Annotated in this window: 198 protein-coding genes and 4 pseudogenes (1 of these 202 running past the window's edge); 99 read left to right on the top strand and 103 right to left on the bottom strand. The window is 61.9% G+C overall.

Annotated features, from left to right (window positions below; translation table 11 throughout):
- Nucleotides 1-895 carry the 5' portion of a M81 family metallopeptidase gene (locus C2L66_RS31035; protein WP_060610060.1) on the bottom strand. Its footprint begins 665 nt before the window's first position, so the window shows 895 of its 1,560 coding nt (coding positions 1-895); its start codon is at nt 893-895; its stop codon lies off the left edge, out of view.
- A 28-nt stretch (nt 896-923) separates the two neighbouring features.
- The gene (locus C2L66_RS31030; protein ID WP_060610058.1) at nt 924-2,252 is read right to left on the bottom strand and encodes an MFS transporter; all 1,329 of its coding nucleotides are present in this window, start codon (nt 2,250-2,252) and stop codon (nt 924-926) included.
- Between the two features lie 146 nt (nt 2,253-2,398).
- On the opposite strand from C2L66_RS31030, the gene C2L66_RS31025 reads away from it, so the two are divergent.
- Nucleotides 2,399-3,331, top strand: coding sequence for a LysR family transcriptional regulator (locus tag C2L66_RS31025; protein ID WP_060610055.1), 933 nt, complete (start codon nt 2,399-2,401; stop codon nt 3,329-3,331).
- Between the two features lie 164 nt (nt 3,332-3,495).
- The gene (locus C2L66_RS31020; RefSeq protein ID WP_060610051.1) at nt 3,496-5,229 is read left to right on the top strand and encodes a methyl-accepting chemotaxis protein; all 1,734 of its coding nucleotides are present in this window, start codon (nt 3,496-3,498) and stop codon (nt 5,227-5,229) included.
- 44 nt (nt 5,230-5,273) lie between these two features.
- Here the strand turns inward: C2L66_RS31020 and C2L66_RS31015 are convergent, their stop codons facing one another.
- Nucleotides 5,274-6,650: a chloride channel protein gene (locus C2L66_RS31015; protein ID WP_060610048.1), complete on the bottom strand. Its 1,377-nt coding sequence runs from the start codon at nt 6,648-6,650 to the stop codon at nt 5,274-5,276.
- A gap of 605 nt (nt 6,651-7,255) precedes the next feature.
- Between C2L66_RS31015 and C2L66_RS31010 the strand changes: the two genes are divergently transcribed.
- The gene (locus C2L66_RS31010) at nt 7,256-9,088 is read left to right on the top strand and encodes a phospholipase C (RefSeq protein WP_060610045.1); all 1,833 of its coding nucleotides are present in this window, start codon (nt 7,256-7,258) and stop codon (nt 9,086-9,088) included.
- 144 nt (nt 9,089-9,232) lie between these two features.
- Nucleotides 9,233-10,675: a cytochrome-c peroxidase gene (locus tag C2L66_RS31005; protein ID WP_060610043.1), complete on the top strand. Its 1,443-nt coding sequence runs from the start codon at nt 9,233-9,235 to the stop codon at nt 10,673-10,675.
- Nucleotides 10,676-10,741: 66 nt separating this feature from the next.
- Here C2L66_RS31005 and C2L66_RS31000 read toward each other — a convergent pair whose 3' ends face one another.
- Nucleotides 10,742-11,257 carry a DUF3455 domain-containing protein gene (locus C2L66_RS31000; protein WP_409372680.1) on the bottom strand — a complete coding sequence of 172 codons (516 nt, stop codon included), beginning with the start codon at nt 11,255-11,257 and terminating at the stop codon, nt 10,742-10,744.
- Nucleotides 11,258-11,555: 298 nt separating this feature from the next.
- Nucleotides 11,556-11,786, bottom strand: a pseudogene (locus tag C2L66_RS30995) (porin); the annotation flags it as partial.
- A gap of 343 nt (nt 11,787-12,129) precedes the next feature.
- Between C2L66_RS30995 and C2L66_RS30990 the strand changes: the two are divergent.
- The 5 genes from C2L66_RS30990 (at nt 12,130) to C2L66_RS30970 (ending at nt 17,007) form a co-directional block, all read left to right on the top strand.
- Nucleotides 12,130-13,482 carry an MFS transporter gene (locus C2L66_RS30990; RefSeq protein ID WP_054931659.1) on the top strand — a complete coding sequence of 451 codons (1,353 nt, stop codon included), beginning with the start codon at nt 12,130-12,132 and terminating at the stop codon, nt 13,480-13,482.
- Nucleotides 13,483-13,516: 34 nt separating this feature from the next.
- Entirely contained in the window at nt 13,517-14,728 is a 1,212-nt protein-coding gene (locus C2L66_RS30985; protein WP_060610034.1) for an acyl-CoA dehydrogenase family protein, read from the top strand.
- A complete protein-coding gene (gene hpaC / locus C2L66_RS30980; RefSeq protein ID WP_409372664.1) occupies nt 14,728-15,297 on the top strand; it encodes a 4-hydroxyphenylacetate 3-monooxygenase, reductase component in 570 nt (189 codons plus the stop codon). The genes C2L66_RS30985 and hpaC overlap by 1 nt, the downstream gene beginning before the upstream one ends.
- Nucleotides 15,298-15,299: 2 nt before the next feature.
- Nucleotides 15,300-15,989, top strand: coding sequence for an EthD family reductase (locus C2L66_RS30975; protein WP_060610031.1), 690 nt, complete (start codon nt 15,300-15,302; stop codon nt 15,987-15,989).
- A gap of 94 nt (nt 15,990-16,083) precedes the next feature.
- Nucleotides 16,084-17,007, top strand: coding sequence for a LysR family transcriptional regulator (locus C2L66_RS30970; protein WP_054931656.1), 924 nt, complete (start codon nt 16,084-16,086; stop codon nt 17,005-17,007).
- Here C2L66_RS30970 and C2L66_RS30965 read toward each other — a convergent pair.
- Nucleotides 16,992-17,177, bottom strand: a complete 186-nt coding sequence (locus C2L66_RS30965; RefSeq protein WP_054931655.1) for a hypothetical protein — start codon at nt 17,175-17,177, stop codon at nt 16,992-16,994. The genes C2L66_RS30970 and C2L66_RS30965 overlap by 16 nt on opposite strands.
- Nucleotides 17,178-17,212: 35 nt before the next feature.
- Nucleotides 17,213-18,397: a glycosyltransferase family 4 protein gene (locus C2L66_RS30960; RefSeq protein ID WP_227247247.1), complete on the bottom strand. Its 1,185-nt coding sequence runs from the start codon at nt 18,395-18,397 to the stop codon at nt 17,213-17,215.
- Nucleotides 18,398-19,645: 1,248 nt separating this feature from the next.
- On the opposite strand from C2L66_RS30960, the gene C2L66_RS30955 reads away from it, so the two are divergent.
- The 5 genes from C2L66_RS30955 to C2L66_RS30935 all read left to right on the top strand — a co-directional run bounded on the left by C2L66_RS30955 (nt 19,646) and on the right by C2L66_RS30935 (nt 24,871).
- Entirely contained in the window at nt 19,646-21,223 is a 1,578-nt protein-coding gene (locus C2L66_RS30955) for a ricin-type beta-trefoil lectin domain protein (RefSeq protein WP_233445122.1), read from the top strand.
- 248 nt (nt 21,224-21,471) lie between these two features.
- On the top strand, nt 21,472-22,602 hold the full coding sequence (locus tag C2L66_RS30950) for a glycosyltransferase family 4 protein (protein WP_060610022.1): 1,131 nt from the start codon (nt 21,472-21,474) through the stop codon (nt 22,600-22,602).
- A gap of 63 nt (nt 22,603-22,665) precedes the next feature.
- Nucleotides 22,666-22,914, top strand: coding sequence for a hypothetical protein (locus C2L66_RS30945; RefSeq protein WP_054931681.1), 249 nt, complete (start codon nt 22,666-22,668; stop codon nt 22,912-22,914).
- 222 nt (nt 22,915-23,136) lie between these two features.
- Nucleotides 23,137-24,174 (top strand): helix-turn-helix domain-containing protein, encoded by a 1,038-nt coding sequence (locus C2L66_RS30940; protein WP_060610019.1) that lies wholly within the window; start codon nt 23,137-23,139, stop codon nt 24,172-24,174.
- A 118-nt stretch (nt 24,175-24,292) separates the two neighbouring features.
- Nucleotides 24,293-24,871 (top strand): DUF4337 domain-containing protein, encoded by a 579-nt coding sequence (locus C2L66_RS30935; RefSeq protein WP_060610018.1) that lies wholly within the window; start codon nt 24,293-24,295, stop codon nt 24,869-24,871.
- A gap of 9 nt (nt 24,872-24,880) precedes the next feature.
- Here the strand turns inward: C2L66_RS30935 and prpR are convergent, their stop codons facing one another.
- Nucleotides 24,881-26,830 (bottom strand): propionate catabolism operon regulatory protein PrpR, encoded by a 1,950-nt coding sequence (prpR, locus tag C2L66_RS30930; RefSeq protein ID WP_060610733.1) that lies wholly within the window; start codon nt 26,828-26,830, stop codon nt 24,881-24,883.
- Between the two features lie 193 nt (nt 26,831-27,023).
- Here prpR and prpB point away from each other — a divergent pair, with 193 nt between their 5' ends.
- From prpB to prpF, 4 genes are all read left to right on the top strand, one after another.
- Nucleotides 27,024-27,917: a methylisocitrate lyase gene (gene prpB / locus C2L66_RS30925; RefSeq protein WP_054931680.1), complete on the top strand. Its 894-nt coding sequence runs from the start codon at nt 27,024-27,026 to the stop codon at nt 27,915-27,917.
- Between the two features lie 20 nt (nt 27,918-27,937).
- Nucleotides 27,938-29,107, top strand: a complete 1,170-nt coding sequence (gene prpC / locus C2L66_RS30920) for a bifunctional 2-methylcitrate synthase/citrate synthase (protein ID WP_060610015.1) — start codon at nt 27,938-27,940, stop codon at nt 29,105-29,107.
- Nucleotides 29,108-29,349: 242 nt separating this feature from the next.
- Nucleotides 29,350-31,947 carry a Fe/S-dependent 2-methylisocitrate dehydratase AcnD gene (acnD, locus tag C2L66_RS30915; protein ID WP_060610013.1) on the top strand — a complete coding sequence of 866 codons (2,598 nt, stop codon included), beginning with the start codon at nt 29,350-29,352 and terminating at the stop codon, nt 31,945-31,947.
- A gap of 36 nt (nt 31,948-31,983) precedes the next feature.
- Complete coding sequence (prpF, locus tag C2L66_RS30910; RefSeq protein ID WP_054931647.1) at nt 31,984-33,165, top strand: 2-methylaconitate cis-trans isomerase PrpF; 1,182 nt, start codon at nt 31,984-31,986, stop codon at nt 33,163-33,165.
- Between the two features lie 806 nt (nt 33,166-33,971).
- Here prpF and C2L66_RS30905 read toward each other — a convergent pair.
- From C2L66_RS30905 to C2L66_RS30890, 4 genes are read right to left on the bottom strand one after another with little or no spacing between them, the layout of a single operon-like run.
- Complete coding sequence (locus C2L66_RS30905) at nt 33,972-34,901, bottom strand: dihydrodipicolinate synthase family protein (protein WP_054931644.1); 930 nt, start codon at nt 34,899-34,901, stop codon at nt 33,972-33,974.
- A gap of 45 nt (nt 34,902-34,946) precedes the next feature.
- Nucleotides 34,947-36,296 (bottom strand): MFS transporter, encoded by a 1,350-nt coding sequence (locus C2L66_RS30900; protein WP_054931643.1) that lies wholly within the window; start codon nt 36,294-36,296, stop codon nt 34,947-34,949.
- Between the two features lie 49 nt (nt 36,297-36,345).
- Nucleotides 36,346-37,935 (bottom strand): aldehyde dehydrogenase (NADP(+)), encoded by a 1,590-nt coding sequence (locus C2L66_RS30895; protein WP_060610009.1) that lies wholly within the window; start codon nt 37,933-37,935, stop codon nt 36,346-36,348.
- Between the two features lie 11 nt (nt 37,936-37,946).
- On the bottom strand, nt 37,947-39,680 hold the full coding sequence (locus tag C2L66_RS30890) for an IlvD/Edd family dehydratase (RefSeq protein WP_060610006.1): 1,734 nt from the start codon (nt 39,678-39,680) through the stop codon (nt 37,947-37,949).
- A gap of 165 nt (nt 39,681-39,845) precedes the next feature.
- Between C2L66_RS30890 and C2L66_RS30885 the strand changes: the two genes are divergently transcribed.
- Entirely contained in the window at nt 39,846-40,796 is a 951-nt protein-coding gene (locus tag C2L66_RS30885; protein ID WP_060610003.1) for a LysR family transcriptional regulator, read from the top strand.
- 324 nt (nt 40,797-41,120) lie between these two features.
- Here the strand turns inward: C2L66_RS30885 and C2L66_RS30880 are convergent, their stop codons facing one another.
- Entirely contained in the window at nt 41,121-41,309 is a 189-nt protein-coding gene (locus tag C2L66_RS30880; RefSeq protein WP_060610000.1) for a hypothetical protein, read from the bottom strand.
- Between the two features lie 187 nt (nt 41,310-41,496).
- A complete protein-coding gene (locus C2L66_RS30875) occupies nt 41,497-42,402 on the bottom strand; it encodes a LysR family transcriptional regulator (protein WP_054931623.1) in 906 nt (301 codons plus the stop codon).
- Nucleotides 42,403-42,497: 95 nt separating this feature from the next.
- Here C2L66_RS30875 and C2L66_RS30870 point away from each other — a divergent pair, with 95 nt between their 5' ends.
- The 11 genes from C2L66_RS30870 (at nt 42,498) to C2L66_RS30825 (ending at nt 49,780) form a co-directional block, all read left to right on the top strand.
- Nucleotides 42,498-43,448: a ketopantoate reductase family protein gene (locus C2L66_RS30870; protein WP_054931632.1), complete on the top strand. Its 951-nt coding sequence runs from the start codon at nt 42,498-42,500 to the stop codon at nt 43,446-43,448.
- Nucleotides 43,445-43,837 carry a VOC family protein gene (locus C2L66_RS30865; protein ID WP_054931622.1) on the top strand — a complete coding sequence of 131 codons (393 nt, stop codon included), beginning with the start codon at nt 43,445-43,447 and terminating at the stop codon, nt 43,835-43,837. Before C2L66_RS30870 ends, C2L66_RS30865 begins: the two co-directional genes overlap by 4 nt.
- Before the next feature lies 1 nt (nt 43,838).
- Nucleotides 43,839-44,297: a MaoC family dehydratase gene (locus tag C2L66_RS30860; RefSeq protein WP_054931621.1), complete on the top strand. Its 459-nt coding sequence runs from the start codon at nt 43,839-43,841 to the stop codon at nt 44,295-44,297.
- Nucleotides 44,297-45,517, top strand: a complete 1,221-nt coding sequence (locus tag C2L66_RS30855; protein ID WP_054931620.1) for a CaiB/BaiF CoA transferase family protein — start codon at nt 44,297-44,299, stop codon at nt 45,515-45,517. Before C2L66_RS30860 ends, C2L66_RS30855 begins: the two co-directional genes overlap by 1 nt.
- Nucleotides 45,517-46,350 (top strand): shikimate dehydrogenase, encoded by an 834-nt coding sequence (aroE, locus tag C2L66_RS30850; protein WP_054931631.1) that lies wholly within the window; start codon nt 45,517-45,519, stop codon nt 46,348-46,350. Before C2L66_RS30855 ends, aroE begins: the two co-directional genes overlap by 1 nt.
- Nucleotides 46,351-46,369: 19 nt before the next feature.
- Nucleotides 46,370-46,816 (top strand): type II 3-dehydroquinate dehydratase, encoded by a 447-nt coding sequence (aroQ, locus tag C2L66_RS30845; RefSeq protein ID WP_054931619.1) that lies wholly within the window; start codon nt 46,370-46,372, stop codon nt 46,814-46,816.
- A 251-nt stretch (nt 46,817-47,067) separates the two neighbouring features.
- Nucleotides 47,068-47,349, top strand: a complete 282-nt coding sequence (locus tag C2L66_RS40915) for a hypothetical protein (RefSeq protein WP_146174447.1) — start codon at nt 47,068-47,070, stop codon at nt 47,347-47,349.
- Between the two features lie 178 nt (nt 47,350-47,527).
- Nucleotides 47,528-48,130, top strand: a complete 603-nt coding sequence (locus C2L66_RS30840; protein ID WP_322789554.1) for a sigma-70 family RNA polymerase sigma factor — start codon at nt 47,528-47,530, stop codon at nt 48,128-48,130.
- Nucleotides 48,127-48,846, top strand: a complete 720-nt coding sequence (locus C2L66_RS30835) for an anti-sigma factor (protein ID WP_060609994.1) — start codon at nt 48,127-48,129, stop codon at nt 48,844-48,846. Before C2L66_RS30840 ends, C2L66_RS30835 begins: the two co-directional genes overlap by 4 nt.
- Before the next feature lie 132 nt (nt 48,847-48,978).
- Entirely contained in the window at nt 48,979-49,242 is a 264-nt protein-coding gene (locus tag C2L66_RS30830) for a PepSY domain-containing protein (protein ID WP_060609991.1), read from the top strand.
- A 13-nt stretch (nt 49,243-49,255) separates the two neighbouring features.
- Nucleotides 49,256-49,780: a cytochrome b/b6 domain-containing protein gene (locus tag C2L66_RS30825; RefSeq protein WP_060609988.1), complete on the top strand. Its 525-nt coding sequence runs from the start codon at nt 49,256-49,258 to the stop codon at nt 49,778-49,780.
- Nucleotides 49,781-49,796: 16 nt separating this feature from the next.
- On the opposite strand, the gene C2L66_RS30820 is transcribed toward C2L66_RS30825, so the two are convergent.
- On the bottom strand, nt 49,797-50,972 hold the full coding sequence (locus C2L66_RS30820; protein ID WP_054931614.1) for a porin: 1,176 nt from the start codon (nt 50,970-50,972) through the stop codon (nt 49,797-49,799).
- Between the two features lie 263 nt (nt 50,973-51,235).
- On the opposite strand from C2L66_RS30820, the gene C2L66_RS30815 reads away from it, so the two are divergent.
- Nucleotides 51,236-51,853, top strand: a complete 618-nt coding sequence (locus C2L66_RS30815; RefSeq protein WP_060610730.1) for a dihydrofolate reductase family protein — start codon at nt 51,236-51,238, stop codon at nt 51,851-51,853.
- A gap of 217 nt (nt 51,854-52,070) precedes the next feature.
- Here the strand turns inward: C2L66_RS30815 and C2L66_RS30810 are convergent, their stop codons facing one another.
- From C2L66_RS30810 to C2L66_RS30780, 7 genes are all read right to left on the bottom strand, one after another.
- On the bottom strand, nt 52,071-52,424 hold the full coding sequence (locus tag C2L66_RS30810) for a BON domain-containing protein (protein ID WP_054931613.1): 354 nt from the start codon (nt 52,422-52,424) through the stop codon (nt 52,071-52,073).
- 47 nt (nt 52,425-52,471) lie between these two features.
- The gene (locus C2L66_RS30805; protein ID WP_054931612.1) at nt 52,472-53,275 is read right to left on the bottom strand and encodes a hypothetical protein; all 804 of its coding nucleotides are present in this window, start codon (nt 53,273-53,275) and stop codon (nt 52,472-52,474) included.
- 70 nt (nt 53,276-53,345) lie between these two features.
- Nucleotides 53,346-53,804 carry a YaiI/YqxD family protein gene (locus C2L66_RS30800; protein WP_060610727.1) on the bottom strand — a complete coding sequence of 153 codons (459 nt, stop codon included), beginning with the start codon at nt 53,802-53,804 and terminating at the stop codon, nt 53,346-53,348.
- A 172-nt stretch (nt 53,805-53,976) separates the two neighbouring features.
- Nucleotides 53,977-57,333, bottom strand: a complete 3,357-nt coding sequence (locus tag C2L66_RS30795; RefSeq protein WP_054931611.1) for an efflux RND transporter permease subunit — start codon at nt 57,331-57,333, stop codon at nt 53,977-53,979.
- A 10-nt stretch (nt 57,334-57,343) separates the two neighbouring features.
- Nucleotides 57,344-58,564, bottom strand: coding sequence for an efflux RND transporter periplasmic adaptor subunit (locus tag C2L66_RS30790; RefSeq protein WP_060610724.1), 1,221 nt, complete (start codon nt 58,562-58,564; stop codon nt 57,344-57,346).
- Nucleotides 58,565-58,687: 123 nt separating this feature from the next.
- On the bottom strand, nt 58,688-60,259 hold the full coding sequence (locus C2L66_RS30785) for an efflux transporter outer membrane subunit (RefSeq protein ID WP_060609985.1): 1,572 nt from the start codon (nt 60,257-60,259) through the stop codon (nt 58,688-58,690).
- A gap of 99 nt (nt 60,260-60,358) precedes the next feature.
- Nucleotides 60,359-60,934, bottom strand: a complete 576-nt coding sequence (locus C2L66_RS30780) for a TetR/AcrR family transcriptional regulator (protein ID WP_227247233.1) — start codon at nt 60,932-60,934, stop codon at nt 60,359-60,361.
- A 345-nt stretch (nt 60,935-61,279) separates the two neighbouring features.
- On the opposite strand from C2L66_RS30780, the gene C2L66_RS30775 reads away from it, so the two are divergent.
- On the top strand, nt 61,280-61,903 hold the full coding sequence (locus C2L66_RS30775; RefSeq protein ID WP_060610721.1) for a glutathione S-transferase family protein: 624 nt from the start codon (nt 61,280-61,282) through the stop codon (nt 61,901-61,903).
- Nucleotides 61,904-61,917: 14 nt separating this feature from the next.
- Here C2L66_RS30775 and C2L66_RS30770 read toward each other — a convergent pair whose 3' ends face one another.
- The 11 genes and pseudogenes from C2L66_RS30770 to C2L66_RS30720 all read right to left on the bottom strand — a co-directional run bounded on the left by C2L66_RS30770 (nt 61,918) and on the right by C2L66_RS30720 (nt 74,060).
- Nucleotides 61,918-63,555 (bottom strand): ABC transporter substrate-binding protein, encoded by a 1,638-nt coding sequence (locus C2L66_RS30770; RefSeq protein WP_060609982.1) that lies wholly within the window; start codon nt 63,553-63,555, stop codon nt 61,918-61,920.
- 136 nt (nt 63,556-63,691) lie between these two features.
- Nucleotides 63,692-64,623, bottom strand: a pseudogene (locus tag C2L66_RS30765) (ABC transporter substrate-binding protein).
- A gap of 19 nt (nt 64,624-64,642) precedes the next feature.
- Entirely contained in the window at nt 64,643-66,454 is a 1,812-nt protein-coding gene (locus C2L66_RS42310) for an amino acid ABC transporter permease/ATP-binding protein (protein ID WP_082670543.1), read from the bottom strand.
- Nucleotides 66,455-66,471: 17 nt separating this feature from the next.
- On the bottom strand, nt 66,472-67,794 hold the full coding sequence (locus tag C2L66_RS30755) for an LLM class flavin-dependent oxidoreductase (RefSeq protein WP_060609979.1): 1,323 nt from the start codon (nt 67,792-67,794) through the stop codon (nt 66,472-66,474).
- An 11-nt stretch (nt 67,795-67,805) separates the two neighbouring features.
- A complete protein-coding gene (locus C2L66_RS30750; protein WP_060609976.1) occupies nt 67,806-68,834 on the bottom strand; it encodes an LLM class flavin-dependent oxidoreductase in 1,029 nt (342 codons plus the stop codon).
- 60 nt (nt 68,835-68,894) lie between these two features.
- Nucleotides 68,895-69,836: an ABC transporter substrate-binding protein gene (locus C2L66_RS30745; protein ID WP_060609973.1), complete on the bottom strand. Its 942-nt coding sequence runs from the start codon at nt 69,834-69,836 to the stop codon at nt 68,895-68,897.
- 48 nt (nt 69,837-69,884) lie between these two features.
- The gene (locus C2L66_RS30740; protein WP_054931604.1) at nt 69,885-70,436 is read right to left on the bottom strand and encodes a GNAT family N-acetyltransferase; all 552 of its coding nucleotides are present in this window, start codon (nt 70,434-70,436) and stop codon (nt 69,885-69,887) included.
- Nucleotides 70,437-70,638: 202 nt separating this feature from the next.
- Complete coding sequence (locus C2L66_RS30735) at nt 70,639-71,664, bottom strand: succinylglutamate desuccinylase/aspartoacylase family protein (RefSeq protein WP_060609970.1); 1,026 nt, start codon at nt 71,662-71,664, stop codon at nt 70,639-70,641.
- 134 nt (nt 71,665-71,798) lie between these two features.
- Nucleotides 71,799-72,386: a flavin reductase family protein gene (locus C2L66_RS30730; protein ID WP_035995904.1), complete on the bottom strand. Its 588-nt coding sequence runs from the start codon at nt 72,384-72,386 to the stop codon at nt 71,799-71,801.
- Nucleotide 72,387: 1 nt separating this feature from the next.
- Entirely contained in the window at nt 72,388-73,122 is a 735-nt protein-coding gene (locus tag C2L66_RS30725; RefSeq protein ID WP_054931602.1) for a GntR family transcriptional regulator, read from the bottom strand.
- Nucleotides 73,119-74,060 (bottom strand): polysaccharide deacetylase family protein, encoded by a 942-nt coding sequence (locus tag C2L66_RS30720; RefSeq protein ID WP_060609968.1) that lies wholly within the window; start codon nt 74,058-74,060, stop codon nt 73,119-73,121. Before C2L66_RS30720 ends, C2L66_RS30725 begins: the two co-directional genes overlap by 4 nt.
- 287 nt (nt 74,061-74,347) lie before the next feature.
- Here C2L66_RS30720 and C2L66_RS30715 point away from each other — a divergent pair, with 287 nt between their 5' ends.
- Genes C2L66_RS30715 through C2L66_RS30700 form a run of 4 tightly spaced genes read left to right on the top strand, consistent with a single transcriptional unit; the run spans nt 74,348 to nt 78,601 of the window.
- Nucleotides 74,348-75,403, top strand: a complete 1,056-nt coding sequence (locus C2L66_RS30715; protein WP_054931600.1) for an ABC transporter ATP-binding protein — start codon at nt 74,348-74,350, stop codon at nt 75,401-75,403.
- A gap of 52 nt (nt 75,404-75,455) precedes the next feature.
- Nucleotides 75,456-76,757: an ABC transporter substrate-binding protein gene (locus C2L66_RS30710; RefSeq protein WP_054931599.1), complete on the top strand. Its 1,302-nt coding sequence runs from the start codon at nt 75,456-75,458 to the stop codon at nt 76,755-76,757.
- Between the two features lie 31 nt (nt 76,758-76,788).
- Entirely contained in the window at nt 76,789-77,703 is a 915-nt protein-coding gene (locus C2L66_RS30705; RefSeq protein ID WP_060610717.1) for an ABC transporter permease, read from the top strand.
- A 1-nt stretch (nt 77,704) separates the two neighbouring features.
- Nucleotides 77,705-78,601 carry an ABC transporter permease gene (locus C2L66_RS30700; RefSeq protein WP_054931598.1) on the top strand — a complete coding sequence of 299 codons (897 nt, stop codon included), beginning with the start codon at nt 77,705-77,707 and terminating at the stop codon, nt 78,599-78,601.
- 37 nt (nt 78,602-78,638) lie between these two features.
- On the opposite strand, the gene C2L66_RS30695 is transcribed toward C2L66_RS30700, so the two are convergent.
- The 5 genes from C2L66_RS30695 to C2L66_RS30675 form a co-directional block, all read right to left on the bottom strand.
- Complete coding sequence (locus C2L66_RS30695; RefSeq protein ID WP_054931597.1) at nt 78,639-79,352, bottom strand: TetR family transcriptional regulator; 714 nt, start codon at nt 79,350-79,352, stop codon at nt 78,639-78,641.
- Nucleotides 79,353-79,425: 73 nt separating this feature from the next.
- Entirely contained in the window at nt 79,426-80,343 is a 918-nt protein-coding gene (locus C2L66_RS30690; protein ID WP_035995911.1) for an ABC transporter permease, read from the bottom strand.
- Nucleotides 80,340-81,458 carry an ABC transporter permease gene (locus tag C2L66_RS30685; RefSeq protein ID WP_060609965.1) on the bottom strand — a complete coding sequence of 373 codons (1,119 nt, stop codon included), beginning with the start codon at nt 81,456-81,458 and terminating at the stop codon, nt 80,340-80,342. Before C2L66_RS30685 ends, C2L66_RS30690 begins: the two co-directional genes overlap by 4 nt.
- The gene (locus C2L66_RS30680) at nt 81,455-83,035 is read right to left on the bottom strand and encodes an ABC transporter ATP-binding protein (protein ID WP_060609962.1); all 1,581 of its coding nucleotides are present in this window, start codon (nt 83,033-83,035) and stop codon (nt 81,455-81,457) included. Before C2L66_RS30680 ends, C2L66_RS30685 begins: the two co-directional genes overlap by 4 nt.
- A complete protein-coding gene (locus C2L66_RS30675; RefSeq protein ID WP_035995914.1) occupies nt 83,032-84,057 on the bottom strand; it encodes a BMP family protein in 1,026 nt (341 codons plus the stop codon). The genes C2L66_RS30680 and C2L66_RS30675 overlap by 4 nt, the downstream gene beginning before the upstream one ends.
- Before the next feature lie 196 nt (nt 84,058-84,253).
- Between C2L66_RS30675 and C2L66_RS30670 the strand changes: the two genes are divergently transcribed.
- From C2L66_RS30670 to hpxZ, 5 genes are read left to right on the top strand one after another with little or no spacing between them, the layout of a single operon-like run.
- Nucleotides 84,254-85,060 (top strand): cysteine hydrolase family protein, encoded by an 807-nt coding sequence (locus C2L66_RS30670; protein ID WP_060609959.1) that lies wholly within the window; start codon nt 84,254-84,256, stop codon nt 85,058-85,060.
- Nucleotides 85,057-86,208 (top strand): amidase, encoded by a 1,152-nt coding sequence (locus C2L66_RS30665; RefSeq protein ID WP_060609956.1) that lies wholly within the window; start codon nt 85,057-85,059, stop codon nt 86,206-86,208. Before C2L66_RS30670 ends, C2L66_RS30665 begins: the two co-directional genes overlap by 4 nt.
- An 11-nt stretch (nt 86,209-86,219) precedes the next feature.
- Nucleotides 86,220-86,411 carry a DUF4089 domain-containing protein gene (locus tag C2L66_RS30660; protein WP_054931592.1) on the top strand — a complete coding sequence of 64 codons (192 nt, stop codon included), beginning with the start codon at nt 86,220-86,222 and terminating at the stop codon, nt 86,409-86,411.
- Nucleotides 86,408-87,811 carry an AtzE family amidohydrolase gene (locus tag C2L66_RS30655; RefSeq protein WP_060609952.1) on the top strand — a complete coding sequence of 468 codons (1,404 nt, stop codon included), beginning with the start codon at nt 86,408-86,410 and terminating at the stop codon, nt 87,809-87,811. Before C2L66_RS30660 ends, C2L66_RS30655 begins: the two co-directional genes overlap by 4 nt.
- Entirely contained in the window at nt 87,811-88,200 is a 390-nt protein-coding gene (gene hpxZ / locus C2L66_RS30650) for an oxalurate catabolism protein HpxZ (protein WP_060609949.1), read from the top strand. Before C2L66_RS30655 ends, hpxZ begins: the two co-directional genes overlap by 1 nt.
- Before the next feature lie 1,055 nt (nt 88,201-89,255).
- On the opposite strand, the gene C2L66_RS30645 is transcribed toward hpxZ, so the two are convergent.
- On the bottom strand, nt 89,256-89,879 hold the full coding sequence (locus tag C2L66_RS30645; protein ID WP_060609946.1) for a VOC family protein: 624 nt from the start codon (nt 89,877-89,879) through the stop codon (nt 89,256-89,258).
- Nucleotides 89,880-90,112: 233 nt separating this feature from the next.
- Between C2L66_RS30645 and C2L66_RS30640 the strand changes: the two genes are divergently transcribed.
- The gene (locus C2L66_RS30640; protein ID WP_082433859.1) at nt 90,113-90,661 is read left to right on the top strand and encodes a DUF4142 domain-containing protein; all 549 of its coding nucleotides are present in this window, start codon (nt 90,113-90,115) and stop codon (nt 90,659-90,661) included.
- 74 nt (nt 90,662-90,735) lie between these two features.
- On the opposite strand, the gene C2L66_RS30635 is transcribed toward C2L66_RS30640, so the two are convergent.
- Nucleotides 90,736-91,038 carry a hypothetical protein gene (locus C2L66_RS30635; protein ID WP_176056925.1) on the bottom strand — a complete coding sequence of 101 codons (303 nt, stop codon included), beginning with the start codon at nt 91,036-91,038 and terminating at the stop codon, nt 90,736-90,738.
- A 310-nt stretch (nt 91,039-91,348) separates the two neighbouring features.
- Entirely contained in the window at nt 91,349-91,552 is a 204-nt protein-coding gene (locus tag C2L66_RS30630) for a DUF2795 domain-containing protein (RefSeq protein WP_107203160.1), read from the bottom strand.
- Nucleotides 91,553-91,722: 170 nt separating this feature from the next.
- On the opposite strand from C2L66_RS30630, the gene C2L66_RS30625 reads away from it, so the two are divergent.
- From C2L66_RS30625 to C2L66_RS30585, 8 genes are all read left to right on the top strand, one after another.
- Nucleotides 91,723-91,965: a hypothetical protein gene (locus C2L66_RS30625; protein ID WP_054931587.1), complete on the top strand. Its 243-nt coding sequence runs from the start codon at nt 91,723-91,725 to the stop codon at nt 91,963-91,965.
- Nucleotides 91,966-92,212: 247 nt separating this feature from the next.
- Nucleotides 92,213-92,527 carry a hypothetical protein gene (locus C2L66_RS30620; protein WP_060609943.1) on the top strand — a complete coding sequence of 105 codons (315 nt, stop codon included), beginning with the start codon at nt 92,213-92,215 and terminating at the stop codon, nt 92,525-92,527.
- A gap of 65 nt (nt 92,528-92,592) precedes the next feature.
- Nucleotides 92,593-92,781 carry an SDR family NAD(P)-dependent oxidoreductase gene (locus C2L66_RS30615; protein WP_060609940.1) on the top strand — a complete coding sequence of 63 codons (189 nt, stop codon included), beginning with the start codon at nt 92,593-92,595 and terminating at the stop codon, nt 92,779-92,781.
- 81 nt (nt 92,782-92,862) lie between these two features.
- A complete protein-coding gene (locus C2L66_RS30610) occupies nt 92,863-93,852 on the top strand; it encodes a chemotaxis protein CheB (RefSeq protein WP_060610705.1) in 990 nt (329 codons plus the stop codon).
- A gap of 85 nt (nt 93,853-93,937) precedes the next feature.
- Nucleotides 93,938-98,020 carry a CheR family methyltransferase gene (locus C2L66_RS30605; protein ID WP_060609938.1) on the top strand — a complete coding sequence of 1,361 codons (4,083 nt, stop codon included), beginning with the start codon at nt 93,938-93,940 and terminating at the stop codon, nt 98,018-98,020.
- Between the two features lie 96 nt (nt 98,021-98,116).
- The gene (locus C2L66_RS30600; RefSeq protein WP_060609935.1) at nt 98,117-98,698 is read left to right on the top strand and encodes a hypothetical protein; all 582 of its coding nucleotides are present in this window, start codon (nt 98,117-98,119) and stop codon (nt 98,696-98,698) included.
- Nucleotides 98,691-99,329, top strand: coding sequence for a recombinase family protein (locus tag C2L66_RS30595; RefSeq protein WP_167352386.1), 639 nt, complete (start codon nt 98,691-98,693; stop codon nt 99,327-99,329). The genes C2L66_RS30600 and C2L66_RS30595 overlap by 8 nt, the downstream gene beginning before the upstream one ends.
- A gap of 446 nt (nt 99,330-99,775) precedes the next feature.
- Nucleotides 99,776-100,075 carry a hypothetical protein gene (locus C2L66_RS30585; protein ID WP_054931574.1) on the top strand — a complete coding sequence of 100 codons (300 nt, stop codon included), beginning with the start codon at nt 99,776-99,778 and terminating at the stop codon, nt 100,073-100,075.
- 238 nt (nt 100,076-100,313) lie between these two features.
- Here C2L66_RS30585 and C2L66_RS30580 read toward each other — a convergent pair whose 3' ends face one another.
- From C2L66_RS30580 to mdlC, 7 genes are all read right to left on the bottom strand, one after another.
- On the bottom strand, nt 100,314-102,518 hold the full coding sequence (locus C2L66_RS30580; protein WP_060609932.1) for a PAS domain-containing sensor histidine kinase: 2,205 nt from the start codon (nt 102,516-102,518) through the stop codon (nt 100,314-100,316).
- Entirely contained in the window at nt 102,515-102,925 is a 411-nt protein-coding gene (locus C2L66_RS30575) for a response regulator transcription factor (RefSeq protein ID WP_054931572.1), read from the bottom strand. The genes C2L66_RS30580 and C2L66_RS30575 overlap by 4 nt, the downstream gene beginning before the upstream one ends.
- 559 nt (nt 102,926-103,484) lie before the next feature.
- Nucleotides 103,485-104,630 (bottom strand): alpha-hydroxy-acid oxidizing protein, encoded by a 1,146-nt coding sequence (locus C2L66_RS30570; RefSeq protein ID WP_060609929.1) that lies wholly within the window; start codon nt 104,628-104,630, stop codon nt 103,485-103,487.
- Between the two features lie 357 nt (nt 104,631-104,987).
- On the bottom strand, nt 104,988-106,364 hold the full coding sequence (locus C2L66_RS30560) for an MFS transporter (RefSeq protein WP_060609921.1): 1,377 nt from the start codon (nt 106,362-106,364) through the stop codon (nt 104,988-104,990).
- Nucleotides 106,365-106,552: 188 nt separating this feature from the next.
- Entirely contained in the window at nt 106,553-107,488 is a 936-nt protein-coding gene (locus C2L66_RS30555) for a ketopantoate reductase family protein (RefSeq protein ID WP_289814858.1), read from the bottom strand.
- Between the two features lie 73 nt (nt 107,489-107,561).
- Nucleotides 107,562-109,013 carry an aldehyde dehydrogenase gene (locus C2L66_RS30550; RefSeq protein ID WP_060609916.1) on the bottom strand — a complete coding sequence of 484 codons (1,452 nt, stop codon included), beginning with the start codon at nt 109,011-109,013 and terminating at the stop codon, nt 107,562-107,564.
- A gap of 40 nt (nt 109,014-109,053) precedes the next feature.
- Nucleotides 109,054-110,667 (bottom strand): benzoylformate decarboxylase, encoded by a 1,614-nt coding sequence (gene mdlC / locus C2L66_RS30545; protein ID WP_060609913.1) that lies wholly within the window; start codon nt 110,665-110,667, stop codon nt 109,054-109,056.
- Nucleotides 110,668-110,963: 296 nt separating this feature from the next.
- Here mdlC and C2L66_RS30540 point away from each other — a divergent pair, with 296 nt between their 5' ends.
- Both C2L66_RS30540 and C2L66_RS40910 read left to right on the top strand, forming a co-directional pair.
- Nucleotides 110,964-111,890, top strand: coding sequence for a LysR family transcriptional regulator (locus tag C2L66_RS30540; protein ID WP_060609910.1), 927 nt, complete (start codon nt 110,964-110,966; stop codon nt 111,888-111,890).
- A gap of 65 nt (nt 111,891-111,955) precedes the next feature.
- Nucleotides 111,956-112,219, top strand: a complete 264-nt coding sequence (locus C2L66_RS40910) for a hypothetical protein (RefSeq protein ID WP_148654656.1) — start codon at nt 111,956-111,958, stop codon at nt 112,217-112,219.
- A 122-nt stretch (nt 112,220-112,341) separates the two neighbouring features.
- Here the strand turns inward: C2L66_RS40910 and C2L66_RS30535 are convergent, their stop codons facing one another.
- Nucleotides 112,342-113,640, bottom strand: a complete 1,299-nt coding sequence (locus tag C2L66_RS30535; protein WP_060610701.1) for an Nramp family divalent metal transporter — start codon at nt 113,638-113,640, stop codon at nt 112,342-112,344.
- 104 nt (nt 113,641-113,744) lie between these two features.
- Nucleotides 113,745-114,710 carry a ferritin-like domain-containing protein gene (locus C2L66_RS30530; RefSeq protein WP_060609907.1) on the bottom strand — a complete coding sequence of 322 codons (966 nt, stop codon included), beginning with the start codon at nt 114,708-114,710 and terminating at the stop codon, nt 113,745-113,747.
- Between the two features lie 444 nt (nt 114,711-115,154).
- Here C2L66_RS30530 and C2L66_RS30525 point away from each other — a divergent pair, with 444 nt between their 5' ends.
- From C2L66_RS30525 to C2L66_RS30500, 6 genes are all read left to right on the top strand, one after another.
- Complete coding sequence (locus C2L66_RS30525) at nt 115,155-115,757, top strand: sigma-70 family RNA polymerase sigma factor (RefSeq protein ID WP_054931562.1); 603 nt, start codon at nt 115,155-115,157, stop codon at nt 115,755-115,757.
- Nucleotides 115,754-116,473 (top strand): anti-sigma factor, encoded by a 720-nt coding sequence (locus C2L66_RS30520; RefSeq protein ID WP_060609904.1) that lies wholly within the window; start codon nt 115,754-115,756, stop codon nt 116,471-116,473. Before C2L66_RS30525 ends, C2L66_RS30520 begins: the two co-directional genes overlap by 4 nt.
- Nucleotides 116,474-117,242: 769 nt before the next feature.
- The gene (locus C2L66_RS30515; RefSeq protein ID WP_060609902.1) at nt 117,243-118,082 is read left to right on the top strand and encodes an ABC transporter permease subunit; all 840 of its coding nucleotides are present in this window, start codon (nt 117,243-117,245) and stop codon (nt 118,080-118,082) included.
- On the top strand, nt 118,079-118,822 hold the full coding sequence (locus tag C2L66_RS30510; protein WP_060609898.1) for an ABC transporter ATP-binding protein: 744 nt from the start codon (nt 118,079-118,081) through the stop codon (nt 118,820-118,822). Before C2L66_RS30515 ends, C2L66_RS30510 begins: the two co-directional genes overlap by 4 nt.
- Before the next feature lie 40 nt (nt 118,823-118,862).
- Complete coding sequence (locus tag C2L66_RS30505; RefSeq protein WP_060609896.1) at nt 118,863-119,867, top strand: NrtA/SsuA/CpmA family ABC transporter substrate-binding protein; 1,005 nt, start codon at nt 118,863-118,865, stop codon at nt 119,865-119,867.
- 51 nt (nt 119,868-119,918) lie between these two features.
- Complete coding sequence (locus tag C2L66_RS30500) at nt 119,919-121,166, top strand: acyl-CoA dehydrogenase family protein (protein ID WP_060609894.1); 1,248 nt, start codon at nt 119,919-119,921, stop codon at nt 121,164-121,166.
- A gap of 46 nt (nt 121,167-121,212) precedes the next feature.
- Here C2L66_RS30500 and C2L66_RS30495 read toward each other — a convergent pair whose 3' ends face one another.
- A complete protein-coding gene (locus C2L66_RS30495) occupies nt 121,213-122,277 on the bottom strand; it encodes an LLM class flavin-dependent oxidoreductase (protein WP_060609892.1) in 1,065 nt (354 codons plus the stop codon).
- Between the two features lie 443 nt (nt 122,278-122,720).
- Here C2L66_RS30495 and C2L66_RS30490 point away from each other — a divergent pair, with 443 nt between their 5' ends.
- The 6 genes from C2L66_RS30490 (at nt 122,721) to C2L66_RS40900 (ending at nt 130,641) form a co-directional block, all read left to right on the top strand.
- On the top strand, nt 122,721-124,691 hold the full coding sequence (locus tag C2L66_RS30490; protein ID WP_060609889.1) for a lytic transglycosylase domain-containing protein: 1,971 nt from the start codon (nt 122,721-122,723) through the stop codon (nt 124,689-124,691).
- A 304-nt stretch (nt 124,692-124,995) separates the two neighbouring features.
- Complete coding sequence (locus tag C2L66_RS30485; RefSeq protein WP_225033122.1) at nt 124,996-125,364, top strand: DoxX family protein; 369 nt, start codon at nt 124,996-124,998, stop codon at nt 125,362-125,364.
- Between the two features lie 364 nt (nt 125,365-125,728).
- Nucleotides 125,729-126,034 carry a hypothetical protein gene (locus C2L66_RS40905; RefSeq protein ID WP_146174440.1) on the top strand — a complete coding sequence of 102 codons (306 nt, stop codon included), beginning with the start codon at nt 125,729-125,731 and terminating at the stop codon, nt 126,032-126,034.
- 264 nt (nt 126,035-126,298) lie between these two features.
- Entirely contained in the window at nt 126,299-128,020 is a 1,722-nt protein-coding gene (locus C2L66_RS30480) for a methyl-accepting chemotaxis protein (protein WP_082670540.1), read from the top strand.
- 429 nt (nt 128,021-128,449) lie between these two features.
- Nucleotides 128,450-130,207: a thiamine pyrophosphate-binding protein gene (locus tag C2L66_RS30475; protein WP_233445081.1), complete on the top strand. Its 1,758-nt coding sequence runs from the start codon at nt 128,450-128,452 to the stop codon at nt 130,205-130,207.
- 167 nt (nt 130,208-130,374) lie between these two features.
- Nucleotides 130,375-130,641, top strand: a complete 267-nt coding sequence (locus tag C2L66_RS40900) for a hypothetical protein (protein WP_148654655.1) — start codon at nt 130,375-130,377, stop codon at nt 130,639-130,641.
- A gap of 59 nt (nt 130,642-130,700) precedes the next feature.
- On the opposite strand, the gene C2L66_RS30470 is transcribed toward C2L66_RS40900, so the two are convergent.
- From C2L66_RS30470 to C2L66_RS40895, 6 genes are all read right to left on the bottom strand, one after another.
- The gene (locus C2L66_RS30470; protein WP_060609885.1) at nt 130,701-131,864 is read right to left on the bottom strand and encodes an EAL and HDOD domain-containing protein; all 1,164 of its coding nucleotides are present in this window, start codon (nt 131,862-131,864) and stop codon (nt 130,701-130,703) included.
- A 1,541-nt stretch (nt 131,865-133,405) separates the two neighbouring features.
- Nucleotides 133,406-135,013, bottom strand: a complete 1,608-nt coding sequence (locus C2L66_RS30460; protein ID WP_060609882.1) for a methyl-accepting chemotaxis protein — start codon at nt 135,011-135,013, stop codon at nt 133,406-133,408.
- Between the two features lie 647 nt (nt 135,014-135,660).
- Entirely contained in the window at nt 135,661-137,181 is a 1,521-nt protein-coding gene (locus C2L66_RS30455; protein ID WP_060610694.1) for a sensor domain-containing diguanylate cyclase, read from the bottom strand.
- 555 nt (nt 137,182-137,736) lie between these two features.
- Complete coding sequence (locus C2L66_RS30450; protein WP_063803407.1) at nt 137,737-139,461, bottom strand: methyl-accepting chemotaxis protein; 1,725 nt, start codon at nt 139,459-139,461, stop codon at nt 137,737-137,739.
- Nucleotides 139,462-139,730: 269 nt separating this feature from the next.
- Entirely contained in the window at nt 139,731-141,200 is a 1,470-nt protein-coding gene (locus tag C2L66_RS30445) for a carbohydrate porin (RefSeq protein WP_060609879.1), read from the bottom strand.
- Nucleotides 141,201-141,296: 96 nt separating this feature from the next.
- Nucleotides 141,297-141,755: a hypothetical protein gene (locus C2L66_RS40895; RefSeq protein ID WP_148654654.1), complete on the bottom strand. Its 459-nt coding sequence runs from the start codon at nt 141,753-141,755 to the stop codon at nt 141,297-141,299.
- A 1,015-nt stretch (nt 141,756-142,770) separates the two neighbouring features.
- Here C2L66_RS40895 and C2L66_RS30430 point away from each other — a divergent pair.
- Nucleotides 142,771-143,706 (top strand): substrate-binding domain-containing protein, encoded by a 936-nt coding sequence (locus C2L66_RS30430; RefSeq protein ID WP_060610691.1) that lies wholly within the window; start codon nt 142,771-142,773, stop codon nt 143,704-143,706.
- Nucleotides 143,707-143,945: 239 nt separating this feature from the next.
- Here C2L66_RS30430 and C2L66_RS30425 read toward each other — a convergent pair whose 3' ends face one another.
- The 4 genes from C2L66_RS30425 to C2L66_RS30410 all read right to left on the bottom strand — a co-directional run bounded on the left by C2L66_RS30425 (nt 143,946) and on the right by C2L66_RS30410 (nt 148,651).
- Nucleotides 143,946-144,578: a response regulator gene (locus tag C2L66_RS30425; RefSeq protein WP_054931546.1), complete on the bottom strand. Its 633-nt coding sequence runs from the start codon at nt 144,576-144,578 to the stop codon at nt 143,946-143,948.
- Nucleotides 144,575-146,158, bottom strand: coding sequence for a hybrid sensor histidine kinase/response regulator (locus C2L66_RS30420; RefSeq protein WP_060609873.1), 1,584 nt, complete (start codon nt 146,156-146,158; stop codon nt 144,575-144,577). Before C2L66_RS30420 ends, C2L66_RS30425 begins: the two co-directional genes overlap by 4 nt.
- A complete protein-coding gene (locus C2L66_RS30415) occupies nt 146,155-148,317 on the bottom strand; it encodes a hybrid sensor histidine kinase/response regulator (protein ID WP_060609869.1) in 2,163 nt (720 codons plus the stop codon). Before C2L66_RS30415 ends, C2L66_RS30420 begins: the two co-directional genes overlap by 4 nt.
- Before the next feature lie 133 nt (nt 148,318-148,450).
- Nucleotides 148,451-148,651: a hypothetical protein gene (locus C2L66_RS30410; RefSeq protein ID WP_054931540.1), complete on the bottom strand. Its 201-nt coding sequence runs from the start codon at nt 148,649-148,651 to the stop codon at nt 148,451-148,453.
- A gap of 430 nt (nt 148,652-149,081) precedes the next feature.
- Between C2L66_RS30410 and C2L66_RS30405 the strand changes: the two genes are divergently transcribed.
- On the top strand, nt 149,082-150,635 hold the full coding sequence (locus C2L66_RS30405; protein WP_060609866.1) for a methyl-accepting chemotaxis protein: 1,554 nt from the start codon (nt 149,082-149,084) through the stop codon (nt 150,633-150,635).
- Nucleotides 150,636-150,858: 223 nt separating this feature from the next.
- Here the strand turns inward: C2L66_RS30405 and C2L66_RS30400 are convergent, their stop codons facing one another.
- The 3 genes from C2L66_RS30400 to C2L66_RS30390 all read right to left on the bottom strand — a co-directional run bounded on the left by C2L66_RS30400 (nt 150,859) and on the right by C2L66_RS30390 (nt 154,202).
- On the bottom strand, nt 150,859-151,878 hold the full coding sequence (locus tag C2L66_RS30400) for an aldo/keto reductase (protein ID WP_060609862.1): 1,020 nt from the start codon (nt 151,876-151,878) through the stop codon (nt 150,859-150,861).
- Between the two features lie 81 nt (nt 151,879-151,959).
- Complete coding sequence (locus C2L66_RS30395; RefSeq protein WP_054931537.1) at nt 151,960-152,826, bottom strand: NmrA family NAD(P)-binding protein; 867 nt, start codon at nt 152,824-152,826, stop codon at nt 151,960-151,962.
- A gap of 62 nt (nt 152,827-152,888) precedes the next feature.
- On the bottom strand, nt 152,889-154,202 hold the full coding sequence (locus C2L66_RS30390) for a serine hydrolase domain-containing protein (RefSeq protein ID WP_060609854.1): 1,314 nt from the start codon (nt 154,200-154,202) through the stop codon (nt 152,889-152,891).
- Between the two features lie 215 nt (nt 154,203-154,417).
- Between C2L66_RS30390 and C2L66_RS30385 the strand changes: the two genes are divergently transcribed.
- Nucleotides 154,418-155,350, top strand: coding sequence for a LysR family transcriptional regulator (locus C2L66_RS30385; RefSeq protein WP_060609851.1), 933 nt, complete (start codon nt 154,418-154,420; stop codon nt 155,348-155,350).
- A gap of 65 nt (nt 155,351-155,415) precedes the next feature.
- Here C2L66_RS30385 and C2L66_RS30380 read toward each other — a convergent pair whose 3' ends face one another.
- The 4 genes from C2L66_RS30380 to C2L66_RS30365 are packed head-to-tail and all read right to left on the bottom strand — an operon-like array spanning nt 155,416 to nt 160,274.
- The gene (locus C2L66_RS30380; RefSeq protein ID WP_060609848.1) at nt 155,416-156,321 is read right to left on the bottom strand and encodes an NAD(P)-dependent oxidoreductase; all 906 of its coding nucleotides are present in this window, start codon (nt 156,319-156,321) and stop codon (nt 155,416-155,418) included.
- A complete protein-coding gene (gene ilvD, locus C2L66_RS30375; RefSeq protein WP_060609845.1) occupies nt 156,318-158,093 on the bottom strand; it encodes a dihydroxy-acid dehydratase in 1,776 nt (591 codons plus the stop codon). The genes C2L66_RS30380 and ilvD overlap by 4 nt, the downstream gene beginning before the upstream one ends.
- 19 nt (nt 158,094-158,112) lie before the next feature.
- Nucleotides 158,113-158,901 carry an SDR family NAD(P)-dependent oxidoreductase gene (locus C2L66_RS30370; protein ID WP_060610689.1) on the bottom strand — a complete coding sequence of 263 codons (789 nt, stop codon included), beginning with the start codon at nt 158,899-158,901 and terminating at the stop codon, nt 158,113-158,115.
- Between the two features lie 11 nt (nt 158,902-158,912).
- Nucleotides 158,913-160,274, bottom strand: coding sequence for an MFS transporter (locus tag C2L66_RS30365; protein ID WP_082670538.1), 1,362 nt, complete (start codon nt 160,272-160,274; stop codon nt 158,913-158,915).
- Between the two features lie 161 nt (nt 160,275-160,435).
- Between C2L66_RS30365 and C2L66_RS30360 the strand changes: the two genes are divergently transcribed.
- On the top strand, nt 160,436-161,389 hold the full coding sequence (locus C2L66_RS30360; protein WP_060609842.1) for a LysR family transcriptional regulator: 954 nt from the start codon (nt 160,436-160,438) through the stop codon (nt 161,387-161,389).
- A gap of 26 nt (nt 161,390-161,415) precedes the next feature.
- Here the strand turns inward: C2L66_RS30360 and C2L66_RS30355 are convergent, their stop codons facing one another.
- The 4 genes from C2L66_RS30355 to C2L66_RS42425 are packed head-to-tail and all read right to left on the bottom strand — an operon-like array spanning nt 161,416 to nt 165,237.
- Nucleotides 161,416-162,744 carry an aspartate aminotransferase family protein gene (locus tag C2L66_RS30355; protein WP_060609833.1) on the bottom strand — a complete coding sequence of 443 codons (1,329 nt, stop codon included), beginning with the start codon at nt 162,742-162,744 and terminating at the stop codon, nt 161,416-161,418.
- A gap of 33 nt (nt 162,745-162,777) precedes the next feature.
- Nucleotides 162,778-163,566 carry a hydroxypyruvate isomerase family protein gene (locus tag C2L66_RS30350; RefSeq protein ID WP_063786980.1) on the bottom strand — a complete coding sequence of 263 codons (789 nt, stop codon included), beginning with the start codon at nt 163,564-163,566 and terminating at the stop codon, nt 162,778-162,780.
- Between the two features lie 13 nt (nt 163,567-163,579).
- Nucleotides 163,580-164,914 (bottom strand): aspartate aminotransferase family protein, encoded by a 1,335-nt coding sequence (locus C2L66_RS30345; RefSeq protein WP_060609830.1) that lies wholly within the window; start codon nt 164,912-164,914, stop codon nt 163,580-163,582.
- The gene (locus C2L66_RS42425; RefSeq protein WP_082670537.1) at nt 164,911-165,237 is read right to left on the bottom strand and encodes a DUF1330 domain-containing protein; all 327 of its coding nucleotides are present in this window, start codon (nt 165,235-165,237) and stop codon (nt 164,911-164,913) included. The genes C2L66_RS30345 and C2L66_RS42425 overlap by 4 nt, the downstream gene beginning before the upstream one ends.
- 59 nt (nt 165,238-165,296) lie before the next feature.
- On the opposite strand from C2L66_RS42425, the pseudogene C2L66_RS41900 reads away from it, so the two are divergent.
- From C2L66_RS41900 to C2L66_RS41380, 4 genes and pseudogenes are all read left to right on the top strand, one after another.
- Nucleotides 165,297-165,455, top strand: a pseudogene (locus C2L66_RS41900) (helix-turn-helix domain-containing protein); the annotation flags it as partial.
- A gap of 153 nt (nt 165,456-165,608) precedes the next feature.
- Complete coding sequence (locus C2L66_RS30335; RefSeq protein WP_233445112.1) at nt 165,609-166,253, top strand: LysR substrate-binding domain-containing protein; 645 nt, start codon at nt 165,609-165,611, stop codon at nt 166,251-166,253.
- A gap of 192 nt (nt 166,254-166,445) precedes the next feature.
- Nucleotides 166,446-167,555 (top strand): branched-chain amino acid ABC transporter substrate-binding protein, encoded by a 1,110-nt coding sequence (locus tag C2L66_RS30330; protein WP_233445111.1) that lies wholly within the window; start codon nt 166,446-166,448, stop codon nt 167,553-167,555.
- 439 nt (nt 167,556-167,994) lie between these two features.
- Complete coding sequence (locus C2L66_RS41380) at nt 167,995-168,192, top strand: hypothetical protein (RefSeq protein ID WP_167352382.1); 198 nt, start codon at nt 167,995-167,997, stop codon at nt 168,190-168,192.
- A 201-nt stretch (nt 168,193-168,393) separates the two neighbouring features.
- On the opposite strand, the gene C2L66_RS30320 is transcribed toward C2L66_RS41380, so the two are convergent.
- Nucleotides 168,394-169,269: a LysR family transcriptional regulator gene (locus C2L66_RS30320; protein ID WP_060609822.1), complete on the bottom strand. Its 876-nt coding sequence runs from the start codon at nt 169,267-169,269 to the stop codon at nt 168,394-168,396.
- A 112-nt stretch (nt 169,270-169,381) separates the two neighbouring features.
- Between C2L66_RS30320 and C2L66_RS30315 the strand changes: the two genes are divergently transcribed.
- The gene (locus C2L66_RS30315; protein ID WP_054931525.1) at nt 169,382-170,455 is read left to right on the top strand and encodes an alkene reductase; all 1,074 of its coding nucleotides are present in this window, start codon (nt 169,382-169,384) and stop codon (nt 170,453-170,455) included.
- A gap of 231 nt (nt 170,456-170,686) precedes the next feature.
- Here the strand turns inward: C2L66_RS30315 and C2L66_RS30310 are convergent, their stop codons facing one another.
- From C2L66_RS30310 to C2L66_RS30295, 4 genes and pseudogenes are all read right to left on the bottom strand, one after another.
- The gene (locus tag C2L66_RS30310) at nt 170,687-171,154 is read right to left on the bottom strand and encodes a hypothetical protein (protein WP_233445080.1); all 468 of its coding nucleotides are present in this window, start codon (nt 171,152-171,154) and stop codon (nt 170,687-170,689) included.
- A gap of 247 nt (nt 171,155-171,401) precedes the next feature.
- Nucleotides 171,402-171,779 (bottom strand): annotated as a pseudogene (locus C2L66_RS30305) (two-partner secretion domain-containing protein); the annotation flags it as partial.
- Nucleotides 171,780-172,083: 304 nt separating this feature from the next.
- Nucleotides 172,084-173,625 carry an ATP-binding protein gene (locus C2L66_RS30300; RefSeq protein WP_098021712.1) on the bottom strand — a complete coding sequence of 514 codons (1,542 nt, stop codon included), beginning with the start codon at nt 173,623-173,625 and terminating at the stop codon, nt 172,084-172,086.
- 73 nt (nt 173,626-173,698) lie between these two features.
- A complete protein-coding gene (locus C2L66_RS30295; RefSeq protein ID WP_054931522.1) occupies nt 173,699-174,187 on the bottom strand; it encodes a response regulator in 489 nt (162 codons plus the stop codon).
- Between the two features lie 315 nt (nt 174,188-174,502).
- On the opposite strand from C2L66_RS30295, the gene C2L66_RS30285 reads away from it, so the two are divergent.
- Nucleotides 174,503-174,769: a hypothetical protein gene (locus C2L66_RS30285; RefSeq protein ID WP_060609810.1), complete on the top strand. Its 267-nt coding sequence runs from the start codon at nt 174,503-174,505 to the stop codon at nt 174,767-174,769.
- A 146-nt stretch (nt 174,770-174,915) separates the two neighbouring features.
- Here the strand turns inward: C2L66_RS30285 and C2L66_RS30280 are convergent, their stop codons facing one another.
- The 3 genes from C2L66_RS30280 to C2L66_RS30270 all read right to left on the bottom strand — a co-directional run bounded on the left by C2L66_RS30280 (nt 174,916) and on the right by C2L66_RS30270 (nt 179,157).
- Nucleotides 174,916-177,324 carry a cytochrome c gene (locus tag C2L66_RS30280; protein ID WP_233445079.1) on the bottom strand — a complete coding sequence of 803 codons (2,409 nt, stop codon included), beginning with the start codon at nt 177,322-177,324 and terminating at the stop codon, nt 174,916-174,918.
- Between the two features lie 7 nt (nt 177,325-177,331).
- The gene (locus tag C2L66_RS30275) at nt 177,332-177,835 is read right to left on the bottom strand and encodes a (2Fe-2S)-binding protein (protein ID WP_054931519.1); all 504 of its coding nucleotides are present in this window, start codon (nt 177,833-177,835) and stop codon (nt 177,332-177,334) included.
- 158 nt (nt 177,836-177,993) lie between these two features.
- Nucleotides 177,994-179,157 carry an FAD-dependent monooxygenase gene (locus tag C2L66_RS30270; RefSeq protein ID WP_060609807.1) on the bottom strand — a complete coding sequence of 388 codons (1,164 nt, stop codon included), beginning with the start codon at nt 179,155-179,157 and terminating at the stop codon, nt 177,994-177,996.
- A gap of 316 nt (nt 179,158-179,473) precedes the next feature.
- On the opposite strand from C2L66_RS30270, the gene C2L66_RS30265 reads away from it, so the two are divergent.
- The 5 genes from C2L66_RS30265 (at nt 179,474) to C2L66_RS30245 (ending at nt 185,241) form a co-directional block, all read left to right on the top strand.
- Nucleotides 179,474-180,226 carry a maleate cis-trans isomerase family protein gene (locus C2L66_RS30265; RefSeq protein WP_060609804.1) on the top strand — a complete coding sequence of 251 codons (753 nt, stop codon included), beginning with the start codon at nt 179,474-179,476 and terminating at the stop codon, nt 180,224-180,226.
- Between the two features lie 46 nt (nt 180,227-180,272).
- Nucleotides 180,273-181,118 (top strand): alpha/beta fold hydrolase, encoded by an 846-nt coding sequence (locus C2L66_RS30260; RefSeq protein WP_054931516.1) that lies wholly within the window; start codon nt 180,273-180,275, stop codon nt 181,116-181,118.
- Nucleotides 181,119-181,140: 22 nt separating this feature from the next.
- Nucleotides 181,141-182,172 (top strand): M29 family metallopeptidase, encoded by a 1,032-nt coding sequence (locus tag C2L66_RS30255; protein ID WP_060609801.1) that lies wholly within the window; start codon nt 181,141-181,143, stop codon nt 182,170-182,172.
- A gap of 41 nt (nt 182,173-182,213) precedes the next feature.
- Nucleotides 182,214-182,861, top strand: coding sequence for an isochorismatase family protein (locus tag C2L66_RS30250; RefSeq protein ID WP_060609799.1), 648 nt, complete (start codon nt 182,214-182,216; stop codon nt 182,859-182,861).
- A gap of 100 nt (nt 182,862-182,961) precedes the next feature.
- Nucleotides 182,962-185,241, top strand: coding sequence for a xanthine dehydrogenase family protein molybdopterin-binding subunit (locus tag C2L66_RS30245; RefSeq protein WP_060610680.1), 2,280 nt, complete (start codon nt 182,962-182,964; stop codon nt 185,239-185,241).
- A gap of 15 nt (nt 185,242-185,256) precedes the next feature.
- Here the strand turns inward: C2L66_RS30245 and C2L66_RS30240 are convergent, their stop codons facing one another.
- A complete protein-coding gene (locus C2L66_RS30240; protein WP_035991956.1) occupies nt 185,257-185,700 on the bottom strand; it encodes a MarR family winged helix-turn-helix transcriptional regulator in 444 nt (147 codons plus the stop codon).
- A 547-nt stretch (nt 185,701-186,247) separates the two neighbouring features.
- Here C2L66_RS30240 and C2L66_RS30235 point away from each other — a divergent pair.
- Together C2L66_RS30235 and C2L66_RS30230 are read left to right on the top strand one after the other, a co-directional pair.
- On the top strand, nt 186,248-187,558 hold the full coding sequence (locus tag C2L66_RS30235) for an MFS transporter (protein ID WP_054931513.1): 1,311 nt from the start codon (nt 186,248-186,250) through the stop codon (nt 187,556-187,558).
- A gap of 763 nt (nt 187,559-188,321) precedes the next feature.
- Nucleotides 188,322-189,593, top strand: a complete 1,272-nt coding sequence (locus C2L66_RS30230) for an IS256 family transposase (RefSeq protein WP_409372583.1) — start codon at nt 188,322-188,324, stop codon at nt 189,591-189,593.
- 145 nt (nt 189,594-189,738) lie between these two features.
- On the opposite strand, the gene C2L66_RS30225 is transcribed toward C2L66_RS30230, so the two are convergent.
- Nucleotides 189,739-190,059, bottom strand: a complete 321-nt coding sequence (locus C2L66_RS30225; RefSeq protein WP_082670535.1) for a hypothetical protein — start codon at nt 190,057-190,059, stop codon at nt 189,739-189,741.
- Between the two features lie 209 nt (nt 190,060-190,268).
- Between C2L66_RS30225 and C2L66_RS30220 the strand changes: the two genes are divergently transcribed.
- Entirely contained in the window at nt 190,269-190,610 is a 342-nt protein-coding gene (locus C2L66_RS30220) for a hypothetical protein (protein WP_233445078.1), read from the top strand.
- Nucleotides 190,611-190,622: 12 nt separating this feature from the next.
- Nucleotides 190,623-191,504: a 4-hydroxy-tetrahydrodipicolinate synthase gene (gene dapA / locus C2L66_RS30215; protein ID WP_060609793.1), complete on the top strand. Its 882-nt coding sequence runs from the start codon at nt 190,623-190,625 to the stop codon at nt 191,502-191,504.
- A gap of 26 nt (nt 191,505-191,530) precedes the next feature.
- On the opposite strand, the gene C2L66_RS30210 is transcribed toward dapA, so the two are convergent.
- Nucleotides 191,531-192,418 (bottom strand): LysR family transcriptional regulator, encoded by an 888-nt coding sequence (locus tag C2L66_RS30210; RefSeq protein ID WP_060609791.1) that lies wholly within the window; start codon nt 192,416-192,418, stop codon nt 191,531-191,533.
- A gap of 139 nt (nt 192,419-192,557) precedes the next feature.
- Between C2L66_RS30210 and C2L66_RS30205 the strand changes: the two genes are divergently transcribed.
- A complete protein-coding gene (locus C2L66_RS30205; RefSeq protein WP_060609788.1) occupies nt 192,558-193,724 on the top strand; it encodes an MFS transporter in 1,167 nt (388 codons plus the stop codon).
- A 21-nt stretch (nt 193,725-193,745) separates the two neighbouring features.
- Here the strand turns inward: C2L66_RS30205 and C2L66_RS30200 are convergent, their stop codons facing one another.
- A complete protein-coding gene (locus C2L66_RS30200; protein WP_054931502.1) occupies nt 193,746-194,114 on the bottom strand; it encodes a DUF2784 domain-containing protein in 369 nt (122 codons plus the stop codon).
- Nucleotides 194,115-194,410: 296 nt separating this feature from the next.
- Between C2L66_RS30200 and C2L66_RS30195 the strand changes: the two genes are divergently transcribed.
- Nucleotides 194,411-195,361 (top strand): LysR family transcriptional regulator, encoded by a 951-nt coding sequence (locus tag C2L66_RS30195; RefSeq protein WP_060609787.1) that lies wholly within the window; start codon nt 194,411-194,413, stop codon nt 195,359-195,361.
- Between the two features lie 135 nt (nt 195,362-195,496).
- Nucleotides 195,497-196,720: an MFS transporter gene (locus C2L66_RS30190; RefSeq protein ID WP_060609784.1), complete on the top strand. Its 1,224-nt coding sequence runs from the start codon at nt 195,497-195,499 to the stop codon at nt 196,718-196,720.
- Nucleotides 196,721-196,951: 231 nt separating this feature from the next.
- Here C2L66_RS30190 and C2L66_RS30180 read toward each other — a convergent pair whose 3' ends face one another.
- The 4 genes from C2L66_RS30180 to dxs form a co-directional block, all read right to left on the bottom strand.
- Nucleotides 196,952-199,777 carry a 2-oxoglutarate dehydrogenase E1 component gene (locus C2L66_RS30180; RefSeq protein ID WP_054931498.1) on the bottom strand — a complete coding sequence of 942 codons (2,826 nt, stop codon included), beginning with the start codon at nt 199,775-199,777 and terminating at the stop codon, nt 196,952-196,954.
- A gap of 370 nt (nt 199,778-200,147) precedes the next feature.
- A complete protein-coding gene (locus C2L66_RS30175; RefSeq protein ID WP_409372679.1) occupies nt 200,148-201,338 on the bottom strand; it encodes a porin in 1,191 nt (396 codons plus the stop codon).
- A gap of 325 nt (nt 201,339-201,663) precedes the next feature.
- The gene (locus tag C2L66_RS30170; RefSeq protein ID WP_060609781.1) at nt 201,664-202,002 is read right to left on the bottom strand and encodes an ArsR/SmtB family transcription factor; all 339 of its coding nucleotides are present in this window, start codon (nt 202,000-202,002) and stop codon (nt 201,664-201,666) included.
- Between the two features lie 24 nt (nt 202,003-202,026).
- A complete protein-coding gene (gene dxs, locus C2L66_RS30165) occupies nt 202,027-203,808 on the bottom strand; it encodes a 1-deoxy-D-xylulose-5-phosphate synthase (protein ID WP_060609778.1) in 1,782 nt (593 codons plus the stop codon).
- Nucleotides 203,809-203,996: 188 nt separating this feature from the next.
- Between dxs and C2L66_RS30160 the strand changes: the two genes are divergently transcribed.
- Nucleotides 203,997-204,200, top strand: a complete 204-nt coding sequence (locus tag C2L66_RS30160; RefSeq protein ID WP_060609776.1) for a hypothetical protein — start codon at nt 203,997-203,999, stop codon at nt 204,198-204,200.
- Here C2L66_RS30160 and ilvB read toward each other — a convergent pair whose 3' ends face one another.
- On the bottom strand, nt 204,201-206,066 hold the full coding sequence (ilvB, locus tag C2L66_RS30155; RefSeq protein WP_176056881.1) for a biosynthetic-type acetolactate synthase large subunit: 1,866 nt from the start codon (nt 206,064-206,066) through the stop codon (nt 204,201-204,203). It lies immediately after the preceding gene.
- Nucleotides 206,067-206,621: 555 nt separating this feature from the next.
- On the opposite strand from ilvB, the gene C2L66_RS30150 reads away from it, so the two are divergent.
- Nucleotides 206,622-207,617 (top strand): GlxA family transcriptional regulator, encoded by a 996-nt coding sequence (locus tag C2L66_RS30150; RefSeq protein WP_060609770.1) that lies wholly within the window; start codon nt 206,622-206,624, stop codon nt 207,615-207,617.
- An 82-nt stretch (nt 207,618-207,699) separates the two neighbouring features.
- Complete coding sequence (gene mug / locus C2L66_RS30145; RefSeq protein ID WP_060609767.1) at nt 207,700-208,257, top strand: G/U mismatch-specific DNA glycosylase; 558 nt, start codon at nt 207,700-207,702, stop codon at nt 208,255-208,257.
- Between the two features lie 8 nt (nt 208,258-208,265).
- On the opposite strand, the gene C2L66_RS30140 is transcribed toward mug, so the two are convergent.
- Nucleotides 208,266-209,225 (bottom strand): LysR family transcriptional regulator, encoded by a 960-nt coding sequence (locus tag C2L66_RS30140; protein ID WP_060609765.1) that lies wholly within the window; start codon nt 209,223-209,225, stop codon nt 208,266-208,268.
- Between the two features lie 169 nt (nt 209,226-209,394).
- Between C2L66_RS30140 and C2L66_RS30135 the strand changes: the two genes are divergently transcribed.
- Entirely contained in the window at nt 209,395-209,586 is a 192-nt protein-coding gene (locus C2L66_RS30135; protein ID WP_060609762.1) for a DUF2964 family protein, read from the top strand.
- A gap of 41 nt (nt 209,587-209,627) precedes the next feature.
- On the opposite strand, the gene C2L66_RS30130 is transcribed toward C2L66_RS30135, so the two are convergent.
- Nucleotides 209,628-209,768: a hypothetical protein gene (locus tag C2L66_RS30130; RefSeq protein ID WP_310042536.1), complete on the bottom strand. Its 141-nt coding sequence runs from the start codon at nt 209,766-209,768 to the stop codon at nt 209,628-209,630.
- A 621-nt stretch (nt 209,769-210,389) separates the two neighbouring features.
- Here C2L66_RS30130 and C2L66_RS30125 point away from each other — a divergent pair.
- The 5 genes from C2L66_RS30125 (at nt 210,390) to C2L66_RS30105 (ending at nt 216,846) form a co-directional block, all read left to right on the top strand.
- Nucleotides 210,390-212,015 (top strand): MFS transporter, encoded by a 1,626-nt coding sequence (locus C2L66_RS30125; protein WP_060609759.1) that lies wholly within the window; start codon nt 210,390-210,392, stop codon nt 212,013-212,015.
- A gap of 12 nt (nt 212,016-212,027) precedes the next feature.
- On the top strand, nt 212,028-213,104 hold the full coding sequence (locus C2L66_RS30120; RefSeq protein ID WP_054931489.1) for an HlyD family secretion protein: 1,077 nt from the start codon (nt 212,028-212,030) through the stop codon (nt 213,102-213,104).
- Nucleotides 213,101-214,639: an efflux transporter outer membrane subunit gene (locus tag C2L66_RS30115; protein WP_054931488.1), complete on the top strand. Its 1,539-nt coding sequence runs from the start codon at nt 213,101-213,103 to the stop codon at nt 214,637-214,639. Before C2L66_RS30120 ends, C2L66_RS30115 begins: the two co-directional genes overlap by 4 nt.
- 93 nt (nt 214,640-214,732) lie before the next feature.
- Nucleotides 214,733-214,990: a hypothetical protein gene (locus tag C2L66_RS30110; protein WP_224101732.1), complete on the top strand. Its 258-nt coding sequence runs from the start codon at nt 214,733-214,735 to the stop codon at nt 214,988-214,990.
- 146 nt (nt 214,991-215,136) lie between these two features.
- Nucleotides 215,137-216,846, top strand: coding sequence for a tetratricopeptide repeat protein (locus C2L66_RS30105; protein ID WP_060609756.1), 1,710 nt, complete (start codon nt 215,137-215,139; stop codon nt 216,844-216,846).
- Nucleotides 216,847-217,030: 184 nt separating this feature from the next.
- Here C2L66_RS30105 and C2L66_RS30100 read toward each other — a convergent pair whose 3' ends face one another.
- The 7 genes from C2L66_RS30100 to C2L66_RS40890 form a co-directional block, all read right to left on the bottom strand.
- Entirely contained in the window at nt 217,031-217,348 is a 318-nt protein-coding gene (locus C2L66_RS30100; protein ID WP_054931485.1) for a hypothetical protein, read from the bottom strand.
- Nucleotides 217,345-217,479 carry a hypothetical protein gene (locus C2L66_RS42195; RefSeq protein ID WP_257722149.1) on the bottom strand — a complete coding sequence of 45 codons (135 nt, stop codon included), beginning with the start codon at nt 217,477-217,479 and terminating at the stop codon, nt 217,345-217,347. Before C2L66_RS42195 ends, C2L66_RS30100 begins: the two co-directional genes overlap by 4 nt.
- 74 nt (nt 217,480-217,553) lie before the next feature.
- A complete protein-coding gene (locus tag C2L66_RS30095; protein WP_060609754.1) occupies nt 217,554-218,567 on the bottom strand; it encodes a Gfo/Idh/MocA family protein in 1,014 nt (337 codons plus the stop codon).
- Between the two features lie 110 nt (nt 218,568-218,677).
- Nucleotides 218,678-219,166 (bottom strand): NUDIX domain-containing protein, encoded by a 489-nt coding sequence (locus C2L66_RS30090; RefSeq protein WP_054931483.1) that lies wholly within the window; start codon nt 219,164-219,166, stop codon nt 218,678-218,680.
- A gap of 61 nt (nt 219,167-219,227) precedes the next feature.
- Nucleotides 219,228-219,836, bottom strand: a complete 609-nt coding sequence (locus tag C2L66_RS30085) for a hypothetical protein (protein WP_060609751.1) — start codon at nt 219,834-219,836, stop codon at nt 219,228-219,230.
- Nucleotides 219,837-219,896: 60 nt separating this feature from the next.
- Nucleotides 219,897-220,541, bottom strand: coding sequence for a hypothetical protein (locus C2L66_RS30080; RefSeq protein WP_054931481.1), 645 nt, complete (start codon nt 220,539-220,541; stop codon nt 219,897-219,899).
- Between the two features lie 397 nt (nt 220,542-220,938).
- Entirely contained in the window at nt 220,939-221,082 is a 144-nt protein-coding gene (locus C2L66_RS40890) for a hypothetical protein (protein ID WP_158512197.1), read from the bottom strand.
- 251 nt (nt 221,083-221,333) lie between these two features.
- Between C2L66_RS40890 and C2L66_RS30075 the strand changes: the two genes are divergently transcribed.
- The 3 genes from C2L66_RS30075 (at nt 221,334) to C2L66_RS30065 (ending at nt 224,099) form a co-directional block, all read left to right on the top strand.
- A complete protein-coding gene (locus C2L66_RS30075) occupies nt 221,334-222,380 on the top strand; it encodes a helix-turn-helix domain-containing protein (protein WP_060609747.1) in 1,047 nt (348 codons plus the stop codon).
- Between the two features lie 222 nt (nt 222,381-222,602).
- Complete coding sequence (locus C2L66_RS30070; protein WP_060609743.1) at nt 222,603-223,193, top strand: tetratricopeptide repeat protein; 591 nt, start codon at nt 222,603-222,605, stop codon at nt 223,191-223,193.
- Nucleotides 223,194-223,307: 114 nt separating this feature from the next.
- Nucleotides 223,308-224,099 (top strand): hypothetical protein, encoded by a 792-nt coding sequence (locus C2L66_RS30065; protein ID WP_098021710.1) that lies wholly within the window; start codon nt 223,308-223,310, stop codon nt 224,097-224,099.
- A gap of 229 nt (nt 224,100-224,328) precedes the next feature.
- On the opposite strand, the gene C2L66_RS30060 is transcribed toward C2L66_RS30065, so the two are convergent.
- From C2L66_RS30060 to C2L66_RS30045, 4 genes are all read right to left on the bottom strand, one after another.
- Nucleotides 224,329-225,183 (bottom strand): IclR family transcriptional regulator, encoded by an 855-nt coding sequence (locus C2L66_RS30060; protein ID WP_054931477.1) that lies wholly within the window; start codon nt 225,181-225,183, stop codon nt 224,329-224,331.
- A 112-nt stretch (nt 225,184-225,295) separates the two neighbouring features.
- Nucleotides 225,296-226,132, bottom strand: coding sequence for a sugar phosphate isomerase/epimerase family protein (locus tag C2L66_RS30055; RefSeq protein WP_060610675.1), 837 nt, complete (start codon nt 226,130-226,132; stop codon nt 225,296-225,298).
- A 71-nt stretch (nt 226,133-226,203) separates the two neighbouring features.
- Nucleotides 226,204-226,815 (bottom strand): NIPSNAP family protein, encoded by a 612-nt coding sequence (locus C2L66_RS30050; RefSeq protein WP_007584171.1) that lies wholly within the window; start codon nt 226,813-226,815, stop codon nt 226,204-226,206.
- Nucleotides 226,812-228,557 carry an FAD-dependent oxidoreductase gene (locus tag C2L66_RS30045; RefSeq protein WP_060609740.1) on the bottom strand — a complete coding sequence of 582 codons (1,746 nt, stop codon included), beginning with the start codon at nt 228,555-228,557 and terminating at the stop codon, nt 226,812-226,814. Before C2L66_RS30045 ends, C2L66_RS30050 begins: the two co-directional genes overlap by 4 nt.
- A gap of 105 nt (nt 228,558-228,662) precedes the next feature.
- Here C2L66_RS30045 and C2L66_RS30040 point away from each other — a divergent pair, with 105 nt between their 5' ends.
- On the top strand, nt 228,663-229,571 hold the full coding sequence (locus C2L66_RS30040; protein WP_060609737.1) for an NAD-dependent epimerase/dehydratase family protein: 909 nt from the start codon (nt 228,663-228,665) through the stop codon (nt 229,569-229,571).
- Nucleotides 229,572-229,584: 13 nt separating this feature from the next.
- On the opposite strand, the gene C2L66_RS30035 is transcribed toward C2L66_RS30040, so the two are convergent.
- Nucleotides 229,585-230,622, bottom strand: a complete 1,038-nt coding sequence (locus C2L66_RS30035; protein ID WP_060610672.1) for a Gfo/Idh/MocA family oxidoreductase — start codon at nt 230,620-230,622, stop codon at nt 229,585-229,587.
- Nucleotides 230,623-230,686 lie beyond the last annotated feature (64 nt).

Raw genomic sequence — 230,686 nt, 5'->3', positions numbered from 1 at the left:
TGTCCGCATGTTGCGCGAGACGCGACGCTTCGCTCACCGCTTCGTCGGGTGAAAGAAAGCGCACTTCCCATTGCGCTTCATCGGCGAGCATGCGCGCGTGAAGCGCATCGATGGCCTTCACGAGCGCGTCTTCGTCATCGCCATAACCCCAGATCACGGGCCCGCACTCAGGAAAATCCGCTGCGGGAAAGCCCGGCGCAAACGACAGCGAAGCAACCGCTCCGTCTTCGAGCGCAGCGAGCATCTCGTACACGCCGAGCGCGGGCTCGACGAGCGTGCACATCGCATTCACGGGAATCAGAAACGGAATGCGCCGCGACGCGCGTTTCAAAGGGCGTCGATCATGCGTCAGCCTTTCGAGCAACGCGGCGGCACGCTCGCCCGTTTCAGCCATGTCGACATGCGGGTAGGTTCGATACGCGACGATCGCATCCGCGAGTTGCAGCATCCTGTCCGTCACGTTCGCGTGAAGATCGAGCGAGACGACGAGCGGCATGTCATCACCGGCGACGCCCCGAACGCGCGCGAGCAGTTCGCCTTCGCCGTCGTCGACATGCTCGGCGACCATTGCACCATGCAGATCGAGATAGATGGCATCGAAGCCACCCGCGCGCACGGCATCGACGATCTCGCCGGCGATACGCTCGTAGGCGTCTTCCGTCACGTGCGCGGACGCGCTCGCGCCCGCCCAGATGACGGGAATCAGTTCGTGGCCCGCCGCCTCCGCGGCCTTGATGAAGCCGCCAATCGGCACGTTCACGTCACGCAGCGTCAGCACGTCGGCGCCGCGCGTCAAAGGCGGAAAGCCCTCGCCCTGAACGAAACTCTGATACGACGCCCGGGTCGGCGCAAAGGTGTTGGTCTCGTGCTGAAAACCGGCGATCAGGATCTTCATGACTCTTTCATCCTCTTGTTCAGCGAACTCAGTTCGATTCGGGGCTCAGCGTCAACTCGGCCGCTTCATGAACGGGCTTGCGCGTCGACCGGTTGGCGAGAATCAGCAGACCTGCGATCACCGGCATGACCGCCATCACGATCAGCGCGAGTTGCGAATTGCCCGTCGCCGTGCGCGCCCAGCCGATTGCCGCCGGCCCCCAGAAACCGCCCGACAATCCGATCGTATTGATCAGCGCAATGCCGCCCGCCGCCGCCGGGCCTTTGATGTATTCGGCAGGCATTGCCCAGAACACCGTGTAGGCCATCCACATCATCGCCGTCGCCGCCGTCAGCAGTGCGAGCGTCGCGAACAGGTGCCCTTGCGTGAAAATCGATGCGATCAGCAACAACGCGCCAATCAGAGCAGGCAACGCGCAGTGCAGACGCCGCTCGCCCGAACGGTCCGAACTGCGTCCCGCGACGTACATGCCGATCCCCGCCGCGACATACGGAATCGCGACATACCAGCCAAGACGCAGCGTGTCGCTCACGCCCTGCTCCTTGATCAGCGTCGGCAGCCAGAAGCTGATCGCGTAGATCGGGAAAATGATCGAGAAGTACGCGAAGGCCAGCAGATAGACGCGCGGATCGCGCGCCACGGCCTTGAACGAGTGGTTGTGCGCGTGCGCCACGCCCGTTTCGCTTTCCAGCAACTGCTTTTCATCTGCGCTCAGCCAGCGCGCGTCGGCGGGACGGTTCGACAGCACGAACAGCGTGAGCACGCCTAGCACGATGCACGGCAGGCCTTCGACGAGAAACATCCACTGCCAGCCCGCCAGCCCATGGACACCCGAGAGCGCCGAAATCAGCCACGCCGACAACGGCCCGCCGACGATCCCGCCCAGCGGCCCGGCGAGAAACACGATCGCGATGGCGCGCGCCATGCGCGTCGGCCCGTACCAGCACGACAGGTAATAGATCATGCCCGGCGCGAAGCCCGCTTCGAAAATGCCCAGCAGAAAGCGCATGCCGTAGAACATCGGCACGTTGCGCACGAACAGCATGCACGCCGACGTGATGCCCCATAGCACGAGAATGCGGCTGAACGTCTTGCGTGCGCCGATTTTCGGCAGCAGCAGATTGCTCGGCAATTCGAACAGCACATAACCCAGAAAGAAGATGCCCGCGCCGACGCCATATGCCGCATCCGAGAAACCGAGGTCGCTCTGCATCTGGAACTTGGCGAAGCCGACATTCACGCGGTCCAGATACGCAAACATGTAGCAGGCGAGAAGAAACGGCAGCAACCGCCAGTTGAGCCGGTTGTAGAGGGCGCGAGCCGCGTCGCTCTCCCGCAGGGTCTGTCGTGCTGTCATGTTCGTCTCCGGTATGTCGGGTTTGGATTCCGTGCTTGCGTTCCAGCATGGTGTCGGGGTAAAAATGCGCGAGCAAGAGCAACTAAGTTCACACTTCGTTGCTTGCAAGGCAACGACAGCCCATTAACGCTCTGGAGACCGCCGACATGCGCGAAATCAATCAGCAACGGCTGCGCTACTTTCACGAGGTGCTCTCGCACGGCACGATTCGCGGCGCGGCGGACAGCCTGAACACGTCGCCTTCCGTGATTACGCGCCAGATCAGACTGCTCGAAGAGGAACTCGATACGACGCTGTTCGAGCGCGAGGCGCGCGGCGTCAAGCCGACCGAGGCCGCCATGCATCTGCTCGAGTTCTGGCGTGGCTACCGTTCGCAGCAGGAAAAGCTCGAAGACCAGCTGCATTTGCTGAAGGGGCTTCAGCAAGGCCAGGTGCAACTGGCCGTTAGCGAGGGCTATGTCGATCCGCTGATCGAGGAAGTGATCGCGCCGTTTTGCGCGAAGTATCCGCAGCTCGATATCAATATCGAAAGTCTCGCCGTCGACGATCTGCTCAACCAGGTCGCCGAAAGCCGCGCGCATATCGGGCTTGCGTACAATCCGCCGCCGCATCCGCGCATCGAGTACCGCGCGAGTTCGGCGCAGCCCGTCGTTTTGCTGGTCAGACGCGATCATCCGCTGGCGTTGCGCGGCACGTCCGCCAGCGTGAAGGACCTGCTGGAATGGCCGCTCGCGCTGATGCCCGCCACCTTCGGCATCGGCCACGCCGCGAAAATGCTGGAGTTCGCGGAGAACATCGAGATCCGCGCGACGCTCACCAGCAATTCGCTGACCGCGCTCAAGCGCTTCATCGCGCATGGCGACGGCGTCACGCTGATCGGCGAGTTCGCTGCGTATCGCGAACTGGTGGCGGAAGAACTCGCCATCGTGCCGATCGATCATCCGTTGTTTCAGGGCGCGAAGGCGCGCTTGCTCGTGAAGTCGGGACGGCCTCTCGCGGCAGCGGCGAATGAATTGCTCGAATGGATCTTGCGAAGGATGTCGATGTTCGCACCCGGCAATACGTCGACCGATGCCTGACGACACGCTGCCCGAACGTTGCCTCCGCAAGCTTTCATGCACGGCCTCGCCGTAATGCCGCAGTAGCGCCGCCGTCGGCCATTCGTCATATTTGAAACTAAATTGTAGAACGCATACCACTTTGACGTTAAGAGAACGTGTTCGTCTCTTCATCTCAATGGGCAATGACGTTTCTCCACACTCTCAAGATTGGTCCGCGTCTCGGCGCGGGCTTTGCAATCGTTCTGCTTCTGCTTTGCGCGGTCGGCGGCGTCGGCCTGCTGCAATCGTCGCGCATCTACGAGGGCACGCATCGTATCGGCAGTGACTGGCTGCCCAGCGTCGAAACGCTCGGCACCATGCGCGGTCATGCCGACGACGTGCGCCGCCTGTCGCTGCGTGAATTGCTGAGCACCGACGCAGACCAGATTCGCACCACGCGCGCTCAGCACGCGGATGCCGTGACTGCTTTCGCGCAGTCGTTGAACGCCTATTCGACGCTGATCTCGTCGCCCGAAGAACAGCAGCTGTACGACAGCATCAAGTCGTCGTGGGCCAGCTATCTCGAAGTCGACCAGAAAATCGAAAAGCTGATCGACGCGGGCGAAGCGAGTGCGGCCGAAGCGCGGCAAGTCGCGGCGGGCGAAGCGTCGACGCGCTTCACGGCGACGCTCGATCAGATCGACAGCGACATCAAGCTGAACCATCAGGGCTCGGTCGAGGAAGTCGCGAAAGCGGGAGATGCCTTCCACAGTGCGCGCATCTGGACCGTCGTGCTGTCGGCGCTTGCGTTGCTTGCGGGCGCGTTCATCGCCGTCGTCACCACGCGCTCGATCATCGGGCCGCTGCGCGGTTCCGTCGAGGTAGCCGAGACCGTCGCGCGCGGCGATCTGACTGCGGCGATCGCCATCGATGGCACGGACGAACTGAGCCAATTGCTCGGCGCGCTGCGCCACATGAACGAACGTCTGCAGGATACGGTCAGCCGCGTGCGTTCGAGCAGCGAAAGCATCGCAGCGGGCTCGTCGCAAATCGCCGCGGGCAACGCCGATCTGAGCCAGCGCACGGAAGAACAGGCCGCATCGCTAGAAGAAACGGCCGCTAGCATGGAAGAGCTGACGGCGACCGTCAGGCAGAACGCGGAGAACGCCACCCAGGGCAATGCGCTGGCGGCGCGCGCGTCGGAAACGGCGGCGCGCGGCGGCGAGGTCGTGAGCCGCGTGGTCGATACGATGCACGGCATCTCGACCAGTTCGCAGCAGGTGGCGCAGATCATCTCGGTGATCGAAGGGATCGCGTTTCAGACCAACATCCTTGCGCTTAACGCGGCCGTCGAAGCGGCACGCGCGGGCGAACAGGGACGCGGCTTCGCGGTCGTCGCGGGCGAGGTGCGCACGCTCGCACAGCGCAGCGCCGCGGCGGCGAAGGAGATCAAGGATCTGATCGGGGAATCGGTGAGCCGCGTGAACAGCGGCACCGCGCTCGTCGACGAGGCGGGCCGCACGATGGGCGAAATCGTGCAGTCGGTGCGCCAGGTGTCCGATCTGATGGGCGAGATCAGCGCGGCGTCCGGCGAGCAGCATCGCGGCATCGAGCAGGTCAATGTCGCTATCTCGCAGATGGACGAGGTGACGCAGCAGAATGCGGCACTCGTCGAGCAGGCTTCGGCGGCGACGCAGTCGATGGCGTCGCAGGCGGCGACGCTGCGTGAACTGGTGTCGGTGTTCAGGTTGCCGGGCGGGCAGCACGCAAACGCAATGCACGCTGCGCCGACTCCTTCGCGAGCCGTCGCGCGTGCCGCCGTGGCCGCACCCAGGAAAACGACGGACGCTGCTTCTGCAAAACCGCTCGCCGCCCAGTTGCCGAATGCCGAAAAAACGGCCGCGAGCCGCGCCGAAACCGATTGGGCGACCTTCTGAATCGCGGCGCATCCGCTTGCCTCACGTGATGCGCCGTTCGATCTTCACTTGTGCGTGACGGGCAACAGCTTCATCGCAGCGGGCCGCTCTTGCGCCGCATTCGCCGTCACGCTTGCCGCCATATGCGTCGGCATAGCCGTCGCCCCGGCGCTCGCGCGGCTCGCCAGCATCGCGCACACGCGGCTCGCGCCAACTGAGCCGGCAACCGCGAACACCACCGGGAACAGCATGTCGTGGCCAAGGTGGGTGAACTCGGCGACCAGAACGATCGCGGTGATCGGCATGTTCATCGACGAAGCGAGAAACGCCGCTGCCCCGACCAGCGCAAACGCGCCGGCGGGCACGCTCGCGCCGATCAGATTCCACGCGCCGCCGAGCACGACGGCCAGTAGCGCGCCGACCGTCAGCCCCGGCGTCAGCAGACCGCCATGCGCGCCGACGCGCAGGCTGCTCGCGCTCACGGCAACCTTCAACGCAAGGAGCGCCGCCGCGAGCCCGATGCTCAACTGACCGTCGAAGCCTAGCTGCGCAGTGCCCTTGCCGTTGCCAAGCAATTGCGGGAAGTGCACGGCGAGCAAACCGATCACGGCGAAGTTCAGCACGTTGAGCGGAATCATCAGCCAGCCCGCACCCGGCGCGGCATTGCGCGCACGATCCATGAAGCGCGAGAACGCGTATGCGGCGATGCCGAACACTGGCCCTGTCGCCACCGACCACGCAATCAGGCTGCCGCTCAGCGCGAACGACGGAATCGCGTATTGCGACTCGTCGCCAAGCCCCATCCACGCGACCACAGCGGCGATCACCGACGTCACGAGCGCAATCGCAACCGTGGTCGCATCGAATGTGACGAGCAGCACTTCGAGCACGAATACCGCGCCGCCGAGCGGCACGTTGTACACGGCGGCGAGCCCGGCGCCCGCGCCGCAGGCGATCATCACGCGCGTTTCGTTCGCCGACAGGCCAGCGACGCGCGCCAGCCAACCTGCCGCCAGCGAGCCGACTTCGCGCGGCGCGACCTCGCGGCCCAACGGCGAGCCGAGCGCGACCGTCACGATCTGCAGCAGCGCATGCGCGAGCGTGCTGAGCATCGGCATGCGCGTGTCGGGCGATTTCACCGCCTGTTTGATGCTGACGAGCGGACGGCCGAAACGGCGCACGGCCCACCAGCCGAATCCCGCGATCAGACCGCAGACGGCCATGACGATCACGCGCCGTTCGGGCGACGCGCCATCGACCCCTTGTAAAAAGCTTTCGCCGCCGACGATCGCATTCAGGCTGTAGCCGTACGCGACGTGCTGGACGGCGTGCAGCAGCAGCGCGAGCAGCATGCCGCCGAGTCCCGCGCCAACGCCCGTCAGTACGGTGACGACGGCAAGGCGGATCAGTGATTTGCGGTCGAGGGTGATGGGAGACGGCATGACGGCGTTTTGCTCGGCGGGACGGGAAGCCTCTACTCTAGGGTTTTCCCTTAAATTCAGCAAACGACTTTATATACTTAATTGATGATTCGCACGACTGTGTGAAAAGCACGGCTGCAAACGACAGCCCTGCGAAGGCACGCGGCAGGCCACGCCCGGTGGCGGACCCAACCTCGCGCGCTACCCCTGCCGATGGAACTGAATGTGTCGAAAGGTCTTGAAGCAGCCGGCGCTGAGAATGCACTCGGCGTAATCGCGCCGCCCCGTCATTTCAGAATGTTTGGATCACTAATCATTGAATTGGGAAAACCCGATCATCTCACTTAAAAGCGAACTGCAAATCAATAGCCAAAGCTCGGGTTCAACCAGGGCCGCGGCCGTATCCGGCTATACGCTGCGCTTCACGCCGAATAAGAACGAAAGCAATAGCAATGCAAACGTATGTAATAGGCCGGTAAGGAATGTTTCTCGATTACGCAATATGGGAATGATTCAATGCCGTTGCTTCTCCTCCATCTTGAAGTGAGCTTGCAATTCCACCTAAAAAAACCCAGCAACTCCACGCATAACGGAGCGCTGAACGGCAATCTGGAGCCCCCCGAGAAATGCTTTACAGAAAAATACTCCCCAGCGCGATCGCTGTCGCGGCGCTGTTGACCATCGCCGCGTGCGGCAGCAGTTCGCACAGCAACACGACGACGTCGACGCCGCCCGCCGTTTCTGCGCAAAACGCCCTGGCGACCGCGACGCCCATCAAGCACCTCGTTGTGATCTTCGGCGAGAACGTCTCCTTCGACCACTATTTCGCCACCTATCCGAGCGCAAAGAACGTGGCGGGCGAGCCGGCGTTCACGGCAGCGTCCGGCACGCAAACGGATATCGCAACGCTCGCCGCCGCTGGGCTGACGGGCTCGGCTAACCCGAACGCGCAGGCGACTTCGCCCAACATCGTCGCCGCGACGGTGAACGGCCAGACGACCACGCCGCCGACACTGGGCGCCGCGCTGACCACGACCACCGCGCAGCCGTTCCGCCTCGACCGTTCCCAGGCAAACACGAAGAGCCAGAATCACAGCTATGCGCCCGAACAGCTTGCCGACGACAACCTGAATATGGACGCGTTCCCGCTCTTCACGTCGGCCAGTTCGATCATTGCCGGCAGCACAGGCCAGTTTGGTTCATCGGCGCAGGTGCTCGGCTACTTCGACGGCAACACGGTCACCGCGTACTGGAACCTCGCACAGAACTTCGCGATGAACGACAACGCGTGGACGGACACGTTTGGTCCGTCGACACCGGGCGCCATCGAAGTGATCTCGGGCCAGAATCAGGGCTTGACGCTCACGCCGAATCCGAAGAACCCGACCGTCACGACCAGCAACAACGCGATTCCTGACGGACAGGGAGGCGTCACGATGATCGGCGACCTCGACCCGACCACCGACACCTGCACGGCCGCCGCGCAAACCGCGACTTCCGGCCCGACGGGCATGATGGGCGGCAAGAACATCGGCGATCTGCTCAACGCTGCGAACATCACGTGGGGCGGATTCATGGGCGGCTTCAACCTGCAGACCGTCAACGCGAACGGTACGACGGGCTGCCAGCGCTCGACGTGGTCGGACGTGCTTGGCAGCGCGCCGGTCGACTATGTCCAGCACCACGCGTGGTTCCAGTACTACCCGTCGACGGCCAATCCGACCCACCAGCGTCCGAGCTCGATGGCGATGATCGGCTACACCGAGCCGACGCTCGACAACACGGCCACGCCGGTTCACCACCAATACGACAGCGATGACTTCTTCGCGGCTGTGCAGGCGGGCAACTTCCCGTCGGTCAGCTTCCTGAAGGCACCGGCAATCGGCGACGGCCATCCGGGCAATTCGGACCCGCTCGACGAGCAGGCATTCGTCGTGAAGGTCACGAACTTCCTGCAGCAGCAGCCTGACTGGAAGAACACGCTCGTCGTGATCGCCTACGACGACTCCGACGGTTGGTACGACCACGTCGTGCCGACCATCAAGAGCTCGTCGTTCGATACCACGCTCGTCACCCACGTCGGGACGGCGACCTTCACGGGCGCCGACCAGCTGTCGGGCCAGGGCCAGTGCACCAGCGCGGGCGCGACGCAGCCGCTCGGCATCAACGGCGGTGTGGTCAACGGCCGTTGCGGTCCGGGTACGCGCACGCCGTTCCTCGTGGTTTCGCCGTGGGCAAAACAGAACTACGTCGACCACACGCCAATCACGCAGGCGTCCGTCGTCAAGTTCATCGAAGACAACTGGCTCAGCGGCAAGCGCCTCGGCGCGGGTTCGTTCGACGCAACGGCGGGCGATATCCGCAGCATGCTGAACCTGACCGGCGCGGGCAACAACCCGGCCGTCTTCCTCGACCCGACCGTTGGTACGAAGCTCGCCGCTGCACCGGCGACCAACTAAGCCGACGCGCGTCCCGCCCCGTTTCACATATGGCCGGATAACGGCGCCATTGCAGCGGGACGCCAGATAACTCGAAGTGGGTCGAGCCAGCGCGGCAACGTGCTGGCTCGACGTCTTTTCCGGATCATTTTTGCCATCATCGCCATGAGCTCTCCAAACTCCGCCTTGCCGCCCTCACTGCCTGCCGGCGAGCCCTCGCGCCCAGCCAGCGCCAGACGACAGCTTCTGCGAGCGCTCGGCTGGGCCGTCGCCGTCATTGCGGCCGGCTGCGCCGCCTTTATCGCTTATGCGGCAATCTATCCGGAGCGGATGCCTGTTGCGATCGGCGCCATCGTCGAAGACATCACCGGCGCGAATCCGCAGCCAGTCGCGTTACACGTGCCACCGAGCCAGCCGTTGAGCGCGGTTGCCCTGCTCGGCAAGCAGATTTTCAATGACCCGTCGCTTTCGGCGTCGGGCAAGCAATCATGCGCGTCGTGCCACAGCCCCGAGCGTGCGTACGGGCCGCCGAACGACCTGTCCGTGCAGCTCGGCGGTCCGCATCTGACCGACGCGGGCTACCGGCCGCCGCCGTCGCTTGCTTACCTGTACCGCCAGGCGCCGTTCTCGATTGGCCCGGACCAGAACGACATGGACGCCGCGCCCGTCACGCTCGATCAATTGGCCACGGCAGCAGGCGGCACGCAACGCGCGGTGAAAACGGCAGGCGTTGCGCCCGCGGCACCCGCGCTCGTCCCGCAGGGCGGCCTGTTCTGGGACGGCCGCGCGAGCACATTGCAGGATCAGGCAATCGGCCCGATGCTGAATCCCGTCGAAATGGCCAACAAGAGCACGGGCGAGGTCGTGCACAAGCTGCTGAATGCGAAGTATCTCGACCAGTTCAAGCAGCTGTTCGGCGACGGGGTCATCAACCAGCCCGATCTGCTCGTCGATGAAGCGATGTTCGCGGTGGGACGCTACGAGTTCGAAGACCCATCCTTTCATCGCTTCACGAGCAAGTACGACTACTGGCTCCAGGGCAAGGCCCGTCTGACACAAGCGGAGCTGCGCGGCTTGCGTCTGTTCAACGATCCTGACAAGGCCAACTGTGCAGGATGCCATCTGAGCAAGCCGACGGCCGACCATTTGCCGCCGCTTTTCACCGACACGCAATACGAGGCACTGGGCGTGCCGCGCAATCGCAATCTGGCCATCAACAAGGACCGGAATTTCTACGACATGGGCGTATGCGGTCCTTTCCGCGCCGACGCCGCGACGCTCACGCAGTACTGTGGCATGTTCCTGACGCCGACCTTGCGCAACGTCGCCACGCGGCACACCTTTTTCCACAACGGCGTCTATCACGACCTGAAGCAGGTGATGGACTTCTATAACCTGCGCAATACGAGTCCCGAAAAGATCTATCCGCTCGATGCAGCAGGCAAGCCGGAAAAGTACGATGATCTGCCCGAGAAGTACCACGCGAATATCGACGTCGCCGACGCGCCGTTTGACCGCAAACTGGGCGAAAAGCCCGCTATGACCGACGATGAGATCCAGGACATCATCGCGTTCATGAACACGCTGACGGACGGTTACAAGCCCTAGTACCCGCATTGCTCGTGTCGGGTCACGTCGCGCGCATCTGCAGGTGCGCGCGACATGGACACAACGCTACTTCAGGAAAATGTATCGCGAGAAATACGGCGAGCTGCCCGACTGATGCTCACGTACACAAGGCTCGGAAGGCGACACGCCGCCCGCTGTGTCGAGGCGCTGCACGAATCGCGCGACAGACAAACTGCCTTCGGCGGTGCTGTGCGTTTCGAGCAGCAGTTGTGGAATGCTGTTCGGATTCGCACCCGGTGCCTGAGCCACCACGCGGCCGACGATCCGGCTGCCATCGGCCGCCTGCCAGGACGGGCCCGCGCCATGCTGGATCGACGCCTGACCCGCGCCGTCATAAAGCGTGGCTTCCGGATGTTGGAACACCCAGCCGAGACGATGCCCGCTATCGAACTCGCAGGAATACATCTGCACGCCTGTCGCCGTCATGACGGCGAACGGCTGGGCGCCGGCAGGCACTAGCGAAGGTGGCGTTGCATCGGCGGCGTTCGCCGCAAAGGGTGAGGTCAGAACGACGCAACCCAGCGCCGCCCGGTACACGATCTGCTGCGCGCCGGTGCGCATCGCGCGAATGACGTTGCTGGAGTACGAGGCGCAAGGAAGCATGATGACGGTCCGGTAGAGGTAAGGCGGTAACGTGGTTTGCCTTACCAGAACACCTGAGCGCAGACGCTTATTCCATCGAAATCGCGCGCCGGGGCAACCACGATGGATGCACTGGCGCAATCCGCTTCATTGATCACGCGGCAGCACCGTTTCGTCGGGAATGCCGGGGCCGTCTGCAAACAGCGCTTCGGATTGCGCGGATAACCCGCGACAGGCCGCACCGCCCGCCCTTCCACCGCGACCGTGTGCCCCGCTAGAGCGCCGCGAGCCCGCCGCCGAGATCTTCCCTGCCGCGCCGCCCCCAGCGGCTCGCCTGCATGACACCGCTCGACACGTTGTACAGATTGTGACCTCCCGCATTCGAGGTCCAGTTGAACCCATCGTCGACGATGCCATACATCGTCACCGAACGCTGCGCGTGCGCCGCGCCGGCGAATGCACACCCGGCCACCGTCAAGGCGGCCAATGCTGCTGATCCGATTCTCATGAATTCGTCATCCCGTTCATCCCGACTGCTTCGATTGAATGACGCAGCGAATGATGATTGCGCCGCGGCTGTTACGAGGACCGCAATCCAGGTTCGCCGTTATGCGCGGTCAAATCAGTCAAATAGAACAGAGGCGATAAGCGTGTTCTATTTGCGCCCTCACACGTGCCGATGCCTGCGCGCACGACATGAATGCCATTTATGTCGCCCATTTTTGGCCTGAATTTGACGGTCTTTTCGCACGCTCCTATCGTTCGCCCATGTCTGTCTGAATCGCCAGGTCGCCTTGCCCGTCTCCATGATCGGGAAGCGGAAACTTCAACGTCTTGCTCAGCCCAACACCATGAATCCTCACGCGACAGCCACGCTTTCCTCTTCCTCTCCCCTACGCAAGACAAGCACCGTCCGCCGTGCGGTGACGACAGCCGTGCTCGGCCAGATACTCGAGTGGTACGACTTCTTTCTCTATGGAACGGCCGCCGCGCTCGTGTTCGGCAAGCTGTTCTTTCCCGTCGGCAGCGACCCGTTGACGGGCACGATCGCGGCATTCGGCGGCTTCACGGTGGGCTTTATTGCGCGGCCTGTCGGCGGTGTGCTGTGCGGCCATATCGGCGACCGCTACGGACGCAAGACGGTGATGATGCTCACGCTCCTGACGATGGGTGTCGCGACCATGTGCATGGGGTTGCTGCCGACGTATCAGCAGATCGGTATCGCGGCACCCATCGCTCTCGTGCTACTGCGCATTCTGCAGGGGCTCGCTGCGGGCGGCGAATGGAGCGGCAGCATTCTGATGATTCACGAAAGCGCGCCCGCCTCGCGGCGCGGCGCGCTTGCCGCATGGAGCCCCAGCGGCGCGGCATTCGGCTTCGTGCTGTCGACAGCGGCATTCCTGCTCGCGCAGACGCTATCGCCCGACGACTTCCTCAGCTGGGGCTGGCGCGTGCCGTTCCTGTGCAGCGTCGTGCTCGTGGTGCTCGGACTCTGGATGCGCCGCTCGGTGGAAGAAAGCGCCGATTTCGTCGCGGTGAAGGCGACACACCGCGAAAGCCGCATGCCGATCGTCGAGGTATTGCGCCGTTGCCCGCGTCAGGTACTGACCGTGTTCGGCCTGCGCTTCGGCGAAGGCGGCGCGTCGTACATCTTCTTCGCGTTTTCGATAGCGTATGGTCAGTTTCTCGGTTTGAAGTCGACATGGATTCTCGGCGGGCTCACGCTGTCGATGCTGCTGATGATCCCCATGTCGCTTCTGATGGGACATCTCACCGACAAGATCGGACGCAAGCCGGTCTATCTCGCGGGTGCCATTGCCATGGTGCTGGTCGCGTATCCGTATTTCACGCTGCTCGCCTCCGGCGTGCTGTGGAAAGTGATTGCCGCGCTGATTCTCGCCAACAGTGTCACGCTCGGCATTCTCGAAGGCGCGCAGCCCGCATTCATCAGCGAACTGCTGCCCGTTCATCTGCGCTTCTCGGGGCTCGGCATTGGACGCGAGATTTCGTCGGTACTCGGCGGCGGCCTTTCGCCGATGATCGCAACCGCGTTGCTCGCTCACTATCGCAGCGCCACACCCGTCGCGATCTATCTCGTTGCGCTCGCGCTCGTCACGGTAATCGCGACGTGCATCGCGCCCGAAACCTTTCCACGCGCCGCACGGCAGCAGGCAAAACAGGGCGCCGAGCCCGTCACCGCCTGATCGCATTCTCCATTCCACTCAATACGTATTCATCATGCAAAGCCTTCACAGCATTTCGACTTACGCCCACGAACCGCGCTTCATCGACCAGGGCGAGCCGTATCCCGAGTATGCCGGTCCCATTTCGCTCGACGTTCTGATCGAAGAAATCGAACGGCGCCGCGACGAGTTCGATCAGCTCTCGCATGTGCCGCGCGACATGATCGCGAAGATGAAGCGCGCGGGCATCTACCGTGCGAGCACGCCGCGTCGTTTCGGCGGAGACGCGCTGCCGCCGCCGCAGTTTCTCGCGACCCTCGAACGTATCGCGATCGCGGATGGTTCGACAGCATGGGTCGCCGCGTTCGGGTCGGCGAATACGTACCTCGCCTCGCTGCCTGTCGAAACGCAACAGCAGATCTACGCAAAAGGACCGGACCAGGTTTTTGCCGGCGGTCTCTATCCGCTGCAACCTGCGGTCCAGGTGCCGGGCGGTTACAAGGTCAGCGGCCAGTGGCGGTTCGCGAGCGGCTGCAAAGGCGCGGACTGGATCGGCGTCGGTATTGGCGGCACGCCCGCGAACTCGGGCGATGCGGGCGCGGGCAAGCCGTTCACCGCCGTGTTTCCCGCTAGCGAGGTCGAGATCGTCGACAACTGGAACGTGGTCGGCATGCAGGGCACGGGCAGTCACGATCTGCGGCTGCGCGACAAGTTCGTCGATGCTCGATGGACCTTCGTGCGCGGCGGCCACGCGCTGATCGACGAGCCGTTGTATCGCTATCCCGCCGTCGCGTATCAGGCGCAGGTGCATGCCGCCGTGAACGTCGGGCTGGCGCGCGCCGCGCTCGATCTGCTGACGGATATGTCCGGCGCGACAAAAACGACGACGGGCGCGCCGCGTCTCGCGGACCGAGGCTACTACCGCTCGGGTCTCGCGAAAGCGGAAGCGCAGTGGCGCAGCGCGCGTGCGTTCTTTTATGAGTCGGCACAAGCGGCGTGGGACACGATTCTCGCTGGCGATCCCGTCACGCCCGACCAGGCGAATCTGATGCGCCTGAGCGCGACGCATGCGGCCCACGTATGCGCCGAGGTAGTCATGCAGGCGTATCAGATGGCGGGCATCGCCGCGATTTATCGCGAGAGCCGCTTGCAGCGTCTGGTGCGCGACTCGATCGTCGTGACGCAGCACGCGTTTCTCGGCGAGGGCACGTATGACGCGTCGGGTGCGCTGTTCGTCGGCATACCGCCCGTCACGCCGTATCCCTGATGCAACGCACGATCGAACACGAAGAGCAAACGATGACGAACGAAGACATGAAGCGGCGCTTTCGCGACGCGATGGCCTGCCTGCCCGCTGCCGTCAACGTCATTACGACCGACGGGCCGAGCGGACGCTGTGGCCTCACCGCGAGCGCCGTCTGCTCGGTAACCGACGAGCCGCCGACGATGCTCGTCTGTATCAACCAGGCCAGCTATATGCACGACGTACTGCGCGAGAACCGCAACGTGTGCATCAACGTGCTCGCCGGCGAGTATCAGGATCTCGCGCGCGACTTCGCGGGCATGACTTCGTGCCCGATGGACGAGCGCTTCGCACGCCACGCATGGAAACCGGGACGCTCGGCCGTGCCCGTGCTTTCGCATGCCATTGCCAATCTCGAAGGTACGATCGTCGAACTCAAAAGCGTCGGATCGCACTCGGTGATGTTCGTACAGATCGACACGATTTCGGTCCGTCAGGATGGCGATGGACTGATCTATTTCGCGCGGCAGTTTCATCGTCTCGCGCGGCCGGGTGTGGCGGCAGCATCCCTTTCCACTCAGTGTGCGAGGTAAGCGTGGAAGTCTGCTTCTTTCTGATTGGCGAACGCGGTCACGGGCGCGGCGCGTTCGATGGGGCGAATATCTCGCGTTTGCAGTCGGCCGCGCATGACGTGGCAGGTTTGCGGCGCTTCGTGCTGCATTTTCCTGCCGGGCGCGACGGGCACGACACATCGGCACCGTTCTGCGTAACGCAATGGTATTTCGACGATCTCGAACGGCTCGAAGCCGCGCTGCAACCGGGCAGCGCAATACAGTCCGCCGCCGACAGCATCGCCGCAAGCATGGACACCTGCACACTCCTCCAGCAGGCAATGGCCGTGCGCCATTTCCCGACGCCGCATGCAGTCGACGCACGAGACGAACGTTGCACCTACCTCGTCAGCTATGAAGGCGAAGCGGACGACTTCAACGCATGGCTCACGCATTATCTGACGCATCATCCACCGTTGATGACGCAACTGCCCGGCATTCGCGAACTGGAGATCTATACGCGCATCGACTATCGCTCGGCCTTGAAGTACCCGCGCGCAACGGCCATGCAACGCAACAAGGTCGTATTCGACGATGCCGCTTCACTCGACGCCGCGCTCGCGTCGCCCGTGCGTGCGCGGATGAAGGCGGATTTCGATTCGTTTCCGCCCTATAGCGGAGCCACGCCGCATTACCCGATGTACAGCATTTACGGTAATCTGACGCGCGAGTGAAAGCGCCGAACGCGGGCATGCGAGTTCGGTCCAACAGCGAGGCGCGTTCGACCGCAAACGGGTCGCGCGCCGCCACGGACAGGTTCCGGACGACATGACAAAGACGCACCCCGGCATCACGGACTTGAATCTTCTGCGCGTGTTTCTGGCCATTGCCGATCTGCGCAGCCTCACGGCGGCGGGCGCGCGGCTCGGACTCACGCAACCCGCCGTCAGTCACGCGTTGCGCCGCTTGCGCACGATGTTCGACGATCCCCTGTTCGTTCGCACGCCGACGGGCATGGTGCCCACCGACGCCGCTGTGCGCCTGCACGCGCCGCTCGCGCAGGCGTTCGGCATCATCAACGTCGCGGTCCAACAACTGGCGAAATTCGATCCAGCGACGGCACACCGCGTGTTCCGCGTGTCGATGTCCGACATGTCAGAGTTCTATTTTCTGCCGCCGCTGCTCGCGATGATCGACAGAACCGCACCTGGCATACGCGTCGAGGTCGCGAACTTCTCCGTGGATGCCGTGAGCGCCGCGATGCGAAGCGGCGAGATCGATCTCGCGCTGGGTTATGTGCCGGGGCTGGACCCGGCGTGCATCAGCACGACGCTGTTCGTGGACGAGCATGTGTGTGTGGTGCGAGCGGGACATCCGCTACGCAAGCGCAATCCGACCAAGGACGACCTTGCCGCTTTACGTTATGTCTATGCGAGCACGAACGCGACCGGTCACCGGATGGTCGAGCAATGGCTGGAGGAATTGAATCTGCGCCGCGATATCGTGTTGCGGCTGCCGCATTTCGTGGTTGCGCCGGAGATCGTCCAGAACACCGACCTCGCTGTCATCTTTCCCAAAAGCATTGCGCAGCGGTTCAATCGAAACAAGGCATTCCGAATCCTGCCGCTGCCATTTTCATTGCCCCCCATCGAAATTCAGGTGCACATGCATATGCAGTTTTCCGCCGACCTCGGCATCGCATGGTTGCGCGACGCCATCTGCCGCATGTTCTCGACTCAAGGCACGAGATAGCCCTTCACGAGTTCGTGGATCTCAGCGAGGGTGTCGATGGCCGCACGCAGATCGAGCTCGCTGTTCGCTTCTGCCAACGCCATGACATCCGCGAGCGCTTCGTCATGCTCCTCGGCCATCGTGCATAACTGGAACGGCGTGCGCGCTCCGAAGCTCTCCGGCTCATCCATGATTGTCTCCGTGTGCAATGGTGTCGCGATGTGTTTCACTCATGCTCTGCTCGCGAGATGACCTGATCGGAATCGAGCACGCAATCGGCAAGTTCCATCAGATTGCTCGCGAACGTGGCGGGTTTCCATTGCTCGACGGCGAGCCGCGCGCGGGCAGATAAACGTTCGCGCAGCACATCGTCCAGTGCGAGGGTTCGCATGCGCGCGGCGAGCATGTCCGCGTTGCCCGGATCGACGACATAACCGTTCGTCTCGTTCACGACCAGCTCACGCGCCACGCCGCATGTATGCGTGACGATCGCCGTTCGCGACGCCGCGAATGCCTCGTTGATGCAGAGTCCCCACTGATCGAACTCGCTGGCGAGCACGACGAAATCCGCAAGACCGTATATCGCAGGCATGTCGCCGTTGGGCAGGGCGTCGAGAAAGCGCACGCTCTTTTCGAGTTCGAGCCGCGATACGAGGGCTCTCAGCATGGATTCATCCTGCCCCTGCCCAACCAGAACCAGTTCGATTGCATGATCCGCAAGACGGGAACGCGCAAACGCGTCGATGACGACATCCACGTTCTTGCGCGCTACGAAGCGGCTGACGCAGAGCACATAGCGCTGCGGCAAGCCGCGCATACGGCGAACGTCGTCGGCAGCGGCATGCGCAGCCGCTGCGCGGCGCGAAAACTGGTCGACATCGATCACATCGAAACCGACCCGCGAGCGCCAGCGCGGAATGCCGAGAAACTCCGCGTAATCGCGATGCCTTTCTCCCGCGACCAGGGCGGCGTCGAAGCGGCGCACCAACCCGCGCTTCAGCCATTCCTTGAGGCTGCTGCGCGCGCCGTCGTCGGCCTTCGAGTCCGACATGTAGATCAGACCAAACGGTCTCGTGAACCTTCTGACGAAACAGAGCCACAACGAGTAAGGCGTGTCGTAGCCCAACGTGACCACGACATCCGGCTCGATCCGCCGGATGATCGCCGTGAGCCGCGCGAAGACATTCAGCCAGCGTCCGCCAGCGTCACTGACATCATTCTCCAGGGTGGTGACGCACTCGTGACGTTGCGCGAAAAACGACGCGCGCCGCGTTTGCGGAAACGAGTAGAAACCCGACCGCCCGAACACCTCGACCAGACAGACTTCATCGCCACGCCTCGCCGCAAGCCGCATCAGCGCTTCATAGCGCGGCACGTGGTAGTCACCGAGGTGACCGATAACGAACAGCATCCGCATGACGTCCTCAAAACACCGCTATTGGCAGAAACGCACGACGCGCAAACCCGTCGGGATACCGTTACTGAATTGTTCCAGACCACTGACGAACGCTGCGTCAGCGCCACTCACTCTATTACGGGCACAAGGCTGTGTTGGTATGAATTGCCACTGACGACTGCAATCTGTCCATTAAAGGCTGCTCGATGAACTGCAATCCGCGATCGACCCGGGAGAACTCCGCTCTATTAAAGAAAGGCTCACAAATATAGACTGGCCTTCGCGCTTATACGGAATCAGTGACCGCAATGTTCTTTTTGCGAAAAAGATGATTGCCTTTCAAACAGTAAGAAAAAGACGGTTGTAATAGCAATAGTCAACAAACCGAGGCTACTTCATCCGTCCGATGCAGGCTCTCGGGGACAACACCAAGAAAAAAGGGACGATCGCAATCATATGAACACGTCGCCACTCGGGCTTTTCCGATTGTCACGCTATGTCCTGTTTGTTCTTTGCATGTGCTTCGTTCTCGTCGGGACTGCACGTGCGTCGTCCGCCGATTGCAGCGCGGGCACGCTCGTGACGGTCGTCGCACACCTCGACGACGATCTGCTGTTCGTCGAGCCCGCTATCAGCGAGCGGCTACGCGCGGGATGGTGCGTCACTACTGTACATCTGATCGGCGGCGCTAACGGCGCCAATTTCGCCTATGTGCAAAAGCGTGAGGAAGCCTCGCGACTCGCTTATGCGCGTCTTGCAGGAGTCGCAAATACATGGGAAGAGTCGACAGTGCAAATAGCTGGCAAGCCGGTGTTCCAGCTCATATTGAAAGCGCAACCGCGCGTGCGGCTTCTTGAATTGAGGCTTCCTGGCGGCGCGGTCCGCGGCGGCCGCGCGCCGCTTGCGCTGCTCTGGGATCAGGGCGCAACACTCACAACCTTTCCGATGGGACATGGAGAATTGGCGGCAACGCGTTACACACGCGATTCGCTTTCCCTCGTTCTCAAAACGATACTGCAGGACGCGACGCGAATCGCGACGCTGAACCCTGATACGGTGCCGTTTATCGAGCATCCCGATCATATCTACGCCGCCCGCATGACACGCCATGTCGCGCAAACATCAGGGCGCGCCATTCCCATTGCCTTCTACAGCACGTATCCGACAGGAACCTGGCCCGCCACGCTGTTCGGCGAAGAAGCACAACGCAAGCGCGACATCGCGGCGAGCTATTTCTCGATCGACGGTGGCGACTTCGCGCATGTGTTCGGCGAGTACCAATGGGACGGCAACTGGATTTTGCGCAACTATTCGCGCCACGACACCACACTTCGCGCCAGGTCTGATTTTGTCGCCATTCCTTCTGTTCTCTTTAATACGGGTTCCAGTCAATGCCTGACGTCGCGAGGCAATACGCGCGGCCCCGAACTCGCGCCTTGCGACAGGTCGGTCAGCCAGCAATGGAAATGGGAACCGCGCGCCGCATATGCAGGCAACCAGCACAATGCGGCACTCGTGTCCGTCTCGACGGGGCAATGCGTCGCCGAACACGACGGCACACTCGCTGAAGAGCCATGCGAAGAATGGAATGTGTCGCAGCGCTGGACTCCGTGGGATTTTGGTCTGATATTCACACCCTCGCGCCGCTGCCTCGGAGAAGAGAACAACCGCCTTCGCATCAGAGGATGTGCCTCCATGACGACGCGCTACCGCTGGTCCACAGCGCGTCCGGCATGGTCGACTGACCTGCGTTTGACGGGCGCAATGTACGGCGACGTGACGGGAGACGGGACGACTTCTGCCGTCTACGTGCAAAGACGTTCCGACGGACCCGGCTTCGACATCTATGTTCAGACTTCAATCTTAAGCAAACCTGATGAGCCCGAGAACTGGTACGCGAATGCCGTGCGCTTCGATAGCCGCGCGACGATGCCGACATGCGACGCCGACACGTTGTGTTTCGACAGCGCGCGCTTTCTGATTGGCGACTTCGATGGCGATGGCCGGGCGGACCTCATGGTCGTCACGCCGAGAGACGGCGGGTCCGCCTTCTGGTTGTTGCGCAGCAATGGCAATCACTTTTCCGCTCCCGTTCTCTGGTTTCAAAGCGACAAAAGCATTCCGGCTGCACGCGTGCAGCAGTACCTTGCCTTTTCACCGAGAGACACATCGCGCGAAAAGATCCTCGTTGCAGTGCAGCGATCGGACCAGGCTGTCGATCTATGGACGATAAGCTCCGATCAGGCCGGGCATATCCAGCAGACAAAAGTGCCTGCCCCGAACAATCTGAATTCCAACGTGCAGTTGCTCACCGTGGGCAGCACTCGCAAAGACACGGCAACCTTCGTCGCCGTGCAATCCGCCGACGATAACCGTCGCGTGGCCGTGACCACATTCAGCGTCGACAAGGAACACTGGAGCTTTGGCGCGGCGTCCGTTGTGCCCGCTCAATTCGAGCGTGACTTTACCCGCTTTACGAGCGACACCAGCGCCGACGCAGCGATTGTGATGACCGTGCCGCATTTCCAGGAACCCGGCGGCGTGGATGTATGGAAATGGCACGTACAGCATCGTGACACCGCGCCCGTCCTACTCGCCTATCTGCGCGATCTTCGGTGGCAGGACGCCGCGCCCGCCCTGCTCCGCGATAAAAACCGCACAGCGCTGGTCTTCTACTCGCGCGCGGACGCGATACTCGCCAACACGCTCTTCTCGGCCGGTAATGGTGAACTCGTGCGATACGCATTCAACGGGAACGACTTGCAAAGTATTCCGATGGAAGGTTTTCCGTTGCCAGCCGTTTACTCGGAAACGCTCTGGCTCGATCGCCTGGTTCAGTAGAGACATTGCAATACTATGTTGAGGAGTGCTCCCACTCGCATTTCGGGGCGGAAAGGGAAAAGTTCTCCGAACGAGTACCCGTGTCCAGCAACAACTAGTGCTTGACCGAATCGCAATGTCTCGATCGACTATGGTATATCCACTCATGTCGGTTACTACAGATGACGATTGACCCACGCAACCGTGCACTGCAGGATAAACAAGAGACACGGTTCTCCAGGATCACGCCCAATTCGAGACGGTGAAAAGTGCGGATACTACAGGTCGTCTACGCGCCACGTTTGTCCGGTGCGGAGATTTTGGCAAAGGGTGTCGCAGTCGAGCACAGGGAGGCTGGCCACGCAGTCTGCATCGCGTCGATGCAGCCGCAATTGGCGGACTTCGATCTTAGCCGCAGCGAGCTCGCGGCAGCCGACGTGCTGTGCGACTTTCCCGAATCGCCGCAAGGACGTATTGGGCGTCTCATGCATTTATGGCGCTGCGTACGGAAATTTCGACCGGACGTGATCATCGCGCACGCGACGCTAGCCGCACTCTATGTGCGTCTTCTTCCCATTGCCGTGCCAGTCGTCTATGTGATGCACTCGGGCTCCAATGACTTCGCCAACCCGAAACTCCGGTGGGCCGAGCGCATGCTTTCCCATCGCGCGAAGGCCGTGGTCGGCGTCTCGCCGCAGAATACGCTCGACTATCTGCGTGAAGTCGGGCCGCATCCGCTCGTCACGGTGATTCCCAACGGCGTGGATCTGCCGCGCTTCCAAACGCCCATGACTCCGTCGTCCGTGGCCGGTCGCGGCGCGTCACAGCAGATTGTTCAGTTGGGCCGCTACGTCGTCGACAAGGGACAACTGGAAACCATTAACGCGTTTGAACTCGTGCTGCAACAGGAGCCTGATGCGCGACTGGTGTTGCATGGCGTGATAGAAGATCCGGCTTACCACGATATGGCCGTGAATCTCGTGCAGCGTTTGAAGCTGGACGGGCGAGTGACGCTGTGCGGTCCAGCATCGAATGTCGCGGCTATTCTGCAGACCTCGCAAGTCTTTGCGATGCCCTCGCTCAGAGAAGCACATAGCATTGGCTTTCTCGAAGCGTTGGCGTCGGGTGTTCCCGTCGTCGCGAGCCGCATTGCAGCATTCGAATTTGCCCGCGATTTCCCGGGCGTTTCGCTCGTCGACACGAAAGACCCTTCCACCTATGCGCGCGCACTGGTTAACGCGCTGCGCGTGCCCCGCGCGTACCGCGCGCTGGATGGCTATACGTTGCACGACACGGCAGAGAGCTACCTGAAGATCGCGCAAGCCATTCACAAAGACAAAGGGCGAGGCATTCGCGCGGAATCGATATCGGCGTTGGAAAGTAACGAAACGTCGATGTGAGCCTGGGAACAAGATCTGCTGTCCAAACGTTTTGCCATTATGTACATGCCCAACGGAACCACCATGAGCCTCACATCCAGCCAGCAGGATAGCTTCGGCAGCGCGCTTCGTATGCTGGTGAGCCAGCAACGCGACACCCTGCGGACCATACTCGCGCTCTCGGACCCAACGCGCCAGCACGACGCCGCGTCCGCGCGCGCGGCATTGGACGAGATCCTTCACGCCGCCGGCCGTTGCCATTCGACCTATCGCGCGATGCTCGTCGAAATCATGGCGACGCAGCAGAGAGGCTGCGTTTCTCGCGAAAGCTGAGAAGACGTCAGCCAACTGTCAGCGAGTGATCTGCAGATTGCGAGCACGAGTATGAATGCGCGATTCACTGTCAATGGGGGAACACTGCTGTTCTTCGAAAATTCATCGCGTTGCGTGCGCTCGCCGACATTCGCCGATCGATTTATCGAGGCAGCATGAACAGTTAGCGAGCAAATGGGAGCCTTTCTCGCATAGGCATCGCGCGGAAGGCTTCCCGTATCGGTGTCGGTCCTCGATGATCTGGTCCTGTTCATTCAGGTTGGGGAAGAAATGATGTCGACACGTCAGTCTCCAGGACTCGAAACGCAAGCTGCCGACGGCACGGACGTGATTCCCCGGCGACTGCGGCGCATCGCTGTCGTGCTGTTCGACGGCTTCGACCTGCTGAGCGCCAGCGTCATCGCCAATGCATTCGAAGCCGCGAGCGAGTTGTCGGCGCGCGGCCCCATCCAGTGGTTCTATCAGATCACCACGCTCTCGGACCACGACGGGTATATCGCCAGTGCCGCCGCGTTGCTCGTCAGCGCGGAATCATTCGATATGCACACCGGCCAGGAATTCGACGCGATCTTCGCGATTGTCGGCGCGGATGCGTGCATCGACTCGCGCGCCGTGCCGCTTATTGCGTGGATCAACCGCGCGCGCTCGAAGGCGGCCGACGTGCGGCTCATCGGCGCGCCGCTGCCCGGTCTCGATGGTCACGCGTACAGCGAACAGAATGAACAGGAACGTGGTTCGCAAGGAAGCGCGGCGCGCCTTTCCGGCGAATGCAAAATGAGATCGCAAAGTCTCCACGACGCGCTCACAGGCGCGTTGAAGCTGATTCGCCGCGACATGGGCGACAGCATGGCGCGCCGCGTCGCCGAAGGTCTGTCGATCTGCTCGCACGACGTGCTCAATGCGATCTTCGAGGATGTGGTCGGCAGCACGCCCGCGGAGAAAGTGCGCGCGGCCGCGCACTGGCTGCAGGATAACTGCCGCCGTCAGGTCACGATAGAAGATGCGGCACAGGTCGCCGCGATGAGCGAGCGCAGCCTCCTGCGTCACTTCAGAAGCGAACTCGGCATGACGCCTTCCGACTATCTGATGCATGCGCGGCTTCAGGTCGTCTGCAATCTGCTGATTGAAACCGACCTGCCCGTCGACAAGGTGGCGAAGCGCGCCGGCCTGACCAGCGGCGACCATCTGGCGCGCAGTTTCCGGCGGCATATGAAGACTTCGCCGACGGAATATCGCGCGCAGCGCAGGCTCCAGTGCTGAATCGCGTGTCCCGCTCTGCAGCATAGCGAATTGCCGGGATACAACACCGGCTCGTCGTCGCTTTTTTACCCGGCGCACGCTGCGGTATGCTGACGGCTTTTCGACTTTTCGAACCACGATGTCAGACGAATACGAAGTGCACGGCCCGCATGATCATGCGATCGAGCATGCAGGCGGCCATGGCGGCGACCGCAACGCTTCGCGCCTCGCTGTCATGACGGCCATTCTGGCGAGCGTCGGCGCGATTGCGGCGTATCAGAGCGGCGCCAACGAAAACCAGGCGCTCTTCTACAAGAACGAGGCAGCGATCCTCAAGACGGAAGCCGCAAACCAGTGGGCCTACTATCAGGCCAAGGGCGAGAAACAGAATCTCGCCGAGCTGGGCGCCGCGCTGACCGATCCGGCGTCATCCGCGCACGCAAAGTTCGTCACCGACACGCAGCGCTATAAGACCGAGAAAGAGCCGATTCGACAGCAGGCGGAGACGCTCGAAAACCAGGTGAAGAAGGACAATGAAGTGAGCGAGGCGTTGCAGCATCAGCATCACCGCTGGGCGCAGGCAACGACGCTCATTCAGATCTCCATCGCGCTCGCCGCGATCACGCTGCTCACGAAAAAGCGCTGGCTGCAAAAGCTCACGATCGGCATGGCCGTCGTGGCAGTGGGTCTGTTTGCCACTGCACTCATGGGCTGGTGAGCACGCTGCTCATTGAATTGCGTTCAGCTTGCGCCACAGCGTGGTCTTGCTGATACCGAGCGCCTTGCACGCGGCGTCGCGGTCGCCGCCGCACGCTGCCAGCATCGCGCGTATTTCGTCCGCCTGGACATGACGGCTGCGCTCGCGCAACGTCAACGCATCCTTCTTTTGCGGCGCCGGTGACGCGGCCAGTTCGGGCGCGACGACATCGAGCATCTCACGCGTGAAGACGTCGGCGGTGTCGCCTTCCGTGTCGGCGAGTTCGACGGCGATCCGCTCGATCACGTTCTGCAACTCGCGCACATTGCCGGGCCACGCATAGAGGCGCAACGGTTCGCCGATCTGCGCGAGCACGCGCGTCGCCGCCTCCAGATCAGAAACGCGCGCCGCCAGCCTCGGCTCGCGCGCGGCCGCCTGCAACAGCAGTTCGGCGGCGAGCGGCAATACGTCCGTCGTGCGCTCGCGCAACGGCGGCAGCGCAATGCTCAAAATGTTCAGCCGGTAGTAGAGATCGGCGCGAAACGTCCCGGCCTCGACACCTTCCGTCAGCGCACGGTGCGTCGCAGCGACCACGCGTATGTCGACACGCGTCGGTTCCGTCGAACCGAGCCGCACCACTTCGCGTTCCTGCAACACGCGCAGCAGCCGGCTTTGCAGCGGCAGCGGCATCTCGGCGATTTCATCGAGAAACAGCGTGCCGCGATGCGCGGCTTCGATCAAGCCCGCCTTGCCGCCCTTGCGCGCGCCCGTAAACGCGCCTTCCTCATAGCCGAACAGCTCGCTTTCCAGCAAGGCCTCGGGAAACGCGCCGCAATTGATGGCGACGAACGCGAAGTCGCGCCGCGCGCTCAGCCGATGCATGCTCTGCGCGACCATTTCCTTGCCGGTGCCGCTTTCGCCGAGTATCAGCACGGTCGCGTCGGATTTTGCGTAGCGCCGCACCAGCGCGCGCACGCGCTCGATCGACGGACATTCGCCGACCAGATCGTCGAGCCGGTAGCGCGCGGTGAACTGCTGTCCGCGCTGCCGCGAACGCAGCGTGCGATCGAGCCGTTCGACAGCGCGCGATTCCTGGAACGTCAACACCGTGCCCGCCGCATGGCCCGCGCCCGCCAGCGGCCCGCGATGCACGAGATAGCTCGTGCCGCGCACGGACACCAGCGTATCGCCGTCGGCATCGGGCAGCGCACTGGCGAGATCCGGCGCCAGCCTCTGCAACGGCACGCCAGCGGCGCTCGCCGCGTCGATGCCGAGCACGTCCGCAAGCCGCTGATTGATCGCTTCGACGCGTCCCTGCGCGTCGAGTGCGACAACGCCATCGCGCAGGTGCTGCAGCAGGTTATCGAGGCGCTGGCGCCGCACGCCCTCCGCACGCGTAGCCTGCGCGACTTCGAGAGCGGTGTCGAACGCACTGCGCACCGACGTGCGCGAGTACAGAAACACAGCGCCCAGGCCCGCGCGCTCCGCCAGATCGGTCACATGGCCCGGCCCGACCACGGCATCGACGCCGCGTGCCTGCAGGTCGCGCACGCAGTCCTCCGCGTCTTCCGTCGAGCGGTACGACGCGAAGATCACGTCGATGCCGTAGGCGGCCGTGAAGCGCTTCACCTCGTCGGGCGTCTCGCCGTGCGTGACCAGCGCCACCGAATTGCCGTCGCGCCGCGCGCGCGCGAGCGCCTGCATCACGTCGAAGCCCGTCGGCGTGATCGCGACCACGGGGACGTCGACGCGCGCCTTCAGGTACGCGGCGTTCGAGCCGCCGGCAACGATCACGTCGGGACGCTCCGCGCCCGCCGCGTCGATTTCCTGCATGGCGTCGTCGAAGCCGCGCGCCACCACCCGTAGCTCCGCGCGGCCCGCGTACTCGCTGGCGATATCGACGAACAGATCGCGCAGACGGCTGATGCCCATCGCCCAGATGCGCGGGCGCGGGTTGGAAATGGTGGAAGGCGTGCTCATCGGAGCGATCCGTTCAAAAGCGGGATGTTCCATTATGCGCGCCTAATTTCATAACCGAAACTAACGATTTCACTTTTGAAATTTCCGCGAACGTCCGTTCGGATGTGTGCCCCGCAAAATCAGAGACTTAGCGATGCCGAGCTGCATGGCACGCCACTTGCAGATAAAGCTGCGCAAACAACGGAGCCTCACAGTGAACCCAGCCAAACAACCCACCAGCGCCGGCGCGGCATTCCGCCAGGCCGTCGCAGAAGGACAACCGCTGCAGGTCGTCGGTGCGATCAACGCGTACGTCGCGAAGATGGCGGAAGCCGTCGGCTTCAAGGCGCTGTATCTGTCGGGCGGCGGCGTTGCCGCGAATTCGCTTGGCGTACCCGATCTCGGCATCAGCACGATGGACGACGTACTGACGGACGCCCGCCGCATCACCGACGCCACCAACCTGCCGCTGCTCGTCGACATCGACACGGGCTGGGGCGGCGCCTTCAATATCGCGCGCACGGTCCGCTCGTTCATCAAGGCGGGCGTCGCGGCCGTTCACCTCGAAGACCAGGTCGGTCAGAAGCGCTGCGGGCATCGCCCGAACAAGGAAGTCGTCGCGACGGAAGAGATGGTGGACCGCGTGAAAGCCGCCGTCGACGCGCGCACCGACGATCAGTTCGTCATCATGGCGCGCACCGATGCCGCCGCCGCCGAAGGCATCGATGCCGCGATCGAGCGTGCCGTCGCGTATGTCGAAGCAGGCGCGGACATGATCTTCCCCGAAGCGATGAAAACACTCGACGACTATCGCCGCTTCAAGGCCGCCGTGAAGGTGCCGATTCTCGCGAACCTGACCGAGTTCGGGTCGACGCCGTTCTTCACGACGACGGAACTGCGCGAAGCGAACGTCGACATTGCGCTGTACTGCTGCGGCGCGTATCGCGCGATGAATGCGGCGGCGCTCAATTTCTACGAAACCGTGCTGCGCGACGGCACGCAAAAGGCCGCCGTGCCGACGATGCAAACGCGCGACGATCTGTACAAGTACCTTGGCTATCACGCGTACGAAGACAAGCTCGACGCGCTGTTCGCCGCACACAAGTAATGGCACCTGGAGGAAGACACATGAGCGAAGCAGACAACGGCGCAACGAGCGCGGGCGCTTTCAAGCCGAAGAAATCCGTGGCCCTGTCGGGCGTGACGGCGGGCAATACCGCGCTTTGCACGGTCGGCAAGACGGGCAACGACCTGCACTACCGCGGCTACGACATTCTCGATATCGCTGGCGCCAGCGAATTCGAGGAGATCGCGTATCTGCTCGTGCACGGCAAGCTGCCCAACGTCGCCGAACTCGCCGCTTACAAGAAAAAGCTCAAGGCGCTGCGCGGCCTGCCCGCGAACGTGAAGGCCGCGCTCGAATGGATTCCCGCCGCCGCGCATCCGATGGACGTGATGCGCACGGGCGTGTCCGTGCTGGGCACCGTGCTGCCGGAAAAAGACGATCACAACCTGCCGGGCGCGCGCGATATCGCCGACAAGCTGATGGCCTCGCTCGGCTCGATGCTGCTGTACTGGTATCACTACTCGCACAACGGCAAGCGGATCGAAGTCGAAACCGACGACGATTCGATCGGCGGCCACTTCCTGCATCTGCTGCATGGCGTGGAGCCGCCGAAGTCGTGGGTGGATGCGATGCACGTGTCGCTGAATCTGTATGCCGAGCACGAATTCAATGCATCGACGTTCACCGGCCGCGTGATCGCGGGCACGGGCTCGGACATGTATTCGGCCATCACGGGCGCAATCGGCGCGCTGCGCGGCCCGAAGCACGGCGGCGCCAACGAGGTCGCGTTCGAGATCCAGTCGCGCTACCAGACGCCGGATGAGGCGGAAGCCGACATCCGCCGCCGTGTCGAGAACAAGGAAGTCGTGATCGGCTTCGGCCACCCCGTGTACACGATCTCCGATCCGCGCAACAAGGTGATCAAGGACGTGGCGAAGAAGTTGTCGAAGGAAGCGTCGAACACGAAGCTGTTCGAGATCGCCGAGCGCCTCGAAAGCGTGATGTGGGACGTCAAGAAGATGTTCCCGAATCTCGACTGGTTCAGCGCCGTGTCGTATCACATGATGGGCGTGCCGACGGCCATGTTCACGCCGCTCTTCGTGATCTCGCGCACGTCCGGCTGGGCCGCGCACATCATCGAGCAGCGCGTCGACAACAAGATCATTCGACCCAGCGCAAATTACACGGGTCCCGACGATCTCGCGTTCGTGCCGCTCGCGAAGCGCGCCTGACCGGGCAACTCGACTCCTGGAAGTGCGGTGCGAGAGCCGCAATCCTGTTCGGCCTTGGTTCGTCATACCCGCGAGCCAAGGCTGCTTTTTATGCGCTCTTTATGTTTGCGCCGCTACACCCGGCGCCCGCTGAAGCGCTACACTTCGCAAGAAACACGTGGACGGCAAGCCCGGCCACCACACGGAGCCAGGCGTGTTCACGCACGCCGGCTCACGATCAATATCGCATGTGTCCCTACGCCATGAATACTGCACACCGCAAACCGCTGCCCGGCACTTCGCTGGATTACTTCGACACGCGCGCCGCGATCGACGCGATCCAGCCGGGCGCTTATGACAAGCTGCCCTACACGTCGCGCGTGCATGCCGAGAACCTCGTGCGCCGCTGCGATTCCGCGACGCTGACCGATTCGCTGCGGCAGATTATCGAACGCAAGCGCGAGCTGGATTTTCCGTGGTTTCCTGCGCGCGTCGTGTGTCATGACATTCTCGGCCAGACGGCGCTCGTCGATCTCGCGGGACTGCGCGATGCGATTGCCGATCAGGGCGGCGACCCGGCCAAGGTGAACCCCGTCGTGCCCGTTCAGCTGATCGTCGATCACTCGCTCGCTGTCGAGTGCGGCGGCTTCGACCCGGATGCGTTCGCGAAGAACCGCGCAATCGAAGACCGGCGCAACGAAGACCGCTTCGACTTCATCAACTGGACCAAGAAGGCATTCAAGAACGTCGACGTGATCCCGCCGGGCAACGGCATCATGCACCAGATCAATCTGGAGCGGATGTCGCCCGTCATTCATGCTGCCGATGGCGTCGCGTATCCCGACACGCTCGTCGGCACGGACAGCCATACGCCGCACGTCGATGCGCTCGGCGTGATTGCCGTCGGCGTCGGCGGCCTGGAAGCGGAGAACGTGATGCTCGGCCGCGCATCGTGGATGCGCTTGCCGGATATCGTCGGCGTCGAGCTGTCGGGCAAACGTCAGCCGGGCATCACCGCAACCGATATCGTGCTCGCGTTGACAGAATTCCTGCGTAAGGAAAAAGTAGTCGGCGCGTATCTGGAGTTTCGGGGCGAAGGTGCGTCGAGCCTCACGCTCGGCGACCGCGCGACGATCTCCAACATGGCGCCAGAATACGGCGCGACGGCCGCGATGTTCTTCATCGACGAACAGACCATCGACTATCTGCGCCTCACGGGCCGCGACGACGCACAGGTGAAGCTTGTCGAAACGTATGCGAAAGCGGCTGGCCTGTGGGCCGATTCGCTCAAGCATGCCGAATATGAGCGCGTGCTCAGGTTCGATCTGTCGACGGTGGTGCGCAACATGGCGGGGCCGTCGAATCCGCACAAGCGTCTGCCGACCTCCGATCTCGCTGAACGCGGCATCGCAGGCAAATGGGAAGAAGTGCCGGGGCAGATGCCCGACGGCGCCGTCATCATCGCGGCGATCACGAGCTGCACCAATACGAGCAATCCGCGCAACGTGATCGCGGCGGCCTTGCTCGCGCGCAACGCGAATGCACGCGGATTGAAGCGCAAGCCGTGGGTGAAGTCGTCGCTGGCGCCGGGATCGAAGGCCGTCGAATTGTATTTGCAGGAAGCGAACCTGCTGCCCGATCTGGAGAAACTCGGCTTCGGCATCGTCGCGTTCGCGTGCACGACGTGCAACGGCATGTCGGGCGCGCTCGATCCCACAATCCAGCAGGAGATCATCGACCGCGATCTGTACGCGACAGCCGTGCTGTCGGGCAATCGCAACTTCGATGGCCGCATTCATCCGTATGCGAAGCAGGCGTTTCTCGCGTCGCCGCCGCTCGTCGTCGCGTATGCGATTGCAGGGACGATCCGTTTCGACATCGAGCGCGATGTGCTCGGCACCGACAAGGACGGCAAACCGGTTTATCTGAAGGACATCTGGCCGAGCGATGAGGAAATCGACGAGATCGTCAGGCAGAGCGTGAAGCCCGAGCAGTTCCGCAAGGTCTACGAGCCGATGTTCGCCGTCACGGCCGCGAGTGGCGAGCCGATCAGCCCGCTCTACGACTGGCGCGCGCAAAGCACGTACATTCGCCGTCCGCCGTATTGGGAAGGCGCGCTGGCAGGCGAACGTACGTTGCGAGGCATGCGCCCGCTCGCCGTGCTCGGCGACAACATCACGACGGACCACCTCTCGCCGTCGAACGCGATTCTCGCCAACAGCGCAGCGGGCGAATACCTCACGAAAATGGGCCTGCCCGAAGAGGACTTCAACTCGTATGCGACGCATCGCGGCGACCACCTCACCGCGCAGCGCGCGACGTTCGCCAATCCGACGTTGATCAATGAAATGGCAATCGTCGATGGTCAGGTGAAAAAGGGATCGCTGGCACGCATTGAACCGGAGGGCAAGGTCACGCGCATGTGGGAAGCCATCGAAACCTACATGGGCCGCAAGCAGCCGCTCATCATCATCGCGGGCGCGGACTATGGCCAGGGCTCGTCACGCGACTGGGCGGCGAAAGGCGTACGGCTCGCGGGTGTCGAAGCGATCGTGGCGGAAGGCTTCGAGCGCATTCACCGCACGAACCTGATCGGCATGGGCGTGCTGCCGCTCGAGTTCAAGCCGGGCGTGAACCGGCTCGCGCTGGGTATCGACGGGACCGAGACGTATGACGTGATCGGCGAGCGCAAGCCGCGCGCGGATCTGACGCTCGTGATTCATCGCAAGAACGGCGAGCGCATCGACGTGCCCGTCACGTGCCGTCTGGATACGGCGGAGGAAGTGTCTATTTACGAAGCGGGCGGCGTGTTGCAGCGCTTTGCGCAGGACTTCCTGGAGTCGTCCAAGGCAGCCGCCTGAGACGGATCGTCACCAGCTTCAACAGGATCAAAACACATGGCACACGCATCTCAGATCAAGATTCCCGCCACGTATATGCGCGGCGGCACCAGCAAAGGCGTGTTCTTTCGCCTCAAGGATTTGCCCGAAGCGGCGCAAGTGCCGGGCGCCGCGCGCGATGCGTTGCTGCTGCGCGTGATCGGCAGCCCCGATCCTTATGGCAAGCAGATCGACGGCATGGGCGGCGCGACGTCGAGCACCAGCAAGACGGTGATCGTCGCGAAGAGCAGCAGGCCGGACCATGATGTGGATTATCTGTTCGGGCAGGTGTCGATCGACAAGCCGTTTGTCGACTGGAGCGGGAATTGCGGAAATCTGTCGGCGGCCGTGGGACCGTTTGCGATCAGCGGCGGGCTTGTCGATCCGGAGCGTGTGCCGGATAACGGCGTGGCTGTCGTGCGTATCTGGCAGGCGAATATCGGCAAGACGATCATCGCGCATGTGCCGATTGTGAATGGCGCCGTGCAGGAAACGGGGGATTTCGAGCTTGATGGCGTGACGTTTCCTGCTGCGGAGGTGCGACTGGAGTTTCTGGACCCGGCTGCGGAGGAAGAAGGCGCGGAAGGTGCGATGTTCCCGACGGGCAATGTCGTCGACGATCTTGAAGTGCCTGGTGTCGGCACGTTGAAGGCGACGATGATCAATGCGGGTATTCCGACGATCTTCGTCAATGCCGAGGCGATTGGTTATACGGGCACGGAGTTGCAGGATGCCATCAATAGCGACGACGCGGCGCTGAAGAAGTTCGAGACGATTCGCGCGCATGGGGCGCTGCGGATGGGGTTGATCAAGAGTCTCGACGAGATCGCGACACGGCAGCATACGCCCAAGGTGGCGTTCGTGGCGCGGCCGGCGGGTTATGTCGCTTCGAGCGGCAAGGCCGTTGCTGCTGATGATGTCGATCTGCTGGTGCGCGCCATGTCGATGGGGAAGCTTCATCACGCGATGATGGGGACGGCGGCTGTTGCTATTGGCACGGCGGCGGCTATTCCTGGCACGTTGGTGAATCTTGCCGCTGGCGGTGGAAAGAGGGAAGCTGTGCGGTTCGGGCATCCTTCCGGGACTTTGCGGGTTGGCGCGGTGGCGATGCTCGAAGACGGCGCGTGGGCCGTTAAGAAGGCCGTCATGAGCCGGAGTGCGCGGGTTTTGATGGAGGGATGGGTTCGAGTGCCGGGGTAGGTTTTTTTTTGTCTGCGACGCTGGTGGGGTGCTTGTGCTTTTTTCTGATTTTGGGGGTTTGCGCTTGGGTTTGCGTTTGCGCTTTCGCTGGCATCCGCGATTCGTTAGCTCGCTTCACGCGTCGCCCCTGTGCGGGGCGGCACCTACTTTTCTTTGCCGCCGCAAAGAAAAGTAGGCAAAAGAAAGCGGCTCACACCGCCAGCCCGTGTTCTCACCCACGGGCCCCCAACGTCCCCACCCTTCACACGCCAACGCCCTTGCACGTGTGCGTTGCCAGCGCGCTAAATCAACGCCTCACCCACTTCACACACCCGTACATGAGCCAGCGGCAGCGAATGGTATGCGCCGCCAAGGTGGCAAACTGTGTGTAGGTTGTCGCGTCGTATAGCTCGGCGCTCTTACAAGGTGGGATGCGTGCGCTATCGGTCCGGAGTGGTGCGCGTATGGCGCGAAAGCCGACACACTGTTTGCCACCTGGGCGGCAGTGGACTGTCTGGCATGGCGTGCTGTGACGCGGGTATATGAAGCGGGTGAGGCGTACAGAGAGGGCGTTGGCAACGCACGTGAAGAAGTGCGTTATCGTGTGAAGTGTGGGGACGTTGGGGGCCCGTGGGCAAACGTCAAGAATTGGCGGTGTGAGCCGCTTTCTTTTGCCTACTTTTCTTTGCGGCGGCAAAGAAAAGTAGGTGCCGCCCCGCACAGGGGCGACGCCTGAAGCGAGCTAACGCATCGCGGATGCCAGCGAGGCAAAACGAATCGCGGATGCCCGCGCAAAGCCCAACACCCCGCACAATCCCCCTACACCTTCACTTCCCCCACCTCAACACCATCGGATCAAGCCCCCGCGCAATCTCAATCAGTTCAGCGCGCGTATCCGGATGCATCGCCGGCAGCGGATGCCGCGGCGCCTCGCATGCGATCACCCCTCCCTCCTTCATCAGCGCCTTCGCAGCAAGCAAACCCGTCTGACGGTTCTCGTGATTGATCAGCGGCAGCCAGCGCTGATACTGCGCAAACGCCTCATCGCGCTTGCCTTCGCGGAACGCTTCGAGAATCGGACGAATGCCGTCCGGATAGCCGCCCCCCGTCATCGACCCCGTCGCGCCCGCGTTGAGATCCGCGAACAGTGTGATCGCCTCCTCGCCGTCCCACGGACCTTCCACGGCATCGCCGCCGAGACGGATCAGCTCGCGCAGCTTCGCAGCCGCGCCCGGCGTTTCGATCTTGAAGTACGACACCTGTTCGAGCTCACGCGCCATCCGCGCAAGAAATGCCGCCGACAGCACCGTGCCGCTCGCAGGCGCATCCTGAATCATGATGGGAATGTCGATGCCGTCCGACAGCCGCGCGTAGAACTCGTAAATCTGCGTCTCGGGCACACGGAACGTCGCGCCGTGATAAGGCGGCATCACCATCACCATCGACGCGCCCTGCTCCTGCGCGCGGCGGCTGCGCTCGACACACACAGCGCTGCTGTAGTGGCTCGTCGTCACGATGACGGGCACGCGTCCCGCAACGTGTTCGAGCATCGCCCGCGTGAGCGTCTCGCGTTCGTCGTCGGAGAGCGCGAACTGCTCGGAGAAGTTCGCGAGAATGCACAGACCGTCCGAACCCGCGTCGATCATGAAATCGACGACCCGCTTCTGGCTTTCCAGATCGAGCGCGCCCGTTTCGGTGAAAGTGGTCGGCACTACAGGGAAGATGCCGCGATAGCGTGGAGTGCGTTGTGAAGTCATGACTTGGGTTCCGCTAGAAATGTGTTGAACAGGTCACACGCGCACTCAACGCGCATGCGTCTTCGGTTCGGGCAACGACGCCCGCACGACGAACGTGATCACGACAGCGAACAGCAGCGTCGCGGACAGGAAATAAAGGCCGGACGCGAGACTGCCCGTCGCATCCTTGATGAGGCCGATGCCGTATGGTCCCACGTAGCCGCCCAGGTTCGCGAGCGAATTGATCGTCGCGATGCCGACGGCCGCGCGCGCACCCGACAGAAACTGGCCGGGCAGCGCCCACACTACCGCCTGAATCGAATACAGCGAGAACGCCGTCAGGCAGATGAACAGGAATTGCAGCGCGGGCGCATGCGTCCATGCACTCAGCGCCATCGTGAGCGCCGCGAAAGCGGACACGACGACGATATGCCAGTACCGCTCGCGCTTGCGATCCGAATGTCGCGGCACGACACACAGTCCGACCACCGCGAACAGATACGGCACGGCCGACAGCAGGCCCGTCACGGCATCGGTGACGCCGAACGCCTTGATGATGGTCGGCAGCCACAACGACAAACCATAGATGCTCAACGGAAACGGCAGGAACAGCAGCGCGAGCAGCAGCACGCGTTTGTCCTTCAACGCGGCCAGCGGATTGCCGTGCGACTGCAACCCATATGACGCGCTATCGGCGGCGAGTTCGCGTTCGATCCACGCGCGGTCCGACGCCGCAAGCCACTTCGCATTCGCGGGCGACTCGGGCAGCACGCGCAAGGTCGGCACGCACAGCAGCACGGCGGGCAGACCGCTCAGCACGAACAGCGTCTGCCAGTTCGACAGGCCGAACACGCCGTGCGTCGACAGCACGAGGCCCGCGACGGGTCCCGTCAGAATCCCCGCAAGCGGTTGCGCGAGCACCAGCAGGCCGATGATGCGCGCGCGATGACGCATCGGAAACCACTTGGTGAGAAAGTACAGAATGCCCGGATACAGACCCGCTTCCGCCGCGCCGAGCAGAAAGCGCAGCACGTAGAAGCTCGTCGGTCCGCTGACGAGCGACATCGCCATCGTGATCACGCCCCACGTGAACAGAATCCGCGCGAACCATACGCGCGCGCCGAAGCGTTCGAGCGCGAGATTGCTCGGCACTTCGCACAGAAAATAGCCGATGAAGAACAGCCCCGCGCCGAGGCCATAGGACGCGTCGCTGATGCCGACGGCCGCGTTCATGTGCAGCTTCGCGAAGCCGACCACGGAGCGGTCGATATACGCGACGACGTAAATCAGCGCGAGAAACGGAATCAGCCGGCGAACCAGCAGGCTCATGATCCGCTGTTCGTCGGCGAGCGCCGCGCCCGTGCCCGCATCGACTGCGGGTGCGGCCTGCTGCGCGCTGGCGTAAGGTGTGGTCATTGCGATGTCTCCATCATGTCGTTATGTACTGCGTTGAGAGCTTGCTTACTCAACCAGGCGTTCGCTCGTGCCGCCCCGCGAATCGCCGATGCACACCAAGCGGATTCGCATCGCGCAACGCTTCGGGCAACAGCGCGGCGGGCAGGTTCTGATAGCAGACGGGACGCATGTATCGCTCGATCGCCGCCGTGCCGACCGACGTGCTGCGTCCATCGGATGTCGCGGGGAACGGGCCGCCGTGCACCATCGCATCGCAGACTTCGACGCCCGTCGGAAAACCGTTCGCGAGAATACGGCCCGCCTTGCGTTCGAGAACCGGCAGCAGCGCTTGCGCGGCGGGTTGATCGGCATCGTCGAGATGCAGCGTGATCGTCAGTTGCCCTTCGATCCGGTTCAACACCGTGCGCAACTCATCAGCATCGGCGCATTCGACCAGCACGCTGCACGGGCCGAACACTTCGTCAGCCAGCGTGTGATCCGCGAGCAGGCTCCTGGCACTCACGCGGAACAACACGGCTTGCGCGCGCCGGCTGCCCGCCTCGGGCGCCTTGCCGCGCGCGAGCGTCGTCACAGCGGGTTTCGCCGCAAACCGTTCGATACCTGCCTCGTACGCGCGCAGAATGCCGCCCGTGAGCATCACGCCCGCCTGCACGCCGTCAATGCTCTGCGCGGCTGTTGCAGCGAAACGCTCGAAACCTTCGCCCGCGATGCCGAGCATCAAGCCCGGATTCGTACAGAACTGCCCGCAACCCAGCGTCACCGATGCGACGAAATCGCGTGCCAGCGTTTCGGCGCGCGAGGCCAGCGCCGCCGGCATCAGCAGATTCGGGTTCACGCTGCTCATTTCCGCGTAGACGGGAATCGGCTCGGCTCGCGCGTTCGCAATCGCCATCAATGCACGTCCGCCCGCGCGCGAACCCGTGAAGCCTACGGCCTTGATAGACGCATGCGCGACGAGCGCCGCGCCCACTTCATGGCCCGCGTCGAACAACATCGAGAACACGCCTTCGGGCAGTTCCGCGTGACGCACGGCCTCCTGAATCGCGCGGCCTACCAGTTCCGACGTGCCTGGATGCGCCGGATGCGCCTTCACGACAACGGGGCAGCCCGCTGCAAGCGCCGCAGCCGTATCGCCGCCCGCGACCGAAAACGCGAGCGGAAAATTGCTCGCGCCGAACACGGCAACGGGGCCGACGCCGATACGCTGAAAGCGCAGATCGGTGCGCGGCGGTTGGCGTTCGGGCAACGCGGGTTCGATGCGCGCATCGAGTGCGTCGCCGCTGCGCACGAGCGCCGCGAACATGCGCAACTGGTTCGCCGTACGCGCGCGCTCGCCTTCGAGACGCGCTTTCGGCAAGCCCGATTCGCTCATCGTGCGTTCGATCAGCGCATCGCCGAGCGCTTCGATGCGCGCGGCGATGTCGTCGAGAAAACCCGCGCGGCGCTCGGCGGGCAGCGTGCGGTAGGCGTCGAATGCGCTTTCCGCCAATGCGCAGGCGGCGTCGACATCGCCCACTTGCGCGCTGTAATACGTCGGCGCTTGCAGCACCTGTTCCGTTGCCGCATCGACGGCATGAAACCCGGCGCCTTGTCCGCGCCGCGCGCTTGCGCCTATCAGCAGTTCACCTGTCAGATTCATTCGTTCTCTCCTCAATGCGAATGGCGCGGCACGTCTGCGCCCCGGCAGCCGACGAGAAAGTCCAGATCGCAACCCTCGTCCGCCTGCAATACGTGATCGATATACAGCCGCTGATAACCGCCGCCGGCGGGCATCGCGGGCGGCGTGTGGCTGTCGAGGCGGCGCGCCAGTTCTTCGTCGCTGATATCGACGCGCAACGTGCCCGCATCGCAATCCAGCTCGATCCAGTCGCCGTCCTGCACAGCGGCAAGCGGGCCGCCGTCGGCTGCTTCCGGCGTCACGTGCAAGACGACCGTGCCGTATGCCGTGCCGCTCATGCGCGCATCCGAGATACGCACCATGTCCTTCACGCCCTGACGCAACAGCTTCGGCGGCAAGCCCATGTTGCCGACTTCGGCCATGCCCGGATAACCCTTCGGCCCGCAGTTCTTCAGCACCAGCACGGAGCTCGCGTCGACGTCGAGCGTTTCATCGACGATGCGTGCCTTGTAGTGCTCGAAGTTCTCGAACACGACGGCACGTCCGCGATGCTTGAGCAATGCAGGCGTCGCCGCCGACGGCTTCAGCACCGCGCCGCGCGGCGCGAGATTGCCGCGCAGCACGCGGATGCCGCCGTCCTTCACGAGCGGCTTGTCGAGCGGGCGGATCACTTCGTCGTTGTAGATGGGCGCATCCATCACGTTGTGCCATAACGCCTTGCCGTTCGCCGTCAGCGCGCCCGGATGCGGCAGCAGGTCGGCTTCGCCGAGTCGGCGCAGCACGGCGGGCAAGCCGCCCGCGTAATAAAACTCTTCCATCAGGAAGCGGCCCGACGGCATCAGGTCGACGATGGTCGGCGTATTGCGTCCGATCCGTACCCAGTCGTCCAGATCGAGCTGCACGCCGATGCGCCCGGCAATCGCCTTCAGGTGAATCACCGCGTTAGTCGAACCGCCAATCGCCGCATTGACGCGAATCGCGTTCAGGAACGCTTCGCGCGTGAGAATCTTCGACAGCGTGAGCCCTTCGTGGGCCATCTCGACGATGCGCATGCCCGACATATGCGCGAGCACGTAGCGGCGCGCGTCGACAGCGGGAATGGCCGCGTTGTGCGGCAGCGACGTGCCGAGCGCTTCCGCCATGCACGCCATCGTCGATGCCGTGCCCATCGTGTTGCAGGTGCCCGCCGAGCGCGACATGCCTGCTTCAGCCGAGAGGAACTTGTGCAGATCGATCTCGCCCGCCTTCAGCGATTCGTGCAGTTGCCAGACGGCCGTGCCCGAACCGATGTCCTTGCCGTCGAGCTTGCCGTTCAGCATCGGGCCGCCCGTCACGACGATCGCGGGCACGTCGCAGCTCGCAGCGCCCATCAGCAGCGCGGGCGTGGTCTTGTCGCAGCCGGTGAGCAGCACGACGGCGTCGATGGGATTGCCGCGAATCGCCTCTTCGACGTCCATCGCCGCGAGATTGCGCGTGAGCATCGCCGTGGGGCGCAGATTTGATTCGCCATTGGAAAACACGGGGAATTCGACGGGAAAGCCGCCCGCTTCGTAGATGCCGCGCTTCACGTGCTCGGCGATCTTGCGGAAGTGCGCGTTGCACGGCGTGAGTTCCGACCACGTGTTGCAGATGCCGATAACCGGCCGGCCGTCGAATTCGTGATCAGGGATGCCCTGATTCTTCATCCAGCTTCGATACATGAAGCCGTTCTTGTCAGCCGTGCCGAACCATTGGGCCGAGCGCAGCTTCGTTTTCTTATCCGACATGCTTACTTCCTGAAGGCAAGTGCTGATGTTTGCGCAACCGTGTGGGACGGAACGAAGGGTGGTTGCGGATCATGGGGAAATGAGCAGTCTACGAAGCAGTCTGATATCTTTCTAATGAAAATTGGCATCGAACCGATATCGCTTTAATTATTGGTATTAACCCTTATGCTTGATTCGAACCCCTGGTATGTCCGCACGCGGCTGAAGACGAGGCAATTGCTGCTGCTCGTCGCGCTCGACGAAGAAGGCAATATCCACCGCGCCGCCGACGCGCTGAGCATGTCCCAGCCCGCCGCGTCGAAGCTGCTGCGCGAGCTGGAAGAGATGCTGGATGCGCCGCTGTTCGAACGGATGCCGCGCGGCATGCGGCCGACGCTGTACGGCGAGGTGATGATTCGCCACGCGCGCTCGGTGGTCGGCAGTCTCGATCAGGCGCGTGAGGAAGTGCTCGCGCTGAAATCGGGGCAACTCGGGCGCGTGGCCGTCGGCACGATCACGTCGCCCGCCGTCAGCCTGCTGCCCGCCGCGATTGCGCAGGTCAAGCAGCAGCATCCTGGCTTGAGCGTGAGTGTCGAGATCGACAGCAGCAATGTGCTGCTCGAAAGCCTTGCGCAGGACAAGCTCGATCTCGTGATTGGCCGGCTCTCCGTCGAACATGACAAGCTGCATTTGCGCTACGAGCCTCTCGCGGAAGAACAGGCGCTGGCGGTCGCCCGATCCGGTCATCCGTTGCTGGCGGCGCCGTCGCTGACGCTGGCGGATGTGGTCGACGCGTCATGGGTCGTGCCGCCCGCGCAAAGCGTGCTGCGCCATCGCTTCGAGCTGATGTTCCAGCGTCAAAGCCTCGCGCCGCCGTCCAACGTGGTCGAGAGCGCGGAACTGCTGTTCGTCACCAGCCTGCTGTCGCAAAGCGACATGCTCGCCGTGCTCGCCGCCGAGGTCGCGCACTACTATGCGGCGCACGGGCTGCTGTCGATCCTGCCGCTCGACATGCCGCTGCGGATGGACGACTTCGGCATCATCACGCGCACCGGGCAGTTGCTGTCGCCCGCTTCGACACAAGTGGTACGCGCGTTGAAGCAGGTGGCGGGCGAGCTTTACGGCGCGATCACGTAACGCTCAATACGTGCCGCGGCCGCCCGCTGCGTACAGTCGTAGCGGTTCATCGGCGCGCTCTGTTTATGCCGCGACGGTGCGTGATAAATCCGAGGCAGAACATTTGCGGGAAATTCCAGGCATGCTGGATTTGCTGCCGTGAGGTCAGAACGTAGCGCCCCGCCTGGAGCGGCAGGAATAGACCGTCTCGTCGTGCGAATCGCGATACACAGTGCCGGGCGTTCTCTCAAATGGCTTTGGACGCTGCCAACCCGGGCGCCACTCGCACGACGCCTCCTGAATTGCTAGCCCTCCTTCACTGAGCACGCGGTAGCGCCCTCTTCATCAGTGTCTCGTGCGGTCGACGGTCAGGATTTCGTATCCGGGGTCGGCGTGCTCGTTCGCGACCTTGTTCGCTTCCTCATATGAGAGAAAGGACGTGGCTTCCTTAATCTCCGGTGCCATACCGATATCGCCGTCCTCTGCGGTGCAGAGGAACTTCTCGCCAGTCTTCACGACGTAGACGGTCGTCATGTCTCCCTCCATGGATTGCAGGGGAACTTTCAGTCTAGCAGGTCGGAAGGGTTGTTGCCGTCGTTACAGGCGCCCCGGATTACACGATGACGGCGGCACGCTCGGCGCAGTCGGCCAGGCTGTGCGTGTGCGTCGGTTTTCTCGGATCGGAACGCGTACGTACAGAGCTCGTTGCGGACGCCCTGCATCACCGCAAACTGCTGAATAGCTGCGCCACCATATCGCGCAGCCAGCGATTTCCCGCTTCGTGGTGATAGCGGGCGTGCCAGTGCTGCCGCACCGCAAATCCCTCCACCGGCATCGGACACGCATGCACCGACAGTTCATTCACCTTCGCCAGCGTCTCGCCGATATGCCGCGGCAGCGTGGCAATCAGGTCGGTGTTCCTGATGATGGCCCCGAGCCCGAGAAACCCAGGCAGTTCGAGTACCACGTCCCGCTCGACGTGTTCGCGCACGAGCGCCTGCTCCAGCAGTTGCGCCCCCGTCCCTGCCGCGATGGCGACATGGCCTTCGGCGCGGTACTGCTTGAGCCCGAGCTTTCCGCGCACGCGCGGATGATGCTTATTGACCAGACACACCCAGTCCTGCGTGTACAACTGCTGCTGGTAAATGCCGCCGCCGAGCCAGGGCACGTGCCCGATCGCAAGGTCTGCCTCGCCAGATTCCAGCGCGCGTTCAGTATTGCCGTCGATCCTTGCCGCTTCCAGACGGATTCCGGGCGCCTGCGCGCGCACGTGCGCCAGCATTCGGGGCAGCAGCGTGATGTGGCTCGCGTCCGTCATGCAGATGCGAAACCGCCGCTTGGCGGTGGTGGGATCGAATGCAATCTCCCACGCCGCGAAGCGCCGCAGCGATTCGAGAATCTCCCGGCACGGGCCGATCAGCGCGTCGGCCTGCGGCGTCGGCGCCATGCCGCCGGGCGTACGGATAAACAGCGGGTCCTGCAGATGCTCGCGCAAACGCCCCAGCCAGATGCTGACGGTCGGCTGACTCTGTCCGAGCTGCTCCGCGACGCGCGTGACATTGCGGACATCGTAGAGAAGATCGAAAAGCTGCAGCAGTTTCAGATCGGGGAGTTCGGCCGGGTTCATAGCATTATTGCCAGTCGTAATGACGTCATTGTATCCATTGCATTGCCGACATGAGCGTCGAATCGTATCTTGATCGTCAGATTAAGGAGACGGCAGTGAAGATTGCGATTCTGGGCGCGGGTGCGCTGGGCTGTGCCATCGGCGCGGCGCTGACCGAAGGCGGCAACGAGGTCTGGTTGCTGAACCGCTCGGCGGCACATGTGGAGGCGATGCGGCGCGACGGTCTACGCGTGGACGACGCGAATGGCTCGCGCCGTGTGGAAGTCAAGGCCACGACGCGTCCTGCCGAAGCCGGAACGGTCGATCTGGTGATCGTGCTGGTCAAGTCGTTTCATACCGATGCGGCCATGCGTGGCGCCCTGGCGCTCGTCGGCCCCGGCACGCTGGTCCTGTCGTTGCAGAACGGCCTCGGGCATGAAGACGTGCTGGCGGACATCGTGGGGCGTGGACGCGTGCTGGCCGGCAAGACCTATGTCGGCGGCGTGATGCGCAATCCGGGGCATATCGAGTCTGGCGTCGCCGGCAAGGCGACTTATATCGGCGAACTCGATGGCGAAATTACCGCCCGTGTGACGGCGATCGCCGAAACATTCAACGCCGCAGGCTTGTCCACCACCGTCAGCGACAACATCGTCGGCACGATGTGGGACAAGTTGCTCGTCAACGTCGCAACCGGCGCGCTGACGGGAACCACCGGCCTCACCTACGGCCAGCTCTACGACGAGCCGCTTCTGAAGACGGCTGCGCTCGCAGCGGTTGCCGAAGCCATCTCGGTCGCCCAGGCCGCTGGCGTAGCCCTCTCCACCACCGATCCCGAGCGTCCGTGGACGCTCGCTGGCGAAGGCCTTTCGGCGTCGTTCAAGACCTCGATGCTGCAAAGCCTCGAAAAAGGCTCCATCACTGAAATCGACTTTATCAACGGCGCGGTCGTGCGCTGGGGCCAACGGCATGGCGTGCCGACGCCCGTCAACGCGACGCTGGTGGCGTGCATCAAGGGCATCGAGCGCGCCATGACCGACCGACAACGCAAGGAGACAACGGCATGAACGGCAGCAGGGCTTATCTGGAGCATGTCGCCATCTGGGTGAAGGACATCCACTGGCACATCCGCTTTTTCGAAGACGTGTTCGGCATGACGATGCGCGAGGTCGACGGCACCGTCGAGGAACCCCGGCAGTACTGGACGCTCGGCGGTCTGCAATTTATTCATAACCCGCAGCATGACGCGCCTGAAGGCCGCCTCGGTCACCTGGGCGTGATGTGCGAAGACATGGAAGCGGCGCTCGCCGCCGCACGACGCCATGACGTCAGCGAAATGCCGCAGGGACGCAACTGGTTGCGCCTGCCGGACGGCCTCGCCGTCGAACTGATTCAGGCCAGGCCCGCCTCGTGTGTGGCGCGGGCACTGGACATCAATCCGCGCGCGGAGGTTTGAGATGACGATCATCGACAAGTACTGGGACGATGCCAACGAGGGCGACGAGTGCGTGAGCCCGAACTACACGGTGACGAAGGAACGCATCCTCGCCTACGCCGACCTCACCGGCGATCACACGCCCGTGCATGTGGACGAGGAATACGCGAACGCGAGCCACTTCGGTTCGATCGTCGCGCACGGTCTGTTTGGCCTGTCTATCGCCGATGGGCTCAAGACCCAAAGCGAATACCGCTTCCTGCCCGGCATGTCGCTCGGCTGGACGTGGGACTTCAACCTTCCGATCAAGGTCAATGACGTGCTGCACGTGAAATTCCGCGTGGGCGCGATGCGCGCGAGCAAGAGCCGCCCGGGCTGGGGGATCGTGGTACTGCCGTCCGAACTGATCAATCAGGACGGCCTGGTCGTCCAGCATGGCGAGCATCGTCTGATGGTGCCGCGCCGGCCGGGAGCGTTCTGATGCAAGCACGTCCTCTCGAAGGGATTCGCGTCGTCGACTACAGCCATTTTCTGGCCGGTCCGTATGTCGGACGCTGTCTCGCGGCGCTCGGCGCCGAAGTCATCAAGGTGGAGCGCCCGGGCAGCGGCGACGCCGGACGTCAGCACGCAACCGTGCTCGACGATGAGCAGAGCGGCTATTTTCTGCAACTGAACATGGGCAAGCGCGGCGTCAGCGTCAATATGCGCGACCCGCGCGGCAAAGAGTTCATGCAGCGGCTGTGCGACTCGGCGGACGTGTTCGTCGAGAACTACCGGCCGGGTGCATTGAACAAACTCGGGCTTGGCTATGACGAACTGTCCGCGCGCAATCCCGGCCTCGTCTACTGCTCGATCTCGGCGTACGGGCATACGGGACCGGACGCACATCGCGCAGGCTTCGGCCTGATCGCCGAAGCGAAGAGCGGGATCATGCAGATGATCGGCACGCCCGGTGAGCCGCCGCCTTTGATGCGCATCTCGCTCGGCGACATGTACACGGGCATTCACGCGGTAGCGGCGATCAATGCCGCCCTGCTCGGCCGCGTGAAGAGCGGGCGCGGCCAGCATATCGACATGGCGCTGTACGACACGCTGGTGTCGATGCATGAATACGCGGTTCAATGCTACACGTTGCAAGGCATCGTGCCGGAGCAGACGGGCCACGATATGCCCACGTCGACGCTCTACGGCGTGTTCCGTGCCGCCGATGGCGACCTCGTGATCGCGGCACAGGTGGACGACGCCTGGAAGCGCTTCGCGGCCATGATAGAGGCGCATGGCGGACCAGACGGATTTGGCACCGACTCACGCTTTCACACGCTCGCGGGACGCAATGCGAACCGCCTGGACATTCTGTCCGTCGTGAAGCCCTGGGTGGCGAGCCGACCCGTCGCGCAGGTGCTTGAACTGCTCGACGGCATCGATGTGCCGTGTGCGAAGGTGCAGCGTATCGACGAGGTTCTTGCCGATCCGCAGATCGTCGCGCGCGGCATGGTGGTCGAACAGGAGCACCCGCGCTACGGGACTTTGCGTCTGCCGAATCTGCCCTTTCGCTTCTCCGACTGCGACACGACGATCCGCGAAGTCGCGCCAGATCTCGGTCAGCACAACGCGGAAGTGGCGCAATCGCTGGGCTTCGGCGCCGCCGAAATCGACGCGATGCAGACTGATGGTGTGTTGTATTCGAAGGTGAGGCCATGATGACTGACCAATACGCGGTGATCGGCAATCCGATCGGCCATACGAAGTCCCCGCTGATCCATGGCCTTTTTGCAGAAGAGACGCAGCAGGCCATGTCCTACACGGCGATCGAAGGTCCGCTGGAGCCGTCAGACGCGTTTGCAGCGACCGTACGCGCGTTCATCGCGGCGGGCGGCAAAGGCATGAACGTGACCGCGCCGTTCAAGCTGAAAGCATTCGCGATGGCCGATGAGCGCAGCGAGCGCGCCGAACTCGCAGGCGCCGCTAACGCGCTGAGCTTCAAGGACGGCCGGATCATTGCCGAGAACTTCGATGGCGTCGGCCTGCTGCGCGACATCGAGATCAATCTGAGCCTGCCGATGGCCGGCAAGCGCGTGCTGGTCCTCGGTGCGGGTGGCGCCGTGCGTGGCGCGTTGCTGCCCTTCCTTGCCGCGCGGCCTGCCGAACTGATCGTCGCCAACCGGGATATCGCGAAGGCTCGGGCACTGGTCGGCCAGGCCGCCACGAGCGGGCCGCTTGCCGCCTGCGGCTACGCCGATCTCGAGGCGATGGGACAGTTCGACCTGGTGGTCAACGCGACGTCGGCCAGCTTGACGGGCGAACTCCCGCCCGTGCCCCCGGGCGTTTTCAGCCCGACGGGCGCGGCCTATGAACTGGCCTACGGCAAACGGCTGACACCGTTCCTGAGACTCGCGCGCAATGCGGGGGTACTGCGTGTCGCCGACGGCGTCGGCATGCTGGTGGAACAGGCAGCAGAAGCGTTCGCGTGGTGGCGCGGCGTGCGGCCCCAGACCCATGCCGTGATCGATCGGCTCACGGTGCCGCTGGACTGAGAATGCGTTGGAGTGACGAATGAAGACGATACTGATGCTTCACGGTATCAACCACAATATGTTTGGCAAGCGCGACCCGGTGCAGTACGGAACGATCACGCTGGCCGAAATCGATGCGAGGCTGCAGGCTCTCGCCGTCGAGCTTGGCGTGCGCGTGGAATCGTTTCAGACCAATAGTGAAGGCGCAATGTGCGAACGCATTCACCGCGCCTTCGAGGAGCGCTGTGACGCCGTGCTGATCAACGCCGGGGCGTGGACGCACTACAGCTACGGTATACGCGACGCGCTGGCTATCCTCACCTGCCCGGTCGTGGAATTGCACATGTCCAATATCCACGCCCGGGAACCGTTCCGGCATCACTCGGTATTCGCCGAGATCGTCGATGGGCAAATCTGCGGCTTTGGAGTGGAAAGCTATCTGCTCGCCTTGCGAGCGGCCGTTCAATTGTCAACGGTCGATTGCTGACGAACTACCGTCGAATTGCCGGAACTGGCCGGGATAGTCACGGGTAAACAGCGTCCGCAAACACGATTCGATCAACGATACGGCTCACTGTTCTGCAAGAGCGACGGCGCCAGCGGCGCGCCGCCGAGGTCACGAGCGACGTCACACAAGCGCGTTACCGACCGTTACAGATGAGCGCGCGTCGAGCGACTATGCTTCAAATGGCCGTCTCACAGTCGGGGCGACCTGGCGAATCGACGGGAAGTCACATCATGAAGCACGCAATCTCGCTGCTGGCAATCGCTGCGGCCGCCTGCGCACCCGCCTCAGCTTCGGCTCAAGCCAATGCGGGTGGCTATTACATGCCGATTCCTGCGCCGCCGCCGCCCGTAACCTACCAATCCCGCTACGCGCCGCCGGGTGCCTATGGGGCGCCGGGCACCTATGTCTATCAGTCCAATCCACCCCCAGTCGTGTATCGGGCACCACCCGTCGGCTATGGCAATGGGCAGGGCGGTGGTTGGCACAGGGGCTGGGAATACAACCGCCGCTGACCGCTGCGCATCCGCGATACGTCCAGCCACGTAAAAAGGGAATCGAATCCGCGCATACGACCGCCCTGGAGGTCCGATGCCCTCGCGACTATTGCCCGATGGCGGGCCGCTGGATGCGCATCACGCTGATACACTACGGGCACGAAGGCGTACCGTGTACAGCCAGCCCGGGTGGAACATGTCCTCAAGGCAACCGAAGGAAATGCGTGACGCGATGCGTACGCCCACGTCTTCGGACACAGTGGGGCACGACGATCTGGATCGCTTGCTATCGGCTGTTGCGTTGCGCGACCGGATTGCGTTCGAAACGCTCTATCGTCGTACGTCTCCCAGGATATTCGCCATCTGCATCAAGGTACTGCGTGACCGGTCCGAAGCCGAAGACACGCTTCAGGATGTGTACGTGACCGCCTGGAACCAGGCGGCCACCTTCAATCCGCAGTTATCGAGCGCCATCACATGGCTCGGCACGATCGCGCGCAATCGCGCAATCGATCGCATCAGACGCCGCCGCACCGTCTCGCTCGACGAAACAACGGTCGAAGAGATCGTCGACGAATCGCCCACTCCCGCTGCACTTGCTCAACTCAGCCAGGAACGCCAGCGGCTCGAATTGTGTCTGCAAGCGCTGCCCGAGACTCAGAGAAAGGCGATCAGGGAGGCATTCTTCACGGGTTCGTCGTACGCCGAGCTGGCCGCGCGAATGAGTGTTCCGCTGGGCACCATGAAAAGCTGGATCCGCCGCAGTCTGATGCAGTTGAAGACGTGTCTTGAAAGATGAATACGCCCGCCTCTTCCGACGACAAAGACCTTCGCTGCGCGGAGTACGTACTCGGCGTGCTCAGCGACGAGGAGCGCCGCGAAATCGAACTCGCATTGCAGCAGGAAGCGGGCATGGCCGAATCGCTCGCGCGTTGGCAAGCGCGTCTGATGCCGCTGAACGAAGACGTGGCGGAGGTGGTGCCGCCTTCACATGTGTGGGACCGTTTGCAAGCACAACTGGGCTGGACGCGGACGGGGCACCGGGCGGGCCTATGGAACAGCTTGTTGTTCTGGCGCTGGACGGGATTGGCGTCGGTCGTTGCCGCTTGCGCGCTCGCCATCGTCCTGACACGCACCGTGATGTTGCACGAAGCCGAGGCCCCGCGCGCAGGTGCGCAATATCTCGTTGCGACGCTCGAACGGCAAGGCGCGGGCGCAGCCTGGACGGCAACGGTGGATGCGCAGCACGCACAGATCGTCGTCGTTCCGCCTCGCGACTTCGTAATCGCCGCCCATCACTCCACGCAGATGTGGATGATTCCGCCCGGCTCGAAACCCGTCTCGCTGGGCGTCATCGATCCGCAGCGCCCGACGATCGTGCACGTCGCGCGGGATCGGCTTCAGCAACTCGGCGCACAGACCACGCTGGCGGTGTCCCTTGAACCGCAAGGGGGATCGCCAACCGGGCAACCCACTGGGCCGGTACTCGCGGCCGGCCGCGTCGAGGGAATCTGACCGTTCGAACGCGGGTGTCGACCTGCGCGAAGGTCGAGATCGTCACTCCTTCTTGAACCCTACAATAAGCTTGCGAACACGCCTGGGTACACGTAGAGTAGGCGCTCGACAAACCAGCACATGAGGTGACGGATGTTCAGGTTCCTGGCGTTATGCGTGGCAATGGGCGTTTCCGGCGCGGCGTTCGCTAAAGCCGATTGCCCGGTTTATCCGAAGAGCGAGTGGATGAAGGAATCGGATGCGCGCGCGCAACTCGAGGCGCAAGGCTACAAGATCAAGAAGTTCAAGGTCGACGGCAACTGCTACGAAATCTACGGCCACAACAAAGAGGGCAAGAAAGTCGAGATCTACTACGACGCCAAGACGCTTGCTGTCGTGAAGTCCGAGATCGACTGACGTCTCGCGCGCGATGCCCGTCAAAACCTGGGACATAGGCGTGCGGTTCACACACTGGACCGTCGCCGGCATCGTCGTGTGGAATCTGTTCGGGCCGACTGACCAGTTGCATCGGGTACTGGGATATATCGCTGCCGGTCTCGTTGCCTGCCGCTTCGGGTGGGGGTTCGTCGGCACGCCGTGCGCACGCTTCTCCGCCTGGTGGCCAACGCCGGCGCACCTGAAAGACTATGTGCGCTCGCTGGCCGCAGGCGCGCCACACCGTCATCTGTCGCACAATCCGCTAGGCGGTCTGATGGCGATCGCACTCTGGCTACTGATTCTGGCACTGGCGCTAAGCGGCTGGCTGATGCGGCTCGACGCGTTCTGGGGCGAAGACTGGCCGCACGACCTTCACACGGTTCTGTCGATAGCGCTGGAAATCTGCGTATGCGTGCACGTTCTGGCGGCCATCATCATGAGCATGTGGACGCGCGACAATCTGATCGGTGCGATGCTGACGGGCTTCAGGCGCGATCCCGGCGACAGGCACTCGTAGCCGAGCGCGTCAGTGTTCAGAACATCTTGCGAATACCGACCGCCACGCCCAGCTGGTTGGTTCGGCCAATGGTATTGGTCGGCACACCGGCGGAATTGACTCCGCCCGGATAGTCGGCGGCGAAGGCGCCCGTGCCGCGCGCCCAGTCCGTGATCGCGTAGATTTCCGACTGCCGGGAGAACGAGTACTCGGCGAGAATCGTAGCCGACTGGTTCACCCCTGTACCGAGCGAACCGTCCAGCCGTTCGGCGTTGCGCGCGTGCCCGTAGTAGTAGGCGAACGTGAAGAGCAATGGGGCGGTGGCTTTCCAGTTCGCACCGACGTAAAACGTGTCGTCGATGCGGTTAGGGCTGGCACCCTTCAATGTCGGCGAGCCAGCCTGCTGCATGTTGACGTCGGTCAAACCCGTCTGATCCTGGCCATGAAGCCAGCCGGCCAGCAGGCGGACGTCGTGCGTGACCTGCCAGGCGCCGCTGATGTGCAGGAAGTTCGTCTTGCCGCCATTGATTGCACTGCCCACACTCGTGCCGACTGCCGAGCCCGTCGCAGAGGTTGGGACGGACACCTGCTGGAAGCCTGCGTTGAGCATGGCCGGGCCATAGGTGTACGTCAGTTCCACGGCGTAGATCGCACCGAGCCCGAGTGCGCCCGGCTGGTTGCCGAAACCATATAGCGCATCCACGGCCAGGTTATAGAACGTGCCTTTGTACTTGACCGCGTTGTTGATTTCCAGGTAACTGCCGATGCCGTTATAGGGCCAACTGTTCTGCCAGTAATTGCCAACGGTCAACGGGTCGAAGATATCGCCCAGGGTGTCGTAAGCGGGCGCGTATTGCCTGCCGAAGGTCAGTGCGCCCCACTTGTCGTTCGACAGACCCACGTAAGCCTGGCGACTGAACAATGTACCCGGAACATGGAGTGTCCCGTTAAAGGCTTCGAAGCCGTTTTCGAGGTGGAAGACTGCGGACCATCCGCCGCCCAGATCCTCGCTGCCCTTCAAGCCCCACCGGCTGTGGGTTTCCGGACCCGAGGTCATGGCAACCTGGTCGTCGCCGCCCGGGCCGGCGTTCGTCTGATAGCGGATGGCTTCATCGACGATGCCGTATAGCGTAACCGAGCTTTGTGCGAATGCCAGCGGTGTCGCGGCAGCGAAAAGTGCACCAATGGCACTTGAAATAACGATCTTTTTCATCAGCGATCCACAGTAATAAGTGAGCCAGCTGGATCAATTTCGTGAACAGGAGCATAGCCCGCCAATTCGTTGCAGCAAAGCGATCTGCCAAAGAGGTGTTGTTTATTTACCGTACTGCGCGAATGAGCGTGAATCGTCTGGCGATTAACCGCGTCGAAGCGTTGCGCGCTTTCTTTGGAAATCGCATTGAGTGGCTGTCGATCGACATGCGATTCGTTCGTCGTATAGATGGAACGATTGGGTCCGTCGACCTGGAGAACCTCATGCGCAAACTCGTGGTTTCTGTTTTCATCAGCCTGGATGGCGTCGTGCAGGCCCCTGGCGGCCCGGACGAAGATCGCAGCGGCGATTTTCGCCTTGGCGGCTGGATTGTTCCCTATGCCGACGAAGCCATTGGCCAGAACTTGCAGGATCTGCTCTCGCAGCCGTTCGAGTTGCTACTTGGCCGTCGCACCTACGACATATTCGCGTCGTATTGGCCACATGTGCCGGCCGATTCTCACAGCCGCACCATCGCCGACCTGTTCAACCGCGTGACCAAGCATGTCGCCACGCACCGGTCAGGTGCGCTCGGCTGGCAGAACAGTCATCCGCTGAAGGGCGACCTTGCCGATGCGATACGTACGCTCAAACGTCAGGACGGCGCCAATCTGTTGACCTTCGGCAGCGGCGACATGCTGCGCCAACTGCTTGCAGCGGGCCTGGTAGATGAGATTCGACTTTTGATTTACCCCATCATGCTTGGGCGCGGCAAGCGCTTGTTCGGCGACAACGCACTCGCGTCGGCCTTCACGCTGGCGCACTCGATCACCACGCCGGGCGGCGTGTTGATTACCCGCTACTTGCGAAACGGCGAGGTGCGTACAGGGACATTCGAATAAGTCGAGTGGCGTTGCTCCCGCCCGTGGAGAACTGCGATTGCCTGCCCGCGCGACCGTGAATCGCGAGACCAGGCATGCCTGAACGATCATCCTTTTCCAATCTATACATCAGCTATCCGAACTATTCGAACTATTCGAACATGAATTGCGGGGTGCACAAATAGTGCGCCACTCTCGTGCAGTATCCCGCACCCCGCAATTCCCAGCGCTCGATGTACTACTGACCGCCTTCCCGAATCGTCAGCGCATTCTTCACCGACGTGACACCGGAAACACCCTTCGCTATCGACGTTGCCTTATCGATCTGCGACGGATCGGTCACACCCCCAGCGAGCGTCACTGCCCCGCCTTTCACGAGAACATTGATCCCCGTCGTATCGACACCGCCCTTCGAAAGCGCCTGAGCCACTTTCTTGCTCAATGCCCGGTTCGCCTTTCTGACGCTGGATTTCGAAGCGCCTTGCGTGGGCGTCGTTGCGCTAGCGGCTTCGCTTCCCTGCGCCCAGGCATTGACGGAAGCAACGACGATCAATGCAGCGCCAGCCAGCTTGAGTGTTTTGAATGCGTTCATTAGTTTCCCCTGTTTAAGTAACTCAACGAAAGATGCTGCCGACTACCTTAAGGTTTCACACTCTCTTGCCTCGCGCCCGTGGCGGCAGCGAGCCGGCTTTGCGCCGGGACGAGCTGGTCGTCCGTGGTCGCCACCAGCCATAGACGCGCGTGTTCCATCAGCTTGCGGTTGTGGTCCTTCAACGGGCCCATCGCGGCTGCCGCCTTCCAGACCACCGGGCCGATCCGGCTCTTGCGGCCCGAGTGCGCGCCTACCAGCAGGCAATAAGGTCCCAACGGAAGCGATACAAACGGCAGACCCGGACTTGCACGCACGCGCCAGTCGATGAATGGCGTCTCGCTGATCAGCAGCGGCGAGGGCAAGCCGTACAGCACACTGAAATCGTACAGCGACAGTTGCTCCCGCACCCCCGCGTACACCCGCCGGATATCGTCGACAACCGCCGCACGGATTTCGTCTTCGAACATCGGCTCCTGGGCATAGCGGGCCGTTGCCTCGCGAGCCTCCGCCTGATAGGCGCTGAATAGGCCGAGCTCCACGCAGTCCTGCACGGCGCGTTGAATCTCCGCGACAGAACCCGCCTCATCCGGCGTGCCCAACTGCGCGGCCCGCAAGAACCGGGCAAGCCCTGCTTCCTGGATCGCCGGGCCTTCTGCGGCTACAGTGTCTTCACTGTCCTTGTCGAGCGGCACATAAATGTACTTCTCTGCCGCGAAACGTGATTTCTTGCCTTCATCGAACTTGATTTCGCCATCGGCGTAATCCAGATAGCGTGTCCCTACCCGACCATGCTCCCAAATCCAGTTCTTCAAAAACGGGCGTAGCGGATGCAGTTTTTCTTGATCGGCCATTGGAACCTCCTGGTGCCCCAGTATAGAGCCAATTCGCCTGTTGAAAACCACAGCGAATCACACTCGACGTTCAGGTCGGCGCCGCGCGATGCCGGGCGAGAAACCGGTCCAGTTGCCCCGCGAAGGTTTTGCTGTCGCGTGAACTGTAGGGCGCTGGACCGCCCGTATCGACGCCCGTGCTGCGCAGTTGATCCATCACGGCACGCATGGTCAGACGTTCCTCGATATTCTCGCGGCTAAACCAGCTTCCGCGCGGGTCGAGCACGAAAGCGCCCTTGTCGAGCGCAGCGGCGGCAAGCGGTATGTCCGCGGTAATCACCAGATCGCCGGCCACGGCCAGTTCGACGATGCGGATATCGGCCGCGTCCGCGCCCGCAGGTACTTGCATTGACTTGATATACGGCGAAGGCGGCGTCTGCAGATAACGGTTTGCAACGAGCGTCACACACACTTCGGCGCGACGCGCGGCCCGAAACAGCATGTCCTTGATGACAACCGGGCAGGCGTCTGCGTCAACCAGCACTTGCATAAAAACCTCGTTCGTAGCATGTGTTCGTTCTTCGGCATTGCGATCAGACGCGAACCATACTACTTCAAAACACGAAAGCGACTCGACAAAGCGCATGTGCTGACGAAAGCGCGTCAGCAAAACGGGCGAGGTTCGCTGCTATCCGCATGCCGCTCGAGCGCGCGTGCGTCCGTCAGACGGGTGCGCCCTCGCCTGGCGCCCCATCCTTCGGCGCGCCGTCTGCTGGTCCGACCGACGCGCCGCCATCGCCGCCGTCGCTATGGTCACCGCCGTGATGCGGCATCTTGTGCGACACCTCGTCGAGCTTGTCGCCGAGCAGGCGGCGCACGACCACATAGAACACGGGAATCAGCAGCAGACCGAGAAACGTTGCAAACAGCATCCCGCCGATCACGCCCGTGCCGATCTCGTGACGTGACGAAGCGCCCGCGCCCGACGAGATCACGAGCGGAAACACGCCGAGAATGAACGCCATCGACGTCATCAGGATCGGACGCAACCGCAGTCGTGCCGCCGTCAGCACCGCGTCGCGCAACGTCATGCCGCGTTGCTGTCCCTCCACCGCGAACTCGACGATCAGGATCGCGTTCTTCGCCGCGAGACCGATCACCGTCACAAGGCCGATCTTGAAGTAGATGTCGTTGGGCACGCTGAAGGTCAGGCAGAACGCGAGCATGCCGAGCATGCCGAGCGGCACCACCAGCAGCACCGACGCGGGTATCGACCAGCTCTCGTACAACGCCGCGAGACACAGAAACACCACCACGATCGACAGTGCCATCAGTGTGGTCGCCGACGACCCCGACAGCAGCTCCTGATACGACTGCCCCGTCCAGTCACCCGCGAAACCGCGTGGCAACTGATGGTTGATGATGTCGTTGAGCGTATCGATCGCTTGCCCCGTCGAGTAGCCGGGCGCGGAGTTGCCGACGATCTCGATTGCCGAATAGCCGTTGTAGCGCGGCAGCACCGTCGGCCCGAAGGCCCATTTGGCATTCACGACGCTGGCGAGCGGCACCATGTTGTAGGGGGCAATCGACGTATTGGCGGGCGACGGATCGACGGGTGCGACAAAACCGTTCGAGCCGACGGCCGTGCCGGTGCTGCCCGTCGTGCCCGAACTGCTCTTGCTCGAAGACGCCTGACCCGACGACCCGCCCGCCGTGAAAACGCTCGGCGTGTAGAGGTGCTGAAGCGCGTCGAGCGACATCCGGAACGGCGCATCCGCCTGGATATAGACACGCTTCACGCGGCCGCCGTAGGTAAACTGATCAATATAGAACGGCGCGAGCTCCATCTCCAGGGTCTGATAAACGTCCGTCAGAGACAGGCCCATCGCCTGCGCCTGCGTACGATCCACCGCGATGTCCAGTTGCGGCGAGTTCGGCAGCGAGTTCGGCCGGATGCCGAACAGCACAGGACTTTTCGCCGCGCTCGTGAGCAGCGTGCGCTCCGCCTCGCCGAGTTCGGCGCGCGATTGCCCCGAGCGCGCCTGCAGATACATGTCGACGCCGCCGAACTGGCTCAGGCCGCGAATGGTCGGCAGGTTCACGGCGAAGATCTGCGCGTCGGGGATCGACGACAGAATGCGGTTGATCTGCGGGATCATCTTCATTGCCGTTTCGGAGCGGTCCTTCCAGTCGGACAGCTTGATGAACGACATGCCGACGTTTTCGCTCGTCCCGACAAAGCTGAAACCCTCGGGCTGGAAAATGCCCACGATGTCCTTGCCGAGCGGACTGTTGGCGAGCTTGTCGCGCAACTCGGCCATCACGTGATCGGTGCGCTGCAAGGTCGAGCCGGATGGCAGGTTGACGAGCGCCAGCACGAAGCCCTGATCCTCGTCGGGCACGAAGCTGGTCGGCAGCTTCGTGTACAGGAAGCCCGTCAGCACCAGCACGATCGCAAATGCCATCATCCAGCGCGGCGCGTGACGCACGGCCTTGCCCACATGGCTGAGATAGTGTTTCGTCGTCCAGTCGAAGGTCCGGTCGAACCAGCGGTAGAACGCGTTTTTCTTCGTCTGATGCTCTGTCCTGAGAATCGCGGCGCACAGCGAAGGGGTGAACGACATCGCCAGAAACGCGGAGAAACCCATCGATACCGCAATCGTCAGCGCGAACTGCGCGTAAATGATGCCCGTTGCGCCGGGCTGCAGCGCGGACGGCACGAACACCGCCGTCAGCACCACCGTGATCGCGATGATGGCGCCCGTGATCTGCTTCATCGCCTTGCGGGTCGCCTCGCGCGGCTCCATATGCTCCTCGCTCATGATGCGCTCGACGTTCTCGATCACGACGATCGCATCGTCCACCACGATACCGATTGCGAGCACCATGCCGAACAGCGTCAACTGGTTGAGCGTGTAATGCAGCGCCGAAAGACCGATGAAGGTGCCGAGCAGCGCGACGGGAATCACCAGCGTCGGAATGATGGTCGCGCGCAGGTTCTGCAGGAAGATCAACATCACGAAGAACACCAGCAGGATCGCCTCGATGAGCGTGCGGATCACGTCCGTGATCGATGCGGTGATAAAGGGCGTGGTGTCGTACGGCACGCTCCATGTGACGCCTTCGGGCAGGTCGCGCGCTAGCGTATCCATCGTCGCCTTGACGGCCTTTTCGACCTTCAGCGCATTCGCGCCCGGCAGCAGGAACACGGCAAGACCGCCGGCCGGCTTGCCGTTGTACACGGGCGCCTGTCCGTAAGTCTGCGAGCCGAACGAGACGCGCGCCACGTCGCTCAGTTTGACCGTGGTGCCGTTGCTGTTCGATAAGACGATGATGTCGCGAAACTGCTGGAGCGACGAAAAAAGACTGTCGCCAGAGACGGTTGCCGTGAACACCTGGCCCTTCACGGCAGGATCGGCGCCGAGCGAACCGGCCGCGAATTGCGCGTTCTGTCCGCTCACGGCGTTGAGCACCTGCGTGGTCGACAGGCCGTAGCTCTGCAGCTTGTCGGGATCGAGCCAGATGCGCACCGCGTATTCCGAACCGAGCAGCGTCGTGTTGCCGACGCCCGTCACCCGGCCGATCACCGGCTGGATCTGCGACGCGAGAATGTCGGAGAGCCGCCCCGCGTCGATCGACGCATTGTTCGACTGCAGCGCGATGAACAACAGAATGTCCGGGCTCGACTTCGCCACGATCACGCCCTGCTGCGTCACCTGCGAGGGCAACAGCGGCTCGGCGAGCGTGACCTTGTTCTGCACCTGCACCTGCGCAATGTCCGGATTGGTGCCCGTCGCGAACGTGAGGATGATCTGCGTCTGGCCATTCGAGCTCGACGTCGAACTGAAGTACAGCAGATTGTCGATGCCCGTGAGCTGCTGCTCGATCACCTGCGTCACGGTCGATTCCATCGTCTGCGCGCTCGCGCCCGGATATTGCGCCGTCACGGTCACTTGCGGCGGCGCGATGTCCGGATACGAATCGATCCCCATGCCGCGCACGGCGATGATGCCGAACAGGCAAATCAGGATCGCGATGACCCACGCGAAAACGGGACGGTCGATAAAGAAACTCGGCATGAGCGCTCTCCTACTTCGCCATGCCGGCCGAAGCCGCTGCGGCCGATGATGCCGCCGCGCCCTGAGAAGAAGCCGCTGCGCCCGATGAACCCGGCGGCTGCCAGGCGACCGTTTTGACGGGCGCCCCTTCATGCGCGAACTGGACGCCCGTCACGATGACCTCGTCGCCATCGTTCAGGCCGTGCGTCACGATCCAGTTGTTGCCGAGGCTATTCATCGTCTCGACATCCCTGCGCACCACCTTGCCGTCTGCCCCGACCAGCAGCATATAGCCGCCCGTCGTATCGCGCAGCAAGGCCTGCTGCGGCACCAGGAACACATTGTTCTGGCGGCCGAAATCGACCGTCAGCGAGACGAACATGCCAGGCAGCAGACGCCGCTGCGGATTCGCGACCAGTGCGCGCAGATTGACGGCGCCCGTCGATGCATTCACCGTCACGTCGGAGAAATCGAGTGTGCCCGGGTTGCCGTATGCCGCGCCGTTGGGCAACGCGATACGCACCGAGACCTGGTTCTGCTGCGCAAGGTCGACTGAGCCGCCCGTTTGCGATTGCTGCAAGGTCGCGAGATCGGCCGAGCTGATGGTGAAGTTCACGTACATGGGGTCGATCTGCTGGATGATCGTCAGCAGTGTGCCGTTGCCGCCCGTGTCGGTCGTGCTGCTGCCGACCACCGCGCCCGCCGTCACCTGCTGCTGGCCCGCGATGCCGCCGATCGGCGCCGTCACGCGCGTGTAATCGAGCGAGATGCGCGCGCTCTGCACCGTCGCCTCGTCGGCTTTCACCTTGGCGGCCGCGCTGCGCTCGGCAGCGTCGGAATTGTCGACGGTCTGCTGCGAGATCGAGCCGACGGGCAGCAGTTTGCGGTTGCGCTCGGCGGTGATGTGATCGTTGATATAGGTGGCGCGATCCTGGGCGAGGATCGCGAGATCGTTGTCGAGCTGCGCGCGATAGAACGTCGGATCGATTTCGAACAGCAGTTGTCCAGCCCGCACCTGCGAGCCTTCCGCGTAATTGCGCTTGAGCAATACGCCCGAGACGCGCGCCGTGACATTCGAGCTGTAGTACGGCGAAAGGCGTCCGACAAAGTGCCGTTCGAGCGGCACCGACTGCGCCTGCACCTTCACCGTCGAGACCTGCGGCGGCGGTGGCGGCGGCGCCTTTTTCGAGCACGCGGCCAGCACGATCAGACACAGACATAACAACGACACGCGTTCCAAACGAGACTTCATGAGAACTCCGTTGTTGCGTAACACGGGCGTGCCCGGGCGGCTTGTCTGCATGCCGGCGTTCCCGTGAAGATTGAATCGTTTCGAACTGCGTGCGCGTCAATGCGTCATTCGTGACGACCGTGTTCAGTCGGCAGAACTGGCGGATTGCTGCGCGACAGGCCGTACAGCGCTTCCCGAGGCCGGGGATGCCGCGCTGGCGTCATCGCGCTGCCAGCCGCCGCCGAGATTCTTCACGAGCAACACGTGGTTCTGCGCAAGCAAGGCCTGCGTATCGCGCAGACTCTGTTGCGCCTGGATCAACGTCAGCCGTTGATTCAACACGTTTTGCTGGCTGACCGCACCGGCATTGAACTGCGCCTCTTGGCTCGCGAACAGCCGCGCGTTGCTGTCGAGCACACGCGCGAACGCGCTTTCCTGCGCCCGCAGGTGATTCATCGACGACAGGCTGTCTTCCACGCTCTGGAATGCCGAGAGCACCGTATTGCGGTAGCTGGCCACGTCTTCGTCATACGTGGCGCGCGCCTCGTGCACAGCCGCGGTACGCGCGCCGCCGTCGAAAATGGTTTGCGCCAGATCCGGCCCGAGCGTCCAGTAGCGGTACGGCACCGTGAACAGATGGGCGAGCGTGCTGTGCGCGAAGCCGCCTTCAGCCGAAAGCGTCAAGGTCGGGAAAAACGCGGCTTCGGCCACGCCGATGCTCGCATTCGCAGCGGCTGCCGTGCGCTCGGCGCTGACCACGTCGTAACGCCGCTCGAGCAGTTGCGAGGGCAGCGACGTCGGCACGGCGGGCGCAACGAAGTGATAGTCGGGATCGGGCGGGATGCTGAACGACTCGGGCGGCACGCCCGCCAGCACGGCAAGCGCGTGCTCGTCATGTTCACGGTTGATTTCCGTCGTCTGGAGATCGGCGATCACCGTTTGCAGATCTTCTTGCGCGACCAGCACGTCGTCGTTGGAGGCGCCGCCCTGGGCGTAGGCCGTCTGCACGATCGCAAGGATGCGCCCGTAAGCGTCCAACTGGTCCTTCAGCGCGCGGATGTCGTAGTCGGCTTGCCGCAGCTCGAAGTAATCGGTCGCGACGCTCGCCGCAATCGAAATGCGCTCGCCGGCGAGTTGCGCATCCGAAGCTTGCGCGTTGGCCTTCGCTGCTTCGATCTGGCGCCGTACCTGGCCCCACAGGTCCAGTTCCCAGCTGACGGCTCCGAACGCCACCACGCTATTGCCCGCCCCGCCCGCCGCCGACGACGTCGAACCGGACGCGCGGCTCGCGCTCAGCGCGGCGACATTGCCGCCGGAGCGCGAGCCGGACAGACCGGCCGTCACGGTCGGAAAGAGGCCCGCACGGTTCGCCTCGACAGTCGCGAGCGCGAGACGATACGCGGCCTCCGCTGCGGCGATCGACTGATTCGCCCGCAAGGCCTGATCGACGAGGTCGTTCAGCTTGTCGTCGCCGTACATTCGCCACCATGTACTGTCGATCGCGGCCTGAGGGTTCGCATCGGCGCGCTGCCAGTCGACGCCTTCCTTGAATCCGTCCGGAATCTGCGCCTCGGGCCTGCGATAGTCCGGGCCCATCATGCAAGCGGCCAACGACATGACGACGACGAGCACAGCCCCGCCGAGCGCCGCGAACCGCCATTGCGTCGTTCCACATCCTGCGCGCACAACACTCGACGCACGCGAAACTGCTTTCATGCCTTTGCCTCCATCGACTGGATAGGCATTCCAACACGATCGATTTACTTCGTATGACTAATTGAATTGAATGAAAATCGACAATGTTTTGAAAGTTTTTTACCGGGTCAAACACCCTGCGGTAAAAATCCTGACCGCCTGCTTTGCGATCGTTTGACGTCTCGCTGCGCTCGGGCGCCGCGTGCCCATGAGCAGCATTCTGGCGCGCACACCGCCTAGCACCAGATACACGAACTGCTCGGTGGCGAGCTCGACGTCGTCGAATTCGAGCTCGCCGTTTTCGATCGCTGCGCGCAGATAGCCTTCGAGCGGTTCGATGCCGATCAGCCGTCCTCGCTCCTGGTAAAGCCCGGCCGAGAGCGCGGGAAAACGGCGTGTCTCGACCAGCAGCACCCAATAAAGCTGCGTCATCTCATCGCGAGTGCCGATGTCGAGCAGATGCAGCGCCGCTCTTTCGAGCACGTCGACGGGTTCGCCGCCGCTCGTGACGATGTGCCGGAGCTGCTCCTGCCAGGTCCGCCCCAGTGTTTCCAGAATCGCGCTAAACAACTGCTCTTTGCTGCCGAAATGACAATAAAGCGTCTTCTTCGCCACGCCCGCATCGCGAGCAATGTCGTCGAGACTGGTCTCCCGGAAGCCAACCGTCAGGAAGCGTTTTTTGGCGCTTGCGACCACCGCGCGAAGCCGAGCCTTCGACTCGCATCGCGTCAAGCGCCCACCCGGCCCGTGCTTGCGATCTGGATTCATGGCGTCCGAAAACGCACCGCATGGAAACTCTACTGGCGAGTTTCCACTTCGTGTCTTCAATAAGGGACGTGCCATGCGCACGCGCCGACAACCACAGCCTCACGCAGTATAGTCAATGAAATCCGCTTGGGGCCTTCGACAATTAACTATTGTTGTTCGTGCAATTGAATCATTCACCGCCACTTACTGGCGACTTCCGTGCACAGATATGATTCATTTGATCGACTGCTATTGGGCTGGCAATTTTCGCGTGGTCACAAAAAGGACATGGAGATGAAGACGAGCTATGAGCTTTATGGCGCGCCGACAGGGAACTGTATTCGCGCCGCCATCGCGCTGGAAGAAGCCGGCTTGCCGTACGCCGTCCGACCCGTCGATCTTGCGAGCGGCGAGCATCGAAGCGCAGCGTATCTTGCGCTCAACCCCGCGGGAAAAGTGCCCGTACTGATTGAAAGGCAACAGAACGTACCGCCTGTCGTGATCGCGCAATCGAACGCGATCATTCTCTACGCTGCGGAGACACCGCCGGGTCGCCTGCTACCGGACGACTCGCTTGCCCGATCCGTCGTCTATGAGCGGTTCTTCTTTTTCGTGACCGACGTGATAGCCGTCAGTCATGCTGCTTTTTTTCTGCGTGGCGCGGGTGTGCCGGCGGGGCAAACGCTGCTCGTCGAACGGATGCTTGCCGCACTCGAATCGGCGGAGCGGTATGTCAGTGACAATGCGTACATGGCAGGAAAGACATTTTCGATCGCGGACATCGCGGCCTTCACGATCACTCAGTCGGTCAAGTCACAACTGCCCTGGGCTCGATTGCCGAATCTGCGCCGCTGGTATGAACAGGTCGAGGCGAGGCCCGCGCTCGCGCGGGGCCTCAAGGCGTTTGATCCCGGTTGAACGAAGCGAAGCCGCTAGTTCAGCGACACGCCATCGAAGCGATGACTGCCGAGCGGCGAAAACACCAGTCCGCTGACACGTTTCGATGCGGGCAGTGAAACGATCGAATGCGCGACAGGCGTATACGGCACCTGCTGTTTGAAGATGACCTGTGCCTGCTCGTAAAGACGCGTGCGCTCATTCGTGTCCGACGTTTCGCGCGCCTTCTCGATCAGCCCGTTGAACGCCGGATCGCACCACTTCGATACATTGCTGCCGCCCACCGCGGCACAGCCGAGCAAGGTGCCGAGCCAGTTGTCGGGATCGCCATTGTCGCCGGACCAGCCGTACAGGATCGCGTCATGTTCGCCGCCCTGCTTCGCGCGCCGGTTGTACTCGCCCCACTCGTAGCTGACGATCTTCGCCCGCACGCCGATTTTCGCCCAGTCCTGCTGGATCAGTTGCGCCATCAGATGTGCATTGGGATTGTAGGGACGCTGCACGGGCATCGCCCACAACGTGAGATCGAAGCCGTCGGGAAAGCCCGCCTGTGCGAGCAGCGCCTTGGCCTTTGCGGGATCGTTAGGCGCGTCCTTCAGTTCCTTGTCATATGACCATTGCGCGGGCGGCATCGGATTGGTCGCCACCGTCGCGTTGCCGGAGAACACGGCCTGGATGATGGCGGGCTTGTCGATGGCCATGTCGAGCGCGCGGCGAACATCGAGCTTGTTCAACGGGGCGTGCTGTGTGTTGTACGCGACGAAGCCCACGTTGAAGCCGACACCCGAAACGAGCGTCAGCGACGGATTGCGCCTGACCACGTCGAGGTCGGCTGGTCGCGGGAATACCGACACCTGACATTCGCCGTTCGCCAGTTTCTGGATGCGCGCCGCCGGGTCCGGCGTGATCGAGAACACCAGATGCGCGAGCTTGACGTCGTCGGGCCGCCAGTAATCGGGATTCGCGTCGTAGCGGATCAGCGCATCCTTCTGATAGGAGCGGAACGCAAACGGCCCGGTTCCGACCGGCAACTGGTTGATATCGGCTTCACGATGCGCCTCCGTCAGCTTCGCGGCATATTCGGCGGATAGGATCGACGCGAAGCTCATCGCGAGATTGCGTACGAAGATCACGTCGGGCTCTTTCAGGCGAAAACGTACGGTAGTCTCGTCGACCCGGTCGATACTCTCGATGTTCTTCGCGAATCCGAGATCGCTGAAATACGGAAAGCTCGTCGGATAGGCTTTGCGGAATGGATCGTCGGCGTGCAGCATCCGGTTGAACGTGAACAGCACGTCGTCGGCATTGAACTCACGCGTCGGTTTGAACCATGCGGTTGTCTGGAACTTCACGCCTTTGCGCAGGTGAAACGTGTACGTGCGCTGATCGGCGGACACATCCCAGCTCGTCGCGAGAGCGGGTTCGAGATCGAGCGTGCCGCGCCGGAACTGCACGAGTTCGTTGTAGACGGTGTTGGTGCTCGCGTCGAAATCGGTGCTGGTCGTATGCTGGCCCGGATCAAAACCGGCCGGACTGCCCTCCGAGCAGAAGACGAGCGTGCCCGATGGCGCCGCCTGAGCCGCAGCGGCCAACACCGTAAGGCCAAGCACGAATGAAATGCGGGATAGGATGCGCCGGACAGACGCGGGATCACGAAGCGGTCGGGAAATCATCACGATTAGAATAGCTGCGGGTCAAATGCGAACGACGAACGTGGAGTGTCTCCGCGCATCGCATCGAACCGCCACCAATTAATCCGCACATCGTTATATGCGGTTCTGCTTAATCAGCCGCGTGCACCCGGCAGCATCAGAACTTCGGCAGTCCCGGCGGATTGGTTTCCGAGCGGCTCAACGCTTCCGACTGAATGCCCCAACGCGCGAGCGACCGCGTGTAGCTGCCGTCGGCGATCAGACCGTTCGTGGCGAGGGTAAGCGCATCGACGAGACCGCTGCCTTTGCGCGTCGCAATCGCCACGTCGGCGCGTGCGGGCCAGCCCGCGTTGACCGTCCCCACCTGCCGGATCGCGCCTGTGGTTGCGGCGTCGTAGGCCAGCGGTGCATTCGGATTGAACACGGCATCCGCGCGTCCCGACAGCAAGGCGACCCGGCTTGCGGCATCGTCATCGAAGTACTGGATTTCGATGGCCGCGAGTCCTTTTGCTACGTTCTGCCTGTCCCATTCAAGAAGAATCTTTTCCTGAATCGTGCCGGAGCCCGTAATCAGCTTGAGACCCGCAATGTCGCGTTCGGCGCAGAGATCTTTCTGATCGGACTGGCCGTTCGCACATAGAAGCCGTGCAGGCCCTGCCGATAGGTCGTGAAGTCGAATTTCTCCTTGCGCTGCTCGGTCACGCCGACGTTCGAGATCACGGCGTCGTACTTGCCCGAACTCAAGCCGAGCGGCCAGTCAGCCCATGCTATCGGTATGATCTGCAGCTTGAGCCCGAGCGAGTCGGCGATCAATTGCGCGTAGTCGGCATCCGATCCGACCACGGTTCGCGCATCGGTCGCATACGTGGCCGTCGGCGGCAAATGCGGCGAAATAGCCACGGTGAAGTACCCTTCCTTGACGAACCGATAGTGGTTGCCGATCGCCGCGAGCGCGGCGGCATTCTGTCGTGTGCGGACTCTTCCCGGCTGCTGCGGGCTGAGGTCGACGGCGGCCCCTGCCTCTGCGTCGTGAAGATAAAGCGCGCCCAGCGCGAGGCTCGCGAGTATGAAGTGGCGGCGGTCTGTCATCGTAGGGTTGCGAAGATCATCACAAGACACGCGAGAGAAACTCGCGCGTTCGGCTATGCTGCGGCGCGTTCAGTACTGTCGACGGCGGCCCTTGCTCGATCACGCGGCCGTGATCCATGAACACGATCGTGTCCGCCACTTCGCGCGCAAAGCCGATTTCATGGGTAACGATCACCATCGTCGTGCCGGAACGCGCGAGCGCCTTGATGACGTCGAGTACCTCGTTGACGAGTTCGGGATCGAGCGCTGACGTGGGTTCGTCGAACAGCAGCACTTTGGGTTTCAACGCAAGCGCGCGTGCAATCGCCACACGCTGCTGCTGACCGCCCGACAACTGACGCGGCCACGCCTGCGCTTTCGAATCGAGGCCAACGCGTGCAAGCAGACTGCGCGCAAGATGCTCCGCTTCCGTTCTCGACAGACGCCCCAGCGCGACAGGTGCCTCGACGATGTTTTCGAGCACCGTCAGATGCGGAAACAGATTGAAGTTCTGGAACACCATCCCGACATCGACACGGCGACGCAAGATCTCTTTCTCTTTCAATTCGTATAGCGTGTCGTCGACGCGGCGATAGCCGATCAACTCGCCGTCGATGTCGATAAAGCCGTCGTCGACACGCTCGAGGTGATTGATCGCGCGCAACAACGTGGACTTGCCCGATCCGGACTGCCCCAGAATCACCGTGACGCTGCCCGGACGCATCGCCAGCGATACATCGTCCAGCACCTTGAGCGCCCCGAAGCTCTTCGACACATGTTGAATGGCGATCTCCGCGCCCTTGCGCTGCATATCCCAACCAGGATTTCCTACGTGAACCGGATGCGACGCGGGTTGCGGCGCAACCGGTTCACGCCGCGCATCAGCGCCGCGATACCGTATGCCCAGCCGCTTGCGCAACCAGACGAATGCATCGCTGAAAACGGAATCCGGCGCGTTACGCGAGACGCCGCGCGAAAAGTGCCGCTCCACCACCACCTGAATCGCCGACAGCACGGAAAGAATGATCAAATACCAGACGGTCGCGACCATCAGCAAAGGGATGACTTCGAGATTGCGCCGGTAAATGATCTGCACCGTATAGAACAGTTCGGGCATCGCCAGCACATAGACCATCGACGAACCCTTCGCGAGGGCTATCAGATCATTGAATGCCGTCGGCACGATCGAGCGCATCGCCTGCGGCAAGACGATGCGCCTGGTCTGCCGCTGGCGGGGCAAGCCCAGCGCAGCAGCGGCTTCGAACTGGCCGTGATCGACGGAAAGAATGCCGCCGCGAATCACCTCGGCCGAAAAGGCAGCATGATTGAGCGTCAGACCGAGCACGGCCGCAAAAAACGGGCTGATGAGCTCCGTGGTCGGCATGTCGACCAGTGCGATCTTCGTGAATGGCACGCCGATCCAGACCGACTCGTACAGATACCCGAGATTGTTCAGGATCAGCAGCAGCACGATCAATGGAATGGAACGAAACAGCCACACGAACGCCCACGCGCTGCCCGCCAGCAGCGGCGAGCGCGACACTCTGGCAAGCGCAATCGGAATGCCGAGCGCGAAGCCGATCACCGCGCCCAACGCGGTGAGCAGCAAGGTACGGCCAAGTCCAGACAGAACCGGCCCGGAGAGAAACCATTCGGCAAAGACGCTCCAACCCCAGCGCGGATTGCCCAACACCGAATTGAGCACCACGCAGATCAGGATCGCCGCGCACACGGTGCCAAGCGTGCGGGCAGGGTTCCTCGCCGGCACCACGCGGTAGCCCGACCTGTTTCGTGGCGAATCGGCCGGCGCACCGGCAAGCGGCGGATTGGCGAGTTCAGCGGAATCGTTCATCGTCGACGCTCCCGCCCTCAAGCCACGTCGGCAAGCGCGTAGCGGCTTTGCTTGCGCGGCAAGCCGAGCTGATCGCGCAGCGTCACGCCCGTCAGCGCGCGCTGGTAGCGCTCGCGCTGTTCGAGTTCAGGGATCACGTAGCGCACGAAGTCGTCGAGACCCTGCGCTTGCACCGCAAAACCAAGGATGAAGCCATCGGCGGCGCCAGCGTCGATCCAGCGGATCAGCTCATCGGCAATCTGCGCGGGCGTGCCGAGAAAGTGGGTTCGCGGCGTGGCCACTTCGAGCGCGACTTCGCGCAGCGTCGAGTTATTCTCGCGGGCCTTTGCCTTGATGCGGTCCGTCGTCGAACGGAAACTGTTCTTGCCGATCTCCCCCAGTTCGGGAAATGGCGCGTCGAGCGGATACTGCGTGAAGTCGTGATGGTCGAAGTATCGGCCCAGATAGGCAAGCGCTTCGTCGATCGTCAGCAGTTCGCGGATTGCACGGTACTTTGCCTCGGCCTCCTCGCGCGTCGCCCCGACGATCGGACTGATGCCGGGGAAGATCTTCACGTCGTCGCGGCTCCGGCCATGTTCGACGGCACTATCCTTTACACGTTGTGCAAAGCGCCTTGTTTCTTCGATCGACACCGAATGCGTGAAGACGGCGTCCGCATACTTGCCCGCGAGCGCAATGCCTGCATCCGATGAACCCGCCTGGAATATGACCGGCTGTCCTTGCGCAGAGCGCCGGATATTGAGCGGTCCCGCAACCTGGAAGAACTTGCCCTTGTGATCGAGTGTGTGCAACTTCGTCTTGTCGAAGAACACGCCGTTTTCGCGATCACGCACGAACGCATCATCCTCCCAGCTATCCCAGAGGCCCTGCGTCACTTCGAGGTATTCATCCGCGATTTCATAGCGCAGCGCATGCTCGGGATGCGAGCCGCCATAGTTCTTCGCCGTGCCTTCGAGCGGCGTCGTCACGACGTTCCACCCCGCGCGCCCGCCGCTGATCAGATCGAGCGAGGCGAACTGCCGCGCGACGGTAAAGGGATCGCTGTACGAGGTCGACACGGTGCCCGCCAGCCCGATCTTCGACGTGACCGTGGCAAGCGCCGAAAGAATCGAAATGGGCTCGAACCGGTTGAGGAAGTGAGGAATCGACTTATCGTTGATGTAGAGTCCATCCGCGACGAACGCGAACGCGATGCCATGCGCCTCCGCCTTTTGCACGGTCTTGATGAAGAAGTCGAGATTGACACTCGCATCGGCGGGGCCGCCTGGGTGCTTCCACGAATTCATGTGGCTGCCAGCGCCTTGCAGCATGATGCCGAATGGAATGTTGCGCGTGCTCATGGTGGAGTCCGTCAGTTCGTGAGGTTCGGAAGGGAGGGTCGAGCGCGCACAGGCGCGATCGTACTGCCGAGCAGTTCGACCGATCTCAGACGCTCCGGATAGCTTTGCAGCGGCGAATCGATGACGAACTCTTCGATGCCATAGCGTTCGCTCAATGCATCGAGTTGCCGCCGCACTTCATCGGCGCTTCCCTTGATGACATGCGGACGTCGTTCGTCGATCCGGTAGTCGCTCGCACCCGTTTGCCTCGCAAATTCCGTTGCCGCTTCCGCCGTACCGAGATTCACGCATTGGCCCGTAGCGAGTTGCAGCCTGAAGATACGCAACGGACCGACCAGTCGCCGCGCTTCTTCGTCCGTCGGCGCGGCGACGGCATAAAGCGCGAGCAATGGCGCCCGCCCCGTCGCATCGCGGTACGTCTGCAGCGAGCGCTCGATATTCGCCTCGTCGCCATTGAAGTGCCCGGCATAACAGAATTGCCATCCATGCCGCGCCGCCAATGCAGCACTATCCGGGCTGCCGCCGAGCAGAATGCGTTCAGCCGACTCGGGTGGAATCGGCAACGCAATCGCGCCCGCAAGCGGATGCTCTTCGTCGACGCCCCAGTCGAGGAACGCATTCAATAGCGCGAGTTGCGTTTCGAAGTCCGCCCGGTTCGCCTTGTCGTGCCGCCACTGCAATGCGCGCGTGGTGAACGGTAGTCCACCGGGTGCCTTGCCGACGCCCAGATCGACCCGCCCCGGGCCCAATGCCGCCAGCACCTTGAACGTCTCCGCGACCTTGAAAGGGCTGTAGTGCTGCAACATCACGCCGCCCGAGCCGACGCGGATGCGCGACGTGTGCGCAAGCACATGCGAGACGACGATCTCAGGCGCCGAACTCGCGAGCCCTGGCGAGCCGTGATGCTCGGCGATCCAGAATCGCTTGAACCCAAGCGTTTCGGCTCGCTTTGCGAGCTGCACGGTGAATTGCAAGGCGTCCTTCGCCGTGGCGCCGTCGGCGATCGGACTCTTGTCGAGCAAGGAAATCGAATAGGTCATGGCGTTCGGCCTGGAACAGTGGAAAGACGAGTCGACGCATGCACGCAAGCAACCGCATCATCAGGACCTGGGCAGACCCGGCGGATTGGTCGAGGCTTTTTCGATGGCTTCGGAGCCGAGATTCCAGCGGTCGAGCACCGCGTGGTATTGACCTTTGTGAATGAGATCGTTCAGCGCGATCGTCAGCGGATCGGCGAGCCCACTGCCTTTGCGCGTCGTGACGGCCACCTCGGCGGTGCGCGGCCAACCACCGCTGACGGTGCCCACCTGACGCGTCTTGCCCTGCTTCGCAGCGTCGTACAACAGAACGGCATTGACGCTGAAGATCGCGTCCGCGCGCCCGGATTGAAGCGCGACGGACTTCACGGCATCGTCGTCGTAGTACTGCACCGCGATCGGCTTCAGCCCATGCGCGACATTCTGACGATCCCATTCGAGCAGGATCTTTTCCTGATTCGTGCCCGCATCGGTTATCACGCGCAGGCCTGCGATGTCCTTTGGTTCCTTGATCGACCTGATTGCACTATCCGTCTTCACGAAGAAGCCGAGCTGGTCGCGGCGGTAGGTCGAGAAATCGAATTTGGCCTTGCGCTCTTCCGTCACCGTGACATTGGAAATCACCGCATCGACCTTCCCGGAGGCGAGCGCAAGCGGCCAGTCGGGCCACGACAGAATCACCACGTTCAGCTTGCGCCCGAGGCTATCCGCCACGAGTTGCGCGAGATCGGGATCGAAGCCAACGACTGTTTTCGCGTCCGTCGCATAGGTGCTGATGGGCGGATGCGCCGGCACGATGCCGATGGTCAACGTATCTTTGACCACGAACTGAAAACTCGCAGGCACGGCCTTGATCGCCGCCGGGTCCTGCTCCGTGCGGATGCGTCCGTTCTGCTCGGGGCTCAGATCGAAACCCGTTGCGGCGAGCGCGCTATTGCTCACATACAACGCCATGCCCGTCATGGCGGCCAGTACGAGCGACGACAATTGCAGACCCAGTCTCATAGTCCGTCCGATGTTGTGTTGAATTGAAGTGAGTGCCGGAGGCGACCGTTAGCGGGTAGCGAGATCGGTGTCTTTGGCTCTCAGGTCTTCCAGCGTGCCGGTGCGATGCGGTTCCAGCAGGTCCTTGCCGAAGCGAAGATGTACGTGCACTTCAGGCGGCAGTGCGCTATCGAACAACTTCGCGTAACCCGTCTTTTCGTAAAGTGCCCACGCTTCGGGTTGTTTGAACCCGGTTGTCAGATAGACGCGTGTGTAGCCCTGTTCGAGCGCGCGAAGTTCCAGTTCCTGGACGACGCGGCGCGCGAGACCCTGACGACGCAAATCGTCGCGCGTCCAGATGCGTTTGAGTTCGGCCGTTCGTGCGTCGTAGCGTTTGAATGCGCCGCCGCCGATCGTCTCGCCATCGCGGATCAACAGAATGAATGCGCCTTCAGGGGGCGCGAAGAGTTCGGCCGGATACCGCGACATCTCTTGCGCGGCGGCGGCGCCTCCGTCCTTGCGGAAATCCTCGTAGCGCGTCGCATATTCCCACTGCAACGCGTCTAGCAATGGTTTCGCGCGTGGATCTCGAGGGGTGGTGTCAACGACGATCGTGCTCATGAATCATCGACAGCGATGTCGATCTGCGTTCAGGAGCTCATACGATAGCGCCAGGTCACGACGGCGCTAAACAAGCAATTTCTATATGAATATCGTGCGATGCAAATGAATCGAATCGCGCGCACAAGTCATGCAATGACGATTGAATACGGTAATGCCACAGTGAAATTCGCGCTTCGACATACGTTCCAGAAAGGGCCGATCAAACGTACGAGCGATCTTCGTCCGCCAGATGGAAGAGGCAGTCGCCTCGCTTCACGAGAGCGGGTACGCGTTTGCAGACTACCTCGCCATCGCTCGCGAAGTGACAGGTCACTGGCTCCTTGAGCGGCGTGTCGGGGAAATGGATTCGCGCTGCTGGCTGACCGGCGCGAACGCGCTGCCCCAACTCGACGAGCGGTTCATATATGCCGCTGTCATAGGCATAAACGTAGTGCTGCGCGCCCGCCACGCGCAGAAAGCGCGTTACGGCAGGTGGCGCGTCAGGAACGAGTGGACCACTCAGCACGCCGATATGAGCCAGGAAATGCAGCAAACCCCGCCTTGCTTCATCCAGCAACAGCGGATTGACCGCACCACCGCCACCAATTTCAGCTGTGATCGAGAGCGCGCCCTGACGGCGCGCCGCCGATGCCGCATGCACGGGATTCTCCGCGTGCAGGAACGCGTTCGGCAAGCCGAACGCCTGCAATGCCTGCACCAACTGGCGCCGTTCCTCTTCATCGCGTGGATCGATCGCGAGCATGTTGTTGCCGTGGTAGAGCAGCGAGCTGCCGCCAGAATGCAGATCCAGCAGGAAATCCGCGCGCGCCAGCAACTCATGCTCGATGTAATGCGCGATGATCTGCGTCGGAGAACCTGAAGGATCGCCCGGAAAAGCGCGGTTCAGGTTTCCGTCATCGAGTGGAGACGTGCGTAACCCTGCTTCTGCCGCAGGCGCGTTGGCCGTCGGCAGCAGGATCAACTGACCCGAGACGTCGTCTGCGTCGAGCTGCCGGATCAGTTCGGATACGAGAATCTGGCCTTCGTATTCGTCGCCGTGGTTGCCCGCCATGACCAGCACGACAGGCCCCGCCGCGTTGCGTATCGAGGCGATGGGAATGGGCAGCCAGCCGTAAGCCGAGCGGTGCACGGAGTGAGGCAAACGCAGATAGCCGCTATGTTTGCCCTGCGCGTCGAAATCGATTTCGCTGCGAACGGGATTGCGTGGATTTCGGATCGGGTTCATTGCATCGCCAGGTGAGATGACTCATGTCGCTACCAATCGATATGGCGAAGCTTATACCCGAAGGAAACCAGGCACGTTCAACGGAAACTTAAAATAGATATCAGCCTTTGTTCTTTCCAGGGACCGCGCGCAACTCAAAGCTCGAATCGATCCCGCGTCGTCACATAGTCGCTTGCGCCGAACCGGCCCACGGGAAAGTAATGCTGCAATCTGACACGCCACGCGTCGCGATCGATCAGTTCGTCCCGCGCGTGCAGCACCAGCACCTTGCCGATGAAGATATGCCGGCTCGCTGTTTCAAGCGTCTCCCAAAGCTCGCATTCGAACGCAACGGGCGCCTGCGCGATACGCGGCGGCTTGATGCGCGTCGACGGCAGCGCGGTGAAGCCCACTTCGTCGAGCTCGCTGACGGTCGACGCAAAGCGCTCGCCGCAACGATGCATCTGCTGTGCGATCGCCTCGTCGGCAAGATGCACGACGAACTCCTTTTCGCGCGGAATGTTCACTGCCGTGTCCTTCAGCGTGCCGTCCGCCAGCCGGTTGATACTGATCATCACAATGGGCGGCTCCTCGCCCAGCATGTTGAACATCGAGAACGGCGCGGCATTCACCGTGCCGTCAACGCCGAGCGTGGTCACGAGCGCGATGGGGCGCGGCACGATCAGGCTCGCCATCAGCTTGTAGCGCTGGTACTCGGTGATCGCTTCGAAGTCGATTTCCATGTCACTCCATCACGGTTTGTCGATCGGGTTCGATGCCGAGCAGCTGCGCCAGCCGTTTTTTGCCAGGCATGCGCGACGTTTCGATACGCGCCTCCAGACTCCGGAGATGCGCGGTCATATGCGCAATCGCGCCGTCGGCATCGCGAGCTTCCAGACAATCGAGAATAGCGGTGTGTTCGTCGTGCTCGCACGGCGCGTTGCCGACCGGCTCGTATGCACCGACGATCAGCGAACAGCGCGAAATCAGTTCGGTGAGGTAGCGTTCGAGGGTCGCGTTGCCCGCCAGCGCGGCGATGCGCAGATGAAACTCGCTGGCAAGCCGCGCCCATGAAGGCTGGTCGAATCGATGCATCGCCTCGTGCTCGTCGGCAAGCTGTCTGCGCAGCGCGCCGATATCGTCGACGCTCGCGCGTTGCGCTGCGAGCTCGACCAGTGCGCGTTCCACCGCGCAGCGGGCCTCGAAAATCTCGCGTGTTTCCTCACGCGTCGGCTGTGCAATGACAGCGCCTTTGTTCGGACGCAGGACGACGATGCCGTCGTGTGCGAGCTTCTCCAGCGCGCGCCGCACCACCGCGCGCCCGACGCCGAACAGCGCGCACAACTCCGGCTCGGGCAGCTTGGTGCCCGGCGTGAGCCTGCGATTCAACACGCCTTCGAAGATCGTTTGATAGATGCGGCCATCCGCGTCCGCCCGATCGCGCTTCGCGCGCTGCATTCCCGCCTGCACGGCACTCATGCGGCTTGCGCCGCTACGGGCACGGCCTCGTCGGCATGGCGCGCGATGGCGCCCGGCGTGGTGAGCCAGATGTCGTCGCGCACACTGTCGATATGGGCGAGCGCGCGCCGCAAGTGCCGCAACCGGTACGGCTGCCCGACGATGTACGGATGCAGCGCGATGCCCATGACAAGCGGCGGCGCAGTGCACGCGCGCTGCGTTTGCTCGAGCATCTCGTCGAACTGGTCGATGATCATGTCCGCGAAATCGCGCATGTCCATCTGCCGCGCCATGATCATCGGCAGATCGTTCAGCTCCTGGGGATATGGAATCGACCACAGCGGCCCGCCGTTCGTTTGCATACGCACGGGCCGGTCGTCGTGGCACCAGTTGAGCGTGTAGCAATACCCCGTCTCGGCGAGCAGGTCCGGCGTGCGGTGCGACTCGGAGATCCATGGCGACAGCCATCCCGCCGGCTCCGCGCCCGACTGCTCGTACATGCGCGAGCGGCAATGGGCCAGCAGCGCGCGTTCGCCGTCCTCGTCGAGATCGCTCTGGCGCTGCGCGTTGGTGTGACCGTGCGCGATCAGTTCGTCGCCGCGCGCGACACAGGCATCGACGAGTTCCGGGCAGTGATCGTAAAGCGACGTGTTGACGAGCGTGCCCGCCGGCATGTCAAACGAATCGAACAGTTCGATGCAGCGCCAGGCACCGACGCGATTGCCGTACTCGCGCCAGCTGTAGTTCAGCACATCGGGCTGCGGAGACAGCGGCCCTAGCGCCGCGCCCAGTCCCTCGCCGAACGCGAAGTGCTCCAGGTTGAAGCCGAGGTAGACCGCGAGCCGCGCGCCGTTCGGCCAGTGGTACGCCTCGCCTTCATGAATCGGCTGATAGCCGAAGCGGCCATGTGTTTTCGGTGAATCGAATGAACTGGACGGCTCGCGCTTGAAGTCGTTCATTGTCGGTGTGAATGATCCGGTTTGGTTAGGTTGTGCCCCAATCCGAACGGAACCTGCACTGCGATTGCACACGCAACGGATCCCAAAGTGCAGACGATCGAGGTCCGCAATCGTGTGCAATATGCGCGCCAACCTGTCGACACGCATTGTCAGCGGGCCTTGCGGCACGCGTGCGAGTCCATCCGGGCGGCAGACCCGATCGCGAATGGCATATGACTTGCAGAAGCTCCCGGCTGCATGCTTCGTGCGCCGTATTTCATCCGCGTTTCCTGACAGGACACACCTTCATGGTTCAGCCGGCCTCAACCGTGGTTCATGCAAGCCCCGCCGACATCGAGCTAGTACACGTTTCGAAGCGTTATGGCGATTCGCTCGCCGTCGATGCCATCGACCTGCGCATTCCCGGCGGCGCCTACTGTTGCCTGCTTGGCCCGTCGGGCTGCGGCAAGACATCGACGCTGCGCATGATCGCGGGTCACGAGTCGGTTTCCGAAGGCGACGTGCTGATCGGCGGGCGCAACGTGACACATGAGCAGCCCGCCTCGCGCGGCACGGCCATGGTGTTTCAGAGCTATGCGCTGTTCCCGCATCTGTCCGCGCTCGACAACGTCGCGTTCAGTCTCAAGATGCGCGGCGTCGCCAAAGAGGCGCGCAGAAAGCGCGCGGCCGAACTGCTCGAACTCGTCGCGATGTCGGACTACGCGAGCCGCCGGCCCGCACAGCTTTCGGGCGGCCAGCAGCAGCGCGTCGCGCTCGCTCGCGCGTTGCTCAACGAGCCGCGCTGCCTGCTGCTCGACGAACCGCTGTCCGCGCTCGATCCGTTCCTGCGCGTGCAGATGCGCGCCGAACTCAAGCGCTGGCAAAAGGAACTCGGGATTACTTTCGTCCACGTCACCCATTCGCAGGAAGAAGCGATGGCACTCGCCGATCTCGTGGTGGTGATGAGTCACGGTCATATCGAACAGACAGGCACGCCGTTCGAAGTCTTCAACCGGCCGCGCACGGAGTTCGTCGCGCGCTTTCTGGGCGGCCATAACGTGCTTGGCGCGAAGGGCGGTCTCTTCACCGTGCGCGCCGACCGCTTGCGCATTGCGCCGCAAGGCGTCACGCCGGGCACGAGTGCGGGCGAAAGCGGCTTGAGCCGCATCGGCGGCCTCGCCTGCACGGTGCGGGAAGCCGAATATCAAGGCACGCACTTGCGCATCACGCTCGATCCGCAGGACGGCTCACCCGCACTCGTGTCCCTGATGAGCGACGCCGACTACGATCCGCAACGCCTCGGCCCGAATGCGCGCGTGACGGTCTGGTGGGACGAGCAGAACGCCCATCCGCTGGCGGCCTAGCAAGTGCACTGACAACGACAACGCAACGACAATTCTTTAGAGGAGAGACGCAATGAACGACGACAAAGTGGCCGCAAACGTACAACAGGCTGGAGAAGAGACGGCAGGAAAGGGAATATCGCGCCGCACGTTCATCAAGGGCGCGGTCGCGGCTGCGGGCATCGCTGGTTTTCCGTATGTGCACGCTCAGGAGAAGATCACGTTGCGTTACCTCGGCACTGCCGTCAACCAGAGCGCCGACATTGCGAAGAAATTCAAGGAAGACACGGGCATCGAGATCCAGTACATTCCCGTCACCACCGATGACGTGACCAAACGCATCATCACGCAGCCCAATTCGTTCGATATCGTCGACACCGAGTACTTCGCGCTCAAGAAGCTGATCCCGGCGGGCACGCTCGCGGGCATGGACGCCAAACGTATCAAGCTCGCCGACAAGATCACGCCCGTGCTGACAAAGGGTGAAGTGGACGGCAAGAAGATCGGCGATCAAGGCACCGCGCCGAAGAAGGTGATGTTCCTCAAGGGCGCGCGTTCGACTGAATTCTCCGCGACGCCGACCGAGTGGATGACGCTGATCCCCACCACGTACAACGCCGACACGCTCGGCATTCGCCCCGACCTGATCGCGCGGCCCGTGACGACGTGGGCGGACCTGCTCAATCCGCAATTCAAGGGCAAGGCGGCGCTGCTCAACATTCCCGCCATCGGCATCATGGACGCGGCAATGGCCATCGAAGCGATGGGCCGCGTGAAGTACGGCGACAAGGGCAACATGACGAAAGCCGAGATCGATCAGACCATCAAGATCCTGATCGAGTCGAAGCGCGCCGGCCAGTTCCGTGCCTTCTGGCGCGACTTCAACGAGAGCGTGAACCTGATGGCGTCGGGCGAAGTCGTGATCCAGTCGATGTGGTCGCCCGCCGTCACGAAGGTCCGCACGATGGGCATCGCCTGCAAATTCCAGCCGCTGAAAGAAGGCTATCGCTCGTGGGCGTCGGGCTTCGGCTTTCCGCGCTCGCTGCAGGGCAAAAAGCTCGATGCCGCGTATGAATTCGTCAACTGGTTTCAGGACGGCTGGGCGGGCGCTTATCTGATGCGCCAGGGCTACTACCCCGGCGTCACGGAAACGGCGCGCACGCATATGCAGGCCTACGAATGGGACTACTGGATGGAAGGCAAGCCCGCAGCGCAGGACATCAAGGCGCCCGACGGCCAGCTGCTCGAAAAAGCGGGCGCCGTGCGCGACGGCGGTTCGTACAACCAGCGCATGGGCGCGATTGCGTGCTGGAATGCCGTGATGGACGAGAACATCTACATGGTGCAGAAGTGGAACGAATTCATCGCGGCATGACAGTGCACACGAACACGCGCGGAGTGTGAAGATGGCCTCGGTCGAGTATCTCCAGCAGGCAAAGCAACCGGCCGTGCGCCATCGACGTGTGAGCGCGTGGCTGCAAGCCACGCCGCTCACGGTGACGTTCGCGTTGTTCTTTATCGTGCCGCTCGTGATCACGTTGATCGTCAGCTTCTGGGACTTCAATGAGTATCAGATCATTCCGGCGTTCACGCTGAAGAACTACGCGGCGATCTTCGACGGGTGCACGTCGTTCACGGACGTGTGCGTCACCTTCAAGACTTATTGGTCCACGCTGAAATTCTGCGCGATGGTCTGGGCCGTGACGCTCGTGCTCGGCTTCACGATCGCCTATTTCCTCGCGTTCCATGTACGCACGACAGCGATGCAAACCGTCCTGTTTCTGGTCTGCACGATTCCGTTCTGGACGTCCAACGTGATCCGCATGATCTCGTGGATTCCGCTGCTCGGACGCAACGGGCTTGTCAATCAGGCGCTCATGTCGGCGCATTTGGTCGACCAGCCGCTCGAATGGCTGCTGTATTCGAACTTCTCCGTCGTGCTGGCGTTCGTGCATCTGTATACGTTCTTCATGATCGTGCCCATCTTCAACGCAATGATGCGTATCGACCGGTCGCTGCTCGAAGCCGCGCGCGACGGCGGGGCGAGCGGCTGGCAGGTGATCCGCGACGTCGTGTTGCCGCTATCGAAAACGGGCATCGTGATCGGCTCGATCTTCGTCGTCACGATCGTGATGGGCGATTTCCTCACGGTGGGCGTGATGGGCGGGCAGCAGATCGCGTCGGTCGGCAAGATCATTCAGGTGCAGACAGGCTATCTGCAATTTCCCGCCGCTGCCGCCAATGCGATCATTCTGCTTGCGGTGGTGCTCATGATCGTGTGGGCGCTGACGCGCGCCGTCGACATCAGAAAGGAACTCTGACATGCGTGTTTCGCTCATGCATCGCGAGCGCCGGCCCGCGAGCTTCTACTGGCTCGCGCTGATCTTCGGCCTGTTCGTGCTGTTTCTGTATGGCCCCGTCATCACGATTTTCATTCTGTCTTTTCAAGGTCCGGAAGGCGGCCTGACGTTTCCGATGCGCGGCGTCTCGCTGCACTGGTTCGAGGTGCTGCGCAACGGCGTGGGCGATATCGACATATGGGCTGCGTTCGGGCGCTCCGTCAAGCTCGCGATTGCTGTGACGGTGCTGACGGTGCTGTTCTCCGTCAGCGCGGGCCTCGCGTTCAGGCGGCGCTTTCGCGGCGACACGGCCGTGTTCTATGTATCGGTTGCGAGTCTCATCATGCCGTCGATCATCGTATCGCTCGGCATCGGGCTGACTTTTCGTCTGCTCGACACGCTCATCAAGTATCTGGCCAGCACGTGGGGCTTTCAGTCGTTCGCGGATAGCTGGACCACCTCGATGGGTCTCTACACGTCGGCGCTCGGCGCGCATCTGACGTGGACGCTGCCGTTCGGCCTGCTCGTGATGTTCGCCGTATTCAACCGCTTCAATCCCGCCTTCGAAGAAGCGGCGCGCGATCTGGGCGCATCGCCGTGGCAATCGTTCCGCAATGTCGTGCTGCCCATCATCGGGCCTTCTGTGATCGGCGTCGCGATGTTCGGCTTCACGCTGTCGTGGGATGAGATCGCGCGCACGTCGCAGGCAATCGGCGACCAGAACACGCTGCCGCTCGAACTGCAGGGCTTGACGACATCGGTGACCACGCCCGTCATTTACGCGCTCGGCACGATGACGACATTGATCTCGCTCGCGGTGATGGTGGGCGGATTGCTGGTCGCGAGAGCGCTCGCACGCAAGCGGGCGACTGCGGGTTGACGCGCCGCGCGGCGTTGCGCGGCGCTTTATCGGCAAATCAGATGTGCGCCGCGAGTTCAGGCACGCGCGCGCCCGTCAGAAACGCGCGCACGAGTTCGTGCGCCTGCGCCTTGTGCGCGGCCTGCCATGAAGGCGCGAGCATCTCGGTGTCGAACATGCGTGAGAGCGTGTACGCATTGGACTTGTGAAAATACGCGAGACTCACGAGCGTCACGTACATATGCAGCGGGTCGATGCCCTCGCGCAACTCGCCAGCAGCCTCGCCGCGTTCGATCAGGGTGCGCAGCTTGTCGAGCACGGGCGACGACATCGCAGGAATGACCTTCGAGCGTTTCAGGTAACGCGCCCGGTTCAGGTTTTCCCACGAAAGCAGACAAAGCAACTCGGGGTGCGCGGAAAAGTGCCCTTCCGTGAAATCGTAAAGCCGCAAGATGCCTGCTGCGGGGTCGACGGTCTTTTCATCCAGCTCGACGGCCAGCTCCGCTTCGCGCAGCTTCGCGAGCACATGCTCCAGCACTTCGACATACAGCATCTCCTTGCCGCCGAAGTAGTGATAGATCATCCGGATATTGACCTTGGCGCGACTCGCAATGCCCTCCACCCGCGCGCCGCTGAAGCCCTTGTCGGCGAACTCCTTGATGGCGATGCGGAAGATGCGCTCGCGCGTCTTTGCCGCAAGTTGCTGGCGGCGCGTGGGCTCGTCCTTCGCCGCTCGGGCGGGTGCGCTTGATGCAGGGGCGTTGCGTGGCATGGTGTCGATGTATGGATGAACAATGGCGCGGCGTATCGTTATGGTACTCCGCCGCGCCCCGGCGCTCGCGCGCTCAGCGCCTGAACGGCTGGGTGAGCGCGGGTGGCGCGGATTGCCTGCCGATCAGTCCGGCGACGGCCACGAGCGCGAGCAGGTACGGCAGCATGATGAGCAAGGCCGTCGGCACATGCAGGCCGAACATCGGCAACTGAAACTGCATCGCCGTCGCTGCGCCGAACAGCAGGCACGCGAGCGCGGTGCGCCCCACCTTCCAGTTGCCGAAGATGATCGCCGCAATGGCCAGATAGCCCGCGCCGTTGGTCATGCCTTCCGTGAAGGTGTGGATGTCGCCGATCGAGATGAAGCAGCCCGCCGCTGCCGACATCACGCCCGAGAACACCACCGCGCCGTAGCGAATCCGCGCGACGCCGAGGCCCGACTGATCGACGGCGCGGGGTGCGACACCTGTTGCGTGCAGCGCGACGCCCAATGCGGTGTGACGCATCACCACGTAGGTAGCGATCAGCACCGCCAGTCCCGCATACAGCAGCCACACCTGACCGAATACCGGCTCGCCGATGACAGGCAGTGTGCCGAGCACAGGCGGCGACCAGTGCGCCAGGCCCGGAATCACCGCGCTCGAACGCTCGCCGAAGATTTCGCGGTAAGCGAGCGTCGTGCCGCCGAGCGCCAGAATATTGATGCCGATGCCCGTCACGATCTGATTCGCGCGCATCGTCACGCTCAGGAACGCCTGCAGCAGCGCGAGCGGGATCACGCCGAGCATGCCGCACAACAAACCGACTGACGGATTGCCCGTGAGCCATGAAAACGTCGCGCCGAGAAACGCGCCTGTCAGCATCATGCCTTCGACGCTCATGTTGAGCACGCCCGCGCGCTCGCTGACGAGTTCGCCCGTGGATGCGAGCATCATCGGCGCGGCGAGGCGGACCGACGCGCCCGCGAACACTGCGAGAAGTTCGAGATTCATTGGCGCGCGTCTCCCTTGTCGAGCCACATCGCGCCGCCCGCAAGCGCGATGGTGACGATGCCCTGCACGATCAGCACGAGCGCCGACGGCACCTGCGCGACCATTTCCATGTTGATGCCGCCCGAGCGCAGAAAGCCGAACAGCAGCGCCGCCGCGAATACACCTGTGATCGAGCCGCGCGCGAGCAGTCCGACCACCAGGCCATCGAAGCCATAGCCGGACGAAAAGCCGGCTTTCAGCGAGTATTGATCGCCCTGCAGCATCAACGCGCCTGCAAGGCCGCTGAACGCGCCAGCCAGCGCCAGTGCACCGACGATCGACGACGTGATCGGCAAACCCGCACGCCTCGCCGCGATCGCGTTCAGGCCCGCCGCCCGCAGCGACAGGCCGAAGCGCGTGCGCGTGAGCAGAACGGCCGAGCCGATGGCCAGCGCGATCGTGACGGGCAGACCGATGTTGAGGTTCATGCCGCTCGCCGCGAGGATCGCGGGGAGCTTGGTCGGATCGGGAATTTCGAGCGATTCGGGCAAGGTCGCGCCGTTCGTCATCGGCTGGCGCAGCAGCGCTTCGCTTTGCACGCACCAGTAGAGCAGCCACACGGCGATGAACGACAGCAACAACGTGCTGATCACTTCATTGGTGCCGGCCTTCGCTTTCAGCACGCCGGGCACGCCGCCCCATAGTGCGCCCGCGGCGGCGGCGCCGAGCATCGGCACGATGAACGACAGGCCGAGCGGCAAGTGCGCGCATCCGCCGTAGAGACTCAGCGCGGTCGCGACGATGCCGCCGATCGCAAGCTGCCCTTCGCCGCCCACGTTCGTGAGCTTCGCGCGGTTCGCAATCACGAAACCGGTGCCGACCAGCGCGAATGCAAGGCTGCGATTGATCGACGCGCCGATCGCATACGGCGAGCCCCATGCGCCGTCGGCGAAAGCCGCGAGCGCATCGCCGATCGGCACGCCCATTAGCGCGATCAACGCGAGCGCCGCCAGCATCGCGAATACGACGGCCCCGGCGATCACGCACGCGACGCGCACATGCGGCAGCCGCGCGCGCCAGCCTTGCGCGTCTTGCGTCGAGCCGAACAGGGTTTGCACCTTCATCTGCGGATTCATGCAGGTTCTCCCGCGCCCGCCATCCACGCGCCGATACGGCCGCGATTGCTCGCCTCGGGCGCACAGGTGCCCATGACGCGCCCGCGATACAGCACGACGATGCGGTCGGCGACGCTCATCAGTTCGTCGAGTTCGGAGGAAATCAGCAACACGCCCACGCCGCGGTCGCGTGCGGCACGGATGTGCGTATACACGGCAGCCACAGCGCCGACGTCGAGACCGCGCGTCGGTTGCGCGGCGAGCAGGAACAGCAGCGGATCGAGCGTCAGTTCGCGCGCCAGCACAGCCTTCTGCTGATTGCCACCCGACAGCCCGCCGAACAGCGCGTCGGGGCCGCTCGCGCGCACGTCGAAGCGCTGCATCAGGTCGAGCGCGGCGGCCCGCATCGCACGGCGGCGCAGAAAGCCCGCGCGCGTGTAGCCGTCGAGATGATTGAGCAGCAGATTGTCGGCGACGCTCATCCCCGTGACACAACCCACCGCGTGCCGATCTTCCGGCACGATGCCCACGCCGGCTTGCGTCAGTTCGCGCGGCGTGGCATTCGTCATATCGCGCCCCGCGATAAAAAAGCGTCCTGCCGACGCGCTCGACATGCCCGCGAGCACCGCGCCGAGTTCGCTCTGCCCATTGCCTTCGACGCCCGCAATCCCGACGATCTCGCCGCGATTCACGACGAGCGTGCAGTCTTCGAGGCGCGTGACGCCTTCGGCATCGCGTGCGCTCAGAGCGTCGATCTGCAATACCTCTTCGGCGAGCGGACGCGAGTATGGCGAGCGCGTGTTGACGAGCGACAGGCGGCTGGTCAGATCGGCGTCGTCATCGTCGCCGTCTTTTCCCGGGCGATGAATCATCGCATGCACGAGCCTGTCGATTTCGCCCGATGGCGCCGCCGAGCGCGCCACCACGCGCCCCGATTGCAGCACCGTGGCATGCGTGGCGATCCGGCAAATCTCCCTCAGCTTGTGCGTGACGAGCACCACCGCGCAGCCGCGCGCGGCGACGCGCTCGCAGGTGTCGAGCAACGCGTCGATCTCGGCGGGCAACAACACGGCCGTCGGCTCGTCGAGCAGCAGAAGACGCGGCTCGCGCATCAGACACTTGACGATTTCGACACGCTGCCGCTCGCCCACCGACAGGTCCGCGACCTTCGCGTCGAGCGCCAGTTCCAGCCCGACGCTCGCCAGCACTTCATGCAGGCGCGCCGCTTCGCGCTGCCGGTTGAGCCAGCCGCGCGCCTGGCCGAGCAGAAGATTGTCGAGCACGCTGGCGTCGTCGACGAGACTGAAATGCTGATGCACCATCGCGATGCCGTGCGCCAGCGCCTCACGCGGATTACGCGGACGATACGGCGCGCCGTTCACCTGCATCGCGCCCGCATCCGGCTGATGAACGCCGAAGATCACGTTGCACAGCGTCGATTTGCCCGCGCCGTTCTCGCCGAGCAGGCAGTGCACGTCGCCGGGCATCAGATCGAGCGACACGCCTTCGAGCGCGGTGAACGCGCCAAAATGCTTGCAGATGTTCGTCAGCGAAAGGATTGGCTCGGCACGCGCGACGGGAGAAGCGAGCGTGCTCATCCTTCGGATACCTTGATCTTGCCGCTCAGGATGTCGTCCTCGATCTGCTTGAGCTTCGCGTCCATCGCGGGCGTCGACTTGCAGATCACCATGCTCGAAGCCTTCGGCCCCATCGCGAGACCGAAGGCCTTGTAGCCGGGCTGCCATTGGCCTTTCTCGAGTTGCTCGATCGCGTACTGCGCCTGGTAGCCGACACCCGTGATGCTGTACGCGACGTAGAGCGGATCGCTGCCGCAACGGTCCGTGTAGCTGCCGATGATGTGCGTGTTCTTTTCCTTAGCCGCCTGCTCCAGCCCGCGCAGCCCGAGGTTCAGGATGTGATAGTGAACGTCGGCGCCTTGCGCGATCGCGGCAGCCGTCGCTTCGCGTGCCTTGGCGACGTTGTCGAAGTCGCCCGTGTAGCTTTCGAAGTACTTCACCTTCGGGTTGATGTAGCGCGCGCCGTTGCCGAACTCCTTGCCCGCGTTGACGATGGACGGAATCTCCATGCCGCCCACGTAGCTCACCGCGCCGCTCTTCGACATCATCGCGGCGGCCGCGCCCGCGACAAAGGCGATCTCGGCCTGCTTCACGTCGTACCCGGCGACGTTGGGCGGCATGTTCTCACCCTTGTTGCCGCCCACCACCGAGAACTTCACGTTAGGAAAGCGCTTGGCGATCTTCAGCACGGCTGCCTGCGTCTGTCCGCCAATGCCGATCACCAGCTGGTTCTTCGACGCGAGATTGGTGAGCGCCTGCTCCATGTCCGCGTAGTTGATGTTCTCGATGATCTGCGTTTTCAGTTTCGGGCCGAACTCTTTCTGCGCGGCCACGACGCCGTCGTAGCCCGACTCCATCCAGCCCTTGTCCGTCTTCGAGCCGGGGATCAGCACGCCGACGCGCATCGCGTCATCGGCGGCGTGCGCGGCGGGCACGAAGAACGAGGGCGCGGCGAGCGCGACGAGTCCCGCCACGACGAGCGCGCGAGCCACGAGCCGACGGCGCGGTTTTCCGTGCGATGCCTGTTGCGAACCGATCATCATTGGCACTCCTTTTGCGTTGGATTTGGGTAAGTAGGTTATTCATGACTGAAATGCACGTTGCAACTTCGATGCCAATGCGCGACCGGGGCAGCGGGAACGCTCCCATTTTTTTCATTCGGCCGGCGGCATCGGCGACGTGCATAGCACCGTTTCAGGACCCCTCGGACATCACACGTTCAACGCTCTGGAGAAACCCATGAACGACAACTCGAACCCAGACCTGGCAAGGCCTGGCGGCGCGCTCGGCGCCTTCGCGCAGACGCGCTGGACGGCGACGGAAGCGCTCGTCGACATGGCCGCGCCGACGCCGGCGCCGCGCATCGCCGTCCTCGATTCCGAACCGCAAAACGTGCGCTTCGACATCGAAAAATCGGCCCTCGTGATCATCGACATGCAGAACGATTTCTGCACCAAAGGCGGGTGGGTGGACCACATTGGGGGCGATTACAGTGCGGACCGCGCGCCGATTGCACCACTGCAGCGCCTGCTGCCCGTGGTGCGCGACAGCGGCATTCCCGTCATCTGGGTGAACTGGGGCAACCGGCCGGATCTCGCGAACATGCCGCCCAATCAGCTCCATCTGTATAAGCCGAAGGGCACGGGCATCGGTCTTGGCGAGCCGTTGCCCGAGCATGGCGCGCGCGTGCTGGAGAAAGATTCGTGGGCCGCCGCCGTGGTCGACGAACTGAAGATAGAGCAGCAGGACATCTGCGTGGACAAGTACCGCATCAGCGGCTTCTGGGATACGCCGCTCGATAGCATCCTGCGCAACCTCGGCACGCGCACGGTGTTCTTCGCGGGCGTCAACACTGATCAATGCGTGCTGCACACGCTCACCGACGCGAACTTTCTCGGCTACGGCTGCGTGATGCTGACCGATTGCTGCGCGACGTCGTCGCCCGCGTTCTGCACGGAAGCGAGCATCTGGAATGTGAAGAAGTGCTTTGGCTTCGTCGCTGATTCGCTGCAATTCGCCGCCGCGCTAAAGGGAGGCGCAGTATGAGCGCGTTCATCCCGGGCCCGCGCCTCGAAGTCAGCGCCACCGCGCGCGGCGCGCTCGACGGCTTGCGCTTCGCGGTCAAGGATCTGATCGACGTGGCGGGCGTGACGACGGGCGGCGGCAATCCCGAGTGGCTCGCAACGCACAGCCCCGCCGCGCGTCATGCGCCTTGTGTGGCCAGATTGCTCGACGCGGGCGCATCCGTGGACGGCAAGACGATTACCGACGAACTCGCCTACAGTCTGGAAGGCGTGAACGCGCACTACGGCACGCCGCTCAACCCGCGCTGGCCGTTTGCACTGCCGGGCGGATCGTCGAGCGGATCGGCGTCCGCCGTGGCGAGCGGCGAAGTGGACTTCGCGCTCGGCACCGATACGGGCGGCTCGGTACGCGTGCCCGCCGCGTTCTGCGGATTGTGGGGAATTCGTCCGACTCACGATGCCGTATCGCTGGAAGGCGTGCTACCGTTTGCGCCCTGCTTCGATACCGTCGGCTGGTTTGCGCCCACGGGCGCGATGCTCGCGCGCGTCGCCGACGTGTTGCTGGAAGGCGTGCCTGCTGTCGATGCACCCTCAGCGCTGGTGCGTTGCAAGGAAGCATTCGATGCACGCTCAGCCTGCGAACCTGAGGACGCTCAACGCCTGCGCGAAATGTCCGCTACGCACGATGAGATCGAAGTCATTGCAGGTGATCGCGCCCGCTGGCTGCATGTGTATCAGCAGTTGCAGGACGATGCGATTGGTGCTTCGCTGGGCGCGTGGATCGATGCGACTGCGCCGCGCTTCGGCGACGATATCGCCGCACGCTTTGCGCGCCTGAAGACGCACGACGCCGCCGAAGTCGAACGTTGTCGAGTCTTGCGCGAGACGTTCGCGCGACGCATCGACGGCATGGTGGGTAACGCGCTGATCGTGCTGCCGACCACGCCGCGCTCGCTGTTGAGCAGGCACGAAACACCCGAGCGCACGAATGCGTTCTATCGAGACGCGCTGACCATGAATGCAATTGCAGCATTCGCCGGCTTGCCGCAAGTCACGGTGCCCGTCGCGAACGAAAGCGAACGGCCGCTCGCGCTGTCGCTCATCGGTCCGCGTGGAAGCGATCGCGCGTTGATCGCGCGGGCGCGCCAACTCTTTCCCACTCTTTCGTGAATCCGACGCCCATGTCAACTTCGCTCGACACCACGCTCGACGCCTATGTCGATGCCGCGCTCGCGCTGCACTTCCCGGCGCTTCCTGCCGAAGCCGCCGCGCGCGTAAAGGCTCAATTCGCCCGCGTTGCGCAGCTGGCCGCGCCCGTGCTCGCCTATCCCGTCGATACCAACGACGAACCTGCGACGGTGTATCGCCCATGACGACATTCAACAGTGTTTCCGGCAGCGCGCTGTCGATCGCGCGCGCGTATGCCGATGGCGCGTTCAGCGCACGTGAATTGATCGAGGCGACGCTTGCGCGGATCGACGCACACGACGCGCAGATCAACGCGTTCACCGCCATCACGCGCGAACGCGCGCTGGCCGAAGCCGATGCGCTCGATGCACGCCGCGCGAGTGGCCAGACATTGCCGGCGCTGGCGGGGGTTCCGTTTGCGGCCAAGAATCTGTTCGACATCGCGGGCGTCACGACCATAGCGGGTTCGCGGGTGCTCGCCGACGCGCCGCCCGCCACGGCCGATGCAACGCTCGTGAGACGCCTTTGCGATCAAGGCGCGATCATGGTCGGCGCGCTCAATATGGACGAGTTCGCGTATGGCTTCACCACCGAGAATCATCATGCGGGACCGTGCCGGAATCCGCATGACCTGACGCGTTCGGCGGGCGGATCGTCGGGGGGAAGCGCGGCGGCCGTCGCGGCCGGCTTCGTGCCCGTCACGCTCGGCACCGATACCAACGGCTCGGTGCGGGTGCCTGCTTCGCTGTGCGGCGTGTTCGGCGTGAAGCCGACTTACGGACGTCTGTCGCGGCACGGCACGTGGCCCTTCGTCGCGAGCCTCGATCATATGGGCGCTTTCGCGCGTAGCGTGGACGATCTCGCTGCCGTCTACGACGCGTTGCAATGCACGGACCCGTTCGATCCTTCGTGCGCGCAACGTGGCTTCAAATCGGCCAACGCGCGGCCCGGTGCGTTGCGGGTGGCGCGGCTCGGTGGCTATTTCGACGAACACGCGAATGACGATGCGCACCAGGCGTCGTGCGTTGCTGCTGAAGCGTTGGCGGCGGCGCATACGGTTGAATATCCCGATGCCGATGCGGCGCGCGGCGCGGCGTTTCTGATCACGGCTGCCGAGGGTGGTCAGTTGCATATGGCGAATTTGCATGCGCGCTATGACGAGCGTGAGCCTTTGTCGCGCGATCGGCTGATTGCGGGGGCGTTATTGCCCGCGGCATGGATCGTCCAGGCGCAGCGTGTGCGGGCTGCGTTGCGGCGTCGCGTGCTGGAACTGTTCTCGCATTACGATGTGCTGATTGCGCCGGCTACGCCTGTCGTGGCGCCGCATATTGGCGATGAGTTCATGGACGTCAATGGCGAGCGGCTCGCTGTGCGCCCTAATCTGGGGTTGTTGACACAGCCGGTCTCGTGTCTCGGTCTGCCTGTTGTCGTCGCGCCGATGCGCACGGGCGGTGGCTTGCCGATCGGTGTTCAGTTGATCGCGCCGCCCTGGCGTGAGGAGCTTGCGTTTGAAGCGGCGCGGCGTCTTGAGGCTGCGGGGCTTGCTTATTGTCCGCCGACGGCGTTTGATGTGGGAGCACGGTGATGATCGAAATCAATCGGCCCGATGTGCTCGCTGAAGTCAACGCTGCATTCGATGCTTATGAACGGGCGCTTGTGAGCAATGACGTTGCTGTGCTCGATGCGCTCTTTTTTGATTCGCCGCATACGCTGCGGTATGGGGCGACGGAAACTCTTTACGGGTATGAGGCGATTCGTGAGTTTCGCGCTGCGCGGCCTGGGAAGGGGCTTGAGCGGACAGTGACGGCGCGGGTGGTGACGAGTTATGGCGATGCGTTCGCCGTCGCTAATATCGAGTTTCGGCGCGATGGGGAGCCGCGTGTTGGTCGGCAAAGTCAGACGTGGATCAGGATGCCTGAAGGCTGGCGTGTGGTGAGTGCACATGTGAGTTGGATGGAGGTGGGGTCTTTTTGACTGGCGTCGGGGGTTGCGGTTTTGGTTCCTTTTCTGGCATCCGGACTGTGCCTTCGCGGCGCGGGCTATGCTGGGCGGTGTTTTTTTGAGGTCTGTGGTGGCATTCGCGGTGGGCGGTGGGCGTTTGACTTTGCGCTGGCATCCGCGAGTTGTTAGCGTGCTGCAGGCGTTGCCCCTCTGCGCTTGCCTTTTCGCTGGCATCCGCGTTACGTTAGCTCGCTTCAGGCGTCGCCCCTGTGCGGGGCGGCACCTACTTTTCTTTGCCGCCGCAAAGAAAAGTAGGCAAAAGAAAGCGGCTCACACCGCCAATTCTTGACGTTTACCCACGGGCCCCCAACGTCCCCACACTTCACACACCAGTGGCCCTGGTTGGTGCCCGTTACCAACGCTTCGAATCAACGCCTCACCCGCTTCAAACACCCATACCTGAGCCAGCGCCAGCGAATGGTATGCGCCGCCCAGGTGGCAAACTGTGTGTAGGTTGTCGCGTCGTATAGGGTGGCGTTCTTACCGGGTGGGGTGCGTGCGCTATCGGTCCGGAGTGAGGCGCGTATGGCGCGAAAGCCGACACACAGTTTGCCACCTGGGCGGCCGTGGACTGTCTGGTGAGGCATGCTGAAACGCAGATGCGTGAAGCGGGTGAGGCGCTCATTCAGAGCGTTGGCAACGGGCGTGGATCATGTGGTCGCCGTGTGAAGCGTAAGAAGCTGTGGGGGCCCTCAGGCAAGAATTAGCGCTGGCGGTGTGAGCCGCTTTCTTTTGCCTACTTTTCTTTGCGGCGGCAAAGAAAAGTAGGTGCCGCCCCGCACAGGGGCGACGCTTGAAGCGAGCTAACGATTGGCGGATGCCAGCGAAAAGGCAAGCGCCCAAGGGCAACGCCTGCAGCACGCTAACAATTCGCGGATGCCAGCGCAAACGCAAGCGCGCAAAGGCGAACGGCCAGCGCGGATGCCAGCGCAAAGACCAGAACACCGCCCGGCATAGCCCGGCCCCACACCCGCACAATACGGAATGCCCGCCAAAAACCACCCCAACCCGCCCGCGCAGCAAAACCCTTATCCACCTTGCTCACGAACGATGAATTCGGCATACCAGTCAGGCCAGTTCTCATCATGCTGACCGGTCTTTTTCTCGTGTTCGCCATGCGCGGCGGCAGCGCGCCGCAACGCCCCTGCAAGATCCTTCGCCGAACCGAATCTCGTATCGCCCGCCTCCACTCTGCCGGGAAGCCGTGCCGTCACTTCCTGAAAAACCCAGCCATTTCCGTCGGGGTCGCTGAACGATGCGAAAGAACCATAAGTAGCCCGTGACGGATGCGGACCGCTCAACCGTCCCACTTCACCGGCATGATGGAATACCCCACCGACGTCGTGAAAAACCTCGCTAACCTCGATACCCCGCTCCACGAGCTCCGCGCGCGCGGCCACGACATCCGACACGATAAGGTGAAGTCCCTGCACGGAGCCAGGTTCCTCCGTCGTGACGCCGGTTCCAAACAGAACCGAGCAATGCGAGCCCGGCGGTGTGAAGTGCACGACCCGAAACTGATCACCCTTCGCGAGATCGACGTCGAGCCGCCAGCCCAACCTCTCGTAGAACTGCTTCGCGCGATCGACGTCCGCCACGGGAATGACCACGACCTCCAGTTTCATGTCGACCGTTCTCTGTCCAGTGCTCATGTCTAGCTCCTCATGATTGGCCAATCCAGGCGGGCAATTGCAAACAGGCAAGCTACGCGGAGAAACAGGCGGTCGGATCGAGTAAAAAGCGCCATCGACACGAATCGCGTTCCGCCTCCAGAGATTGGTGAAGACCGCCACATGCGGGCGCTCGACGCGCCGATTCATTTCCGGAGGCGGCACATCGATTGCACCTCACACCTGAACTGCCATCCATTCAGGGAGAAAGCCGCATGAAGCATAAACATATCGCCATTGGCGCGATCGTGCTGACAAGCACCCTCGCCCTCTCGCCTCTCGCAGCCGCACAAACGCAGGCCGCGTCCACGACCGCCGCCAACCCATTAGCCCAGGCCGACAAGGACTTCGTGCAGGCGGCGTCGATGTCGTCATCGACCGAGATCGATGCGGCCAAGCTGGCCACCGCAAATTCGGAAGACAAGGATGTGAAATCGTTCGCGCGCCACATGATGCTCGACCACACGAAGCTCACCGTGCAGTTGAAAATGGCGGCACCACATGGCGTGAGCGTTCCCAAGGACAACTCGGATACGTCCCTGCTCGGCTCGCTAAAAACCCTGAAGGGCAAGACTTTCGACCAGGCGTACATAGCGAAGGTCGGCGTGGAAGGCCACAAGCAAGCCGTCGCGGCGTTCGAAAAGGAGATCTCGGACGGTCAGGACGCGAAGCTGAAGAAGGCCGCCCAGGACGCACTGCCGACCATCAGGAAGCACTACCAGATGGCGCAGGATCTCGCCGCGGCGAAGGGCGTATCGCAGTAGCAGCAGTAGCGATAAAAAGGCGGCCGGCATAGGGAACGATGCCGGCCGCACGGGCGCCAGAGTTGGCCCTCCGGCTATCCGTTGCCCGCAGCAACGGAATGTCTTGCAGCGACATCGCTCAGAGCGTCGCTGCTTTCAGCACTCGTTCCTCTTCGTCGCTCGTTTGCCACGTTGCTACCGGGCGCAAGAAGATGGAGAAACGAATGGATAATCCACTTTTCCTCGTTGAGCCGGGACAGAATCCGGTCGGCTTCCGCTCTGCCCAGCGGTTCGAAACTGATCGTGATGCGCTCGAACTTGTCATACAGCACAGATGTCGTCGACGTGCCTCGCATGCAGGCACCCGCATCCGTTAGCAAACGCCAGAGAGCAGTCATGTGCATATCGCCGCACGCCGATTGAACGGTGATGCGGCCGACACGCGCAGTTTCCCTCCGATGCGGGTCATCTTTATGGTCCGAAATCCCTCATTGCGTGAGATCTGTCCGCCCGGAAGGTCGCATCAAACAGATGCGAACGCAGTTCTGGTGAATACGACTAAAAGGTTAGCGTCGGCGCGTGAGATTGTTAAGCGCGTGCGCCTGTCCGTAAGTTATGGTTATTGGACGGACGGGCGCCAGTTCGCGCCACATTGCGTGCATCCGCGCCGCCCCGGCATGCATCGCCGGCGCAATCCAACCGTCAGGCCTAACGCGCCCCCGTGCCCACTGCTTGGGAAACGGCAGCCGGACTGTCGTAGTCCTCGTCGGGCAAAGCCGCGAGTGCTTCCATCACGGTTTCATCCGCATCGTTTTCCTTGGCCGTCTTTAGAAGCGCATCCTTTCGCGCGGGATATGAAGCGCCCTTCAATGCCTTCTGTACTTCAATGAACCTCGCAGTTGACGTCGACATGTTTCTCTCCATACGGATCGCTGGAATTCCCAGTAGCGCATGCGCCATACCAAAGGTTGTCAGCGCGTGAATCCGCCGGGAATGCCGCTTGCCGCCGCAATGGTTAGACGAACTTTCGTTAAACGAACTTTCTTTCGCGCCAGTCAGCGATGCAATTCAAGGAGCAGATCATGACCATCACGACGATACGCAAGTCGGACACGGAACTTCAGGTCGAGCAGACCTTGTATGTCTTCGCGAGGAAAGAGGAGGCCGAGGCGTTCCAGCAGTGCCTCGTCAACGGCACGGTGGAAGGCTGTTATCGCGCGCATCCGCCTGTGTCGATGCGGCCCGCGCGTGCCGACGAACGCGCCGACGACCCCAGCCGCGACAGCACGATTTCGCCGTCGCTCGGCGGCGATACGGCGATGTGACGGCGCGCGGCCCGTCAATCACGGCCAATGAACCGGGCGTCCAGAAACGGACAGAGGCATATAGACGGCAATACTCCTCATCAGGCACCGGAACCGATTGGTACGCACGATCCGGACCATGCCCGGACTTCAGCGCCTGCCCCCTTTCGCGCCGCGATCCGCACAGGTTTCGTCCGAGGCAGCCAGGTGCCGCGCACATATTCTTCGCGGTGCCGAACTCGTCCTGGCCCAGGAGACGCCCGATCGCATGAAGCAGAGCCTCGTCGTGCTCCTGCAGTTCGAGCACGCCGCGCTTGCCCCGCGCCCCTTCTTTGCACCCGATGCAATGGCACATGGCACGGGAATACCACTTGCGGATCGTCAGGCATACACGAAACCCCTGGAGGCCGAGATGCAGCCCGACGAAACCCCTCTCAAACCCGGCGACGAAGGACCGCCCGACGCTCCCGGCGTCGGCGAAGATGCGTGCCGCGCATGCCACGGCACGGGCAGTGTCGAAGGCCATCGCTGCGCCGTTTGCAACGGCACGGGCAAGGTGCTGCAGGGCATCGGCGGCGGCTAGCGACTACCGGCTGCGACTAGCGGTCGGCTCGCCGACAGGGAGACTCGAATGGATCTGAAAGACAGGTGGCGCTCGTGACGGGCGCGGGTTCCGGCATCGGCAGGGCGTGCGCGCTCAAGCTCGCAGCCGAAGGCGCAGGGGTCATCGTGCATGCACATAAGGGGGACGAGACCCAGGCAACCGTCGACGCGATCAGGCAGGCTGGCGGCACCGCATTCGGCATCACCGACGACCTGCGCGACGACCGGGGGTGAAGAGTCTCTCACTGCGCCGCGACATAGCCTGCGGGGCACGGCGATTGCTTCATCTGGATGCTTATGCAAAGCGGAGGTCATTTGACCCAGCGGGACTTCATCGCCGTAGGCGCGTCGTCGGGCGGGGTCGACGCCCTCCAGGCCCTCGCATCGGGACTCCCGCGCGACTTGCCGGCAACGGTTGTGATCGTCCTGCATGTGGGCGCGCATCAGAGTCTCCTGCCGTCGCTTTTGACCATGTCGGGCCCGCTGGAAGCCTCCCATGCCGTCGATGGCGAGCTCTACAAGCCGGGTAGAATTTACGTGGCCCCCCCGGATCTGCATCTGATCGTCGAAGGACCGCGCCTGCGCCTGGTGCACGGCTCGAAGGAAAACTTTGCGCGGCCTGCCATCGATCCTCTCTTTCGCAGCACGGCAGCCGAGATGGGCTCGCGCGCGATAGGCGTAATACTGACGGGCTTGCTCGACGACGGCGCGGCGGGCCTCGAAGCCATCCGGGCCTGCGGCGGCGTGACACTCGTGCAGGACCCCGACGACGCGTTCGCCCGCGACATGCCCGTGCATGCATCGCCGTTTGCCGACCATGTCTTGCCGCTCGGCCGCCTCACGGCGCTGCTCGTCGAACTGGCGGGCGGCGCGGCCGACGCGCCCGGAAGCGCCGACAGCTTGCGGCGGCCCGCCCGTCAGCGGGCCGCCCTCGAACAGCTTGCATGGCTTGGCGACCCCTCGCCGCCCGCCGCACTGAGCCAGTTTGCGGCGCCGTCCACGTACACCTGCCCCGAGTGCAGTGGAACGTTGTGGCATGTCATGGATTCCCGCCTGTTGCGTTATCGCTGCCACACGGGCCATGCGTACTCGCTCGTCTCGCTGGCTGGTGGCCGCCGCGACGACGTCGAGCGCTCGTTGATGGACGCCATGCGCGCGCTGCGCGAGCACGAGATGACGAGCCGTGCGCTGGGAGAACACTTCGGCAGACAGGGAGACGCCGCCGCACACACACGCGAGGAGGACACCGCGCGCCGCGCAGGCGAAGCGGTCAGCGTTTTGCAGTCGCTTCTGGTGGAGCGATAATAGTGTTCTACCGCCCCTCGAACGCATGCGGCCCTCTGCGGCCGAAGGCGGCGGCAGACCCTATTTTTCCATCGGACATGCGGCCATGCCAAAAGAGCGTGCACAGACGTTACCCAGCCAGGCCAACTTTCCGATCGTCGGAATCGGGGCCTCCGCGGGTGGACTGAGCGCACTCCGCGAATTCTTCGAAGCGTTGCCCGCCCACACGTCGATGGCCTTCGTGGTCATCGTTCATCTGGCGCCCGACCATGCAAGCAATCTGGCCTCGCTGCTGCAGAAGGGCACGCATATGCCCGTGACGGAAGTCACGGCGGCGACGCCCATCGAGCCCGACCATGTCTACCTGATCGCCCCTTCGCTGGAGCTGACCATGGTCGACGACTACCTGCGCGTCACGCCCAGGCAGCCGGACGACGGACGCAGAGCCGCGATCGACCTGTTCTTCCGGACGCTTGCCGAAGCGCATCGCGAACGGGCAATCGGCGTCGTGCTGTCGGGGGCCGGTTCAGATGGCTCGGTCGGGCTGTCGCGTGTCAAGGAGATGGGCGGCATTACGTTCGCGCAGGACCCGGCCGAAGCCGAATACGACAGCATGCCCCGCAGCGCCATCGCAACCGGGATGGTCGACTTCGTGCTGACGGCGGCCGAAATGCCGCAGCAGCTGCTGGACCTGTGGGTGACCACGAAGGAGATCCGTCTTCCCGACGCCGGAAGCGATGAGCGCGAGGAAGTCACCTCAAATGAGTCGGACGAGCGGGCGCTGCGCGAGATCATGGTCATTCTGCGCACGCGCACCGGTCACGATTTCCGCCATTACAAACGGGCGACCGTCTTGCGCCGGATCGAACGGCGTCTGCAGGTCAACGGCATCACCGACCTCCAGGTGTATCGCGACCATCTGCACCTGCATCCGGACGAAACCCAGGCGCTGCTGCAGGACATGCTGATCAGCGTCACGAACTTCTTCCGCGACAAGGAAGCGTTCGACGTGCTGGAGCGCGACATCCTGCCGTCGCTTTTCGAAGGGCGCGGCGAACAGGACCGTATCCGCGTATGGTCGGTCGGCTGCGCAACGGGCGAAGAGGCCTATTCGGTTGCCATGCTGCTGCAGGAGCGTTCGCTCAAGTCCACGGACGGCATCTCGTTTCAGGTATTCGCAACCGACATCGACGAGCGGGCCATTGCCTTTGCCCGCACGGGTCTCTACCCCGATTCGATTCTCGGCGACGTGACGGCGGCCCGGGTGCGCCAGTTCTTCTCGAAAGACGCCGCGCATTACCGCGTCAAGAAGGAACTGCGCGAGCACATGCTGTTCGCGCATCACAACGTCCTGAGCGATCCGCCCTTCTCGCGGCTCGATCTGATCTGCTGCCGCAACCTGTTGATCTATCTCGACCGCGAAGCGCAAATCGAAATCCTGAAGATGTTCCATTTCGCGCTGCGGCCAGGCGGCGTGCTGTTTCTGGGCAGCTCGGAATCGGCCGACAGCGTCAGTTCGATGTTCACTGTCATCGACAAGCGCAACCGCATCTATCGCGCGAATGTGGCCGTGCGCGGCGACACGCCCATGCCCGTCGCGATTTCCGGCGCCACGAGCACACGGCCGGTCGTGGCGACGGTGCAGCCGCCGGGACGCCGCCGCTTCTCGTTCGGCGACCTGCATCAGCGCCTTGTCGAGCAATATGCGCCGCCCAGCGTGCTGGTGAACCGCGACTCCGAAATCGTCCATCTGTCCGATCGCGCGGGCCGCTTCCTGCAATATGCGGGCGGCGAGCCATCGCACAACATCGTCGCTGTCGTGCGTCCCGACCTTCGCCTCGAATTGCGCACCGCGATCTATCAGGCGCTGAACACGAATCGCAGCGTCGAGGCGCGGCGCGTGAGGATCGAGCGCGACGGGCGCGCGTATTTCGTCAACATGACGGCGCGCCCGGTGCACGATCCCGAAGCGAACGCGGACTTCGTGCTGGTGCTGTTCGACGAAGTCGAAGACAGCATGAGCGGCTCGGAAACATCGGCGGCCGATGCGCAGAAAGACCCCATCATCAGCCAGCTCGAACGGGAACTGCAACGCACGAAGGAACAGTTGCAGTCCACCATCGAGCAATCGGAAACGTCGACGGAAGAGCTGAAGGCTTCCAACGAAGAACTGCAGGCGATCAACGAGGAACTACGCTCGGCGACGGAGGAACTCGAAACCAGCAAGGAAGAGCTTCAGTCGATCAACGAAGAACTCACCACCGTCAACGCCGAGCTGAAGTCGAAAGTCGAGGAAACGGGCAAGATCAACGACGACCTGCGCAACCTGATCGCCGCGAACGACATCGGCACGATCTTCGTCGACCGCAATATCTGCATCAAGCGCTACACGCCGCGCGCGACGGATGTCTTCAGCATCATCGCGTCGGATATCGGCCGGTCGCTGCTCGATATCACGCATCGGCTCGAATACGACAAGCTCGCCGACGACGCGGCGGAAGCATTCGAATCCTTGCGCCTGATCGAACGCGAACTGAAGAGCAACGACGGGCGCTGGTATCTCGCGCGCTTCGTGCCCTACCGCACGACGGAAGACCGCATCGACGGCGCGGTGCTCTCGTTCATCGACATCACCGGCCGCCGGCTGGCCGAAGAGCGGCTGCGCGAAGGCGAGCGGCACATGCGCATCGTGGCCGAGGGCACCAAGGACTACGCGATCATCACGTTCGACGACGAAGGGCTCGTCACCACCTGGAATGCGGGCGCCGAGCGGATCTTCGGCTACACCGCGGCGGAAATGATCGGCCAGTCCGCCGACCTGCTGTCCACCGGGGAAGACCGCGCGAACGGTGTCGCACAGCGCGAATTCGCGCAAGCGCGGCTGAACGGACGCACGGACGAAGAGCGCTGGCACGTGCGCAAGGACGGCACGCGCTTCGTCGCGAGCGGCGTGCTGTCCCGTCTGGACGAAGCAGGCATGAGCGGGTTCACGAAGATCGCGCGCGATCTCGGCGAATTCGGCCAGGCGCTGACGGCTGCGCGAGGCACCCCCACCGACCAGTTGCGCGACGCGGGCGAGCGCGATGCGCAGCGACGCCGCGACGAATTTCTCGCCGTGGTATCGCACGAACTCAAGCATCCGCTGAATCTGATCTCGGCGAGCGCCGAACTGATCGCGCGCGCGCCGGAAACGCGGCAAAGCCTGAATATCTCGCGCGCAACGGATACGATCCGGCGCACGGTCGTCGGTCAGGCGCAGATCATCGACGATCTGCTCGACATCTCGCGTGTGCGGACCGGCAAGCTGTCGGTCGTGCGCACGGTCGTCGACATGCGCGAGATCGTGCAACGCGTCAGCAACGCGGTGCGGGACGAGGCGCGGGAGCGCGGCATCGCGCTCAACGTCTCGGTGACGGAGGCGCCCGTCATCGTTCATGCGGATCTCACGCGGGTCGAGCAGATCGTCTGGAATCTGATCAGCAACGCACTGAAATTCACGACGCACGGCTCGGTGGATGTCTCGCTGCAAATCAGCGAACAAGCCGAGGCCGTGCTGCGCGTGACGGACACGGGCAGCGGCATCGAGCCGTCGCTGTTGCCGCATATCTTCGACATGTTCCAGCAAAGCCGCGACCCGACCGCGCGTCGCGCCGGGCTTGGCATCGGTCTGGCGCTGGTCAGGGATCTCGTGAATCTGCACGGCGGCGCGGTGCGGGTGGAATCCGAGGGAATCGGCCACGGCGCGAGCTTCACGGTCACGCTGCCCACACATCGCGCGCACGTCTACCCTGGCGCGAACAATAGCGCCGCAGCGGACTCGCTCCACGGGGTTCGGGTGCTGATGGTCGACGACGATGCGGCAACCGTCGAAACCTTCAAACTGCTTCTGGAAGGCGAAGGCGCGATCGTGCAAACGGCAACCAGCGGCGAGCAGGCCTTGTCGATCCTCGACAGCGATATCCCCGATATCGTTCTGTCCGACATCGGCATGCCGGGCATGGATGGGTTCGAGTTCGTCGGCAAGCTGCGCGAGGAGGCAACGCTCAAGTCCGTGATCTGCGTCGCGCTGAGCGGCTTCGGCCAGGACGCGGACATCAGGATGGCCCAGAGAGCCGGTTTCGATGCGCACCTGAAAAAGCCCGTGCTGCTCGAGGATCTGCTCCATGTGTTCTCGAACCTGCGGCGCTAGCGGTATCGCCGGTAACGGCAGGTTGTGCTTATGCAACGACAATGCGTCCGGCTATCCAGGCTGTACCGCGTGCGCCGCTGCGAAAGGAGGCGATAAGTGGCGAACGACACCGACAGCGGTTCGGTCGGACAGGCGAAGGCGGAGTTCGATGCGGCGCTCAGGCGGCTCGAAACGGCCCAGCGGCGTCTGCAGGCACTCGTCGCCAACCCGGGCGACGACGAAGCAGCATTGCAGGTAGCGCGCTCCGCGTATGATCACGCCCGGCTTCTCTGGCTTAGCAGTGAAGCCGCCCTGCGCAGCATCACGCTCGTCGAGAACCGTCAAGCCCATGCAAACCGGCGCATCGTGATTCTGCCCGGCAGTTCGCACGTGACGGAATCGCTTGCCATTCTGTTGCGCCTGCGCGGGTTCAGGGCGACCGTCATGTCGAAACATCCGGCCGGCCTCGACAGGGCCGTCGAGCCCACGGCTGCCGTCGTCGCCGATTTCGACGGGAGGCAGGAACAAGAGGACGAACTGGCCGTCAACCGGCTCAGAACGTCGCCCGCCACCCGGATGGTGGCGATGGTCCCGGCTGCGCTCCTGCATCACGAATGGCACGGGTTCGACGCCGTGCTCCCGAAGCCCACCACGGTCGATGCGATCATCCGCGTCATTCTCGGCGATGCCCATGAATAAGACCGGTTCGAGCCGGCTCAAACCGGACACCATTTCGCGCAGGACGTACTTCTATATCAACAACCCCGACGCCCGCGGGTTTCCCGAGCCGGAACTGATCGCGCTCGACAGGTCCGGCTACACGGTCGTCCTCAATCGCGTCGCCATCGATAACGCGCCGCCGTACCTCGCCGCATCGAGCCGCGAGGAATTCAGCGCCCTGCTTCGGCGCATTGCACCCGGAGAATTGCTCGTCGTGCTCGAACTCGCGTCGCTCGGGTGCAGCGCCCGCGACGTGCTCGCCACGCTGACGCGGTGCAGGAAGGCGAAAATCGCCGTTCGCTGCGTGGAGTTGGGCAACTGCGATCTCACGGCACGCCCCGAGCCGCAAGCGGTCAAAACGCTCAGGGCAATCGTCCGGATGGACAGATCGGTGCGAAGCCTGCGAAGCACCGAAAGCCTGAAATCCGCCCGGGAGAACGGCAGGCCGACCGGCCGCCCCGCTTCATTTTCGGGCGGCGATCGGGAACGCATCGTCCGGTCGTTGGGGAAGGGGCTGTCGGTCAGTGAAGTCGCGCGCAGATTCGGCACTTCGCGACAGACCGTCATGCGCGTGCGTGCGGCGGCGGCCCCGCCTGCTGGCGACAGTTGACCCGGCCGGGTCACGCGGCTTCACTCTGCGCGTCGCGTACCATTCGCACCGCAACCGGTTTTGCGGCGGGCGCGCTTATGCCGTTTCGATAGCTTCGCGAGCGACCAGGGCTCCTCGCGCTTCTCATTGAATGCAGTCCACAGCTATTCGCGCGCGTCGACAGTCACGGGGTCCAATTCGATGCTTGCGGATACGGCTTCGCTATCCAACTCCACTCCGACGTAGTTCGCAAAGACGGCGCGATTGCAGTCACGATATCGAGCGGCCCGGATGCGCAGATTCGACTACATGTCATTTCAGTTTGCGGATTACTCGCGAATCCGGCAAGTAAGCGTTCCCGCCAGACACCTTATTCTCTCCGGCTTCGCCTTATAGACTGGTTTCGACGTTGACGCATATCCGTTCAACGAATTGTCGATCCCTGAACTGTTTCTGGAGTACCAGTCATGAAAACCAAACTTGTCGCCGCCGCCCTTCTCGCCGCTACCGCGTTCGTATCGGCTCCCGTCTTCGCGAGCGGCTACGGTCCGGCGCCCTACTACAACCCGATCGCCGGCGCGCCTGCTTCAGAGCGCGGCCCGTCAGCTACGACGGCTCAAGGTGGCGATACGGGTGCAACGTCGTATGGCGGCGTTGCTTCGGGCACGTCGCAAGCTGGCTCGGGCGGCCTGTTCCACAAGCACCACACGGACGCCAACTCATGCGTCGGCCCCGCCAGCTACTGCAACATCTACTTCGGCAGCTGATTGCCCATGCGCGGCCTCGTGCTGGACATGAATTTTCCTTTACATCAGCGGCTCGCTTCTCTTTGAAGCCGCCGCTGATCTGCATGCTTTATCTTCTCTTCTCCATTGCGTTGATCGACGCTGACCGACATGTTCAGCGAATCGCCAGATCGCTTTCCTCTTTGCGTTGAAATGCCGCGTAGCGCGACGCCAGTTTGCCGATCGCATCGGCCAGCTTTTCATATAGCTTCACAGCCGGTCATCCAGCAAAATGCACGTCCAACGGCAGGACGAATTGCATCGTCGTGCCTTTGCCTTCCTGCGATTCGGCCCAGATGCGCCCGCCATGCGCTTCGACAATCGAACGGCAGATCGACAGCCCGATGCCCATGCCTTCCTTCCTCGTCGTGAAGAACGGGCTGAACAGGCGCCGGCTGTTCTCTTCGCTGATGCCCGTGCCCGAGTCTTCGACGCTCAATTGCGCATGCCCGTCATCCACCTTGTGCGTGACGATCTTCAGCCGGCGCGCGCGGTCGTTCACCGCCGACATCGCCTGAACCGCGTTCATCATCAGGTTGATGACGACCTGCTGGATCTGAACGCGGTCGACGCACACACGCAGAACATGCTGCAGATTGCCCGTCTCGACTTCGATGGCGTGCGCTTCCAGTTCGCGCCGCAACAGTTCGATCGCCTCTCGCGCCAACGCGTTGAGATCGAGCGGCATGGGACTCGGATCGCGCTTCTGCGCCATCGCGCGGATCTGCCGGATGATGTCGGTGGCGCGCTTCGCGTCGCGCGTCATGTTGCCGATCGACAGCCCGACCTCGTCGAGATCGGGGCGCGGCCGGTTGAGCCAGCGCGCCGCCGCGTCGCCTGCCGTGACGATCGCCGCGAGCGGTTGCGTGACCTCGTGCGCAATCGAGGCCGCCATCTCGCCCAGCATCGTCACGCGTGTGACATGGGCAAGCTCGGCCGTCGAGCGGTCGAGCGCTTCCTGCGCGGTCACGCGATCCGTCACGTCCATCAACGCGCCGACATACTCGACCTTGCCGGAAGCGGGCGCCGACAGATGCGCGACGTAGTGGACATGTTTGACCGAACCGTCCGTCAACAGCAACCGGAACTCGCTGTCGATATGCGGCTCACCCTGCAGCACCCGTTCGTGCGTGCGCGTCACGGCTTCGATATCGTCGGGATGGGTTCGAGCCGCGATCAGCTCGATGGTCGGGCTCACGTGACGAGGCACGTCGAAGATGCGATACGTCTCGTCCGACCACCACATGCGGCGCTCCGCCACGCACGTGGCGATGCTGCCCGTGCGGCTCAACCGTTGCGCGTCCGACAGGAACGCCTCGCTGCGTTCGAGCGCCTGCTGCGTCTGCTTGTGCTCTTCGATATCGGTATTCACGCCGTACCAGCGCACGATTTCCCCATGCGCGTCGCGCAGCGGCTCCGCGCCGATGTGCATCCAGCGGTACACGCCGTCCTTGCGCCGGATGCGCGCGGTCGTTTCGAGCGCGCTGCCCGTCGCGACGGCTTCGCGCCACGCGGCCTGCATCGCGGGCAGGTCGTCGGGATGCACGATCGACTGCCAGATATCGCGGATGTCGTCGGCAACGTCCACGCCGTACTCGTTCCAGCGCCGGTTCATGTAATCGGGGCTGCCGTCGCGCGAAGAGCTCCAGACCATGCCGGGAATGGCGTCGATCGTCGCGCGCAGTTCGTCCTGCTGGCGCCGCAGCTCCGCTTCCATCTGTTTGCGCGCGGTAATGTCGTTGCTGGTGGCGAGGATCGCGAGCGGCTTGCCGCGGTCGTCGCGCCACAGCGTGCAGCGGCTCGAAATGCAGACCTTCGCACCGTCGTTTCGTATGCGCTCCAGTTCGCCGTGCCAGCCGCCGTGAAGCAAGGTCTCGCGGCGAATCGCGTCGATGGGCATCGTCGACGCCCTCGTGTGCGTGAGTTCGTGCAGCGGCTGGCCCATCGCCTGGCGCGCCGTCCAGCCGTACAGCCGCTCCGCGCCCTGGTTCCAGAACGTGATGCGGTCGTCCATGTCGTAGACGATGATCGCGTCATGCGTAAGGTCGAGCATGTCGAGCTGCTTGCGCAGCATGTCGTTGCTCGCCTGGTTTCGCAGCGCCAGCATCGACGTGGTCGCGATGGCGAGCAGGCTGACCACGCAGCGGGCCACCGACCCATCCGAGTAGTGCCCGTCGTGGGAGAGCATGAATCCCAGCAGCGTCAACGCGACGCAACCCCAGGCGACGTGGGTCGTGGTCGTGCGCGAGCCTGCCGAGGCGACCAGCAACACGACCGTCGCGTACAGCACGGCGACGGCAATATCGATCATCGTGAATGCGTCGATGACGAACACGGCCACCGCGATCGCAGCGGCCGCCGCATAGAGCGCGCGCGTGCTCCGGAGGCGGCCCGCAGTCAAGATAGGCAACGCATTGAAAATCATCGTGCTCCCGCCGGCGGTTGCGCCGCCGAGGCGCGCGATGCGTGCACGCGCGCCGATTCGAGGCAGCGTGTGACATCGGTCACGTCAACGGGTTTGCTGAGCATGCAGACGGCGCCCGCGTCGAACGCCTGCCTGCGGGTGTTCTCCGACGCGAATGCGGAGATGAAAATGATCGGCGTCAGCATGCCGCGCCCGACCAGTTGCCGGTACATGTCAATGCCCGAAATGCCCGGCATCCGCACGTCTGAAATGATGCAGGTCACGTCGCCGAGGTTGCCGGACGCCATGAACTGCTCCGCCGACGCATAGAGCCGGGCCTTCCAGCCTAGCGAGCGGACGAGGCTGGAGGTTGCGACGCGCACGGACTCGTCGTCGTCGATGATGGAGACAATCGGGTTGTTGCACACGGCACGGACCCTTCAACAATGAAGCGCCGCGCGCCCGATGGCCCGTCAACCGTTGATGGCCTGCGGCGCGCGACTCGATGGAAACGTCGCTGTCGTGATCGACAGCCTGCATGGCAACGATTATCGGAGCCGGGCGACGCGCGGCACCCTCTTTCCACCCGGTATTTCTCTATTCGCACGGCACGCAACGCACACGCCGCGATCTTTTCAGTCAGCCTGCAAGGCGGGACGGAAGCACGTGGCGGAGCGAAACGGCTGGACGCGTTTCGTGACGATGCAGATTGTGGGGGGTGTTGGTTGATACTTTACGTTCACGAAGTGAACTGATCAGCGGTTGGGTTTGGGGGTAGATTTTTCACATCACTTCATGATGTGAAACCCCGGCTCGCAAAATGACGCGAATACGATGTTCAGCGAGCATTATTTCGACGAAGGCTCCTGCCGTTCCACGTCAGGTACGCCGGGCGTCTCTTAAGGGAGTGCAACGGTCAGTCGCTCGCCGTGTCGAGGGCACGTCGTCAGCCGACTCTCGGCGGACTAGTGCAGGCTGTTTCCTCCGCTACACAGGCCGCCGAGCGACGCAACTCCGATCGATCTCCATTATCGAACTGTACCCGACCAGGGCGAGGGTCCGGTCGATTTCCTCCTTGATCATTGCAACGACATCAGACACACCGGCCTCGCCTTTTGCGGAGAGTCCATACAAGGTGGCGCGTCCGAGCATCACGGCCGTCGCACCCAATGCGACCGCCTTTACCACATCGGCTCCTCTTCGAATGCCACTGTCCAGAATGAGATCGGTGGTCGGAGTCGCATCGGAAATGCCCGGCAATGCGTCGATCGGTGCAGGAAGATCCGCAAGCTGTCGTCCTCCATGATTGGAGACGATGACACCGTCGGCGCCGATTTCCACGCATCGTTCGGCATCCTCAGCCGTCACTATGCCTTTGACAAGCAGCTTCCCGGGCCAGTCGTCGCGCAAGCGACGAAGGTCGTCCCAGCCGAAGCTCGCGTCCATTTCCCGCCGCAACACCGCAGCCTGCGAGGCGGTATCAGACGCGTCATCGGTCGCGAAGTTCTTCAACTGCGGCAAACCATTCCTCAGATAGGACCAGAGCCAACGGGGATGTGAAATGCCATCGAGGGCGCCTCGTGGAGTGATTTTGAATGGCATGGCGAACCCGTTTCGCAGATCACGCTGCCGGAACCCATTCACCGCAACGTCCGTGGTCAGGATCAACGTCGAATAGTTTGCCGCCCGCGCTCGGCTGACCAGGTTTTTCGCCAGATTCCGGTGTACCACGTATAACTGGAACCACAAGTCTCCGTCCGCGCCCCTTGATACCTCTTCGATGGACATATTCGACGCGGTAGAGAGTGCGAACGGAATGCCAGCCTTGCTCGCAGCGCGTGCAAGCGAAAGATCTCCGTTGGGCCAGAACGCACTATTGAGACCGGTCGGCGCGATAACGAGCGGCGAGGAGATTTGTCTTCCCAGAAGCTCGGTAGACTGCACACGCTTGCTCACATCGATAAGACGCCGGGGGCGCAATTCCCACCTGTCAAAGGCCGCGCGATTGTGCCTTAGGCCGGACTCGTCGTCAGCCCCGCCTTCCAGATAGTCGAATACCATCCTTGGTAACCGGCGCCGAGCCTCGGAACGATAGTCATCGACGGAGAAGATGCCGGGAAATGCTCTTGTCATGATTGCGTCTTGCGTGATTGAAATGGAAAGCGGGGAAAGAAAGCAATTTCTTACCGCTCCTCACATGACCGTCGAGCGCCAACCCCAGAGGAAGACCAGCCGCAGTTTGACGGGCAGCAACACATCGATTTATTGCGAGAATCAGCTCGTGATGCGCAAGCCAATCCGGAACAAAAACACAGCCGGTCACGTGGTGCCTGTCGCGACGAGCCTTGAGATCGTTTGACGGGGTAGGCACGAATCCCGTTATGCAATGCTTTGAAGCGTTGCGACAGACCGCGCCGTCTTGACGCTGCCGCGATTGCGACTGGTAGGCGGAGCGAGAAAGCGCCGCCCATTCCAGTCGCCGTCCCCGCCTTACTCAGTGACGACTTGAGTGACCAGCCGCTTCTGCCGAAGCGCCGGGATATGGTTTTTGACCGCCGACAGCGAAATCAGTACCAGCAGCATTGCGACTCCGAGCATCGCGAGATAGAGCGACGCTCCGCCTACGGTGATGACGATGGCGCCAGCGAATGCGCTGAGAATGGCACCTAGTCGTCCAAACGCGAGCCCCGAAGCGAGGCCGGTTGCTCTCACGCGGGTCGGATAAACATACGCACACAAGGCGTACATCGTCGACTGAACTGCGTTGACAAAGAGGCCGTGGACGCCCAGACCGATAACAAGGAGGCTCGTGTGAGTTGCCACGTCGACGCCTCGTAGGAAAAAGGCGCTCGCACACCCTCCGGCGCAGCACACCAGGAGCGGCCAACGCGAACCAAACCGCGTGATGGCCAAGGCGCAGATGAGTGCGCCGAAGACGCCGCCCAGGTTGTATGCCGTCAGGCCCGAACCCGCAAGTGCCACAGGAAGCCCTTCCGATGCGAGCATGGTCGGTAGCCAGCTAAAGGCGGCATAGACCGCCAGCAGACACATGAAAAACGCACCCCAGATAGCAATGGTGTTGCGTCGCTGATCCGGCTCAAAAAGCGACCCGAAGCCGTCGCGTCGCTCGAGCCTTTGCTCGGCGGCGTCGACGAAAATCGTCTGTGCACTAATTGGCCGCGACATTTTCGCGAGGAGCGCGCGCAACTCGGTCCAGCGCTGTTCCTTGCGAGCGAGAAAGCGGGGAGACTCCGGAAACACGAAGAACAGAAGAATGCCGAGGGCCAAGGGGATCGTGCCACCGATGAAGAACAAGCCACGCCAACCGAAGGTCGGCAAAACTGCCCCGGCGAAGAATCCAGCAAACATGCCTCCGAGCGGCACGCAAACGATGGTAGATGTGACGGCGAGCGTGCGGCGACGTGCAGGGGTGAACTCTGCCGTCATCGTCGTCGCACTAGGAAGCGCTCCGCCGATACCCAAGCCCGCAATGAACCGAAGCGCGGCAATCATCGCTATGTTCTGGGCAAGTCCGATGGCACAGGTTGCCGCGCCGAACACCACGACGCTACCGATGAGCGCCCAGCGCCGGCCAAATCTGTCGGCAAACAGGCCAGCGCAAGCGCTCCCGACGCCCATGCCAACCAGACCCGCCGCTACGGCCGGCGCGAACGCGTTGCGTGTTATGCCCCATTCCTTGATGATCGTGGGAATGGCGTAACCGATGAGTTGGCCATCGAAGCCATCCATGACGATCGACAGCGCAGCGAGGCAAACGATCAACTTCTGAATGAGTGTAAATGGTCCGTCGTCGAGAAGATTGCCGATGTCGGCAGTCTTTGAAGTGCTGAAGGTCTGCGAATTCATTACTCGACCTCCGCGTACGCTCTGGATGGTCTGTCGATTGCAACAGGGTCCGCGATGTCGCGCGGCGGCATAGCAAAATAAATCTTCATGACGTTGTCTCCTGGGTACGCTGCGCCGAGCTGACCGACGCGTCTCTTGATGCATGAACGCGGACGTTTGTTGTCTTCTGTAGGCGTGCCCGCGGCTATCTACTTCACAACGGCTGATGCGTTTCGCGCGTCAATAAGCCTGACGAGTTTCGCCAATGTCTCGGTGTGCGGAACAGACACGCTGAGTTTGCGGGCCACATCGACGACTGCGCCATTGATGCCTTCGATCTCTGTCTTTCGCCCTGCCAGAACGTCTTGCAGCATCGACGGCTTGTGACCGCGGTGCTGTTCAATCGCATGAACGATATTCGTCGAACAGGTGTTCAAGTCCGCTGAAACGCCGCTGGCATTCGCTACCGAGACGACCTCGGCGGCAACGGTCAGCGCAAGGCTCTTGCTGTCGTCCAACAATCCCAGCTGGTCCACCGTCGTTCCAGTGACCGCACAAATGCTGTTGAGCGCAGCGTTGAACGCCACTTTTTCCCAGATAGCTGCCCAGACGTTGTCGTCGACCTGACAATTCAGTCCAGCAGAATTGAGGGCTTCGGCGACGGCACTGACTTTGGAAGTGCGTTCGCCGTCGGCACTCATCATCCGAATTTTCCCTTCGCCGTGACTGCTCACCGAGCCAGGCCCGACAAGGTCCGCCGGCCATGTGGTGACTCCAATGAGCACGTTAGCGAGCGGCACAAAGTCACGAATCGCTTCGACGTTCCCGAGTCCGTTTTGCAGCGTGAGCACGGCGGTTGTCTCGCCAAGCAGATGCTCGATGCCAGACAAGGCGACACGGGTATGCATCGACTTCGTGAACACCAACAGCAACTCAGGCGTTTTGTCCGTCGCTCCAGGTCGCATGGCCGCGATGTTCTTAATGGCTCGAGTATTGCCATCTGTCTCTACGCGAAGGCCGTTCGCACGAATCGCTTCTAGATGCGGCTGATTGATGTCGATCAGCGTCACTGAGTGACCGGCTTCCGCGAGGCGACCGCCGAACAACGACCCCATCGCTCCTGCACCGAGTACAGCTATTTCCATAGTTGACATGTCGACCGTGGCTGCGGTCCTACCTGAGTTGTTGAACGACTTCGCGAGTTGATGGGGGTATAGCTCAGAACGGATAGTGTCGCGGCGACGTTTGCACAGTGACCCAGCGCAGGTCGGTAAACGCGGCAACGCCTGCCTGTCCACCGAAGTGGCCAAAGCCACTACCCTTGACGCCTCCAAAAGGCATCTGCGCTTCGTCGTGGACGGTCGGCCCGTTGACATGGCAAATCCCGGACTGGATGCGACTGGCTACCCGCATCGCGCGCGCGACATCGCGACTGAACACGGCTGCGGCCAGACCGTATTCGTTATCGTTGGCGCACCGGATCGCTTCTTCTTCGCCGTCAACGCGCACGATTGCCTTGACGGGGCCAAACGTTTCTTCGCTATAGATCCGCATGTCCGGCCCGACGTTATCCACGAGCGTTGCAGGCATAAGCGTGCTGTCTGCCTTCCCTCCGCAGACCAGGGTTGCGCCTTTGAGCAGGGCGTCATCAATCAGAGCGTTACATCTCTGAACCGTCGCCCTATCGACAACGGAGCCAAGAACGACCGGCCCCGTTCGCGGGTCGCCAAGCGGCAGCGTTTTGGCCTTTTCACCAAGTTGACGAACGAAGTCGTCGGCGATTGAGCGATCAACGATGATGCGCTCCGTGGACATGCAGATTTGCCCCGAATTGGCGAAGGCACCGAAAGCTGCACCATCGACCGCCGCCGCTATGTCGGCGTCCTCGAGCACGATCAGCGGGGCCTTTCCGCCCAGTTCGAGAACGGACGGTTTGAGATGCCGCGCGCAGCTTTCTGCAATGATTTTCCCGACCTTTGTCGAGCCCGTAAAATTGACACGTCGGATGGCCGGATGCGAAATCAGCGCCTCGACAACCGTACCTGCGTCAGCAGGCGCGTTGGTCACGAAGTTGACAACGCCTGCGGGCAACCCCGCATCCATGAAGGCTTCCGCAATAAGTGCGTGCGTCGCTGGACAGATCTCCGAGCCCTTCAGTACGACCGTGTTACCGCAAGCGAGTGGGAGGGCAACCGCACGGACGCCAAGGATGACAGGCGCATTCCACGGCGCAATTCCGAGGCACACGCCTGCCGGTTGCCGAACAGCCATAGCCAGGCTGCCAGGAACATCGGACGGAATGACTTCGCCCGAAATTTGCGTGGTCAGTGACGCTGCCTCTCGCAGGCCGTCAGCGGCCAATCGCACGTTGAAATCGGCCCAGATGCGCGACGCACCCGTTTCGGCCGCCATCGCCGAAGCAAAGGCATCCGCCTTTGCTTCGAGCGCTTGCGCCGCGCCAAGGAGATAGGAACGACGTCGCGTTGGGCCCAACTGAGACCAGTGAGAAAACGCGACGGCGGCTGCATCCACTGCGTCGCGAACATCGTCAAGCGTACACGCAGGGGCCACGCTTGCGACGTCCTGATCCAAGGGGTTAGAGCGTTGAAATGTCGCGCCATTACTCGCGCCGACATGCGCTCCGTTGATGAGCATCAAGATTGTCTTCATAGTCTCCGCCGTATGTTTCTCTTTTCCTGAACGCGGTCCGTCAGGCAACCACGACCTCTACAAGACGCGGCTCGCCCGCCTCGAGGGCTTCCTTCAACTTCTCCGCAAGCTCCGCGGCGTCCGTGACACGGAGGCCTTTGCAACCCATGCCCTTGGCAAGCGACACGAAATCCAGACCCGGAAGATCGGTACCTTGAACCGGGTCGTCGGAAGCGAAGCCAAACACCGGCGCAAACTCTTGAAGCGCGGCGTAGCGCTGGTTGTTCAAAATGACAAACGTGATCGGCAGACGCATCTGCACGGCGCTATAGATTGCCTGGATCGAGTACATGCTCGAGCCGTCCCCGATCAGTCCAATCACTCTGCTGTTGGGAAGAGCGAGCGCAACGCCGACGGCTGCAGGCATGCCGTACCCCAAGCCGCCGCTAGCCATCGTGAAAAAGGTACTGCTCTTTGTGAATGGCAGATACCGCTGCATGACCGGGCGAGAACTCGGTGCCTCTTCAACGACAACGTCGTTCGGGTCGCGAAGCTCAGCCAGGGTTTGCAGCGCGAAGGCGACCGACATCACGGGCGACGGCTCAGCACGGGGTGGCTTGGGCCGAGGCTCAGGCAAAGGGCGAGCGCCCGGTGCTGCACGCGCCAGCAGGTCAAGCACGCCGAGGCGGACGTTACCGACCACGGCAGCCCCTGCGGGCGTCCACGCCGCGACATTCGGGTCGTCGATGAGCTGATAAAGGGCCGCGCCCGCAGGCACGTGCGGGCCTGTGCCTTCGACGTGGTAAGAAAAAGCAGGCGCGCCAAGGACAAAGATAACGTCATGCCCATCGAGCAGCGAGACGATCTTTTCACGCATCGCGGGTAGAAATCCGGCGAAGAGTCGATGGTCCTCGGGGAACGAACAACGAGCGCTCATCGGCGCGACAAACACGCGTGCGTTATGTCTCTCAGCCAGTTGAACAACTTCCTTCCATGCGCCAGCCCGGTCGACACCGGCGCCCACCACGAGAGCAGGCGTTCTCGATGCGTCCAGCGCTGCGCCGAGTTTCGCCAACGCCTGCGGGTCAGGACGGACCGAATTGCTGACAGTCGCGCGTTCATGAAACTCCGCAGGCTGGTCCCAGTCATCCACGGGAATCGAAACGAAGACGGGCCCACGTGGCTCCTGCATTGCAATGTGATACGCGCGCTCCAGTGCGCGCGGCACGTCTTGCGCACGCGCGGGTTCAATCGCCCACTTCACGTACGGCTTGGGCAACTCGACTGCCTGTGCGGCGGAAAGGAACGGGTCGAAGGGCAAGATCGAACGGGCTTGTTGACCCGCCGTAATAACAAGCGGCGTCTGATTCTTGAATGCCGTGAAGATGTTGCCCATCGCGTTGCCGACGCCGGCCGCAGAATGGAGGTTCACCAGGGCTGCGTTTCCAGTCGCTTGCGCATAGCCATCGGCCATCCCGACGACTGCCGCTTCTTGTAAGCCCAGGACGTATCGGAAATCGGCAGGGAAGTCCCGAAACATCGGAAGCTCCGTCGATCCAGGGTTAGCAAAGATCGACGTCATGCCCAGTTCGCGCACAAGCTCGATGACGACGTCCCTGACGGTGGCTCGTGTCGACGGACTGCTTCCTTCGCCTTGTTTGTCGCTGCCTGTCATTGCAATTCCTTTTTCGTTCAAGAGCGTCTGCTCTTCGGTAAAACGAGTATGAAATTCGGAGGCATGCTTGAATATTGCTTTTTTGCGCGAAACCCTTTACCTTCAGGTTAAGGGCTGGAACTGCTGGAAAATCTCATACGTTTAGGTAAGGTACTGTTTATTAAGGGGTTTTAAAGGTCCACTTTACGTTGATGGTCGATGCTGCAGGCCAGCGTCCCTGGGGAACACCCCGAGATGCTTCCTGGCGCGTTCCGCGGTCTGACGCTTGCCGGCATCGAATTGACCCGTGCGAACTCATGAGCTACAACCTCCATCAATTGCATGCTTTTACGACCATCGTGTCGTCCGGTAGTCTCGGAAGGGCCGCAGCATTGCTCAATGTGACTCAGCCAGCACTAAGTCGAACGATCAAGCGCCTGGAGGAAGATGTTGGCGCGTCGCTCTTTGAACGGCACGTGAAAGGCATGCAGTTGACGGACATTGGCGCTGCCTTGCTGCCGCATGCTCAACTTCTATTGCGCGAGGCAGAAAATGCGCGCGAAGAAATCGACGCGATGCGCGGACTCGCCAAAGGAACGATCAAGGTGGGAGCGGTAGGCAGTCTCGCTGCCCACTTCCTTCCTTTGGCCGTCGATCGTGTCTTAGGGAAATGGGGCAACCTGCACGTCGAAATAATTGAAGGCGTGTGGGACCGCCTCGCTGAGGGACTCATCAATTACGAGATCGACCTCGCTCTAAGTACGGCTACCAATGACAGCGACGAGATCGTGGCCGTGCCTGACTGCCGATGGGAGGACAACAGCTTTGTGGTAGCAGCTTTCGGCCATCCATTGCGCAAGAAACCTAAGCTCACTCTGGCCGACACGTTGACCGCGCGGTGGGCCACCCCGCCCAAAGGTACAGCCCCTTATGAACACATGCGAGAGACGTTCCTCTCTCGCGACCTCGACATGCCGGATATTGCTGTCCAGACGCGGTCGGTGACAGTGCTTAAAAGTCTGGTAGCCGAATGTTCGTTTCTGAGCTGGATGCCGGAGCCGATGTACGACTCTGAAAGCAAGGCAGGGATCATGGGGACGCTGCCAATTCCGGGCATTAGTGCGGCCAGAACACTGACCGCGTTTCGGCGCCGCAATGGAATACTGCCACGTCCAGCCGCGCGTCTACTCGACGAACTCAGAGGCTTGACCGAGCGCGGCATGGCGTTGCAGACCACGCGATAAGCCATGTCTGCCCGGCTGGTTCGGCATTCTCGTCGAAGCGCTGCCCTCTTCAGGCGAACTCATCCATGCGCGGCACAATCGGGGCTTCGCGCTCATCAGCATGCGCGCGACCACTGCTCCATATCGAGGTCTTCACGGGCGACGATATCAATGCTTTCATTTCGCGCGGTCGCGCACGGGCGCAGCAACTCGATCCGAAATCACGCAATCTCTTGCTGGGTCTTGCAGGTAAACGCAGGCGGAAAGCCGATCAACAATCAGGCGCTTTGGATTGCGCGCTGATCCACCGGGGAATGAAGATCGCCCTGCGTGGAGCCATTTCCCCTTGACCCTGCAAGCGGCAGGCGGCGCAGCGGCAGCGTGGACGCGCGGGGTAAGTACCGCATCGGCGCAACGTTGTGTCGAAGCTGACATGGCCATTCGCGCGGCGGAAATTCCTGGCTTTGCCGTCTCAGCCGCCAAACGCCTGCGCGATCAACACGAAGTTCAGACACAGCACAACCACCGTGCAAACCAGCGCAGCAGCATTCGTGATCATCCTGTTGCGAAAGCGTCCCATCACGGCAGTCCGTGACGTGAACCACACCAGCGCAATCATAGGCACCGGCAATGCGATGCTCAGCACGACCTGGCTCGACACCAGCGCTCGAGTCGGGTCGACGCCGCATGCGACGACGACGAATGCGGGCGCCATCGTCACGAGCCGTCTCACCCAGAGCGGAACATGAAAGCCCACGAAGCCCTGCATGATCATCTGCCCCGCCATCGTGCCGACCACTGAACTCGATATGCCCGAAGCAATCAACGCAGCGAGGAAGATGCCTGCCGCTGCACTTCCAAGCAACGGCGTGAGCGTGCGCCACGCAGTATCGATGCTGACGATGTCCGGGTTGCCCTGATGAAACGCGCCCGATGCCATGATCACCATCGCCAGGTTGATGAGACCTGCGACGCCGAGTGCGACCACCACTTCGATATTCGAGAACTTCAGCAACGTAGCCCTTTCGCGATCGTTACGTGCCGACACGCGAGTCTGCATCAGCCCCGAATGCAGAAACAGCACATGCGGCATCACGGTCGCACCGACGATGCCCACCGCGAGCGTCAATGCGCCGCCGTCGGGAATGGAGGGTGTGACGGCATGGCTAGCGACTGCATTCCAGCTCACCTGTGTCATCGTCAGTTCGGCGAGATACGACAGTCCGATCACACCGACGAGTGCCGCGATCGTCAGTTCCAGTGGACGAAAGCCGCGCTTCTCGAACTGCAGCAGGCTGTAGGTGACAGCGGCCGTGATGCACATGGCGGGCAACATCGGCAGATGACATAACAAGGCCACGCCGATCGAGCCACCCATAAATTCCGCAAGGTCCGTCGCCATCGCGGCCAGCTCGCTGATGATCCACATCGCGATCACACATCGCCGCGGCAGTGAGTCGCGACATAGCTCAGCGAGATTGCGACCGGTGACAAGACCGAGTTTCGCCGACAGCGACTGGAACAGCATCGCAATGAGATTCGACAGCACGACAACCCATAGCAGCGCATAGCCGTAGCCCGCACCCGCCTGAATGTTGGTGGCGAAGTTGCCGGGATCGATATAGGCGACCGAGGCGACGATAGCCGGGCCGGCGAATGCGAGCATCGTGCGGGGACCGCGGCGCGTGCCGGCGAGTGCGGCATGCATCGTCGTGCGCGAGCGCTCGGTGAGCGATGGGGACGCGACGGTATCTACAGCGATTCTGTTCATCCATAGCTCCAGTGCGTCGATCAAGGCACAAGACAGCGCGCAAAAGAGGACAGCGGGCGAAAACTTCGTGTCGCCCGCTGCTCGTCACTCCGCGCAATACGGATTTACGCGCTCATGTTGAGCGTGCCATTCACACCGTTTGGAAAGAAGCCGCCTTTCATGGCCGCTGAACTGGTCAGATACACAATGTTCAGTACGTTTGCGTAATTACGGCTGAACGCAAGCCCATTACTGTCGAGTGAAACGATATTGGAGGTATCCGCCGTCGTGCCGGAAATGCCCTGATCGTCGTGGCCGTTATTGTCGATGCTGTCGCGCGCAGCAGAAATCGCATTGGCAGCCGATACCAGACTCGTCGTGTCGAGCCCCTTCGCATACAACGTCGTGCGCACGAGGCCTGCGTGATACGCCTCGGCTGCGAGTATGCCCGCCGCTGCTTCCAGAAAAGTCTTGTTCGTAATGAGCGGCGACGCGCCCTTGTAGGCCGTGACGCCCACATCTTCGAAGATGAATGCGCCGAGCAGAAAGTTGTTGTCGCTGGCGTACGGGTTGAACGCCGCACCTGCACCGACGAGTCCCGCTGCACGCGCTGCGTTCGAAAATGCGCCGGTCGGATCCGTACCGCCGATATCGATCGCAGGCTGTGCTACCGCTGCGGAGCCCAACGCGCTGCGCAAAAACGTCACGTGCTCGCGCTCGTCCTTCGCAATCTCGTTCGCGTACGCCTTGACTAACGGATCCTGAAACGGCACCTGCTGACCGGCAATCACAGCGCCCATCGTGCCAACACCTGCGGTCATCGAAGCCGGCAATCCCGCTCCCGTCGTCGCATAGCTATAGAACTGCGATTCGAGGTATTCGAGATTCAGCGCGAAGTTGAGAATCTCCGCATCGGTCGGCGCGCCTGCCGCGCCAGCGTTATTGCCCGATCCGCCGCCACACGCACTGATGAACGTACCGCCCACGAGGCCGAGACCGAGACCCCCTGCATTCCTGAAGAACTGCCGCCGGTTCCTGCGACGCTCGGCACGCCGGTCGAATGTATCGAGAAGTGCTTTTGAATCTGACATGATCCTGCTCCTTTCGATGCTCAATTGAACCCATGCCGGACTCGGCATGAACGGAGACACGGACTTGTCATTGACAGGCAACGGTCGCGTCTTCAATAGCGTTACGTTGCTCGAACGTGAGTGGATGCAATGCAGTGCCAGTTTATTTTCGGAAGCATCTGAATGTAGTTTTCACGGAGCGCGAATGCATGGTATTGCGCGCGTTGCGCATGGAAAATATGACTATTGTCAGTTCACGCAGCGAGTAAAAAAACGGTAATCTTTGACTGTCGCGCATCCGTTATGCCTGCCCCCGCGTAAAAGAACAGGAATCCGACATTGACGGCGATCCAGGAGGTTCTGATGTCCTCGCAACTATCCGCTGGTCACAGGATTGTCGCAACGAATCGCGCTGATACACTACGTGCACGGAAGCGTACCTTGTACAGCGAACCCAGGTGTAACATGTCCTCAAGGCCGCAAAAGAATTCAAGCCAATTACCGGGTCCGCCCACGTCGCCGGACGCTGTTGCACGCGACGAGCTGGACGGGATGCTCTCGGCCGTCGCCTTGCGCGATCGTGCTGCGTTCGAAACGTTTTATCGCCGGACGTCCCCGAAGATCTTCGCCATCTGCCTTAAGGTTCTGCGCGACCGCTCAGAAGCCGAAGACACGCTTCAGGATGTGTACGTCACGGCATGGAATCAGGCGGCCACATTCAATCCGCAACTCTCAAGCGCGATCACCTGGCTCGGCACGATCGCACGTAATCGCGCGATCGATCGCATCAGACGCCGCCGTATGCAACCGCTCGACGAGGCATCGGCTGAAGAGATCATCGACGACTCACCCACACCCGCCGCCCTCGCACAACTCAGTGAAGAACGGCGGCGTCTCGAAGACTGTCTGCAGGCGCTGCCCGATACACAGAGGGGCGTGATTCGGGAAGCGTTCTTTACGGGTTCGTCTTACGCCGAGCTAGCTGCACGCATGAGCGTTCCATTGGGCACCATGAAAAGCTGGATCCGGCGCAGCCTGATGCAGCTGAAAACCTGTCTCGAAAGATGAACACGTCCGCCTCTTCCGATGAAAACGATCTGCGTTGCGCGGAGTACGTACTCGGCGTGCTCAGCGACGACGAGCGCCTCGCAATCGAACTCGCCATGCAGCAGGAGCCCGGCATGGCACAATCGCTCGCGCGCTGGCAAGCGCGCCTGATGCCTCTAACGGAAGATCTCGCGGACGTCGTTCCACCAGCCCATATCTGGGACTATGTGCGAGCGCAACTGGGATGGGCGGAAGCTGACCGACGTCCTGGTTTATGGAATACCCTGTCGTTCTGGCGCTGGACGGGATTGACGTCGGTGGTCGCAGCCTGCGCACTCGCAATCGTCCTGACGCGCACCGTAACGTTGCACAACGTCCCTACACCGACAGCAGGTACGCAATATCTCGTTGCGACGCTCGAACGTCAAGGCGCGGGCGCAGGCTGGACTGCGACTGTCGACATGCAACATGCGCAGATCGTCGTCGTGCCACCGCACGACTTCACGGTTGCAGCAAACCAGTCCACCGAAATGTGGTTGATTCCGCAAGGCATGAAGCCCATTTCACTTGGCGTGATCGATGCGCAGCGCCCGACACTCGTGCGCGTCGCGCAAGCACAGCTTCAACGTCTAGGTCCGCAGACCACGCTTGCGGTGTCGCTTGAACCTCGTGGCGGATCCCCAACCGGGCAACCCACTGGCCCCGTGCTCGCCGCCGGAAACCCGCACGAAATCTGAGAGCTTGCCGGCCAGATTTTGGAATTGGGTATTCTTGTCCGCTATGGCTGCGCGAGCTGATTAATCGCAGGAATTTGAGGCGGGCCGCCAGACTCGATCGGTTCAGAGATCGGGAATTCATGTTTGCGTATCGGGCAGGTTCTGGAGCGATCCTGCCGTTCGACTGACAGCAACCTGAGATCAGTGAACGGCAGCAGTTGGCCGATAGGGTGAGGCCGCCAACGGCCGCTTATTGGCACTCCAGTTAGCAAAATCTGGATTTGGCTGACTGAGAGGTTCGGAGAAAGCCCATCAGTAGCGACGATGTGAATCGATACTTCGCCGCGGTTTCGAAGTTGTTGAACGTGCTGCCATCGAGGCACTATTACCAGTTCCTTCAGTAATATTTCGAAGACCCGAATCCCGCCCCCGCATTGGCGTGGTCTCTTCGATAAATGACATTTTGTGTTGCGTCGCGACGCTCCCGTCTTCTACAAAATCGTTTTATCCGCGACAACAGATGCGCATACATCGACAGTTCTCTTGCCTCACTTCCCTATAAGTAATGCGTGCAAGGCCGTTCAAACCGTGCACGACCGTCTCCCCTTCAGAACTGAAAAGCAAAGCACAATAAAGCGTTTGTCTTTGTAGCGCTAACCAGCTTTAAATATGAGGCTCGCCGCCGCGAGAAGTACGCCCTTCCTGACGCGTGGCTTGTCGCCTTCGGATTGGGTGCCCGTCATGGCTCCGCAGCGGAGCGATCTCTTTTCATCGCGATCATGGAGCGCATGTGTCTGATCTAACTTCTTCGCGTCATGGGCATGTTTCGCCCTTACGCTCGCGCGCCGGCGTGTCGAAAGCCACGCTGTACAAGTGGCTTTCGTGGGCTGTTCCGGCGCTTGTCGTCGTGTTGTGGGAAGCCGCGGCACGTCTGGGTCTCATCACATCGCAGGTGCTGCCGGCGCCCAGCAGCGTGCTCGGAACGGCAATCGACCTTGCGCGTAACGGCGAACTGTTCATCCACCTCGGCGTGTCGCTGCTGCGCGCTGCCGCGGGTTTTGTGATCGGCGGAACGATCGGGCTTGCGCTGGGCATTCTCGTCGGCTTCTCGCCGTTCGCGCAGGCGCTGTTCGACCGCTCGATCCAGATGGTGCGCGCGGTACCCTTTCTCGCGATGCTGCCGCTCGTCATCGTCTGGTTCGGAGTCGGCGAAGTCGCGAAGATTTTTCTCGTCGCGCTTGCCGTGCTCTTTCCCATCTATATCAACACGATGCTCGGCATCCGCCAGATCGATCCAAAGCTGATGGAACTAGCGAAGGTGATCGGGCTCGACTGGACCGGCATCGTGCGGCGAATCATCCTGCCCGGCGCGATGCCGTCGATCCTCACCGGCGTGCGCTACGCACTCGCTCATGCATGGCTTGCACTCGTGATCGCCGAAACGCTCGCGACGACCAGGGGCATCGGCTTTCTCGCGATGGATGCCCGTGAATTCCTGCAAACCAATGTCATTCTGCTGACCATGATCATCTACGCGATCATCGGCGTGATCGCCGACGCACTGGTGCGATCGCTCGAAGCCCGCTTTCTGTCGTGGCACGCGAACTACGCGCAAGGAGTACGCCAATGAGCGCGAGCCTCGCTTTGTCCCGTGAATCGAATGTCCTTGAACTCAATGAAGAGCGCGCGGCGCGGCCAGGGCTCGCCGTATCGGTACGCGGCCTGCAACGCCGTTACGGCTCGCGAGTCGTCATCGATGCGCTGGATCTCGACATCAACAAGGGCGAATTCGTCGCGCTGCTAGGTGAAAGCGGCTGCGGCAAGACCACGCTGCTGCGCGCGCTGGCCGGGCTCGATCAGCCTGATGCGGGACAGATCCGCGCGCCAGAGCGGCCTTCCGTCGTGTTTCAGGAGCACCGGTTGCTGCCGTGGGCCACGCTATGGGAAAACGTCGCGCTTGGCCATGAAGCGACGATTGGCCGCGCGGGTGCCGCGCATGCGCTCAATGAAGTCGGCCTGTCCGGCCGTGAAAACGACTGGCCGCGGAACCTGTCGGGTGGCCAGGCGCAACGCGTCGCGCTGGCACGCGCGCTCGTTCGCGATCCCGCGCTGCTGCTGCTCGACGAACCATTCGCGGCACTCGACGCGCTCACGCGTATCAAGATGCACGGGCTCGTCAAGGAACTCGTGGCACGCCATCAGCCCGGCGTGCTGATCGTCACGCATGACGTCGACGAAGCGCTCACGCTCGCCGATCGCATTCTGGTGATGCGCGCGGGGCGCATCGCCGCTTCCTTCCAGCCCAAACACCACACACCACAGGCGTTGCGCTCCGTCCTGCTCGACGAGCTGGGCGTACGTGCTCACTGATCGAATCGCTTTTCAGCATCACATCGAGGACTTTAAAACAATGAACGATCACTCATCTGGCCGCCGCCAGGTTTTGCGGGCGGCGGGTGGACTGCTGGCCGGTCTCGCCGCCAGCAGCGTGCTGCCCGTACGCGCCGCCGAGCCGCGTAAGCTGACACGCAACACTGACACGGTGCGCATCGGCTGGGGCTACGGCAGCCTGCCCGATATCGCGAAGCAACGTGGCGTGTTCGAAAAAACGCTTGCCGCGAAGGACATCAAGGTCGAATGGATCGGCCCGTTTCCGAACCACGCACCGTCCATCCAGGCCGTGGTCGGCAACAGCGCTGACTTCGGCTTCTGGGGCTCGACAACGCCCGCGCTGGCCGCGATGCTCGCCGGCTCGCCTATCGTCTTCACTGCGTTCGACGTCTATTCGCCGCGCTCGACGGCCATCATTGCGAAGAAGTCGAGCGGCATCAATTCGGTCGCCGATCTCGCAGGCCGCAAGGTCGCCGTCAACCGGTCGGGACTCGGCGAGTTTTTGCTGATTGCAGCGCTGGAGAAGAACCATATCGATCGCGACAAGGTTCAGTTCGTCTACCTGAATCCACCCGATGCCGCGCCCGCGTTCGCGCAAGGCAAGGTGGACGCCTGGTCGATGTGGTCGCCGGCCGTCGATATCTCGCGTTTTTCGAACGACGCGCACGACATCTTCAACGAAGGCCGCGACCTCGAATTTCTGATTGACTACAGCTCGCTGGTGACGCGCCGCAAGTTCGCCGACGAGAACTCGGAACTGGTGCGCGCGGTGATCGACGCGTATTACGTCGAAGGCGCGTGGCAGTCGGCGCATCCTGTCGAATCCGAACAGCTCGTGCAGCGCGAAGCGAAATATCCAGACCAGGTACGCGACTATCTGGCGAGCCTCAAGCGCGTCAACCAGTTCCACGAACCCGACGACGCGGCATTCATCGCGCAGTTGCAGCGCGCCGCCGATTGGCTCGCCGAACGCAAGATCATCAACTCGCGCATCAAGGTCGCGGATTACAGCGTCAAGGTTTGATGCAGCCGCCCATGAACGCACACCACACTATCCGCGAGGAGCGCCACACGCATGGCTGACTCTGATCCAACCATCGCTCATAGCGGACGGCCGAAGCTGGTTTCGCCGTTGTCCGTTGCGCTCGGCCTGTCGGGTGTCATCGACGATATCGCATCGACTGCGGCGGAGCGTGAACTGGCACACCGTCTGCCGCACGACGAGATCGGCACACTCAAGGCGCACGGCTTCGGCGCGTTGCGCCTGCCCGCCGATGCCGGTGGGCACGGCCTGAGCTTGAGCGAACTTCTGACGGTAGCCCGCGATGTAGCGGCGGCAGATTCGAATATCGCTCACGCGTTTCGCAACCACTTGTGGCAAGTCGAAGCAGCGCTCCGGCGACGAGATCATCCCTTTCACGCTCACGTGCTTGCATTGACTGCGCAGAAGAAAACGATCGGACTGAGTTTCGCCGAAACCGATGCGCCCGCAGCAGGCGCACGATCGAGCCGCGTGCTCAGCAAGCTCGAATGGGACGATACGCAACAGCACTACGTCGGCTCAGGCGACAAGGTCTACGCGACGGGCAATCTGTATAACGACGCCTTCGTCGGCGTCGCTGTCGAAAGCCGCGAGGGCCGCACCGTGCAATACGTGCTCGAACGTGGCGAAGGCGTCAGCGACGATGACGACTGGCAGGGTTTTGGCCAACGCCTGACGGGCTCCGGCACCGCGAGATTTCGTACTGTGACGGTCCCCGCCGCGCATGTTTATCCGCAGGATCCGCCACGCTCCGACGAAGCTGCGCCTTGGGGATTTACCTTCCATCAGGTGTATCTGACGAACTGCATTGCGGGCATCGCGCGACGCGTCGCGTTGGACGCGGTCGACGTGCTGCGCGCACGTAAGCGTAACTTCTATCACGGCGAAACCGCGCATCCCGCCGACGAGCCTGTGCTGCAGGCCTTGCTTGGCCGCATCCGCGCATATGCCGCGAGCGTCGAGGCGACAGCCGATCGGGCGGTCAGCGCGCTGCAGCGTGCATCGGACGCTTATGGCACGACCGACGAATGCGATGCGACACTCGCTGCAACATTGGCGGCTTCGGAGGCCAAGGTCGTGATCGACGATCTCGCGCCGCAGATTGCCACCTGGCTGATCGATCTCGGTTCAGGCTCGGTTGTCTCACGCGTCGGTGCGCTCGACAGGCACTGGCGCAATATCAAGGTGATTGCCTCGCACAATCCGCGGCTCTACAAAGAACGTCTGCTTGGACAAAACCTGCTGACCGGGAAGCTTCCGCCGACAGGCGCATTCTTCTGATAGCAACAGGCCACGTCGTCACGTGGCCCGCTGTCATTCTGTGCGATCAGCCGGCAAGCAGGCGGCGCACGCGCGGCGCCACTTCTTGCGCGAAGATACGCATATCGGCCTCGAATGGCTGAAACTGCAGCATAAACAGTTCGATGCCCGCACGATGGAACTCAGCGATACGCTGCGCCACCGTGTCGTAATCACCGACCAGCCCCGCCGCCGTTCCGCCGTTCGATCCCACGCGCGCCGATTGCGCGAAAGTCTGGATCATCACCACGTTGGGATCGATATTCGCCTTCTGGCGCTCGCGCAACGGCTTGTCGAGTTCGGCGAGTGCAAAGAGATGCGCAAGGTGTGCGTCGGCTTCGGCCTGCGTCGGTCGCGCAATCACGAACGCCGACAGGCCGAAGCGCAATGGAGCCTGCCCCGCTCGCCGGGTTCGCGCCGATACATCGCCGATCAGGCGCGCGACATCGTCATACGGCTGGCCATTGATGAACCACACATCGCCGTGCGCCGCCACCAGCGAGCGCGCCGGCTCCGACTCTCCGCCCACGTAGATGCGCGGACGTGCGCGGAACGGGTCGGCGGGCCGCAACGCGTAGTCGTCGATACGGAAATGATCGCCGTGATGATTCAGCGTTTCGCCGCGCAACAGCGCATCCACCACTGCGATCCATTCGCGGCCGTATGCATAGCGTTCATCGTGTTCAGGGAACCCGATGCCAGCACGCTCGAGTTCCGGACGGTTCCACGCGTTCACCAGATTGATCGCGAACCGTCCGCCGCTGATGTGCTCGATCTGCTGCGCCATCTTTGCCAGCACGACGGGATGATAGAGATACGGCTTGATCGCAGCGATGATCTCGATGCGCGAAGTCAAAGCCGCCAGTGCCGCTGACGCCGTCCACGCTTCGAGTTGATCGAGCGAAGCGTCGTGCGGGTTGATTGTATGCTGCGCGACGAGCACCGAATCGTAGCCGAGTTGCTCAGCCTCCAGCACGAGTGCCTTGTTGCGGGCCCAGGATGCATCGTAGGGTTCGTCGGGGTCCTGCAACGCTGCACGGCTCCCGTGCACGAGCGCCCAAATACCGAAGCGCGGGAGTGAGGTTGTTGCCATCAGTGCCTGATCGATACACGTCCATTGAGGACATGTATGCTACCGCTGCATTCGTTCGCGCGATCTATTTTGTGCTGCTATCGATTTATCGAAATGGCATGTTGCAAACATGCCGTCGATGCCGCTCAGCGTGTGTTCTGACCGCTCTCTTCAATAGACAAGGCATCGATATTTACTAGGTTCTTGTCGGCTGGACCAACTATTCGTACCAGAACCGCGAGGACGACCCACACCGCGCTCAAGACTTTCTGCAGCGCATTGCCAGGTCCGGCCGCTGATGCACGGCGCGAAACAGCGGCACTCAACTGCCGGGGCGGTCCAGTCATCCGGTTACCAAAGAGCCGAATTGCGGGTTGAGTCCAGTGTTTTTCGACGCTTCGATTCGCCCGGTTGCGGCCTAAGCTTTGGCTCAATGTTCTGCACCGAAACAACGAGAAACAGCGATGTCCACACGACTTCAACGGGCGTCTCGCGCGCTCGGCTCTGCCCTTGCCGTCGTGACACTGGTCATGTCCGGCCCGGCGCTAGCCAGACATCCGACCCCAAGCGCCCCGCTATCCGTCGACGATCAGATTTTCATCAAGCTGCGTGACGCTGCGCGCGACAACGATCCTGCGCGCGCAGCGCGCCTCGCAAGCCTGATTCCGAATTATCCGGCGCCCGCTTATCTCAGCTATTTCCAGATCAAGCCACGTCTGTTCACCGGCGCAGGGCATCCAAATCCCGACGCACCGGACGCGCCGGTGCTGTCCTTCCTGCAACGCTACGACGGACAGGCGATCGCCGACCGTCTGCGCAACGACTACCTTCGCGTGCTCGGGGCTCGGCACGACTGGCCCACTTTCGATTCGCAATATGCGAGGTTCGTTCTCGACGACGACGCGCAGGTGAAGTGCTATGCGCTCGAGTCCCGTCTTGCGCGAGGTGAAAATGTGGCGGACGCGGCGCGGGCCCAGCTCGTGGACTCGAAGTGGTACGGTGACGGATGCGTCGATCTGATCACTGCGCTCTACCGTAACCAGCAGTTCGGTTCGGACGACGTGTGGCAGCTGATTCGCCAGGGCTATGAACAGGGCGCGACGACGACGGCCGGAAGACTGGTCGATGCGCTGGGCGCGGCGCGACCGGACCCGCGGCTCCTCGAGCAGGCAACGAACCAGCCACGTCTGCTGCTCGCAAAAGGCATCCCGCTGGATTCGGCGTCTCATCAACTCGCGTTGCTCGCCATCACACAGTTGGCGGCCGGCGACCCGCAGGCCGCCGAGGCCACCTTCACCGTCATCGCGCCGTCGCTCAGCCTGGCGGAACGGGCTATCGGTTGGGGCACGATTGCCTATCAGGCGGCGATCAGGCAGCTGCCGGGCGCGGTGAACTGGTATCGGCTGTCGGCGAACGCGCCCCTGTCGAGTCAAGCCTACGAATGGCGCACGCGCAGCGCGCTGCTGGCCGGAGATTGGACCATGGTGCGCTGGTCGATCGAGCAGATGCCGGCCGCGCTGCGCGCCCAACCCGCATGGGTCTACTGGTACGCACGCGCGTTGAAGCAGAGCGGCGACGTGATGGCAGCCGACCAGGCATTCCGGACGATCGCGGCTAACTACACCTTCTATGGTCAGTTGGCCTCCGAGGCGCTTGGCGGGCAGATCGTGATCCCGCCGCAGACCCGCGTAACCGACGAGGAAGTTGAACGCGCCAGCCGGATACCAGGCTTTGAACTGGCAAAACGCTTTTATGCGCTAAATCTGCGCACCGAGGGCAACCGTGAGTGGAACTGGCAACTGCGCGGCATGACTGACCGACAGTTGATCGCTGTCGCAGAGTACGCGCGCCGCATCGAGCTTTATGATCGGGCGGTCAGCACTGCAGACAGGACGCAGGCGGAACACGATTTTTCGCTGCGCTACCTGACGCCGTTCCGCGCGATTGTAGAACGCGACACGCGGTCCACCGGGTTCGACGTCGGATGGGCATATGGCCTCATTCGCCAGGAGTCGCGCTTTATTATCAATGCGCGCTCCGAGGTGGGCGCGGGCGGCCTGATGCAGGTGATGCCGAACACCGCTGAGATGGTCGCCAAGAAGATCGGGCTCGGAACGATCTCGCGGGCGAGGTTGAACGAACTCGACACGAACATTCTGCTCGGCACGTACTATCTGTCGATGATCTACAACCAGCTTGACCGTTCTGCCGTGCTCGCGACGGCCGGCTACAATGCCGGCCCTGGACGCCCGCGCAGGTGGCAGGCCAACCTGCCTCGCCCAGTGGAGGGCGCAATTTTCGCAGAAACCATTCCGTTCAACGAAACCCGCGACTACGTCAAGAATGTGTTGTCGAATACGGTTTACTACGCAGCGCTGTTCGATGGCCACCCGCAATCGCTGACGGAGCGGCTTGGCCAGATCGAGCCACGATGACATCGTCCGCAACGCCGATGTGCGAATTGCACGGGCGCAGTAAGTGTGATCCATCCGCGACACGTATAGCGCTCCTTCTACCTCTGGATGCCGCTGTTGTTGACGAATGGCTCTGTTCGCCGCGTTAGCGGCCTTACGCGCAGCTTCATACTGCGCCCGTCGATCAACTAAACGGCCCTTCAGGCGTCGGCATGCCTTGACGATATCGTTCGCTGAAGGGGACGTTCCAGAGTGCGCAATCGAGTGGTCTCAAATGCAATTGGCCGATCTGCCCAATCCCACATAGGTCACCTCACGACGTTAGATGATGCAGCAATGGCGCATGACGATGGCGTTAAACACTGCATCTTTCGAATCGGCTCTCGCGACGATCGTGGCGGTTCTGTTCACGGTTGCTGGCCTGGTCAATCTCGCGGGACCCGGCGCGGTGAAGCGCGACTTTGCGCGCTGGGGTTACCCGGCATGGTTTCATTTTCTCTGTGGCGCACTCGAACTGTCGAGCGCGGCACTTATTGCTGAACAACAAACCCGAGTCTTAGGTCTGATGCTGGCCGGTGCGATCATGGTCGGCGCGCTCTTCACGTTGCTACGAAATCGAGAGCCGTTCGGGCATCTCGCCCCCGCGTTGATCTTCTCGGCTCTCGTTGTGATTACTGTGACGCTCCGCGGTTGAGGCTTGCTCGCCACCAGGCGAGTAAGCCCGGGACGCCAGTAGTACCGGCCTATTTATCCATTCAAGCATCGGACCGTGTCCGGCCCTTCCGCGCCGCGCCTACCCGCGCCCCGTTTGCATCGCAACAATAATGATCAGGATGGTGCGTGATGCCAAGTAGCCTTACCGCCTGCGACTGGTAAGCGCCATGCACCCTGCATGATGTAGCGATTTTTGCACAGCAACATTTCGTCACACAAAAAGAGTATATTGATTCCGGACGCCTCGGGGTGCAGCACGGGTGTCGAACTGTCGCGTAATGACCAGACGCGACTCGCCGTGGGCCACGGCTGAAGAGAGAACAAAAAATTATGCAGGAACAGAAATGAATACTTTCGAACAACTTACCGCAGCAAGCGCTGCCTCCGACGGGCGCCGCGGCGGACCGCATTATCGAGCGTCACGACATCGACGGCCGCTCGCTAACGAGTTCATTGATAACTCTTTGAATCAAACGCAATTGACCGTCGCTGTTGCCGGCAATACGCGCAAGGCGAAGTCCCATGCCGTCACCACACCAACTAAGGAAGTGCAGGTGTGGTGCCCCGAAAACGGGCATTTGACGAAACGACGGTCGAGCTTATCCGACGAAAATCTGTCAGCTGCATCGTCCACTCGCTCACAACGTTGAGTTGACCGGACGTGGAGTCCCTTGCTGGGACGGCGACAAATAATTTTCTTCCTTAGTACTACGGCAGTCATTTTCTCGACCTTTTGGCGAGAGCCCTAAATTCGAATGCAATGCCCGCTTATCCAGCGGAGCAACATCGTGCTTACTGACCGCGAGATTGCGGAGCATGCGTCATGTACCAGCCCGTTGGCCATCCGCCGGCACCTTCGTGTTGCTACCGCTGACCCGTTCTTTCCCGGTTTTTAAAATCCGACAAGGCAAGCTATGAATTTCAGCAACATGAAACTCGGCGTCAAACTTATCGGCGCCTTCGTCCTTATTTCCATAATCAGCGCCATCGTTAGTGGGATTGGCGTGCGTAATATGGCGCTGATAAGTGGAAACGCAGACAGGACCTACCGACAGGACCTTGTCGGGCTTAACCAGATCCAGCAGGCAAACGGCGACGTGCTCAGAGTCGGCACCTATTTGCGTAACGCGATCCTGGCGTCATCGGCTGAGGCGCGCAATACCGAAATCGAAAAGGCGGAGAAAGGTCTGGCCTCAGCACGCGAGCACCTGACGCAGGCTGAACCGCTTGTGTACAGCGAAAAAGGTAAGGCGATTTTTTCGGACCTCGACAAGAGCTGGGAAGACTTCGTCCAGGCATTCAACGAGATGAAAGCCCAGATCAAGGCGGCCGGACCGCAAGAAAAGGATAGCCTGACTCAATACTTGTTGAACGAGTACCACCACAAGGGATACAAAACGCTCGTCCTGATGGGCGACCTCGTTAAGGTTAAACAGGCAGACGCACAGACGACCGCCGCCGACAATGACCAGGTGTATGACCAGGGTCGCGATGTGATGCTTATTCTGGTGGCAATTTCTGTGGTAACCGGCGTCGGCATCGGTGTCTGGCTAACGCGCGCTATCACGCGTCAACTGGGAACTGAGCCTGGAACAGCTGCAGCATTGGCGCAGAGCGTAGCCGCAGGTGACCTTACCGTGCATATCGACCTTCGATCAGGCGATACATCCAGCCTTATGGCATCGATGAAGGCTATGCGCGACTCCCTGACGCGTGTCGTTTCCGATGTGCGCGAAAACGCCGAAGGTGTAGCGACGGCGAGCGGGGAAATCGCGCAAGGCAATCTGGACCTCTCAAGCCGTACAGAGGAACAGGCAGCGTCACTGGAAGAGACAGCATCCAGCATGGAAGAACTCACGGCTACAGTCCGTCACAACACGGACAACGCAAAGCAGGCTGCTACCCTCGCGGGCACGGCGTCGAACGTCGCGCAACGCGGCGGCGAGATTGTGGGGCGTGTAGTCGAGACGATGCATGACATTTCCGAGAGCTCGACCAAAATGTCCGAAATTATTGGCGTGATCGAGGGCATCGCCTTCCAGACCAACATCCTGGCATTGAACGCAGCGGTTGAAGCGGCTCGCGCAGGCGAACAGGGGCGCGGATTTGCCGTCGTAGCCGGCGAAGTCCGTACGCTTGCACAGCGCAGCGCCACGGCAGCCAAGGAAATCAAGGAACTGATTTCCGACTCCGTTAGCCGGGTGGACGCCGGCTCAAGTCTGGTCGAGGAAGCGGGTAGCGCGATCAACGAAGTCGTGACGTCTGTGAAACGTGTGACGGACATCGTGGGTGAAATTTCCTCAGCTTCACACGAGCAGAGCACTGGCATCGAACAAGTGAATCAGGCGGTCAGCCAGATGGACCAGGTGACCCAGCAAAACGCTGCACTGGTGGAAGAAGCGTCGGCCGCTGCGCAATCAATGGCGGAACAGGCCCAACGCCTGCGCACATCGGTTGCGTTCTTCAAGGTCGAAGGCGGACAGACTATGTCCCGCGCAGAGATGCTTCCAAAAAAGCAGCCGAAGCCGGCAACTCGAAGCACTAGCGCACGCTCCGCAGTCGCATCAAGTCTTGTCAGTGCGCGCAGCGCAACCGCCGCCACTGGCGACAACGCTGCGCAATGGCAGACATTCTGATGAGGCAGAGCCGACATGGCCGCTGCATAGACACAGTTTGCTACGACGAAGCTGCGATGCCCCGAAGTAACTGTCCCACGCACGTTTGATAGCGCAAGACAAGAACGATCAACAGCCGGCCGGGGGCGTCCCGGCTTCATCCTTGTCGGCATAGTTGATGCCCCGGAAATCGCCGTCGTGCGCACCCGTCGGTTACGTGCCCTCGATAGCAGAACCGGTAAACGGTAGTCATGGACGGAGACCCACGGTCCGTTTCCCTGTAGAGGGCCGTGGATGCTGCACGAGTCGCGATCACAGTGAAGTGCAGCGCGTTAAGGGCCGTCTCGCCGGCTCCTGAACCAGGCAAGATCCGTTTGTAGCCGACCGTTGAGAGCGCGCCGGATAACGAACGGGTCAGGAACGGTGAGGTTCGATTAACGGTTTTCGTTCATGGTCAGAAAAACTATGTCACACGCTCCTGTTAACGTCTCGAACGCAGTCGTGAAATCGTTGGAGTCGGCGAAGATAGAACACGTTTTTCTCGTTCCGGGAAAGCTCGTCTACCCTCTGCTCGACGCTATTGATGAATCACCTTCTATTCGCGCAATCGTTGCCGCCCACGAGACGGGCAGCGCATTCATGGCGGATGGCTATGCGCGGGCCAGCCGGAAGTTTGGCGTCTGTCTGGGCATATCTGGTCCCGGCACGATGAACTTTGTGCCAGGCATGGCAGCCGCGCAGGCAGATGGAATCCCCGTGCTTTATGTTGTCGGAGGCGTCTCCTCACGAGCAGAAGGTAAAGGTGCTTTCCAGGACGCAACGCCCGGCGGTATCTTCGAAAGCACTGTCGTCACAGGCCTGGTCGATGAAGTCATCGAACTTAAAAACAAGGACAACTTCCTGGCTGAAATGCGTCGTGCAACAACTGGTTTGAACTGGATGCGCCGGGCCCGCTCCTTCCTCAGCATTCCGGTCGATATTCAGCGCGAGACTCTGCCTGGGCACGAGGTTGTCCGCAAACCCTACGAGCACGCCGAATTTAACACCCGGGAAGTTCCTGCAGACCGTGTTGCACTTGATGCGCTGTGCGACCGGTATCTGCTTAAACCGATTAGAGTCGCCTTCCTGATAGGGAGCCGCGGCAACGACCGGGAAACCGCAAGTGCCATTCTGGCGGTCGCCGAGAAATTCCGGATCCCCGTCGCCACAACCCTTTCGGGGAAAGGCGCCTTCCCCGAGAAGCATCCTCTCTCGCTCGGCGTCTACGGATTCTCGAGCCACTCGCGCGCTGCCCGTGCAATCAATTCCGACGAGCTTGATGCACTCATCGTCTTCGGCTGCGACCTCAACCAGCGCGACAGCATGAACTGGAGCAGACGACTGACAACCGGCAAGGAGCTCGTCGTCATTGACGACAGTTTCGAACCGCCAGTAACCGGACACATCGAGCACGCAAGCATTTTTTCCGGGATTCGCGCCTCCTTCCTGTGGCTAGCCAGCAAACAGCCCGAGCCGACGAGTGATTTCCTGATGGCCCTGCACGAAAGAAGGGCGTGGCTGGAGGACATCGGAAGAACGCCTCTGTATGACCCCCAGTTCGAACAATTCCCTGCCCCAACCTCAGGTGAAGAGCCGCCGCTTTATCCCGGCGACGCGGTGAAGCATCTATGCCGACTACTGCCGCCGGACACCAACGTTGTCGTCGACTCGGGCGCTCACCGTATATTCATGGCGCACTACTGGCTCTCGTCCGGGCTAGGGAATTACTTTTCATCGAATTCCCTTGCTCCGATGGGTTGGGCGATAGCCGCTGGGATTGGTGTCAAGCTCGCCGCCCCCGAACAAGCTTGTATCGTGGTTACCGGCGACGGATGCATGATGATGCACGGGACGGAGATTCAGACAGCAGCGCGATACGGGATAAGGATTATCTTTGTCGTCTTGAACAATGCCGCTCACGGCGCGATCCATATCGACGCAATCAGCAACGGCGCCATTTCAGAGCGATTTACCAAACTCCCGACGCATGACTGGACGGCCTTCGCACGGTCACTTGGCGTGACGGCTTGCAAAGTTGAACGCATTGATGATTTCGAGGGAGCGCTCAACGATGCATCACGACAGGACGGTCCATTCCTGATCGAAGTCATGACGGGGGTCTTCCCTGCTCCCAATCGGTACTATGTGGAGGCGGCGGCATGCGCGTGACATGTGGAGTTGCACTTTGCGTAACGAGCTTTGTGCACGCGCAACCAACTGCTTAAGTCAGAAGTCGCAACAAGTAGACGGAAGCCCGGGTGACGGCGGCCCGGCGCCGCCATTTACCCGGTCGCCGCGCGCCGGTCCCCGCCAGAGGCGGAATGCCTCGAGGCGAAGTGGGCAACTCATTTGCCCAATCGGCAGGCGGCGGATATCTCAAGAAAGTGCTTCCGCTGGACAATGGCATCTCGTCGAGTGGCATCAGGCATCGGATTCTTGAGCTCGGGAAACAGCTTGGCCCTGAAATCGGGCGCGCCCTTGCAAAACTACCCCAGCCTGGCGCAGACGAGCAGGTTCGCGAGCGCAATCGTGTCACCGCCATGAGCGGCGACTCGGCGCGGCTACACAATTGCCACCCCGCGAAAGCCCCGGCCGTCACGTGAACATCGTCGCGGGAACGGCGACGTTCACCGACTGCCGGATCAAGTCGGACTCAAGTAGATCAGATACTTATCTCCATTGACTTCGCGAATACCAAGGCTTCTCCCAAATGGCCACTACCCTCTATTAGGGCCGCACAAATATTCTCCGCGAGGGGTAGTTCATACCAGAAACAGGCCGGTTGACGGCCATATTTAATGTCGAGTACCGATATTGCACCGGTCAGTCGAGCGCTGGGCAGTAGCGACTTCTCCTCCGGATAATGGTGCGTGACATATGAGACCATGAGGCAAGACCTTTGCAAGGCAAGAAAAGAAAGCGCCTCGTCCTCCAACGACAACTCATCGACATACAAAATAAGTGCACACCACTGAAACAGTCGATCGTTTCCAACCACTTGCAGTGCGGAGTCGGTCGAGCACAGTCCCTCATAATCCGGACCAGACACCATGGCAACGCTAGAAGCCAACTTCAGCAATTTGGTAAGTAGCAACGGCGATCGCTCGACCGCTCTTACCAGCCGGTGACGCGATGCATCGTCCACAATTAGCTGCATAACTAATATCACCGCTTCCGCTGGGGTTGAAATTTTTCGTCTACTATGTATTTCAGGCCGACTAAAAAAATACCCTTGAAAGAGGGTCGCCCCAGCTTCACGTGCCTGATGAAATGCGCTCCACTCTTCGATTTTTTCGGCGAGAACCTTCTTACCGGCGGACGATAAACTGCGGCAAATTTTGACACGCTCGTCCGGATGTATCGTCAACCAATCGACCTTGACGATATCAACGTCGGAAAGCAATTGGGCCATCTCAGACGTGTAAGCACAGACGTCGTCCAAGGCAATTTTGAACCCTCGCTCTCTTAGGCTTCGGCACGTCTCAATTAGCGTCGGCGTGATGACACAAGTTTCGAGAATCTCTAAAACAAAACGCTCAGGCGGCATTAGTAGCAACGCTGGCGATTTCAGAAAATCTTCCGAACAATTAATGAAGCAAAGGCTTCCCTCCGTCAGCTTCTCGAGTCCAAAGTCAACCAGAGTTGTCGAAAGCACCGAAAGAGTGCTGGTTAGATCGTCTTCTATGCACGCAGTGCTATCGCCCCTTTTTCGAAATAGCAGCTCGTAACCAACGACCCGAAGATCGATGTCCACAATTGGCTGTCGCGCAACGAATGAGTAATTCTCCTTGCTTTCCCCACATTTCGTTCCGGCGGCTAAGTACATTCGACTTCCCGATAAATCATGTCGTTCTTCCGCCAGTAACGGCGGTCGTGCGCTGCGTAATGCATTGGCTCCTGTAAAGACTCGATTAGCCCGATCGCACCCTGCGCCCCATTGACGAACCGGCGGAAATCGACCCAAGGCTGAATATTCGTCCGCGAAAACTATGTATCGACGGATTCGTCGCTAGCGTCGGCTGATCAAAGTAAAACCACTGTGTAATTAGCGATACATTTGCGGGCAATGTCAGATTCGGCAAGCCAACTGAAGTCGCAGATCCGTATCGTCGTCGATTACGAGACGGATACGACCGGGTGAATGCGCGCGTGTCAGGTTACGTAGCCCAGCGTCATAGATATTCGGCGATCATGCTCTCACTACGAGTCACTTTTCGTAGCGCGGCGGTATCCGCCGACCGGTTCAGTGAAAGAAAAGGAGCTATCGGGACTTTCTCTAGATCAGTTCATTATGTCGGCCGCTCCGAAACCGCCTCGTAAAGGCGCTCGAAAAGGCCCGCCTCCAACGGCCATGACGATCCACTGGAATCTGTGACAATCCAGTCACCTTTTGCAACGCACCTCCACCCCTCTGGTGTCGCTATCGCCCAGCCGTCCCCGCGCGCGACTACCGCCGGATGATCGCCCGGCGCCCACCATCGACTCCCGGTGACTAGCTGCGAACGCTTGCGGTAGAACGGCTGCTTGTAACCTCCAAATTCTTTCAATCTTCCCCCCGAATTAAGATGGCATCGCCAGGCCAGTGGGCGGTATGTTCGACATGGGAGTGCCATCATACAACGTGGCACATTGATAAGGATAACTCGTAAATAAGCTCGGGTAATCCATGTATCGACGAAATCCGACATGGATTGCTCCCGGCTCGCGCAAGGAAGCGACGAGCCAGTACCGTCACTTTTCGCGTGGCTTAGGGAAGCGCGTTATGATCAAGTTGCCGCGCGCGTTCCAACAGTCAGCATGGAATCGAACGCCGGAAGCTCCTGCGAGTTCCGATCTCGGTGTCAAATTTCACCACGCGCAAATCGATCACGTACAGCGGCAGTGCGTTTGAAGCGTCGTTATACATGTGCGTCTTCCCATGCCCGATCACCCGATGCTAGAACTAACCCGATGCACGGCCAATCGGCAGCGACGGATTGTGTATTCAGGAAATGCTGATTTGAAGCGTCAGGAATTCCCTCGGGAAGCGCAACGCGAGCCACCGACATACAACAGTTTTTGCGTACCAGCGGCGGCTTGCACAGGCGCGCGACGTTTACGGATGTCGCAAATACGTTTCTCGTCGCGCTGTTCACGTTTTGCATTCTGTGGCGGCTGCTCACGCGTCACCTGGCGGCGATCGCACGCAGCGTCAGCGACTAAGATTTCCACGTGCCGCCGTCCCCCGTTCGTTCTGCAGCGCAAGCCGTCGAGCGCGAAGCGCGGCACATGGCGGAAGCGGCCAGCACCTGCTGGCGGAGAGGGCAGTCTGCGCGACGCTTTGTAACACGCCAGGGAAGTCACTGTGGCGCAGCCGGCTTTTCGCGATCAGCCTACGGCCTTCAGCATCGATTGACCCGCACCTGTGTCGCCGGTACGGAAGAACGCGACAGCTCGCGTCAACTGCCGCCCCTGCTCTTCGAGTGAAGCGGAGGCGGCCGCTGCTTCCTCAACAAGTGCCGCATTCTGCTGCGTCACCTCATCCATCTGCGTGATCGCCTGGTTGATCTGCTCAATGCCCCGGCTCTGTTCGCCCGATGCCGCCGCGATTTCGCCCATGATATCCGTCACCCGGGCGACGGCCTGCGTCACTTCCGCCATCGTTCTGCCGGCTTCACCCGCGAGCGTCGAGCCGTCGTGGATCTTCTGCACCGACGAGTTGATCAGATCCTTGATCTCCTTAGCCGCGCTCGACGAGCGCTGTGCAAGACTTCTGACTTCGCTGGCCACTACAGCAAATCCACGCCCCTGCTCACCGGCGCGCGCAGCCTCTACGGCGGCATTCAGTGCAAGGATGTTTGTCTGAAAAGCAATGCCTTCGATTATCCCGGTAATATCCGCGACCTTCGTCGAGCTCTCACTGATTTCGGTCATCGTCGCCACGACGCGCCCAACCACGCTACTGCCTTTCTGCGCGACTTCAGACGCGTTGGCGGCTAGCGCACTCGCCTGCTGTGCGTTCTCCGCGTTCTGTTTCACGGTCGATGTCAGTTCCTCCATGCTGGACGCGGTTTCCTGCAGCGACGACGCCTGTTGCTCGGTGCGGGACGAAAGATCCTGATTGCCGGTGGCAATCTGGCTTGACCCGGTGGCAATATTGTCAGCGGACGACCTGACCTTTCCGATCAGATCGACGAGGCTGGTCCGCATCTCGCCCATGGATGCGAGCACGCTACCCGACGGGGCATCCTTCGTACCGGCAACGGGGCCAAGATCACCCGTGGCGACCCGTTGGGTCGCTTGAGCCAGGGCCGTCGGCTCAGCGCCTAGCGCGCGTAGCAGATCACGCGTAATCAGGACGCCGGCGAGCACCGCTATCGCCAGAGAACCCAGACAGATGGCAATCAGCAGATTGCGCTGACTCCTGAACTGGTCTTCCGCCTCGCGGACCATTTCCACGGCACGTTCGCGGGTAGCGTCCGCATACTCGTTGGATGCCTTGATCAGGGCAGCAAGCAGGGGTCGGCATTTTGTATCGATTTCGTTGATCGCAGCTTCCTTCTGACCGCTCAGCGCCAGCCGGTCGATGTCCAGCGCCACGGGTTTATAAAGCGCCTCGATTCGTGAAATCTCTTCCGCGAGAGCGCGCGTCTTCGTGCTCATGTCCTGAGCGACAGCAACCATCGCGTTGAATTTTGCCAGTCGACTTTCGACGGCCTGTTCTGCATCGTCAACAGCTCTCTTCTCTGTTTCGACGTCGGCAGGCGTGGTGACGAGAACCAGATTGCGAACTGCCATTGCACGATCGTCAACGGAGGCACGAAGTGAGGCGGCCATTTCAGCGCGAGCGTTGATGCCGTTCACGTAACCGGCAAACCGCTCGTTGGAATCGTTCAGTGCTTTCAGTGCCAGCAGCGAACTGATCAGGACAACCATGACAAGCAGCCCGAAGGAAACGGTCAGCTTAACTTTCACCGGCAAATTCGTTAATTTCATGTGCACTCCCCTTGCGACTATTCGCGTGATGAAACGACACTCCGCAGTTTGAGACACCTACGTTGGCTTTCGAAGATGTCGCGCCTTGCATAATGCATAACGGCTCAAAAACGTCCTTACTGAAGCGGGAGCAAACCTCAGTGTGCTTCCTGCCAAGCTTTGCTCGACACGGAATTTTTCTGTCAGTGCAACGCGTCTGTTGGTAAGCCCAAGACGCCGCGGCTCGAATTCGGCCTCAACTCGATCAAACGCGCCGAGACCCGTCGAGATGCCGACACACTTGCCAACGGCTTCCCCGCACGCATTGGCCAGCGGCGCCACGGCAGCGAAGAGGCTTTGTCACATTGCCAAGCTAGCCGCGCAGAATTCCTATGATGAATAATTCCTGATTGCTGCTACGGTCATCATTCAGTTGAGCTTGCGCGGTATTGAAGACTGCTGTTCGAGGCGCTGAGTTTGAGCAGAGGACCTGCATCCAGATACGGCAGCGTTGAGACGATAAAGCACGCCCTGCCGAAACATTCGGCTACGGGGGCTTAGGTCCCGATTTGTCGCTGTCACTCGAATGCGGAAATGGCTTAGCCATCTCGAAGGTGCGTCCTCGCGAAGCTCGATGCTTAAATAAATGAGGATTCGGACGGAACGGGTCATGCTGAGCCTGCGAGCGGTTCCGCCTGCGCGCAACACACACGATTCCTGCCATTGCGCTTGGCGCGGTAGAGCGCCATGTCCGCCTGATGCGACAGCGCATCTACGGAAGCGTGCCGCCCGCGCCGACTTGTGGCACATCCGATGCTGACGGTGAATGCCGGTACCGTCTGCGCGCATCCGTCGAGCCGGTTGCGCTCCACCTCGCGGCGAATCGCCTCGGCGACCCGCGCGGCACCGTGGTCGTCCGTATCGGGCAACACCGCGACGAATTCTTCGCCGCCGTAGCGTGCGGCGAGGTCGCCGCGCCGCCGCGTATGTGCGCGGATGCATTCGGCGAGAAAGCGCAGCGCCGTATCGCCCAGTGCATGCCCGTGCTGATCGTTGTACTGCTTGAAGTGATCGGCATCGATGAATAGCACTGAAAGACTGCCGCCGCTGCCACGCTGCAGCCGCTCCCATTCGTCGGCCAGCGCGGTATCTAGCGCGCGGCGATTATGCAGTCCGGTCAGCGGATCGGTGCGGGTGAGGTCGGTGAGCAACTCCTGCTTTCGCAGGTTGTCGCGCAGCGCGAATGCAAGCAGCCATACCGCCGCACAGAACATCGTGCCGATGGCGGATGCCGAAACGCCGACCGTCCAGGACAGGCGCGTAACACCAGCGAGTACATCGCGCTCGGCCGGCGCGACGACAGCGATCAGCGGCGTGCCTGGTACCCGCTGGTATGTGTACAGCCGCGTGATGCCGTCGATGCTCGAACGTGCGGGATAGAAGCCCGATTCGCTGTTCACCATCCGCTCGAAGGCTTTCGAGCGATGCAGCTGGGCCACCTGGTTTTCATTAAGCGGCGGGTTTCTCGCGAGGATCGTGCCGTCCACGCGCAGGATCGCGCTGACCCCACTCGGGCCGATGTCGAGGCGGGACAGAAGCTGCTCAAAATAGCGGAGATCGATGGCTACTACCGCGATGCCGTTAAACGCATGGTTGGGTCGTTCAATTCGCCGCGAAAGCGCGATGGATTGCCGGCCGTCTCGCGCGCGCGCGCGATACACTTCGGAGACGTAGAGGCCGATGTTCTCCGAGTCGCGATGGACACGGAAATAATCTCGATCGCTGAAGTTCCAATGGTGTGTTGGCCCGCAACATCCGTCGATCAGCTGGCCGTGCTCATCCGTTGCGCCCATGCCTGTCAGGTATCGCGCTGCGGGGCGCCCGAACAACAAATCGTGGCGCAATTTAGGATCCATCCGTCTCACTGCGGGTTTGCTTAGACTGGATGCGAGCGCGATCAATGCGCCGTCAGACGTTTCGACCGTGCGCCCGATTTGGGTGGCGAGTATAGCGGCGACGTTTCGCGAAGTTTCACGCGCACGATCCACCGCTTCATTGTGTGCCGCCCACAGCGTCGCCGCGCTGATGCCGAGGGCGGCTAGCGACATCAGCGTCCCCATCGCGCCAACCAACAGATGGTTGCGTCCGGCCCAGTCGGCGATTTTCTCGATCGAAGTGAATGCGGGCATGTTCACGCTCATGTGAAAGCCGGCTGCAAGTTCCGCGGCGCAGACCAAATCCGTGTTAACGGCGCGACGGTCAGGAAATCGAGGTCGGTATGGCGTCGCAGGGATTTCGCTAACAAGTGCCGCGACGGTACGCCTGCATATTCAGAGCGGTGTGTCATAGGCGTATGCCACAACCGATTCACCGCAGTCGGGATGATTCTGACATTCCGTCGTTCGTTCGCAGTTCGATATATTGCGCGGAGTACGAAAGTGGGGGAATTCGCGCGACTGCAAGGCAACGGCCGCTTCCCCCACCCGTGGAGGGTCAATCTGCACGGTTTCGCACATTTACGCATTGATTGAGGTGTCGACCTGGCCGATGAAACGACTCGACAGGGCGAGTGTTCTTGTTCCTCAGCACTGGCACGCGTATCCGGTAGGTTCGCGACTGCGTCCCATGAAGGCGAAACAGGCATCGTAATGTCGGCGGCGATTGCACTCTCGCTACCCACAGAGTTCCCATACCCGTGGCATGACGTCGGATTCGGAAACGCGCGAACGTGATGTATCTCATGATTAGAACGCTTCCCACTCTGCGTTCGCCATTTCGGCTGGGGCGGCAACTGATCTTGCAGACGAGGCATCCAGTGCCTTCTTCGCTCTCGCCGGTTGCACCCGGTGCGCGAGCGGAACCTTGGAAGCGGGCGGGCGAAGACTGATTTGCGCTAGTGCCATGCTTACTGCAGGTTGCCCTGTTCCGGCCACCTTGAACACGGAAACGGCATCCTTCAGCCTGGTCGCCTGTTCCTCGAGAGACTGCGCCGCCGCCGCTGCCTGTTCGACCAACGCCGCATTCTGCTGGGTCACTTCATCCATCTGGCCAACGGCCTGATTCACCTGTTCGATGCCGCGGCTTTGCTCTTCAGACGCAGCCGCGATTTCGCCGACAATATCGGAGACCTGTTTAATCGCCTGCTTGACCTGCCCCATCGTGGAACTGACCTCTGCAGCCTGCGTCGCACCGTCCTGAATCGTTGTCACAGAGGAACTTATCAGCTCCTTGATTTCCTTCGCGGCAGCAGCGGACCGTTGCGCCAGACTGCGAACCTCGCTCGCCACCACAGCAAAGCCTCGTCCCTGATCGCCAGCACGGGCAGCTTCAACGGCGGCGTTCAACGCAAGGATGTTCGTTTGGAACGCAATACCTTCAATAACGCCGGTGATTTCGGAAATCTTGGTTGAACTGCTGCTGATATGCTGCATCGTCCCGACCATGGCCTGAACCGAGTCATTGCCCGTATCGGCCATGTTCGTGGCTGACGTGGCCAGTACGTTAGCCTGCCGGGCGTTGTCAGCGTTCTGCTTTACCGTTTCGGTCAGCTGCGTCATGCTAGCTGCAGTTTCTTCGAGCGATGCGGCCTGTTCCTCTGTCCGGGCAGAGAGGTCGAGATTGCCGCTAGCAATTTCGCGCGCTCCCACAGTAACGGACGCGGCAGACGTCTTGATTCCGCGGACCGTATCGCTGAGTTGCTGGTCCATTTTCTTCAGTGCGTCGAGAAGTTGGCCAAACTCCCCACGTGAGTCGACTACGATCTGATTTTCCAGACTGCCGCTTGCGATATGGTTCGCCACGTCAACAGCCCTGTTGAGCGGCTTCGAGATCGCACGGAGCAGATAAGCTGACATGCAAACGGCAACAACAATGCCAACGCCAAGAAGCGCGATTGCGCTCCACAGCGTAGTCCTGAACGTCGACCCACTATCGTCGACAAATCCTTGGGCCTGAGCCAGTTCGAGTGCGGCTGCCTTGTCCAGAGCATTGCTTATAGTCTCAGACACCGGAACAATCTGCTCAATCGCAGAAGCTGCTGCGTCGAGATTACCTGCGCTCGCAGCCGTTATAGCTTCGTTCGCGAGTGCTGCAAACTGGGGCAGGCTTTTCCTGATTCCCTCGGCGATCTCGCGTTCCGTGTCGCTAGATACACCATCTGAGTAATAGCGATTCCACGACTTGTTGATCCGGTCAAATTGTTGTGGCATGGCCGCACTGAATTCCGTCGTTTTGGCCGAATCGTGAGCTACCTGAATACGCCTTAGCAGTAGGCGCACGTTCAGTTGGGCTGCACGAACTTCCGACAGTTCAGCAATCGGAACGGTACTGCCAGAATACCCGCCGACCACGTTCGAATTGAGCCTGGACAACCCGTACGCCCCAAAGAGTCCGATCATTGCCATTAGTATCACGCACACACTAAACGCGAAAATGATCTTGAATCTGATCGTTTGTACAAAGTTGGCCATTGTGTCCACCTAGGAGTTGATGCCCGGTTCGATACTGCAAAACCGATGGGCACGGGCCAGCATCGCCAGGCCCTGCATTGGTGAACGGTAATATGCGTCGTTTATTTATGGCAAAGATACTGAATTTACATTAGGGGTTCGCTTCTTTTTTTGTAGGGATATACGAATACGGGAATATACGGACGACACAACCCGGCGTGGAAAAGGCTAAGCATCGATCATCCTTCATTCCTTCGCTTCTGCGCAAAAGGATCTAAAGTCCAGAATGTTCAGAACGTAATGTTCGTGCGGACGCCGACGACGAACTCATTGCCGATACGTGAGCTGGCGTTGTCCGGTTGAGGAATCCCACCCGAAGGACGGAAAAAGTACTGCGCGTCCGCCTGAAGGATCCACCAGGGCGTGAATTGACACTGATACGTCGCTTCGATCACAGTCTCGGCGCTGCGCGACGGATAGCCTGGCGTGGTCAGCGCGGCCGTATCGCTGGCGAGGTCTCGCGCGTGCGAGCCGATCTTCGCGTAGCCGACCGCAATCCCGGCGATGTCGTTATCGCGCCCGTTGAACGGCGCCTTGAGCGTCACACCTGTATTCACGCCGAAATCGATCAGATTGCGGTCGCCCGGCGCGCCCATCACGCGTGCAAATACATTGACCGAGCGTGGACCCTCAGCCGATGGACGCCACACCATCTGGTCCGCTACCGCATACAGGCTGTAGTCGCCTGTGTGGCTTTTAGGGATGCCGGTACTCGTCGGGTCGGCGAGCGAGCGGCCCGTGTTGTCGAAACGCTGATCCGCGAAATGCTGCGTGTTGTACCAGAAGCCGAGTTTGTAGGTACCCGGCAAGCCTGACGAAGCGCCTTGATACGCAGGATTCTCAGGCGGCGGATTCAACGCGTACTGCACTTCGCCGATGACGAGCGCGCCATTGTGCAGGTTGAAGTTTGTGCCGTGTGCGTTCTGCTGTTGTGGATCGCCCGTGTTGCTGCCAGCGGGATTACCGCCGAACACGCCTGCGAGTACCGTCCATGCATCCGACGGCTTCACACGCACACGGGCGCCGAGCGTCGATAACGGATACGCCGGGCCACCGGCAGGCATGTCTATCGAAGGCAGTGCGGGCCAGCCAAAGGTCGCGTTGATGAATGGCGCGGCGTTTTGGCTGACCATGAATTCCTGATCGAGACTTTGTTGCCCGATCTTTACGTCTGCCTTGCCGCCAAGCAGTGTCTGCTGATACCAAAGTTCCCACAGACGCGTACTTGCGTCGCCCTCGATGCCGCTCGCGGTTTGCAGCGTCTGCAGATTGCGTTGCGTCAGGCTGGTGCCGTGAATCTGCAACGCCGACACATTAAAGCTGCCGCCCGCGAGTCCGATCGCCTTATCGAGGTCCACACCGACGGCCAGTTGTGTCAGGCCATCGTAAGCGCCGCCGCGCCGCGTGCCGCCCGTGAGATTACCGAGGTATTCACTCGTTTCCTGCAAGGCGAGTGTCACGCCGTACTGGCCGAGCAAAGGACGCAGGCCACCCATGTCACCCAGCAGAGTCGAACCCTCCCAGAATCCTGTTGGCGCAGCGTTGCTATCCGCGGCGGCTTTCGAAGCGGGTTCTGCGGGAGGCGTGCTCTCGGGCGCCGTTTGCGCGTGGGCGATCGACATCATGCCGAACGAGACCAGCGCGCTCAGACCGGCAGTCATTGCGGACGACAGCCATGTTGTTATCAGTTTTTTCTTCATGACGGGCAGGGCCAGGTTGCGCCCTGTCTGTTCACGGACAAGGGCGTTGTAGTAATAGGAGACGCGCGATATGGCGCAAGCGTGAAGCCAGGCGATCTAGCAGAACCACCAGCTAAGCCGCAACGCACTCTCGAGTTCGCCACCCGCCGAAGATGTGGAAAGCATCGCCACCATCGCCAACGCCATGGCCATCAGGGCGACAATTGCATAGCCGGTCGGCGTGAGCGGACGTCCAGTAAATGCTGAGCGCAATACTGACCGTGCCAGTTCGAATCCAGCCTGGCGCAGTTTCTGGACCACGATATGCCGTAGCTTATGTAATGCACCAATGGGCCCCGACGTGTCGTTCGCCCCTTTGTTCGCAGCGAAATCCGTTGCGCCGTTGCGCATCGGTGCGTTCAGGCTATGCGCTCGTGCAGCGACGGCTGTCATTGGAGGGGCCCAGCGTTCACGTGACCATGCTGGCACGTGACGGACATCGAATGTCACCAGGCGTACTAGAGGCACAGCCCTGACCGATGTAAAAAAAGGAACAACGATGTTGGTGAAGAACATGACCCAACTCCCGCCAGGCCCGACAAGGTGTCAGGCAACGTGCAGAGTCCCGTAATGTCAATACGAGACGAACGTAACGAAAGGGGAGCGTGCAATTGAAAGACAGCCGAAACCACTGTCTTCGATGAAGCGCACTAACCCGACTCTGCGAGTTAGCGGCGTAGGCGTATTCCTGCAGCGGCTATCTCGCGGTTGTTTTGCCGGTGCATATAGGCATCGGACTTCCACTACCAGGACTCGTTTCCACTGGGGACTCCTTCAAGGCAACGGGGCGGATTGTATGCGGTGAAAAAGGTGGTTGGCAAGTTAAATTTCCGTGAAAAGCGACGCAGTGCGAAACAACTGACTTAACCTTTCGATCCGCTCTCGAACTGACCGTTTCGAAAGCTGTCGTTCACGTTCTACAAACTAATGGGAGATCCTCCGTGGAGTGTTTGCACATATGCTTGTCGCGCCTATAAACCGTTGCGGTTGATGTCGTCGAATTACCTTTTTGACGCGGTCAAGCATGCGCCTCGGTTCGTTCGAAGGGTCTCGTAATCGTGTCTCCGGACGAACCGGGCGCGGCCTTGACCGCCGCCTGATGTAACTGGTGCTCGAAGACCCTGGCATTCGCGTGACCTTCCTGCACGCTACCATGGCAGGCAAGTCGCTCTATGAAAAGCTCGGCTTCGTCCATTACCGGTATTCACGAGATTCACGACACTTCACCCCTCACCTGATCTGGTCGCGCGGTCAAGAGACGATACGCTCGCCCGATGCCGGCGGCGTCGCGGAGCGAACCACGATGCCTCGCTCGAAACACAGGAGACGCTCTGCCAAGCGCCGTGTTGTCCTCTCGAAAAATACTCTCCTTACGATGGCGAGCGGTCGCCCATCGGCTTATCATTCCGACAGGTCTCGAAAATTTCCGCGAGTTAACGAATTTCGTTTGCGGGCAGGAACCATTCTATGAATGATCCTTTCTGCCGCAGGCTTAGCGGGTAAGGTCCCAGCTCTGATCAATGGACACTCTATGCGCAGGATCGTGAGACTGCTCTTGCTTCTTCTGTATTTGACTGGATCCGTGCCGACCGCGCACGCGACCACAATCGGTGTCGTCCTACCGGGCTCATCGCTTCTTTTCTATCAGGTAATGCTCAGGGGAATACGACAGTCGGCTCACGATCAGCATGTTGATCTGTTGATCCGCAGCCCGTCCGATGGGGAGTCGCTCAATACGCCGAATATCCAGTTGCATATTATCGATTACCTGGTGACGCAGGGAGTCTCAGGTGTGCTACTGGCACCGGAACCCTTGCGGAGCGACACGCAGGTTTCCATCCCCGTTCCTGTGGTCCTTGTCGATCGGGCCAACACCGATTACGACAGCGTCTCGACCGTTTACACAGACAACTTCGGAGCAGGCGGAAAGGCTGCGCTCAGCTTGATACCGGTTTTGAAACGGGGAGCCAAGGTGGCAATGCTGCGGCTCGCGCCCAACGTAAGTTCGACCACCGCGCGGGAAAGTGGATTCTTGAGCGTCGCCCGGAGAGAGGGATGGAATGTGGTGATCGACACCTACGTCGGATATCGCCCCCACGACGCAGAGGTGCTGATCGCTGAGGCGATAAACGCCTACCCGGACCACCTGGACGCGATATTCGCGCCGGCTGAACCCATTGCCTATGGCGCTTTGCGGGTAATTGAAAACACGCCAACCGACCAGCGTCCACGCCTTGTGGTATTCGACTGGCGTCCGGAATTTCTGGACGGGCTCAAGCGAGGAATTGTACATGCCGCCATATTGCAGGACCCTTACCGCATGGGTTATCTAGCATTGGCGGCCTTGGCCCGGACACTACGGGGCCATCCCCCGCCCCGGGAAATATTCGTCGATGTGACCACCGTAACGCCGAAGAACATGAACGATCCGGCGATCCGTTCGCTGTTGGCGAACTACGCCAGGTGAGCGGCGTCAGGGACGCATTTTTCGTGACTGGTTCAATTCACAGTGGAATTTCAATGAGACGTCAATCGTCTTGATTGCACGCATCGTGTTCCGCTTCGGCTTCATTCAGATGATCGGCCAGTAGCGCATAGAAAATGCGGTCGTAAAGACGTTCGGATACATCCGCTGACATATTGCAATCGCAATACGTTCTTAAAGCATTCAGGCACGCCGCGCATGTGCAGCGCGCGCTGACGCGTCTACTCGACAATCAGTCCATGCCGGATCGCGTAACGGATCACCTCGGCGTTGTTGGCAAGGCCGAGCTTCTGCATCAGCCGCATCTTGTGCGTGCTGATCGTCTTCGCGCTGAGCGCGCATATGTCGGCGATCTCGTTGACAGTCCTGCCAGCGGCGAGCATCTGCAACACCTGAAATTCGCGGTCGGACAGTACTTCGTGTGGCAGCATGTCGCCGCGGTGCGTCTCGAACACCATCGCATCGACGAGCTTCGGATCGATGAAACGGCCGCCGTCCGCGAGTTTGCGGATCGCCGCGAGCAGCACATTGGGATCGCTGTCTTTCGTCAGATAGCCCGTCGCACCAGCACGAAGCGCGCGCGATGCGACCTGCGCCTCGTCGTGAATGCTCAGCACCAGCACGGGCAATGCAGGCTGCTCGGCACGCACGCGTCGAATCAGATCGACACCGCTTATACCCGGCATCGTCATGTCGAGCAACAGCAGATCGACCGCGCAACCGCGCAGCTTGTCGACGACTTCCGCGCCGTGCGCCGCTTCCGCCGCGACGATCATGTCGCTCGTGGTCGCGATGATCTGCCTGAGTCCGCCGCGCACGATCGCGTGATCGTCTGCAATGAGTATCCTGATCATGGTTTGAGTCCGCCATCGAGCGGAATGTGAATCGAAACTGTCGTGCCGGCGCCCGGCGCGCTGTCGATCGACAGCGTCGCGCCGATCAGCCGCGCGCGTTCATACATGCCGAGGAGCCCGTACGAATACTCGCGGCGCGCCGCGTCACGGTCGAAGCCCCGGCCATCGTCGCAGACGCACAGTTCTAGCGCGTCCGCCGTCGACACCAGCGACACATCGACACGCGCCGCCTCCGCATGCCTCGCCACATTGGTCAACGACGCCTGTACGATACGGAACACGGCCGTCGCGTGTGCGTCCGACAGCGCGGGCTCGCCGCCTTCGATGCGCAGTTCGCAGGGGATCGCGTTGCGCCGGTTGAATTCGTCGACGAGCCATTCGAGCGCCGACACGATTCCGAAGTTGAGCGCAGCGGGCCGCAAGTGGCTCGCCACGTTGCGCACCATCCAGATCGTGCCTTCGACCAGCTCGCGCATGTCGTCGGCTTTTTTTAGCGCTTCCGGGTCGTACGCGAGGCGCATTTTCAGCAGTGACACGTCCATCTTCAGTGCGGTCAGCAATTGGCCGAGTTCGTCGTGAATCTCCATCGCGATGCGCTTTCGCTCCTCTTCGCGGATCGCTTCCATGTACGCGGACAGCTGGCGCTGCTGCTCGCGCGATTCGACCAGCGCCTGCTCGACCTGCTTGCGGCCAGTGATGTCATTCAACCCGACATAGATGGCGGGCCAATCGTCATAGGTCGCGACGCGCGCCGTCGCCATTGCCCAGAACCGCGTGCCGTCGCGGCGCTGGAACAGGACCTCCGTATCGCGCAGACTGCCATGCGTTCTCAAATGCCCGATCAGCCGTTCGCGCTCCAGTGGGTGCGCGTAGAAGTCGGCGATGTTCGCGGCCACGCCCTCGCTTATGCCGAACAGCGCGCGCAGCGGCGCGTTCCCGTACAGGATGCGCCCATCCAACATCGACGTGATGCACAACGGCACCGGACTCGTTTCGACGATCGCGCGAAAGCGCGCTTCGCTCGCCTGCAGGTTGGCATTGGCACGCGCCAGTTCTTCCGTGCGCAACGCGACGCGCCGTTCGAGATCGTCGCGTACCTGTTCGAGCGCCGCTTCCGTCTCCTTGCGCACGGCGACTTCATCCAGCAGTTGCCGGTTCTGCGCAACGAGTTGCTTGTGCATCGCGCGCAGTTCGAGATGCACGCCGACGCGCGCGAGCATCTCGTCGACGCGCAGCGGCTTGGTCACGTAATCGACACCGCCCGAGGAAAACCCTTCGACGCGGTCTTCATGGCCCGTCAGCGAGGTCATGAAGATCACGGCGATATCGCGCGTGCGTTCGTCACGCTTGAGCCGCCGGCAGGTTTCGAAGCCGTCGATGCCGGGCATCTTCACGTCGAGCAGAATCAGATCGGGCTGCGCGAACGCCGCGCGTTCGAGCGCCTCCATACCGTCGAGCGCAACCAGCACGCGGATGCCGCGCGCCTCGAGACTGTCGACGACCACGCCGACATTGGCGGGCGTATCGTCGACGATCAGGATCGTGCCTGACGGCACGGCGGACGCAGCGACGTGGCTCATGATGCCGTGTTCCCTTCGAGATAGCGCTCCACCAGTTGCAGGATCGCCTTCGACTGCCAGGCACGCGCCAGTTGATGCAGCCGTGCCGCAAAGGCGGCGTGCGCCGGATCGATCGCCGCCATCCGCTCCGCCCATTGCACGATGCCGCTCATGTTGCCGTCGCGCGCAAGCTGATGCAGCTCGCTCATTGCGTCGGCGGGAATGTTGACGGGAAAGGTCGCCGGCATCGGCGCCCCGGCGGGCGGCTGGACAGCCTCGCGAATCCAGTCGATACCGAGCAGCGCCGCGATTCGCGCGAGCAGCACGTCGAAATCGAGCGGCTTGCTGATGAACGCGTTGGCGCCCGCTTCCAGACTCCTCGCGCCGTCCACGCCGCACGGCGACGCCGAGATCGCGATGATCGGCGTGCGCGCGAACGCGGGCATCGCGCGGAAGCGGCGCGTCACAGTCAGACCGTCGATGCCGGGCATCACGATGTCCGTGAGTATCAGATCGGGAGATTCCGTTTGCGCAAGCGCGATGCCATCGGCGCCGCTCGCGGACTCCACGGTGTCGAAGCCGATCCGCGTCAGCAGCTCGACGATGACCGCGCGGTTGATCTGCACGTCGTCGATCACCAGCACCTTGCGGCGCGGACCTTGGTAACCTGTGATGATCGCGGCGCCGCTCGTCACGTGGAGAATGCGCGGTTCCACGAGCGCGGGCGGCAGTTCGAACCAGAACACGCTGCCACGCCCGACTTCGCTCTCGACCTTCACCTCGCCGCCCATCGCGCGCACGAACTGGCGGCTGATCGCGAGGCCAAGCCCCGTGCCGCCCGCGCGGCGTTCGGCGCCGCCTGCCTGTTCGAACGGCATGAAGATCTTCTCGTGGTACTCGGCGGCGATGCCGATGCCCGTGTCGTGCACCTCGAAGCGGGCCGCGCCGCTCTCCGCGCGCCCGATGAACAGGCGCACGCTGCCTTCATCGGTGAACTTCACCGCGTTCGACAACAGATTGAGCAGCACCTGGCGCAAGCGATGCTCGTCGGCTCGCACGCCGCCCGGCGCATCGGCCGCAACCGTGCATTCGAACGCGAGCTTGCGCTGTTCGGCCTTCACGCCGATGATCTCGCGAATCGTATCGACGAGGCCCGCCAGCGGCACGTCGCAAATCTCGATGCGCAGCTTGCCCGCTTCGACCTTCGCGAAATCGAGCGTCTCGTCGATCAGCGCGAGCAGGTGCTCGCCGCTCTGCTGGATCACGGCGACGCCGTCGCGCTGACGCAGGCTGAGCGTGCTGTCGCGCCGGAGAATCTGCGCATAGCCGAGAATGCCGTTGAGCGGCGTGCGCAATTCGTGGCTCAGGTTCGCGAGGAACTCGCCTTTCGCGCGATTGGCCGCTTCCGCCATGTGCCGCGCTTCGCGCTCGACGGCTGCTTCGCGTTCGTCGAGATACGCGCGATGCAGCCGCATCGCCATTGCGTTGAACGCCGACACCACGCGGTCGAGCTCGTCCGGCTCGCGCGGCGGCTTGCGTTGCAGAACGAACGGCGACGGCGGCTCGTGGAAATCGTAGTCGCTGACGCTGCGTGCGATCGCCGCGAGGTGCCGCGTGAGCAGCCGCCACAGAATGTAAAACGTGAACAGCGCGACGAGAAACGTATTCGCGCCCTGGCTCACCAGTATCACGAGCGCCGTGCGCGTCAGATCGTGATAGAGGTTAGCGAGCGTCGCCTCGACATACAGCATGCCGATCTGCTCGATCTTGTCCTGCACGCGGTACACGATCGGGAACTCGCGGGCGACTCGCATGCCGGAGATGCGCTCGCGCTCGCCCACGCTCACCACGATCGACGAATTCACGGGCGGCAGCTCGCGCACTTCGGCGGCGCGGATATCGCGCAGGCGCAGCATGCCTTCGAGTTTGAGTTGCAACTGCCGCTGGTCGAGGCGCCACAGCGCCTCGCCAAGACTGTCGCGATAGCTGCGGTCGATATCGACGAGAGAGTTCTGGATCTGCTCGAAGCCGCGCTGGTAGTCGCGGAACAGCTGCACCGCGGTCAGAATCAACGTGATCGCGCAGCTGAAGGCGAGCACCGTCCCGAGCAGCCGCAGCACCACGCTGCGCCGCACATAACGGAGCCCGCTCCACCATGCGTCGAACCTGTCGAGACCCATATCACCCCGTGAGTGCCGCCGTTCTGGTTGTCCTGTTCTGCACTCGATGCCAAAGACCGCTTCTACCGCGCCCACACTGGGTTTCAAACGTCCGGTCTTTACCCTATCGTTTCCGGCACGTCGCCTGGCACCGTCAGCCTGAGCGTGAGCGCCGGCCGCCCGACCCGCCCAGACGCCGCAGCGCGCCGGGCGTGGTGTCGATCATCGGCGAGCAAGGCATCAGAAACGCAAGCGCGGTAATGTTGCGCTTGTCGCACCACGTATCGAACAGTCGCAGACAGTGCGAGTTGGCGCGCTCGACGATGTTTTCACGCTCGGACGAAAAGTCATACATGACGTGTCGGCTCGGGAGTGAGTATCGATGGCTCATGATGCACGCGCCGATTTTCTATTGCAGTCAGCGCAGGCTGGAAAATCCACGTGCGACATCCTGATTCACGTGTCCGGAAATCCTTAAGCGGGTGCGCACGTCCCAGCCGGCTGGCGATGCGTGAAAACCCCTGTATGTCGCTGCTAGACGCGCCTTCGTCCAGGGAAATCCTGACGTTTCGAACGCGGACGCCATACCGCCTCGACGGACACTTGACGTTGTCGGTTCGAAGCAGACTTCAAACGAACCGCATTTCATGGACCGCCCTATTCCATCGGCGCAACTCTTCCAACGCATGCGCTCCCGGCGAAACGTTAAAGTTTTCTTCTCAGATTCCGATATCTGTACCAGATAGTTAATTTTCCTGCCCCTGCGCCAGGTGCGCCCCGACAAAATGAAAGTCTCGACCAAGCTCCTTGCCCTTGTCAGCGCCGCGCTGGCGGGCGTCATCTGTGTCGCTGCAATTGCCCTTTCGCAACTTGACCACGCGCTCATCGATAGCCGGAAAGCGCAGATCAGCACACTGCTAACGAAGGCCGAGCATCTGGTCCTGTACTACCAATCGCTGGAGACGAGCGGCAAGATGACTCGCGCTGACGCGCAAGCTGCCGCGAAAACAGCGTTAAGCCAGCTCAACGCAGATACCAAAAGCTATTACTGGGTGACCGACACCGACAGCATCAATCTGGTCCATCCAAACCCGCGCCTGATCGGCACCAAGACGGGCGGCAACAAAACGAGGGACGGCAATCTGACCGATACCCAAGCATATAAGCAAGGCCTGGCGAGTAACCACATTGCGCTCGTCGATGTGCTGATCAAACGCACCCAAGATGGTCCGCTCGAGGCGAAACTGCAAGGAGTGGTCGACATCCCGGCATGGGGATGGTGGATCGGCACGGGATTTTTCTATGACGACATCGACGCAGCCTACTGGAAGCTTGCGAAGACATTGATAGGCATCTCTCTCGTCATCCTGGTCTCCGTTGGGACGATGGCGTGGTCTATGACGCGAGGTGTCTATCGGGCACTCGGCGGCGAACCGTCGGATGCTGCGGCGTTCGCAGCGCAGATTGCCGCGGGGAACCTCGCATCGGAAATCAGGCTCGCACCGTCGGATCGTTCAAGTCTGCTCTATGCGTTGGCTGAAATGCGCCTGAAACTCAGCGATATGGTGCGAGACATTCAGCGTTCGAGCGATTCCATTGCAACAGGTTCGGGTGAAATCGCGCAAGGCAACACTGACTTGTCGCAACGCACCGAAGAGCAGGCGGCATCATTGGAAGAAACTGCTGCGAGCATGGAGCAGCTGACGGCCACCGTAAAGCAGAATGCCGACAATGCAAGGCAGGCAAGCGAACTGGCCGTCCTCGCGTCTGACGCGACCAGGCGCGGCGGGCAGGCGGTTGATGAAGTTATCGGCACCATGCACGAGATGGCGGAGCAATCGCGCAAGATCGGCGAGATCATCGGCGTAATCGAAGGTATCGCGTTCCAGACGAACATTCTTGCATTGAACGCGGCCGTTGAAGCCGCGCGTGCGGGCGAGGACGGACGCGGTTTCGCCGTCGTCGCCGGCGAAGTGCGCACGCTGGCGCAACGCAGCGCGTCAGCAGCCAAGGATATCAAGGAACTCATCGGCTCATCGGTGTCACGCGTGGCCGATGGTACGAGCCAGGTCGCGATCGCAGGAGAACGCATGAGCGAGATCGTGCAATCCATCAAGCGTGTCAGCGGCATCATGGGAGAGATTGCAGCCGCGTCCGTCGAGCAGAGCACAGGTATCGAGCAGGTGAATCGCGCTGTTTCACAAATGGACGAAGTGACCCAGCAGAACGCTGCACTCGTCGAAGAGGCCGCTGCGGCCGCTGCGTCGCTCGACGAACAAGCCGCCAGGTTGCGGGCCACCGTGGGAATTTTCCGGCTTTACGAGGACTTAACACAATGATTGTTGAAGCTGTCGCCAGCATATGACGCAGCAGGCCAGGTTCAGGAATGCTTCGTGAAGTCTGGAGGCGTTGTTCGGTGGACTCGTGGCAGGTGAGCCATGCAACCTGCGCAGGCCACGTTTATATCCACCACTGCTATTCGATCATAGGCTGCCGTACTGGGCACGCGTGTAGCAAACACAAGAAGCCGCGCCCGGCAAAATCTCATCGCCCCGTGGTTAATCACCGGAGAACGCGGTCCCGGTCATGAAAGTGTTGCATCCAGTGCGGAAACGGCACCGGCGTCGCAGAGACCTTATCGAGGCGCATGAGCTGTTCAGAGGTCAGCAGAAGGTTTTGCGCATCGAGATTTGCCGCGAGCTGCTCGGGCGTGCGAGCTCCGATGATGACTGAAGTAATCTGCGCGCGCGCAAGTAACCAGGCCAGTGCGACTTGCGCCGGCATAGTGGCCAGTTCACTGGCCACTTCACGCAATACCTCGAGGATAGGCTCGGCCCTGACTGCATCAACGGGCGGAAAGTCGAGTTTCGTACGGCGCCCGGCCGTACCGCCCGCCTGAGCGTACTTGCCGCTCAGGTAACCGCCTGCGAGCGGACTCCAGACCAGCAGGCCCAGCTTGTTTGTCGTTGCGACGGGCATGATTTCGTGCTCGATGTCGCGACTCGTCAGCGAGTAGTGAACCTGATTGCTCGCAAGAGGTATGCGATCTGTGCGGATCGTTATGCCGAACGCTCGCTCAATATCGGCAGCGCTGAAATTGCATGCGCCAATGTGGCGTACCTTGCCCTGTGTGACCAGGTCGTCGAGAACACGAAGCGTTTCATCGAGCGGCACAAGTGCGTCGCGATCATGCAGTTGGAACAGGTCGATGTGATCCCGGCCGATTCTCTTCAGACTTGTCTCCACCGTGCGCATGATATGCGAGCGGCCCAACCCCACGTCGTTATGGCCGGAGCCGGTGCGTAGCCGGACCTTGGTCGCGACGAGCATCCGGCTTTCATCGAGGCGCAGCGCGCTTAGCACCTGCCCCACGACTTCTTCGGAGCCGCCCTGCGAGTATGCGTCCGCCGTATCGATCAGGTTGACGCCGCGCTCCACGGCCATCGCGACGAGCCGGGTGGCTTGACCGCTGTCCAGCCCGGCAATGTCGCCCCAGATGCCCGAGCCGGCACCGAATGTCATTGCGCCCAGACTCAGCCGTGAGACGCGCAGGCCGGTTCTACCTAGTGTGCTGTATTCCATCGCGTGTTCCTTGTGCGTGCGGCAACATGATGCAATGGCCGGGCGAAGCGCAGTTGCCCCGCGTCGGCCGACAGGTCCCGTTCAGACGGAACGTGACACAAGCTCGCCCAGAACCGTATCGAGTTCGACATCACCGCGGGCTATGTCATCAAGATGCGTTTCGAAATCGATCCAACCTTCGTTGAATCCGTCCAGCATGCGCATCCGTGGCAGCGGATATTTCATGCCCTGTGAGCGGAACAGCGCTTCCCAAGTCTGCCTGTCCACAACCTCGGCGCGGACAGGGCGATCGAGCACGCGAGCGAAAGCGGAGGCGAGATCGTTGGGCGACACACGGCGCGGGCCTTCGAGCTCGACAATGCGTACGCCGCTCCACGTCTGCTGAAGAAGCTCGGCCGCAACTCGCCCGACGTCTGCTGTAGCGACCATCGGTACGGGCTTGTCGAGCGGCTGCAGGTAACTCGCGATAACACCGTCGTCACGCGCGGACGCGACGTCCCATGCCGCGTTCTCCATGAACCAGCCCGGCCGCAGGAATGTCACGGGCATTGGCATCTCGCGCAACGCCTGCTCCATCAACGTGCGCTGCGTGAGCAGATTGCTTTCCTGCGCCTGGGCACCGATCGTCGACAGGCAAACCACTTTTTCGGGCCTTGCTTTCACAAGCGCCGTCGACACGGCGTCGATCACCGCCCGCGCCTCGGGAAATCCAGGCTCCGGATCGAACTCGGAAGGAGGCAGGACGAAAACACCCGTTGCGCCTTCGAACGCGGCGGTGAGCGACGCAGCGTCTTCCATGCGAGCCGTCGCGAGTTCGCAGCCGCGCTCTGCCCAGAGGCCTGCTCGTGTGATGTCGCGCACAACGGCACGCACCGGTTGACCTGCCGCGAGAAGCTGGCGGGCCACTGCGCCGCCTACCTTGCCCGTGATTCCTGTAATCGCAAACATTGTTCATTCTCCTTGCATGAGTAAATAAAGCGTGCCGCGCCGAAGCAGCGGCCGCCAGGCGCTCAAGCGCGCTGCAGACCGTCGTAAAAAGCCCGTTCGAATTGCCCGTAGAGATTCACCACGCGGGCATCGTAGAAAGGCAGCATCTGCGTAAAAAGCGATCCGGCGACGCGCTTGACGGGATCCACCCAGAAGTACGTGTTCAGCAGCCCGGCCCAGCTCACGCTGCCCGCACTGCGTCCATGGGGTCCGGGCTGTGTATTGATGTCAAACGACAATCCCCACTTGTGTGCCGCGCCCGGAAACTGATCGAAGCTGTTCGACCACGACGGTTGCGCCGTCTGCATTTCGGTAACCTGCAGATCACCGATGTGGTTACGGAACATCATCGCGACCGTGTCGGCACGCAGCACGCGCTCGCCGCGATACGTGCCGCTGTTCAACAGCATCTGGAGGAACGCCATGTAGTCGCGCGGCGTACTGAACAGTCCACCACCGCCCATGAAGAACTCAGGTCGCTGGTTGATCTCGAACGGCTCGATCGCCAGCGACCCATCTCCCTGACGCCTGTGCATGGCGGCGACGCGCTGTTTCTGTGCGCTGCCGATCAGGAAGCCCGTGTTGCGCATCCCCAGCGGTTCGAAGATGTGCTCGCGGAAGTAGACCTCCAGCGACTGGTCCGTCACCGCTTCGACCAGCTTGCCGATCCAGTCCATGCCGATGCCGTACTCCCAGCGTTCACCGGGCTCGAATTCGAGCGGCGCCGCGAATGCGCCGTTCATCGAGTAGCCGATGTCCGGCATGCCCGTCGCCTTCTCGTACTGGCCAAGCCTGTCGCTCCAGATGCTGTATGTGAAACCAGACGTATGGGTCAGCAGATGACGCACCGTGATCGCGTTACGCGCCGGGCGCAGCTTCGGCTGCCCTGAAGCGTCGAATCCGTCGAGAATCCGGGGGGCCTTCAACTGCGGGAGGAACTCGCCCGCCGGCTGATCCAGTCGTAACCTGCCCTGTTCGACGAGTTGCATGCACGCGGTGGCTGTAATGGCCTTGGTCATCGACAGGAGCCAGAAGATCGTGTCAGGGCCGATGGCCTCCCGACCATGAACATTCGTCCGGCCGCGCGCGCCCTCGTACACGAGCCCGCGTTCCGTTGCACCCATGGCGACAACACCCGCTACCGTGCCGTCGTCGACCGCCCCTTGCAGGCATTGATCGATTGGCGTGTAGGCGGGGTGATGGATCAGCGCCGCGTCTCCCGTCGAACGGAGCGGCGCGGCCTGTGCATTTCGGCTTGCGAACCCGCCAAGCGTCGCGACGGCTAGCAGGCTCGAAGCGCTCTTCAGAAGGTGACGACGATTCAGTCCGGCAGTCATTTCCTGTTCCTCTGCGAATGGATGATGTTTCCGTGAGGTGCATTCTGCGGAAATGCCGCTCAAAACCAAATGACACGGATGACATTAGATAAGTGACACTTAGTCACTAATGAGGCATGATTGAATTCTGCATGCGGCATGGCCGTCCGGTGCGAAGACGCTGTGCTGTTGTTAAGCCGATCGCTTGCGATCCACCACCCGTACTACACGCGACCATGAAATCCAGTAGCGAGAAGCTGTCCGGCGGCATTAGCGTGTTCGCTGCGGTAGTCGATGCAGGGACGTTTGCCGCCGCTTCGGAAGTGTTAGAAATGTCACCGCCAGGCGTCAGCCGGGCGATTGCGAGGCTGGAAAAGAAATTGAAGATCCGGCTCTTCAACCGGACGACACGCTCCGTCTCCCTGACCGAAGAAGGCCGCCGATTTTACGAGCAGGTCATGCCCCACCTCGCAGGGCTGGAGGAAGCCGCCGCTGCCGCGGCAGGTGGCGCGTCGGCTGTGCGCGGAAAGCTGAGAGTCAATCTCGATCCCGTTTTCTACCGGACCATTCTCGGACAACGGCTCGATGCGTTCATGGACGCGCACCCCGAACTCGAAATCGAGTTCATTGCGCGAGACAGTCTGGGCGACCTCGTCATGGACGGCTTCGACCTCGCGCTGCGATTCGGCGAGCCCAGGGCATCCACCCTGGTCGCGCGAAAACTGCTCGATAGCGGCATTGTGACGGTCGCGGCGCCGTCGTATATCGCCCGCTGGGGACGCCCGGCCAAACCGGAAGAACTTGAAAGCGGAATCCACAGATGTCTTGAATTTCGTAACCCGGAGACGGGCAAGCCGTTCCGCTGGGAATTCCATCGCAAGCGCAAACGCATTCTGGTCGACACCCGAGGTCGCCTCACGGTCAACGATCCCGGCGCGCTCCTGAATGCATGCCTCGCCGGCTCTGGGATTGCACAGATGCTGCTGCTTGGTGCCGAGCATCTGATTGCCGAGGGTCGGTTGGTCAATCTGTTTCCCGAATGGACAGACGAGCGGTATCCCTTTTACGCCTACTACCCGTCGCGGCACCACATGCCGGCAAAGACGAGGGCTTTTCTGGATTTTGTTATCGAGTTGACGGGCAATAACGGGGCCGTCGGCGCGAGTTAGGGCTGCTGCGGTGAGTTGGGGAGGCTGACAGTCTCACGCTCTAGTTGCCCTGCACTCACCAGAAATCATTCCACCGAAGCCAGCACGACCTGCGAGATATCGGCATCTCCGAGGCCTTCATTCACGGCACGCGTCAACCAGTCGCGGACACGACTCGCTATGGGCAGCACGATTGCGCACTCCGTCGCAAACTCGTTGATGGCATTGAGATCCTTGAGCATGGTGCGTATCGAACCCGTGGGTTGCTGCGGTGGCACGACCATACGCGGCTGCAATGTTTGCAAAAGGACCGAATCCGCCCAGCCTCCCGCAAGCGCAGCGGGAATACGAGCCGTGTCGATGCCGCCATGCTGCGCGAGCAGCGTGCCCTCTGCGATCGCTGCGATCGTGGTCATTACGATGATCTGGTTCACGAGCTTCGTTGCCTGGCCTGCACCGCTCTCCCCCATGCGCGTGACTCGCGCGGCGAATGCGCCAAGCACGCTTTCGATTGCAGCGATACGTTCCGCTTCGCCGCCAGCCATGATGGCAAGCGTCCCAGCCGCTGCGCCTGCAACCCCGCCCGATACGGGCGCATCGATCCACGCACCGTCCGTTATTGCCGACTGCCAGCGATTCGCCAGCGAGCGCGCGTGGGAAACCGAAAGCGTCGAATGATCGACGACGGTCAGTCCCGCGACGTGAAGCACGCCTGAGGCAAGACCATCCGTGCCGAATGCGACATCCTCGACGGCATTGCCATCGGCGAGACATAGCAGGACGATGTCGGATCGCGCGGCAACGTCCCGCGGTGTCTCGCAAGCGACACACAATGCCGTCGCAGTTTCCTTTTCGAACGCCTTCGACTTGTCATGTGAACGATTCCAGACCGCTACACGATGCCCCGCTGCTACGAGACGCTGCGCCATCGGCCAGCCCATCTTCCCGAGTCCGCAAAAGCCGACCCGCATCGATCCATCCGGCGCACTCATGCTTCGTCTCCGTGTGTGGGCGCATCGTACGGCCATTCGAGCGCGCCCGAATGCGTGACCGCGCCAAGATTCGCGGGTCGCACCAGCGCCTCGTATTTTTCGAGCACACCCGCCAGCCGGCGTGGTGCGCGCGGTGCCAACGCCGCGCGACGACGCACGAGTTCGTCCTCGTCTACCTGAACGTCGAGCGTGCGCGCTATCGCGTCGATGACAATCCGGTCGCCATCGCGCAGCAACGCAATCGGTCCACCCATAGCAGCTTCCGGACCGACATATCCGATACACATGCCGCGCGTGGCGCCAGAGAAGCGTCCGTCCGTGAGCAACGCGACCCTTTCGCCCATACCCTGCCCGTAAATCGCCGCCGTCACACTCAGCATCTCGCGCATGCCCGGACCGCCCTTCGGTCCTTCATTCCGGATCACGAGCACGTCACCTTCGTTGTAGCTGCGCGCAGCGACTAGGGCCATACAGTCCTCTTCGCATTCGAAAATGCGCGCCGTCCCTTCGAAACGCAGCGACTTCAGGCCCGCGACTTTCAGGCACGCGCCGTCGGGCGCGAGATTACCGCGCAAGATCACAAGTCCGCCGTTTTCTCCAAGGGGCGTATCGCAAGCGCGCACCACTTCGCCGTCCGGATCGGCTGCATCGACGAGCACCTCTTCGAGTGTGCGGCCATCAAGGGTCAGCACGTCGCCGTGCAGATGCCCGCCTTTGAGCAGTGCCTTCAGCACGACAGGCACGCCGCCCGCATGGTGCAGGTCTTGCGCGAGATATCGTCCGCCCGGTTGCAGATCGCCGATCAACGGGATGCGGGCAAACACGCGTTCCACATCGTCGAGTGTGAAACGGATACCCGCCTCGTGCGCGATCGCCGGGATATGCAATGCGGCGTTGGTCGAGCCTCCCGTCGCTGCGACGGCGGCGCACGCGTTTTCCAGGCTCTTCATCGTGACGAGATCGCGCGGCAGCGGGCCGCCATGCATCAGCGTGCGCATCACCGTTTCACCGGCGCGTCGTGCAATCGCAATGCGTTCGCTGTAGACGGCAGGCACCATCGCTGAACCGGGCGGCGCGAGACCGAGCGTCTCGGCGACCATCGCCATGGTGTTCGCGGTGAACTGTCCCGGACACGAGCCGGCAGTCGGCGTACAGCGTTTTTCGATTGCATCGAGTTGCGCTCGCGTGATGTCGCCGCGTTGCGCCGTGCCGACCGCTTCGATTGCCGTCAGGATCGTCGCCTGACGGCGCAGTCCGTGACCCGTGCCGCCAGGAAGCTGGCCAGGCGCAGTGCCGGGCAGCATCGCCCCGCCGAACAGGAACACGCCCGGCACATTCACGCGAACCATGCCCATCAGGATGCCGGGCAACGTCTTGTCGCATCCCGCTACACCGACCAGCGCATCGTAGCCGTGCGCGCGCACGAACAGTTCTACGCTGTCGGCTACGACCTCGCGCGATACGAGGCTCATGCGCATACCCTGATGATTCATCGACGTGCCGTCTGATACGGAAATCGCCGAGCCGCGGATCGGTACGCCACCGCCCGCAGCGACGCCGAGCCGGGCATTGTCAGACACCGCGTTGAGCGACATCGAACAGGGTGTGTTCTCGCCGAATGTATCGACGATTGCGACGAAGGGCTTTTGCATCGATTCGTCGTCGAGACCGGTCGCGCGCAGAAATGCGCGATGCGGCGCGCGCGTTACGCCCTCGGTGACCATGCGTGAACGGTGTTTGCCGAGCGGCTTCTTGCTCTGAAAGTGGGACATGTCGGTGGTTTCAGTGAGTTCAGCCGTTATTGAGCAACAGGCCGTTTTCGGCGGCGATGACTTGCCCCGTTATCGAGGGCGCGGTGCACAGGAACCACGCAATGTCGGCGATCTCGCCGGGAAGCGACACGCGCTTGAGCGGCGCGTTCGTCGTCATGCGGTCGATCACGGCGGCGTAGCGCGACGCGTCGAGCGCGCGGAACAGCAGGCCGTCATCGACCATGCCGGGTGCAATTGCATTGACGCGCACGTGCGGCGAGAGAGAACGTGCGAGCGACAGCGTCATCGTATTGACCGCGCCTTTGGACGCCGCATACGCAAGCGACGAACCCGTTCCATTCAGCGCCGCCAGCGACGAAATGTTGATGACGCTCGTGCTGCGTGACTGCGTTGCGCTTTCTCGCAGCAACGGGGCAGCCGCACGCGTCATCTGATACAGGCCGATTGTGTTCACGCGATACACGCGCTCGAATTCATTGGCGTCGAGCTGGTCGAATGCGTCGTGCGTGATTACCTTCGTTGTTCCCGCGCAGTTCACTAGTGCATCGAGTCGGCCGAAGCGCCTCGTCACGCTCGCGACGGCCGCGCGGCAATCCGCGTCGCTGCCGACGTCGGCGTCGAATATCAGCGTGTCGCTGCCCGCATCGCGGCAGGCGGCCGCCACAGTCTCCGCACTTTCTCGGGTGGAAGCATCGAAGTTGCCGATTGCGACTACATATCCCGCACGCGCGAAGCGCAACGCCGTCGCTGCGCCAATCCCGCTTGCCGCGCCCGTGATCATGCACACAGGCCGAGTTTCTGGTTTCATCGAAAGATCCATTACGACAGAGGTTTGGACTGACGCGCGGGCATCGTCAGCACCAGCAGCGCGCCGATAACTAGCGCAACCGCGATCGCGATCATGCCGGGAAGCAACTTGCCACCGCTCAGATCGGAGAGCCAGCCGACCATGAACGGGCTCACGAATCCCGCGAGATTTCCAGTGCAATTGATGACCGCGATTGCAGCGGCCGCACCCGCGCCGCCCATCATTGCAGTAGGAATGCCCCAGAACACTGGCGCGATCGAGTTGATGCCGATAGCCGCAACCACCAACGCGACGAGAGACAGTCCGACATTCGATGCGAACAGCACCGATGCCAGCAGCCCGAGCGCGCCGATCGTGCAGCACACGGCAACATGACGACGGCGCTCCCCGCGACGGTCTGCATGCCGTGCGATCAGCACCATCGCAACGGCGCTGATGAGCGAGGGCACTGCCGACAGCCAGCCGATGTTCGCAATGCTCGCGACCCCGCTCGCCTTGATAATGGTCGGCACCCAGAATGCGAGGCCGTAATTGCCCATCGCGATACAGAAGTACGTGAGGCCGAGCAACCAGACCCGGCCACTTGCGAATGCGCCCCGCACCGAGTGTTCGACGCGCGTCGCAGCATCGCGGCGCAAATCGGCGGTAAGGCGTGTCTTTTCTTCGGCGCTGAGCCATTTGACGGAGTCGATGCGGTCATAAAGCAGGAAGAACGCCGCGATGCCGACCACGAGCGAACCGAGACCTTCGACGACGAACAGCCACTTCCAGCCCGCTACGCCATAAACACCGGCAAAGTGCGACATCACCCAACCCGACAATGGACCGCCGATCGCCCCCGACACAGGAATGGCCGTCATGAAGAGCGCGATGATCTGCGAGCGCCGGGCGGACGGAAACCAGTTCGACAGATACAGCACGATTCCGGGGAAGAAGCCCGCTTCGGCGACGCCGAGCAGAAAACGCAGCATGTAAAACGAGGTCGCGTCCTGTGCAAACATGGTTGCGCACGACACGATGGCCCACGTGACCATGATTCGCGCGATCCATCGGCGAGCGCCGACGCGGTCGAGAATCAGGTTACTCGGCACCTCGAAGATGAAATACCCGAGAAAAAAGATGCCCGCGCCGATCCCATAGACGGTTTCGGAGAGATGCAGATCGGAGAGCATCTGCAACTTCGCGAAGCTGACGTTCACGCGGTCGATGTACGCGACGACGAACGCGAGAAACAGGAACGGCAGAATGCGGCGCGTGAGCTTGCGGTAGAGCGCAGCGTTCGCCTCGTTCGTTTCGTCAGCATCGTCGCGCCGGCCGCCCAGGCTATCGGGCGCCACATGGCCCGGGGGCTCGCCGTATGAAGTCATGCTCATGATGTCGTCTCCAGTCGTGTCGTTTTGTTATGCTTTCTGCCGATGCGATGACGGATGTTTCGGCATAGACGTAAGCGTAGCCGGGCTCGTCGACCAGTCGCAAATCACTCTTTCGGCGCGGCACATAACCGTTTGGTTATACCGGATCAGGGAAAACACGAATGTCTGCCACCAGTGACTCGATCGAACGTTTCTTTCGCAGCGGCCTGAAGCTGTCACAGCTGCGCATACTCGTGAGCCTCGCCGACCTCGGACAGGTCACGCGTGTCGCAAGCGCGTTCCACGTCACGCAACCGGCGATCTCGAAGCAGATTGCCGAAATCGAAAGCGCGCTTGGCGTGCAGGTCGTCAATCGCACCGGGAATTCAGTCGAACTCTCGGTCATCGGCGAAGTGATCGTTGCGTGCGGACGCGAAGTGCTGCGTCACATCGACCTCGCTCGTCGCGATGTCAGCGCCCTTGCGTCGGGCACGGGCGGCCATGTGCGGCTTGGCGCAGTTGCGACGATTCCCGAACCGCTGATTGCGAATTCTGTGCAACTGTTTCTGCGGCGCGCGCCCAGCGCATCGCTGTCGTTTGTCGAAGGCACCCTCGACAGGCTCATCAAGCTGCTCGACGATGGCGACCTCGACATCGCGCTCGGCCGCAACCGCGTAACGAGCACGCAAACCCCACTGGCGCAGGAAACGCTGTATCGGGAGCCGTTTGTCTTCATCGCCGGCACGTCGCATCCGTTGGGCGCGCCGGAGCGCGAAATCGACTGGAACGATCTCGACGCATGCCGGTGGATCACGCCGCTTCATGGGTCGCCTGCCTACGCTACCTTGATCGAAGCATTGAGCGAGCACGGTGTCGCGCCAGCAGCTGGCAGCGTCGAATCGAGTTCGCTCGCGTTGAATCTCACGCTGCTACAAGGCGGCGAGTTCGTTTCGATACTTCCGCTATCGGTTGCACGGCAACACACACTACGCGGCACCATGCGCGTGCTGCCGCTGGCACCGCTCGAACCGCTGGGGGAAGTCGTCGCGTATTGGCGCGCAGACGTGACGGCACCTGCTGCGCAGCTCTTTGCGGAATGCCTGAAGGAAGTGTCGGGCGAATTGCTCGGCGACTGAGGAGCGGACTCTATCGTGGCACGCCCTTATTGGCTAGCCGTCAGAAGTGTCCGGTAACGCTCAATGAAACCCGCACTGGCCGAGATGAAATGCGTCATGTCTTCCTCTGTTAAAGGCAGGCTCAGTGTCATGTAACCGCGTCGCGCCACGTACACGCCGCTCTCGATCAGATGGAAGAAGAACAGATCTTTGATCCTGTGCTCCAGGCCGGCAAGATCATCGACGGAACAGATTGCCTTGTCAGTGGGCTGAAGGTTCATCAATGAACCCAGTCCGATAAATCGCATTGGCAGACCAGACGCCGTGAACTGCTGGTTCAAGGCATCGCGAAACCGGTCACCCCGTTTATTGAGTTCCACCGCGGCCTCCGGCGTGTACAACTCGCGAAGTCCGGCGACGCCCGCCGACATTGTCAGTACGTTGTTGTTGAATGTGCCGGCGTGTGCCAACGCGCCGTGCTGGCGTGGATCGAACTGCGCCATGATGTCCTCACGCCCGCCGAAAGCGCCGAACGACATTCCTCCGCCGATGTATTTCCCGAGCGATGTCAAGTCGGCCTCGATGCCGAGCCGCTCCTGCATTCCACCGGGTGCCAGCCGTGAAGTCATCACCTCGTCAAAAGCGAGTAACGCGCCGAATCGCGTGCACAGGTCGCGCAATGCGCGCAAAAATTCCGGTTGCCCAACGATACATCCCGACGCACCCTGCATTGGCTCGACAAGAATCGTGGCGATATCGCTACCATGCTTGTCGAACAACGCCTCGACGCTGGCGACGTCATTGTATTTGGCAAGCAGGAATTCATGCGGGACGTTGACCGGGTTGTGACCGGAACCGAAGGAAAGCACCCCGCCGTGATATCCACCGTTAAACACGACAATCTTCGACCTTTTTGTGTAGGCCTTGGCTGCGGCCAGCAATAGCAGATTCGCCTCTGTTCCTGAATTGGTGAAGCGCACGCGTTCGACTGTCGGGAAGCGGTCGCAAACAGCTCCCGCCAATTCAGTCTCGATCAGATTGTGCCCGCTGAGATTGATCCCGCTATCGAGTGCAGTATCGATCGCGCGACGGATGACGGGGTTTGAATGGCCATAAACGCCGGCGCTGAACTCTGCAATGAAGTCTCGATACTCGTGTCCATCCGCATCCCAGAGTCTTGCTGCCTGGCCTCGTGCCATGGCGAGCGGGAATGGCGGGTAATAGAGCACTGAGCGCGTGTTACCGCCAGGCATGGCTGCCGTCGCCTTCGCAAATTGCGCCGCGCTTTCTGGATTTGCGCTTGCATATCTTTCTGCCGCTTTGTCTAGCGCTTCAGAGAGTGCTGCCGCATGCGACCGTCTATCGGATTTCGTCATGTCAATGTGTTCGGTGTTCAGGTGAATCGTGATCTAGCCTGTCTCGGAGAACCGCGCCATCTCTCTCCACGCCAGCCCCTCTTCAACATTTCCGCGAGCCTTGTACTCGCACCCAATCCAGCCCCCATAGCCGCGCAGTTCAGCTTCGTCGAGCACCTCCATGATATCCACGTCGCCAGCACGCGGCTCACCTCGATCCGGTACAGCCGCAATCTGGATATGACCGATCCTCGACCAGTTTCTTTTCAGCACGTCTCGAACTCTGCGGTGATGCATGCCGACGTGATACGTATCGAATTGAATCTTCAACCAGGGATGCCCGACATCGTCCAGCAAACGCGCGAGTTGATCGACCTCATGATAGAAATACGCCGGATGAAGGGCGCGGTTCAAGGGTTCAAACAGTAATCTGACGTTATTCGAAATCGCGAGATCGGCAGCTAATGCGACATTGGATTTGAACGTTTCGAGGCACGCGGTGCGCCAATACCCAAACGTGTTACCCGCCATGATATGCAAGGCTTGCGCACCGGCCACCTGACAGTAGTTCAGCGCCATGTGCAGGCTTTCAGCAAATTCGTCTTCGCGACCCGGAATGGCTGCGATGCCGAGTTCTCCCCTGGCAATATCTCCGGGCGGTGAGTTGATCCCTAGCAGTGTCAGGTCGAATTTCTGAATCGCGTCGCGAACTTCACCTGGCGGGACCGCGTAGGGAAAGTGCATTTCCACTGCGCGAAAGCCTGCGCGCGCCGCCGCTTCAATGCGTTCCAAAAGCGGCAGATGCGACCACAGCGTTCCGACGTTAGCTGAATATCGTCTCATATGAATCTGGCGATCAGGCTTGCCTCGCGGCCATCAGCGCGCGCCTCACCGCAGCAATGGTCTGGTCCACATCGTCATCCGATATGGCCGTCGAGCCGACGAACATGTTGCGAAGAACATGCAGCCCTTCCACGGCCATCAGCTTCGGCATGCTCGCGGAGAGCGCCGAAACCTCCGGCGTCTGCTGCGCATAGAGATCGCGATAATCGACGGGGATGCTTTCCGTGAATAGCATGTTCGTCATCGAACCTCGATTGACGACATGCCCCTGCGTCCTGGTATCGGCGAGTGCGCGCCTCAACCCATCCGCCAGCCGCTGACCCTGTGCCGCCAGCATGTCGAACGCGTCCGGTGTCATCAGCGACATGGCCACGAATCCGGCAGCCATGGACATCGGGTTGCCTGTAAATGTGCCGGAATGCTTCACCTTAGGCTCGCCTTCATCGACCGAGAAAACGGACATCACTTCACGCTTACCGCCGACCGCTCCGACGGGTAGTCCACCTCCAATCATTTTGCCCATCGTCGTGAGATCGGGTGTGACGCCAACGATGCCCTGCGTGCCGCGAAAGCCGGTACGCAGCGACCACACTTCGTCGAAGATCAGAACCATGCCGAGCTTTTCTGTCGTTTCGCGCAGCGCGACGAGAAACTCGCGATCTGCGTACACGGCAGTTCCCAAGGACAGGCCGCTCGGATCGATAATGACCGTGCCGATCTCCGAGGCGTTGCGTGCCAGGATTTCCCGCATGGTCGCAATGTCATTCAGCGGAAACAACACAAGCTCATTCAGCAACGAGCTTGGCGTGCCGGTGTTGTGTGCAAGGACTGCCGGGCGTTCGCGGTCACCCCATTGATTGGCTGACGGCATGTAACTGGCCTCGAGCAGATCATATTGACCGTGGTAGCCGCCTTCGAGCTTGGCTACTTTCGATCTGCCGGAGAACGCTCGCGCGGCCTTGATCGCGATGAGATTAGCTTCTGTCCCGGAGTTCATGAACCGAACCTGCTCGACCGAGGGAATTCGCTCGACAAGCAACTCGGCCAGGTGCACTTCCCATTCGGCGGGCATCGTGGCGGACAACAGGCGCGCGGCCTGCCTGGAGATGATTTCGACAACTTCGCGCTTGTTGTGACCGTGAATCAGCGAGGCGAAGTTGTTGACCCAGTCGATACGCGTCCGACCGTCCGCATCCGTTATATAGGGCCCGTCAGCACTGACGGCATAAAAAGGATGAGGTTTCGTGACGAGCATGTTTCGGGTGTAGCCCGAAGGCATCACGGCTCGGGCGCGCTCGAAAAGTCGTGCGGAGCTGTCTTTGCTGATTGCGTCGATATCAAGGTTCATTTCTTGTCCGTAGAATCTTTTCCTGCGCGGTAAGCGTCAAGATTTGGTTGCTGTAGCACAGTTCGCCCGCGTGCCGCACCTTCCATCGCCTCGTTAGAAGCGGAACGCACAAGAACCCTGCCCCGGTGCGCTTTGATTGCGTTCGCCGCGAAGCTTCGGTAACGGCTGTACTGGCCTGCGTCAGTAATCCGAATCAAGGCGACAACATAATCTTTTAGCAATTCTCGCCTCCCCTTGTGCGCGCTGGATCGACGGGCTTCTCCAGATGAAACTCTCCGGACCCGCGCTCCAGCCCGGCAAGAATAGGCGACCAGAAAGATCATTGACAAATCACTTTTTAGGTCACTACATTACCCCTAGGTAATGTGACCAGAGACAAAAGATGTTGACTCCCATAGAGCGGTTTTTCTCTAGCGGCCTCCGACTGTCGCATCTGCGACTGCTAGTTGCGCTGGCGGACCTCAAGCAGGTCACGAAGGTAGCGGCCGCCTTCAATGTCACGCAGCCAGCCGTGTCCAAACAGATTGGAGAGATCGAACAGGCACTGGGCGCTGCCGTGACTGAGCGCGTCGGTAAGGCTGTATTTCTTACGGATGTCGGGACAGTTCTCGCGCGACGAGGTCGGGAGATCCTCCGGCAGGTCGGACTTGCCCAGCGGGACGTTGCTTCGCTGGTCACGGGCACGGCGGGGCATGTGAATCTCGGCTCGGTAACGGCGGTGCCGCCCTCGTTTATTTCACAGTCGATGGTGAGCTTTCTCACTCGCGCACCGGCAGCCTCCGTTCGATTCATCGAGGCCCCGCTGGACAAACTGCTCGAAATGCTACGCACGGGCGAAGCCGATCTCGTACTTGCGCGAGCAAGAGCGAAAGACGACCCCGACCTGATGACGGAGTCGCTATATAGTGAGCCCATTGTCTTCGTCGCAGGTCCCGGTCATGCGCTTTCCAGAGAGCGACTCGTCACCCTGAAGGACCTCACGGAATTTACCTGGCTCGTCCCACAACAAGGCAGCCCGTCCCACATCGCGCTCGCCCGGTTGATGGAAGAAGAAGGCCTCGATATCCACGACGCGGTTGTAGAGTCCAGTTGCATCGCGCTGAATATCGAGTTGATGATGCGCGCACCTTTTATCGGGTTACTGCCGTTGTCCTACGCAACCGAATATGCAGCGAGAGGCCGCATATCGTTGATCAATTTCCCGTCTCTCACGAAACTCAGTGAAGTGGTGCTATACCGCAGAGTAGATCTCAATAGCCCGGCGCCGCTTCTGCTGGCGCAGTGCATGCGCGAGGAGGCAGCCGCTAGCGTCACACAGGGCGACTCCAGCATCAACTGAGTGCAGTACTTTCAACCTGGTCATATTACCCCCGCGTTATACGAGCATCCAAAAGAGTCAATTGTCATGGTCTTTTTGCACCCATAGCCTTTGTTCCACTCTCCTCGACGTGATTTGCAGGAGAACTTCAACAGGCTGATTGCTATTGGGAGCGGGAGAATGACCAGTCATATCAAAACAGGCTTCGCGGTAATGGCGCTGTCGTTCGCATGCTGCATGTCGTACGCGGCTGATGACATCAAGATCGTGAAAATCGGCAGCGCAGCGCCGACCACCGGCGCAATTGCAAACCTCGGAAAGGAAAACGAGAACGGAGCCCGGTTGGCAGTGGAAGACATCAACCGTCACGGTCTTGTCGTCGCTGGGCAAAAGATAAAGCTGGAACTTGTCGCCGTGGATGATCAGGCCGATCCGCGCCAGGGGACTCAGGTCGCGCAACGCCTGGTCGATGACGGCGTGGTGGCAGTCGTCGGGCACCTGAACTCCGGCGTTTCAATTGCAGCATCGCGCATCTACCACGACGCCCAGGTGCTGCAAATTTCACCGGACTCAACCAATCCGCAGTTCACGCAGCAAGGTTTCAACACGACTTATCGTCTCGTCGCGACAGATGCACAACAGTCGCCCGTGCTCGCGCACTACGCTTTGCAAACCTTGAAAGCGAAGAAAGTTGCTATCGTCGACGACAGCACAGCATACGGTCAGGGGCTCGCCGATCAGTTTTCAGAAGCAATCAAGGGCGGCGGCGCACAAGTCGTCGCACGAGAAGCGACCAACGACAAGGCCATCGACTTCAAGGGGCTCATTACCAAAATAAAGGGGCAATCTCCGGATGTCATCTTCTATGGTGGAATGGATGCGACGGCCGGACCATTTATCAAACAGGCAGCACAATTGGGACTCAAGGCGAAGGTGCTCGGCGGCGATGGCACCTGCTCAGATGAAGTCGCGTCGCTGGCCGGCCCAGCCGTCGACAATCTGGTTTGCAGTATTGCCGGACTCCCGCTATCCCGGATGAAGGCGGGTCCGACATTCGAAAAAGAGTATGAAAAGCGGTTCGGAACTACTGTCCAGATCTATGCGCCGTATGCCTACGACTCAGTCATGGTCATCGTCGATGCCATGAAACGCAGTGGTAGCACTGATCGCGCGAAAGTTCTGGCAACGGCTCGCTCGACCGATTATCAAGGCCTGATTGGCGGCATTCAGTTCGACGGCAAGGGTGATGTGAAGAACCCAAGGCTGACGCTATACGGTTACAAGGACGGGAAGAAGATCCTTCTCACCACGATGACGCCTTGAGCATCAAACGTTCTGATGGCGCCCACCCATTGTCGTTTTGCGGAACGGACTTCATGTGCGCATGAGGTCTGTACTTCTTGCCCGCGTGCGGCATCACCTTCGTGCTGCTGTTCGTGCTCGATGGAGCCTGGACTTACACCGACGCGCTCGCCGATCTTGCACAAGGGCATGCGGGCGGCACCTGCTCGCGCGCCCCGCTGTTCGGTGCACTGCAGTTGGGCGCGACGTCAGCCCCAGTCACCCGCGCGATGCGCGGCGCACAAGCACGGGCGACGCGCGTGACGGCATTGCAACGGGCGCGCTGCCTGAGCGGAGGTGCACTGATGGGCTGGGCAAGCCTGATGATTCCTGGCGGCAACGACTCGCTCGCGCCTTCTATCTGTCCCGCGTTCCGACGCTCGGCCGCAAGCTGCGGATCTTTGTCGAATGGAGCTGGAGCATGTTCTTCCCGACCGACATCACCCACTTGCGCTTTACGCGCTCGAGCGAAGCCGAAGATATCAATGGACATGTGCCGCGCAGCGGCATGCCATCAGATAACAAGGGGCGAACGAATGCATTCGTTCGCGCTGTGCCCGTGACATCCGACGCGACGCCACACGTCGGCGCTAACATCCGAAACCATCCTTCCCGGTGAAATCAGGGGGCGTGTCTCCTCGAGATCGCCATGAAGCGTGAAAAGATCACCACCTCGCCGTCGATGCCGTCCGCGTCCGCGTCCGCGTCACCATCCTATCCTCGCGGGCCATCCAGATTCATCGACGGGGAATATCTCACCATCACCAATCGCGTCCAGAGTCGATCTGGCCGCATACGGTCAACGCTCGCGGCCTGGCGCTTACCGCGCCAGCCGCGCCTGAAGAAACTCGATGAAGCGTTGTGTCTTTGCGGGTAGCAGACGGGTTTCGGTAATCGCGTAGATCGGCGTCGCCGAACCGTGCCAGCTGGGCAAGACCGGCCGCAAGAGCCCGCTCGCCAGATCATCGGCGACGACTTGTTGCGGAAGCAAAACGATCCCCATATCGAGGCTTGCCAGACGACGGATCATGCCGACACTGTTGAGCGCGATCCGCCCGCGTACCGGAACCGTTGCCGTACGTTTTCCGTCGTGCAATGTCCATGTGCCCGCCTTCAGGATAGCCAGGCATTCGTGCCACTCCAGATCCGCAGGCTTGCCGGGCTCGCCCGCTCGCTCCAGATAACGGGGAGACGCATACAGGTACGGCGTCAGCGAAGCCAGCGTGCGCGAGATCAGTTGCGAACTCCCGGATTCGCCAATGCGGATCGCCACGTCATAGGGTTCGCTGACCAGATCGACCCGCCGCGGGGTGAGATCGAAATCGAAGCTGATGCCGGGATACATGTCGGCGAACTCGACGATCAACGGCGCGAGGTAAGTCACGGCGAAGTCCACCGGCAACGACACCCGAAGCGTCCCACTGGGCTGCGCAAGCATGTCCCCCAGTTGTTCATGCGCAAGGCGCGCCTCGTCGACGATGCGTTTGCACCGTTCGAAGTAAAGCTGCCCGGCCTCGGTCAGTTCGATCTTGCGCGTCGTGCGGTGCAGCAGCCGAAGCCCGATGCTCTTCTCCAGCGCGCTGATCCGGCGGGACAACGTCGAGTTCGGTATCCCTACCGCTTCAGCCGCGTGGCGGAAGCCGTTGGCCTTCACCACTTCCACGAACAAAGCCATGTCGTTCAGGTAATCATCCATCCACATTGCTCCATGAATGGATCAATGATATCCGAAAGACTATCTTTATCTTCGGTGTGCAGCAGAGGATGATCGAACCACTGCCCGTTCAACCTGATCCGAGGATTCCGTCGTGAGCAAACTGTTCGATTCCATCCGTGTTGGCCGTTACACCCTGCAAAATCGCCTGGTCATGGCGCCGATGACCCGTTCGCGTGCCCAGTACGACGGCACGCCTGGCGACCTCGCCGCCCGCTATTACGCGCAGCGCGCCGGGGTCGGCCTGATCGTCTCGGAAGGCACGCAGCCTTCGGACGACGGCCAGGGCTACCTGACGACACCGGGCATCTACACCGACGCACATGTAGCAGGCTGGAAGAAGATCACGAGCGCGGTGCATGACAAAGGCGGCCGTATATTCATTCAGCTGATGCACGCGGGCCGCATGTCGCATCCGGATAACACGCCGCACCACCGCCCCGCTGTCGCACCGTCGGCCATCGCGCCGGGCGTAGGCATGTTCACGACCGGCGGCATGCAGGACATCCCCGTGCCGCGCGCACTGTCGAGCGACGAAGTGCGCCGGACAGTCGCGGATTTCGCCTTCGCGGCTCGCCGCGCCGTCGAGTCGGGCGCCGACGGCGTCGAGATCCATGGCGCCAACGCCTACCTGATCCAGCAGTTCTTCGCGCCAAGCGCCAATACGCGCACCGACGAATACGGCGGCTCGATCGAGAATCGCGCGCGCTTTGCCATCGAGGTTGCCACGGCCATCGCCGGTGAAATCGGCGCCGACCGGACGGCCATCCGCCTGTCGCCGGGCACGGCGATGGGGGGTATCGACGAGGGAGCGGAACTGCACGCGTTATACCGCTACCTTGTCGCTGAACTCGACAAGCTGGGCCTCGCGTATCTGCATATCATGCATCTGGGCGACGAGCCATTGCTGGCAGAGATTCGTAAGCTTTGGACAGGCACGCTGATCCTGAACCGTCCGGGACGTCCGCGAGAACAAGTGGGTGCCGACGCGGCATCGGGTACCGCCGATCTGGAAGCCTATGGTGCGATGGTGCTGGCGAACCCCGATTTCGTCGAGCGGCTCAAGACCAATGCGCCGATGAACGAGCCGCAGCGTGAAGGCTTTTTTGGGGGCACGGAGAAGTTCTATACCGACTACCCAACGCTCGCGCTATCCGCGACAGAGTGAGGTCGCCATGAGCGCCTTTTCGACACGAACTGCAGCGCCTCGCAGTTGTTTATCGTCATCGGATGCAAAACCCGTGACGCGGCGTGCGTCGTGGCACTGATAGTCCACGTGTGAGTGAATCAGACCTGCGGCCGTTCAAGCTGGTGTCCGAGCGCACGTCCTAAAAAATGGATGACCCGCTTTGCCAGCGAACAACGAAGCAGGGTCGAACCATCACAAGCATCTGCATATCTACTTGATGCGAGGGAATCTGTACTCTTCAAAAAATGACCCTGTTCCCATTGGAAGATTGAATATCAGCGCGTGGTAGGCAACGCGCATCTCGCGCCGGAATATCAGGTCTCCGTTGCCGTCGATTCGAACCATATCCTCAGTCGTCACATGATTTGGCCCATAGTCGGAACGCGTGCTCTCCTGGTACTTTCTGTATAGCGCGCCACCCTTGCATATGACTTCAGTCTTTGGCGGTTCCTCGGCGCTGTACTCCCCGATCTCCGAGTCTCCATAAAACGCGGCAATCACGTAGCTGTTGCTCCCCGATTTCGTTACCCTGACGTAATCTGGCGGGACAATGATGCCGTGTCCGTCGACTTTGTAGCGCGACACCATCAGCTTCCTGGCCTCCAGGTCAGCGGGCGGAAACACAAAATCCAGCGTCAGTCGTGAACCGATCTGCTGAGTCGGATCGCCGCGCACCATTCTTCCCGCTCCCGCGTATCTCCCGCTCAAGTCAGGGCAGTCCGTTACCATCGCGCCCGATGGCGACGATGACGTTCCGCTCGCCGTGTGCCCAGCGCATCCCGCCGTATTCACTAGCAGTACAACGCAAATAGAGAGCGACGCCCGCTTCATTTATTTTGTTCCTTCGATTGTCCAACATATGTTCCCGCTGACAATCCATACTGATTCAGCAGTGTCGGAATGGCAAAGATACTGGCAATAGGAATATCGACATCGGTTTGGCGAGCACGACGTTTGCCCGCGAACCGAGCACGGCGAGCTGCCCCGAAATCACACTCGGGTCTGTGCTCGTCACCTGATTGACGATGGTGCGCGCATTGATGCCGACATTGTTGAGGTCGACCCCGGCGCTTCCAACGTTGAAGTGGGCGTAGGTGTTATGCGATACACCACCAACGGATGGCGCAATGTTCACGACCTGGTGACCGTTCGCAGCCGTCGATACGGATGTGGCCGTGCCGCCGTCCGCGACGACGCCCGCCGCGTGCGCATGCGACGACGCTACCGCCAGAGCAAGCAAACAACACTGAACTACCCGCCCGTTCTTCAGGCAGGCGGTACTTCCTGTAGATCGCCTCGACATACCGCTCACTCGCCGCTCTCAGACAGCGAGTTCCCCGTTCGTTCTTGATTTATGCAGGCTGCATGAAGGACCTGCGCGTAGTCATGGGACGAATGTCGGCAACCGTTACGAAAACTTTAGGAGCATTTCCTTTAGAAAATTCTTTAAATAACTTCGGAAATGTTAAATGGTCAGATCTCCACACATTGCAAATCCGCGACGAGTCATGCGCGCCGCACTGTGCGCAGCATCGCCGCGTGTTCGCATGCTTCGCTCTCGGGCCGCAGTGGCAAATACAACGGGGAATGTTTCGATCAAAGCCGCGTCACGCTCTCAGCGCCCTCGCGAGATCGGCCAGGCGGTACGGCTTATAGACAAAAGGAAACTCATTGAAAGCGCCATACTCGTCGCGCAACGTGGCGAGCGGGTAGCCCGATGTCAACACCACCTTGACGTCCGGATACCCGGCGCGGACATGATGCGCCAGGTCCATGCCACTCATGCCGTGCGGCATGGTGATATCCGTGAAGACGACGTCGATATCATCGCGTTCCTTCAGGATCGCCACCGCTTCGGAGGCGCTGGCGGCCACCACGACTTCATAGCCGATGCTGCGGAAGAGTTCCGTCGCAAGCCCCAGCACATCCGGTTCATCTTCGACCAGTAAAACCGTTTCGACTTTCGAAGCGGCAAAGGTACTCGCCGACTCGACCGCCTGCGCCATCGGCAGATAGAGATCGATGGTCGTGCCTTCTCCTTCGACGCTCGATATCACCACGTCGCCGCCCGACTGGGTAATGAACCCGTAGACCTGGCTCAGCCCTAGCCCTGTGCCCTTTCCAGCCGGCTTCGTCGTGAAGAACGGCTCGAACGCCTGTTCCAGCACTTTCTGCGGCATGCCCGTTCCCGTGTCGGATACGGAGATCCGCACATAGCGGCCCGCCGTCAGCACTGCCGTGACCGCTCTATCCGATTCGACGGTAGCCGTCGCGACCGTCACGGTCCCGCCATCGTGCATCGCGTCCACGGCGTTGACAACGAGATTGAGCAAGGTCGCTTCGAAGCGGGCGGCATCGACGAGCGCGAACGCGGAATCGCCCGTCAGGTCGAGTTCGCATTTCGTTCTGTTATCGGCGCGCACCTTCACCAGCATCGGCTCGAAGTCGCGGATCAACAGGTTCAGATCATGAACTTCAGGCCGCAACGGCTGCTGGCGCGCGAAAGACAGCAGTTGCTGCGTGAGCGAAGCGCCGCGATCGATGGCGCGGCGCATGCCGTCGATCATCTTCATGTCCAGATGCGTGCGCGACTGCGTGGCCAGCACTTGCAGGCCGTTGGACAGCACGGCGAGCAGATTGTTGAAGTCGTGCGCGACGCCACCCGTGAGCCTGCCGATCGCTTCCATCTTCTGCGCCTGGAATAACGCCACATTGGCCTTTTCCAGCGCAGCCGCCGACTGCTTGCGTTCGGTAATGTCGCGCGTGACCTTGGCAAAACCGAGCAGTTCGCCGCGCTCGTCGCGAATGGCATCGACCACCACATGGGCCCAGAAGCGGCTGCCATCCTTGCGCACGCGCCATCCTTCGCGTTCCGCGCGGCCCTCGCGCGCCGCCGTGGCGAGAATCATGGCTGGTGCGCCGTCTGCTCTATCCGCGTCGGTATAGAAACACGAGAAGTGCCGGCCAAGAATCTCGGCATGGCTGTACCCTTTGATCCGCTCGGCACCGACGTTCCAGCTCGTGACGACGCCTGCGGGCGACAGCATGTAGATCGCGTAGTCAGTGACGCCCTGTACGAGAATGCGGAATTGCTCAGCTGTCTCCGCTGTCTCGTGCGCCCTATGGTGCGTCTTGTGAATGTCGCTCATCTGGGACTGTCCGGTGGCGGGTTTCAATGACTGATTGTACGCCCCCGCTAAACGGCCTCGACATGGGCGCAGCTTATGGCCAGCAGCGGGGTTCGACGGCAATCCAGCGCGATGCGGGCAGGTTCTGACATCTCAGGACTGCGCGCACACAGGCTTTTGGGTGCGGCAGCCTCATGGCGGGCTGGCGCATTGCAACGTGGGCGTCGAGCGCGGCCGTCAGATCCCGGATGCGCGCCGGTTTGCGAAAGAACCGCGTCCAGGATTGCCGAAGGTCTGGCGGTTCGGCCGCCGCCGACAACAACACGATCGGCAACCCGCAATGGGCCGGCTGCTCATGCACCAGACGGCACAACTCCGCGCCGTCGATGCCGGGCATTTCGTAGTCCGTGATCATCAGATGGATGGCTTCGCGACGCAGGATATCCAGCGCGCCGTTGGCATCTCCTGCAACGCTCACATGATGACCGTCGCTTTCGAGCGCCAGTTGCAGCGACCACAGATTCTCCGCGTCGTCGTCGACCAGCAGTACATTTGCCACGGTTTGACTCGTAGTATCGGTCATGCGGATTCGCCGCGAGCGCCGCCGTTGGCGGCCGCCAGCAGATGGTTTCGGTTAACGGGCACCCGCAGCGCACGCGTTGCGCTGAAGATGCGTGCGCAACGAAAACCTCTTCGCGTCGTCACGGCGTGCCGCTTGCTGTGCTGAAAGCAGGAGCGCTCGACGGCCTCTTCGGCCGGTACATCGTGTACATCGAATGCCCATTGCTCGACACATTGCGTTGCCATGACTCGCCCCTTCTTGCACTTGGGTTACACACCCGGGTTACAGCCAGTCCGCAAACGATGTGCCGCAACCATTCAAGAGGAGACATCCAGCATGCAACGTGAAGACTTCGAACAGCAGTTGACGGCCCTGCTTCGCGACGCCGGGCCGGATACCGTCGCGGAACTGACGGACACGGCGATTGCCTGGTGGAACGGCGAGAGGCTGGTCTACGCGGATCTCAGTGCGGAAGGGACGGGCGCATTGGCGGGAGAGTTTGAACTCGACGCGCATCGGTGGGCAAAATGGAAAGACTGGCTAGCCGACTGGGTGACCGATCCCGTATTGAGCGTGCGCCACGATCTGCACGGCGCGGCATGAACGATCAGACGCAGGCAAATTCGGCTGTTCAGACCCGCCGAACCTGCCAACCAGCCAACCAGCCAATCGACAGTCCCCACGCATACGCCGTGCCGGCCCGGGCGCGCCCGTCATCCGGCACGAACGCGGTGACGCCAGCCGCGGGATCAATGCACCGCCTCGCGCAGGCCTGCGGCCGCCTCTGCAAGGCCGTGCCATGCAGGCTGGCCAGGCGCATAGCGCGCACGAATGTAGCCTGCCAGCTCCGCGAGCTGCTGATCGTCGAAGCTGTCCTTGAAACCCGGCATGTAGCCAAGCCCTTCCGTGGCGGGCTGAGCGATACCGCGCATCATCACGCGCAACAGGTTCTCCGGACTCGCCTGACTCACGCTGGTGTTCAGGCCCATCAGCGGACGCACGCCCAGATGGCCCACGCCGCCCGATTCCGCATGACATACCGCGCAAGCTGCCTCGAACATGCGCCGTCCGTTCTGGAAACCGGCCGCTGTCAGCGCATCCGCGTTCGCCCCTGCGGCGCGTTGCGCGGCGGCTTGCGCGGCGACGGCGGGATCGACGGGAGGAGAAAGCGAGGCGATATAGTGCGCTATCGCGCGGACATCCGGCTCCGGCAGGCTCGCCAGTCCCGCCACGACGGGCGCCATCGGCCCCGCGGCCACGCCGTGTTCGGCGGAGAACCCTTTGCGCAGATAGGTGAACAGCGCGTCTTCCGTCCACGGCACGGGCGCGGCTCGCGCAGCAACGAGCGCCGGCGCGTCCCAGCCCTCGGCGCTGCCGCCGCCCAGATACGCAAAGCCGCCCTTCTCCGCGCCCAGCGCGTTGCGCGGCGTATGGCACGCGCCGCAATGCGCCGCGCCATCCACCAGATATTTGCCGCGATTCCACAGCGCCGATTGCTGTGCGTCCGGCTGGTATGCGCGCGCGTCATGAAACAGCCAGTTCCAGCCCGCGACGAGCCGCCGCTGGTTCATCGGGAACGGCAGCTTCGTTTCGGGAGCGGCGTGCTGCACGGCAGGCTGCGACATCAGGTACGCGTATAGCGCCATCATGTCGGACTCGCTCATGCGCGCGAACGCCGTGTACGGGAACGCGGGATAGAGATGCCGGCCGTCGCGTGCAATGCCCTGGCGCATCGCGCGCGCGAACGCTTCATAGGACCACGCGCCGATGCCCGTGTCGCGATCAGGCGTGATGTTGGTCGACCAGACGGTGCCGAACGGCGTCTGCAGCGCGAGGCCGCCTGCATTGACGTGCCCGCCGGGCGCCGTATGACACACGGCGCAGTCGCCAGCAATCGCAACCTGGCGGCCGCGTTCGAGCATTGCCGCGCTCCACATCGATGCGTCGGCACCCGCGCCTGCGGGCAACGGCGCGATCGGCGACGGCCCAGGCAGGATCGAGCACGCAAGCCCGATCAACCCTCCCGCCACCCCGCCGATGCCACCACCCGCCAGCCACCGCCGCCAGCGCGAGGGCCGCCGGGCTGCCGCGGGCGCGTCGAGCATGACGGCAGGACCGGCTGCGGCAAACGCGCGGCGAATCTGTTCCGGGTCGAACGGCGGGGCGCGAAAGCGCACGCCCGTGGCGTCGTAAAGCGCATTGGCGATTGCTGCCGCGACGGGCGCTGCCGCCTGCTCGATGCGTCGGTCGTCTAATGCGGAGCGCGGAGTGACATTCGATGCCCGCTCGTTTTGCGCGTCGATCAGATCGTGCGAGACAGGCGTAGCCGCGCCGCCCGCTTCGTCGTGCGACGCGCGCGCGATCCGGCGCACGCCTGTCGCGCGCGCAATCGCTTCTTCGATCTGCCATGCCGGAAGCCCCTGGAGTGCGGCGGCATCCGGTGTTCCCGCACCCTGGCCCGCCACCACGCGGCGCACGGCGATGTCGCCCGTTACGCGGTTGACGTCGAGATCGACCACCCACGCCGACCAGCCCATCGGCGGCGGCTCGGCGCGTGTGTTGCCCGGAGAATAATCGGGCAGCGCATCGACGCGCCGCGTCGCTTCGCGCGTCTGGCCGTCGAACGCAAAGCCACGCCCGCGCAGCCATGGCGAAGCAGGCGCCTGAGCAGCCTGCGGCGCAGCGCCCCACGCCGCGCGTTCGCTCACCATCCGAATGATTTGGCGCGCGCCCGCGTCGCGCGTGACATCGAGATGATCGAGCCGCAGTGCGACGGGATCGCGCCGCGCATCGTGCGCCACTTCGTCGATGAACGATTCGCGCGCGAATGCATGGGCCTGCGTGGGAATCAACCGCGATGGATCGTCGACGGCGACGCTCGCGTGTGCATGGCGATACAGCAACGGCGGCAGCGATGCTTGCGTGCGGGAGCCACGCGCCTCGCTCGCCGTATCGCCGACGCGCGCGCGATAGTGCCACTTCGCCATCGTGCCGTCCGCCGCGACGCTCGCTTCGACAACGAGCTGCGCATCGGCATCGATGCCATCGGCGGGCCATGCGTAGTGCGCGCGGCGACGCGCAGCCGCATCGTCTTCACCTTCCGTCAACAACGCGCCGCCTTGCTTCAGCCGCAATGCCTGCGAATCGTCCTCGCTCATCGCGGCCTCATTGCCCATGTTGCTGCTGCAGATACAACGCCGCACGCTTCACGGCCCGCACGATCTCGAGATGCGTGCCGCAACGGCACAGGTTAAAGCGCAGTGCGTCGCGAATCGCGTCGTCGTCCGGCGACGGATTGCCTGCAAGCAGCGCCGCCGCGCTCATGATCATGCCGTTCAGACAGTATCCGCATTGCGCCGCCTGCTCGTCGATGAACGCGCGTTGCACAGGGTGCAGCGCGTCGGGCGTACCGAGCCCTTCGAGCGTCGTCACTTCGCGCGCGTGCGCCGCTGCGACGGGCACGACACACGAGCGCGCGGCCTGACCATCGACGAGCACCGTGCACGCGCCGCACTGACCAAGACCGCAGCCGTACTTCGGGCCGTTCAGCTCGCAGTCGTTGCGCAGGATGTAGAGGAGCGGCGTATCGGGCGTCGCGCCTTCGATGGTGCGCGTCTCGCCGTTCACCTTCAGCGTGAGCGGCTGCGCGTGGGAAGCGGATTGCAACATGAACTGACTCGTTAAGGATGTGCCGGAGCTGCGCGACGCCGCTGTTGCAACCCGCCTTGCAGCCGTCCGCAGCCCGGTCAGCGTGCATTGCGCGATGACGCGCAGGCGACACGCCGCACCGTACCTTATAACCCGCCGAAATTCCGCCCGCTGCGGCGTTACGCGGTGGCTGGCTCTTTCGCGCCCGCCACTTGCGGCGACACGAGCGGCACGTCGAAGACGTCGTACGCGAACACCCATGCCGGGTCTTCGTTCGTGCGCAGCCAGGTGTTGTTGTGCGACACCAGTTGCACCTTCGACGCTCGCGCCGCGCGATTGGCCTCGTAGAGCGCGAACGCGCCCGCGTAGTCGGTTGCGCCCGTTTCGTCGAGGCAGCGCGCCAGCATCGCCGCGTCTTCGATCGCCATCGCCGCGCCTTGCGCCATGTGCGGCTTCATCGGATGACAGGCATCGCCGAGCAGCACGAGGCGGCCGCGGCTCCACAACGGCAGGGGATCGCGTTCGAGCAGCGGCCACTTGGTGATGGACGGCGACACGTCGATCAGATTCTGCACATCGGCATGAAAACCTTCGAACGCCTCGCGCATTTCGTCGCGGCTGCTATCCATCATCGAGACGCCCGTGGGCCACTCCGCTTGCGGCACGCCCGTCACGTAGTAATACTCGTCGCGCTTCTCGGTCACGTAGTAGACCATCATGTGACGGTCTTCCGACCACCACTTGACGCACATGTCGTAAGGACGGTTGCCGAGCAGCGACGCCGGAAACACCGCGCGATGCGCGACATAGCCCGTATAGCGCGGCGGCTCCGCGCCGAGCAGATGCTCGCGGATCTTCGAGTTCACACCATCCGCGCCGATCACGAGGTCCGCCACTTCCACACTGCCGTCGGCAAACGTGAGGCGCACATCGCTGCCCGTGTCTTCGACCGATTGCAGGCACTTGCCGAAGCTGATCGTGCCAGGCGTCACAGCTTCCGTCATCAGCGCATGAAAGTCGCCGCGATGCACGGTGAGATAGCTCGCCCCGTACGTCTTCAACGCGTAGTCGCCGAGCGGAATCTGCGCAATTGCCTCGGCCGTCTTCCAGTCGCGGCTGTACCAGTAGTCGGGATGCGAACCCATGACGTTCAGCGCGTCCTCGCAGCCGATGCGCCGCATGATCTTCATCACGTTCGGGCCAAGGTGAATGCCCGCGCCAAGGCGCGAGAACGCGGGCGCCTGCTCGTAGAGACGCACGTCGTGGCCGGCGCGCTGCAGCAGGGCGGCGGCTGCGACGCCGCCGAGGCCGGCGCCAATGATGGCGATACGGGGTTTGCTCATGGGTTCTCCAGGTGGTGCGCCCGCGCCGCGCTGCGGAGTGCCGTGCTGTGCTGTGCGCCGACGGGCCAGGTTGAGTCGAATGCGATTCGATTTGAATGTAGCGTACACATTAGAAAATAAATCGGCAAGCACAATGTTTTCCGGTTAACCACCTACGTCATTCCGCGCACTTTCACCTATATATGATGCATGACGCTGGATGAAATTATTTCTCCCCGTTGTGCATTTAAAATGTACACGCTAGACTTTGCGCAAATCTCCGACGACACCCGCAACGCGGGCCTCGTCGCCGCCCAACTGGAATGGAGTGCGCGTCATGAGCAAGACTTATCGGATCGGCCAGATCGTGCCGAGCTCGAACACCACGATGGAAACGGAAATTCCGGCGATGCTGCGTCTGCGCGAAGCGATCCGCCCGGAGCGCTTCACGTTTCATTCGAGCCGCATGCGCATGAAGAAGGTCGTGAAGGAAGAGCTTGCCGCGATGGACGCGGAATCGGACCGTTGCGCGATCGAGCTTTCCGATGCACGCGTCGACGTGCTGGGTTATGCGTGCCTCGTCGCGATCATGGCGATGGGACGCGGCTATCACCGCGTGTCGCAGGCGCGCCTGACGAAGCACACGGCAGAGAACGGCGCGGCAGCACCCGTGCTGACCAGCGCGGGCGCGCTCGTCGATGCGCTCAGGGTGATCGGCGCGAAGCGCATCGTCGTCGTCGCGCCGTACATGAAGCCGCTGACGGAACTGGTGGTCGATTACATCCGCAACGAAGGTTACCAAGTGCTCGACTATCGCGCGCTCGAGATTCCCGACAACCTCGAAGTTGGCCGTCACGATCCCGCGCGCCTACCTGCGATCGTCAAGACGCTGAACTATGCGGACGCCGACGCGATCGTCCTGTCCGCCTGCGTGCAGATGCCGTCGCTGGCCGCCGTCGCGAAGGTCGAGGCGATGACGGGCAAGCCGGTGATCACAGCCGCCATCGCCACGACTTACGCGATGCTGCGCGAACTGGATCTCGAACCGATCGTCCCCGGCGCGGGCGCGCTTCTTTCGGGTGCTTATTGAGTCCCCGCTTATCGGGTCGTGCCAATCCCATTCACCGGAGCGTCAAATGTCCAGCACTTTCCTCTACGGCGCGAACATCGCCGCCAATGGCATCCGCCAGCACTATCTGCGCTACGGCGGCACAGGCGGCGAGCGTGGCGCGCGCGCTGCCGTCATCGTGATTCCGGGCATCACGAGTCCTGCCGTGACGTGGGGCTTCGTCGGCGAAGTGTTCGGCGCGAGCTTCGATACCTACGTGATCGACGTGCGTGGACGCGGCCTGTCGGAAGCATCGGACACGCTCGACTACAGCCTCGACGCGCAGGCCGGGGACGTCGCCGCGCTGGCGGCCGCGCTGGGTCTGGAACGTTTCGCGCTCGTCGGACATTCGATGGGCGCGCGCATCGCCGCACGCGCCGCATTGCTTGCGCCGCGCGGACTGGAACGCGTGGTGCTGGTCGATCCGCCCGTTTCCGGGCCGGGCCGCCGCGCGTATCCGGGCAAGCTGCCCTGGTATGTCGATTCGATGGCGCTCGCGCGCAAAGGCACGGACGCCGAAGGCATGCGCGCATTCTGCCCCACGTGGACCAACGAAGAACTGCGCCTGCGCGCCGAGTGGCTGCACACCTGCGACGAGCGCGCCGTGCTCGCGTCGTATGAAGGCTTTCATACCGACGATTTCCACGCCGACGCCGCGCGACTGAACGTGCCCTCGCTGCTCGTCACGGCTGAACGCGGCGACGTGGTGCGCGACGAAGACGTCGCCGAACTGCAGCGCGCAACGCCCACGATGCAGCACGTTCGCGTGCCCGATGCCGGTCACATGATTCCGTGGGACAACGCAGCGGGTTTTTACGACGCGTTCGGCACCTTCCTCGGCGCGCCGCTCACGCAAAAGGCCGCCTCGATCTGACGCATCCATTGGAGAACACACGATGTCCATCAGCGACTACCAACTGATCGAAGCGTGGAAGGAAGTGCTCACGCTCTCGCGTCTCGAAGCGGGGCAGACGGTCACGATCCTGACGAGCGCCGCCACGCATCCGCAGACACTCGCGTGCGCGTTGATCGCCACGCAGTCGATGGGGGCGATCGTCAACCGGCTCGACCTGCCGCCCGTGAACGGCGACAAGGCCTTCAGCCGTGATTCGCTCGCGTATCTCGGCACCACGCCGCTCACGGGCAACCGCGCGGCCATCGCGGCGCTCAAGGAAAGCGATCTGGTGTTGGACCTGATGACGCTGCTGTTCTCGCCCGAGCAGCACGACATCCTGAAGTCGGGCACGAAAATCCTGCTCGCGGTCGAGCCGCCCGAAGTGCTCGCGCGCCTCGTGCCGACCGTCGCGGACCGCGAGCGCGTGCTCGCCGCGACCAGGAAGATCGGCGCCGCGCGCGAGATGCGTGTTTCGTCGCCGGCGGGCACCGCACTCGTCTGTCCGATGGGCGAGTTCGGACCGATCGCCGAATACGGCTTCGTCGACGAGCCGGGCCGCTGGGACCACTGGCCGAGCGGCTTCGCGCTGACGTTCCCGAACGATCGCTCCGCGCACGGCACGATCGTGATCGATCGCGGCGACATCCTGCTGCCGCAAAAGCGCTACGTGAACGAGCCCATCGTGCTGACAGTGGAAGGCGGCTATGCGACGAAGATCGAAGGCGGCGTCGATGCGGCCTTGCTGCGCGACTACATGGAAACCTTCGACGATCCGGAAGGCTACGCGATCTCGCACATCGGCTGGGGTTTGCAGCCGCGCGCCCGCTGGTCGACGCTCGGCCTCTACGACCGCGAGGCGACCATCGGCATGGACGCGCGCGCGTTCGAGGGCAACTTCCTGTTTTCGCTCGGACCGAATAACGAAGGCGGCGGCAGCCGCACCACGACGTGTCATATCGACATTCCGCTGCGCGCTTGCACCGTGAAGCTCGACGATGAAGTCGTCGTGCGCGACGGCCGCGTGGTCGAATGAGCGCATCAGAGCACGCAACCCCCGGACACCGGACACTCACCATGACTGATCTCACGCAACACGCCGAAGCCAATGTCTACCGGCAACAGGGCTTCGGCACGCCGTTGCCCGTGCACGGCAATATCGGCCTTTTGATCATCGACTTCGTAGTCGGCTTCGCAGACCCCGATACCTTCGGCGGCGGCAACATCAAGGCCGCTATCGCACGCACGCGGGATGTGCTCGCGCTTGCGCGCCGCAACGGCTGGCCCGTTGCGCACAGCCGCATCGTCTACGCGGACGACGGCAGCGACGACAACGTGTTCTCGTTGAAAGTGCCCGGCATGGCCACGCTTACGGAAGACCATCCGAACAGCGCGATCGTGCCAGAACTGACCCCGGTGCACGGCGAACTCGTGGTGCGCAAGACGGTTCCGTCAGCGTTCTTCGGCACGCAGCTCGCACCGTGGCTGACGCAGCGCGCAGTGCAGACGCTGCTGGTCGCGGGCTCCGTCACCAGCGGCTGCGTGCGCGCGAGCGTGGTCGATGCGATGTCGCATGGCTTCCGGCCGCTGGTGCTGTCCGATTGCGTCGGCGACCGCGCGATCGAGCCGCACAATGCGAACCTGTTCGACATGCAGCAGAAGTACGCGGCCGTGATGCCGCTCGCGCAGGCTATCGCCGAGATCGAAACCGCACAGCGGCGCTGACACGGCACGCGGTTGACGCTGTCAATTTGTCCGCTTAGTTTGGCTATCTGGCGTGAATGCGATCGGGACGGACACACCGTCCTCACTGGAACTCTCTGCCGTGAACCGCTCCGAACTGCTTGCGCGCGAAGGCTGTCTCACTGTCGCGCGACCACCCGCACAACCCGTCAAGCCCGCGCCCGGCCAGCCCGGCAGCCTCTCGTCGTTCGTGCCCGAGGCGGCGGAGGTGTTCGTCGCGATACTCGACGACGGCCGCATTCTCGCCTTCAACGGTCATGTCGATCTCGGCACGGGTATCCGCACGGCGCTTGCGCAGATCGTCGCGGAAGAACTGGACGTGCCCGCCGCGCGCGTGGACATGCAGCTCGGACATACGGCCGTCACGCCGAACCAGGGGCCGACCATTGCGAGCGCGTCGATCCAGATTTCCGCGGCGCCCTTGCGTTGCGCCGCCGCGCAGGCACGACACGCATTGCTGCAACTCGCGGCGGAGCACTTCGGCACGCAGATCGAAGCGCTCGCCACCGACAACGCCGACGTCTTTGTCGCCGCCACGCCCGACGCGCGCCGCGTGAGCTTCGCCGCGCTCGTTGCGGGCAAACGCATCGCGCTCGATCTCGACCTGAAGGCACGCGTGAAAGCGCCGTCGGCGTATCGCGTGATCGGCCAGTCTGCGCCGCGGGTGGACATACCCGCCAAGGCGACGGGCATGCTCACGTTCGTACACGATATGCGCGTGCCGGGCATGCTGCATGGACGCGTGGTGCGGCCGCCGTATGCGGGCCTCGATAGCGGCGCGTTCGTCGGCGGCCTGCTCGATAGCGTGGACCGCGAATCGGTTGCGCACGTGGCGGGCTTGCGTGCCGTCGTCGTGCTGGGCGATTTCGTCGGCGTGGTTTGCGAGCGCGAGGAACAGGCAATCCGCGCCGCGCGCGATCTGCGCGTGACATGGAAGCCCCTGCCCGATCTGCCTTCGCTCGACGATCCCGCTGCCGCGATTGCCTCTGCACCCGCCACGCGCCGCCCGCTGCTCGAAGAAGGCGACGTCGAAGCCGCGCGACGCGCGCCCGGCACGCTGACCCTTTCGCGCACCTACGTATGGCCGTATCAGATGCATGGCTCGATCGGGCCGTCATGCGCGCTTGCGGATTATCGCGAGCCGGGTTCGGGCCGCATCACAGTCTGGTCCGGCACGCAGAACCCCGTCTCGCTGCGCTACGACCTCGCGACGCTCGTGGGCCGCGACGAAGCCGACATCGATGTCGTGCGGATGGAAGCTGCCGGCTGTTATGGGCGCAATTGCGCCGACGACGTGTGCGGCGACGCGCTGCTGCTATCGCGTGCAGTGGGACAGCCGGTACGCGTGCAGCTTTCGCGTGCCGACGAGCATGCGTGGGAGCCGAAGGGCACGGGGCAAGTCGTGAACGTGACGGGCAGCGTGACGCGCGATGGCCGCATGACGGGCTACGACTTCGTCACGCGTTATCCGTCGAACGATGCGCCCATGCTCGCGTCGCTACTGACACGCGTCGTCGCCAGCGAGCCGCGCATCTTCGAGATGGGCGATCGCACGGCCGTCTCGCCGTATGTGAGCCCGAATCGCCGCTTCGTCTGCGAGGATCTGGCGCCCATCGTGCGATCCGCGTGGCTGCGCGGCGTGTCGGCGCTGCCGAATTCGTTCGCGCACGATTCATTCGCCGACGAGCTGGCTGCGCTGACAGGCGTGGACGCGCTCGAATTCCGCTTGCGCCATCTCGACGATTCACGCGCTGCCGAACTGCTCGAAACCGTTGCGAAGCGCGCGGGCTGGAAAACACGCGCGCCTCGCAATACGCCAGTGCAAGGCGGAGAACGCTTCGTGCGTGGAAGAGGCATCGCGTACGCCCGCTATGTGCATAGCCGCTTTCCGGGCTTCGGGGCTGCCTGGGCCGCGTGGGTGGCCGAACTCGTCGTCGACCGGGTGACGGGGGAAATCCGCGTCGAGCGCATCACCATCGGCCAGGACACGGGCACGATGATCAACCCCGACGGCGTGCGCCATCAGATACATGGCAACGTGGTGCAGGTGCTGAGCCGCTCGCTGAAGGAGCGCGTGCGTTTCGCGCAGGGAAAGGTCGCCAGCCGCGAATGGGGCAGTTACCCGATCCTGACTTTTCCGGAGTTGCCCGCAATCGATGTCGTGCTGATGCCGCGCCAGGGCGAGCCGCCGCTAGGCGCGGGCGAATCGGCATCCGTGCCGGGACCGGCCGCGCTCGCCAACGCGATTTACGATGCGACGGGCGTGCGTTTCTGCGCGGCGCCCTTTACGCCCGACACGATCCGCGCCGGATTACGCGAGGCGGGCGTGCTGCTCGACGCACAGCGCGCGCCGCAGGTTTGACGCCACGCCAGCCATTCACTCGCCGTCCGATTCCATCATCTTGCGCAGCAGGAACAGCAGGGCCACGCGTTCGCCCGCGTTGAGCGTGCCGTAGGTGCGCTCGGTCACCTGTTTAGCGAACGGCACCGTTCGCTCGATCAACGCGAGGCCGGCGGGAGTCGTGCGCACGAGCAGCTTGCGGCCGTCGTTCGGGTCGGGCAGGACTTCGATCAGGGCGCGTGCCTTCAGGCGCTCGACCACGCCGCGAATGGTCGCCTGATCGATTGCGGTCGCCTTGACGATGTCGTTGAGCGAGCAGCCCTGCGTCTCCTTCACCGCGCAAAGCGTGACGAATTGCGCAGCCGTGAGATCGGAATCGGGAATGGCTTCCTGAAAGATCGACACGTGACGCTGATAGGCACGGCGCAACAGATGGCCTACCTGGTCGTGAAAGTCGTAAGAGTCCTTGTGAGACGGCATGAACGTACGGCCTGCGATGGGCCGGTTGGATGAAAACGATGCAGTGTACACCCTCAACCTTGGCATGCGATATGCGAGCCCGGATTGTGTTTGCTCCAGATCAGCAGCCGTAAGAGAAATGTGGTTCGATGTTGCGCCGCATGCAAAAAGGTCTTCGCTAACGTCTTCTTTCCCCGTGCATGCCTGACGGCGTGACTTCGCCCGCCTCGACATGGGTTGCCGAGCCCGCGCCGCCGATCTTCCGGAGGTCTCCCGATTCCAGCGAGCACACTTCATATTTGAGCGCATACGCACAAATTACGTGCGGAACCAGCACCATTCGACAGCATTTTTCGCATCGGTACTGCTTTGGCAAACGCCTTGCCATGTATGCACGATTCGCGCTTTTCGTGACGCTTCAGTAAATCCGGCGATCTTCCGGACACCAGGGTATTTTCGAGCGTATACGCTTATATTTTGACATGCTATACAGATGTCTGTGAGCGTTCGATGTGTGCACGCATCGGACGGCAAACTTCAATTCGACCCATCCCAACAGGGAGTCCTCATGTCCACCGTGCAATCCGGCAGCGCCGCTCTCTCTCCCGCCGCCACCCAACACGGCGAGCTATACCGCAAGGTCACGTTCCGCCTGATCACCATCTTCTGCCTGTGTTATTTCGCGGCGTATCTCGACCGCATCAACATCGGTCTCGCGAAGTTGCAGATGCTCGACGCGCTGAAATTCAGCGACACGATTTACGGTCTTGGCGCTGGCCTGTTCTTTGCGGGCTACATCCTGTTCGAGGTGCCGAGCAACCTGATCTTGCAACGCGTGGGCGCCAAACTGTGGATTGCGCGCATCATGATTACGTGGGGCATTCTGTCGGGCGCGACGATGTTCGTGACGACGCCGGTGCAGTTCTACGTGGTGCGTTTTCTGCTCGGCGTGGCCGAGGCGGGCTTTCTGCCCGGCGTGCTGCTCTATCTGACGCAGTGGTATCCCGATGCACGGCGTGCACGCATCGTGGCGCTGTTCATGGTTGGTCTGCCGTTATCGAGCATGATTGGCAGCCCGATTTCCGGCTGGATCATGCGCTTCTTCGATGGCGCGCACGGTCTTGGCGGCTGGCAATGGCTGTTCCTGATCGAAGCGCTGCCTTCTGTGGTGCTGGGCTTTGCGATCTTGCGCTGGCTGCCGAACAACATCGAATCGGCGAACTGGCTCGACGCGAACGAGAAGCGCGTGTTGCGTGCGAATCTCGATGCTGATCCTGCCGGCAACAAGAGCCACGCGCTCGGCGCGGCGTTCGTCGATCCGAAGGTGTGGGCGCTTGGGCTGATCGATTTGTGTGTGTTGCTCGGGCTTTATGCTGTGAGCTTTTGGCTGCCTTCGATCTTGCGCGATACGGGCGTCAAGGACGCGTACACGATTGGCTGGCTGATGGCGGTGCCTAATGCCGTTGCTGTGATCGGTACGCTGTGGTGTGGCGCGAGTTCGGATCGCATGCGGGAGCGGCGCTGGCATATCGTGGTGCCGTTTGCGGTTGCTGCTGTTGCGCTGGCAGTTGCCGCGGGTGGGTCGCATGGCACGCTGACCACTGTGCTTTTGTTTTCGCTCGTGAATGCGGGTGCGGCGGCCGCGATGCCTGTGGTTTGGGCTTTGCCTTCGACTTTTTTGAAAGGGTCGGCGGCGGCGGGGGGGATTGCGTTTGCGTGCTCTATCGCCAATCTTGGCGGGTTCGGGAGTACCTATTTCATCGGATGGTTGCGGGATACTTTTCACTCGCAGAGTGCTGGGCTTTATGGGTTCGCCGTTTGCATGATTATGGGGTGTGTGTTGGCGCTTTCTTATTCGAAGCAGGTGGTTAATCGTTAGCGGTTTTTGCTGCGCATGTGGGTTAGGGGGTTTTGCTTTTGCGCTGGCGTCCGCGATTTGCCTTTGCTTTCGCGGGCATCCGCGATGTGTTATCTCGCCTCACGCGTCGCCCCTGTGCGGGGCGGCACCTACTTTTCTTTGCCGCCGCAAAGAAAAGTAGGCAAAAGAAAGCGGCTCACACCGCCAATTCTTGACGTTTACCCACGGGCCCCCAACGTCCCCACACTTCACACACCAGTGGCCCTGGTTGGTGCCCGTTGCCAACGCTTCGAACAGGCGCCTCACCCGCTTCGATTACCCGTACTCGGGCAAACGGCGGCGAACGGTATGTGCCGCCCAGGTGGCAAACTGTGTGTAGGTTGTCGCGTCGTATAGCCTGGCGCTCTTACCGGGTGGGGCGCGTGCGCAATCGGTCTGGAGTGAAGCGTGTGGAGCACCGAGGGCCGACACACAGTTTGCCACCTGGGCGGCGGTGGACTGGCTGGCGCGGCATGCCGAAACGCGGGGTGCTTGAAGTGGGTGAGGCGCTCATTCAGCGCGTTGGCAACGAACGTGGGTCACGTGATTGCCGTGTGAAGTGTAAGACCCTTTGGGGGCCCTCAGGCAAGAATTAGCGCTGGCGGTGTGAGCCGCTTTCTTTTGCCTACTTTTCTTTGCGGCGGCAAAGAAAAGTAGGTGCCGCCCCGCACAGGGGCGACGCGTGAAGCGGGCCTATCCGTCATTTTGTGGGCGAGGCATATCATGAGAGGTAAAAGTCATGGATATGCCAATGAAGAAGAAACGCACGGTGGCGTCTCAGGCAGCGGCCCGAGGGCCGCTGCCTGAACTGCCCAAAGCACTGCTGGACGAGCTGGTCAAGGGGCCGATGACGCCGACCGAGGTGCAGGATCTGATGCTGGCGTTTAACAAGGCGATTATCGAACGCGCGATGGGTGCGGAGATGAATCTGCATCTGGGGTATCCACCGGGCGAATCCAAACCCGCTGGCCAGGCCAACGAGCGCAACGGCGCCAGCCGCAAGACGGTCATCACCGATCGTGGCGTCGTCCGGGTCGAGTTGCCGCGCGACCGCGACGGCAGCTTCGAGCCGATCCTGATCCCCAAACACGAACGCCGCTTCACCGGCTTTGACGAGCGCATCATCGCGATGTACGCGCGTGGCATGAGCGTGCGCGAGATCCAGGCCTTTCTGGCCGAGAGCTACGGCACCGAGGTGTCGCCCGATTTCATCAGCTCGGTCACCGACGAGGTGATGGCCGAAACGCTGGCCTGGCAGAACCGTCCGCTCGAGACGATGTATCCGGTGGTCTTCTTCGACGCGTTGCGGGTCAAGATCCGCGATGACGGTGTGGTCAGCAACAAGGCGGTGTATCTGGCTCTGGGCATTCAGGCGGACGGCCAGCGCGATGTGCTGGGCCTGTGGATTGAGCAGACCGAGGGCGCGAAGTTCTGGCTCAAGGTGTTCAACGAACTCAAGACCCGCGGCTGCCAGGACATCCTGATTGCGGTCGTTGACGGCCTGAAGGGGCTGACCGACGCGATCGGCGCAGCTTACCCGAAGACGGCGGTGCAGACCTGCATCGTGCATCTGATCCGCAACAGCCTGGAATACGCTGGCTGGAAGGACCGCAAGGCTGTCGCCCAGGCGCTGCGTCCGATCTACGCAGCTGCCAGCGAAGAGGCAGCGAAGCAGGCTCTGCAGGCCTTTGCTGATGGGCCATGGGGCGCGAAATACCCGACTATCGTGCAGTCCTGGCAGCGCGCCTGGGAGCACGTCACGCCGTTCTTCGTGTTTCCACCCGAGATCCGGCGGGTCGTGTACACCACGAACGCCATTGAGAGTCTGAACATGCAGTTGCGCAAGATCATCAAGACCCGCGGTCACTTCCCCAATGACGAGGCTGCAATCAAGCTACTCTGGCTGGCATTGCGCAACGTCCTGGCCAAAAACGTGCGCTCAGCCTTCGACTGGAAGTCAGCCATGAACCAGTTTGCTATTCTGTTTGGCGATCGATTTACGCAGGCGCGCGGCTAACGATTCCTTTAACCGCCTCGCCCACAAAAATGCGGACAGGCTCCGTGAAGCACGCTAACAATTCGCGGATGCCAGCGAAAGCAAAAGCAAACCGCGAATGCCAGCGAAGAGGCCAAAACAACCAACCCGCCGGACGGCAAAAAACTCACCTCATCCTAATAACCCGCGAAATCTGCGCAAGCGTAAAACTACTATTCTTAACATACTCGCCCACATACCGAAACCGATCGGACGACGTCCGCACAAAAACAGGAACAGCCTCGATCTGCCGCGCAAGCGTATGCCCCGCCGCGCGCGAAGAAGCGCTACCGTCACAAAGAATCACCTCCGGCGCATGCGGATTAAGACCAGGCCGCAATCGCGCAGCAACAATCTTGCCGCCCTTGACGGGCAAAAACGCGTGCTTGCTGCCACCCGTCACCTGATGAACGTCTTCACGAGAATATTCTTTTCCAGTTTCAAACATGGTCGACTCCAGGACATGACGTCACGCAGCGGCGCTGCAACGCCAATCCCGAAGATCCTATCGGGCCCCTTCTAAATACGGTGTAAAGACAACGACCCGCGCAATAAACCCGCCATGTCGATCCCTCGTATTTGCGCAAACACACGCGCTTTTTACGCGGCGTTTACGCGCTTCGCATTACGCTAGCCCCATCTCGACAACTGCCCGTCGTGGCAACCATCAACATGGGCTCCGCACAACTTCGCGCGCCGCAAGACTTCGTCCCGGATATCCCGTCGACGCAACGCCCCTCCAACGTCGTTCCTCTGCGCGCCCAGCGCGTACAACTCGAAATCTTCGTCACCGGCACCTCGCCGGATGCGTTTCGCCACCACCTCGCATCGCTCCTCCACTCGCCGCTCGGCGTCTACATCTCGCACACACAGATGTTGCGCGACAAGGCCTGCGTCCATTTCAACATCGCTCCCGAAGATCTGGATTTCACGCTTCACACGCTGATCGCAACGATGTCCGAAGCCACCATCGGCACCATCACACGCATCGCCAGGTGAAGGAGCAAACACATGTATTCGGGAATCTGGATTCCGCTCGTCACGCCGTTTCGTTCCGGTGAAGTCGATGTCGAAGCGCTGCAAACGCTGACCAACCATTACGCGCGCACCGGCATCGCAGGCATCGTCGCGCTCGGCACGACCGCCGAGGCAGCGCTGCTTTCCGACATCGAGCGTGTGACCGTCCTGCAGGCCATCAGCGACGTCGTCGATGGCCGCTTGCCCGTGCTCGTCGGCATCGGCGGTTTCGACACGCGCGAGTTCGTGCGCGAAATCAGGCGCTTCGAGCGATGGGACGTGGCGGGCTTTCTCGTCTCGCCGCCCGCCTATGTCTGCCCCGATCAGGCGGGCATCGCGTGGCATTTCGAACAGATCGCGCGCGAAACCGAACGGCCCATCGTGCTCTACGACGTGCCGCATCGCACGGGCGTGTCGATCGAACCCGCTACCGTGGCGCGGCTCGCGGAACACGAGAACATCGTCGCGATCAAGGCATGCGCGGCGCAGCACTTCCGCGCGCTGGGCAAACTGCCCATCAATATGCTGTGCGGCACCGACGAGGCTTTCGTCGATTGCCTCGCGTCGGGTGGGCACGGCGGCATCCTCGCCAGCGCGCATGTCTGCGCGGATCTGCTGATCGAGGTTCAGTCGCTCATGCAAGCGGGCGACGCCACGGCGGCACGCCGGATCTTCGAGCGGCTCAAGCCTGTTCTCAAGCTGCTGTTCTCCGCGCCCAATCCGTCGGCCATCAAGGCCATGCTGTCGATCGAAGGCCGTATCCCGGATGAAGTGCGCATGCCGATCACGGCGGCATCGGCGGCGCTCGTCGCCCAACTCTCGCACGCACACGAGACGCTGCGCACGATGCGCGCGGAACTCGCCATGACCGTCTGAACGCGCCCGGCGCACGCCGGCTCAATTCACGCGCGGCCCCATTCCTTGACCAGATAGTCGACGAATGTCCTGATCTTCGGCGACGACAGCTTCGCGCGCTCGAACACCACATGCACGGGCGTGGCGGGCGGCGCGAACTTGTCGAGCACGGGCCGCAAGCGGCCTCGCCCGATATGCGCCGCGACCTGCCACGCGGGTGCGCGCACGATGCCCGCGCCCTCGATCGCCGCCGACACCAGCGCGTCGAGGCTATTCATCCACAAGCGGCCCGTCACGCCGATGCGCATGCGCGTCGCGCCCGACTGGAAGCGCCATTCGACCGGTCCGGGCGCATCCGAAAAAACGAGGCAATCGTGCTTGCGCAAATCGTCGGGCTTGCGGGGCGTGCCGCGCTGCGCGAGATACGAAGGCGCTGCGCATACCACCATCTGGATGTCATCGAGCTTGCGCGCAACGAGGCTCGAATCCGGCAGCCGGCCGACGCGCACGGCGACATGCAAGCCCTCTTCCACCAGATTGACGGCGCGGTCGACGAGCATCAGATCGACGGCCACTTCGGGGTGCGCCGCGAGAAAGCGCGGCAACAGCGGCGCGACGACCAGCCGGCCAAGCAGATTCGGCGCGGCGATCCGCAGCCGTCCAGACAACTTCCCGCGTCCCGCCGACAACGCGCTGCCAAGCTCGTCCACTTCGCCGAGAATCGCCTTCGCGCGGTCGTAGAGAATGCGCCCTTCGTCAGTCATCGCGAGGTTGCGCGTGGTACGCCGAAGCAATTGCGCGCCGAACTGCGCTTCGAGCGCCGAAATGTGCCTGCTGACCGAGGTCAACGACATCGGAATCGCGCGCGCGGCTGCCGACAGGCTTCCCGCATCCACGACCCGCACGTAGACGCTCATTGCTTCAAAGCGGTCCATAAATCGACTCTTCCGGATTTGGCAAGGCTGCTTGCCGTTTTGGATGGATACCGGCACTTTTCGGAATAGTCTACATTCGTTGTGAATGAGACGATAAATCCGCCTGATCGACGGGCGGCGAAGCCACGGGAACACACCGATGAAACGTTCGATCTTCTGGCTCATGGCGGGCGCGGCGGGTGTCGTGGTCGCGAATAACTACTACAACCAGCCGTTGCTGGCCGAATTCGCGCTGGCGTTCCACACCACCGAAAGGCAGGCGGGAACGGTATCCGTCGCCGCACAAACGGGTTATGCACTCGGCCTGCTGCTGTTCGTGCCGCTAGGCGACAAGCTCGAACGCCGTTCGATGCTGCGCACGCTGTTGTGCATCGCCAGCATGGCGCTCGCCGCGATCGCGCTGTCGCCGACGTTGAACTGGCTCATCGCGGCCAGCTTCGTGACGGGCCTCGTCAGTGTCGCGCCGCAGTTGCTCACGCCGTTCGCGGCACAACTCGCCGGGCCACAGCAACGCGGCCAGGCGGTCGGCATCGTGATGTTCGGCTTGCTGTGCGGCATCCTCGTGTCGCGCACGATCTCCGGATCGATCGCGCAGCATTTCGGCTGGCGAGCCGTCTACTGGGTCGCGGCGGCGGCGATGCTCGTCACGGCGGCCGTGCTGTCGCGCATGCTGCCGAACGCGCAGCCCACGTACACGGGCACGTATCGGCGGCTGATGGGTTCGCTATGGACGCTCATCCGCGAAGAGCCGCTGGTTCGCCAGACCTCGGCGATCGCGGCGCTTCAGTTCGCCGCGTTCAGCGCGTTCTGGGCCACGCTTGCGTTTCATCTGCACGCCATGGACCCGCATTACGGCAGCGAGGTCGCGGGCCTGTTCGGCCTGGTCGGCGTGGTTGGCGCGTCTGCATCGACGGGAGCGGGCAAGCTGATCGACACGCGCAACCCGCGTCACGTCGTGCTGGCGAGCGGCGCCATCTTCGTCGTGGCGTTTGCGATTCTCGCGGCGACGGGCAACACGATTGCGGGCCTCGTCGCCGGTGTGATCGTTCTCGATCTGGGTTTGCAGAGCGGACATGTCGCGAACATGGCGCGCAATATGAGCATCAAGAGCGATGCGATGAGCCGCATCAACACGCTCTACATGACGATCCGCTTCGCGGGCGGCGCGCTCGGGTCGTCGTTGGGCATCTGGGCGTGGAGCGTATGGCAATGGCCCGGTGTGTGTGCGGTCGGACTTGCGCTCGGGTGCGTGTCGGTGATGATTCAGGTGCGGCCGCAGATGGCGGGTGAAGCGCAGCGGGAATGATCGCGTGCGTCGCGCCCGCTCTCAACGGCGCGGCGGAATGCACCGCCATGTGATCGCTACGATCAGCAGAAACGCCACGTACGCAACCGCGAACATCCAGGCGGGGACATCGTAGTAGAGCCAGTGGCTCACCCATCGCTGGACGAAACCTTGCTCGACCGCGCCGCCCGTGCGCAAATGGTCTTCGATCACGGTAAGCGGGCACGGTACGCCGAGTGCAGCAAGAATCGCGACGACGCCGATCGCAACGAGATGCAGCACGCGGAATGCGCGATTGCGCACCCAGACGTGCTTCAACGCTGCCCCTGACCAGATCGCAATCAAGCCGCCGACAATAAACAGGACAATCAGCGCATGCAGCACGAGCACTGCGTCGGCGAGCCAGATCATGACGTTTCCTGCGCGCTTCTATCCCGGCCACGTTCGCGTAACACGCGGCAGTGAAGAATCAGGCCGATCGGATTCCCCCTCCGCGAGGCAATTGTGCAGCGTTTCGCGCGCCCGTGCTCGACGCGCTTGCGGCGCACAAAATTCCGTGGCGCAGCGAAAACCTGTCGATCCGAAATCCGCGGCTTTTCCTGCGCGTCAACGATGCGCGCGTTTGTGTCCAGGTACGCAAGTCAATCATCAGGCTCGATGTGCTAGCCTGAATCTTCATCATCCGAGGTGATCCGGCGAGGCGCACGATGGAACTGAGGCATCTGAGAATGTTTTGCGCGGTGGCCGATTGCGGCAGCTTCACGGCAGCGGCTGAAAAGATCCACAACGTCCAGTCGAACGTGACGATGCGCATCAAGGAGCTCGAAGCGGAATTGAACCAGCAGTTGTTCATCCGGCAGAAGAACGGCGTAGTGCTCACGTCGGCGGGACAGATTTTTCTGGGCTACGCGCAACGCATCCTTCAGTTGACGGACGAAAGCCGCAACGCGCTGCTGGACAATGCGTCGCCGCGCGGACTGCTACGCCTCGGGTCGATGGAAACGACGGCCGCGATCCGCCTGCCGAAAGTGCTGGCGAAGTATCACGAGCAGTTTCCGCAGGTTCAACTGTCGCTGATGACGGGCACCACGAACGAGCTGATCAAGGCGGTCGAATGTCACCGGCTGGATGGCGCATTCGTCGGCGGCTTTCATCAGAGTTCGTCACTGCATCAGGAAGAAGTCTTTGAGGAAGAACTGGTGCTCGTGAGCGGTATCGAGTTCGAATCGCTTGGTGCGCTTGCGAAGCAGATGTCCGGGCAAACGGTGCTCGCATTCAGGACGGGCTGCTTCTATCGTTCGACACTCGAAAACTGGTTCTATCAGGCCGGTATCATTCCGGGCCAGGTGATGGAGCTAGGCACGCTGGATGGAATCATGTCGTGCGTCGCAGCGGGAATGGGGATGACGTTGTTGCCGCGATCGGTGGTGGAGACTCATGGCGCGCGGCATGCCGTGCATTGCCACGCGCTGCCGTCGCAGTTCGCGCATGTGAAGACCGTGTTCATCCGCAACAAGGACACGATCGTCACGCCAGCACTGACGGCGATGATCGATCTCGCGCACCAGCAGTTTTCGATCGACATCGATGTCGATGCCAGAACCGCGCCAGTCGGAAACATGCTGGCTTCGGCGCTGGCTTCTGTTCATGCGGCGTGACGAACCGGCAACGGGGGCCTTTCGCTGGTTATTGCGGACATTCATGTCCGATATGTCCGGAACGCCAGTCCATTGATGTCCGCTACGGGCCGATCCAGAATCAGGCAACGCTTGACTCTGGATTTCTGGCCTCACATGACACCCACTAACACAACTTCATCCCTTCCTGCCCCCGTGTACTGGCTGGCGCTCGGCGCCTTCGCGATCGGCACGGAAGGCTTCATGATTTCGCCGCTTCTTCCCGGGCTCGCGACCGACCTGTCGGTGACGATCGAAACGGCAGGACAGCTGGTGACCGTATTCGCGCTCGCCTACGGCCTTAGCTCCCCAGTCTTGACAGCATTGAGCGGCGGCATGAACCGGCGCACGTTGCTGCTCGCGAGCATGATCGCGTTCGCGCTTTCCAACCTGCTCGCCTTCGCTGCACCGTCCTTCTGGGCATTGATGGGCGCCCGGGTCTTGCTGGCGCTGTCGGCCGGTCTCTATGTGCCGGGCGCGAATGCGCTGGCGAGCGTCATCGTGCCGCCCGAAAAACGCGGCCGCGCAATCGCGGTGGTGAACGGCGGCATTACGATTGCGATCGCGCTTGGCGTTCCCCTTGGTGCTGTCATTGGCCATGCGCTCGGCTGGCGTATGACGTTCGCGGGGGTCGCGGGACTGGCGGCACTCGCGGTGGCGGGGTTGTGCATCGGCCTGCCGCGCGATATCGGCGCGGGCATTCCCGTTGCGACACTGCGCGAGCGCATCGCGATCGCGCGCAAACCCGTCGTGCTCGCGACGCTGCTCACGACCACGCTGTGGGCCACGGGCGCTTACACCGTCTATACCTATCTCTCGCCGTTTCTCGCTGAAATCACAGGGTTGGCGGGCGCACAGGTCGGCATGGTGATGTTCATGTGGGGGCTCGCCGCTGCCATTGGCGTCGTGTCGGGCGGCGCAGCAAATGACCGCTTTGGACCTCTGGCCGTGATCGTTCCCACGATCGCGCTATCCGGCCTCGCCTTCGCCATGCTGTCGATCAGCGCGCGCTTTCTGTCGCCGGGCGCCGCACTCGTGCCGGTGATCGCGGCTATCGCGCTGTGGGGCGTCGCGCACTGGGCGTTTTATCCGGCACAGCAGGCACGGCTGATCGATATTGCCGGTGTGAAGGTTGCGTCGATTGTGTTGTCGCTCAACGCGTCGTTCATGTATATCGGCTTCTCGATAGGCGCCGCGCTGGGTGCGCTCACGCTGGCTCACGCGAGTGTGGGGAGCCTTGGGTGGGTGGCGGCACTGTGTGAGCTGGCAGCGGTGTTGCTGACTGTCGCGATCATCGCGCGGCCTGCGGGGGCGAAGGCTGCTTGTGCTGCCGTCGATTGATTGAAAGCAGCACTAATCAGCCAATTGAATCGAATGGTTTGGCGTATACACGACGGAAACGGGCCGGGGATTCGAAGGAAGGTGCCGCCCTGTATCAGCCCGAGACCCGCCAGCCCACACGCCACGTAGGTATCGGCGTCGTTCACGAGGACCGGGCGCTTCAGTGCAACAGTCGGTACCTCGTCTCCGTCGATAAGCTCCCGACCTCTGACATGGCCGGACTCCACCGTACTATTCGTCAATCGCCCCGTGCAGGTACTTCTCCTGAAGCGCCAGATGCATCGACTTGTACCCCGGCGCGGTCGATGCCGTCGCCTCAGGTCCGACATAGCGCAGTGTTGCAGGTGCCTTCACGATTCCCAGCAACTGCTCCAATACGAAATTCCACGAACCCTGGTTCTTCGACTCTTCCTGACACCACACCACGCTCTTCAGATCAGGATAGCGTTCCAGTTCCGAACTGATCTGCTTCGCGGGGAACGGATACAACTGCTCAACGCGAATCAAAGCGATGTTGTCTTTTCCGGATTTACGCCGGCGCTCGAGAAGTTCGTAATAGACCTTGCCCGAACACAGAATGACCCGGTCGACCCTCGACGCCGCTTCCTTCGTCGGCGATTCGGCGAGGATCTCGTTGAATCGTCCTTTGGCGAGATCCTCGAGACTGCTGACAGCCTCCGGGTGGCGCAGAAGCGACTTCGGCGTCATCACGATGAGAGGCACACGATCGCGCAGCACTGCCTGCATCCGCAGCAGGTGGAAAATCTGGGCCGGGGTCGTGGGCTGACAGACCCGCATGTTGTCCTGCGCGCAAAGTTGCAGATAGCGCTCTAGCCGCGCGGACGCATGTTCCGGGCCCTCGCCTTCCTGGCCATGCGGCAGCAGCATCGTCACGCCACTACGTTGTCCCCACTTGGCAGCCCCCGCCGACAGGAAGTTGTCGATCACGACCTGCGCCCCGTTTGCGAAGTCGCCGAACTGCGCTTCCCACAGCACGAGTGAATTTTGACGAACCACCGAGTACCCATATTCGAAGCCCAGCACGGCAGCCTCGGAAAGAACCGAGTTGGTGACCGAAAACCGCCCCTGTTCATCCGACACATGGTGCAACGGAACATAGGTGCCCTCGCCCCGGCTAGAACGGTTCTGATCGTGCAGCACCGCGTGCCGATGGCTAAACGTACCGCGCTCGCTGTCCTGACCGCTCAGGCGCACGTCGATGCCTGCGGAAAGGAGCGACGCAAAGGCCATATGTTCCGCCATGCCCCAGTCGAGCGGACGCTTGCCCTCCGCCATGTCACGACGCGCGGACACCACTCTTCCAACAAGCGGATGCAGCGAGTACTGATCCGGAATACTGGTGATCTTCAGCGCAAGCTTTTGAACGAGGTCCAGCAAAGGCGGCGCGTAATAAATACGGCTGACGTTTCCATCCAGCCGTTGCGGCCAGTTCTCTTCTTCGTCCTTTTGAGCGGAAGGCTTTTTCTCTTCGACAGACTGCGCGGTGTCGAGACGCTCACGGTAGTCATGGACATACTTCTCCACTTCTTCCGCCGACAGGATCTGCTGGTCCACCAGCTTCCTCGCGTAGAGCGTGCGGACGCCAGGATGACCCGCGATGGAACGGTACATCATCGGCTGCGTGATGTTGGGCGTGTCCTGTTCCTGGTGGCCATGACGGCGAAAGCAAACCAGTTCGATCACGACACTCTTGTTGAACGTCGCGCGAAAGTCGATGGCGAGACGCGTTGCGGCGATCACAGCCTCGGGGTCGTCGCCGTTGACGTGCAGCACGGGTGCCTCGATCATCTTCGCAATGTCGGTGCAATAGAACGACGACCGCACGTCTCTCGGGTCGGACGTCGTGAAGCCGACCTGGTTGTTCACCACCACATGTATCGTGCCCCCCGTTCCGTAGCCCCGCGTGTTCGACAGGTTCATGGTCTCCATGACGATGCCCTGACCCGACACCGCGGCGTCGCCGTGGATCTCCACCGGCAGCACCGCACTTGCGCCCAGGCCCAATACTTCGGCGCGCGCGCGAGCAATGCCTTGCACAACCGGGTTGACGACTTCAAGGTGCGACGGATTGAACGCGAGCGTCACTTCGGCAGGTCCGGTTGCCGTTGGGAGCAAGCCGGTAAAGCCCTTGTGATACTTCACGTCGCCGGCGGGAAGCAGATGCGCGGTCTTTCCCTCGAACTCGTCGAACAGCGCGGCCGGCGGCTTCCCGACAATGTTGACGAGAACATTCAGACGTCCGCGATGCGCCATGCCGAGAATCGAGCTTTTGACGCCCTTCGTGGCACCGTATGCGACCAGTTCGTCCAGCAGGACGATGAGCGACTCGCCGCCTTCGAGCGAGAAGCGCTTTTGGCCGACATAGCGGGCATGCAGATATTTTTCCAGCCCTTCGGCAGCCGTCAAACGTTCGAGAATGTGCAGCTTGTCGCCGTTATCGAGCGTGGCTTTCGAACGCGAAGACTCGAGCCGCATGGACCACCAGTTGCGCTGTTCCGGATCAGCCAGATACATGAACTCGGCGCCCAGGGTGCCGCAATAGGTTTCTTTCAGCGCCTGCATCAGGTCGCCGAGCGTTTCGACCTGCTCAGGAAAGTGAGCGCCCGACATGCTGAACTTCGTGTTCATGTCCGCGTGGGACAGATCGTAGTAGCTCGAATTCAGTTCAGGCACCGGCACGGGCGCGGTCCAACGCAGCGGGTCCAGATGGGCATTGCGCGTTCCGACCATCCGATAGGCTGAAATCAATGCCTGTACGGCGACCTGCTTGCGGGCGAAACTCAGTACGTCGTTCTCCGAGCGCCCTGCCGTGCGCGTCTGCTTCGCCAGTTCGACGAAACGCGACACGACGGGCGCATGCGCGACGTCGCCGGTATCCGATCCATCGACAGCCGGCACGTCCTGCAACGCGTCGAAGTAACCGCGCCAATCTTCCGGCACCGTGGTCGGGTCCGCAAGATATGTTTCGTATTGCTCTTCGACGTAAGGAGCATTGCCTCCAAACAGGAAGGAGGTTTTCCGATTCCGCGTAATCATGGTGATTCTGTCCTCAGTCGGGTTCGCACCCGCTATCTGCCACAAATCCGGCCAGGCAGCACCTGTTGCTGCCTTGGCCGAGCCAACGCTTTCACAGGTACACGAAGACAAAATCCGACCGCGAAACGAGGACGCATCTGGTGCCATCCTCTCCGGGTCCAACTGTGCAATACCTCGCGGCTCCTGCCGCCAGGTCCCTGTGCCTGCCAGGACCAGCAATCTCCTGATCGCTGATATGAACAGTGTAGGTTGCGTGGATCGGCACCGTCGCTTGGGCTTCGACGGTCTGGGGACATTCACCGCCCGTTTCTGGCCATCGTGCCGAGGCTTCGTTGTTCAGAAGCCCCGGCGCGCATCCAGCTAAACGACGTCAAAACCGGTGAATGATCCCGACGCCAGCCGCGAACAGACTACGCGACGAAGAAGGCGTCGACTGAAAGCCATCGCCGATGGTCGCAGTCGCATTGATGATGCTGTGGCCATTCGATCCCAACGTCTTACCATTTGCGCGCTGATACGCCTGCAGCGCATATAGGCCCGTCCTTCTGGAAAGGGAGTAGTACTCGGACAGGGTGACCTGTTGATATTGAGCGCTGCTCTTGATGCCGTTCGCCTGCGTAGCACGCGTGTAGCTGTAACCGGCAGCGAAGTCCCACACGGGCGCCGCCTTCCAGTGCAGCACCATCCCGCCCGTATTGAAGGCTGCCTGGTCGCGGAACGCCGAGCCTGCGCCCGGGATGTATTGAACGTTCGTATACGTCGCCGTCACGTCGAACTCACTGTTGATCGTATAGCCCGCGCCCACCGCGAAGCGCTGTTGCGCCTGCGCTGTCTGATAGCCATTGGTGACGGCCGACACACCTGTCTGTGCACCCGCATTCGATGTCGCCGAATCGGCACCGAATGCGCCGCCACCGCGCGTCGAATTGTTGATGCGCGAAACCGCCGCCGCGACGCCGAAGGCGCCGCGTGTGTACTGGAGTCCTGCGGCCCACGTCGAGCCCTGATTCACGCTGCCCGGCACGCCCGCCAGCGAATACGAAGCGCTGAGCTTGAGACCATACCAGTTGGGCGACATGTACTCGATCGTGTTGTTCGTCCGATAGATCGTGTCCAGCCCGTCGAGGTCGCCCGGGTGCGCGCCGTAGAAGCCCGAAAGCCACGTTACGGGGCTGTACGGCGCGAGCAGCTGATAGTACGACGCGTACTGGCGGCCTGCCGTCAGCGCGCCGTATCGCGTGTTGGTCACGCCGACATACGCCTGCCGGTTGAACATCAAACCGTTGACCGACTGTGCCCCAGTGGCACTGTTAAAGCCCTCCTCCAGCTGGAACACTGCTTTCGTGCCACCACCCAGATCTTCCGTGCCTTTCAGGCCGAAACGGCTGCCCGCCCATACGCCATTGATCATCTTGACGGCCGAGTGACCACCCGAGGTCGAACCCAACGTCGTCTGGCTGGATTGATAGCCGAAGCCCGAGTCGATGATGCCGTAGAGCGTCACGCTGTTTTGTGCGAAGACAGGTGCAGTAACTGTCATTGCCACGACGGACAGTCCCATTCGGACTTCGAGGTAACGTCTCATGATCTTCAATTCCTTTTTTGTGTGCGTCGACAGCTGTCGCCTTTGAAATCCGGCACGCAGTCGATCGTTGCTCGTTGTTGCCCACGCCAACTTCTGCTGCCCAAAAAGCAGTGCTCAGACTCGCAATGGGAAAATCGGAATCGTGCTTTTGAGGGGCAACAAAAGTGGCCGCTCACTGTATCGTCTACACTGCTTTGGCGAAGCGGCGGACGTAGCGGTTCCGAGACATCTTCGTTCCGTTTCTGGTCAGTACTTTTGTATTGAGGAAACGAGATGTTGCATGTGGCAGAAATTTTCCGATCTAGACCCGTTCGCTGATCCGCGCAATATCGGCACAAAGCCATTCGGCCAATGCACGGATGGTGTCTTCGTTACGCGAGAAGAAGACCCACTGCCCCACCTTTTGCGTTTTGATCAGGCCCGCCCGCTCCAGCTGGGACAGATGACCAGACACCGTCGACTGCGATAAGCCGCTTCGAGCGTGAAGCATGCCCGCTGACACAGATCGAAACGCGCAATACTCCGCTTCCGTAAAGTACTCGTCCGGATTGGCCAGCCACTGCAGTACTTTTCGACGGAAAGGATGCGCCAGCGCCCGGATGGCTGCATCGAAGTCAATCGTCGTTCCGTTCGTGCTCATTGCTGACCTATCCCGTGCGATGCCTCAGACGGCACTACAAAGCTCGAAGTGGCGGCTAGTGAATGCCCGCACCGTCTCGAGTACCCCTGCGACATCCAGACCATTCAGTGCAAGCAGTCTGGAGCGATCCCCGTGCCGAATGAATTCATCGGGAAGCCCAAGACGCAATACAGGCACCGCCAATCCTTCAGCCGCGATCAGTTCCGCACATGCGGCACCCGCGCCGCCCGTCACCGCGCCTTCTTCGATCGTCACAATCACATCGTGCGTTCCCGCAACAGTCAGCAACAGGTCTTCGTCAAGTGGCTTGGCGAACCGCATGTCCACCACTGTTGCGTCGATTTCCCGTGCCGCTTCCATTGCAACCGACAGCAGCGGCCCGAATGCAAGGAACGCCACACGTCGATCATCATGTGCGGCGGCCTGGCGTCGAATGATCCCCCTGCCAAAGGGAACCATCTCGTTCGTGTGTGCGATAACGTCGGAGCCTGTCTTCGCCCGGGGGTAACGGACGGCGCAGGGGCCCGAATAGGCGAGCGCCGTGTTCAGCATGCGGTAGCACTCGCTTTCATCGGATGGCGTCATCACGACCATGTTGGGAATGCACCGAAGCGCCGCGATATCGAACGCACCGAGGTGAGTGGCGCCGTCGCCTCCCGCGATCCCGGCACGATCGACAGCAAACAAAACGGGCAGATCTTGCAACGCGACATCGTGGATCAGCTGGTCGTAGCCGCGCTGAAGAAAGGTCGAATAGATTGCGACGACTGGCCGCATCCCTTCCGCCGCAAGGCCAGCGGCAACCGTTACCGCGTGCTGTTCGGCAATGCCCACGTCGATGTAGCGATCGGGAAATCGCTGCTCGAATTCGACCAGACAGGAGCCTTCGCGCATCGCTGGTGTAATGCCGATAATTCGGTCGTCCTTCGCCGCCGAATCGCAAAGCCACTGGCCGAATACCTCGCTATAAGTGCGCTTGCCGCCTGCGGAGGGAATCCATCCATCGATCAGATCGAACGGGCCCGGTCCGTGGTACGCAACGGGATCGAGTTCCGCGCGTTCATAACCGCGCCCCTTCTGGGTGACGACATGAATGACATGCGGACGGGCTCGCGTCCTGGCGTCTCGCAGTACGGCCAGCAGCGCCGGAATGTCATGTCCGTCGACCGGTCCGATATAGTCGAGACCGAGCGCTTGGAATAACGAAGATTGCTCGTCCTGCCATTTCCCGCTCAGCGACTGCAGATGATCGTTCAGGCTGCCGACGGCAGGTGAAATCGACATGCCGTTGTCGTTCAGGATGATCGTCAGCGGCAATGTCTTGCAGGAACCTGCGTGGTTCAGCGCCTCGTACGCCATACCCGCCGATAACGCACCGTCCCCGATGATCGCCACGGCGCGCGCGCCACGATTGCGCAGTGCCAACGCCATGCCGACCGCCGCCGATATCGAGGTTCCCGCGTGTCCGACGCCGAACGCGTCGTAGGGCGATTCTTCGCGGCTGGGAAAACCTGCCATTCCGCCCACCTGGCGCACGCTTGCCATGCCCGCTTTGCGACCGGTCAACATCTTGTGCGGATAGCTCTGGTGACCGACGTCCCAAACCAGTCGATCTTCTGGTGTATCGAATACATAGTGAAGTGCGACAGTCAGCTCGACCACGCCGAGACTCGATGCAAAGTGGCCGCCCGTCGCCGATACGCTTTCAAGCAGAAACTCGCGAATCTCGTCCGCAACACGCTGGAGTTCGCTCTCTCCAAGACCTCGCAGTCTTGATGGCGAATCGATGGTGTCAAGTAAGCTCATTACATTCCAATCCTGATGTTCAACGAGGCAATCAGGGTCTTCCCAACGCCCACCTCTCCAATACTAAGGTTTCGGCGCGGTGATCTTTGGCCAATGTTCACCACCCGCAGGACAGGTTTCGAAAGCACGTGACCACGCCCGGCCGAGGCGCGAATTCGAAACAATCTGGCCTGAATCGGCGACAGAAAATGTTCAACCTCAACGTCGATATCCAGGCGAACTGGATTCTCTCCGCTGCCGTCAGCAGGTCCGCTGCAATGTGGTGCTGCGGACCCGAAGGTTTCAGACGCGTCGAGGGTGCCCTCTTCATGCCCGGCTACGATTCGAGTCGCGTCGAACGTTCGCAGGCCCGCGATGGCGCCGAATCCACGAACCTGTCGTTTCAGTGGTAGCTAGAACATATCCGCAACCTGCTGACGCCCGGCGCCTTCGCCACCCGCCTTCTGACGATTTCGCGAGGGGATGAACGGCCCGGTGATCATATTCGAATAGCTCTGGCCCGGACCCACCATCGGATAGACATCGGCGTTCTGGTCGATCATGACTTCGAGGAAAGCAGGCCCATCGAAATCCAGAAACGCCTTGAGCTTCGCGTCCAGTTCGCTGCTCGCATCGACGCGTGCGGCAAAACCAAACCCATCGGCCTGTGCCGCCATCACGAAGTCCTTGCGGTGAAGCGTCTTGTCGCTGACGCACAAGCGACCTTCGTAATACAGATGCTGCCACTGCCGGATCATGCCGTCGCCGAGATTGTTGAGCAGCAGGACCTTGACGGGAACACCATACGTGCTTGCCGTTTCGAGTTCGCCCACGTTCATGCGGATACTGCCGTCGCCGTCGATGTCGATCACCAGCGCATCCGGTTGCGCGAATTGAGCGCCGATCGCCGCTGGCAGCCCGAAACCCATCGTCCCCATGCTGCCGGAGGTCAGGAAGTTTCGCGGCCCGACGAAGTCGAAGAACTGCGCAGCCCACATCTGATGCTGGCCGACACCTGTGCTGATGATTGCGCGCCCGCCCGTGATTTCACTGAGCCGCTCGATGACGTACTGCGGCTGAATCGCCGGATTGTGCCTGTCGTAGTTCATGCCGTAGGCCCGCTTGAGGTCCTGCACATGTTCGAGCCACTCAGAAGGCGCTTGCACATCGCGACCGTCACCCATCAGCGACAGAAGCGCGTCTCTTGCATCGCCGACATGAGTCCAATGTGCTCGCTTGACCTTGCCGATCTCCGCCTCGTCGATGTCGATATGCGCGACGTACCGTGCGCGGGGCGCAAATGCTTCGGGCCGGCCACCAGCGACCCGGTCATCGAACCGGGCACCGACCGCAATCAGATAATCGCAGTCTTCGACCGCGTAATTGGCACAGGCCGAACCGTGCATTCCGAGCATGCCCAGCGACAACGCGTGCTTCACGGGTATCGCGCCGAGTCCCATCAGCGTCGTCACAACAGGGACTTTGTAGCGTTCGGCAAATTGGCGCAATTCCGCCGTCGCGCCCGCAGCGATCACACCGCCGCCGACATACAAAAGCGGCCGCTTGCTTTGCGCGAGCAGTTCGAAGAATTCATCGCGCTTGTCCTCGCCGAGATCGGCGCCCTTCGCCACCATTCGAAGACGGTCGGAGTAGCCTCGAAACTGCAGCGTCCCATGCCCGTGGTACGTCCCCACCCAGTTCTGGATGTCCTTGGGCACATCGACGACGACGGGACCAGGCCGACCGGTGCGCGCAATGTCGAATGCCGTCCGCAGCGTCTGCTCCAGTTTCGCCGGATCGGTAACCAGAAAGACCTGTTTCGCACACGCCGACATGATGTTGAATACGGGCGCTTCCTGAAAGGCATCGGTGCCGATCACGGCACGCGGCACCTGTCCGCATATGAGCACGACAGGAACGGAATCACCATTGCAATCGGCGATGGGCGTCACGGCGTTGGTCGCCCCCGGACCCGAGGTGACCATGAATACGCCGACTTTTCCGCTGGCGCGCGCATAACCCGCCGCCATGAATCCTGCCGCCTGTTCATTGGCAGGAACGACGAGCTTGATCTGACGCTCGGGATTGTGCTCGTGCAGTTCGTTGAAGCGAAAGACTGCGTCGTATGTCGGAAGGATCGCGCCGCCGCTGTAGCCGAACACGGTATCGACGCCCTGTTCGCTGAGTACGCGCAGGATGATGTCGGCGCCCGACATCGGCTCGCCGGCGTTTTCTGATCTCTGGAGAACTTGTGAAGCGACGTTTGGGTTGCGGGTCATGGTTGTCTCGAATGGAAAGGGCGCTGATCGTTTCAGCGGCCCGATTCAAAGGCCAATCTCCCTTCCAACTCGAGAACAACGTATGTTCAGCACCAGCTTGCGGACGATCGACCTGACGGGTTCTCCGTGCATAGCCAACCCGTCCAGCACGTTTGTGATGTGCAACCGGAAGAATTGCGAGGAGGTTTCGCCTTCATTGTGACAAGCATTGCGCCGGCGCGATTGCCCAACAAGCGCATTCGCGGGCCAAACTGAGGCCGTTTTCGGCCATCGCCTTCACCGACTTTGTGGTGCACTATTCAAGCGAACGACAGCACGAAGTTGAGGAAACCTGATTCTGCAGTTACTGACAAAAATAGCAAAGCGACCTGCAAACCTGGCATTCCGGAAAAAATACATTTGAGATTTTCTGATCACGACACAGTGACGGTGAATTCTTACGATAAGCTGATCGACTGCGCGTTACCAGGCTTCAAGGCATTGCGTGATGCGTTGTAGTGAAGCGTCCAACATGAGCTACCCGTGGGCGTGCTTACAGTCAATGAAGGTCACGAAATGAAAGTCGCCGTTGTCATATTTGATGGTGTGCAAGCCCTGGATGTCGCAGGCCCACTGGACGTGTTCGCCGAAGCCAACACATTTCTTCCCGAGCATCAGCGGTATCAGGTCTCGTTCGTGGGATTGGAAGCGGGCATGGTCACGGCATCCAATGGGATGCAACTCGCCGTGCCCTTCGGTTATGCGGATTTCGACACGCAATGCGACCTGCTGTTGATAGCGGGCGGACCGCAATTGCCCGACTTGCGTCCGCCCGTGCCGTTTCTCGACTGGTTGAGGCGTCAGGCGAACGGCGCGACCCGGTATGGCTCCGTTTGCAATGGCGCTTTCCTGCTCGCGCATGCGGGGCTGCTCGATCGCCGCGAAGTGACGACCCATTGGGCCGATGCCGGACGCCTCGCCGACGATTTTCCTCAAACGTGCGTGCAGCCCGACCGGATTTTCATTCGCGACGGCCGCCTGTTCACTTCAGCGGGCGTCACTGCGGGCATTGATCTTTGCCTGTCGCTGGTGGCGGAAGACTGGGGGCATGAACTGGCCGTGCGCGTCGCGAAGCGGCTGGTCGTTTATATCCAGCGTGAAGGCGGGCAGTCGCAATACAGCCCTTACGTCGGTGTGCGCAAAGACGACGATCCCATCATCGGCAAGGTGCAGCGTTACGTGATGGACCACATTACGGACGTGCTCTCAATCGAGCAACTCGCAAGCGCGGTTTCCGTCAGCCGACGCACGTTCTCGCGCCTGTTCGCCAAGTATGCAAAGGTGACGCCTTCGGCATTTGTCGAGCAGGTCCGCGTCGATACGGCGAGAAAGCTGCTCGAGGAAACGGATGCGCCACTCAAGACCGTTGCATTCAAATGCGGCTTCCACAGCGCCACGCACATGCGTACGACGTTCGCCCGACGGCTCAATGTGACGCCGAAACAGTATCGGCAGCGCTTTCGAGGAGAAGTGGGCGAACACACGTTGGAACTCGATGCGCTCGCCGAGTGAACCGCGTAAATCGGGTTATGTTCCAGGCACGCGTCCCGCACGTGCCGTCTAACCAATCGTCATCGAAAGGCACGCAATCTTCATGACTCACCCCGACTCGCTTCAAGGTCTACCGGACATTCTCGATACCGGCTTATCGGTGGTGTTTTGCGGGATCAATCCGGGGCTAGCCGCGGCATCCGCGGGCCATCACTTCGAGGGGCGGGGAAATCGGTTCTGGCGAGTGCTTCATCTGGCGGGCTTTACGCGCGAACAGCTACGCCCTGAAGACGACCATTCATTACTGCGCGACGGGTGCGGCCTGACGACGGCAGTATCGCGCCCGACAGCGCGTGCGGAACAGTTGTCCCGATCGGAAATCAAGGCGGCCGCGCCTGAATTCGAGCGAAAGATCACGCAGTACGCGCCGCGCTATATCGCCTTCCTTGGCAAGATGGCGGTTTCCGAATTGATCGGCAAACGCGACGTCGATTGGGGACTTCAGTCAGTCACATTCGGCGGCGCACGCGTCTGTGTATTGCCCAATCCCAGTGGCCTGAACCGCGCGTTCAGTCTGGATGCACTGGTTTGCGCGTATCGTGAGCTTCGTCTCGCGGTCGACCCGGTGCAGGCGCACCTTGAATCCACTCGCACCCGATAACCTACGTCTTACGGTTCGGCCAGATCAGCGACCGCACTTCCCACCCTCACTGTCTTCGGCGCATCGACAAACTGAAGGTGCACGTTTCTGCGCAGCGTTTCAGTCACGAATTCGACGAACGAGCGAATCTTCATGCTCGTACCTTTTCGCTCCACGTGCAGCAGATTCACCGGAATCGACTCCGGCTCGAACGCTGCCAGGATTCGTTGCAGACTCCCACTGAGCACTTCCGGCGCTGCCTGGTACGAAAGCAATTGCGTGATGCCCACGCGATCGACGGCCGCCATGACAGCCGCAGGCGCCAGATCGACGATCATTCGCGGGCGAACGCGAACGGGCAACCTCGAACCGTTTTCGTAATACAGCCATTCAAGCGGATGCGTCACGCCCGTGAAGGACACGCAGTGATGGTCACTCAGTTGCCTGGGATGAAGGGGCTCCCCGAGCGCGTCGAGATAAGCCGGGGCCGCATAGGTGCGGCGGCTCACGGAACCCAATGGCACGGCGAACACCGAAGAATCGCCAAGATGACCGATGCGGATCGCGATATCCACCCCTTCTTCGATCAGCCGCGTCGTTCGGTCGACATAGACGACATTCACGCTGACGTCCGGATAGATGTTCGCGTAGGCGTTGATGAGCGGGGCAATGAAGCGCTGGCCAAACAGGACGGGCGCGGAGACAGTCAGTGTGCCCGCAGGCTTGCTTTGCTCTGCGGCGATATTCGATTCCGCATCCGCGATGGTATCGAGTACTCTGCGGCATGCTTCGAGGTAGAACATGCCCGCGTCTGTGGGACGGATTGACCGTGTGGTCCGCGCAATCAGCTGCGCGCCGACTCGTGTTTCCAGCGAATTCAGCGCCCTCGACACCGTGGGAGCCGACATGCCGAGCTTCTCTGACGCGCCGGTAAAACTGCCTCGATCAACGATGGCGACGAACACCTCCATCTCACGAAATTTGTCCATCGTAATTCCCGACTTCAGTTCTCGACGCGATTGTATGTCCGCTTTTCCGCGTCACGCCCGGCCTGGCTCAATTCGCGCACTGAATGGCCCATAACATGCTGCGTGCGCGCTTCAAGAACCCAAGTACATCTCCGACAATCGACCAGGTCGCGTGACCTTGGGAGCGGGTATGTTCCGGCTGAAGCTTAGATCGACTCTGTTGAAGATCGGTGTGTTTGTCGCAGTGGGCGGCCCGCTTGCCGCATTCAAAGGATTACTCTCCGGTCATGAAGAGATAGCCTCGTACGTGGCCATTGCCGCCGTCATCGTGGTTGCAGGTTTCGTCGTCTTGCTCAAGTCGACCCGTAGTGATGACGCGTGATTGCCATGGCCGGTTGCAAACCGCACCGGCCATGCCGGCCGCTATGCTTCGAGGATGGCCACGTTGTAATCTTCGTCGTTGAAGGCAACGAAGAACTCTTCAGGCATCAGCCACGAATCCACGCTGACCGTATTCGCAGCGACATTGACGTCGACTTGCGCATCCGCGTCGACGCTCTTCATTGCACGCTGGATTCTGGAGATATCGTCAGACTGAATTGCTTCTTTAACTGAGAATTTCATTTTCGCTCACCAATCAATAACCGTTAATCAATTGCAGGCCGCCGGATTCATTCGACTTGATTTGATTCTATCCGGCGCCTGGATTTGCGTCGATGCACGTAAAACAACTATGTGTTTCAGATTCAGAATGATTCATGCGGAATCTATTTTATGGATTACTGCAAATGCAGCGACCTCGGCTCCAGCCCTCGATCCTGGCCGGACAGCAGAGATTGCGGCCAACCTTATGACAATAGGCGCTCATTGATCGTATGGAAAAAGTCAATTTCCATCTGATCGCCAAAAATCCCGGCAAAACGCGCATGGCCAGATTTCAAAATCAATTGGCCTAAAACGTTACACGCGGCAGCTTTAAGAAAACCTGTTCAACTCCTAGAATTGATCAGGTCATCGCACGGTAAAAACGCCGCTGCAATTCCGGGTGAATTAACCACGTAAATGATCAGGAGATCATTGCCAAGGTCTTTTCCTGGAACGCCTGAGGTCTCCGTCAGCGTCCATCGTCTGAGGGTCCATCCAGATGCGATGCGTTGTTGAGGACTATTTGCCGAGCGCACCCCTATGACGAGTGTCAATCCCTCGATGACTGAAACGGCCGGCCCGGTTGTTGCATCGTCTCCCGCCCCGTTGCCTGCCGCGCAAGCACCGACGTCCGCGCCTCCGGCACCCGCGCAAGCGGAGATGTCGTTGCGCCTGGCGATTGGTCTGAGTGGGATGCTGCTCGCGTCGCTGCTGGCCATCGTCAACGAACAGGTCACGGCACTTGCCATGACGGACGTGCGTGGCGCGCTCTCCATCGGACATGACGACGGCAGCTGGCTGACCGTTCTGTTCGAAGCCGCCAACGTGTCCACGATGATCTTTGCACCGTGGTTCGGTATCACCTTCACCCTGAAGCGGTTCACGATAGGTGCGGTGGCGGCCTCGATGCTGTTTGCCTTTCTCTGTCCGCTTTCGCCGAACCTGTCCACGTTTTATGTGCTGCGTGTGCTCCAGGGCGTCGCCGGCGGCTGTCTGCCGCCCATGCTGATCATCGTGGCGTTGCGCTATCTTCCGCCCAGAATCAAGCTGTATGGGCTCGCAGGATATGCGCTCACAGCAACCTTCGGGCCGACGATCGGCACGCCACTCGCCGCGTTGTGGACGGAGTATGTCAGCTGGAAGATGGCGTTCTGGCAAAGCGTGCCGTTCGGACTGTTGAGCTGTGTCGCGATCCAGTACGGCCTGCCGCAAGATGCTGTCAAGCTCGAAAGGTTCCGGACGTTCAACTGGATCGGATTGATCACAGGCGGTCCGGCTGTTGCCATGCTAGTCATTGGACTGCTACAGGGCGATCGACTCGACTGGCTGAATTCGACGTTTATCTGCGTGATGCTGTTCGGCGGAACGCTGCTTTTCATCGCGTTTCTCGTCAACGAGTGGTATCAGCCGGTTCCGTTCTTCAAGCTGCAGTTGCTGTACCGCCGAAACTTCTCGCATGGTTTGTCGACGCTGGTGGGCGCCGTGATGTTGCTGGTCGGTGTCGCTGTGATTCCCGCCCAGTTCCTTGCGAAGGTGCACACGTACCGGCCGCTTCAAACCGCGCCGCTGGCGTTGCTGGTTGCCATTCCACTGCTGATTACGCTTCCGCTGACGGCCGCCCTGCTGAACACGCGCCGGATCGATTCGCGTTGGGTCATGGCGTTCGGACTGTCGCTGGTCGCCACTACGTGCTTTCTCGGAAGCTTCATGACTTCCGAGTGGGTTCGCGAGAACTTCTACTGGCTCCAGTCGTTGCAGATCGTGGCGCAGCCGATGGTGATCGTCGCCATTCTGATGGGTGTGACAACGGGCTTGCCGCCGACGGAAGGGCCGTTCGCTTCCGCCATGTTCAACTCGCTCAAGGCATTCACCGGCGTGGCGGCAACGGCGCTGATCGACGGTCTGGGCACGGCCCGTGAGCATTTTCATTCGAGCATGCTGGTCGACCATCTGGGCAACAACGCATTGATCGCGAGTCAGAGCGTCAACGCCGCACATGGTCTCGGCGAACTCGCGCATCGGATTCACGAGCAGGCGGTGGTGCTCACCTCCGCCGACCTTTATCGCGTGATGGCGGTGATCGCCGTTGCCGTTCTCCTTCTCGTCCCAGTGCTGCCGGTGCGTATCTATCCGCCGTGGAGCACGACACCGCCATCCAATCGCTAACCATTGATTCATATGTCATTCCTCACCCGAATTCCCCCCAAACTGGCGCGCATCGCCGCGGTCGTGGTCGTGCTGGGCGTTGCTGCCTGGGGTTGTACGAAGCTGCTTGCCAATCCGGATTACGAATCCACCAACGACGCCTACGTGGCCGCCGATTTCACGCTGGTGGCGCCGCGTATTGCCGGACAGGTTTCCGAGGTACTCGTCGAGGACAACCAGCAGTTGAAGGCCGGGCAATTGATGGTGCGTATCGACGATCGCGACTTCCAGGCGGCGTTGCTGACTGCGCGGGCCGACGTGGCGGCCGCCAGGGCATCCGTCGCGAACTACGACGCCGAGATCGCGCGTCACCCTTCACTCGTCGAACAGGCGCGCGCCACGCTGCGCTCCGACGAAGCGTCGATCGATTTCGCACGCGCCAATGCGGCGCGCTACCAGAACCTGTCGGAGTCCGGCGCGGGCACGATGCAGGAACATCAGCACGCCGCGAGCGCGCTTGCCGAGCAACTCGCGCAACAGGCGCATGATCGCGCCGCGCTGGCCGCGACCGAACAGAATCTCGATGTGCTGCGCACGCAGCGCGACAAGGCCGCCGGTGCGCTGGCCCACGCCGAGGCCGCGCTGGAGCAAGCCAGGCTCAACCTCTCTTACACGGAGATTCATGCGCCCGTCGATGGCAAGGTGGGCAGGCGTTCCGTGCGGGTCGGCGCGTTCGTCACGCCCGGTGCGCCGCTGCTCGCGATCGTGCCGCTCTCCGACGCCTATGTGGTCGCGAACTTCCAGGAGAACCAGATCACCAACATGCGGCCCGGCGAGCGTGTGCGTATCAAGGTCGACAGCTTTCCTGGCGTTGTCATTCAAGGGCATATCGACAGTCTGGCGCCTGCTACCGGCGTGAGCTTTGCGCCGATCGCGCCCGACAACGCCACGGGCAACTTCACCAAGGTCGTGCAGCGCGTGCCCGTCAAGATAACGATCGATGCGGGCCAGCAGGCGGCATCTGCATTGAGCGTGGGGCTGTCTGTCGAAGCAGAAGTCGCGGTGAGCAAACATGGCAACGCGACGATCGCGGGAGCGGACAACAAATGAACGCGCGCGCGTTTTCCATTCGTACGCCCGCGTTGGCAGGTTTGCTTTGCTTTGCACTGAGCGGCTGTCTGGTGGGCCCCAACTTCGAACGTCCGACGTCGGCCACGCCCGACGTCTTCAATCGCACGCAGACCGCACAGGCGCCGAGCAAGGCGACCGAATCCGAGTTCAATCCGGATTGGTGGCTGCTGTTCAATGATCCCACGCTGAACGCGCTCGAACAGAAACTGGCCGATGCGAACCTCGACGTAGCGGCGGCCTCTGCCCGTCTGCGGCAAAGCCGCGCCGAGCAGCGCGTGGCGGGCGCGGCGGAATATCCGACGCTCACGGGCGCCGCTTCGTACAACCGCGAGCGCGGCAGCGAGAATGGCATTCTTTCGTTGCTCGGCGTTTCGCCGACGGACAGCCAGCCGCAATCGGCTTCGGGCAGCGCTCCGCTTGGCGTCGCGCCGCTGCCGGGAAGCAAGGGTTCGCCCGCTTATAACCTGTATCAGTTCGGTTTCGACGCGTCATGGGAAGTCGACATCTGGGGCCGTGTTCGACGCAGCGTGGAAGCCGCGTCGGCATTGACGGATGCCTCGTACGAGGAGCGCAACGCGGTGTTGCTGTCCGCGCGTGCCGAGCTCGCGCGCGACTACATTCAACTGCGCGACACGCAGGCTCTGCTTCAGATCGCGCATCAGAATCTGGAGATTGCACGTGACGCCACCCGGCTCACGCAAACGCGCGTACGCGAAGGCGTGACGACCGATCTCGACGTAGCCAACGCATCCGCACAGGTCGCGACGATCGAAAGCCTGATTCCCACGCTCGAATCGCGCAGCGAAACGACGATCAATGCGATCGGCGTGTTGCTGGGCGAGCAGCCGGGCGCGCTGCGTCAGATGCTCGCCGGGACACGCGACGTTCCCGGACTTCCGAATCAGGTGCCGATTGGATTTCCGTCAGAACTCGTACAGCGCCGGCCCGACATCAGAAAGGCCGAGGCTCAGTTGCACGCGGCAACGGCAGCGATCGGCATGGCGAAGGCGGACTTTTATCCGCGCATTTCGCTTAATGGCAGTGCGGGATTCCAAAGTCTTCAGCTGTCGAATCTGGCGGATTGGGCATCGGGTCAGTTCGTCGTCGGACCCTCGATCACGCTTCCGATTTTCGAAGGCGGACGCCTCAAGGGAACCCTGCAGTTGCGCGAGGCCCAACAGCAGGAAGCGGCGATCGTCTACAAACATACCGTGCTTCAGGCCTGGCGCGAGGTGGATGATGCGCTGATCGTCTACGACGCTGAACAGCGAAGGCATGATCGACTGGAAGAAGTCGTGAGCCTGAATCTGCGAGCGCTCTCGATTGCGCGGCAGCGCTACAAGGCCGGGGCCGTCGATTTTCTCGACGTGCTCAATGTGCAGCGGCAATTGCTCGACGCGCAGAGCAATCTCGAACAAAGCAAGGCCGACGCCGCCGCCAACCTCATCACCTTATGCAAGGTGCTCGGCGGCGGATGGGAGTCGTCGTACGCGCAACAGGATGTGCGTCATTGAAGCAGCGCAGACGACGCGCGCCACCTTCCCCGTTTATCCGTTTCTTAAGCGCCGTGGACACGCGTCTGCGGCAGGTCGCCTCTGGAGAGCATGATGAAATTGTTTGTTCGCACGCTGGTTATCGCAACGGCCCTTGCCGTCCCCGCATTGTCTCAGGCTGAGGAAAGCAGTCCTCCCGTTCAATCGCAGCCGAACAGCGCCTCCGAATCCGGCTACGGCGGCAGCGCGGCTGGAAAAGACCAGGCCGGGTCGCAGAAGAAGGCGGGAGGCTTCTGGCATCGCGGCGGCAGTGCGTCGGGCGACAACTGTACCGGGCCCATCAGCTATTGCAGCATCTTCTTCGGCAACTAGGCGCAGGATCGATCACCGGGTAAGCCGTCGGCAGCGGACGCAATGCCCGGCGACTTCGCCCGGGGCCGGCCAGCGAACCCGACGCGTTCAGGCTCATCAGCGATAATGCACGGCATCTGGTCAACCGGAATCCGACCCTGCCGCGTATGAGCAAAACCGTAAATCAGCAACGCCGCATCGACGCGATGCTGCGCGAAGCCGTGGCCATGCAGCAAAACGGAGCGCAGCCCGAGGCCGAGGAGATCTATCGCGAGATTCTCGCGCTACGTCCCATGCACTTTGACGCGATCCAGCTGCTCGGCGCGCTGTCGTTACAGGCCGGGCGCATCGACGAAGGCGTCGGCCTGTTGCAGAAAGCTGTGTCGATCAACGGAAAGCAGGCACCGTTGCACTCGAATCTCGCGTACGCGTATAACGCGCAGCGCCGCTTCAGCGAGGCGCTGGCTAGCGCGAACCGCGCGCTGGCGCTGCAACCGGACTTCCCCGATGCACTGAACAATCGCGGCAACGCGCTTGCCGGACTCGACCGGCCGGCGGAAGCACTGGCGAGCTTCGAAAAGGCGCTCGCCTTGCAGCCCGAACTTGCACAGGCATGGAACAACCGCGCCTGCGTGTTGCGCGACCTCGACCGCCCCGCCGACGCGCTCGCGAACTGCGATCAGGCTATCGCGCTGCAGGCCCGTTATGCCGACGCATGGAGCAATCGCGCGAACGCGTTGAGCGACATGAACCGTCCGCAGGACGCGCAAGCGAGCTATCAGCGGGCGCTCGAACTCGCTCCCGCATTCGTCGATGCCTGGAACAATCTCGGCCTCACGCTGGTGGACATGAAGCTGCACGACGACGCGCTGCAGTGCTACGAGCGCGCGCTCGCGCTGGACGCCGATTGGGCAGAGGCGCATTGGAACTACGCGTTGTGTCTGCTGCAGATGGGTCGGCTCGAACAGGGCTGGCGCGAGTACGAATGGCGCTGGCGGCGCCATCGCATCAAGGCGTCTCAGCGGAGCTTTACACAGCCGCTATGGCTGGGCGAATTTCCGCTCGAAGGCAAAACCATTCTGCTGCACGCCGAGCAAGGGCTGGGCGACACGCTGCAGTTTTGCCGCTATGCGCCGCTCGTCGCTGCGATGGGCGCAAGAGTCGTCCTCGAAGTGCCGAAGGAACTGATGCGACTGCTCGCGACGCTTCGCGGCGTCGCTGAACTGGTCGAGCAGGGCCAACCGTTGCCGGCCTTCGATTGCCATGCGCCGCTGCTCAGTTTGCCGCTCGCGTTTGGCACGAACCTCGCAAATATCCCGTCCGGGGCACCCTATGTCAGTGCGGACAACGCGAATGCGCAGCGCTGGACGCAGCGGCTGGCTGGCGACGGCGCGCCTGCGCTGAAGGTCGGGCTGGTGTGGGCGGGCGGAAATCGTCCGCATGTCGCCGAGCTGAGGAAGACCGATGCGCGGCGCTCGGTGACGCTCGAAACGCTAAGCCCCATCCTCGATGTGCCGCATGTGCGCTTTTACAGCCTGCAGAAGGGTCCCGCCGCAGAACAGTTGCGTGAGCACCAGGCGTTGAGCGAACGGATCATCGACTACACCGATGAACTCGATGACTTCGCAGACACGGCTGCGTTAGTAGCGAACCTCGATCTCGTCATTACGGTCGATACCGCCGTTGCTCACCTCGCAGGGGCGATAGGCAAGCCGGCGTGGATCATGAACCGCTTCGATACGTGCTGGCGATGGCTGCTCGATCGCACGGATAGTCCGTGGTATCCGGGCGTCCGGTTGTTCAGGCAACCAGCGCTCGGTGACTGGGACAGTGTGGTGAAAGCGGTGCGTGATGCGCTAGGCGCGGAGAGGTCTTAGCGACTCATCACCGCGAGAAAATCGTTGAGCCTATCCCGCTTCATACCGGAACCGCGCAGGCCGCTCGTAGTAACCGTCGCCTGCACGCCGCGAAAATTACGGCGGCCATCGCGCAGTTACTCTCGCGCCCTGCACGGTTGTGACGCGCTGATACGCTTGCGCTCACTGCATCGGGATCCGATCCCTAATTGCTGGCCGGCGACTTCGTGGTCGGGGTTGCAAGCGTATTGTTAGTCTTCGGGGCCGGTGTCGAGCTGTTGTTCGGGCCCTGCTGCATGCCTGTGTTCGGCGAGCCGGCACTCATACCGCTGTCCGAGTTGGCTGCGCCTGGCGTGCCGTAACCGCTCGTCGAGTCGTTCATCTGGTTCGTTGCCGGGCTGGACGTGCTGCCATGGCTCGACGAACCGCCACCTGCCGCGCCACCCGCTGTCTGTGCATAAGCGCCGCCCGACAGCGCGAGCGCCGCGACGGCCGCGATGAGTGCGCTGGTTGCCTTGTTCATGATCCGTTCCTCCTTGATTGAACTGGAATATCGACGCAGACGATCGCCGCCTGCTCGACCATGAATTGAGCAATCACCGTGCCGCTGCTTTTCTTGCGGTACTGATACGCCACGCCTGATTCAATCGGCATGAACCGGCCCGAATGCGCCATCGAAATGAGTGTTGTGAAGCGCGCGAGCGCTTGATGCTCGTACTCGCCTCACCTCAGCTTTGCGCAATGGTCTCCCACGCACCCGATCGCGCCGAGCGAAACACAGCGTCGATCACACGCATATTGGCGCGCGCATCTTCAAGTGGGATAGCCTGCGGGGTTCCACTCAGTATCGCCTCCGCGAACGTGGCGGCAGCGACACCATATTGATCGCACGCCGGAATCTCCACCCAGCGATCAGTCCCGGCACCGGCGCTCGTGTTCTCACTCACTAACAGACGCGTCGGCCGATCGTTCGGTGCATTGAATGGAATCTCGACCTCGATTCGCCCCTTCGTACCGTGAAATTGCATCCGCTGATACGGGTGCGTCTGAGTCGAGTAAAAGAAACTCGCCTGCACACCGTCGAAGTCCATCAGCACGGAGCCTAGCCGGTCCACTTCGAATACGGGGTCCTGCTCGATCAGCGCAACCACGCGGCCTGGCTCAGCCCGGGTAACGAAGCGTGACGTCGTGATGGGATAACAACCGATATCGAGCAGACCGCCGCCGCCCAGTCCGCTCTGGTTGCGGATATTGTCAGGGTTCGTGTTGTTATAGGTGAAGCCGCCCGTCACCGCCCGCAATTCGCCAATCGCGCCGTCGTCGATCAAGCTACGCACCTTCAACCATTGCGGATGCGTGCGCACCATGAAGGCTTCCTGGATGCATCGGCCGCTCCGGTCGCGCGCCGCGATGAGCCGTTCAACCTGCTGCGCGTCGAGCCCGATCGGCTTCTCACACAGAACGTGCTTGCCCGCCTCGACGGATTTGATCGTCCATTCCACGTGAATGTGATTGGGCAGCGGAATATAGACCGCGTCGATTTCCGGGTCCGCAAGCAGCGCTTCGTAACTGTCGTATGCGACGCTCAAACCATATCGGGCCGCGGCTTCCCGGGCCTTCTCCTGAGAGCGCGACGCGATGCCCTTCACCCGGCACTTCGGCGCGTTGTGCATGGGCACGACAACCTTGTCGTTGATCTTCGCGGTGCCCATGATGCCCCAGACAACTTCATTCTTTGCCATGACATTCCCTTTTCCGATTGAGTCGCTGAAGAGAGCAGGCCAAACGAGCGCGTGAGCCTGCAAGTCCATGAGGCCATGAAAGACCCGAAGCATTCCGTCAGGCCAGTGTACTAACTGCCTGGATTTCTGCCGAGATACGCAACCACCGCCCCCGTCAGCGCGATACCGCGCAATTCCTCCGGCGATGCCAGATGTGCCGCGACGATCTCGCGATTATCGAGCCGCAGTTCGGGCATGCGATCGAGGTGCAGTTCGAAGAAATGCACCTGGTCTCTCCGTCCCTCCCAACTGCCGCAGATGCAGCCCGCAGGGCGTAATGCGTGCGACGACAGGCCAATCTCCTCCTCCAGTTCGCGCCGCGCAGCCGCATCAGGCGCCTCACCGGGCTCGATACTGCCGCCGGGAAAATTCCATTCGGCGCGGTACGATGACTTCACAAGCAACAGTGCCTGCCCGACGTAAATGGCGACTAGCGCGCCCTCATGACGAGGCCGTCGAATCTGCCACCAGACGCGGGCGAATCGATAGCCGAGGCGAAGCACCATGCGCCAGACAAAGTCGATAAACATGGCCGGTCGCGCTCGCTCAAGGCTCGGCATTGAGTTCTCTCCTTACGTTCGTGGCTAGCGGATCTTACCGGCGCGCCATGTCCCGGTTCGATTAGTGGAAGGCGCTCCCGGCGCGCAGGCGATAACGCTGAACGGCCATCACCAGGCAGATGCCGGCTGACGCCATGATATTGGCAACGGGATAAAAAGCGACTGCCACCGTCCATTGTCTCAAGGCGAGTAATGCAAGAGCATATTTGACGACGCACAAGACGAAATAGACGAGGCTTTCGCCCCAGGGATCACGAACCGTCTTTCGGACCGTCGGACCGAGGCCCGCAAGTTCGATCACCGTCACCAGGCAGACCGAGAGGGTTGGGTCTTCAGTCAGTATCCAAAGCGGTATGGCTAGCAACGCTGCCCCAAGAAACATCCAGTCGGCTTTTGTCCAACTTCTCTCGCCTCGATAGATGCTCGCCACGAAAATCAGAATACATGTGACGGCGATCGCCGCCGTGCACCACGCAGAGGGCCCTGCACCCGCAACAAATTGACCCGCAGCAGCGATGGTCGTGACAATCGACCAGATTAACCACGTGAAAAGATGCGGATGAACAGCGCGCCTGAGAATCGCGAGTGCATAGGGAATGGCCGCCAGCAGCGATACAACTGAACCGATCACTCCAATTATCGAAGCGGTATCGTGGTCAATGTTTACCATTGCAGTGGATTCTGTTCATGCACCCGCAGCAGACGCGAGAAGCGTGCGCCATAAACCCGCTTAGCCCCGGAGGTTGCGCTCGCAATCTTCCCAATATCGAAGCGGGTCGTGATGCTCCGGATAGTGTGCCTTGAGCCATACCGACAGCCTGGTCCAATCCGGATGGTTGGTACCCGTCTGGGCCGACCAGGTCGACGACCTCTCAAGAATTTGTCCGTTCATGCGATCACGCACCAGCAAGCTGCCCAGTCCGCTCGAACTGTTGGCCTGTGACTCGAGCTGATAGCGCGGCAGAATCCTGAGCTCGGCATCCTCGGCCCACCCGTACAAGGCGCGGACCACGCCGGACGGATCGCGCAACTCGATGGGGCCGCTTTTCGGGCGAACGGCGGCCCATCCTTCGGGAAACTCGGTGACGACCTCGTTTTTGCCTTCCCTCACCCACTTCACGCGCCACGCCTTCACCATCGATTCACGCATGCGCGATATCGACTCGTAGCCGGCGGGCAATTCAATCGCCATCGGAAGTGAAATGAGGTTGTCTTTCCACAGTTTGGACTCCTCGTCCACGCGCTCGACCACGTCGAACGCCCCTGCTTCGAATGGGTTCTCAGGCCGGCTCGATGTCTTCACGCTCCCGGCAGGCAGTCCTTCGAAAAGGCGCTCGGCATCATGGCGCGTAAGTTTCGTCTTTCCTTTCTTCATTGGGTTTCTCTGCAGCAAGGTTGTCGCGAGCGGCCGCGTTGTAACGACTGGAATCGGGCGTTACTTCCGCTCACGCGTCTGAACGTGCTTACGTTCCTGTTCTGCGCTATTCGGCTTTTTCAGCGTGGAAGGCGGCAATTGCGCCGCTCGTGCAGCCACCCGCCGAATGGCCAAAGCACGTGTGTATGAGAGATTATAGGCCGCTGGAACGGGCGGACGTCCCATTGGGCTGCCGGCGCCTTACCGTGCATGTGCGCACCGCATGCGGGCCTTCCGCGCGGGTGTCTCGAAAGGCGCAAACTGTTTCGATAACGCGGCGCCCTATGCACACGTGGTCCAACGGAGAAAATCATGTCCGCGACCGAGCCGTGGGTATGTCCGACGTGTGCCATTCAGGTCACCACGCCTTTCCGTCGGATGTGGTGAGTTCGAGAAGATAGCCGCGCACCTCGCGCACGTTCACGCTGTCGCCGCTTGTCATATTGACACCGACGATACCCATTGCGCCTTCCGCGATCAGGCGAACACCGAGAAAACTCATCGCCGCCCCGATCGCAGCATGGGGAAATTATTCCGAATCGCGATTTAACAGGCTTCAATCAGAACATTTTTCCAATTTTGATTCGCTTCCAATTGACTGTATTTAACAATTTCCCGCACAGCAATTGCCCGGTGATTTAAAGATTTCAATTCGATTTTTCAGCGTGCCTGAAGAGAACGGAGAATCACCGTAGAATGGCGCGGCCAGATAAAGCACTTCCATGTATATCAAGCGGCCGCGGGAGCTAAATAGTGAATCCGTATCTATATCATTTCGATACCGGCACTTATCCAGGCAATCAACGATTTGAAGTATGGCGAGACGAGGTCAATGCGATATTCGATGTCGATATCGACCCGTCCGCGTCGGCGCGCTTTGACTACCGGTTGACGACCGGTTATGTCGGCTCGCTATTGATGGGCTGCGGCACGTGGTCGGGGCAGGGTGACCCCGTTGCCTATGGCGTCAAACGATCGACAAAAATGCTCCGCAGCGACGGACTCGATCATTTCTATCTGTGCCTCGGCATTACGCATTCATTGACGGGATATGCGGGGCGGCAGCCGATCCACGCGCAACCCTCAACCATTTATTTGCTCGATCTCGCGTCCGAGCTCGATTCGGAGATTGTCGCCGGCGACACGATCATTCTGACCGTGCCGCGCGACCTGCTTCCCGAGCGCGTCAAGTCCGCGAGACTGCACGGCACGGTTCTGCATGGGCCAATGAGCTCGCTGCTCGCCGATCATCTGTATTCGCTGCGCCGTCAACTGCCGCATCTGTCGCCGGCCGATATGCCGCACGTCGAGCAGGCCACGCTGGCCATGATCTCGGCCACGCTGGCGCCGTCCGTCGAAGCGCTCGCCGAGGCCGAAGGAGAAATCGACCGGGCGATGATGACGCGCGTGCGCCGCTTCATCGATGCGCACCTCACGTCCCCCGACCTCGATCCCCTGGGCATCTGCAAGGAAGTGGGCGTTTCGCGCGCGCAGCTCTACCGGCTGTTTTCGCGTGAATCGGGCGTCGCCTTCTACATCCAGCAGCGGCGCCTCGCTGCCATCCGAGACATACTCGAAAGCGGCAAAGCGCGCGATCAGCGCATTTCCACGCTTGCGTTTCAATATGGCTTCAAGAGCGAGTCGCACTTCAGCCGCAGTTTCCGCCAGGCATTCGGCTGTTCGCCGACGGAAGCCCGCGACCTCGGCATGCAGCGCGATCGGCAGGTTGCACCAACACGGCGCCATGTTCCATCACGACCCGGTTCGTTGCGGGAAGTGCTCGACAAGCTCGACAAATAGCGGTTCTTGAGACGCACAGTCAAGCAATTGAGACGCACAGGCCAGATCACACCGCACAACGCTGCTAACATTTTTCCTGCCTGACCGGTCAGGAATAGCACGCACGTCGAGAGCTTCGACTCCTCACTGCAACTGCGCATTCCGGGCACGCCGAGCCGAATGGATCGCGTGTCGCGCGGCGCTATTCCGACGTCCATTCCAACGAGAATCGGGGTTCGAAAAATGAAGTCTCGCCAGTTCGCACTCTGTGCAATCCTGGCTTTGTCAGCCTGCGCCCAAACTTCGAATTCAAGCAACGTCGTGCGCATTTGCGACGACCAGGGATGCTCGGATCGACCGAAGAACCAGCAGACATTCGACGCCTCCAGCAACGCTAAAAACGCCCGTCAGGACGAGCGTATCCATGCCTTGAAGCAGACGGCCGAACACGACCCGCGCGCCGCCTACGACCTTGGCCTGCGCTACTTCCGCGGCGACGGTGTGCGCCAGGACAGTTATCAGGCGCTGGTGTGGATGAGAAAGGCGGCAGAAGGCGGCGACCTGCAAGCGCAGAAGGCGTTGGGCAGTTTCTATCTGTTTGGTCTCGAAGAGATGGGACCGGACCCGCGCGAAGCAGAAAAATGGCTGCTGATGGCAGCGGGCCGCGGCGATCAGGAATCGAAGCAGTTGCTCGCGCAAGCAAGAGCCGCAAAGCAATCCGATGAAGACTATTACCGGTGGCAAACCGAATGGCGGCCGGTTTACTACGGCTATTGGAGCGCGGGCTACGCGTATCACGGGTATTGGCGCGAGCGCGCGTGGTACGGCTATTAAAGGGCTTTTATCCGGGTTGAATCGACGGTCGAAGTCGAAGCATCCTCATGTCGAACCATCCATTACGCACACTACAACATGACTCTCATTACAAAACATCCGGCGGTTAAGAGCATGCTCTCGATCGTCATGATCGGGGCGCTCGGCGCTTGCGGCGGCATGGTGTCCACCGGGGGACAGAGCGCGGGCGTGTCGGGCGCGGCAGGCGGCGCAGTCAGCGCCGGCGCGGAGGAAACGCTGGAGCGCTGCACGGCGCCGCTCGGCACGATCGCCGTCGACGACGGCCGCAACGCCGACTGGTTCGGCCCATTCGGCAGCGCCACTCAGGTCACGACGATCGAACCGCTGCTGCGTCTGGCCGTCCAGCAATCGAACTGTTTCGTCATCACGTCGATCGGCAATCAGAAGACGGATGCGCGCCTGAGCCGGATCACGTCGCTGCAGCGCAATTCCGGCGAATACCGCGCAGGCTCCAAACAGCAGAAGGGCCAACGCGTTGCCGCCGACTACTACATGGAACCGCAGATCGTCATCAACGACTCGGCGATCGGCGGGGTCAGCGGCGTGCTCGGCGGGCTCGTGGGCAACGCCGCCATTGCGAAGATTGCGGGCGGCATGCAATCGAAGGCGTCGGTGGTGACACTCACGCTATTCGACGTGCGGTCGGCGGTGCAGATTTCGGCGGCGGAAGGCAATTCCACCGCGACCAACTACGGCGCAGCACTGGCGGGATTCGGCGGCACGGCAGGCGGCAGCCTGAGCGGCTTTTCGAAGACGCCGGAAGGCAAGGCCACCGTCGCCGCGTTCATCGACGCGTACAACAAGATGGTCGTGGCGCTGCGCAGTTACAAGGCACAGGACGTCAAAGGCGGTCTTGGCCGCGGCGGCCAGTTGCAGGTCAACTGACGGGATAGTCTTGCAGTACGCGAGGAGACCACTAAAACCGGGACGTGCGTCATGCGTTCAGCCTCTGACGCACGAGTCCCCGGATTAGACCCGACCCTGGCGGGCCTTCACAATCCCTTGCCGGGTGCCGGACATCGGATCGGTAGCCATCACGCCAGATAGCGGCGACAGACCATGTCGCGAATGTGTCGCACACGGATCGAAGTGCTACCGCGTGTGCCACAGCCGCCTACGCCTTCGCCCCCGCCCGCGCACGCTTCTTTGGTGCGGATGCCGATTGCGCGGGCGCCGCCTCGGCGGGCGCGCGCTTGAACAGCGGCGAACTGAGCGTCGCGGCCCCCATGTCCGCCGCGGCGCTCAACAGCGACGGCGCAAGCTCCTTCAAGCGCGACTCCGGCAATCGGCTCGTCGGCCCAGCAAGACTCACGATACCCACCACCTCGCCCGTAACGGGATTGCGCACGGGTGCGGCAATCGATGTCATGCCCGCCTCGTACGTCTCGATCGCGACGCCATAGCCGCGTTGCCGCGCGCCGTTCAGATCCTTGAGGAATTGCTGAATGGTCTTCGGCGCACGCGGCGCATTGAGCGATTTCGGCCCAAGGCCGCCCTGCTTCGACACCAGCTCGATGGCACGTTCGTCGGACAGTGTGGATAGCCACGCCTGCCCGCTCGCCGTGCAATGCAGCGGCGGCTGGCTGCCCATGTCCGGGTCGTAACGCAACCCCGACTTCGCGCCCTGCGCCTTGCCCACAAACGTAATGTGGTCGTCCTCGACCACGCCGAGGCGCGCCAGCTCGCCCGAGCTTTCCGCAAGCCGGTCGAGCACTGGCTGCGAAATATCGGACACGCCACTCGTCGACAGATAGATCAGCCCCAGCGACACCAGCTTCAGCGCCAGCATGTACTCGCCGTGGTCTTCGTCCTGACGCACAAAACCTTCGTCGATCAGCATCGACAGCAGACGGTGCGTGCCGCTGCGCGGAATGTTCAGCGTGTCGGCGATGGCCGCGAGCGGCATGCGCCCGCCATTCTTCGCCAGCAGTTCGAGCACCGCCAGCGCCCGCTCCAGATTGCCTGCCATAGTGCACTCTCATTTAAACTGTATCGTGCAAATGAGAACATGATTCCACAGTGGAATTCAAGCGGTTTCGCATGTCCTTCGCTGGGGGCCGCCGGCGGTCAGCGTCCAGCGCTCACGTCGCGCTCGCGCACGCCTGTTCGATCACCGCCCGCGCCGCCTCATGCAGGCGGCGCGCACGATCGACGGCACAGGTGGTCTGCGCCCAACGCTGCGTCGGTACTTCGACGCTCACCGGCAAGTGCCCGGGCAACGCGCGCAGGATGCCGACGAGATCGAGACCGCCCTCGCCCGGAATCATCCGTTCACAACGCGCCTGGAACAGCAAGGTATCGAGATCGGCGGGACGCTCGGCGGGTGCGTCGCAGAACTGCACGTAGCCGAAGTACTCGCGCGGCAGTGCGCGCAGTGCATCGAGCGAATCCGCCGCGCGGTCGAAGTGAATCGGGTCGATGATGAGGCCCGTGTTGCGCCTGCCGCTCGCTTCGACGATGCGCGCGCCCTGCGCGATGTTCTTCACGTCGGTCCATGGCATCGGCTCGAGCGAAGGCGTGAGGCCGAGCGGCGCCGCGATATCGCACAGCTTGCCGAGCCGGTCGGCCATGCGCGCTTCGTCGGGATCGTTGCCGGCCACGAGCACATAGCGCGCGCCCAGTTCGGCGGCTGTGTCGAGCATCGGCTTGTACGACGCCACCTCCGTATCCGGCTTTAGCCGCACGATCTCGACATCGAGCACACGCATGCCCGTGTCCTTCAACACCGCGAGCGTCTCGCGCTTGAGCTGCGTATCGCCGACGATTTCATGCCGCACTTCGTGATCGGTGGCAGGCAGCAGACGCAGGCCGACGAAGTCGTAGCCTGCATCGACCGCGCATTGCACCATTTGCGGCGGCGTCAGTTCCAGCACAGTCAGCGCCGACAGCGACAGCGCGCGCGCATGAGCCTGGGTCATCATGTCTCCTTTATCCAGTTCATATCGTACGTTTCGTACGTTTCGAGCGTTTCGTGCGTTGCGTACACCGTTCAGCGCAGCGGCGAAAACGGCGCGGGCACGTAGATCGTCGACTCCATCGTCGTCAGATGCGCGGGTCCGCCCTTCGGCGGCCAGATGCCGTCCTTGACGGCTTCGGCACGAATGCGCGAGCGTTCGTCGACGCCCGCATACGGCCAGATGTTCAGAAAACGCGGCACCGTGCCGTCCAGCGAATACATCGCGCCGATCAGCGGGGAACGTTTCGTGCGCTCCGGCACGGCCTTTTCCCATGCGTCGATCGTATGCTGCAGGCTCGCGAGCTTCGTGCCGTAGACGCGCATCTCGTAGATGCCGCCATGCACGGCCGGTTCGATGGGCGGCAGGAACGGAAAGAGCGCGTAGCTCTCTACCTTCACGTCCTCGACGAACTCGCCGCAGCCGAACGGATTGCCTTCGAGCAGCAGACGCTTGCGCTCGTTCACGAGCGCCGCCTCCGACTCGAAGCCGCGCAGCACCATCACCTTGCCGAGCGCGCCGATGTCCGAATACCAGCAGCCGAGCAATGTCGAGCCGGGCTGATTGCCGCTCGCCTTGATGCTTTCGAACACCTGCGCGTTGGTGCCGATTTTTACCGTGAGCGTGACTGTGTCATAGAGTGTCATTGCGTGGTTCCTTGATGTGAACTGGAAGAGCCGGCGCGCGTCGGGACTTGCGCCGCACCGGCAAGAGAAAGTCCCGCGAGATAGCCGAATGTCATCGCCGGGCCGAGTGTGATGCCGCCGCTCGGATAGCAGCCGCCCATCATGCTCGCGCTGTCGTTGCCGACCGCGTAGAGGCCGGCAATCGCGTCGCCGTGCCGATCGAGCACGCGGGCGTTCGCATCGGTGGCGAGGCCCGCGAACGTGCCGAGGCTGCCCGGCAGCAGCTTGACGGCGTAGAACGGCCCGTCTTCGATCGGCGCGATGCAGGGGTTCGGCTCATGCGCCGGGTCGCCCTGTACGCGGTTGTACGGCGTGGAGCCTTTGTGAAACTGCGGATCGAAGCCGTCTTTCGCGTACGAGTTGTAGGCGGCAACCGTGGTCTCCAGACCCTGCGCATCGATGCCGCACGCGGCGGCGAGTTCAGCCAGCGTCGCGCCTCGCTTCAGATAACCCGAACGCACGTAGCTCGAAACGGCAAACGGAAAGGGCTTCGAAAAACCGAGCCCATAGCGGCGCTGGAAACGGTGATCGCAGATCAGCCAGGCACACACCTCCGCACCGCGCGGCGTCGTCCCGAGCAACGCGGACATGAAATCGTGATAGGACGACGCCTCGTTGACGAAACGCTGTCCCGCGCGCGTGACGGCGATCACACCCGGCTTCGCGCGTTCGATCAGATGTGCGAACGCCACATCGCCGCCGCGTTGCGGCACGAGCGAAACGGGCGCCCAGGCGGCGGGCGCATCGAGCGTATCGTCGAAGCGCGCGCCAATCGATTCGCCAAGACGAATACCGTCACCCGTATTCGAGCGCGGCGCCGCCGACCAATGTTCCTTGCCCGAAGGCGTGTACGCGAACGTGCTGGCACGTCGCGCGACATCATGCGGAAAGCCGCCGCATGCGAGCACCACGCCGCGCGCCGCACGCACCTCGTGCACCACGCCGCCGATCTCGACGCGCGCGCCCGTGACGCGCGCGTCGTCGCGCAACAGGCCAATTGCTCTCGCGCGCGTGCGCAGATCCACGTTGCGATCCGCCGCCGACTTCAACAGGCGCGCTACCAGCGCATTGCCGTTGACCAGATGCATCGAGCGACCATGGCGCAGCTTCTGCCACGCGAACGCCGCGAGCCGCCGCGTGACGTAGAGCGCGGACTTCACGGAACGCGTCGCGCGATAGAAGTGTGCGAGATCCTGCCCCGACGCGAGCGCCATGCCCTTGATCGTCATCACCGACAGCGGCTCGCGCAGCTTGTGGATCAACGGGCCTAGTTCCCTGCCGTCGAACGGCATGGCGCATACCGAGCGGCCGCCCGTCGCCGCGCCGGGCGTCGTGTGGAAATCGGGAACGCGATTGCCGTCGACGAAGCGCATCGCCGTATGCTGCTCGAAGAATTCGACCATTTCGGGTCCGCGCGCCAGCAGCGCATCCGCCTTGTCCGCATCGAACTGCGCGCCGAGTTCGCTCTTCAGGTAAGTGCGCGGCGCGTCGATGTCCTCGCGGATGCCCGCGCGCGTCGCCAGCGGATTGCGCGGAATCCACATCCAGCCGCCCGACCACGCAGTCGTGCCGCCGAACACGTCTTCCTTCTCCGCAACCATCACGCGCAAGCCCTGCGCCGCCGCCGTCACGGCAGCCGACAGCCCGCCCGCACCGGAGCCCAGCACCAGCACATCGCATTCGAGTATCGCTTCACGCTTCATCTTCGGCTCTGCTTTTCCAGAAACTATGGAACTAACTTTCTTTGTGGAATACTATTCCACAAATTGCGATCGTGCAAAGTTTTTGTGACGATGAGGAGAAGGGACATGCGAGTGCTGGTAACGGGTGGCAGCGGCTTTCTGGGTGCGTGGATCATGCGGCGGCTGCTTGCGCGCGGCATCGAATGTGTGGCGTTCGATCTGCAGGCGAAGCCGCAATTGCTGCATACGCTGTCGCCGGAACTGCCGGCCGAGGTCCCGTGGCGAACGGGCGATATCGCGCAAGCCGCCGAGGTCGCGCGTGCGCTGGATGGCTGCGATGCCGTGATTCATCTCGCGGGCATCCTCACGCCCGATTGCGCGGCCAACCCGGTGCGCGGCGCGCAGATCAATCTGATCGGCACGCTGAATGTCTTCGACGCGGCGCGCGCGGCGGGTCTGCAACGCGTGCTCTATGCAAGCAGCGCGGGCGTGTTCGGCCCCGACGACGGCGCGACGCCGCATCCGCAAACGCACTACGGCGCGTTCAAGCTCGCCTGCGAAGGCTCGGCGCGCGCGTACTGGAACGATCATGGGATCGCGAGCGTCGGTTTTCGCCCGCTGGTGGTCTATGGCGCGGGACGCGAGACGGGATCGAGCGCCGGGCCGAGCCTCGCGTGCCGGGCGGCCGCGCGCGGCGAGCGGTACACGATGCCGTTCACGGGATCGACAGGCTTCGTGTACGCGGACGATGTCGCTGCCGCTTACGAGGCGGCCCTGTTGCGCGACGTGGAAGGCGCCCATGCGTTCACGCTCGCGGGACAGATCGCTTCCGTGCAGACGGTGATCGACAGCATTGCCTCGATCGTGCCGGGCGCGCGCATCGATGCCGCAGGCGCTGCGCTGCCCATCGCGACTGCGTTTCCGCGCGATCCCGCGCTGGCGCACCTGTTGCCGGACCTGCCGCAGACCTCGCTCGAAGCAGGTCTGCGGCAGACGGTAGCGTTCTACCGTCACACGCACGCCGCACATCACTGACGACAACCCGACCTCAAAGCGCGGGCGCGACGGGCGTGCGCGCCGCTACGGCCCGATGCACCGCGAGCGTTGCGGCCAGCGTGCGCGCGGCGTCGTCGACCGGACAGAGTGGCGCTTCTTCACGCGCGATCACGGCAGCGAAGTGGCGCAACTGTTCGTGATACGGATCGGCGCTGTGCGGCGTGCTGCGCTCGACGGTCAACGGTTCGTGCCAGCCTTTGCGCGCGCGGTATTCCCACACGTCGAGTTGCGGCAGCGTAAGCGACGCATCGGTGCCGATCAGAAAATGCGTGTTCACCTGCTGACGCGGATAGTGCGCCGCTTCGCCCGCCGCAAGGTCCCAGTTCCACGGTGCGCACGCGCAGTCCGACACGGCGAGTGTGCCGAGCGCGCCGCTAGCGAAGCGCAGCAACACGGCAGCCGTGTCCTCCACCTCGAAGCCGCGCACCGCATTCGACGTCAGCGCCTGCACCTCGACGATATCGCCGAGCAGGAATCGCATGATGTCGATGTCGTGGATCAGATTGATCAGCACGGGCCCGCCGCCCGCGCGCCGCCGCCATTCGACGTCGAAATACGCGTCGGGCTTGTAGAACGTCGCAAGCGCATTCGCGGTGACGGGCGTGCCGAGCCGCCCGGAGACAACGATTTCCTTCGCGCGCCGCAGGATCGGATTGTGCCTGCGATGGTGCCCCACCAGCAGCGGCACATTCGCCTCGCGGGCTGCGCGGCTCAGTTGTTGCGCCGCTTCCACATCGTCGGCAACGGGTTTTTCGATCAGCGCGGGAATGCCGCGCGCAATGCATGCGAGCCCCACGTCGACATGCGTCGCATTCGGTGTGGCGACGATCGCGCCGTCCGGGCGCACCTCGTCGAGCATCGGCGCGTAGTCGGCAAACCAGCGCAGCCCTTCCTCACGCGCGAATTCGCGCGCGGCAGGCGATGGGTCCGCAATCGCGACCACTTCCGCCTGCGGGTGCAGCCGCGCCCGTTCCACGTGCATCCGTCCGATCGCGCCCGCGCCGATCACCGCCAAACGTCTCCTTGCCATTTCCGTCATCTCCTCAGGTTGAACACAAGGGTCATACAACAGCGTCCAGGTGAATACCCGGATT

It is taken from the genome of Paraburkholderia caribensis (genome assembly GCF_002902945.1).
Lineage (GTDB): Bacteria > Pseudomonadota > Gammaproteobacteria > Burkholderiales > Burkholderiaceae > Paraburkholderia > Paraburkholderia caribensis.
Note: the sequence above shows the minus strand (reverse complement) of the source record. Positions and strands in the feature narration are given on the sequence as shown.

What these genes read in the sequence shown, in the direction of transcription:
- C2L66_RS31030 (WP_060610058.1), bottom strand. Translation starts at nt 2,252, where the DNA reads ATGACAGCACGACAGACCCTGCGGGAGAGCGACGCGGCTCGCGCCCTC.
- C2L66_RS31025 (WP_060610055.1), top strand. Translation starts at nt 2,399, where the DNA reads ATGCGCGAAATCAATCAGCAACGGCTGCGCTACTTTCACGAGGTGCTC.
- C2L66_RS31020 (WP_060610051.1), top strand. Translation starts at nt 3,496, where the DNA reads ATGACGTTTCTCCACACTCTCAAGATTGGTCCGCGTCTCGGCGCGGGC.
- C2L66_RS31015 (WP_060610048.1), bottom strand. Translation starts at nt 6,650, where the DNA reads ATGCCGTCTCCCATCACCCTCGACCGCAAATCACTGATCCGCCTTGCC.
- C2L66_RS31010 (WP_060610045.1), top strand. Translation starts at nt 7,256, where the DNA reads ATGCTTTACAGAAAAATACTCCCCAGCGCGATCGCTGTCGCGGCGCTG.
- C2L66_RS31005 (WP_060610043.1), top strand. Translation starts at nt 9,233, where the DNA reads ATGAGCTCTCCAAACTCCGCCTTGCCGCCCTCACTGCCTGCCGGCGAG.
- C2L66_RS31000 (WP_409372680.1), bottom strand. Translation starts at nt 11,257, where the DNA reads ATGCGCACCGGCGCGCAGCAGATCGTGTACCGGGCGGCGCTGGGTTGC.
- C2L66_RS30990 (WP_054931659.1), top strand. Translation starts at nt 12,130, where the DNA reads ATGAATCCTCACGCGACAGCCACGCTTTCCTCTTCCTCTCCCCTACGC.
- C2L66_RS30985 (WP_060610034.1), top strand. Translation starts at nt 13,517, where the DNA reads ATGCAAAGCCTTCACAGCATTTCGACTTACGCCCACGAACCGCGCTTC.
- hpaC (WP_409372664.1), top strand. Translation starts at nt 14,728, where the DNA reads ATGCAACGCACGATCGAACACGAAGAGCAAACGATGACGAACGAAGAC.
- C2L66_RS30970 (WP_054931656.1), top strand. Translation starts at nt 16,084, where the DNA reads ATGACAAAGACGCACCCCGGCATCACGGACTTGAATCTTCTGCGCGTG.
- C2L66_RS30965 (WP_054931655.1), bottom strand. Translation starts at nt 17,177, where the DNA reads ATGGATGAGCCGGAGAGCTTCGGAGCGCGCACGCCGTTCCAGTTATGC.
- C2L66_RS30960 (WP_227247247.1), bottom strand. Translation starts at nt 18,397, where the DNA reads ATGCTGTTCGTTATCGGTCACCTCGGTGACTACCACGTGCCGCGCTAT.
- C2L66_RS30945 (WP_054931681.1), top strand. Translation starts at nt 22,666, where the DNA reads ATGAGCCTCACATCCAGCCAGCAGGATAGCTTCGGCAGCGCGCTTCGT.
- C2L66_RS30935 (WP_060610018.1), top strand. Translation starts at nt 24,293, where the DNA reads ATGTCAGACGAATACGAAGTGCACGGCCCGCATGATCATGCGATCGAG.
- prpR (WP_060610733.1), bottom strand. Translation starts at nt 26,830, where the DNA reads ATGAGCACGCCTTCCACCATTTCCAACCCGCGCCCGCGCATCTGGGCG.
- prpC (WP_060610015.1), top strand. Translation starts at nt 27,938, where the DNA reads ATGAGCGAAGCAGACAACGGCGCAACGAGCGCGGGCGCTTTCAAGCCG.
- acnD (WP_060610013.1), top strand. Translation starts at nt 29,350, where the DNA reads ATGAATACTGCACACCGCAAACCGCTGCCCGGCACTTCGCTGGATTAC.
- prpF (WP_054931647.1), top strand. Translation starts at nt 31,984, where the DNA reads ATGGCACACGCATCTCAGATCAAGATTCCCGCCACGTATATGCGCGGC.
- C2L66_RS30905 (WP_054931644.1), bottom strand. Translation starts at nt 34,901, where the DNA reads ATGACTTCACAACGCACTCCACGCTATCGCGGCATCTTCCCTGTAGTG.
- C2L66_RS30900 (WP_054931643.1), bottom strand. Translation starts at nt 36,296, where the DNA reads ATGACCACACCTTACGCCAGCGCGCAGCAGGCCGCACCCGCAGTCGAT.
- C2L66_RS30895 (WP_060610009.1), bottom strand. Translation starts at nt 37,935, where the DNA reads ATGAATCTGACAGGTGAACTGCTGATAGGCGCAAGCGCGCGGCGCGGA.
- C2L66_RS30890 (WP_060610006.1), bottom strand. Translation starts at nt 39,680, where the DNA reads ATGTCGGATAAGAAAACGAAGCTGCGCTCGGCCCAATGGTTCGGCACG.
- C2L66_RS30885 (WP_060610003.1), top strand. Translation starts at nt 39,846, where the DNA reads ATGCTTGATTCGAACCCCTGGTATGTCCGCACGCGGCTGAAGACGAGG.
- C2L66_RS30880 (WP_060610000.1), bottom strand. Translation starts at nt 41,309, where the DNA reads ATGACGACCGTCTACGTCGTGAAGACTGGCGAGAAGTTCCTCTGCACC.
- C2L66_RS30875 (WP_054931623.1), bottom strand. Translation starts at nt 42,402, where the DNA reads ATGAACCCGGCCGAACTCCCCGATCTGAAACTGCTGCAGCTTTTCGAT.
- C2L66_RS30865 (WP_054931622.1), top strand. Translation starts at nt 43,445, where the DNA reads ATGAACGGCAGCAGGGCTTATCTGGAGCATGTCGCCATCTGGGTGAAG.
- C2L66_RS30860 (WP_054931621.1), top strand. Translation starts at nt 43,839, where the DNA reads ATGACGATCATCGACAAGTACTGGGACGATGCCAACGAGGGCGACGAG.
- C2L66_RS30855 (WP_054931620.1), top strand. Translation starts at nt 44,297, where the DNA reads ATGCAAGCACGTCCTCTCGAAGGGATTCGCGTCGTCGACTACAGCCAT.
- aroE (WP_054931631.1), top strand. Translation starts at nt 45,517, where the DNA reads ATGACTGACCAATACGCGGTGATCGGCAATCCGATCGGCCATACGAAG.
- aroQ (WP_054931619.1), top strand. Translation starts at nt 46,370, where the DNA reads ATGAAGACGATACTGATGCTTCACGGTATCAACCACAATATGTTTGGC.
- C2L66_RS40915 (WP_146174447.1), top strand. Translation starts at nt 47,068, where the DNA reads ATGAAGCACGCAATCTCGCTGCTGGCAATCGCTGCGGCCGCCTGCGCA.
- C2L66_RS30840 (WP_322789554.1), top strand. Translation starts at nt 47,528, where the DNA reads ATGTCCTCAAGGCAACCGAAGGAAATGCGTGACGCGATGCGTACGCCC.
- C2L66_RS30835 (WP_060609994.1), top strand. Translation starts at nt 48,127, where the DNA reads ATGAATACGCCCGCCTCTTCCGACGACAAAGACCTTCGCTGCGCGGAG.
- C2L66_RS30830 (WP_060609991.1), top strand. Translation starts at nt 48,979, where the DNA reads ATGTTCAGGTTCCTGGCGTTATGCGTGGCAATGGGCGTTTCCGGCGCG.
- C2L66_RS30825 (WP_060609988.1), top strand. Translation starts at nt 49,256, where the DNA reads ATGCCCGTCAAAACCTGGGACATAGGCGTGCGGTTCACACACTGGACC.
- C2L66_RS30820 (WP_054931614.1), bottom strand. Translation starts at nt 50,972, where the DNA reads ATGAAAAAGATCGTTATTTCAAGTGCCATTGGTGCACTTTTCGCTGCC.
- C2L66_RS30815 (WP_060610730.1), top strand. Translation starts at nt 51,236, where the DNA reads ATGCGCAAACTCGTGGTTTCTGTTTTCATCAGCCTGGATGGCGTCGTG.
- C2L66_RS30810 (WP_054931613.1), bottom strand. Translation starts at nt 52,424, where the DNA reads ATGAACGCATTCAAAACACTCAAGCTGGCTGGCGCTGCATTGATCGTC.
- C2L66_RS30805 (WP_054931612.1), bottom strand. Translation starts at nt 53,275, where the DNA reads ATGGCCGATCAAGAAAAACTGCATCCGCTACGCCCGTTTTTGAAGAAC.
- C2L66_RS30800 (WP_060610727.1), bottom strand. Translation starts at nt 53,804, where the DNA reads ATGCAAGTGCTGGTTGACGCAGACGCCTGCCCGGTTGTCATCAAGGAC.
- C2L66_RS30795 (WP_054931611.1), bottom strand. Translation starts at nt 57,333, where the DNA reads ATGCCGAGTTTCTTTATCGACCGTCCCGTTTTCGCGTGGGTCATCGCG.
- C2L66_RS30790 (WP_060610724.1), bottom strand. Translation starts at nt 58,564, where the DNA reads ATGAAGTCTCGTTTGGAACGCGTGTCGTTGTTATGTCTGTGTCTGATC.
- C2L66_RS30785 (WP_060609985.1), bottom strand. Translation starts at nt 60,259, where the DNA reads ATGAAAGCAGTTTCGCGTGCGTCGAGTGTTGTGCGCGCAGGATGTGGA.
- C2L66_RS30775 (WP_060610721.1), top strand. Translation starts at nt 61,280, where the DNA reads ATGAAGACGAGCTATGAGCTTTATGGCGCGCCGACAGGGAACTGTATT.
- C2L66_RS30770 (WP_060609982.1), bottom strand. Translation starts at nt 63,555, where the DNA reads ATGATTTCCCGACCGCTTCGTGATCCCGCGTCTGTCCGGCGCATCCTA.
- C2L66_RS42310 (WP_082670543.1), bottom strand. Translation starts at nt 66,454, where the DNA reads ATGAACGATTCCGCTGAACTCGCCAATCCGCCGCTTGCCGGTGCGCCG.
- C2L66_RS30755 (WP_060609979.1), bottom strand. Translation starts at nt 67,794, where the DNA reads ATGAGCACGCGCAACATTCCATTCGGCATCATGCTGCAAGGCGCTGGC.
- C2L66_RS30750 (WP_060609976.1), bottom strand. Translation starts at nt 68,834, where the DNA reads ATGACCTATTCGATTTCCTTGCTCGACAAGAGTCCGATCGCCGACGGC.
- C2L66_RS30745 (WP_060609973.1), bottom strand. Translation starts at nt 69,836, where the DNA reads ATGAGACTGGGTCTGCAATTGTCGTCGCTCGTACTGGCCGCCATGACG.
- C2L66_RS30740 (WP_054931604.1), bottom strand. Translation starts at nt 70,436, where the DNA reads ATGAGCACGATCGTCGTTGACACCACCCCTCGAGATCCACGCGCGAAA.
- C2L66_RS30735 (WP_060609970.1), bottom strand. Translation starts at nt 71,664, where the DNA reads ATGAACCCGATCCGAAATCCACGCAATCCCGTTCGCAGCGAAATCGAT.
- C2L66_RS30730 (WP_035995904.1), bottom strand. Translation starts at nt 72,386, where the DNA reads ATGGAAATCGACTTCGAAGCGATCACCGAGTACCAGCGCTACAAGCTG.
- C2L66_RS30725 (WP_054931602.1), bottom strand. Translation starts at nt 73,122, where the DNA reads ATGAGTGCCGTGCAGGCGGGAATGCAGCGCGCGAAGCGCGATCGGGCG.
- C2L66_RS30720 (WP_060609968.1), bottom strand. Translation starts at nt 74,060, where the DNA reads ATGAACGACTTCAAGCGCGAGCCGTCCAGTTCATTCGATTCACCGAAA.
- C2L66_RS30715 (WP_054931600.1), top strand. Translation starts at nt 74,348, where the DNA reads ATGGTTCAGCCGGCCTCAACCGTGGTTCATGCAAGCCCCGCCGACATC.
- C2L66_RS30710 (WP_054931599.1), top strand. Translation starts at nt 75,456, where the DNA reads ATGAACGACGACAAAGTGGCCGCAAACGTACAACAGGCTGGAGAAGAG.
- C2L66_RS30705 (WP_060610717.1), top strand. Translation starts at nt 76,789, where the DNA reads ATGGCCTCGGTCGAGTATCTCCAGCAGGCAAAGCAACCGGCCGTGCGC.
- C2L66_RS30700 (WP_054931598.1), top strand. Translation starts at nt 77,705, where the DNA reads ATGCGTGTTTCGCTCATGCATCGCGAGCGCCGGCCCGCGAGCTTCTAC.
- C2L66_RS30695 (WP_054931597.1), bottom strand. Translation starts at nt 79,352, where the DNA reads ATGCCACGCAACGCCCCTGCATCAAGCGCACCCGCCCGAGCGGCGAAG.
- C2L66_RS30690 (WP_035995911.1), bottom strand. Translation starts at nt 80,343, where the DNA reads ATGAATCTCGAACTTCTCGCAGTGTTCGCGGGCGCGTCGGTCCGCCTC.
- C2L66_RS30685 (WP_060609965.1), bottom strand. Translation starts at nt 81,458, where the DNA reads ATGAATCCGCAGATGAAGGTGCAAACCCTGTTCGGCTCGACGCAAGAC.
- C2L66_RS30680 (WP_060609962.1), bottom strand. Translation starts at nt 83,035, where the DNA reads ATGAGCACGCTCGCTTCTCCCGTCGCGCGTGCCGAGCCAATCCTTTCG.
- C2L66_RS30675 (WP_035995914.1), bottom strand. Translation starts at nt 84,057, where the DNA reads ATGATGATCGGTTCGCAACAGGCATCGCACGGAAAACCGCGCCGTCGG.
- C2L66_RS30670 (WP_060609959.1), top strand. Translation starts at nt 84,254, where the DNA reads ATGAACGACAACTCGAACCCAGACCTGGCAAGGCCTGGCGGCGCGCTC.
- C2L66_RS30665 (WP_060609956.1), top strand. Translation starts at nt 85,057, where the DNA reads ATGAGCGCGTTCATCCCGGGCCCGCGCCTCGAAGTCAGCGCCACCGCG.
- C2L66_RS30660 (WP_054931592.1), top strand. Translation starts at nt 86,220, where the DNA reads ATGTCAACTTCGCTCGACACCACGCTCGACGCCTATGTCGATGCCGCG.
- C2L66_RS30655 (WP_060609952.1), top strand. Translation starts at nt 86,408, where the DNA reads ATGACGACATTCAACAGTGTTTCCGGCAGCGCGCTGTCGATCGCGCGC.
- hpxZ (WP_060609949.1), top strand. Translation starts at nt 87,811, where the DNA reads ATGATCGAAATCAATCGGCCCGATGTGCTCGCTGAAGTCAACGCTGCA.
- C2L66_RS30645 (WP_060609946.1), bottom strand. Translation starts at nt 89,879, where the DNA reads ATGAGCACTGGACAGAGAACGGTCGACATGAAACTGGAGGTCGTGGTC.
- C2L66_RS30640 (WP_082433859.1), top strand. Translation starts at nt 90,113, where the DNA reads ATGAAGCATAAACATATCGCCATTGGCGCGATCGTGCTGACAAGCACC.
- C2L66_RS30635 (WP_176056925.1), bottom strand. Translation starts at nt 91,038, where the DNA reads ATGACTGCTCTCTGGCGTTTGCTAACGGATGCGGGTGCCTGCATGCGA.
- C2L66_RS30630 (WP_107203160.1), bottom strand. Translation starts at nt 91,552, where the DNA reads ATGTCGACGTCAACTGCGAGGTTCATTGAAGTACAGAAGGCATTGAAG.
- C2L66_RS30625 (WP_054931587.1), top strand. Translation starts at nt 91,723, where the DNA reads ATGACCATCACGACGATACGCAAGTCGGACACGGAACTTCAGGTCGAG.
- C2L66_RS30620 (WP_060609943.1), top strand. Translation starts at nt 92,213, where the DNA reads ATGAAGCAGAGCCTCGTCGTGCTCCTGCAGTTCGAGCACGCCGCGCTT.
- C2L66_RS30605 (WP_060609938.1), top strand. Translation starts at nt 93,938, where the DNA reads ATGCCAAAAGAGCGTGCACAGACGTTACCCAGCCAGGCCAACTTTCCG.
- C2L66_RS30595 (WP_167352386.1), top strand. Translation starts at nt 98,691, where the DNA reads ATGAATAAGACCGGTTCGAGCCGGCTCAAACCGGACACCATTTCGCGC.
- C2L66_RS30585 (WP_054931574.1), top strand. Translation starts at nt 99,776, where the DNA reads ATGAAAACCAAACTTGTCGCCGCCGCCCTTCTCGCCGCTACCGCGTTC.
- C2L66_RS30580 (WP_060609932.1), bottom strand. Translation starts at nt 102,518, where the DNA reads ATGATTTTCAATGCGTTGCCTATCTTGACTGCGGGCCGCCTCCGGAGC.
- C2L66_RS30570 (WP_060609929.1), bottom strand. Translation starts at nt 104,630, where the DNA reads ATGACAAGAGCATTTCCCGGCATCTTCTCCGTCGATGACTATCGTTCC.
- C2L66_RS30560 (WP_060609921.1), bottom strand. Translation starts at nt 106,364, where the DNA reads ATGAATTCGCAGACCTTCAGCACTTCAAAGACTGCCGACATCGGCAAT.
- C2L66_RS30555 (WP_289814858.1), bottom strand. Translation starts at nt 107,488, where the DNA reads ATGGAAATAGCTGTACTCGGTGCAGGAGCGATGGGGTCGTTGTTCGGC.
- C2L66_RS30550 (WP_060609916.1), bottom strand. Translation starts at nt 109,013, where the DNA reads ATGAAGACAATCTTGATGCTCATCAACGGAGCGCATGTCGGCGCGAGT.
- mdlC (WP_060609913.1), bottom strand. Translation starts at nt 110,667, where the DNA reads ATGACAGGCAGCGACAAACAAGGCGAAGGAAGCAGTCCGTCGACACGA.
- C2L66_RS30540 (WP_060609910.1), top strand. Translation starts at nt 110,964, where the DNA reads ATGAGCTACAACCTCCATCAATTGCATGCTTTTACGACCATCGTGTCG.
- C2L66_RS40910 (WP_148654656.1), top strand. Translation starts at nt 111,956, where the DNA reads ATGCGCGGCACAATCGGGGCTTCGCGCTCATCAGCATGCGCGCGACCA.
- C2L66_RS30535 (WP_060610701.1), bottom strand. Translation starts at nt 113,640, where the DNA reads ATGAACAGAATCGCTGTAGATACCGTCGCGTCCCCATCGCTCACCGAG.
- C2L66_RS30530 (WP_060609907.1), bottom strand. Translation starts at nt 114,710, where the DNA reads ATGTCAGATTCAAAAGCACTTCTCGATACATTCGACCGGCGTGCCGAG.
- C2L66_RS30525 (WP_054931562.1), top strand. Translation starts at nt 115,155, where the DNA reads ATGTCCTCAAGGCCGCAAAAGAATTCAAGCCAATTACCGGGTCCGCCC.
- C2L66_RS30520 (WP_060609904.1), top strand. Translation starts at nt 115,754, where the DNA reads ATGAACACGTCCGCCTCTTCCGATGAAAACGATCTGCGTTGCGCGGAG.
- C2L66_RS30510 (WP_060609898.1), top strand. Translation starts at nt 118,079, where the DNA reads ATGAGCGCGAGCCTCGCTTTGTCCCGTGAATCGAATGTCCTTGAACTC.
- C2L66_RS30505 (WP_060609896.1), top strand. Translation starts at nt 118,863, where the DNA reads ATGAACGATCACTCATCTGGCCGCCGCCAGGTTTTGCGGGCGGCGGGT.
- C2L66_RS30500 (WP_060609894.1), top strand. Translation starts at nt 119,919, where the DNA reads ATGGCTGACTCTGATCCAACCATCGCTCATAGCGGACGGCCGAAGCTG.
- C2L66_RS30495 (WP_060609892.1), bottom strand. Translation starts at nt 122,277, where the DNA reads ATGGCAACAACCTCACTCCCGCGCTTCGGTATTTGGGCGCTCGTGCAC.
- C2L66_RS30490 (WP_060609889.1), top strand. Translation starts at nt 122,721, where the DNA reads ATGTCCACACGACTTCAACGGGCGTCTCGCGCGCTCGGCTCTGCCCTT.
- C2L66_RS30485 (WP_225033122.1), top strand. Translation starts at nt 124,996, where the DNA reads ATGATGCAGCAATGGCGCATGACGATGGCGTTAAACACTGCATCTTTC.
- C2L66_RS40905 (WP_146174440.1), top strand. Translation starts at nt 125,729, where the DNA reads ATGAATACTTTCGAACAACTTACCGCAGCAAGCGCTGCCTCCGACGGG.
- C2L66_RS30480 (WP_082670540.1), top strand. Translation starts at nt 126,299, where the DNA reads ATGAATTTCAGCAACATGAAACTCGGCGTCAAACTTATCGGCGCCTTC.
- C2L66_RS30475 (WP_233445081.1), top strand. Translation starts at nt 128,450, where the DNA reads ATGGTCAGAAAAACTATGTCACACGCTCCTGTTAACGTCTCGAACGCA.
- C2L66_RS30470 (WP_060609885.1), bottom strand. Translation starts at nt 131,864, where the DNA reads ATGTACTTAGCCGCCGGAACGAAATGTGGGGAAAGCAAGGAGAATTAC.
- C2L66_RS30460 (WP_060609882.1), bottom strand. Translation starts at nt 135,013, where the DNA reads ATGAAATTAACGAATTTGCCGGTGAAAGTTAAGCTGACCGTTTCCTTC.
- C2L66_RS30455 (WP_060610694.1), bottom strand. Translation starts at nt 137,181, where the DNA reads ATGCCCGCATTCACTTCGATCGAGAAAATCGCCGACTGGGCCGGACGC.
- C2L66_RS30450 (WP_063803407.1), bottom strand. Translation starts at nt 139,461, where the DNA reads ATGGCCAACTTTGTACAAACGATCAGATTCAAGATCATTTTCGCGTTT.
- C2L66_RS30445 (WP_060609879.1), bottom strand. Translation starts at nt 141,200, where the DNA reads ATGAAGAAAAAACTGATAACAACATGGCTGTCGTCCGCAATGACTGCC.
- C2L66_RS40895 (WP_148654654.1), bottom strand. Translation starts at nt 141,755, where the DNA reads ATGTTCTTCACCAACATCGTTGTTCCTTTTTTTACATCGGTCAGGGCT.
- C2L66_RS30430 (WP_060610691.1), top strand. Translation starts at nt 142,771, where the DNA reads ATGCGCAGGATCGTGAGACTGCTCTTGCTTCTTCTGTATTTGACTGGA.
- C2L66_RS30425 (WP_054931546.1), bottom strand. Translation starts at nt 144,578, where the DNA reads ATGATCAGGATACTCATTGCAGACGATCACGCGATCGTGCGCGGCGGA.
- C2L66_RS30420 (WP_060609873.1), bottom strand. Translation starts at nt 146,158, where the DNA reads ATGAGCCACGTCGCTGCGTCCGCCGTGCCGTCAGGCACGATCCTGATC.
- C2L66_RS30415 (WP_060609869.1), bottom strand. Translation starts at nt 148,317, where the DNA reads ATGGGTCTCGACAGGTTCGACGCATGGTGGAGCGGGCTCCGTTATGTG.
- C2L66_RS30410 (WP_054931540.1), bottom strand. Translation starts at nt 148,651, where the DNA reads ATGTATGACTTTTCGTCCGAGCGTGAAAACATCGTCGAGCGCGCCAAC.
- C2L66_RS30405 (WP_060609866.1), top strand. Translation starts at nt 149,082, where the DNA reads ATGAAAGTCTCGACCAAGCTCCTTGCCCTTGTCAGCGCCGCGCTGGCG.
- C2L66_RS30400 (WP_060609862.1), bottom strand. Translation starts at nt 151,878, where the DNA reads ATGGAATACAGCACACTAGGTAGAACCGGCCTGCGCGTCTCACGGCTG.
- C2L66_RS30395 (WP_054931537.1), bottom strand. Translation starts at nt 152,826, where the DNA reads ATGTTTGCGATTACAGGAATCACGGGCAAGGTAGGCGGCGCAGTGGCC.
- C2L66_RS30390 (WP_060609854.1), bottom strand. Translation starts at nt 154,202, where the DNA reads ATGACTGCCGGACTGAATCGTCGTCACCTTCTGAAGAGCGCTTCGAGC.
- C2L66_RS30385 (WP_060609851.1), top strand. Translation starts at nt 154,418, where the DNA reads ATGAAATCCAGTAGCGAGAAGCTGTCCGGCGGCATTAGCGTGTTCGCT.
- C2L66_RS30380 (WP_060609848.1), bottom strand. Translation starts at nt 156,321, where the DNA reads ATGAGTGCGCCGGATGGATCGATGCGGGTCGGCTTTTGCGGACTCGGG.
- ilvD (WP_060609845.1), bottom strand. Translation starts at nt 158,093, where the DNA reads ATGTCCCACTTTCAGAGCAAGAAGCCGCTCGGCAAACACCGTTCACGC.
- C2L66_RS30370 (WP_060610689.1), bottom strand. Translation starts at nt 158,901, where the DNA reads ATGAAACCAGAAACTCGGCCTGTGTGCATGATCACGGGCGCGGCAAGC.
- C2L66_RS30365 (WP_082670538.1), bottom strand. Translation starts at nt 160,274, where the DNA reads ATGAGCATGACTTCATACGGCGAGCCCCCGGGCCATGTGGCGCCCGAT.
- C2L66_RS30360 (WP_060609842.1), top strand. Translation starts at nt 160,436, where the DNA reads ATGTCTGCCACCAGTGACTCGATCGAACGTTTCTTTCGCAGCGGCCTG.
- C2L66_RS30355 (WP_060609833.1), bottom strand. Translation starts at nt 162,744, where the DNA reads ATGACGAAATCCGATAGACGGTCGCATGCGGCAGCACTCTCTGAAGCG.
- C2L66_RS30350 (WP_063786980.1), bottom strand. Translation starts at nt 163,566, where the DNA reads ATGAGACGATATTCAGCTAACGTCGGAACGCTGTGGTCGCATCTGCCG.
- C2L66_RS30345 (WP_060609830.1), bottom strand. Translation starts at nt 164,914, where the DNA reads ATGAACCTTGATATCGACGCAATCAGCAAAGACAGCTCCGCACGACTT.
- C2L66_RS42425 (WP_082670537.1), bottom strand. Translation starts at nt 165,237, where the DNA reads ATGATCTTTCTGGTCGCCTATTCTTGCCGGGCTGGAGCGCGGGTCCGG.
- C2L66_RS30330 (WP_233445111.1), top strand. Translation starts at nt 166,446, where the DNA reads ATGGCGCTGTCGTTCGCATGCTGCATGTCGTACGCGGCTGATGACATC.
- C2L66_RS41380 (WP_167352382.1), top strand. Translation starts at nt 167,995, where the DNA reads ATGTTCTTCCCGACCGACATCACCCACTTGCGCTTTACGCGCTCGAGC.
- C2L66_RS30320 (WP_060609822.1), bottom strand. Translation starts at nt 169,269, where the DNA reads ATGGATGATTACCTGAACGACATGGCTTTGTTCGTGGAAGTGGTGAAG.
- C2L66_RS30310 (WP_233445080.1), bottom strand. Translation starts at nt 171,154, where the DNA reads ATGGTGCGCGGCGATCCGACTCAGCAGATCGGTTCACGACTGACGCTG.
- C2L66_RS30300 (WP_098021712.1), bottom strand. Translation starts at nt 173,625, where the DNA reads ATGAGCGACATTCACAAGACGCACCATAGGGCGCACGAGACAGCGGAG.
- C2L66_RS30295 (WP_054931522.1), bottom strand. Translation starts at nt 174,187, where the DNA reads ATGACCGATACTACGAGTCAAACCGTGGCAAATGTACTGCTGGTCGAC.
- C2L66_RS30285 (WP_060609810.1), top strand. Translation starts at nt 174,503, where the DNA reads ATGCAACGTGAAGACTTCGAACAGCAGTTGACGGCCCTGCTTCGCGAC.
- C2L66_RS30280 (WP_233445079.1), bottom strand. Translation starts at nt 177,324, where the DNA reads ATGAGCGAGGACGATTCGCAGGCATTGCGGCTGAAGCAAGGCGGCGCG.
- C2L66_RS30275 (WP_054931519.1), bottom strand. Translation starts at nt 177,835, where the DNA reads ATGTTGCAATCCGCTTCCCACGCGCAGCCGCTCACGCTGAAGGTGAAC.
- C2L66_RS30270 (WP_060609807.1), bottom strand. Translation starts at nt 179,157, where the DNA reads ATGAGCAAACCCCGTATCGCCATCATTGGCGCCGGCCTCGGCGGCGTC.
- C2L66_RS30265 (WP_060609804.1), top strand. Translation starts at nt 179,474, where the DNA reads ATGAGCAAGACTTATCGGATCGGCCAGATCGTGCCGAGCTCGAACACC.
- C2L66_RS30260 (WP_054931516.1), top strand. Translation starts at nt 180,273, where the DNA reads ATGTCCAGCACTTTCCTCTACGGCGCGAACATCGCCGCCAATGGCATC.
- C2L66_RS30255 (WP_060609801.1), top strand. Translation starts at nt 181,141, where the DNA reads ATGTCCATCAGCGACTACCAACTGATCGAAGCGTGGAAGGAAGTGCTC.
- C2L66_RS30250 (WP_060609799.1), top strand. Translation starts at nt 182,214, where the DNA reads ATGACTGATCTCACGCAACACGCCGAAGCCAATGTCTACCGGCAACAG.
- C2L66_RS30240 (WP_035991956.1), bottom strand. Translation starts at nt 185,700, where the DNA reads ATGCCGTCTCACAAGGACTCTTACGACTTTCACGACCAGGTAGGCCAT.
- C2L66_RS30235 (WP_054931513.1), top strand. Translation starts at nt 186,248, where the DNA reads ATGTCCACCGTGCAATCCGGCAGCGCCGCTCTCTCTCCCGCCGCCACC.
- C2L66_RS30230 (WP_409372583.1), top strand. Translation starts at nt 188,322, where the DNA reads ATGCCAATGAAGAAGAAACGCACGGTGGCGTCTCAGGCAGCGGCCCGA.
- C2L66_RS30225 (WP_082670535.1), bottom strand. Translation starts at nt 190,059, where the DNA reads ATGTTTGAAACTGGAAAAGAATATTCTCGTGAAGACGTTCATCAGGTG.
- dapA (WP_060609793.1), top strand. Translation starts at nt 190,623, where the DNA reads ATGTATTCGGGAATCTGGATTCCGCTCGTCACGCCGTTTCGTTCCGGT.
- C2L66_RS30210 (WP_060609791.1), bottom strand. Translation starts at nt 192,418, where the DNA reads ATGGACCGCTTTGAAGCAATGAGCGTCTACGTGCGGGTCGTGGATGCG.
- C2L66_RS30205 (WP_060609788.1), top strand. Translation starts at nt 192,558, where the DNA reads ATGAAACGTTCGATCTTCTGGCTCATGGCGGGCGCGGCGGGTGTCGTG.
- C2L66_RS30200 (WP_054931502.1), bottom strand. Translation starts at nt 194,114, where the DNA reads ATGATCTGGCTCGCCGACGCAGTGCTCGTGCTGCATGCGCTGATTGTC.
- C2L66_RS30195 (WP_060609787.1), top strand. Translation starts at nt 194,411, where the DNA reads ATGGAACTGAGGCATCTGAGAATGTTTTGCGCGGTGGCCGATTGCGGC.
- C2L66_RS30190 (WP_060609784.1), top strand. Translation starts at nt 195,497, where the DNA reads ATGACACCCACTAACACAACTTCATCCCTTCCTGCCCCCGTGTACTGG.
- C2L66_RS30180 (WP_054931498.1), bottom strand. Translation starts at nt 199,777, where the DNA reads ATGATTACGCGGAATCGGAAAACCTCCTTCCTGTTTGGAGGCAATGCT.
- C2L66_RS30175 (WP_409372679.1), bottom strand. Translation starts at nt 201,338, where the DNA reads ATGGGACTGTCCGTCGTGGCAATGACAGTTACTGCACCTGTCTTCGCA.
- C2L66_RS30170 (WP_060609781.1), bottom strand. Translation starts at nt 202,002, where the DNA reads ATGAGCACGAACGGAACGACGATTGACTTCGATGCAGCCATCCGGGCG.
- dxs (WP_060609778.1), bottom strand. Translation starts at nt 203,808, where the DNA reads ATGAGCTTACTTGACACCATCGATTCGCCATCAAGACTGCGAGGTCTT.
- C2L66_RS30160 (WP_060609776.1), top strand. Translation starts at nt 203,997, where the DNA reads ATGTTCAACCTCAACGTCGATATCCAGGCGAACTGGATTCTCTCCGCT.
- ilvB (WP_176056881.1), bottom strand. Translation starts at nt 206,066, where the DNA reads ATGACCCGCAACCCAAACGTCGCTTCACAAGTTCTCCAGAGATCAGAA.
- C2L66_RS30150 (WP_060609770.1), top strand. Translation starts at nt 206,622, where the DNA reads ATGAAAGTCGCCGTTGTCATATTTGATGGTGTGCAAGCCCTGGATGTC.
- mug (WP_060609767.1), top strand. Translation starts at nt 207,700, where the DNA reads ATGACTCACCCCGACTCGCTTCAAGGTCTACCGGACATTCTCGATACC.
- C2L66_RS30140 (WP_060609765.1), bottom strand. Translation starts at nt 209,225, where the DNA reads ATGGACAAATTTCGTGAGATGGAGGTGTTCGTCGCCATCGTTGATCGA.
- C2L66_RS30135 (WP_060609762.1), top strand. Translation starts at nt 209,395, where the DNA reads ATGTTCCGGCTGAAGCTTAGATCGACTCTGTTGAAGATCGGTGTGTTT.
- C2L66_RS30130 (WP_310042536.1), bottom strand. Translation starts at nt 209,768, where the DNA reads ATGAAGAGCGTCGACGCGGATGCGCAAGTCGACGTCAATGTCGCTGCG.
- C2L66_RS30125 (WP_060609759.1), top strand. Translation starts at nt 210,390, where the DNA reads ATGACGAGTGTCAATCCCTCGATGACTGAAACGGCCGGCCCGGTTGTT.
- C2L66_RS30120 (WP_054931489.1), top strand. Translation starts at nt 212,028, where the DNA reads ATGTCATTCCTCACCCGAATTCCCCCCAAACTGGCGCGCATCGCCGCG.
- C2L66_RS30115 (WP_054931488.1), top strand. Translation starts at nt 213,101, where the DNA reads ATGAACGCGCGCGCGTTTTCCATTCGTACGCCCGCGTTGGCAGGTTTG.
- C2L66_RS30110 (WP_224101732.1), top strand. Translation starts at nt 214,733, where the DNA reads ATGAAATTGTTTGTTCGCACGCTGGTTATCGCAACGGCCCTTGCCGTC.
- C2L66_RS30105 (WP_060609756.1), top strand. Translation starts at nt 215,137, where the DNA reads ATGAGCAAAACCGTAAATCAGCAACGCCGCATCGACGCGATGCTGCGC.
- C2L66_RS30100 (WP_054931485.1), bottom strand. Translation starts at nt 217,348, where the DNA reads ATGAACAAGGCAACCAGCGCACTCATCGCGGCCGTCGCGGCGCTCGCG.
- C2L66_RS42195 (WP_257722149.1), bottom strand. Translation starts at nt 217,479, where the DNA reads ATGCCGATTGAATCAGGCGTGGCGTATCAGTACCGCAAGAAAAGCAGC.
- C2L66_RS30095 (WP_060609754.1), bottom strand. Translation starts at nt 218,567, where the DNA reads ATGGCAAAGAATGAAGTTGTCTGGGGCATCATGGGCACCGCGAAGATC.
- C2L66_RS30090 (WP_054931483.1), bottom strand. Translation starts at nt 219,166, where the DNA reads ATGCCGAGCCTTGAGCGAGCGCGACCGGCCATGTTTATCGACTTTGTC.
- C2L66_RS30085 (WP_060609751.1), bottom strand. Translation starts at nt 219,836, where the DNA reads ATGGTAAACATTGACCACGATACCGCTTCGATAATTGGAGTGATCGGT.
- C2L66_RS30080 (WP_054931481.1), bottom strand. Translation starts at nt 220,541, where the DNA reads ATGAAGAAAGGAAAGACGAAACTTACGCGCCATGATGCCGAGCGCCTT.
- C2L66_RS40890 (WP_158512197.1), bottom strand. Translation starts at nt 221,082, where the DNA reads ATGAGTTTTCTCGGTGTTCGCCTGATCGCGGAAGGCGCAATGGGTATC.
- C2L66_RS30070 (WP_060609743.1), top strand. Translation starts at nt 222,603, where the DNA reads ATGAAGTCTCGCCAGTTCGCACTCTGTGCAATCCTGGCTTTGTCAGCC.
- C2L66_RS30065 (WP_098021710.1), top strand. Translation starts at nt 223,308, where the DNA reads ATGCTCTCGATCGTCATGATCGGGGCGCTCGGCGCTTGCGGCGGCATG.
- C2L66_RS30060 (WP_054931477.1), bottom strand. Translation starts at nt 225,183, where the DNA reads ATGGCAGGCAATCTGGAGCGGGCGCTGGCGGTGCTCGAACTGCTGGCG.
- C2L66_RS30055 (WP_060610675.1), bottom strand. Translation starts at nt 226,132, where the DNA reads ATGACCCAGGCTCATGCGCGCGCGCTGTCGCTGTCGGCGCTGACTGTG.
- C2L66_RS30050 (WP_007584171.1), bottom strand. Translation starts at nt 226,815, where the DNA reads ATGACACTCTATGACACAGTCACGCTCACGGTAAAAATCGGCACCAAC.
- C2L66_RS30045 (WP_060609740.1), bottom strand. Translation starts at nt 228,557, where the DNA reads ATGAAGCGTGAAGCGATACTCGAATGCGATGTGCTGGTGCTGGGCTCC.
- C2L66_RS30040 (WP_060609737.1), top strand. Translation starts at nt 228,663, where the DNA reads ATGCGAGTGCTGGTAACGGGTGGCAGCGGCTTTCTGGGTGCGTGGATC.
- C2L66_RS30035 (WP_060610672.1), bottom strand. Translation starts at nt 230,622, where the DNA reads ATGGCAAGGAGACGTTTGGCGGTGATCGGCGCGGGCGCGATCGGACGG.